Origin of the sequence: Mycolicibacterium wolinskyi (genome assembly GCF_002101965.1) — a bacterium.
In the GTDB taxonomy this organism is placed as follows: domain Bacteria; phylum Actinomycetota; class Actinomycetes; order Mycobacteriales; family Mycobacteriaceae; genus Mycobacterium; species Mycobacterium wolinskyi.
Genome location: NZ_LQQA01000006.1, coordinates 279,613 through 481,307, shown reverse-complemented (window position 1 = coordinate 481,307; position 201,695 = coordinate 279,613). Strand labels below are relative to the sequence as shown.

Sequence of the window (201,695 nt, the reverse complement as noted above, 5' to 3'; positions counted from 1 at the left end):
GCCAAACCACCACCAGCCACATACAACTCACCCACCACACCCGGCGGAACCGGCCGCAAGTGACGATCGAGCACAAAGAAGCTCAAGTGCCCCAACGGCACCCCGATCGGGCTTACGCTGCGCTCGCAATCGGACGCGACGACCTCACGAAACGACGCATGCACCGTGGTCTCGGTGATGCCATACATGTTGATCATCCGCGGCAACCCCGAATGCCGCTCCAACCAAGGACGAATACGCTGGGGCTCAAGAGCTTCCCCACCAAAGATCACCGTCTGCAACTTCAGCCGCTGCCCCAGCTCCGGCGACAGTTCCTCGGCAGTCTGCAACGCATAGAACGCCGAAGGCGTCTGACTCAACACATCCACCTGCTCGGCAACCAGAACCGCGAGGAACTCCTCGGGCGACCGCGTCACCGACTCCGGCACGATCACCAACCGGCCACCGCCAAGCAACGGCCCCCAGATCTCCCACACCGAATAGTCAAACGCCAACGAATGCGCCAGCGTCCACACCTGCCCAGCCGAATCCACTTCCGCACCAAGCGTTTCCAGCAGCTCAACCACATTACGGTGCGGCACCGCAACACCTTTGGGCACACCCGTCGTCCCCGACGTGTAAATCACATAAGCGATGTCATCGGCCGCCGGCACCGGCAAAGCACCACTCGGCTGATCCCCCAAACGAGCATCATCAACCTCGACCACCAACAGGTCATAACCCTCCACACGAGGCCGCAACTGAGCAGTCGTCACCACCGCCACCGGCGCCGCATCCCCCAACACAAACCCAACCCGCGCGTCAGGATGCGCCGGATCGATCGGCACATACGCCGCACCCGTCTTCAGCACCCCCAAAATCGCCACAATCGCCTCAACAGACCGCGAAAACAACACCGCAACACGGCGTCCCGGGCCGGCACCGTGGCCGACGAGCAGATGCGCCAACCGATTCGACGCCTCGTCCAACTCCCGGTACGTAACCGAACGCCCATCCGAAACCAACGCCACCGCATCCGGGCACCGCGCCACCTGCCCACCAAACAACACCGGAATCGAGGACAAACTCGGCGCGGGTGCGGTCAGAACCCCGACGTTTCCGTGGCCATTGAGGTGAGCATGTTCATCGGCGGTCACCACATCGATGTGCGAGATCCGCTGCGCCGGTTCAGCGGTCACCGTCGAGAGGACTCGTTCCAGGCGTGCCACCAACCGCTCGATCGTGGCCGCATCGAACACATCGGTACGGAACTCCACCGCACCACCGATCCCAGCAGGCTGACCATCCGCCGTCCAACGCTCACCAAGCGAAAACGACAAATCCATCCGCGCGGTGTGGGTCTGCACCGGCAGCGGGCTCACCTCCACATCACCCAACGACAGGCCGCCAGCAACACCCCCCGCACCCTGACCGTCAAAGTTCTGCCACGCCAACAACACCTGCACCAACGGATGGCGAGACATCGACCGACCCACATTGAGCCGATCCACCAACACCTCAAACGGCACATCCTGATGATCGAACGCCGCCAAACTCCGCGCCCGCACCTGACCCAACAACTCCACAAACGTCGGATCACCCGACAAATCAGCACGAAGAACCAACGTGTTGACGAAAAAACCCACCAACTCATCAAGCGCGGGATCATTACGCCCAGCGATCGAGAAGCCCAGCGCCACATCACTGGTGGCACTCAGTTTCGACAGCAACACCCCGAGGGCAGCTTCGACGACCATGAATGCCGTCGCGCGGTGCTCGCGGGCAATCTCGCGGATACTCCGCTGTAGGTCAGCCGGCCAGTCCACCGCCACACTGGCCCCGCGATAATCCGCCACCAACGGATACGGCCGATCAGTCGGCAACTCCAACTGCTCAGGCAACCCCGCCAACGCATCACGCCAAAACGCCAACTGCACACCAATACGACTCGCAGCATCATCCAAATCACCCAGCTGCGCACGCTGCCACAACGTGTAATCCACATACTGCACCGGCAACGGCGACCACCCCGGCACCCCACCAGACACCCGAGCCCGATACGCCCGAGCCAAATCAGCCACCAACGGCGTCACCGACCACCCATCAGCCGCAATATGATGCACCACCCCCACCAACACAAACTCTTGTTCGCCGAGTTGCAGAAGCGTTGCGAACAAGGGTGTTTCGGTGGTCAGGTCGAACTCGTGGCCGGCGGCTTCATCGCTGGCACGGTCAATTTCGGCAGCCGTCCAGCCGGTTGCATCGATTGACTGCCAACCGAATTCGGCGGCGTCAGGCGGCAAGACCAACTGTTGCGGAACACCATCGGTCGCCACGTACAGCGTCCGCAGAGTCTCGTGACGCGCCACCACATCGCCCAGCGCGGATTTCAACGCCTCGACATCGAGCCGACCCCGCAACCGCAACCCAATCGCCATGTTGTACACCGGCGACGGACCATGCAACTGCTCCAAGAACCACAACCGACTCTGCGCAAACGACAACGGCACCACCGCAGGCCGCTCAACCGGAACCAACGGCTCCATTCCATCGGTGATCTCGCCGATTCGGGGAGCGAGCTGCGCCACCGTCGGGCTCTCGAACAGTGTCCGGACCGGCACCTGCACGTTGACGGCCTCACTGAGCGTGGCGGCCAGCCGCATCGCGATCAGCGAGTCACCACCGAGGTCGAAGAACGACTGGTCGACCCCGACGCGCTCCAATCCCAACACCTGAGCGAAAACTCCGGCCAGCAGATCCTCGGTCGGAGTCGTCGGAGCCCGGTATTCGTCGTCCCGGTATTCGGGTGCCGGCAGTGCCCGCTTGTCCAGTTTGCCGTTGACCGTCACCGGCAGTGAATCAAGCACCACCACCGCAGCCGGCACCATGTAACCCGGCAACCGCTCACCCAACAACCCACGAGCCGCAACCGGATCGACGGTTCCCGTGACATACCCCACCAGCCGAAGATCACCCGGCCGGTCCTCACGGGTGATCACCGCAGCCTGCTCCACACCATCCAGTGCTGCGAGGGCTACCTGGATCTCACCCAGCTCGATGCGGTGGCCCCGAACCTTGACCTGCTCGTCCGAACGCCCCAGATACACCAACTGACCATCGTCGTCCCACCGCACCAGGTCGCCCGTGCGATACATCCGCATTCCGGGTTCACCGAACGGGCACGCCAGGAACCGCGACGCGGTCAAGCCGGCCCGGCCCATGTAGCCAACGCCGACGTTGTGTCCCGCCACATACAGGTCACCCACCACGCCCGGGGGTACCGGACGCAACCAACCGTCCAAGACGAACAAGGCCGACCCCGGCAGTGGCTTGCCGATCGGCACCGTGCCCGCCCCGGGCTGTAACCGCTCACTCGTCGATACCCACATCGTGGTCTCGGTCGGCCCGTACTCGTTGATCACAGTGCGTACCGACGCCCACCGATCCACGAGGTCGGGCGGGCAGGCCTCCCCACCGACGAGCAGGGTCACCGACTCCAGGCCGTCAGGCGACAACATCCCCGCCGCGGACGGCGTCTGGCTCAACACGCTGACCTTCTCGTCGATCAGCAGGGTGCGCAGATCCTCGGGTGACCGCGCGACCGATTCCGGGACCACCACCAGCTGAGCACCATTGAGCAGCGCGGCATAGATCTCCCAGCCCGAGATGTCGAAGCTGTAGGAATGCCACTGCGACCACACCTGCCCCGAGCCGACCGGCACCTCTGTCTCGTCCAGCCTGCCCATCATCTGTGTGACGTTGTGATGCGTGATGGCAACGCCTTTGGGACGACCGGTGGTCCCCGAGGTGTAGATGACATACGCAACATCGTCAGCCGACGCAACCGCGAGCGGTGTCGAAGGGTAGGCGGCGATCTCCGGGTCGTCGACGAAAACGATCGACTGGCCTCGGCCCGCCAGGCGCTCCGAAAGCGCGGCATTGGTGATCACCGCGATCGGCGCGGCGTCATCGAGCATGAAATCGATACGCGCGTCGGGATGCGCGGGGTCGATCGGGACGTACGCCGCACCAGTCTTCAGTACCGCCAGCATCGACACGATCGCGTCGGCTGAACGGTTGAACAGCAGCCCCACTCGCTGCCCGGCGCGGGCACCGGACTCAACGAGCTTGTGTGCCAACCGGTTCGACGTTTCATCGAGCTGCCGATAGCTGACCGAGCGTCCATCGAAACGAATCGCGGTCGCGTCGGGCGTGGCCGCCACCCACGTCGCAAAACTGGCGGGGATCGACGCCGTCGGCATAAGCGGCGCAGCCAAAGCCGGCCGGTTGCCCATCGAGTCGAGCCTGGAAAGATCACCGGGTTCGAGCGCATCGATCGCTGACAACTGCTGCTGCGGATCAGTGGCCATCTGCGCCAGGATCCGACCCAGCGCGGACGCGATGTCGCCGACATCCAGGCCGGCGAATGGCTGCGCGGCACCCGCCGTACTCAACAACAGGTCGTCTCCGATGGTGGAGAAGATGAGCCCGAACCCGCCTAACGGTCCGACGTTCGTAAACGACGCCGTCGCGGTGGCACCCCCGAAAGAGAACGCCGGCGTCGACGGCAGGATGTTCACTCCTACCCGGCCCGCCGACCGATCCAACCCTCGCGGTCGCTGTTTGCGCTCCAAGGCATGTACCGGAAACCGCTGGTGCTGAACCACTTCCTTGATCCGCGTGTCAACATGTCCGCAGAAGTCCGCGACGGTCATTGTCGGTGCGACGTCCAGCACCAAGGGCACAACCCCGGCGAACATTCCTGGAAGCGTCTTGGACTCGGGCCGGACTCGCCTGCTCACCGGGAAGTCCAGCACCACCTGCGAAGCCTGCGCCGTCCACTGGCGCACCAGAAGAGCGCAAGCCGCGGTGAGAACGGACGACCGCGGCGCGCCCAGCCGCTCCGCAAGCCAGTCGCATCGATTGACCGCGACGGGATCCAGAGGCAGCGGTGCCGAGGGCTCGTCCGCTCCGGCGTCCGCCGCCGCACTCGACGACCGCCAGTCAGAGTCATTGTCCGCAGGGAGATTTCGTAACCAGTAGGCCTCGTCTTCGCGATAGTCGTCTGAGTTCTGGTACTCCGTCTCGATATCGACGAGGTCTTGCAGCGATCCGAACAGAGGACTCGGCACGGGCGCCCCCGAGACGACCGCGGTGTACACCGACGCGATCCGCTGGCCGGCCAAGGCCAGCGCAAACCCGTCGATGACGATGTGGTGGCAGGCCGCGAACAGGTAGAACTCGTCTGCTTGGGTTTGCAGCACCGCGAGTCTGAACAGCGGGTCGGAGAGTGACATCGGCGCACGCTGAATCGACGAGACTATCCGGCGCACTTCACTCGACGCGTCGTCAGAACTGGTCAGATCATGAAACGCGAGATCGATGTCCGGGTCGTCGACTACCCGCTGCGCGACCTCCCCGTCGATCTCCTCGATGGTTGCTCTGCCAGGTTCGATCTCGCCGACGACTCGTCTGACGGCCCACTCCAGCGCGCCGAGATCCACCGCGCCGTCGATCTTCATCAGAAGACCGAGCTGCCACTCGTCGCCTGAGCCGGCCGCCTGTTGGGCCAGCCAGACGTCCAGTTGAGCACGTGTCAGCGGAAGCGGACGGCTACTCGGCACCGTTTCCGTCTTCAAAGAACACCCCCGGTTCCTTTCAATTCAGGTATCGATCCGAGTCAGCGCTCGCGCGCGAGCCGATCACGCAGGCTCTTCGGACGTATGTCCGGCCAGTTCTTCTCGATGTAGTCCAGACAGGCCGCTCGATCGGCCTCTCCGAATACCACCCGCCAACCCGCAGGTACGTCCGAGAACGTCGGCCACAAGCTGTGCTGCTCCTCGTCGTTGATCAGCACATAGAAGGTGCCGTTGTCATCGTCGAACGGATTAATGCTCACCTTGTTCTCCAAGATCAAATCGATGGGCGGTAAATCGGTTCGAACTCTACTGAAGACCGAGGGCGTCGGCGGGCTTTCGACGAAGTGCTCGGCGAACTGCCAACTCATCATTGGGTGGCCTGCAGTTACGCGGTTCTTGGTGCCGAAACCTCGTCAGAAATGAATGCACGTCGCGCCCTCCAGACTGCATTTTTACGTTGGTGTAACTGGCAACTCGGGCTTCCATGTAGAGAATCGATCGACCCGCACTGTCGCATTGTCTGGGCCTATCTAGCAAAGTGTTCAGATCAGCTATAAATTTACTGGCAAACACGTAAACCCCATACCGGACAGCTTTGGCGTTTTCACATGAATTAGTCTGGCTTTGTTTCCGAGCCCGTTGAGCCGAGTGCGCACGACGACACACCGCTTGGCCGCAAACAGCGTTCCGCGGAGGGCACCGTCGGCAAAGCTGCGCCGGGCGAACGGGTGAGCTGCCAGAGGGCAACGCCGATGAGCACGCCGCCGCCGAGGACCTCAAGTTGCGGCGAAAGCCGAACGCCCGCTCAATGAAGCTCCCGGCCGAGGCCGAGTGGTCCATACGTGACGGCCGACGAAAAATGCTGGGCCGCAAGGCTTAGCGATTTGGATATCGGCTGCGGCGCCGGTCTGCTGAGCACCACGCCCACAGCGCGGCTGACAGATCGATATCGCTAGCCTGCGTCAGGTTGTGCGGCTCTCACGCGGCATCAAGATCAGATACCGGGGCCACTGCCTTCCTCAGAAGTTGCTACAGGAGCTGAAAACGTTCTCGATCGTTGGCAACAACGCCGCGTTTGCCGGATTGGCGCGAATCTTCGCCGCCATCGGCTGACGCTGAGCCGGCGATGAGTCGATGAACTGACGCAGACCCGCCTGTTGCTGCGGCGATTGGATAAATGCCGCAGCTGCCGGCCCCTGGGCGTTGGCGGCAGCTATTACCTGTTCGTAGCTACAGGTCGTGTCGACTATCGGGTCAGCGGCAGCCAGCCCCGCCCCCGCAGTCAGCGACAATGCAAGGCCGCCGACGGCGGCTGCGGCTCCTGTGGTCAGAATCCATCTCATCACGCCAGATCCTTTCGACGATTTCAGTACCGACTTGGATCCCCCGATAAACGCGACTCTAAACCGCTCGTTTAAGGGGCGACAAGCATTTGGCGCCATTGCCATAAACTGTTCAGCTTTCGAGTCGGCGATATCCGCTGGATATAACTGACGACCGGGTCAGGACTGCCTTGGAAGCTCTGCTGTCGGAGCATCATCGTCGTCGGGACGCTGGTCCGTGCCGAGCAGTGCGCGCACCAGCGGGCGGGGACCATACGGCCGGAGCAGGACGCTCGCCGGCCGTGGCCGCACCCGCTGCGGCCACCAGAACCACCGGCCCAGCAGCGCAGCGATGGACGGCGTCATGAACGAGCGGACGATCATGGTGTCGAACAACAGTCCCAACCCGATGGTGGTGCCGATCTGACCGATGATTTGCAGATCGCTGACCGCCATCGACGCCATGGTGGCGGCGAACACCAGACCGGCAGTGGTCACGACTTTGCCGGTGCCTCCCATCGCCCGGATGATGCCGGTCTGGATGCCGGCCCCCAATTCCTCTTTCAGACGCGATACCAAGAGCAGGTTGTAATCGGATCCGACCGCCAACAGAATGATCACCGACATCGCCAGCACCATCCAATGCAGATGGATTCCCAGGATGTACTGCCAGACCAAAACGGCCAATCCGAACGATGCACCCAACGAGAGCACGACTGTTCCGACGATCACCAGAGCGGCAACCAAACTCCGCGTGATTATGAGCATGATGACGAAGACCAAACAGATTGCTGCGATGCCGGCAATCAACAGGTCGGTGGTCGAGCCGTCTCGCCAATCCTTCGCTGTTGACGCGGTCCCGGCGAGGTAAATCTTCGCTCCCGACAGCGGTGTGCCTTTGAGGGCCTCCTCGGCCGCGAGCCTGACCTTTTCGATCCGAGCAATTCCCTCCGGCGTCGCGGGATCGCCGTTGTGCGAGATGATGAACCGGGCCGACTTGCCGTCCGGGGATATGAACGATGCCATGGCCCGTTTGAAATCCGGATTGTCGAAGACCTCCGGAGGCAGGAAGAAGGAGTCGTCGTTCTTCGCGGCGTCGAAGGCCTGCCCCATGGCGCTGACTTGGGCAGTTTGGTCCTCCAGCTGGGTCGCCATTCCCGACATCGTCGAGTAGTTTTTCAACGTCATCGTCTGGATGGTCTTCATCACCGCGATTGCCTTCGGAAATTCGGCGATCAACTGCGGGACTATCGCGTCGAGCTGTTCCATGTCATTGACAAGCTTCGACAACTTTTCGGTTAGTACATCCATTCCGTCGAGCGTGTCGTATATCGATCTGAGGGCCCAGCACAGGGGTATGGAATAGCAGTGCGGTTCCCAGTACAGGTAATTGCGTATGGGTTTGAAGAAATCGTCGAATGCTTGGATATGTTCCAATAGCTGTAAGGAAATGTCTTCGATTTCCTTCGTGGTGCCGAGCATTCGATGGGTGATCCCGTACAGCTGCTTCATCAAGTTCAGCTGGTTTTCCATCAGCTGGATCATGACGCCCATGTCCTGAGCCTGCTTCAACATGTCCTTGTTGCGTTCGTCCTGCAGCTTGCGCGATTGCACCTGAGCGGCGCTCTGCAGGCTGATCAGAAACGGGATGGACGTCTTGGCGATCGGCGAGCCTTCCGGCCGGGTTATCCCTTGTACTCGAGAGATCCCCTGAACTTTGAAAACGGCCTTGGCCAGCTTGTTCAGCGTGATGAAATCCGTGGGATTCCGCAGATCGCGTTCTGTTTCGATCATCAGGATGTCGGGCGTCAACCGCGCCTGCGAGAAGTGCCTCTCGGCGGCCAGGAAACCCTGATTGGCCGGGATGTCCGCCGAGATGTAGGCACGGTCGTTGTAGCTCGTCTCGTATCCCGGCAACGCGAACAGGCCGACGAAGGCCGCCGCGAGGGACGCGGCGAGGATCGGCGCGGGCCACCGGGCGATCGCGGTGCCGATTCCACGCCACCTACGAGATTTGAGTCTGCGCTTGGGATCCAACAGTCCGATGCTGCTGGCTAGGACGATTCCCGCAGGTACCAATGTCACGGCGGCGGCAACCGCCACCAACATGCCTATGGCACAAGGGATTCCCATCGTCTGGAAATAGGGCAACCGCGTGAAGCTGAGGCAGAAGATGGCGCCGGCGATCGTCAGACCAGATGCCAGCACGACCGGCACCGTGCTTTGGTAGGTGCGGTAATACGCAGCCTCTCGGTCCTGCCCGGCTTGACGCTCTTCCTGATATCGACCGAAGAAGAAGATGCCGTAGTCGGTTCCTGCCGCGATAGCAAGGAACACCAACATATTGACTGCGAACGTCGACAGCAGAAAGACCTCATGGGCGCCGAGGAACGCGACGACGCCGCGGGCCGCACCCACTTCAAAGCCCACCATCACCAGCAGCAGGATCACGGTGATGACTGAACGGTAGACGATGAGCAGCATCGTGAAGATGATCACGAGCGTCGCGATCGTGATCTTCACGATGGACTCGTTACCGCTGTGCTGCATGTCCGACGCCAGTGGCGCGGCCCCCGTCACGAAAACCTTGACGCCTTCGGGTGGCCCGGACCGATCCACGAGATCGCGTACGGCAGCGACGGATTCATCGCCTGATGGCGTGCCCTGGTTGCCCACCAGGTTGATCTGGACATAGGCGGCCTTGCCGTCGGGACTCTGCACGCTCGACGAGGTGAGCCGGTCTCCCCAGAGGTCCTGCACATGGGTGACGTGTTCGGAATCTTTTCGCAGCGCATCGACCAGTCCCGCGTAGTACGCGCGGGCATTGTCACCGAGCGCCGTGTCACCCTCCAGGACGATCATCGCGGAGCTGTCCGAATCGGACTCTTCGAACGCCTGCCCCATGCGCAGCATGGCTTTGGTCGACGGTGCGTCCGCAGGCATCAGCGACACCGAATTCCGCTCCGCGACGTGCTCGAGCGCCGGAATTGCCGACCGCCAGTCCCAATTGACCGAGGACAGCGTGGTGAAGACGATCAGGGCAAGCCACGCCACGACGACGATCGGCGAGGTCCTGCGTATCGTCTTGGCGACGAAGGGCGGCCGAGTGTTGTCGGTGCTCATACGGCCCGGCTTAGTCATCACGCAGTATCAATGCACGTACAAGTGGACGCGGCCCCACCGGGCGCAACATGGTGCTGGCGGGACGCGGACGCACCTGGCGCGGCCACCAGAACCAACGGCCGAGCAGGGCGGCGATGGATGGTGTCATGAAGGCACGCACCACAAGCGTGTCGAACAGCAGACCCAGGGCAATCGTCGTACCGACCTGGCCGATCGTGAGCAGGTCGCTGACGATCATCGACCCCATGGTGGCCGCGAACACCAGGCCCGCGGCCGTCACCACCTTGCCGGTACCGCCCATCGCGCGAATGATGCCCGTTTTGATGCCTGCGCCAACCTCTTCCTTCATTCTCGACACCAACAAGAGGTTGTAGTCGGAACCCACTGCGAGCAGGACGATTACGGACATCGCCAACACGACCCAGTTGATCTGGATGCCGAGAATGTACTGCCACAACAGGACCGACAGACCGAAGGACGCTCCCAGCGACAGCGCCACCGTGCCGACGATGACCAAGGCCGCGATGAAGCTTCGCGTCATGATCACCATGATGAGGAAGATCAGGCACAACGCCGAGACGCCGGCAATCAACAGATCGATTTTCGCTCCGTCGATCAGATCCTTCACCTGAGCGGCCGTACCCGCGATGTACAGATTCGATGTCTCGAGCGGAGTTCCCTTCAACGCCTCCTCGGCCGCGGTTCTGATCGGCTCGACGAGAGCCGTGCCCTCTGGTGTTGCCGGATCGCCCTTCTGCGAGATCAGCAGACGTGCTGCCCTGCCGTCCGGCGACATGAAGATTTCCATCACGCGTTTGAAATCCTCATTTTGCAAGGCATCTGGCGATAGATAGAAGGAGTCGTCGTTGTTGGATGCGTCGAACGCCTTTCCCATGGCGGTCGCGTTCTCGTTCGCATCTTGAGCCTGGGTGATGATGCCGCTCATGGTGCTGTGCATCGTCAGCATCATGGTGCGCGTGCTCTGCATATTGGCGATCATCGCTGGGAACTGCTCGAGAAGCTGTGGCATCAGTACGTCGAGTTGATCGAGATCATCGGTGAGATCTGCCATCTTGAGGGTCACCTGATCGATCCCGTCGATGGACTCGAAAACGCCTCTGATCGCCCAGCACACCGGGATGTTGAAGCAGTGCGGTTCCCAGTAGAAGTAGTTGCGGATCGGCCTGAAGAAATCATCGAAATCCGCTATGTGATCCCGGATTTCCTTCGTCGCGTCTTCCACCTCGTGGGTGGTGACCACGAGGCGATGCGTGGTGTCGACCATTTGCCGCATCAGGCCGTACATCCGCTCCATCACGTTGATCATGGTGGTCAACTGGTCGGCCTGATCCAGCAGATCTTCCATCCGCTGCTGTTGGAACGGCATGCTCAGCTTGTTGCTCGCGTTGCTCATGCTCAACATGAAGGGGATCGACGAGTGCGCGATCTGTGTCCCTTCGGGCCGCGTCACGGACTGCACGTTCGCGACCCCGGGCACGGCGAACACCGCCTTGGCCAATCTGTTGAGCACCAACAGGTCCGCCGGATTCCGCATGTCGTGGTCCGACTCCACCATCAGCAGATCGGGCGAGCTCATCGACGATTCCGGGAAATGCCGGGAGGCCGCGGCGAACCCCTGGTTGGCCGGAATGTCCTGCGGGAGGTACCTCTGGTCGTTGTAGCTCGGGTTGTAACCGGGCAGCGTCAGTAGCCCGATGAGCGAAATCGTCATCGTGGCAACGAGAATCGGGCCCGGCCAACGGACTATCGCGGTACCGATTCGCCGCCATCGCCGGGTGACGACCAGCCGCTTGGGATCGAAGACGCCGAATCGGGCGCCTGCCGCGATGCAGGCGGGAACCAGCGTCAGCGCGACGGCCACTGCGACCAGGATGCCGATGGCGCCCGGAATGCCCAGTGGCTGGAAATACGGCAATCGGGTGAAGCTCAGGCAGGCAATCGCTCCCGCGATCGTGACACCCGACGCCAGCACCACCTTCGCGACACTGCGGTAGGACGTGAAATACGCGTCCACGCGGTCTTCGCCGGCCTGCCGCGCCTCCTGGTACCGGCCCGCGAAAAAGATCGCGTAGTCGGTGCCGGCCGCAATACCCACTGACACAAGCAAGTTGACAACGTACGTGGTGAGTCCGACAAGCCCGTGCATACCGAGGAAGGCGACGACCCCGCGGGCCACCTGAAGCTCGATGAACACCGTGAACAGGATGATCAGGACGATCGAGATCTTGCGGTAGAGCAGAAGCAGCATCACGAAAATCACGCCAATGGTGACCAACGTGATCAGGAGGACGGTCCGGTTCCCACTCAGACCCATATCCGCGACGATTGCCGCGGGACCGGTCACATAGGTCGTCACGCCCTCCGGTGCCGGAGTCCGTTTCACAAGATCTTGAACGGATTTCACCGATTCGGTCGCCTCGGCCTGCCCGAGCGCGCCGGCCAGCTCCAACTGTACGAAGACCGCTTTCCCATCGCGGCTCTCCGCCGCGCCCGCGGTTAGTGGGTCCCCCCAGAAATCCTGCACGTGCTGGACGTGCTTCGTATCCTTCTTCAGTTCGGCGACGAGCCCGTCGTAGTACTTGTGCGCATCGGGGCCGAGGGGTTCCTGCCCCTCCAAGACGATGACGGCCACACTGCCGCCGGTGGACTCCTCGAAGACCCGGCCCATGCGCTCACCGGCCTTGACCGACGGGGCGTCCGCCGGACTGAGCGAGACCGAATGCTGCCTTTCAACCACCTCGAGCGGCGGAACTCCCAGGGTGACGAGAACCGTGATCGCCACCCAGCCGATGATGACCAGGGCCGAAAAGGTCCGGATGAAAGAGGCGATTCGCGGCCGCCGTGTTCTGGTCTCGTCCGATTGCACGGCCGTCATCCGTTCTTCAGGAGACAAGACGTGAATGCATTTACGTTATTGGAGGTTCTCTCGGCCTTTACTTCGCCGTCGACGATGATGCGGCAGCCGATGTTGTCGCTGTCGCCCTGCGCCATGAGACTTCCGATTGCAGTCGTGCTGCCCATGTCGAATTGCAAAGTCCAGGGCAGGCTGATCCCGGTGATGTACTGCGGTTCCGTGTCTTTGTCGAAGTAACTGATGTTCGCAACCGTTCCCGGTGGGCCGAATACCTCATAGATCATCTGCTTCGGATCGTAAGTCTCGGATTCGTCGGCCCTGGTATCGGAGTAGGACGTGTGCTTCTCGGAACCGAAGATCCCGTGCAGCCGAGACACGGTGAACCCAGCGCCACCCACCACCACCAGCACGAGTAGCGGTATCCACAGGCGCTTGAACAATCCGAAAATGGTACGACTCCTCCCCTGCCGCCACACCCCCGAATGTGCTGCGGTCTCCCATATGACCATCGCGAGTGTTCGGCACCCAGTCGGGGTGCCGAACAGTGGCAGAAGAATAACCCATGCCCCAAACCCTTGTATGTGCTTGTGGCGGAACGATATGAGGTTGCGACGATTGCTGGATTGCTGCACCCAAGCATTGATCTTGAGCATCGCAGATGGCGTCAGGAAAAGGCGATTTGCCCATCTCATCGACGCCTTCGGACTAGCCTGCACAGCCAACACCCAGGCACGATCGGAAGCGGCAGGCCAACCGACGTCAACTTGGTGACAGCCTAGCGAAAAAGGAACAAAACATTCGGTGAATACCTAGCCTGTCACGGTTGAATGCGGCCTCAGTAGCTACGGTGGCAAAGTTTGCCAATTACTGCTTAAACATGTCATCTGGCAATTTGCTGTCAACTAACCGTCGCGAGTGTGAAAGGCAGCACCTCCGGCGCCCCGGCGCCGCGCAGGTGCCGCGCCGCCATCGTCAGCGTCCAGCCGGTGTCGGTCACGTCGTCCACCAGCAACACCGGACCGTCGACGTCGACGTCGGGCCGCTCCCACGCGCCGTCGAGCGCGGCCACCCGATAGGCCGAGTTGGCGGCGGTGACGGGCCGCCGCCCGGGTGCGTACCGCATGGTCCCGAGGTTTTTCAGCCGGCCGAGTTCGGCCAACCGCCGCACGGTCGAGGTGATCAGCTTCGGACGCGTCGCCGAGTCCAGACCCATGACCGCGACCGGCCGCGTCGACCAACCCCAGGTCTTCAGCACCGCGACCGCCGCACCGATCACCTCGTCGGGCACCTCGGCGTCGGGTTCGTCCAGCAGGCGCCGCAGCCGAACACCCCAGCCGAGGTCGGTCAACCTACCGATGGCCCGCCCGGGAGCGGCCCCGTCGCTGATTCGGCCCGACAACTCAAGGCCCAGCTTGGCGAGACCGGACGGCCACTGTTTACGTGGCGCCACGACGATTCCCGGGCGTCGCAGGCGTTCTGTGGTCGCCGCGAGCGTCGCGTCGTCGACTGCGGTCTCGTAATGACGACCAGTGCAGTTGTCGCACCGCCCACAGCGTTCGCTCGGTTGCAGGTCCGGGTCGTCGAGTTGAGCGCGCAGGAACACCATTCGGCAAACGTCGGTCGCCTGGTAGTCGAGCATGGCCTGTTGCTCACGACGGCGGGCTTCATCCAGGGCGCGATAACGGGCCTCGTCGTACACCCACGGCTCCCCCGTCGCGATCCACCCGCCTTTGACCCGGCGCACCGCGCCGTCGACGTCGAGCACTTTGAGCACCATCTCCAGCCGGGAGCGGTTCAAGTCCACGAGGGTTTCCAGGGCGGGCGTGGACTGTGGCCGGTCACTGTCGAGCGCGTCAATAACGTTGCGCACCATCGATTCCGACGGGAAGGCCACCGAGGCGAAGTATCGCCACACGTCTTGATCCTCGATGCCGGGCAGCAGGATCACCTCGGCGCTGTCGGTCGCCCGGCCCGCTCGGCCGACCTGCTGGTAGTACGCGATCGGCGAGGACGGCGCACCGAGATGAACCACGAAACCGAGGTCGGGTTTGTCGAATCCCATCCCGAGCGCCGAGGTCGCGACCAGCGCCTTGACCCGGTTGCCGAGCAGGTCTGCTTCGAGTTGTTCACGCTCCGCGGTGTCGGTGGACCCGGTGTAGGCGGCGACCTTGTGTCCACGCTCGGCCAGCAGCGCGGCGACGTCATGGGCCTGCGCCACCGTGAGCGTGTAGATGATTCCCGATCCGGGCAATGAATCCAATTGCGCGGCAATCCAAGCGGTGCGCTGCGCCGGATTGCCCGCCTTGACGACCGAGAGCCGCAACGATTCCCGGTCCAGCCCGCCACGCAACACCAAGGTGTCGCGGCCGCCGACGCCCAATTGCGCTGCGACATCGTTCACGACGCGGTCGTTGGCGGTCGCAGTGGTGGCCAAAACCGGTATACCGGAACCCAATTCGGCGATGAGCGTGCGGATGCGCCGGTAGTCGGGCCGAAAGTCGTGACCCCAGTCCGACACGCAGTGCGCCTCGTCGACGACGACCAGACCCGCATCGGCGGCGAGCGCGGGCAGGACGTTGTCGCGGAAATCGGGATTGTTCAGGCGCTCCGGACTCACCAGCAGTACGTCGAGATCGCCGTCGGCGACCCGTTGGTGGATCGCGTCCCACTCGGTGACATTGCCGGAGTTGATCGTTGCGGCCCGGACCCCGGCCCGCTCGGCCGCGGCCACCTGGTTGCGCATGAGCGCCAGCAGTGGTGAGACGATCACAGTCGGCCCGTGGCCGGTGCTGCGAAGCAGTTTGGCGGCGATGAAGTACACCGCTGACTTGCCCCACCCGGTGCGCTGAACCACCAGCGCCTGGCGTCGGCCGACGACCAACGCCTCGATGGCCGTCCACTGGTCGTCGCGCAATGTCGCCGTCGGCCCGGCCAACTGTTCGAGAACCGACTGGGCCTGCTCACGGGTTGCCATGGCACCATACTGCCGGGTCGCACCGACGCTTCAGGAAACAGCATGAAATTGACAGGCGCGCCAAGTGATTCGCTTACCAGCGATCACTTCGGGGTCGCGGAGATGAGCACGTAACCAGATGACGGCCCGGGGGATGGAGCCGCCACCTGGTCACGCTGGCCTCAGACTTCCTGCAGCGCCTCGGACACCGGCGTCGGATTCACCTCGACGCCGCACTGGGCGGACAGGTCAGCAACCGGCTGATTGATCGTCCTCAGTTCCTGCTCAACTTGCGGGTTCTTGTCGAAGAACGCCTGGTAGAGCCCGTCAGCCTGGTCGTCAGGCTGCTTGGCGATGTCCGACAGCGCCTGGTCCGCCTCGGGATGGGCAGTCAGGTACGTACTCGTCGACGCAGTAACCGAGCTGACGGTGCTGGCGACACCACTCTCGCTGCACTGGTCCGGTGCGGCGTTGGCCATCGGCAGCGTGAATGCGGCGGAGACGACGCCGCCGGCGCACATTCCGTACAGGCAACGACGGACTGCGCGTGCGGACATCTTCTTCATCGAACTTCACTCCTTCGGTCGGCGATCGTGGTTGATCGCGCCCCGAGGATTAACGCAAAGCCCCGATGCTAAACACCCCTAGCGAGCGGCAGCGGCGTCCTGCTCGCGTTTGATCTCCAGTGCGATGTCGATGAGCTGGTCTTCTTGGCCGCCGATGAGCTTGCGCTGACCTGCCCGGTGCAGCAGCTGATGCGCCGGTACGCCGTAGCGCTCGGACTGACGGATCGCGTGCTTGAGGAAGCTCGAATACACCCCGGAGTAGCCCATGATCAGTGCGTTGCGGTCGAGCAGGCACTCGGCGGGCATCGCGGGCGCGACGACCTCTTCTGCCGCGTCGGCGATGTCGAAGAAATCGATGCCGGTCTTGACGCCGATCTTGTCGAACACCCCGATCAGGGCTTCGACGGGGGCGTTACCCGCACCCGCGCCGAACCGCCGGCAACTGCCGTCGATCTGCTTGGCCCCGGCACGCACGGCCTCGACGGAGTTGGCAACCCCGAGCCCGAGGTTCTCGTGTCCGTGGAAACCCACCTGGGCGTCGTCGCCGAGTTCGGCGACCAAGGCGGCCACCCGGTCGCGGACGCCTTCCAGGACCAGTGCGCCCGCGGAGTCGACGACGTAGACGCACTGGCAGCCCGCGTCGGCCATGATGCGGGCCTGCGCGGCGAGCTTCTCGGGCGAGATCGTGTGGCTCATCATCAGGAAGCCGACCGTCTCCAGGCCGAGCTCGCGGGCCAACCCGAAGTGCTGGATCGATACGTCGGCCTCGGTGCAGTGCGTCGCGATCCGGCAGATCGAGCCGCCGTTGTTCTGCGCCTCCTTGATGTCTTCCTTCGTGCCGACACCCGGCAGCATCAGGAAGGCGATCTTGGATTCCTTGGCGGTCTCCGCGGCGAGCTTGATCAGTTCCTGCTCAGGCGTTTTCGAGAAGCCGTAGTTGAAACTCGACCCGCCGAGCCCGTCGCCGTGCGTCACCTCGATGACCGGGACACCCGCCGTGTCCAAGGCCGCGACGATCGCGCCGACTTCGTCCTTGGTGAACTGATGACGCTTGTGATGGGACCCGTCGCGCAGCGACGTGTCGGTCATCCGGACATCCCAGATGGGGTTGAAGAAGATGTCTTTGGTGGTCATGCTTGCGCTCCGGATCCTGCGGAAAGGCTTATTCCGAGTTTTTCTTTGGCGATCTCCTCGCCGACCTTGGTCGCCGCGGCGGTCATGATGTCCAGATTTCCAGCGTAGGGCGGCAGGTAGTCGCCCGCACCCTCCACTTCGATGAACGTGGTGACCAGGTGGTTGCCACCGTTGACCACCGACGGCTCGTCGAACTGCGGCTCGTTGAGCAGACGGTAGCCCGGCACATAGGTCTGCACTTCGGCGACGACATCCTTGATCGACTGTGCGATCGCGTCGTGGTCCGCATCCTCGGGAATCGCGCAGAAAATGGTGTCGCGCATGATCATTGGCGGTTCGGCGGGGTTGAGGATGATGATCGCCTTACCGCGCTGAGCCCCGCCGATGTTCTGCACGCCGGCACTGGTGGTCTTGGTGAACTCATCGATGTTGGCGCGCGTCCCCGGGCCGGCCGAAGCCGACGACACCGAAGCCACGATCTCGGCATAGGGCACATCCACCACACGCGACACCGCGTGCACGATCGGGATCGTCGCCTGCCCGCCGCAGGTCACCATGTTGACGTTCGGCGCATCGAGGTGCGCGCGCAGGTTGGCCGGCGGGATGACGCCGGGCCCGACCGCGGCCGGCGTCAGGTCGATCGCGCGAATGCCCGCCTCGGCGTATCGCGGTGCGGCGTCCCGGTGCACGTATGCGCTCGTGGCCTCGAACAGGAGGTCGGGCTTCTCGTCGAGACCCAACAACCAATCGGCGCCCTCGGCACTGGTTTCCAGGCCCAGCTTGCGAGCGCGGGCGAGACCTTCTGACTCCGGGTCGATCCCGACCATCCAGCGCGGCTCGAGCCATTCCGAGCGCAGCAGCTTGTAGAGCAGATCGGTACTGATGTTGCCGGATCCGACGATCGCGACGGAGGCTTTGTTGGCCATATCGGCTCCTTATTCGAAACTCAGTCGTACTGAACCTAACCCGGCGAAGTCCGCGACGAAATCGCTGCCGGGAGGTGCATCTATCGCACGTGTGCACGAGCCCGGCAACACGATGTCACCGGCCTTCAAGCGGACACCGAACCCTTCGACCTTGCGGGCCAACCAGGCCACCGCGGTCACCGGATTGCCCAGCACCGCATCGCTACGCCCCTCGGCCACCACCTCGCCGTGGTTCGTCAGAACCGCGTCGATGTTGCGGATGTCCACGTCCTTCGGTGACACCCGGGCTTCGCCGAGCACCCAACCCGCTGACGACGCGTTGTCGGCGATGGTGTCGCACAACTTGATCTGCCAGTTGGTGATCCGCGTGTCGATCAACTCGATCGCCGGCGCGAAGGCCGCCGTCGCCGCCAGCACGTCCTCTTCGGTGCAACCGGCACCCGGGAGATCGTCGGCGAGGATGAACCCCACCTCCACCTCGACACGGGGGTACAGGTAGTTCGACGACTTGACGGGCTTGTCTTCATAGACCTGCATCTCGTCGAGCAGGTGACCGTAGTCCGGTTCGTCGACACCCATCATGTCCTGCATGGCCTTGCTGGACAGGCCGACCTTGTGACCGATCACCCGCGCGCCTTCGGCGACCCGCTGACGGATGTTGATCAGCTGGATCTCGTAGGCGTCCACGACGTCGATCCCGGGATTCCCGTCGGTCAACGGGGTGATCGGCACCCGGCTGCGTTCGGCTTGTGCCAGGTCGGCAGCCAGTTGAGCACGCACCTCGTCACTGAGCATTGTGGTGAAGTCCCCTCACTTCTTTGACCGGGGCGGTTGTTGGATCGCCGGCCAATTCTATAACGTGTTCTACATGACTGGACAGGAGTACGACGTAGTCGTGGTCGGAAGCGGCGCCGCCGGCATGGTCGCCGCCCTCACCGCTGCCCACCAGGGCCTCTCGACAGTAGTCGTAGAAAAGGCTCCGCACTATGGAGGTTCCACTGCGCGGTCCGGTGGTGGCGTGTGGATCCCGAACAACGAGATTCTCAAGCGTGACGGCGTAACCGACACGGCCGAAGCCGCGCGGGAATACCTGCACGCGATCATCGGCGACGTCGTCCCGGCCGAGAAGATCGACACGTATCTGGACCGCGGCCCGGAGATGCTGTCGTTCGTGCTCAAGCACTCGCCGCTCAAGCTGTGCTGGGTGCCCGGGTACTCCGACTACTACCCCGAGACGCCCGGCGGAAAGCCGACCGGCCGGTCCGTTGAGCCCAAGCCGTTCGACGCCAAGAAGCTCGGGCCGGACATGAAGGGCCTCGAACCGCCGTACGGCAAGGTGCCGCTCAACGTCGTCGTCATGCAGCAGGACTACGTCCGGCTCAACCAGCTCAAGCGTCATCCCCGCGGGGTGCTGCGCAGCCTCAAGGTCGGCGCGCGCACGATGTGGGCGCAGGCCACCGGAAAGAACCTCGTCGGTATGGGCCGTGCCCTCATCGCGCCACTGCGCATCGGCCTGCGCGACGCCGGTGTTCCGGTGCAACTCAACACCGCCATGACCGACCTCTACGTCGAGGACGGCGTGGTGCGTGGCATTTACGTCCGTGACACCGCGGCGCCGGAAAGCGCTGAGCCCGTGCTCATTCGGGCGCGACGCGGGGTGATCCTCGGTTCGGGTGGGTTCGAGCACAACGAGCAGATGCGGGTCAAGTACCAGCGCGCACCGATCACCACCGAGTGGACGGTGGGCGCGGTCGCCAACACCGGCGACGGCATCCTGGCCGCCGAAAAGCTGGGTGCCGCACTGGAACTCATGGAGGACTCGTGGTGGGGTCCGACCGTTCCGCTGGTGGGGGCGCCGTGGTTCGCGCTGTCCGAGCGCAACTCCCCCGGATCGATCATCGTCAACATGGCCGGCAACCGGTTCATGAACGAGTCGATGCCGTACGTCGAGGCCTGCCATCACATGTACGGCGGCGAATACGGCCAAGGCCCCGGCCCTGGCGAGAACATCCCGGCGTGGCTGGTCTTCGACCAGCAGTACCGCGACCGCTACATCTTCGCGGGATTGCAGCCTGGACAACGCATTCCGTCGAAGTGGCTAGAGTCGGGCGTCGTGGTCAAGGCTGCGACGTTGGACGAGCTGGCCGCCAAGACCGGTCTGCCCGCCGACGCCTTCAAGGCCACCGTCGAGCGGTTCAACGGCTTCGCCCGGTCGGGCGTCGACGAGGACTTCCACCGCGGCGAAAGCGCCTACGACCGCTACTACGGCGATCCGACCAACAAGCCCAACCCGAACCTCGGCGAGATCAAGAACGGGCCGTTCTACGCGGCCAAGATGGTTCCGGGAGACCTGGGCACCAAGGGCGGTATCCGCACCGACGTGCATGGCCGGGCGCTGCGGGACGACGAATCGGTGATCGAGGGTCTCTACGCGGCGGGCAACGTCAGCTCGCCCGTCATGGGTCATACCTACCCCGGTCCGGGTGGCACCATTGGCCCCGCCATGACATTCGGATACCTCGCAGCCCTGCACCTTGCCTCGGCCGGATCGGCCACATCGAACACGGAGGCCTGATATGCCCATCGATCTCGACAAGGCGCTGGGCGCCGAACTGGAACCCATCGAATTCTCGTGGACCAGTAGCGATATCCAGCTCTATCACCTGGGCCTCGGCGCGGGTGCCGACCCGATGGATCAGCGCGAGCTGCGCTACCTCGTCGACGACACCCCACAGGTGCTGCCGACGTTCGGCAACGTCGCGGTCAGCTTCCACATGACCGAACCGCCGAAGGTTCAATTCCCCGGCATCGACATCGAGCTGTCCAAGGTGTTGCACGCGAGCGAGGCCGTCACCGTCCCCGGGCCGATCCCGACCAGTGGGACCGCGAAGTCGGTGCAGCGCTTCACCGAGATCTGGGACAAGGGGAAGGCCGCCGTCATCGTCAGCGAAAGCACGGTGACCGACCCGTCCGGCACGGTGCTGTGGACCACCAAGCGCTCGATCTTCGCGCGCGGCGAGGGTGGCTTCGGCGGCGAACGTGGACCGTCGACGTCAGTCGAAATGCCCGACCGCGAACCGGATATCGAGATCGCATTGCCGACGCTGCCGCAACAGGCCCTGCTGTACCGGCTGTGCGGTGACCGCAATCCTCTGCATTCCGATCCGGCCTTCGCCGCGGCTGCCGGCTTCGACCGGCCGATCCTGCACGGCCTGTGCACCTACGGCATCGGCTGCAAAGCCATCGTCGACAACCTCCTCGACGGCGATGTGTCCCAAGTGGCTTCATACGGTGCACGTTTCGCCGGCGTCGTATTCCCAGGCGAAACACTGCAGGCCAACATCTGGAAGGAAGACGGCCGCTTCGTCGGCGTCCTGACCGCGCCGTCACGGGACAACACGGTCGTTCTGTCCGGTGTGGAGCTCGTCCCGGCCTGAGTTTGTTTCGTGCGTGCGGTTGGCGGGCGTGCTTGCGTGTTTGCGTGTGTTTGCGAGTCCCATTGTCACGCCAGAGTGACGCTTGGCTCCGACTGCCACGCTAACGTGACAAACGCGCATAAATGCCGTTGACCGCCAATCCCATTGTCACGCCAGAGTGACACTCGGCTTCCACAGCCACGCTAACGTGACAAACACGCACGAATGCCGTTGACCGGCAATCCCATTGTCACGCCAGAGTGACACTCAGCTCCGACAGCCACGCTAGCGTGACAAACACGCACAAATGCCGTTGACCGCAGGTCCCATTGTCACGCCAGAGTGACACTCAGCTCCCACAGCCACGCTAGCGTGACAAACGGCTGGCACGCGCCGCGTGAATTCGGCGAAGAATGTCGACCCGACGCTCCCCCGCCGATACGCGAACATTGAGCCACCCGGCACGCTGCACCCGCTCAGCCCGCCGCAGATCCCACCGGTACTGCGAGTCATTGAGGCGGTGCTGTTCGCCGTCGTATTCGACGGAGACCATGAGGTCGTCCCACCCCATGTCGAGAAAAGCGAACGGATCGCCGGGGCCGTCGATTACCGGTATCTGCGTCGCCGGTCTCGGCATGCCGTCATCGAGAATCATCAACCGCAATTGTGTTTCTTTTGGCGATTGAGCTCCGGCGTCCATCAATTCGAGCGCAACCCGTGCCCGTTGAACGCCTTGACGCCCCGCATAACGCTGCAACAGAAGATCGACATCAGCCGGCTTCAGATCTGTCGCGGCGGCAAGCGCGTCAAGCGATTCCACCGCGAGATCCCTTGAATACCAACACCCCATGTCGAGCGCGGTGCGAGCCAGCGTTGTCACCGGGATGCCGCTGTGAAGCGTGATCTCGTCGTGTTCGATGCGCTCGGTCCGAACCTTCAGGCCTGCCATGGGATTGCGATTCGAGTGCAACATCTCCAGCGGTTCACCTGGACTTACCCACTTCGCCCCATAGAGTGCGGCCGCCGATCTTCCAGCGATGATCCCGCGCCGTCGCGACCACAACCATCCGGCGCGGGCACGTACCTCCGGAGTGAGTTCGGTTCCGGGACTTACGTAGACGTCACGAAACACCCGGGTGTATCTGGTGCGCAGTGCGCTCTTGCGCACCTCGCCACGGGCGACGGCTTCACTACCGACAAATGGCTCCCCCATAACGAATGAGTGTGTCGGGCAAAGCCGTATCCGTCACACCGGTTATCCACAGGCACCGTTGTCACGTTGGAGTGACGATGGTTGTCCACAGCCACACTGGCATGACAGTGGACAACAGAGCCCGCAGAAGCTAGCCCGGCCGCCCCGCCATTGTCACGCTGGAGTGGCGCGCGAGCCCGAGAGCCACGCTAGCGTGACAATCGCGGGCAAACGACAATCGCACACACGCAAACGCACGCAAGCCAGGCGCAATTACATACGCCGTGCGAGATCGTCATCGCCGCCGCTGTAGCGCGGAGGCTCGTGGGGTGTGACGGGGACAGGTCCGGGTGCGGGCCGGCTCTCGCTGGGGCCGGCGGCGCCGGCCGGCGGGGCCGTCGCGGCGGGCGGAGCGGACTGGGCCGGCGCCTGCGGTGCCGACGCCGAACTACCAGCGCCCGAACGATCGTTCAGCTGAGCCTCGCGAGCGTCCTGGCTGGCTTCGCGCTTGTCTTGAGCGATGTCGCGTTCGTTCTGCCGGTCTTCGCGTTCGTTCTGCTTGGCATCGCGATCGTTGAGTCGTGCTTCGCGTTCGGCCTGTTGCTGTTGTGGGTTGGCGCCCATCGGTGCACCACCTGGCGTGCCGCTGCCGGGTGCGCCGCTGCCCTCCGGACCACCGCCGCCCTTGGCGCTCTCCATGGCCTTCATGAGCGGCTCCATCAGTGAGCCGAACTGTCCGCCCATCTGACCGGCCGCTTGTGCCGGCGTGGAGGCCATCTGGCCCATCTGCCCGAGCTGACCCATCATCTGGCCCAACTGGCCAACGCCTTGCTGCCCCTCCTGGTCAGCCTTCTCGTATGCGCCCTGCGCATCGCCGAGCTTGCCGTTGAACATGTTCTCTTTCGCCGCGAGCGCGGTGACATTCGTCGTGAGCGATGCGGCCAACGTCGGCAGTATGCCTGCGATGGTCATGCTCATGGCATCCTCGCCGGCCTGGATCGGCGGCATATCCGGCAGTTGGATCGGGGCGGCATTCCAGTTCAGTCCGCCGGGGGTGGTGAACGGCGTATTACTCACCGGACGTCTCCTTCAGCATCGGTGGTGCGCCGATATGTCGCGGGCTCACCAGTCGTCATCGTCGTCGTCCACGTCGACTTCGTGCTCGAGCGGGGCGGGAACGGCCAGCGTCGCCGACGTGCCTCCGCTCGCGCCGCGCTGGCCCATCATGCCCATCGGCGCGCCCATGCCGCCCATACCACCGGCGGCCACCGGCGCCAGGCCGATCGCGGTACTTCCGGCCGCCGCGGGATCGACCGAAACCGGGGTGGTGTTGCCACCGACGAGTTTCGACATCAGCGGCGTCTGGGATCCGACACCGCCGGTGCCCGGCAACGATGCGGCTTTCATCATGCCCGCGCCACTGCTCGGGCCCGATCCGCCGGCGAGCGGGTGGTTCGAGAAGGCCGAGAACGGCGACGGTCCCCCACCGGTGCCACCGCCCTTGCCCACCGAGCCGAGCATCGAGGTCAGCTGCTGCAGCGGTTGGGAAAGCTGCTGCAACGGCTGTGAGAGCTGCTGAGGGATCTGCCCGAGCATCTGCGGGATCTGACCCAGCATCTGCGGCAGCTGGCCGGCCATCTGCATCGCCTGCTGCATGCCTTGCTGCATGCCCTGTTGCGCTTGGGCGGTCGGCGGGGTGGTCATCTGGGGCACGTTGGCGACGGTGCCGAGGCTGCTCGCGAGCGAGGTGGTGCTGGCCGTGACGGTCGCAATGTTCTGCGAGAGCCCCATCTTGATGCGGCTCTCGATCAGTTCCTGCTTGTTGCCGAACGGCAGCGCCTGTAGCGCCTCGACTTCGTGCTGGACTTCCTGGGCTGCGGCGTTGACGGCCATCTTCGTCTGGACGACGGCGGCGGCCATCTGGGTCAGCTGGGTGGCGATCGCCTGGGCCTGAGCCGCATTGGCCTCGTGGCCGGCGATCATCGTGGTGGCCTCACCCGATGCCGCGAGGGATCCGGCGCCCTGCCAAACCTCGGTCAGCTTCATCAGCTGGCTGGTCTGCTCAGGAACGATGTTGCCGCTGATGTTCGCGGCGAGCTTCTCGTACGACGCTGCCGCAGCCGTCAGCTGCTCCTCATCGACATTCGGCCAGGCCGGCCCCGTCACCGTTTGTGACCCAAACGGGCTGCTGTCGGGCATGATCCCCACGCCACGACCCCCCTTTCACGCGTGCTGCATCTGCAGCAAAGATTACCGTGTGCAGCGGGGGTAAGGACGCGCCTTTAACCGAGGATCAATCCCGAGGTCGGCACGCCGGTGCCAGCGGTGACCAGTACGTGTTCGACGTTGTCGACCTGATTCACCGAACTGCCCCGCAACTGGCGCACACCCTCAGCTATCCCGTTCATGCCGTGGATGTATGCCTCGCCGAGCTGACCGCCGTGCGTGTTGATAGGTAACCGTCCACCGATCTCGATCGCGCCGTCGGCGATGAAATCCTTCGCCTCACCCTTGCCGCAGAACCCGAGCTCCTCGAGCTGGATCAACGTGTACGGGGTGAAGTGGTCGTAGAGGACCGCGGTCTGGATATCGGCAGGAGACAGCCCCGACTGCTCCCACAGCTGGCGGCCCACCAGGCCCATCTCCGGCAGCCCGAGCTCATCGCGGTAGTAGGAGTACATGGTGAACTGGTCGGCGCCGGCACCCTGAGCCGCGGCCTCGATGATCGCGGGCCGGTGCTTGAGGTCCTTGGCCCGTTCGGGCGTGGTGACGACGATCGCGACGCCGCCGTCGGTCTCCTGGCAGCAGTCCAGCAGTCGCAGCGGTTCGGCGATCCACCGCGAGTTCTGGTGGTCCTCGATGGTGATCGGCTTGCCGTAGAAATGCGCCTTCGGGTTGTTGGCGGCGTGCTTGCGGTCAGCTACCGACACCGCACCGAAATCCGCACTGGTGGCGCCGTATTCGTGCATGTACCGCTGCGCGATCATCGCGACCGACGCAGCAGGTGTGCTCAGCCCGTGCGGGTAGGACCAGCTGTACTCGACCCCGCGGGAGTCGGCATTGGTGGTCAGGCCCGTCATCACCTGGCCGAAGCGGAACTCCGAGCGTTCGTTGAAAGCCCGGTACGCCACGACGACCTCGGCCACACCCGTCGCCACGGCCAGCGCGGCCTGCTGCACGGTCGCGGCCGCGGCACCGCCGCCGTAGCCGATCTGGCTGAAGAACTTCAGGTCCCCGATCCCGGTGGAACGGGCTACGGCGGTCTCCAGATTTGAGTCCATGGTGAAGGTCACCAGGCCGTCGACGTCCGACGGCGACAGCCCGGCGTCGTCGAGTGCGTCGAGCACGGCTTCCGCCGCGAGCCTCAACTCGCTGCGGCCGGAGTTCTTGGAGAAGTCGGTGGCGCCGATACCGGCGATCGCGGCCTTGCCGGAGAGCATCAGTTGTCCCCCAAAGAAAGTGTGGCGGTGGCAATGACGTGGTCGCCGAGGCTGTTGCTGCCCACGACTTTCACGGTCGCCACGCCGTCCTCGATGGCCGTGACCTCGCCGGCGAACGTGACGGTGTCATAGGCGTACCACGGCACGCCGAGACGCAGCCCGATCGACTTGATGCGCGCCGACGGCCCCGCCCAGTCGGTCAGGTAGCGCTGCACCAGGCCGGTGTCGGTCAGGATGTTGACGAAGATGTCCTTGGAGCCCTTGGCCTGTGCCTTGTCCCGGTCGTGGTGCACGTCCTGGTAGTCGCGGGTCGCGATGGCCGTGGAGACGATGAACGTCGGGTCGCCGTAGATCTTGAGCTCGGGCAGTTTGGTGCCGACGGCCGGCGTGACGGACGTCCCAGCCGCGCTCACTGCGCCGGCTCCCACGCGTACAGCGTCCATGCCGGACTGACATCGCTGTCGGGAAAATCGATATACGTTGCGCGCACCGGCATTCCGATCTGTACCTTGTCGGGGTCGATGTTGCGGAGTTCGCCGAGCATGCGCACGCCTTCGTCCAGTTCGACAAGCGCGATCACGAACGGCAGGCTGCGTCCCGGGACCTTCGGTGCGTGGTGGACGACGAAGCTGAACACCGTGCCCGTGCCGGACGCGACGACGTAGTCGACGGGCGCTTCTTTGTCCTGCCACACCGCGGGCACCGGCGGATGCTGCAGGGTGCCGTCGGGGCGCTTCTGAATGCGCAGCTCGTGGGCGTTGACGCCGTCCCAGAAGAACTGCGTGTCCCGCGACGCCGCGGGCCGCATGAGCTTGTCCGGGTCCAGATCCTCGGGAACGGCCGGCTTCTGCTCCTCACGTGGCTTGAACTTCATGATCCGCCAAGCCATTTCGGCGACGTCCTCGTCGCCGACCTGCCAGGTGATCTTCTGGTTGATGAAGTAACCCTCGCCGAGCGCGGTCTGCTTCGGGCCGATGACGTCGGTCAGCTCGGCGCTGATCGTGACGTCCTCACCCGGTTGCAGATACCGGTGATACGTCTGCTCACAGTTGGTGGCGACGACGCCGACATAGCCGGCATCGTCGAACAACTTCATCATCTGGCTCAGCGGATCGTCATCCGGCCGGCCCTGGCCCAGCCCGGCCATGGTCCACACCTGGATCATCGCAGGCGGCGCGACGATGCCGGGATGCCCGGCGGCCTTGGCAGCCTCCTCGTCGACATAGATCGGGTTGCGGTCCCCGATCGCATCGACCCAGTGGTGAATCATCGGCTGGTTCACCGGATCCCGGCCCGCGCGCGGCTTGCTGCGACCGGCGGCCTTGATCTCGTCGACTGCTGCTTGAAGATCGCTCACCCGAGTACTCTTCTCTTCGCGCAAGCGCTCATCGGGGAACCCTCGGCACCTTCAGCCCGGACGCCGCGATCATCTCGCGCATCACCTCGTTGACACCGCCGCCGAACGTGATGACCAGATTGCGTTTGGTCATCTTGTCGAGCCAGTCGAGCAGCTCGGCGGTTTCTGGGTCGGCGGGGTTGCCGTACCTGCCGACGAGTTCTTCGGCGAGCCGGCCGACTTCTTGAATGCGTTCGGTCGAAAAGACTTTCGTCGCGGCGGCGTCGGCAACGGCGATGGTCTCACCCGATGCGGCGACCTGCCAGTTGAGCAGCTCGTTGATGCGCCAGATCGACTTGATCTGCCCGAGCAGGCGGCGCGCGTCGTCGTGCTCGATGGGGATGACGCCGTTCGAACCCGGCTTCGACGCCCACGTCCGCACCTGGTCGTAGATGCCCGCGACGCGACCGGCCGGGCCCAGGCTCACCCGCTCGTGGTTGAGCTGCGTGGTGATGAGCTTCCAGCCACCGTTCTCCTCGCCGACGAGCATGTCGGCGGGCACGTGAACGTCGTTGTAGTACGACGCGTTGGTGTGATGGGCACCGTCCGACAGGATGATCGGGGTCCACGAGTAACCCGGATCCTTGGTGTCGACGATGAGGATCGAGATGCCCTTGTGCTTGGCGGCAGTGGGGTCGGTGCGGCACGCGAGCCAGATGTAGTCGGCATCGTGGGCGCCGGTGGTCCACATCTTCTGGCCGTTGACGATGTATTCGTCCCCATGGCGAACGGCCGTCGTCCGCAGCGAGGCCAGGTCGGTACCCGCGTCGGGCTCGGAGTAGCCGATCGCGAAATGGATGTCGCCGGAGAGGATTCCGGGCAGGAACTTCTTCTTCTGCTCCTCTGTGCCGTACACCTGAAGCGTCGGGCCGACGGTCTGCAGCGTCACCAGGGGCAGCGGCACATCGGCGCGGTTGGCCTCGTTGACGAAGATCTGCTGTTCGATCGGGCCGAAGCCCAGACCGCCGTACTCCTTGGGCCAGCCGACGCCCAGCTTGCCGTCCGAACCCATGCGCTTGATGACCGCGCGATAGGCCTCGTTGTGACGATCGGACGACATCGCCTCGGCCTCTTCGGGGGTGATGAGAGTCGAGAAGTATTGCCGCAGTTCGGCTTGCAGGGCCCGTTGCTCGGGCGTGAGTTCGATGAACATTAGGCCCCCACCAGGTCCAGGCGATGCGACGGGCCGCCGAGCAGCCGCGTCAGATCCTTGATCGACGAGTAGTAGCGGTCCATGGGGTAGGTGATGTCCATGCCCATGCCGCCGTGCAGGTGATGACAGGTCCGCATCGCGGGCGGCGCCTGCGATGTCAACCAGTAGCCGAGGATCGCGAGGTCTTCGTCGGCGTCGAGGCCCTCCGAGAGCCGCCACACAACCGAAGTCGACACCAGATCGATGGTGCGCGAGGCGATGTAGACCTCCGAAAGCTGTGCGGCCACCGTCTGGAATGTCGACAGCGGCCGGCCGAACTGCTCGCGCGTCGCGACGTAGTCCGCCGTCAGTCGCAGCGCGCCGGCCACCAGACCCGCGGCGAACGCACCCGTCGTCGCCAGCACGAGCTGGTTCACCCGCGTTGTCGTAGCACCGTCGAGCACGCCGTCGACCTCGACGTCGGCGAACGCCACCACATACTCGTCCGAACCGTTGGCGGTCGGTGTTTTCGTCACCGTGACGCCGGATGCCGTCGGTGCGACCACCACGACTGCACTGTCGGCGGTGACCACGAGCCACTCGGCGCTCTCGGCATACGGCACACCGACTTTCGTGCCGTTGAGCTTGCCGCTCGAGAACGTTGTCCCCGGCCGGTCCGGAAGCGCGGCGCCGGGCTCGTTCAGGGCTGCCGACAACACCGAGCCCTTGGCCACCCCGGCCAGGTAGCGGTCCTGCTGAGCTTCGGATGCCAGGTCGAGCAACGACACCAGGCCGAGGCCGAGTGTCGCCAGCGCCGGGCTGATGGTGCCGTGCCTGCCGATCTCGGTGAGCGCCGTGGCCACCTCAAGCAGCCCGAGGCCGTCGCCGCCCAGCCGGTCCGGGACGGCGAGCGCTGTGACGCCACCGGAAACCAGTGCGTCCCAACTGTTGTCCCGCTCCAGCACGGATGTCACCACATCGGCGACGGCCTGCTGCTCGGGGTTCGGACTGAAATCCACCCGACTCCTCCTTGAGCCTTATGCGGTCAGTGAGCGACCGGGCACTTGCCGGTGTAGTCGACCTGCCAATGCTTGATGCCGTTGAGCCAGCCGGACTTCAGGCGCTCGGGCTGGCCGATGGGTTTCAGGTCGGGCATGTGATCGGCGACCGCGTTGAAGATCAGGTTGATGGTCATGCGGGCCAGGTTGGCGCCGATGCAGTAGTGAGCGCCGGTACCGCCGAAGCCGACGTGCGGGTTCGGGTTGCGCAGGATGTTGAAGTCGTGCGGGTTCTCGAAAACCTCTTCGTCGAAGTTGGCCGAGCGGTACGACATCACGACGCGCTGGCCCTTCTTGATCTGCACACCGCCCAGTTCGGTGTCCTCGAGCGCGGTGCGCTGGAAAGCCGAGACGGGCGTGGCCCACCGCACGATCTCGTCGGCTGCGGTGTCCGGACGCTCTTTCTTGTACAGCTCCCACTGGTCGGGGTGCTGCGAGAAGCCGATCATGCCGTGCGTGATCGAGTTGCGCGTGGTCTCGTTGCCCGCGACGGCGAGCATCACGACGAAGAAACCGAACTCGTCGTCGGAGAGCTTCTCGCCCTCGATGTCGGCCTCGATGAGCTGTGTGACGATGTCGTCGGTGGGGTTCTTCGCCCGCTCCTCGGCCATCTTCATCGCGTAGGTGATGAGCTCGAACGACGACATCGCCGGATCGATGTCGGCGTATTCGGGATCCTCACCCGCGGTCATCTCGTTCGACCAGCGGAACAGCTTGTCCCGGTCATCCTGCGGGACACCGAGCAAGCCGGCGATGGCCTGCAGCGGTAGTTCGCACGAGACCTGCTCGACGAAGTCACCGGTTCCGGCCGCCGCGGCCTCTTTGGCGATGTTCTGGGCCCGCGCGTCGAGTTCGTCCTTGAGCCGTCCGATCGCGCGCGGCGTGAAGCCGCGGGAGATGATCTTGCGCAGCCGGGTGTGCTGCGGGGCGTCCATGTTGAGCAGCACGGCTTTCTGCAGATCGATCGCGTCACGCGTCATGTCCTGCGGCCAGACCGGGATGGCACCGTCGGGCGAGCTGCCGAAGATGTCGTTGCGCTTCGACACCTCTTTGACATCGGCGTGCTTGGTGACGAGCCAGTAACCCTTGTCGCCGAAGCCACCGGTGCCGCCCGGTACGTCGACCCAGTGGATGGGCTCGGACTTCCGCAACTCGGCAAGTTCTTCGACGGGCAGGCGCTCGAGGTTCAGGGACGCGTCGAGGAAGTCAAAGTCCTTCGGGATGTTCGGGCAGGCCATGTGACTACTCCTAGTGTCTGTAGCAGGCGTGATCTGGCTAATAGCACCTGACACAACGTGGTCTAGTACCGATTACGACCATTGAAACATGCCTTGACCGCAGATCAAAGGCGGTGTCGCATCGTCGCTTGTCAGAGTAATGAAACGTGTTCTAGCCTGGCGGCATGGGTAATCCTGTCATCGTCGAAGCCACTCGCAGCCCGATCGGCAAGCGCAACGGCTGGCTGTCCGGCCTGCACGCGACCGAACTGCTGGGTGCCGTACAGAAGGCACTCGTGGAGAAGGCCGGGATCGAGGCGGGCGACGTCGAGCAGATCATCGGCGGCTGCGTCACGCAGTACGGCGAGCAGTCCAACAACATCACCCGGGTGGGCTGGCTGACGGCGGGCCTGCCCGAGCACGTCGGCGCCACCACGATCGACTGCCAGTGCGGTAGCGCGCAGCAGGCCAACCATCTGGTGGCCGGGCTGATCGCCACCGGCGCGATCGACATCGGCATCGCGTGCGGCATCGAGGCGATGAGCCGGGTCGGACTCGGCGCCAACGCCGGCCCGGACCGCAGCCTGATCCGCGCGTCGTCGTGGGACATCGACATGCCCAACCAGTTCGAAGCAGCCGAGCGGATCGCCAAGCGCCGGGGCATCACTCGCGCCGATGTCGACGCGCTCGGCCTCGCATCGCAGCGCAAAGCCAAGCAGGCCTGGGCGGAGGGCCGGTTCGACCGCGAGGTTTCGCCGATCTCGGCTCCGGTGCTCGACGAGAACAAGCAGCCGACCAGCGAATGGGCGCCGGTGACCCGCGACCAGGGTTTGCGCGACACCACTGCCGAGGGGTTGGCGTCGCTGAATCCGGTGCTGGAAGGCGGAGTTCACACCGCGGGCACGTCGTCGCAGATCTCGGACGGTGCCGCCGCGGTGTTGTGGATGGACGAAGACAAAGCCAGGGCACTGGGCCTCAAGCCCCGCGCCCGGATCGTCGCGCAGGCCAACGTCGGCGCCGAAACCTACTACCACCTCGACGGGCCCGTGCAGTCCACCGCCCGGGTGCTGGAAAAGGCCGGGATGAAGCTCGGCGACATCGATCTGGTCGAGATCAACGAGGCGTTCGCGTCCGTGGTGTTGTCCTGGGCACAGGTGCACGATGCCGATATGGACAAGGTCAACGTCAACGGCGGCGCGATCGCGCTCGGGCACCCGGTCGGGTCGACCGGCGCGCGCTTGATCACCACGGCGCTGCACGAATTGGAGCGCACCGACAAGAGCACGGCGCTGATCACGATGTGCGCGGGTGGAGCCTTGTCCACCGGCACGATCATCGAGCGGATCTGAGCCCGTTCCGTGGCGATCTCAGAAGCCGACCGGATCGCGGCGGCGCAGGCCTACATCGATGCACTGGCGACACACCAAGCCGACGCGGTGCCGTTCGCTCCGGACTGCATCCGCATCGAGATGGGTCTGAAGACCGGACGGTCGGGAGATCACTTGCGGCGCAGTCTGAACAACGGTCCGCAGTTCAAGTTGATCGAGCAGGTCACGCCTCCGGAGTTCACGGTCGACGGCGACCGCATCCGGGCCCGGTTCGACGTTTTGACCAAGCCGCGGCTCTTCGGCAGGCGGGTGTGTTCCCACGTCGACGAAACCTTTCTGATCCCGGCGTCCGATGGCAAGATCCACCACATTCACGCCACGCTCAAGCCGTTCATCAGTCGATAGGTTCCGCTATGGCAAACCCGCCCAAGGCGCTCAACTCGAAGCCCGTCGGCTTCCTCATCAAGCAGATGTCGCGCGCCAACACCTGGATCTTCAAGAAGACCAACGGCAAGCTCGGTGACAAGTTCCTGCGGGGGGCACCGGTGGGCATCTTGACCACGATCGGGCGCAAGACCGGCGAGCCGCGCGAAAGCCCTCTGCTGTTCCTGCAGGAGGGCAAGCGGATCGTTCTCGTCGCATCGCAAGGCGGGCGCGCCACCAACCCCATGTGGTATCTGAACCTCAAGGCCAACCCCAAGGTGACCTTCCAGACCAAGACCGAGCACCTGGCCCTGATGGCGCGTGACGCCACGGACGCCGAGCGCGACGAGTACTGGCCGAAGCTCGACGCCATGTATCCCGATTTCGCGGACTACCGGTCCTACACCGACCGGAAGATCCCGATCGTCATCTGCGATCCGGCCTGACCACGAAGTGCCAGCGGCGCCCCTGACCTGAGAGGTCGGGGGCGCTGCTCGTTTCGACGCAAGCTAATTACGCAACTCCGAGTAGCTGAATTGACGAGTGAACAAATTCTTGATTATGTTCTGTGAGCCCGCACACAGTGAACGGCAAGTGAGCGGCAGCCCACATTTGGTGAACCGATGGAGACCTTATGCAACACCTCAAGCGACGCCGGGCCGCCGGCGCTGCCGCGACCACTCTGACGGCTTGCAGCCTGTTCGCCGCGGCGACCCTGCCTGCCGGCGCGATGACCGTGACGTTCATCCGGCACGCCGAGTCGCAGGGCAACGCCTCCGGGTACATCGACACGAGCACACCGGGGCCGCACCTGACGAATGATCAGGTCAATCAGAACGGCGGTCCGACCGGCGAGGAGCAGGCACAGGCGTTCGCCGATGCTCAATGTCCGAGTGCGCCGTGCGATGCGTTCGATGCGGTCTACGCCTCGACCATGATTCGCACGCAGGAGACCGCAGCACCGTTGGCCGAGAAGCTGGGGTTGCCGGTCACGATCCTGGGTGCGTATGACCCGGAGAATCCCCAGCGGAACTCCGGCGTTCAGGAGATCAGTGCCGGCATCTTCGAGGGCCTGCCCGAAAGCGAAGGCATCGGCCGCATCGGCTACATCCTTGCGCCGTTGGCTTGGACATTGGGCCTGCAATTCGTCTCGATCCCCGGCGGTGAGAGCGGCCTGGCGTTCAACGAGCGCGTGACGAATGCCCTTGCCGACGTTGAATCGGGCACCACAGACACCAACGGCGACGGCGAGATCGACGCCGCGGTGTTCTCGCATGGGGCCACGATCATGATGTGGACGATGATGAACGTCGACAACCCGAATCTGCTGTTGATCGTTGAGCATCCGTTGAACAACACCGACACGGTCGTGGTCGAGAAGAATGCCGACGGCAGTTGGACCCTCAAGGAATGGGCCGGGGAAGAGGTCGGCCCGGCCAACTACCCGACCAAGATGTTCGTCAATGTCCGCGATCTGATCGTGGCGCCGCAAAAGGCCGTCTACGACATGCGTCTGCCCGTCCTGTCGCTTGACGCTCAGGGCATCGTGACGACCGGCGCCCAAGGCGTTCAGGACGTCGCCGCGGCCGGCGTCAAGTTCGTCAAGGATTCGATCACCGACACCGTCGATGCGATCACCGGCACCCCGGGCTCGTTGAACGAGTCCACGCCACAGGTGTCGGACCTCAGTACCCGCAGCGTCACCGCCGACAGCGAAATCACGCCTACAACAAGCGATCTCACCGAGAACGCCGAATCGGCCGGAGAGAACGCTACTGCGTCCGTCGAACAGAAGGTCTCGACGGTCCGGACATCCAACGGCGCGACGAAGCTGACCACCGGCAACAAGGTGGAGCCGGGCAAGGCCTTTTCCGCAGCGCGTGACCGGGTGAACCGGGCGGCAGAAGACGTGCGCGACGGGGTCGAGTCCTCCGTGCAGCAGGTTCGCGACACCGTCAGGAAGCTCGCCGGTGCCGACAAGGACAAGGACAACGCAGCGGACGGCGACGCGAAGGCTGCCTCAGAAGACGCCGCCTAGTTGCACGAGCGGGAAAGCTACGCGCCGTAGACCGGAACGGCCGGGCGGGCCTTGCCGACGAGATCGGACACAACAGGGCCCAGCTCGGCCGGATCCCAACGCGCGCCCTTGTCGATTTCGGGTCCGTGCGCCCAGCCTTCGGCCACCCGGATCTTGCCGCCCTCTACCTCGAACACCTTGCCGGTGACGTCTTTCGACTCCACACTGCCGAGCCACACCACGAGCGGCGACACGTTCTCGGGCGCCATGGCGTCGAAGTCCTGATCCTGCGTTGCCATCATGTCGGCGAACACGGTCTCGGTCATCCGTGTGCGGGCCGACGGTGCGATGGCGTTGACGGTCACGCCGTAGCGACCCATCTCGGCGGCGGCGACGAGAGTCAGGGCGGCGATACCCGCTTTGGCGGCACTGTAATTGGCCTGCCCGACACTGCCCTGCAGGCCTGCCCCCGAGCTCGTGTTGATGATGCGCGCTTGAAGTTCGTCGGGGCCGGTGCTTCCGCTCTTCACCTGCGCGCGCCAATAGGCCGCCGCGTGCTTCATCGTGGCGAAGTGTCCCTTGAGGTGCACCGCGGTGACGGCGTCAAACTCCTCTTCCGAGGTGTTGGCGAACATCCGGTCGCGCACGATGCCCGCGTTGTTGACGAGTACGTCGAGCCCGCCGAACGCGTCGACCGCGGTCTGGATCAGGCCCTCGGCCTGAGCCCAGTCGGCGACGTTGGCGCCGCTCGTGACGGCTTCGCCGCCGGCAGCGACGATTTCGTCGACGACGCCCTGCGCGGCGCTGCCGCCGCCTGCCGGCGAGCCGTCCAGGCCGACCCCGATGTCGTTGACCACGACGCGGGCACCCTCAGCGGCGAACGCGAGCGCGTGCGCGCGCCCGATCCCGCCACCGGCGCCCGTCACGATGACCACGCGGCCGTCGAGCAATCCCATGCTGTGTATCTCCTCTATTTGATCGCGGTTGTGGTCGCGAGGTAATGCGGTGGCTCGCCGCCGCCATGCACCTCAAGTGATGCCCCGCTGATGTATGACGCCGCATCCGAGGCCAGAAAGGCTGCGGCCCAACCAATGTCGGCCGGCTTCGCAAGGCGCCCGAGCGGAACGTTCTTCGAGATGGCCGCGATCGACTCGGCGTCGCCGTAGAACAGTTCGGACTGTTCGGTCTCGACCATGCCGACGACCACCGAGTTCACCCGCACCTTGGGCGCCCATTCGACGGCAAGCGTGCTGGTGAGGTTGTCGACGCCGGCTTTCGCGGCGCCGTATGCCGCGGTGCCCGGCGTAGGCCGGTGCCCGCTGACACTCGAGATGTTGACGATCGTTCCGCCGCCGTCCTGGTTCTGCATCACCGCGTTGGCGTGATGCGAGACCGACAGCGGGCCAAGCAGGTTGAGTTCGATGATCTTGGTGCTGAATTTCGCCGACGCTTCGGCCGCGGGCACATAGGGCGAGCCGCCCGCGTTGTTGACCACTACATCGAGGCGGCCGTGCTTGTCGACGACGGACTCGATGAGCGCCGCGACCGCGAAGTCGTCGCGCACGTCGCAGCTGTGGAACTCGTAGGGCAGCCCTTCGACGGGACGGCGGGCACAGGTCAACACGGTGGCGCCCTGACCGGCGAAAACGGCGCTGATGCCGGCACCGACCCCGCGCACTCCGCCGGTCACCAGGACCACCTTGCCGGTCAACCCCAAATTGATCGCACCGGGTTCTGGCGTATCGGTCACTGTGCTAGCGTACCAAGCAAGTGCTTGCTTAGGTAGCGACCGCGATCAAGGGACCTCGATGACGATCACATCCACCACAGTCGAACCGGGCATCGTCTCGGTCACCGTGAACTACCCGCCCGTCAACGCCATTCCGTCACGCGGCTGGTTCGAACTCGCCGACGCGATCACCGCAGCGGGCCGCGACCTGCAGACCCACGTGGTGATCCTGCGGGCCGAAGGTCGCGGGTTCAACGCGGGCGTGGACATCAAGGAGATGCAGAGCACCGAGGGCTTCACTGCCCTGATCGACGCCAACCGCGGCTGCTTCGCGGCGTTCAAAGCCGTCTACGAGTGCGAGGTCCCGGTCGTCGCGGCCGTCAACGGGTTCTGCGTCGGCGGCGGCATCGGCCTGGTCGGCAATGCCGACGTCATCGTCGCGTCCGACGACGCCAAGTTCGGCCTGCCCGAGGTGGAACGCGGCGCGCTCGGCGCGGCGACCCACCTGTCACGGCTCGTGCCCCAGCACATGATGCGCAGGTTGTTCTTCACGGCCGCCACGGTCGACGCCGAAACCCTGCACCACTTCGGTTCCGTGCACGAGGTGGTGCCGCGGGCCGAGCTCGACGAGGCCGCCCTGCGGGTCGCGCGCGACATCGCTGCCAAGGACACGCGGGTGATCCGCGCCGCCAAGGAGGCGCTGAACCTCATCGACGTGCAGAAGGTGAACTCCAGCTACCGGATGGAGCAGGGCTTCACGTTCGAGCTGAATCTCTCCGGCGTCTCCGACGAACACCGTGACGCTTTTGCCGGAACCGACAAGGGGGCCAAATGAGCGACAAGAGAACGACTCTCGACGAGGCTGTCTCGTCGATCCGAAGCGGTATGACGATCGGTATCGGCGGCTGGGGCTCGCGGCGCAAGCCGATGGCCTTCGTGCGGGCGCTGCTGCGCACCGACGTCACCGATCTGACCGTCGTCACGTACGGCGGTCCCGATCTGGGCCTGCTGTGTTCGGCAGGCAAGGTCAAGCGCGTCTACTACGGCTTCGTCTCACTCGATTCGCCGCCTTTCTATGACCCGTGGTTCGCCAAGGCCCGCACGAGCGGTTCGATCGAGGCCCGCGAAATGGACGAGGGCATGCTGCGTTGCGGCCTGCAAGCCGCCGCACAGCGGTTGCCGTTCCTGCCGATTCGCGCCGGCCTCGGTAGCGACGTACGCGCCTTCTGGGGCGACGAGCTCAAGACCGTGAAGTCGCCCTACCCCACCGGGGACGGCTACGAGGAACTGGTCGCCATGCCGGCTCTGACGCTCGACGCCGCGTTCGTGCACATGAATCTCGGTGACGCACAGGGCAACGCCGCCTACACCGGCATCGACCCCTACTTCGACGACCTGTTCCTGATGGCCGCCGAGAAGCGTTTCCTGTCCGTGGAACGTGTCGTGGCGACCGATGAACTGGTCAAAGCCGTTCCGCCGCAGGCTCTGTTGATCAACCGGATGATGGTCGACACCGTGGTCGAAGCCCCGAACGGGGCGCACTTCACCACGGCCGAACCCGACTACAAACGTGACGAGAAGTTCCAGCGGCACTACGCCGAGGCCGCCGGCTCCGACGAGAGCTGGGCCGAGTTCGTCAAGACATATCTGTCCGGCAGTGAGGCCGACTATCAGGCCGCGGTACGGGAATTCAAGTCGGCCCAGGAGGCGAAATGATGTCTGTGTCCCGCGCTGAGGTGTGCGCCGTCGCGTGCGCCGAATTGTTCCGCGACGCCGGTGAGATCATGGTCAGCCCGATGACGACGATCGTGTCGGTCGGGGCCCGGCTGGCTCGGCTGACGTTCTCCCCCGACATCCTGCTGACCGACGGCGAGGCACGACTCATCGCCGACACCCCGGCGATCGGGGCTGCCGCCGCGATCGAGGGCTGGATGCCGTTCGGCAGGGTGTTCGAGACCCTGGCGTGGGGCCGCCGCCATGTGGTCATGGGCGCCAACCAGATCGACCGGTACGGCAACCAGAACCTCTCGGCGTTCGGGCCGCTGCAGCACCCGACGCGCCAGATGTTCGGGGTGCGCGGCGCGCCGGGCAACACGATCAACCACGCGACGAGCTACTGGGTGGGCAATCACTCCAAGCGCGTGTTCTGCGATTCGGTCGACGTCGTCTCGGGAATCGGTTGGGACAAGGTCGATCCCGGCAATCCGGCGTACCGCTTCGTCAACGTGTACCGCGTGGTGACCAACCTCGGCGTGTTCGACTTCAACGGCCCCGACCACCAGATGCGTGCGGTGTCGCTGCATCCCGGTGTCGAAGCCGAGCAGGTCGCCGAGAACACGTCGTTCGAGGTTCACGGCCTCGCCGACGCCGAGACCACGCGCCTGGCCACCGAAGAGGAGCTCAAGCTGCTGCGCGAGGTGATCGATCCTAAGTCGTTGCGCGACAAGGAAGTCAAGGTTTAGCCGATGGGCAAGCTCAAGACTCCGCTGACCGAATTGGTCGGCATCGAGCATCCCGTCGTCCAGACCGGGATGGGCTGGGTGGCCGGTGCCCGCCTGGTTGCCGCCACGTCCAACGCGGGCGGGCTCGGCATCCTGGCGTCGGCGACCATGACGCTGGAGGAACTGCAAACCGCGGTGTCCAAGGTCAAGGCGGCCACCGACAAACCTTTCGGCATCAACATCCGTGCCGACGCCGGCGACGCCAACGAGCGCGTCGACCTCCTGATCCGCGAAGGAGTCAAAGTCGCCTCCTTCGCTCTAGCTCCCAAGCCCGAGCTGATCGCCAAACTCAAAGACGCGGGCGTGGTGGTGATCCCGTCGGTGGGCGCGGCCAAGCACGCCAAGAAGGTCGCGGGCTGGGGCGCCGACGCGGTGATCGTGCAGGGCGGCGAAGGCGGTGGCCACACCGGCCCGGTCGCCACCACCCTGCTGCTGCCTTCGGTGCTCGACGCGGTCGCCGACACCGGCATGCCGGTGGTGGCGGCCGGCGGCTTCTTCGACGGTCGCGGGCTGGCCGCAGCACTGTCCTACGGCGCCGCGGGGGTCGCGATGGGCACCCGGTTCCTGCTGACCTCGGATTCCACCGTGCCTGAGGCCGTCAAACAGCGCTATCTGCAGGCCGCCCTGGACGGCACCGTGGTGTCGACCCGTGTCGACGGGATGCCGCATCGCGTGCTGCGCACGGGCCTGGTCGAGAAGCTGGAGAGCGGCTCGCGAGCACGCGGGTTCACCGCGGCGGTGCTCAACGCGCAGAAGTTCAAGAAGATGTCGGGCATGACCTGGCGGTCGATGATCAAAGACGGCATGGCCATGCGGCACGGCAAAGAACTCACCTGGTCGCAGGTGGTCATGGCGGCCAACACCCCGATGCTGCTGAAAGCCGGTCTGGTGGAAGGCAACACCGATGCGGGTGTGCTCGCATCGGGCCAGGTGGCGGGCATCATCGACGACCTGCCCTCGTGCGCCGAGCTGATCGAGAACATCGTCGCCGACGCCGTCGAGCGTCTTCGGGCGGCCGCCGCGCTCGTGCAGTAACAGCGAAATCCGCGTGTCGTCGCCCCGGCATTCCTAGACTCGCCTGGTGGAGATGAACGCGCCCGTGCTGTGGGACGTCAACGGCGACTGGAGCATCGAAGAAGTCGAGCTGGACCCGCCGCGGGACGGTGAGGTCCTGGTGTCCTTCCACGCCACCGGCCTGTGCCATTCGGATCATCACGCACGCACCGGCGACCTCGCCGGCCCGCTGCCGCTCATCGGCGGCCATGAAGGTGCCGGCGTCGTCGAAGAGGTCGGCCCCGGAGTCCGCGATCTACGGCCCGGCGACCACGTGGTGGCGTCGTTCCTGCCGGCGTGCGGCCGCTGCCGTTGGTGTGCACGCGGACGCCAGAACCTGTGCGATCTGGGCGCATTCATCAACACCGGGACGCAGCTCGACGGCACATACCGCCGCCACATCGGCGACCAGGACATCAACGTCATGCTGCTGTTGGGCACGTTCGCGCCGTACGGCGTGGTGTCCGAGGCGTCCCTGGTCAAGATCGACGATGACCTGCCGTTGTCGCGAGCGTGCTTGATCGGCTGCGGCATCACGACTGGCTGGGGTTCGGCGGTCAACACCGCGAACGTGCAACCCGGTGACACCGTGGTGGTGATCGGCTGCGGCGGCGTGGGCAGCGGCGCCATCCAAGGTGCACGCCTGGCCGGCGCGGAGAAGATCGTCGCGGTGGACATCGCTGCGGGCAAGCGGTACAAGGCTTTTGAGTTCGGCGCCACGCATTTCGCGACATCGATGGCCGAGGCCGCGTCGCTCGTCGGCGACATGACCAAAGGCCGTATGGCCGATTCGGTGATCCTGGCCGTCGGACTTGTCGAGAGCCACATGGTCGGCGAGGCGCTCGACATCGTCGGTAAGGGCGGGGCCGTGGTGCTGACCGCGCTCGCGCCGGAAACCGATGTGACGCCGACGATGTCGATGGCGGCGCTGACCCTTTACCAGAAGCGCCTGCTGGGCACCCTGTACGGAGAGGCCAATCCGCGCAACGACATCCCGCGGTTACTGAGCCTCTACCGTGCGGGCAAGCTGCTGCTCGACGAGGCCGTCTCCACCGAGTACCAGATAGGCGACATCAATGCCGCCTACGACGACATGCTCGCGGGCCGCATCATCCGGGGCGTGGTCATTCACGAGCACTGATCGGGCGCAGGTCGGTCGTGTCGCCCGGCCGGGTGAGGGTCAGGACCGCCCGCACGATCTCGGGGCGTGACTGCAGGGCGTCGGCGATCGCGTTGAGCCGGGTGGCGACGTCGGATTCGGCTGCGTCGCCGGTCAGGTCGACGGCCGCGACGAGGTAGATGCGGTCCGCGCCGACCCACTCCATGTGCAGGTAGCTGACCCGTTCGATGTCGTGGTGGTCGAGCAGTTGCCGCAACACGTTGTCGCGTCCGCGAGGCGTGACCGCCTCGCCGGTGAGGAAGTCCATGTTGCGCCCGATCAGAAACAGCGCGACGCCGCCGAGCAGCAGTCCGACGAGGATCGAGCCGATCGCATCCCAGATCGCGTTTCCGGTCAGCTCGTGCAACAGGATGCCCGCCGCGGCGATCACGATGCCGATGAGTGCCGACAGATCTTCGGCGAACACCGCGCGCAACATCGGGTTCGACGTGACCCGGATGTAGCGCAACGGATGGATGCGCCGTCGCACCGCACCCGAGCGGGTCTGCTGCAAAGCCTGCGCGAACGACGTGCCTTCGAGCACGAACGACACGGCGAGCACCGCGTAAGCCCAGCCGTACGACGTCGTCTCCGCCTCGCCGCCCAGCGACGAGATCCCGTGCCAGATCGACACCACCGCGCCGACCGTGAACAACCCGAACGCGGCGAACATCGACCAGATGTAGCCGGCTCGCCCATAACCCAACCGGTGCTCGGCGTCGGCGGGCTTCATCGACTTACGGGTGCCGATCAGCAGGAACACCTCATTGCCGGTGTCGGCCCACGAATGCGCGGCCTCGGCCAGCATGGACGCCGAACCCGTGATGCCCGCGACCACGGTCTTGGCGATCGCGATGAGCGCGTTGGCGCCGAGCGCGATGGCGACGGTGAGGAAGCTCTCGTCCTTGGTGGTGTTCTCGGCCGAGCTCATGTCACCACCCTCGCGCATCGCGCGCGCAGTTGCGAACTAGAGGCGCTCGATGATCGTCACGTTGGCGGTGCCGCCGCCTTCGCACATTGTCTGCAGACCGTAACGACCGCCCGTGCGCTCAAGTGTGTTGAGCATGGTCGCGAACAGCTTGGCACCCGTCGCACCGAGCGGGTGGCCGAGTGCGATCGCCCCGCCGCTGGGATTGACCTTCTCCGGGTCGGCCTTGAGGTCCTTCATCCAGGCCAGCACCACCGGGGCGAATGCCTCGTTGATCTCGACGGTGTCGATGTCCTCGATCGTCAGGCCGGTTTTCTGCAACGCATACTGCGTGGCCGGGATCGGGCCGGTGAGCATCATGACCGGATCGGCGCCGCGGGCGCTGATGTGGTGAATGCGGGCGCGCGGTGTGAGGTTGTGCTCCTTGACGGCCTGCTCGGAGGCCAGCAGCACGGCGCTCGAACCGTCCGAGATCTGCGACGCCAGCGCGGCGGTCAGCCGGCCACCCTCCACGAGCGGCTGCAGCGAGGCCATCTTCTCCAGCGTGGTCTCGCGCGGGCCCTCGTCCACGCCGAAGTCGCCGACCGGGACGATCTCGTTGTCGAAGTGACCGGCGCGGATCGCGGCGAACGCCCGTTGATGGCTTGCCAGCGCGAACTGCTCCATCTCCTCGCGTGAGATGTCCCAGCGCTCGGCGATCAGCTCGGAGCCGCGGAACTGCGAGATCTCCTGGTCGCCGTAGCGGTGCCGCCAGTTCTCCGATTCCGCTGTGGGCGTGCTGAATCCGAGTTCCTTGCCGACGATCATGGCCGATGAGATCGGCACCCAGCTCATGTTCTGCATGCCGCCGGCCAGGATGATGTCGGCGGTACCGGACAGGATCGCCTGAGCGCCAAAGGATATGGCCTGCTGGCTGGAGCCGCACTGCCGGTCGACGGTGACGCCGGGCACCTCTTCGGGGTAACCCGCGGCCAGCCAGGCGTTGCGACCGATGTTGCCGGCCTGCCCGCCGATGGCGTCGACGCATCCGACGATGACGTCGTCGACCGCGCCCGGGTCGACGTCGTTGCGGTCGAAGATGCTGCGGAACACATGCACGCCGAGGTCGATCGGGTGCACCTGCGCCAGCGACCCGTTCTTCTTGCCGACGGGGCTGCGTACGGCATCGATGATGAATGCCTCAGGCATGTTCAGTCTCCTTTGACCTTGTGAGCGGTTATGCCGCCGAGAACGATGGCGAGGTATTGCTGGCCGACCTGCTCGGCCGTCAGCGGTCCGCCCGGTTGGTACCAGCGGACCGAGACCCAGGTGGTGTCGCGGATGAAGCGATACACGAGGTCGACGTCGATGTCCGGCCGGAACGAGCCGTCGGCCATGCCTTCCTGCAGGATGTCGATCCACATCTTGCGCTGCTCTTTGTTGCGCGCCTCGACGAAGCCGAACTGCGGCTGCGACGACAGCCGCTTGGCCTCGTCCTGGTAGATCACGACCTGCGCGTGCCGGTGCTCGATGGCCTCGAACGACGCCATGAACAGACCCTTGAGCTTGCCGAGCGGCGTCGGTTCGGTGTCGACGATCTGCTGGTAGCGGGCGAAGAGCCAGTCCAGGAAGTCTTTCAGCACTTCCTCGACCATCTGCTCTTTGGACTTGAAGTGGTGATAGAGACTGCCGGAGAGGATGCCTGCGGAGTCGGCGATATCGCGAACCGTCGTCGCCTTCAGGCCGCGCTCGGCGAACATCGTCGCGGCAAGGTCGAGAAGTTCGTCGCGTCTGCTAGCCGGTTGGCTGGGCGTATCCGGCGCCATTGACACAGCATAGCAACCAAGCGCTTGCTAGGTCACGCACGGCTCGTCACCGATACTGCGGATACGACCAGTACGCCGAGCAGTGCTCCGGCAGATCCCGGACCACCGGCCGATCGGCTCGGACCCGCGACAGGTTGAACAGGTACCACGCGTCGTGGCCGGCGCCGTCGGACTTCACGCACGCCCGCACCGACGCCGGCAGCCGGTACAGCGCCGGATCGATGTCCGAGGACAGCCCGGACAGGTACTCGGCGTCGAGCTGTCCGGTCTGCTCGAAGCGATCGATGTTGCGGTCGGCGATCAACCGCTCCGGGTTGAGGGCAGCCAATCCGAGCAATGCCAGCACACCGGCGACGAGCACCGCACGCGGAAGCCAGCGTCCCGACATCCGGATTCCCGCCATGGCGACGAGCACGAACACCGCGCCCAGCCACACCTCGGTGGTGATGACCATCAGCCGCTCGGTGCTGAAGCCGTAGGCCTGCTGGTAGAGCCACATCCGGTGGATCGCCGAGATCACCACGACAACCGAAGCCGCACACAGGGTTCCGACGAGGATGCGCAGCAGCCGCCGATCCGAGGCGGTGACGCGTGCGGCCACGCGAATCACGCCGCTGAGCACGAGCAGCGTCAAGGCCGAAACCCACAGCAACTGCCAGAAGCCCTGCCGCGCATACTCGGCGTAGGTCAAGCCTTCGGTCTCGAGCACATGGGTGTGCCCGCCGAACAGCACGGTCGCCTGTACCGCGACGAACGCGATGAACAACGCGTCGAGAACTCCGAGCGGCACGGCCCACTCCCACCGCGGCACCGGTTTCATCGGCGCCGGTGCCAACGCGTCGAGCCGCGGCGCGAACCGCACGAGGTAGGCACCACCCAAGACAAAAGCCACGACGATGCCGAACACCACCAGTCGCGCAATGAACTCGTCGCCGGCCAGCGACGGCACCAGGTTCTCGGTCAGGTGCGCGAACGCGGGGTCGGCCGCCGCGAACAGTGCGCCGAACACGAACACCAAAGCCACCGTGACGCCGCCGACGATCGCAACACGAGCCACGCTAGGCATACCCGACCGGCTCGGCAGCACCTCTCTCACCGATCTGCCCGCCCACCCGCGGACCCGGCCTGCCAGCACCCACGGCACAAACGGTCCGGCGAACACCGCGGTCCACGTGCGGCCACCGACCAACGTGCACCAGCCGATCACCCACGCCGCCATCAGGCACAGCACGCCGACCCACTCGGCCGCCAGCACGCCCGGCACCGCGAGCAGCGCCAGAGTCAACGTGATCCCGAGCCACTCCCAACGCGTGGGGCGACGTTCGGCGGTCCCGTAGACGACACCGAAGACCAGGGCGCCCACGACGTAATAGCCGACGCTCAGCACCGAGGGTCGCCACAACGCGGTCCCGACGAGACCCGCGACCACCGCAGGCAACATCACCGAACGAGGAGCCGCGGCAAGCGGATCAAGCGGCCAGACCCGGCGCGACCACACCGTCCAGCCCGGCTCGCCGTATCGCGGCAGCGCCGGGCCGACCAGCGGCGGGGGCGGCGCCATGAGCACATGCGGGCCGGGAACCCCTGGAACCATCGTCGTCATGCCAGCTCCTCCGTCGTTGCGGGTATGGTCACCCGGATGCGGCAGCCCACCCCGGAATCCATCACTTCGATTGCGCCGCCGTGCAACTCGACGGCCCAGCGAGCGATCGCCAGACCGAGCCCGGTCCCGCCGTCGGACGTGGCACCGCGGGTGAACCGCTCGAAAACACGCTCTCGCTCAGCCGGTGGGATACCAGGCCCGTCGTCGCTGACCTCAAGCCGCAACCCACCCGCGCGCGATGCCAGCACCGACACTCGACCACCGGGCGGGCTGTGCCGAATCGCGTTGTCCACCAGGTTGACAACCACCTGGCGCAGTCGCGCCGGATCGGCGACGGCCTTCAGGCTCGGCGGCGAAACCCGAACCGTCACCTCGACCTCGCCGGCCGACAGCGACGCGTGCTCGACGGCGTCGCGCAGAAATTCCTCGACCGCGAAACGACTGAACTGCAGCGGAATCACGCCGCCCTCTACGCGCGAAAGATCGAGGAGATTCGTCACCAACTCACCCAGGCGCTCGGTCTGCGCGAGCGCCATCCGCATGGTTTCGCCATCGGGCTCGGCCACGCCGTCGGCGACGTTCTCCAGCACCGCCTGTAACGCCGCGATCGGAGTGCGCAGTTCATGTGACACGTTGCCGATGAGCCCGCGCCGGTATTCGTCGGCGGCACCGAGATCGGCCGCCATTTGGTTGAACGCGGTCGCCAGTTGGCCGATTTCGTCACGCGACGTCGCACGCACGCGGATGCTGTAGTCGCCGCGGGCCATGGCGCGCGCGGCAGCCGTCATCTCACGCAGCGGTGAGGTCATGCCGTGCGCGAGGAACTGCGTCAACGCCAGCGAGGTCGCAAGCGCCGCCAGAAGTGCATACCGGAACTGCCAGCTCGCGCCGATCCAGAACGTGAACGAGGCCAGCAGAATCGCACCGCCCACGAGAAGTCCGGTCTTGACCTTGAACGACGCGAAGGGATCCAGCGGCCGCGGCAGCCGGTCCCACAGTGCAGCCACGTTCATCGGGGCACCTCCAGGGCATAGCCCACCCCGTGCACGGTCCGGATCAATTCCGATCCGAGCTTGCGGCGCAGCGCCTTGACATGGCTGTCGACGGTTCTCGTCTCCACCTCGGACGCCCAACCCCACACGTGCTCGAGCAGCGTCTCCCGTGCCACCGCCGCCCGCGGCCGGCCCGCCAGGAACGCCAACAGGTCGAACTCCGTTCGGGTCAGGTGGATTTCATCCTCACCCTGGTGAACCCTGCGCTCGGCGAGGTCGATGCGGTAATCACCGACGGTGAGGGGCTGCTGGCCGCCGGCCCGCTCCACCCGGCGCAGTAGTACCCGAACCCGCGCGACGAGTTCGCGCATGCTGAACGGTTTGGTCAGGTAGTCGTCGGCGCCGACGCCGAGCCCGATCAGCATGTCGGTCTCGTCGGTGCGAGCGGTCAGCATGAGCACCGGAACCGGGCGCTGCGCCTGGATCCGCCGGCACACCTCAAGGCCGTCGAAACCGGGCAGCATGACGTCGAGCACAACGAGGTCGGGAGCGGTGGCTTCCGCGGTTGCTACCGCGGACGGGCCGTCGACCGCGGTATCGACCGCGAATTCCTCGGCCCGCAGCCTCGTGGCCACCGCGGCCAGGATGGTCGGCTCGTCGTCAACCACCAGGATTCGCCTCACACCTCAAGACTGTAAGGGCTGGTTGTGGTGCTTTCGGGCAGCGATTGTGAAGATCCCGTGGAGATCGACCCGCCGGCCCAGGTCTTTGCTGTGCACACCCGTCGGCGGATCTCGTTACGCTGGCCTGGGTCAGCACGCGGCGGAAGGATCACGGGTGGATCAGCAAACTGCTGGATGGTCCACCGACGAGGTACGCCAGTTCGCCGGCAAGGCCTATGCCGCCGGTCAGAAGCTGGCCGGAGCTGCCGGTTGGTCCAACACCGGCGCCACCCAGACGTTGCTGTGGGGAGATTTCCAGGGCAGCGGGCGCACTCCGTACCGGGTGCAGGTCAACCTGGTGGGCGAAACGTACAAGTGCACGTGCCCGTCGCGGCAATTCCCGTGCAAGCACGTCGTCGGGCTCGTACTGCGGTGGTCCGGCGGCAACGTCGATGCAGCACCCGACCCGCCGGCGTCCGAGGTCCCCGTGCCCAAGGCCCCGCGCGAAGTCAGCGCGAAGACCATCGCCGCCCGCGAGCGCAGTGTCGCCGAGGGTCTCGACCAGCTGAATCTGTGGATCGAAGATCAGGTCCGCAACGGTATCGCCGGCATCAGCACCGACCCGTACGGGTGGAGCGAACCGACCGCCAAACGCATGATCGACGCGAAGGCGCCCGGATTGGCGCGGTGGTTGCGCAGCCTTCCGGCGCTGCTCACGCACGACGAGTGGCCGCGGATGATCATCGAAGAACTCGGTCTGATGCGATTGCTCATCGACGCCTATCGCAGCATCGCAACGTTGTCACCGGAGACCTCGGCCGCGGTGCGCCGCCACATCGGCTTCACCGTGTCGAGGGCCGAGGTGCTCGCCACCGATCCGGTCAGCGATACCTGGCAGGTGCTCGGCTACGCCGAAACACTCGAGGAGCGCTACACCACGCGGCGTATGTGGTTGAGCGGCAGACAAACCGGCCTGCTGGTCAATGTCCAGTCGACCGCGCCCAGCGGGGCGAGCTTCGACACCCGGCTGACACCGGGGCGCGAGTTCACCGGTGGCGTCTACTTCTATCCAGGCGGTCCGTCGAGCTTTCGTGTCGCGATTCCGGACGGCGATGTGCCCACGGTCCCCATCCAGGAGATCGATATTGCCGGAACCCTCATGGCCGAGGCACTGGCCGGCCGGGCCCGCGCGATGACGCTCGATCCGTGGCTGGTGCGGTACCCCGCCGTCGTGACCGCCCGGCCGGTACAGCATGGCAAGCCGAGGCGCCGGTACCTGGTGGACGCCGACGACCAGGCCCTACCGGCCGTGTGTGACGACGATCGGTGGTCTCGTCTGCAGGCCGCGACCGGCGGTCAGCTACACCCGATGCTGGTGGAAATCGGTATACACGGCGTCGATCCGCTGTCGACGCTGAACGCGGCCGGTATCGCGGTGAGTGCACTGTGAGCGACTATCAGAGGATCATTTCCGCGGCGACCGTGGGCCTCGGCGCTAAACCCTTGCCCGAGGCGGTATTCGACGCGCCGGTCGACACCAACGCGGCGACGGTGTGCGACGCCGACGATCCGATCGGATCGGTGCTTCGCATCGCCGGGTTATATGCCGTGGCCAGACGGGCCGGGCAACTTCCCGAACACGTCAAGCCCAACACCGATGCCGCACCGCCCGAAACCCGCCCGCTCATCACCGAAACCCACGCATTCCTCATCGAACGGGCCGTGAGTGTCCGGCCCGTCCTCGACGGTGTCATCGCCGACATCGCCGCGGCCGGTCTGCGCCTGCCACCGCGGCTGATTCCCGAACTGCTCCGGCTACACCAGAGTGCCGGTGTGACACCGGAACTCTGGGCGGCGATCGGTTCCGCCGGTCAGTGGTACGCCTTCGAGCACTACGGTCGCAAACACCGCGCACTGCGACACGTCATGCCTGTGCCCGGCGACGGATGGCCCGATGAGGCGGAGTACACCCACGGCGACACCGCCAAACGCCTGCATTGGGTCGCTGCGGCGCGCCACATCGACCCCGACCGGGCCCGCGAAGTCGTCATGGCGCACTGGGATGCCGAAGACGCCGAATCCCGCGCGCTGTTGCTGCAAGCGTTCGCGACACCCGAACACGAAAGCGACGAACCGTTCCTTGAGTCGGCCTTGGACGACCGGGCCGGCGGTGTGCGGTCGGCCGCGATCACCGTCCTCGGCAACCGCAACCGCAACCGCAGCCGCTACCTGGAACGCATGAAAGAGCGTGCAGCGCAGGTCTTCTCGGTGAATAAGTCCGTGCTCGGAGTCAAGATCACCGCGAACGAACTACCTGAACCCGACGCCGCGGCCATTCGCGACGGACTCACCACCAATCAACCCGACGCCGTCGTCGAACGCACTCCGATCTCGTTCTGGGATGAGTTCTTCGGATCGGTCGGGCCAGAGAAGGTGGTTCGCGCCATGAGCGGCGACGCCCTCCTCAGAGCGCTCACCGTGAGCGCGTTACGGGGCAACGATCCACGCTGGGCAGTGCCGCTCCTGCAGCGCCGCCTACCCGCCGACTACGCGAACCACTACACGCCGGCGACAGCACATCCCGCGATCACCGCAGAGCTGATTCGCGCGGTCACCAACGTTGCGGAAGGTGCCCCGCTCGCCCAGATCGTCGCCGGGCTGCCTCGCCCGTTCGATCCGCTGGTGGCCGAGGCCCTGTTCGCGTCTCTCACCGGCGTGGGGTGGGGCACGCAGCGGCAGCGCCGCGAGGCAGCGGCCCATCTCGCGGCCGGCTATCCGCTCGACTGGCATGGGCGGTTCGCCGATCTGGTCGACCGCACGACCGACGAGGAACTGCACCGGTTCTGCGCGACGGTGTTCGAACTTCTCACCCTGCGAATCGACATTGCAAAGGAACTGCCATGACCCAAGCGTCTGCCCTGCTGCGGCCACACGCCGAGCAATTGTTCGCCGCTGAACTCGACGCGCTGCGCGCGGCCGACGACAAACCCGCCCCGCCGAACTGGGCGATGTCACCGCACGGGGTCCTCGTGCGTTACCTGCTGGGCGGGGAAACCGTTGGCGGAGTGCCGATCACACCGAAGTACATCGGCCAGCGCCGCCTCGTCGAAGTGGCGGTCGCGACGTTGGCCACCGACCGCGCGTTGCTGCTGCTCGGTGTGCCCGGCACTGCCAAAACATGGGTTTCCGAACATCTGGCGGCCGCGATGTCGGGCGATTCGACGCTGCTTGTCCAGGGCACCGCGGGCACCGTCGAAGAGTCGGTGCGGTACGGCTGGAACTACGCCCGGCTACTGGCCGAAGGTCCGTCGGAACAGGCGCTCGTCCCGTCGCCGATCATGACCGCGATGCGTGACGGGAAGATCGCGCGTCTGGAAGAGCTCACCCGCATCCCCTCGGAGGTGCAGGACGCGCTCATCACGGTCCTGTCCGAAAAGACCTTGCCGATACCCGAACTCGGTACCGAAGTGCAGGCGAGCCACGGCTTCAACGTCATCGCCACGGCCAACGATCGCGACCGCGGTATCAACGAGCTGTCCTCGGCGTTGCGGCGGCGGTTCAACACCGTGGTGCTCCCGCTGCCTGCCACGCTCGACGACGAGGTTGCGATCGTGACGCGCCGGGTGGCCGACATCAGCGGATCGCTGCGGCTGCCCGAGGTACCGACGTCGGCCGACGAGATTCGCCGCGTGGTCACGGTTTTCCGTGAGCTGCGCTCCGGTTTGACGGCCGATGGACGCAACAAGCTCAAGCAGCCATCGGGAACCCTGTCGACCGCCGAGGCGATATCCGTCGTCACGCAAGGTATCGCGATGTCGGCGCACTTCGGCGACGGCATCCTGCGGCCTGCCGATACCGCGGCGGGCATCGTCGGTGCGGTGGTCAAGGATCCCGTCAACGACGCGGTCGTCTGGCTGGAGTACCTGGAGGCCGTGGTCCGGGAACGCGACGGCTGGGCCGACTTCTATCGAGCGTCGCGCGACGTGCTGAACTCGTGACCGAAACCCACGTTCTCGGCATTCGCCACCACGGGCCCGGGTCGGCTCGCGCGATGCTGTCCGAACTCGACCGGATCCAGCCCGACGTCGTGTTGATCGAAGGCCCTGCCGACGCCGACCGCCTCACCGGTGACGTCGCCGACGCCGACATGGTGCCGCCCGTGGCGATCATGGCCTACGCGGTCGATGATCCGGCGATCTCGGCGTTCTGGCCTTTCGGCGAGTTCTCCCCAGAGTGGCAGGCCATGCGATGGGCGGCAAGCCATCGTGTGCCCGTACGGTTCTGCGACCTGCCTGCCGCGACCGTGCTCGCACAACGCGACGAGCGTCACGGCGAACCTTCCCGCGTGCGTGTCGATCCGATCGCCGCACTCGCCGAGGCAGCGGGTTACGACGACCCCGAACGCTGGTGGGACGACGTCGTCGAATCACGCACCGACGGCACCGGATTCGAGGCGATCACCGAGGCAATGCGGACGGTGCGCGAGCTCGAGCCCGGTCACGACGACAAGGTGGAACTTCAGCGCGAAGCCTACATGCGCCAGGTGATTCGCAAGGCGGTCAAGGAGTACGCATCGATCGTCGTCGTCTGCGGTGCCTGGCACGCACCCGCGCTCCAGATATCTGGTGCTCCTCGCGTGCGCGCCGGGAAGTTCCCTGCCGCGACCGCTGATTCGGCGCTGTTGCGCGGCTTACCCAAGGTCAAATCGGCTGTCGTATGGGTGCCGTGGACACATTCACGCCTTGCCGCCGCATCGGGCTACGGCGCGGGCGTGCGCTCGCCGGGCTGGTACCAGCATGTGTTCGCCGAGCGGGACCGCCCGGTGGAAACCTGGCTCACCCTGGCCGCCCGTGCGCTGCGCAGCCGCGACATCTTCGTATCCTCGGCCCACGTCATCGAGGGGGTCCGGCTCGCCAACGCGCTTGCGGCGATGCGTGGCCGTGCCCACCCCGGCCTCAGTGAGGTCAACGAAGCCACCGAGGCCGTGCTGTGCGAGGGGTCGGATGCCAGATTCGGGCTCATCCTGCGTGAGCTGGTAGTGGGCGAGAAGCTCGGCAGCATCCCTGAACATCTGCCGATGGTGCCGTTGTCGGCCGACATCACCAAGCGGCAGAAATCGTTGCGGCTCAAGCCCGATGCCACCGCCAGACAGGTGACGCTCGATCTGCGCAAGCCGAACGATCTGGCCAAATCTCAGCTGCTGCATTGTCTTTCAACCCTCGATATACCGTGGGGTGAGCCCGACGACGTCGGTGGCCAGGGAACCTTCAAAGAAGCCTGGGTATTGCAGTGGCAGCCAGAGTTCGCCGTGCAGATCATCATGTCCTCGGTATGGGGCAACACCGTCTATCGCGCTTGTAGGGCCAAGCTGACCGACAAGGCCGACAACGCCACACATCTGGGCCAGGTCACCGCGGCCATCGAAGCCGCGCTGCTCGGCGGTGTCGACGACGCGGTATCACAACTGCTCACTGTTCTCGAGAACAAGGCCGCGGTGGACCGCGATCTCACCGAACTCATGGCCGCGCTGCCCGCGCTGGCCCGGTCGTTGCGCTACGGCGATGTGCGCCGCACCGACGCGGGCGCGCTGGGCGTGGTCACCACATCCTTGCTTCGTCGCGTGAATGTAGGTTTGCCCGCCACGCTCACCGGCCTGGGCCCCGATGCGTCGGCCGAGATGCTGACTCACGTGAACGCGGTCACCGAGACCGTCGACCTGCTCGAGTCGCAGGTCCGTGCCGAGTGGTTGACCACGATCGCGCGCTTGGCCGATCGGGGCGATCTGCACGGCAGTCTGGTTGGCCGGTTCGTCCGGATCTGTGTCGACGGCGGGGTTTTCAACACCACCGAGGCGGCGGCACGTATGCGCCGGGCCCTGAGCGTCGGCGCGACGGCTGAGGAGAAGTCGGCGTGGATCGAGGGTTTCCTGTCAGGCAGCGGGCTGTTGCTTGTTCACGACGTCGAACTCCTCGGCGTCATCGACGAATGGCTGACCGGCTTGTCCGTCGACGAGTTCACGGATGTGCTGCCCCTCGTACGTCGCACCTTCAGCACCTTCGACGCGGGCATCAAACGCAACATCGGACATGCGGTGAGCACCGCAGGATTGGCGCCGCGCCCTCAGTTCGGCATCGACGCCGACCGCGCCCGCCCGGCCGTGCTTGCTGCGGCAGCGATCTTCGCGGGGAGTGCCGACCGTGACCGATGAACGTAACCGCCGCTGGCGCCTGGTGCTGGGGTCTGATGCCGATGCGTTGCCCAAACTCAGTGCGGACGACGTCGAGATGGACAAGGCGCTGGCCGCGCTGTATGACCGCAAGGGCGGGCTCGGTGGCTCGGCGCCCAAGGTGGCTCGCTGGCTGGGCGATATCCGGAAGTACTTTCCCAGCACCGTGGTTCAGGTCATGCAACAGGATGCGATCGAACGCCTGAATCTACGGACGCTCTTGCTGGAGCCCGAGATGATGGAGAGCATCATCCCTGACCTGTCACTGGCGACCACACTCATCAGCTTGGGCGAGGCAATCCCCGACGAGTCGAAATCCTCTGCCCGGGCGTTGGTGCGCCGGGTGGTCGAGGACATCGAGCGACGCGTGGCCGACGGTACGCGCGCCGCACTGCGCGGTGCGCTGTCCCGCAGCGCCCGGACCAACCGGCCACTCACTGCCGACATCGACTGGAACCGAACGATTGCGCGGAACCTGAAAACGTTTCAGCCCGAACTGAACACGATCATCCCGGAGCGGCTCGTCGGATACCGCCGTGCGGGCCGATCGATGACCAAGGACGTCGTGTTGGCGATCGACCAATCCGGATCCATGGCCGAATCGATCGTGTACTCGGCAGTGTTCGGCGCTGTCATCGCGTCGATGCGGTCCCTGCGCACGTCGCTCGTGGTGTTCGACACCGAAGTCGTCGATCTCACCGATCTGCTCGACGATCCGGTGGACGTCTTGTTCTCAACCCAGTTGGGTGGCGGCACCGACATCAACCGGGCCATCGCGTACTGCCAGAGTCTCATCACTCGCCCGGCCGACAGCATCTTCGTGCTGATCTCCGACCTGTACGAGGGCGGCATCCGCGACGAAATGCTCGCGCGCGTCAAACAACTCACCGACGCCGGGGTCCAGGTCGTGTTGCTGGCCCTGTCCGATTCCGGCGCACCCTCATTCGACCGCGAGATCGCCGCCGATCTCGCGGCGATGGAGATCCCGGCGTTCGCCTGTACGCCCGATGCCTTCCCCGAACTGCTGGCGCTAGCCATCAACAAGGGAGACATTCGCGGCTGGGCGGACCGCGCCGGGCTCGCCGAGCGCGGCAGGTCATAGCCGTCGCAGGGGGACGGGGAGGCAGGTGTGCCCCACACCGAGCCCGGGGCCCGGCGAACGAGAACCTCAGGCCCGCTGACTCGACACCGAGATCACTTCACCGGTCAGATAACTGGAGTAGTCGCTCGCCAGGAACGCGATGGTGGCAGCGACCTCCCACGGCTCGGCGGCACGGCCGAATGCCTCGTCCGACGCCAACTGATCCAGCAACTCAGCCGACGACGTCTTCTCCAGGAACTTGTGCCGCGCGATGCTCGGCGACACCGCGTTGATCCGCACCCCGTAGTCGACGGCTTCGATCGCGCTGCACCGCGTCAATGCCATCACGCCGGCCTTCGCGGCGGCGTAGTGGGACTGCGAATGCTGGGCACGCCAGCCCAATACGCTCGCGTTGTTGACGATGACGCCACCGTGGTCGACGTCGCGGAAGTAACGCAGCGCCGCGCGGGTTGCGCGCATGACCGAGGTGAGCGTGACGTTGAGGACACGGTCCCACTCGTCGTCGGTCATGTCGATCACCGGCGTCTGACCGCCGAGGCCCGCGTTGTTGACGAGCACATCCAGCCGGCCGGCCTTCGCGACGGTCTCACTGATCAGCGCGTCGACGGCTTCGGTGGAGGTCACATCGCACACCACCGACTCGACGCGCCCCAGACCGAGGCCCGCGAGTTCGTCGCGGGTCTCCCCCAGGCGGCGCTCGTGGTAATCGGACACCACGACGTCGGCGCCTTCGAGAAGGGCGCGCCGCGCGGTCGTCGAGCCGATGCCGGTGCCTGCCGCGGCGGTCACCAGGACCACCTTGCCGGTCAGGAGTCCATGCCCGTCAATCTCTTTCGGAACTTCCGAGAGGTTCATCCCTTAGCTTCCCGAGGTAGGCCGAGCACGCGCTCGGCGATGATGTTGCGCTGAATTTCGTTCGAGCCGCCGTAAATGGTGTCCGAACGCGAGAAGAGGTAGAGCCGCTGCCATTCGTCGAACTCGCCCTCGGGCAGCGTCAACCCGGCCATGCCCTGCACGTCCATCGCGATCTCGCCGAGTTCGCGATGCCAGTTGGCCCACAGCAGTTTCGACACGTTGTCTTGACCGGGCTGCTCGACATCCATGGTCGCCAATGCATAGGACCTCATGGCCTTCAGGCCCGTCCAGGACTCGGTCAGCCGCTGACGGATCAGCGGATCGTCGGCCGCGCCGGTACGCTTCGCGAGCTCGACCAGGTTGGAATGCTCACGCGCATAGCGGATCTGCTGACCGAGCGTCGACACGCCGCGTTCGAACGTGAGCGTGCCCATGGCCACTCGCCAGCCGTCGCCGGGCTGACCGACCACCAACGACGCGTCGGTACGCGCGTCGTCGAAGAACACCTCGTTGAACTCGGAGTCACCGGTCAGCTGGATGATCGGCCGGATCTCGACCCCGGGCTGATCGAGCGGCACCAGCAGATAGGACAGCCCGGCGTGGCGCTTTGAGCCCTTCTCAGTGCGGGCGACCACAAAGCACCATTGCGCCCAGTGCGCCAGTGACGTCCACACCTTCTGGCCGTTGATCACCCATTCGTCGCCGACGAGTTCTGCCGTCGTCGACACGTTGGCCAAGTCACTGCCTGCATTCGGCTCGGAGTAGCCCTGGCTCCACAACTCGGTGACGTCGAGGATCTTGGGCAGGAACCGCTGCTGTTGCTCGGGTGTGCCGTATTCGATGAGCGTGGGCCCGAGCAGTTCCTCGCCCAGGTGGTTGACCTTGTCGGGCGCGTTCGCGCGCGCGTACTCCTCATAGAACGCGACCCGGTGTGCGACCGACAACCCGCGCCCGCCGTGCTCCACCGGCCAGCCGAGACAGGTCAGACCGGCGGCGGCCAGGTGCTGATTCCACGCGCGGCGCTCTTCGAAGGCTTCGTGCTCACGACCCGGTCCGCCCAGGCCCTTGAGCGCGGCGAATTCACCGACGAGATTGTCTGCGAGCCACTGCCGGACCTCGGCCCGGAACTCCTGGACCTCTATCACCCTTGTAGGCTAACCTACCAAGCACTTGCTTTGTTAGAGGAGCACCATGACGAGCGCCCGCCGCACCGTTCCAGCGGTGCTGGACCGGATTGCCGTGCAGTTTTCTGACCATGACGCCCTGGTCAGCACCGATCGCAGGCTGACTTACTCGCAGCTGCGGGACGAGGTTCGGCAGGCCGCCGCGGCGATGGTCGCCTTGGGCGTGCAGCCCGGCGACCGCGTCGCGATCTGGTCGCCGAACACATGGCACTGGGTGGTGGCCTGCCTGGCCACGCACTACGCCGGCGGCGTGGTCGTGCCACTCAACACGCGCTACACGGCCAGTGAGGCCACCGACATCCTGGCCCGCACCGCGGCACCCCTCTTGATCGCGGCCGGCAAGTTCCTGGGCGCCGACAAGACCGCCGACCTCGACCGGGAGGCACTGCCGTCGTTGCGTCACGTCGTGCGGGTGCCGATCGACGAGGACGACGGCACGTGGGACGAGTTCGTGGCGCAAGGTAGCGATCTCGACGAGGTCGACCGGCGCGCCGCGGCCGTCCAGCCCGACGACGTCTCCGACATCCTGTTCACCTCCGGAACCACGGGCCGCAGCAAGGGTGTGCGGTGCGCGCATCGGCAATCGCTCGACGGGTCGGCCGCGTGGGCCGAATGCGGTCAGGTCACCAGCGCCGACCGCTACCTGTGCATCAACCCGTTCTTCCACAACTTCGGCTATAAGGCCGGCATCCTGGCCTGCCTGCAGACGGGCGCGACGCTGATCCCGCAGCTCACGTTCGATCCCGAGCAGGCGATGAAAGCGGTTGCCGAACAACGCATCACCGTGCTCCCCGGCCCGCCGACCATCTACCAGACGCTGCTCGACCATCCGAAGCGCGGCGACTACGACCTCAGCTCGTTGCGGTTCGCGGTCACGGGCGCCGCCGTCGTCCCGGTCGTGCTTATCGAGCGCATGCAGAACGAGCTCGACATCGACATCGTCCTCACCGCCTACGGACTGACCGAGGCCGCGGGGTTCGGCACGATGTGCCGGCCCGACGACGACGCCGTCACCGTCGCCACCACGTGCGGTAGACCCATCGCCGATTTCGAACTGCGGCTTGACGATTCCGGTGAAGTGCTGCTACGAGGGCCCAATGTGATGCTCGGTTACCTCGACGATCCCGAGGCCACCGCCGCGGCCATCGACGCCGACGGCTGGCTGCACACCGGCGACATCGGCACGCTGGACGCCGCGGGGAATCTCACGATCACCGACCGGCTCAAAGACATGTACATCTGCGGCGGGTTCAACGTGTACCCGGCGGAGATCGAGCAGGTGCTGGCCCGGTTGGACGGCGTGGCCGAGTCCGCCGTGATCGGGGTACCCGACGACCGGCTCGGTGAAGTGGGTAAGGCATTCGTAGTGGTCAAGGCCGGGGCGCAACTCGACGAGGCAGCTGTGATCGCCTATGCGCGTGAGCATCTGGCGAACTTCAAGGTGCCGCGATCGGTCGAGTTTCTTGACATGTTGCCGCGCAATCCGGGTGGCAAGGTGGTCAAGCCGGTCCTGCGGGAAAGGGTGTAATGGACCTGAGTTTCGACGACGAGACCGAGGCCTTCCGGGCAGAGGTCCGTGAGTTCCTGGAAGCCAATCGGGAGTCCTTCCCGACGAAGTCGTACGACACGCTCGAAGGCTTCGAGCAGCACCGGCGTTGGGACAAGGTGCTGTTCGACGCCGGGTTGTCGGTGATCGCCTGGCCGAAGAAGTACGGCGGCCGCGACGCGACCCTGCTGCAATGGGTGGTGTTCGAGGAGGAGTACTTCCGCGCCGGTGCACCGGGCCGGGCAAGCGCCAACGGCACCTCGATGCTCGCGCCGACGCTGTTCGCGCACGGCACCGAAGAACAGCTCGACCGGGTTCTGCCGAAAATGGCCAACGGCGAGGAGATCTGGGCCCAGGCCTGGTCCGAACCGGAGTCGGGAAGCGACCTGGCGTCGCTGCGGTCGACGGCGACCAAGGTCGACGGCGGCTGGAAGCTCAACGGCCAGAAGATCTGGAGCTCACGCGCACCGTTCGGGGAGCGCGGCTTCGGCCTGTTCCGCTCGGACCCAGAAGCCCAGCGCCACAAGGGCCTGACCTACTTCATGTTCGACCTGAAGGCCGAGGGCATCATCGTACGCCCGATCGCCCAGCTCGGCGGTGACACCGGCTTCGGCGAAATCTTCCTCGACGACGTGTTCGTCCCCGACAACGACGTGATCGGTGGAGTGCACGACGGCTGGCGCGCGGCGATGAGCACGTCGAGCAACGAGCGCGGCATGTCACTGCGCAGCCCGGCCCGATTCCTCGCGCCGGCAGAACGCCTCGTGTCGCTCTGGAAAGACAACCCGGACCCGGTGTTCACCGACCGCGTCGCCGACGCGTGGATCAATGCCCAGGCCTACCGGTTGCACACCTTCGGCACCGTGACGCGGCTGGCCAACGGCGGCGAGCTCGGCGCCGAATCATCGGTGACCAAGGTGTTCTGGTCCGACCTCGACGTCGCATTGCATCAGACCGCGCTGGATATGCGTGGCGCGGACGGTGAACTCATGGACTCCTGGACCGAGGGGCTGTTGTTCGCGCTCGGCGGCCCGATCTACGCCGGCACCAACGAGATCCAACGCAACATCATCGCAGAGAGATTGCTCGGCCTACCGCGTGAATCTGGAGGGAAGAGCAAGTGAACTTCGAGATAGACGAACAGCAGCGCGATTTCGCGGCAAGCATCGACGCGGCACTCGGCTCCGCCGACGTTCCGGCCGCCGTGCGGGCCTGGGCAGCCGGAGACACCGCGCCCGGACGCAAGGTCTGGTCACAGCTGGCCGACCTCGGTGTGACTGCACTGCTCGTGGCCGAGAAGTTCGACGGCATCGAGGCGCATCCGGTCGATGCGGTCGTGGCGTTGGAGCGGTTGGGCTACTGGGCGGTGCCCGGGCCGGTCACCGAATCCATCGGCGTAGCACCGATCTTGTTGGCCGACGACGAGCGCTCGGGAGCGCTGGCCTCGGGCGAGCTGATCGCCACCGTCGCGCTACCTCCCCAGGCGCCGCGTGCCATCGACGCTCACTTCGCCGGCCTCATTCTGGCGGCCGGCGACGGCGAGGTCCGTGACGGCGCGCCCGGTACACAGCACGATTCGGTCGATCCCGCCCGTAAGTTGTTCGATGTCGACGCCACCGGTGACGCCCGGCCGGCCGACACCGCACGCGCCTACGAGTTCGGTGTGCTGGCCACGGCCGCTCAGCTCGTCGGCGCCGGCCAGGCGATGCTCGACCAGTCCGTCGAATATGCCAAGCAGCGCAGCCAGTTCGGCCGGATCATCGGCTCGTATCAGGCCATCAAGCACAAGCTCGCCGACGTGCACATCGCGGTCGAGTTGGCCCGCCCGCTCGTCTACGGCGCGGCGCTGTCGCTTGCGGAGGGATCGCCGGATACGGCACGCGACATGAGTGCGGCCAAGGTCGCCGCTTCCGATGCCGCGCTGCTGGCCGCCCGGTCTGCGCTGCAGACCCACGGCGCGATCGGCTTCACGCAAGAGCATGATCTTTCCCTGCTGCTGCTTCGTGTGCAGGCACTGCGCTCGGCGTGGGGAGACCCGACATTGCACCGGCACCGACTGCTGGAGGTCCTCTCGTGAGCGAAGAACGCGAACTCTTGCGCGACACCGTCGCCGCGCTGGTCGACAAGCACGCGTCACCGGAGGCGGTCCGCGCGGCGATGGAGTCTGAGCGCGGCTACGACGAGAAGTTGTGGCAACTGCTGTGTGAGCAGGTCGGCGCCGCAGCCCTCGTGGTGCCCGAGGAACTCGGCGGTGCCGGCGGCGAACTCGCCGACGCCGCAGTGGTTCTCGAGGAGCTCGGCAAGGCGCTCGTCCCTACGCCGCTGCTCGGGACCACACTCGCCGAGTTGGCGCTGCTGGCAACCGATCAAGCCGAGCCACTCGAGTCATTGGTTGAGGGCACTTCCATCGGAGCCGTGGTGTTCGACCCCGAGTACGTCATCAACGGCGACATCGCTGACGTCGTCATCGGGACCGACGGGGAAAACCTCACTCGCTGGACCACTTTCACCGCCGTGCCCAAGACGACGATGGATCTGACTCGCCGGCTGTCTGCCGTCACGCCCGGTGAGACCACACCCCTTGGCGCCGATCCCGGCCTCGCAGACACCGCCGCACTGTTGATGGCCGCCGAACAGATCGGTGCCGCGTCGAGGTGCCTTGACCTGACCGTCGCCTACACCAAGGACCGCGTGCAGTTCGGCCGCCCGATCGGCAGCTTCCAGGCGCTCAAGCACCGAATGGCCGACCTCTACGTCAAGGTGGCCTCCGCGCGAGCCGTCGTGCACGACTCGATCGCCGACCCGTCACCGACCTCGGCCTCGCTCGCCCGCTACTTCGCCAGCGAAGCACTCTCCGCGGTGACCGCCGAGGCCGTCCAGATGCACGGCGGTATCGCGATCACCTGGGAACACGACATCCAGCTCTACTTCAAGCGTGCGCACGGCAGCGCCCAGCTGCTCGGCCCGCCCCGCGAGCATCTGCGCCGGCTCGAAGCCGAGGTGTTCTAGCCTGGCTGGGATGGACGTTTCGCTGCGCGCCGGTATCCCGCCGTTCTACGTGATGGACGTGTGGCTGGCTGCCGCCGAGCGCCAGCGCACGCACGGTGACCTGGTCAATCTCTCGGCCGGCCAGCCGAGCGCCGGGGCACCCGCACCGGTGCGCGAGGCCGCCGTCGCCGCGCTGAACCGCAATCAGCTGGGCTACACGGTGGCGCTCGGCATCCCCGAGCTGCGCGCCGCGATCGCGGGGTCCTACCGCGCCCGGTACGGCGTCGACGTCGGCGTCGACGACGTCGTGCTCACCACCGGATCGTCGGGCGGATTCCTGTTGACGTTCCTCGCGTGCTTCGACGTGGGCGATCGGGTGGCGATCGCCAGCCCGGGTTATCCGTGTTACCGCAACATTCTCACGGCGCTCGGGTGTGAGGTCGTGGAGATTCCGTGCGGGCCCGAAACCCGTTTCCAGCCGACCGTGGCCATGCTCGATGAACTCGATCCGCCCGTGCAGGGCGTGATCGTCGCGAGCCCGGCCAATCCCACCGGCACGGTGATCCCGCCCGAGGAGCTGGCAGCGATCGCGTCCTGGTGCGATGCGTCAGGCGTCCGGCTGATCAGCGACGAGGTCTACCACGGCCTGGTCTACGAGGGTGCGCCGACGACCAGCTGCGCGTGGGAGACCTCACGAAAAGCCGTGGTGGTCAACAGTTTCTCGAAGTACTTCGCGATGACCGGATGGCGGCTCGGCTGGCTGCTGGTCCCCGCCGAGCTGCGCCGCGCAGTGGACTGCCTGACCGGAAACTTCACGATCTGCCCACCCGCACTGGCCCAGCACGCCGCGGTGGCCGCGTTCACCCCGGAGTCGCTCGGCGAGGCCGAGGGCCTGCTCGCGCACTACGCAGACAACCGGCGACTGCTGCTCGACGGGCTCCGCGCAATCGGCATCGACCGTCTGGCCCCGACCGACGGCGCGTTCTACGTCTACGCCGATGTCAGCGAGTTCACCAACGACTCCCTGTCGTTCTGCTCGAAACTATTGGCGGACACGGGCGTTGCGATTGCTCCTGGCATCGACTTCGACACCGTCCGCGGCGGCTCCTACGTCCGGCTGTCGTTCGCCGGCCCGACGAGTGACATCGAAGAGGCGCTTCGCCGGATCGGGCCCTGGCTGGGTTCCTAATCGGGTAGCTATCACCATCCCGAGATGCGGATGATGTCGGCGGCGATCTCGGCTACGGTGCGATCGTCGGTGGCGATGTGGTGAGCTGCGTCGGCGCCGGCTCGGAGGCGTGCACTCATCTCTTTGCTGGACGTGAGGTGCCGGTCGAGTGCGGAGCCGATCTCACGTTGGCTCAGACGTTTTCGCGCTGTGGCATCGGTACACGTGAGCAGGACTGCGGTGATTCTCGGGTTGCCGCCGATGGCGGCGGAGAGGCGCTTGATCTCTTCGGGCAGCACGCTCGCGGTGTTGGTGTAGATCATGCGGTGGTAACCCAGTTCCCGGTAGTTCTGCCACATCGCCGCGAGGTTGCGTTCGGCGAGGTTGTGTTCCTGCGGCGCCGGATAGGCCATGTCGAGGAAGTCACCGTCGATGAGGCAATGGGCGATTCCGGCAGCACTCAACTCGGCATGGACCTCGAAACCGACGCTGGTCTTGCCGCTTCCCGAACGCCCGCCGATGAACACCGCTTCGCTGACCATGAGATTGCAGTCTGCCCGCCATCGAACGTCAGTTGTCGGTGGGTGTGGGTAGTGTCGTCTATGTGTTCGAAAGTTTGTTCGATATCGATCCGGGGGCGTCGGAGCAACAGCTGCGCGCCCTGGTCGAGACGTACGAACTGCTGAAACCCGCACTGGCGGCCGCCCAGGCCCGCGCGACGGCGTTGTGGGATGCCAAGCGCCGCGCCCGCGAGGCCGCCGACGGAGTCCCGGCCGCCAAACGCGGCAAAGGTTTGGCCGCCGAGGTCGCGTTGGCGCGGCGCGAGGCGCCCAAGAAAGGCGACCAGTATCTCGGGCTGGCCAAGGCACTCGTCCACGAAATGCCCCACACCCTGGCCGCGCTGGAAGCGGGGATGCTCTCGGAATGGCGGGCCACCCTGATCGTGCGCGAATCAGCCTGCCTGGACGTGGAGGACCGGCGCCGGTTGGATGGCGAACTGTGCGCCGACCCGACACGGCTGCAGGGCTGGGGCAACAGTCGGGTCAAGGCCGAGGCCCGCAAGATCGCGGTCCGCCTGGATGCCGCGGCGGTCGTCGAACGGGCGGCCAAGGCCGCCGCCGACCGCGGCGTGTGGATCCGCCCGGCCCCCGACACCATGGCGTATGTGACGGTGCTGTTGCCCGTCGCCCGAGCCGTCGCGGTCTACGCCGCCTGCAAAAACGCCGCCGACACCACCCACGACAACCGCACCCGCGGCCAGATCATGGCCGACACCGTCTACGAACGCCTCACCGGCCGACCCGCCCCCCAACCGGTACCGCTCGCCCTCAACCTCGTGATGGCCGACACCACGTTGGCCGGCGACGACGACGCAGCCGCATGGCTGGGCGACTACGGGCCGGTGCCCGCGGGTTTCGCCCGCACCCTCACCGGCGATGCCGTCGCCGACGCCGAGGTGAAAGCGACACTGCGGCGCCTGTACCGCCACCCCGACAGCGGGCAGCTGGTGGCGATGGAGTCGCGGGCGCGGATCTTCCCCAAAGGCCTGGCCAGGCTGCTCGAACTGCGCGACCAGACCTGTCGCACCCCGTACTGCGACGCGCCGATCCGCCACCACGACCACGCCGTCCCCACACACCACGACGGCCCCACGAGCGCACTCAACGGCCTCGGGCTGTGCGAAGCGTGCAACTACGCCAAAGAAGCACCCGGCTGGTCGGTCACCACCACCGACACCCACGGCAACCACACCGCCCAATACCGCACACCCACCGGCGCGGTCTACCACTCCACCGCCCCACCACTACCCGGACCGCCCATCAGAACGACGGTGAGCATCATCGAAGACCAGATCACCATCGACCTGGTCACCTTCGACGCCGCCTAAGTCGCCCGGTAACGCCGCCGCCGGCGCCTACCCGCCGCTGAGGAAGACCTGCAAGCCCTCCTCGGGCGCGACAGCGTTGGTGACATTGGCCGCGACGACGACCAACATCATCGCCGACAGCGCAGCTGTCGACGCGGTGAATCCGACCGGCAGACGCCGACGCACACACACTGCGACCACGACGATCAGGACAGCGGCCACGAGGGCGGCGAGCCCGGCCAATACGGCGTGGTATCGGGCGAAGTCCCCGACCATCACGGCAAGTGCGGTCTCGTGGGCGTCACCGACAACGGAATGGGCCTGCCTGGCTTCGTCTGACAGCATCGGCAACAGCGACGCGAACGGTGCCGCTGCGCCCTGGACGTTCGCCATTGTCAGGACCGTCGCGCCTACGGCGAGCACTGCCGTCACGGCGCGGCCCCACGTCCTGCGCGACCGAAGGCACAAGACCGCGAGCACGGCCAGCAGGCCCGCGGCGATCGCGGCCTTGGCGACGTGATACCACATCCAGTAGTCGACAAGGTCTTGGAGATCTGACGTGCGTACCCCCGATCGCCAGTACGCGGCAAAGCTCTTGTCGAGCGCGTCGACGAGCGGCTGGTTGTCGTAGAAGCTTCCATATCCGCCGCCGGCCAACACGGCCGGTGCCACGACGAAGGCCACCGCAAGAATCGCGGCGGTAACGATCAACGACCTGTTACCGGCGAACAGACGCATACCAATCCAGCAGAGCCGGGTTGTCGACTGCGCTGCGCTCCACCACTTTTGCCGCGTCGGCGCCCTGGAAGAGCTTCTTGATCGGCACCTCGAGCTTCTTGCCCGTGCGGGTGTGGGGAACACCAGGGGCGACGATGATCTCGTCGGGCACGTGGCGCGGCGACACCTCGGTGCGGATGGTCTGGTTGATGCGTTCGGTCAGCTCGTCGGTGAGTTCGACACCGTCGGACAGCACCACGAACAACGGCATCCAGTAGCCGCCGTCGGGTTGTTCGGCTCCGATCACCAGGGCTTCCACGATCTCCGGCAGCCGCTCGACCGACTGGTAGATGTCGGCACTGCCCATCCGGATGCCGTGCCGATTGAGCGTGGAGTCGGAGCGGCCGTGCACGACGATGCTGCCGTGGTCGGTGATCGTGATCCAGTCTCCGTGCCGCCACACACCAGGGAACATCTCGAAATAGGCGTCGCGGTAACGGGATCCGTCGGGGTCGTTCCAGAAGGCGATCGGCATCGACGGCAGTGGTTTGGTGATGACGAGCTCACCGACCTCGCCCCGGACAGGGTTACCGGCTTCATCCCACGCGTCGAGTGCCACACCCAGATACGGCGCAGAGAGCTCCCCCGGCCACACCGGAACCGTCGGCACACCGCCGATGAAAGCCGACACCACATCGGTGCCGCCACTGATCGACGCGACCTGGACTCGTTCACCGACGTTGTCACGCAGCCACAATGCCGACGACGGCGGCAGCGATGATCCCGTGATGCCGACGACCTTCAGCGCCGACAGGTCGTGCTCCTTGCGCGGCACACAACCGGCTTTGGCGCACGCAAGCACATACCCCGGGCTCGTCCCCAGCACCGTGGCCCCGACGCTGGCCCCGATACTCCACAGCGCGTCGGGCTCCGGGTAAGTGGGGCTGCCGTCGTAGCAGACGATGGTCGCGCCCACGAGCAAGCCGGCCACCTGGAAGTTCCACATCATCCAACTCGGGCTGGTGTACCAGAAGAACGTGTCGTCGGCGCCGATGTCGGACTGCAGTGCGACGGCTTTGAGGTGTTCGAGCACGACACCTCCGTGGCCGTGCACGATGCCCTTCGGCAGGCCGGTGGTTCCCGACGAGTACAGGATCCACAGCGGATGGTCGAATTCGACTGCCGCGGTGTTCAGTTCGGCATCGACGGGCGCAGACGTCGCGGCCCAGTCGAGCCAGTCGGATCGCGCCGCGCCCAAACGTGACACCAGCACCGACGCCTTCAAGCTGGGCAGGCCGTCCTGCAGCGCGATGATGTCCTCGGTCTTGTCGTGCGTTTTGCCGCCGAATCGGTAGCCATCGGCTGCCACGAGCACCGTCGGTTCCAACTGGCCGAGTCGGTCGAGCGCCGCCTTGGCGGTGTAGTCCTGGCCGCACGCACTCCAGATCGCGCCGATGCTGGCGGTGGCCAGAAAGGCGATGATCGCTTCGGGAATGTTGGGCAGATAACCGACCACCCGGTCGCCTTGCTGCACTCCGAGCGAGAGCAGGGTGTGGGCGAATGCCGTTGTGCGCTGGAGCAGTTCAGCCCAGGACAGCTCGCTGACGGCGCCGCCCTCGGCTACGTACAGGATCGCCGGGCGGTCGGTGCGGGCATTGCGCTTGATCTGGTCGACGTAGTTCAACCGGGCACCGGGAAACCAGCGGGCACCTGGCATCGCCTCATCGGCGAGCACGGCGTCGGGTCGGTCGCCGAGGTCGAAGTAGTCCCACAACGCGGCCCAGAACGCGTCGGGATCGTCGACCGACCACTGCCAGAGTGCGTGATAGTCGGGGGCAGCGATGCCTGTCCGCGATTCGACGAACCGGCTGAAGTCGGTGACCCGTGCCTCCGTGCGGTCACGCTCGGTGGGGACCCACTGAGGTTCGGTCGCTTCGCTCATCTCGCGCTCCACCCGCCATCCATCGTGTACGACGCACCGGTCACCATGCGGGCGGCCGGCGATGCCAGCCAACCTACCAACGCGCCAACCTCTTCGGGCTCGACCAGTTGTTTGATGGCGCTCTCCTTGAGGAGGATCTGCGCGACGACGTCATCCTCGGGGATGCCGTGGATGCGGGCCTGGTCGGCGATCTGCTTGGTCACCAGCGGCGTCCTGACGTAGCCGGGGTTGACGCAGTTGCTGGTCACCTGGTGCGGACCGCCCTCCAGCGCAGTCACCTTGGACAGCCCTTCCAGCGCGTGCTTGGCGGTGACGTAGCCGACCTTGTACTCCGAAGCTCGCAACCCGTGCACCGACGAGACGTTGATGATGCGCCCGAACCGTTGGCGGTACATGTGCGGCAGCGAAGCTCTGATGAGCAGGAACGGCACCTCGACCATCAACGCCAGCAGCATCCGGAACTTGTCCGGCGGGAACTCCTCGATCGGGTTGATGCTCTGGACGCCGGCGTTGTTGACCAGGATGTCGCAGTCCAACTCCAGCCGCTCCAGCGCGGCCACGTCGAGAAGGTCTACCGCCCAAGGCTTTCCGCCGATCTCGGCGGCCAGCGCGCCTGCCCCATCGGCATCGACGTCGGCCACGGTGACCACGGCCCCGCGCGCGGCCAGTTCGCGCGCACACGCCGCCCCGATACCGCTCGCCGCGCCGGTGACCAACGCGGTGCGGCCCGCCAGGTCCGTCACAGGACGCCGTGCTTCGCGAGGACCTCACGGTCGGCCTGGTCGATGCTCTCAAGGTCGGTACCCACCGTCTCGCGCATGAAGAGGGCTGCGACGAGCGTGACCGCGGCGGCACACGCGAGATAGATGGCGATGGGCACCCACGAGTCGAAGACGTCGAGCAGTTTGACGGCGATGATCGGCGCCAGCGACCCGGCGACGATCGACGTCACCTGATAGCCAAGGGACACACCGGAATAGCGCATCCGGGTCGGGAACATCTCGGCCATGATCGCGGGCTGCGGCGAATACATGAGCGCGTGGATGATCAGGCCGATGATGATCGCACCCATGATCACCAGATAGTTGGCGCTGTTCATCATCGGGAAGGCGAAGAACGCCCAGACCCCCGCGCCGATCGCGCCGACGATGTACACCGGGCGCCGGCCGAATCGGTCCGACAGGCGGCCCACCGTCGGGATGGCAACGAAGTGCACGGCGTGCGCGGCCAGCAGCCACCACAGGATGTCGCTGGTGTCAGCGCCCACCTGAACCTTGAGGTAGGTGATGGAGAACGTGACCACCAGGTAGTACATGATGTTCTCGGCGAACCGCAACCCCATCGCGGTGAAAACGCCACGGGGATAACGCGTGAGCACCTCGACGACGCCATACGACACGGCTTTGACCCGCTCGACCTCCTGCTGCGCGGCCAGGAAGATCGGCGCATCGGAGACCTTGGTGCGGATGTAGTAGCCGATCAGCACGACCACCGCCGACAGCCAGAATGCGACGCGCCAACCCCAGGACAGGAACGCCGCATCGGACAGTGTCGTCGTCAACAGCAGCAGCACGACGGTCGCGAGCATGTTGCCCACCGGTACGGCCGCCTGGGGCCAGCTGGCCCAGAACCCGCGGCTCTGGTTGGGGCTGTGCTCGGCGACCAGCAACACCGCGCCGCCCCACTCGCCGCCGACGGCGAAGCCCTGGACGAACCGCAACACCACGAGCAGCGTGGGCGCCAGATACCCGATCTGGTTGAACGTCGGCAGGCAGCCCATCAGGAAGGTGGCCGCGCCGACCAGCAGCAGGCTGAACTGCAGCAGCTTCTTGCGGCCGTACTTGTCGCCGAAGTGACCGAACACCACCCCGCCGAGCGGGCGGGCGATGAAGCCGACCGCATACGTCACGAACGCCGCGAGAATCGCGTCGAGATCACTCGTGCTCTCGGCGAAGAAGACCTTGCTGAACACCAGCGTGGCGGCGGTTCCGTAGAGGAAGAACTCATACCACTCCACGACGGTGCCGGCCATCGACGCGGCGACGACCCGGCGCAGGCCGGTCGGGATGGGCGCGCTCATCGGCGACTCCTCTTATGACGTGTGCCATCTGTGCCGGGGCTCTGTGATGCCCGCGACAGTTGAGGTGAGTATTCCTGCAGGTTCGCGCACCTCGCAATGGCCAATTGTGCGCCGTCATTCTGCGAAAATGCAGATATGGACGTTGCTCGACGGCCCAGCGCCGATGACCTGCTGGTGTTGCTCGCCGTCGGTCGGTCCGGCCGTTACACCACCGCAGCCGACGAACTCGGCATCAACCACACGACCATCTCGCGGCGCATCGCCGCGCTCGAGCAGGCAATCGGCGGGCGCGTGCTGACGCGCGGCGCCGGGGGCTGGGAACTCACCGAACTCGGACGTGCGGCGCTGTCGGCCGCCGAAGCCGTCGAGTCTGCGGTGGACTCGCTGTCCACCGGTGGCCTTCGTCAGCTCGAGGGCGTCGTGCGGATCTCGGCGACCGACGGGTTCAGCGCATACATCGCCGCGCCGGCGGCCGCCCGGGTGCAGCGGCGCCACCCCCTGATCGCCGTCGAGATCGTGGCCGCCACCAGACGCGCGTCGCAGCAGCGCTCCAGCCTCGACCTTGAGATCGTCGTCGGGGCACCCCAGGTGCGTCGCGCCGAAGCGATCCGCCTCGGCGACTACTGCCTCGGCCTCTACGGCGCTCGCGATTACCTAGATGAGCACGGCACGCCGGGGAGCGTCGACGACCTCGCCCGGTTCCCGCTGGTCTATTTCATCGACTCGATGCTCCAGGTCGACGACCTCGACATCGCCACGAGCTTCGCGCCGGCCATGCGGGAGTCGGTGACATCGACGAATGTGTTCGTCCACGTCGAAGCGACCCGTGCCGCCGCGGGTCTCGGTCTGCTGCCGTGTTTCATGGCCGACCGGCACGCAGATCTGGTCCGGGTGCTGCCGGATACCGTTGCAGTGCAGCTCAGTTACTGGCTCGTGGCCAGGGCCGAGACGCTGCGCCGCCCCGTCGTCGCGGCCGTCGTCGACGCGATCCGCGACCGCATGGCGGATCAGCATGACGTCCTCCTGGGCGTCGGCTGACAGGTCGCGCAGGCATGATCGGGACATGCCGGACCCGCTTTCCATCTATACGAACCGTCGTCGTGCCGATTCCTTCGGAGCTGCCGCCGACGACTACGACCGTTATCGCCCCCGCTATCCCAGGTCTCTCATTACGAGCCTGGTGACCGGCGACCGCACGTCGGCACTCGACGTCGGAGCGGGCACGGGTATCGCATCCGAACAGCTGAGGGCGGCCGGCGCAGAAGTCCTTGCGGTCGAACCCGATCCGCGGATGGCGCAGGTCGCAGTGGTCAAAGGCGTGACCGTCGAGCAGGCGACCTTCGAGGATTGGGACCCGCGCGGAAGACACTTCGATCTCGTGGTGTTCGCGTCGTCATTCCATTGGGTGGAACCACGGCGCGCCCTTCACAAGGTCGCGACGCTGCTGAGGCCAGGTGGGCACCTGGCGCTGATGTGGAATCGGGTCACGCCGATGACGCCGAGCCGCGCCGATCTCGATGAGGTGTACGCAGGGTTTCTCGATCCAGCCGAGCGGCCCGCCGTGGACGCCGACCGTACGCCCGAGGTCACCGCACTCATCGAAGAGTGCGGGTTCGCTGTGGAACTGCGGCGCATCGTCGAGCACCTGCACTATGACGCCACCGAGTGGGTGAACATGGTGGGTACGTACTCCAACGTCCTCACCTTGCCGGCGCACGACCGCGTCCAACTACGGGATCGGTTGGAGCAGCGGATCGGCTCGGCCGGTGTCGATGCCGAGAACGACGCCATCGCGGTTGTCTGCACACCGCGTTGAGGATCGATCAGACTGTTGTCATGCCTTTCATCGAGCACGAACGCGGACGGGCTTACTACCGGCACTGGGCGGCCGCCGAACCGCGAGCCGCGGTGATCTTCCTGCACGGGTTCGGTGAACACACCGGCGTGTACCACCGCTACGGCTTCACTCTGAACGCGGCGGGCATCGACTTGTGGGCGGTCGACCAGTTCGGCCACGGGCTGAGCCCCGGCAGGCGCGGGGATTTCGGCACGATCGAGGACAGCTCCTCGCTGGCCGACTCGCTCACCGAACTCGCGGCAGTAGAACACCCGGGATTGCCGTTGATCGCACAGGGGCATTCATTCGGTTCGGTCGTCACGCTGTTTCGGCTGTTGGGTGAGCCCGACAAATACCGCGCCGGAGTCATATCCGGCGCGCCGCTCGTCCCGATTCCGGAAATGCTCGACGCGGACACGTCTTTCGAGCTACATCCGACCGCGCTGTCGAGTGATCCGTTCTATCTGGATTCCTTGGAGAACGATCCGCTTGCGTTCGTCGACGCTGACGGCGCACCGCTGACCCGCGAGCTGGACCGCGGCTGGGACCGGTTCGGCACTGAGTTGCCGAAACTGACGGTACCGACGCTGGCCGTGCACGGTTCGGCCGATGTCATCGCACCGGCCGGCGCCGTCCGCGCGTATGCCGAGCAGATAGAGCCGTTGCAGTTCAAGGAGTTTCACGGCTACCGCCACGACATCCTCAACGAGTCGGTGCACCGTGAGGTCGCCGCCGCGATCATCGACTTCATCGACACGCAGATCGGTCAGCGCGACGCTTCATAACCAGCGGTCAGCCACCGCATGGTGCGATCGAGGCTGGGCAGGATGTCGGTCACCTCGATCTCGCCCGCGGCGAAGCGCCCGGTCAAGCCGAACACGAGACTCGACAGGATCGTGTCGAGGTCGGCGATGAACACGTCTTCGACGCCGGTCAGAATCTCCATCGCGGCAGGCACCACGGCGTCGAGACCACGCCGCACCAGACGTTCGCCACCCGGCGCGGACCGCGACCTGAAATACGCCATCAGCATGCCGGGATGCTTCTCCCAGGGTTCGAAGATGGTGCGAAACATGCGCATCATGCCGTCATACAGCGATTCGTCGGCCGGATGCGGCTGGCCGGCCAGGCCCGAGTAGCGGTTCTTCTCCATCCAGCTGTCCAGCGCAGCAAGGATCAGTTCGTCACGGGTCGAATAGCGCTTGTAGATCGTGGCGAGCGAGGTCTTGGACCGGCGTGCGACCTCACGCAACTGCACGGCGTCATAGCCGTCGGATTCGAGGATCTCCACGACGATGTCGAGGATCCGGTCGCGCTCATTGGCCACTTCGAGAACACCCTTGCCGTCGGTAGATAACCCCGTTACCGTACCGTAGTAACTCAGTTACTGACATTCCCGGTGCGCAACGAAGCGAGGATCAATGGGGCAATTGGACGGCAAGGTCGCTTTCATCACCGGGGTGGCCCGCGGCCAGGGCCGCAGCCATGCAATCCGGCTGGCCGGCGAGGGTGCCGCGATCATCGGCGTGGACATCTGCGCTGACATCGCGTCGAACGGCTACCCGATGGCCAAACGCGCCGAACTCGACGAGACGGTCGCCCTTGTCGAGGCGGCGGGCGGCAAGATGGTCGGCTCGGTCGCCGACGTCCGTGACTTCCACCAACTGAAAGCCGCGCTCGATGCCGGGGTCGAGCAGTTCGGCGGCCTGGACATCGTGTGCGCGAACGCCGGGATCGCGACGATGGCGTTCCGCGAGCTCACGATCGAAGAAGACCTCGAGATGTGGACCGACGTGCTCGACGTCAATCTGGTCGGGTCATTCCACACCGCCAAGGCAGCGATCCCCCATCTGATCGCCGGCGGCCGCGGCGGCGCGATCGTGTTCACGAGTTCCACCGCCGGCCTGCGCGGTTTCGGCGGCCTGCAAGGCGGTGGCCTGGGCTACGCCGCATCCAAACACGGCATCGTCGGATTGATGCGCACACTCGCCAATGCGCTTGCTCCTCATAGCATTCGGGTAAACACCGTGCATCCGACCGCGGTCAACACCATGATGGCGGTCAACCCGGCCATGACGGCGTTCTTGGAGAACTATCCCGACGGCGGCCCACATCTACAGAACCCGATGCCGGTCTCACTGCTGGAACCGGAGGACATCAGCGCCGCGATCGCCTACCTGGTCTCCGATGCCGCCAAGTACGTCACCGGGGTGACATTCCCCGTCGACGCCGGATTCTGCAACAAACTATGACGGGCCGGGTAGCGGGCAAGCGCGTGCTGATCACCGGCGCAGCACGCGGTATGGGCCGCAGTCACGCCGTCCGCCTCGCCGAAGAAGGCGCCGACCTGATCCTGGTCGACATCTGCCGATCCCTCAACGAGATCGAGTACCCGCTCTCATCGCGCGAGGATCTCGACGAAACCGCACGGCTCGTCGAAAAGCAGGGCCGCCAAGCTGTTACGCACGTGGTCGACGTGCGCGACGGGGCGGCACTGGCTGCCGCCGTCGACGACGGTGTCGCACGACTCGGCGGGCTGGACGCCGCGGTGGCCAACGCCGGGGTGCTGACCGCAGGGACCTGGGACACCACCACCGCCGAGCAGTGGCGAACGGTGGTTGATGTCAACCTGATCGGGACCTGGAACACATGCGCGGCGGCGCTGCCCCATCTCATCGAGGGTGGCGGCAGCCTCGTCAACATCAGCTCGGCCGCGGGCATCAAGGGCACACCGCTACACACGCCCTACACGGCATCCAAGCACGGCGTGGTCGGAATGAGCCGCGCACTCGCCAACGAGCTTGCCGCCCAGCATGTCCGGGTCAACACCGTCCATCCGACCGGTGTCGAGACCGGTATGCGTCCCGCCTCGCTACACACACTGATCGCCGAACAGCGACCCGATCTCGCGCCCGTGTTCGGAAACGCGATACCCATCGTGATGGCCGAGGCGATCGACATCAGCAATGCGGTGCTGTTCCTGGTATCCGACGAATCGCGCTATGTCACCGGGCTGGAATTCAAAGTCGATGCGGGCGTGACGATCCGATGACGAGACCAGGCGCGGCGAGCGACCTCGGAGTGGGAAAAGTGATCTTCGAGCACATCTATCCGGCGACCGGAAAGCCGAACGGGACCGTGACCCTCGCCGGTGCCGCCGAGATCGACCGAGCCGTCGAAGCTGCCCGTGCCGCACAACGTGAGTGGATCTCGATGACTGTCGACCGGCGGCGCGACCTGATGATCGACCTCGCCGACATCGTGCACGACCACCTCGACGAGCTCGCGCGGCTCAACGTGTTCGATTACGGAGTACCGATCTCGTTCGCGGGCACCGCGTTACTGCTCGAGCGGTTCTTACGCCATTTCGCCGGATACGCCGACAAACCGCACGGCGTCAGCACCCCGGTCAACGGATCGTTCGACGTCAACCTCATCGAGCGCGAACCGTACGGCATCATCGGCGTGATCACCCCGTGGAACGGCGCACTCGCGGTCGCGGCATCCTGTGTCGCGCCGGCGCTCGCGGCAGGCAACGCCGTAATCCTCAAACCGTCCGAGCTCGCGCCGTTCGCCGCACTGCGGTTCGGCGAGTTGTGCGACCGGGCCGGGTTGCCCACGGGCCTGGTCAGCGTCGCGCCTGCCGATGCCGAGGGCGGCGACGCCCTGGTACGGCATCCCGGCATCGGCAAGATCGCCTTCACAGGCGGCGGCGCGACCGCGCGCAAGGTCTTGGCCGCCGCCGCCGCGAACCTGACTCCGGTGGTCACCGAACTCGGCGGCAAATCGGCCAACATCATCTTCGACGACGCCGACCTCGACCTGGCGGCGACGCTGTCCGCACACCAGGGCCCGCTCATGCAGTCCGGCCAAAGCTGCGCGTGCGCGAGCCGAATCCTGGTGCAGGAAGCGGTATACGACGCGTTCGTGGACAAGTTCGTAGGCGTGGTCGCGGGCGCCAGAGTCGGCGACCCGATGGACCCCGCGACCACCTTCGGACCGGTGATCAGCCAAGCCGCGGCGGACCGAATCCTCGACACCATCGAAACGGCGGTTTCGAATGGGACCGGCCAATTGCTGTTGGGCGGCAACCGGATCGGCGGTGATCTCGCCGACGGCTACTACATCGAGCCGACGGTGTTCGGCGGGGTGGACAACGCTTCGACGCTCGCTCAGGAGGAGACGTTCGGCCCCGTGGTCTCGGTGATGCGGTTTCGCGATGAGCAGGAAGCCGTGCAGATCGCCAACACCACCCGCTACGGCCTCAACGCTTTCGTGCAGACGACCGATCTGGGCCGGGCGCACCGCGTTGCTCGCAGGCTCGAAGCGGGTTCGGTGTGGATCAACCAGTTCAGTGATATCTCGCCGCAGGGCCCGTACGGCGGGTACAAGCAGAGCGGCTCTGGCCGAACGGGCGGCGTCGAGGGGCTCAACGAGTTCCGTCAGGTGAAGAACATCAGGATCGCCATGCGTTGATTCACCCGCTCCGGTTGACGTGAGCTAGGCAACACCACACAATTACCGTCATGCTCGGTCAAAAACCCACACCGGCGGTCACGCGTGCTGCCGGTTGAGCGGCATGAGGCCATCGTCGAGGCGGTTGGCACAGCACAGGCCATCAGCACTGATGAACTGGTCCGCCGCCTTGGGGTGTCGGCAGAAACCGTGCGTCGCGACCTGGCACTTCTCGAAGAGCGCGGCGCACTCAGGCGCGTCCACGGCGGCGCCGCGGCGGTCGCCGAGCGGCTCGTGATCGAGCCTTCGTATACCGAGCGCACGATCATCCGGCACCAGGCCAAGGCGCAGATCGCCCGCGTTGCCGCGGGCTTGCTCAAGAACGGGCAGACCGTCGTCATCGACATCGGGACGACGGCCGTCGCGGTCGCACAGGCCATTCCTCGTTCCTTCACCGGCACCGTCATCACTCCGTCTTTGCCGGCTGCGGTCGAGCTCGCCGATCGGCCGGGTGTCACAGTGCTGGTAGCTGGCGGCCGCGTGCGCGCAGGCGATCTGGCCTGCTCAAATGCCCACACCAAGGCCTTATTCGCCGACGTCTACGCAGACATCGCACTGCTCGGGTCCGGTGGCGTCGCGGCGCACACCGGCCTCACCGATTTCCATCTGGACGAGATAGACGTGCGCCGCACGATCATCGCCAACAGCGCGCGCAGCTACATCCTGGCCGACTCGTCGAAGCTTGGTCAGGTGGCGCCCTACCGCGTGTGCGCGTTCAGCGACGTGGATGGGTTGATCACCGACCAGAACTCCGACCCGGCCGTTGCAGCGGCCATCGAAGAGACGGGAGGTGTGGTGCTCTCGGCGCGCCCGAGCGCCTGATACGGGTGCGGGCGGCGTTGCAGCGCCGCCCGCGGACCGAGCTGCTTTCCCGAAACAGTCAATTCCAGTCAGAAAGCCCGATCGATGACACATTCTTCCACACCATCCGGGTCCGAAAGCGTGGCCGCATACGGCTACACAGACACCCTCGAACGCGCGACCGGACGGTTCGCGTCGTTTGCGGTGGCGTTCGCCTTCGTCTCCATTGCCACCGGAATATTCACCACCTACGGCAGCGTGCTGAACACTTCCGGCCCGCTGGGCATCTGGACCTGGCCCATCGTGATCGTCGGCCAGCTCGCCGTGGCGTTGCTGCTCGGATCGCTGGCCGCCCGCATCCCCGTGACCGGTTACGCCTACCAATGGGTGTCGCGGCTGGCCAATCCGATCCTCGGTTGGATCACCGGCTGGGTCTCGTTCACATTCCTCGCAATCGTCGTGGTCGCGGTCGACTACACCGTGGCCTCGACCGTGGTGCCCGCGCTGTTCGACTTCACCGGCACGCCGGCAACCGGCTTCTTGATCACCGCCGGGGTGTTGGTGCTGCAGGCGCTGCTCGTCGGGCTTTCCACCAAATGGACCGAACGGGTCAACAACTTCGCGGTGACCGCGGAACTGATCGGCATGATCGCGCTCGTGGTGCTGTTGTTCGTCGTTGGCGTGATCGCTCATAAACTCTCGGTCGGAAACCTGTTCTCGCGGGGCGACGTCCCCGCAGAAGGGTACTGGGACCTCGGCACCGCGACCTCGGCCGGCCCCTGGATGCTCGGTTTCCTGCTCGGAGCCTTCACGATCGTCGGATTCGAATCCGCCGCGAACCTCGCCGAGGAAACGAAGCGGCCTGAAATCGTTGTGCCGCGCGCTATGTGGCAGGCTGTGCTCGCCTCGGGCGTGCTGGGTTTCCTGTTCCTGCTCGTCGTGACGGCCGCGGTGAACGACCCCACCGCGCTGGCGCAGTCGGGCACCCCGATCGCCGACGTGATCCGCGACATCCTCGGCTCGTTCGTCGGTACCGCGCTGCTGATCCTGGTGGCCATCGCGATCTTCGCGTGCGGGCTGGTGATCCTCATGAGCGGAGTGCGGCTGGTCTGGGCCATGTCACGCGACCGACGCTTCCCGGGATGGCAAGTGCTGCACAAGGTCTCGCCACGCTTCGGCACCCCACTCAATGCGACGGTTGTCATGACGGTCATCTCGGCCGTGATCCTCGGCCTCTTCTCGACCAGCACCGATGCCTTGTTCAAGCTGTTCTCGGCGGCCACCCTGCTGCCCGCCATCATCTACGCCATCACCGTCGTGCTCTACATCGCCACGCGACGCCGGCTGCCCGCCAGCAGCGGATTCAGCCTGGGCCGCTGGGAGCTACCGGTCCTCGTCGTGGCGGTGGCCTGGTTGGTGTTCGAGTTGTCGCTGTTCCGCGACGCCTCGTTCCGGGATCCTTGGCTGTATGCGGCGGTCATGGTCGCCATCGGCGCGGTCTACCTCACCTATCTGCTGCTCACCCGTGGGCGGGACGGGTTGAAGATGCCCCAAATGTCCTCGATCGACGCCGAACTCGACCACGCAGCCGACCGTGCCGAGGATGCCGTGCGATGACGGTACTCGCCATCGACCAGGGCACCTCGGGCACCAAAGCCATCGTGGTCGACCCCGTGGATGGCATCGTCGGCGTCGCCGAACGGCCCGTATATCCGCGTTATGTCGACGGCGGCGGCGTCGAGCAGGACCCCGCAGAACTGCTGGAGTCCGTGCTTGGCGCCGGCCGCGCCGCGCTGGCCCAGGCCGATCGTCCGGTCGAGGCGGTGTCACTGGCCAATCAAGGCGAGACGGTGCTCGCATGGGAACCAGACACGGGCCGTCCGCTCACCGCGGCGATCGTGTGGCAGGACCGCCGCGCCGAGAAGCTGTGCGCGAGCCTAAGCCAGCACAGCGAGATGCTCTCGGCCAAGACAGGTTTGGTACTCGACCCGTACTTCTCGGCGCCAAAGATGGCGTGGCTGCGGGCCAACCTCGAAAGTGCTGGGGTGGTCACGACCTCGGATACCTGGCTGCTGCACCAACTCACCGGAGAGTTTGTCACCGACGCGACCACCGCCAGCCGTTCCCTAGTCGCCGAACTCGGGGAACGCACCTGGAGCCCCGAGCTTCTGGCAGTATTCGGTCTCGGTTACGAGCGCCTGCCCCGGATCGTCGACAATGACGAGGTCATCGGTACCACAACGGTTTTCGACGGCGAGATTCCAGTCGGCGGGGTGGTAGTCGATCAACAGGCCGCACTGCTCGCCGAGGCGTGTTTCGAGCCGGGCATGGCCAAATGCACCTTCGGGACGGGGGCATTCCTGCTGAGTAACACCGGTGACACGCCGGTGCGGTCGACGTCCGGCCTCACCTCCTCGGTGGCTTGGCGCGTCGGTGACGCGGATTCGTACTGCATCGACGGTCAGGTCTACACCGCCGCCTCCGCGGTGAAGTGGCTCAGCTCAATGGGAATCGTCGCCGGAGCATCGGAGATCGACGTCGTCGCCGCGCCGGACAACGCCGGCGTACTGTGCGTCCCCGCGCTGGCCGGGCTGGCCGCGCCCTGGTGGAAGTCCCAAGCCACCGCGACGATCTCGGGCATGACGCTGTCCACCGAGCGCGGACACATCGTCCTGGCGGTGCTGCAAGGCATCGCGGCCCAGGTCGCCGAATTGATCTCGGCGATCGATGCCGACGCGCCACCGCTGCACCGGCTGCGCGTCGACGGCGGACTCACGCAATCCAAGGTGCTGATGCAGGCATGTGCCGACATCCTGCAACTGCCCGTGGACGTCTACCCATCGCCGCACGCGACCGCGCTCGGCGCGGCTGCGTTGGCCCGGCTGAGCCTGCAACCCGACCAGTCGGTACGCGATGTCGTCGCCGACTGGATCCCGTCGGCGACCTATGAACCGCATTGGCGCCCCGACCGCGCCGGCGAATTCCGCTCGGCCTGGCGCGAACTGGCTGCAACGACCTACGACCAGGAGATTTGATGAACACCGACTACGACGCTGTGGTCATCGGCGCAGGCATTGTCGGATCAGCGATCGCGCGTGAACTGTCCGGGCACGAGCTGTCGGTCGCGTTGCTGGAGGCCCGCGATGACGTGGGGGACGGCACCAGTAAGGCCAACACCGCCATCCTGCACACCGGGTTCGACGCCAAACCGGGGACGCTCGAATCGAAGATGGTCAGCCGCGGCTCCGAACTGCTGTCCGAGTACGCCAAGCACACCGGAATTCCGATCGAGCACACCGGCGCGATCCTGGTGGCCTGGGACGACGAGCAACTCGATGCCCTACCCGGCCTCAAGGACAAGGCCGAGGCGAACGGTTACCACCGGTGCGAGATCGTCGGCGCCGACGCGGTTTACGCGGTCCTGCCCCATCTCGGTCCCGGTGCACTCGGCGGGCTGACCGTGCCCGACGAATCGATCATCTGCACATGGACGGTCAACCTCGCGTTGGCCACCGACGCGGTCAACCGCGGGGCCGCGCTGCTGCGCGGCCACCGCGTGCAACGCATGGAACGCCACAGTCAGGGCACCACCCTGCACACGACGGGCGGAGAAGTGCGCACCCGCTGGGTCGTCAACGCTGCCGGACTCGGCGCCGACTACATCGACGGACTGTTCGGCTACACGCGGTTCACCGTTACCCCACGCCGGGGTGAGCTCATCGTCTACGACAAGCTGGCTCGGCCTCTGGTGGACAAGATCGTGCTGCCGGTACCCACGTCACGCGGTAAAGGGGTTCTCGTCAGCCCGACCATCTACGGCAACGTCATGCTGGGCCCCACCTCAGAGGATCTCACCGACCGTACGGCCACCGGTACGTCGGAGAGCGGGTTCGAGTTCCTGTTGGAGAAGGGCCGCAAGCTCATGCCGAAGTTGCTCGACGAGGAGGTCACTGCCACATACGCGGGGTTGCGGGCCGCGATCGACCACGGCGACTATCTGATCGAAGCCGATCCGGCACAGAACTACCTGCTGGTCGGCGGGATTCGCTCGACCGGCCTGACCGCGGGCATGGCCATCGCGGAATACGCACGCGATCAGCTGGTTTCGGCCGGGCTCACCCTCACGCCACGCACTCGGCTACCCGAACCACCCAGCATGCCCAATCTTGGGGAGGCGTTCCCCAGGCCGTACCAGCAAGCCGAGATGATCACGGCCGACCCGGCTTACGGCCGCATCGTGTGCTTCTGCGAGCGCGTCACCGAGGGAGAGTTGCGTGACGCGTGCCAGTCCGTCATACCACCGGCAACTCTCGACGGCCTACGGCGGCGTACCCGGGTCATGAACGGCCGCTGCCAGGCATTCTTCTGCGGAGCCGAAGTCCAGTCGGTATTCGAGCGCGAGCAGGTGACTGCCCGATGACCACGTACGACGTCGCCATCGTCGGAGGCGGGCCTGCCGGTCTGACCGCTGCCGCCAACCTCGGACCGTCGCTGAATGTGGTTGTGCTCGAAAGAGAGATCGCCGCGGGCGGTATCCCGCGCCACAGCGATCATCCCGGGTATGGGATGCGCGATATGAAGACCTTCATCAGCGGTCCGGCCTATGCCAGCCGACTGGTACACAATGCAGTCGCCGCCGGGGCGACGATCCGCACCAGCGCCATGGTCACCGGCTGGGCAGGCCCGAGATCATTGGAGATCACCTCTCCACAGGGCCGCGAACGCGTGCATGCCCGGGCCGTCATCCTCGCCACCGGTGCACGGGAACGCCCCCGCCCGGCCCGCATGGTCCCCGGCGACCGACCGTCGGGCGTCTACACCACCGGCCACCTGCAGAACACCGTCCACCTGCGGCATCGCAAGGTCGGCAGCCGCGCCGTGGTCGTCGGTGCCGAGTTGGTCAGCTACTCGGCCGTACTGACCCTCAAGCATGCGGGGTGCCGCACGGTTCTCATGACGACGGAACAGCCGTCACCCGAGTCGTACGCGGTGTTCAACATCGCCGGGCGCAGCCCGCTGCTCGGTGTGGATGTCGCGACCCGCGCCCGCGTGACCCGCATCATCGGCAAGCCGACCGTACAGGGCGTGGAGGTCGAACACATCGCAACCGGTCAGCGCCGAGTGATCGACTGCGACACCGTCGTTTTCACGGGCGACTGGATCCCGGACCACGAGCTGGCGCGGTCAGCCGGGCTCGACATGGACCCGTGCACGCTCGGCCCCGTGGTCGACACCGCACTACGCACCAGCCGCGACGGAGTGTTCGCCATCGGTAACCTGCTGCACCCCGTCGATACCGCAGACATCGCGGCCCTCGACGGGCGGCACGTCGCCGCGCAGGTGCACCGCTACCTTGCGGGAGCGCAGTCGCCCACGGAATCCGTCCGCGTCGAAGCCGCACCGCCGCTGCGCTGGGTCGCGCCGAATCTCCTCCGACCCGGGGATCCGGCGCCTGCGCGCCACCGCCTGCTGCTGTGGACCGATACCCTGGTTCGGGTACCGCGAGTCGTCGCACGGCAAGATGGCAGGGTCGTCGGGCGAAAGACGCTGCCGTGGCCGGCCTCCCCGGGGCGGGTATTCCGCGTGCCGTCGAGCATCCTCGACGGCGCCGATCGGTACGGTGGCCCGATCACCCTGTCACTGCGGTAAATTCGATGTGGAGTTCGGTCAGGCCGCGCAGTAGGAACGTAGGCTCGTATGCGTAGTGACGTTTGCCCGCCGGTCCATGTGCGTCCTCACTGATCGTGATGTCGCGCATGCGGTCCAACAGGCGATGCACGGTGATCACCCCTTCCACACGTGCGAGTGGCGCGCCGGCACACGTGTGGATGCCGCGCCCGAACGCGATGTGTTCGCGCACATTCGGGCGTCCGATGTCGAACTCGTTCGGCTCGGGGAACTTTCGCGGATCGCGGTTGGCGGCGCCGAGGCACAGCATCAGGACCGTGCCGGCCTTGATATGCACGCCGCCGAGCGTCGTGGTCTTGCGCGCGAGCCGGAAGTCGACCTTGGTGGGGCTCTGCGTCCGCAGCGCCTCTTCGATGAACGCCGGTATCAGCTCAGGCTTGTCGCGTAGCAGCTGTTGATACTCGGGGCGATCGCCCAGCGTCTGGACCGCTGCGCTGAGCAGCTTGGTGACGGTTTCCTGGCCCGCCGCGAACAGGAACGTGGCCGGGCGCACGACCTCGAGCAGTTCGGGGGTCGATCCATCGGGGTACGTCGCCGAGGCCATCCCACCGAGGACGTCGTTTCTGGGCTCGCGCCGCCGCTCGGCGATGTAACCGCTGAACTTGTCGTCCAGATACTGAAGTGGGTTGAGTCCCACCGGCTCCCCGTCAAGCGCACCTACCCGGTTTCCTGCGGGCTTCTCCGCGCCGAGCGCGCGGCGGAACTCCGCGCGGTCCTCCTCCGGGACGCCGAGCAGATCGGTGATCGCCAGGGTCGCAAAAGGCTTGGCGTACTCGCTGAGGAACTCACACCTGCCGTTGGCGATGAACTCGTCGAGCTGGCGATCGGCCAGCTGCCACATGTAGTCCTCGTTCTCTTTGAGCCGGCGCGGCGTCAGCAGCCTGCTCAGCAGAGACCGCGCCCGCTCGTGTTCGGGCGGATCCATGACGACCATGTGTTCGAAGATCGGGAACTCGTGACGATGCGCCTCGATCTGCGCGGTGATGTCATCGCCCTCGGGCTCGAACGGCAGCGGCGGGAACGGTCCACCGATCGCGTTGACCGCGGAGAACGAATCGGTGTCCTTGAACGCCGCCATGACCTCCTGATAGCCGGTTACGGCGACGACGCCGTGGTGCGGCTCGGCGAAAACCGGCCCCTGGCTTCGCAGGTAGTCGAAGTACTCGTACGGGTCCTGTGTGATCGCCGGGTCGGAGAAGTAATCCACAGACGCCAGATCGGTCATGCTCAGCGGCCTTTCGTGTGCAGGGTTGAGAATGTGATGGCCTGGCGGGGACAGGCGTCGACGGCGGCTTTCACCTGCCCCCACCGCGATTCGGGTGGCGTCGTATCGGCGGCAGCGACCTCGTCGTCGCCCAGTACGAAGACGTCGGGCGCCAGGTCGACGCACAATGCATGACCTTCGCACAAGCTGCCGTCCACGCGTAGTTCGTGCCGGCTCGTATCTTCGGGCATCGGTCTTCCTCAGACTTCATCGTTTGATCGATTGATCAAACTGCTAGGATGGCTCATGCTTACCAGGTGCTCTCGGGAGCGGTCAAGGGTTCCAAGCCAACCGTCATTTTGTCTGGCCCACAACGCTTCTGGGAGCATCGGCTGATGCCCGCACCACGCGCAGCCAAGGACAAAGATGCGGGTACGCGGCGACGGCTGATCGAGGCGACCGCTCAGGTGATCCGCGACGAGGGCTATGCCGCGGCGACCACCCGGCGCATCGCCGCCGTGGCCGGCGTCAGGTCGGCGTTGGTCTACTACTACTTCGACACCCTCGACGACTTGTTCGTCGCGGTATTGCGAAGCGGCGCCGACGCGGCGCTCACGCGGATGCGCGAGGCCATCGCCGACGAGGACCCACTCCGGGCCTTGTGGGTGCTCAACTCCGACTCGCGCCTGACCGGTCTCAACACCGAGTTCATGGCGATGGCCAACCACCGCAAGGCCATCGGCGCCGAACTCAAGTCCTATTCCGAACGCGTCCGGGACATCGAGACCACCGCCATGGCCATGGTCCTCCGGACACACGGAGTCGACATCGACGAGTATCCGCCCGTCGTGATGTCGATGCTGCTCACCCAGTCGGCGCGCAGCCTCTGCAACGAGGAGGCCGTCGGAGTGACGCAGGGCCACGACGAGTTCCGCGCGTTCATTGAGCGCATGCTGCACCGGTTCGCGACGAAATAGACTGGGCTACTTCAACATACTTCCGGCATCGACCGTGACGGGAAGGCCGGTGACGTAGCGCGCCTCATCGGAGGCGAGGAACAACACCGCGTTGCTGATGTCCACCGGCTCCACCCAGCCGATCGGCAGCACGTGCATGAACTGCGCGGCAACGGCCAGATCGTCGGGTCCCGGGTTTTCCAGGTCGGGACGAAACAGCTTCATGGTGCCCTCATTCATGAACATCGGCGTGTTCACGTTGGTCGGATGCACCGAGTTCACCCGGATCGAATGCTGACCCAGTTCGACGGCAAAACTCCGCATCAGCCCCACCACACCGTGTTTCGCCGCGATGTAGTGGCCGGTGTGCGGGTATGCCTTCAGCCCGCCGACCGAGCTCGTGAGAACGATGGAGCCCCCGCGTCCCGCTGAAAGTAGATGCGGCACCGCGGCTTTCACAGTCTTCCAGACGCCGGACAGGTTGACGCCGATCATGTCGTCCCAGTCCTGCTCGCTGGTTTTGTCCAACGTCTCGCCACCATTGCCGATGCCCGCGTTCGCGACGATGATGTCCAGCCTGCCCAACTGCTCGACCCCGCCGTCGACGGCCGCCTTGAGCGCGTCGAAGTCGCGCACATCCACCTCGGCCGTGACGATCCTTCGGTTCAACGCCTTGACCAGATCGGCCGTCTCCGCGAGATCGGCGGGGGTCGACGGCGGGATCACGCTGTTGCTGCTGATTTGCCGACAGATGTCGACCGCGATGATGTCCGCACCCTCCTGCGCCAGCCGCACGGCGTGACTGCGCCCCTGCCCACGTGCCGCCCCGGTGATGAATGCAACCTTGCCCTCGACGCGCCCTGCCATCGCCAGCCTTTCCATGTTTTGATCGATCGATCAAAGATGTCAGTGCATCGGCCAGCGTGTCAATAGGCTATTTGACCGGTTGATCAATCGACGGAGCGGTGACTATGCGACTGGGCCCCCTCCGCGAGGAGGGGGCCCAGTCTTGTCAACGACGTAAAGTTCTAAAGCCAGGTGTCCTGGGTGGTGGCGGTGAGGAACGCCTCCAGATCGTCACGCCACTGCGCCGGGGTGTTCTTGTCGGGTTCTATGCCGGTGTACTCACCGCGGTAGAACAGCAGTGGCCGGGGCTTACGTTTGGGCACCTCCGACAACGAGTGCACCGCACCGAACACCACGAAGTGATCACCACCGTCATGCACCGAATCGACCTTGCAGTCGATGTGCGCAAGCGCGCCGTCGATCACCGGAGAGCCGAGGTGCGAAGGCTCCCAATCAATTCCGGCGAACTTGTCGGGTTCCTTGGAGCCGAACCGCGCCGAGACGTGCTGCTGCTTCTCATGCAGGATGTTCACACAGAACCGTCCGCTGGCCTCGATGGCCTGCCACGACCGCGACTGCTTGGTCGGGCAGAACAGCACCAGCGGCGGATCAAGCGACAGCGCCGCGAAGGACTGGCACGCGAATCCGACCGGCACCTCGTCATGCACGGTGGTGATGATCGTGATGCCAGTGCAGAACTGGCCGAGCACATTGCGGAATGTGCGTGGATCGATCGGCTCAGGCTGCGTCACTTGAACCCGACGCTGAAGTCATGGCCCCACAGGCTGACTGCCGTCGATTCGCGGGCCACCCAGTCGTTGTCGTCGACTTCGAGTCCCTCACAACCGAATTCGATGTCGAACCCGCCCGGCGTCTTCATGTAAAAGGACAGCATCTTGTCGTTGACGTGGCGGCCCAGCGTCGCCGACATCTTCACCTTGCGGCGCAGCGCACGGTCCAGGCACAGGCCCACGTCGTCGGCCTCGCCCACCTCGACCATGAGATGCACGATGCCGCTTGGCGTCTGGCCCGGCATGAACGCCAGGCTGTGGTGGCGCGGGTTGACACCGAGGAAGCGCAGCCACGCCGGCTCCCCGTCCGCGGGCCGGCCCACCAGCTGAGGCGGCAGCCGCATCGAGTCGCGCAGGTGAAAGCCCAGCACGTCACGGTAGAAGTGCAAGGTTTCGGCGTCGTCCTTGGTGGTCAGCACGACGTGCCCGAGCCCCTGCTCCTCGGTGACGAACTTGTGCCCGTACGGGCTGACGACGCGACGGTGTTCAAGCGCGACACCGTGGAACACCTCAAGGGTGTTGCCGGAGGGATCGTCGAAGACGATCATCTCGTCGACGCGGCGATCGGAAAGTTGTGTGGCCGCCGCTTCTTTGTAGGGGGTGCCATTGGCCTCAAGCCGGGTGCGAATGTCCTGCAGTTCGGCGGCATTCGCGGTTTCCCAGCCCGACTCCAGCAGCCGGTCGTGCTCGCCGGGGACGATCACGAGCCGCGCCGGGAACTCGTCCATCCGCAGGTACAGTGCGCCCTCGGTCTGGCCCTTGCCCTCGACCATGCCGAGCACCTTCAGGCCGTACTCCCGCCAGGCCGCGACGTCGGTGGCCTCGATGCGCAGGTACCCCAGCGACTTAATGCTCATGCGCTAGCCTCCCAGGAAATCGATGGTGAGCTTGTTGAACTCGTCGAACTTCTCCACCTGAGCCCAGTGCCCACACTGCCCGAAAACGTGGAGCTGCACGCGCGGAATCTGCTTGACCGCGACGAGCGCGCCGTCGAGCGGGTTGACCCGGTCCTCACGGCCCCAGATCAACAGCACCGGCTGGCGCAGCTTGTACACCTCGCGCCACATCATGCCGAGCTCGAAATCCGGGCCGGCGAACGACTTACCCATCGCACGCGCCGCGGCCAACGACTCGGGCTGGCTGGCGATCTGGAAGCGCTCCTCGACCAGCTCAGGGGTGACGAGCTTCTGATCGAACACCATGATGCGCAGGAACTTCTCCATGTTCTCGCGCGTCGGGTCGGCCGTGAACTTGCCGAGCAGCTTCACGCCCTCGGTCGGGTCGGGCGCGAACAAGTTGACGCTGAGCCCACCGGGCCCCATCAACACGAGCTTGCCCGCACGGTCCGGATAGTCGAGCGCGAAGCGCACCGCGGTACCGCCGCCCAGCGAATTGCCGAGCAGCGGAATGCGGCCCTGCAGCCCGAGATGGTCGAACAGGCCCAGCAGCGCCTTGGCGCTGTAGCGGTTGTACTGCTCGTGCTCGGTGTGCTTGTCGGAGTGACCGTATCCGGGCTGATCGACCGCGAGCACATGGAAATGCTCGGCCAGCACGGCGACGTTGCGCCCGAAGTTGGACCAGGCCGAAGCACCCGGGCCGCCGCCGTGCAGCAGCACGATCGTCTGCGCTTCCGGGTCACCGGCCTCGTGGTAGTGCAGGCGCATGTCCAGGTCACCCGCGCGGACCTGCGCATACCGCGACGTGGACTCGAATGTGATCTCTTGCTGCTGTGCAGCTTCGGCGGCGAATGAAGTCATGTCAGACCATCGTGTCCGCGGGCGGGAGTCCGAACTCGTTGTTGCCGAAGATCAGGTACGCACGCTCGGGATCGTTGGCGGCATGCACCCTGCCGGCATGCGCATCGCGCCAGAACCGTTGCAGCGGAGCACTGTTGGCGAGTGCGGTGGCGCCGGCCGACTCGAAGAGCCGGTCGATCGAGGCGATCGCGCGGCCGGTGGCACGCACCTGATCCCGACGGGCGCGGGCGCGCAACTCGAACGGGATCTCCTTGCCTTCGGTGAGCAACGCATACTCATCACCGACATTGCCGATCAGCTGACGCCACGCGGCGTCGATGTCGCTGGCGGCCTCGGCAATACGGACCTTGGCGAACGGATCGTCCTTGCCCTTCTCGCCGGCGAACGCCGCGCGCACCCGCTTGCCCTGATGCTCGACATGCGCGTCGTAGGCGCCGTAGGCCATGCCGACGATCGGCGCCGAGATGGTGGTGGGATGCACTGTGCCCCATGGCATCTTGTACACCGGAGCGGTGTTGGTCCGATAGCCACCCGCGGTGCCGTCGTTCATCGACTTGTAGGACAGGAACCGGTGCCGGGGCACGAACACGTCCTTGACGACGACGGTGTTGCTGCCGGTGCCGCGCAGGCCGACCACGTGCCACACGTCGTCGATTGTGTACTCGGTGCGCGGGATCAGGAAGCTGCCGAAATCGACCGGCCTGCCGTCCTTGATCACCGGGCCACCGAGGAACGCCCATGTGGCGTGGTCACAGCCCGAGGACCAGTTCCATGCGCCGTTGACGAGATAACCGTCGCCGGACTCGGTCACCACACCCGCACCCATCGGCGCGTACGAGGAGGACACCCGGACCGTCGGATCCTCGCCCCACACCTCTTCCTGCGCCTGCTGGTCGAACAGCGCCAGATGCCAGTTGTGCACGCCGATGATCGAGCTGACCCAACCGGTCGAGCCACACGCGCTCGCAATACGGCGCACGGCCTCGTAGAAGACCGTCGGATCGCATTGCAGACCGCCCCACTGCTCGGGCTGCAGCAGCTTGAAGAAGCCGACCTCGTCGAGTGCCTTGATGGACTCATCGGGGATCTTGCGCAGATCCTCGGTGGCCTGAGCACGCTCGCGCAGTTGCGGCAACAACTCATCGATGCCGGCCAAGACCGCCTGCACGTCACGCTGTTCAATGGACGTCACTGAATGCCTCCCAAGAATCGCTTAGTCAGAGATTAGAACACGTTACGATTTGTGTCGAGTAGCGTGTTCATACAGCGGCTGGACCTGGGCAAGTAGGTTTTTGTAACCTGTTCTAGTTATGGCCGGATTGACGAGTAGAGAGGGCCACCGCCCGTGACCGATGAGCCACTGGGTAGCCACGTGCTCGAACTGCAGGTGGCTGCGGTCGTCGAAGAGACGTCCGACGCCCGCTCTCTGGTGTTCACCGTGCCCGAGGGTTCGACCATCCCCACCGAGCGGTTGCGCTACTCCCCCGGCCAGTTCCTGACGCTTCGCGTACCCAGCGACCGCACCGGCTCGGTGGCCCGCTGCTACTCGCTGTCGAGTTCCCCGGTCACCGACGACCAACTCACCGTCACGGTCAAGCGCACCGCCGACGGTTACGCGTCGAACTGGCTGTGCGACAACGCGCACGCCGGCATGCGGATGCACGTGCTCGCACCGTCGGGCACGTTCGTGCCGAAGAACCTCGACGCCGATTTCCTGTTGCTCGCCGCGGGCAGCGGCATCACCCCGATGATGGCCATCTGCAAGTCGGCTCTGGCCGAAGGCAGCGGCAACGTCGTGCTGATCTACGCCAACCGCGACGAGAACTCCGTGATCTTCGCGGCCACACTGCGCGACCTGGCTGCCAAGTACCCCGACCGACTGACCGTCATCCACTGGCTGGAGACCGTGCAGGGGCTGCCGAGCGCCGCGGCACTGGCCGGTTTGACCGCACCGTTCGCGGCCCACGACGCGTTCATCTGCGGGCCGGGACCGTTCATGGCCGCAGCCGAGGAGGCGCTGCGCCAGGCAGGCACGGCCGACGAGCGTATTCACATCGAGGTGTTCAAGTCGCTGGAGTCCGACCCGTTCGCCGCGGTGGTGATCGAAGAAGACGAGGACAGCGACCAGGGGCCGGCCACCGCCGTCGTCACCCTGGACGGTACGACGCACGAAATCCGTTGGCCGCGTTCGGCAAAACTGCTCGACGTACTCCTCGACAAAGGGTTCGACGCGCCGTTCTCGTGCCGCGAAGGACACTGCGGTGCGTGCGCCGTGCTGAAGAAGTCGGGCGAGGTCGAGATGGAGATCAACGACGTACTCGAACCCTCCGACCTCGAGGAGGGTTTGATCCTCGGGTGCCAGGCCACCCCGGCGTCGGATTCCGTCGAAGTCACCTACGACGAATAGCGTGCGGGCTAACATTCGCCGGACCGGAGGGAGAGCCGTGAAGAGGATTCTTGGGGTGCTGGCGGTGTCCGCGGCGGCGGCCGCACTCACGGCCCCGGCCGTCGCCGACGCAGCGGTCAACACTGCGGTGACCTCGATACCGACACCAAGCGGCCTCCTGGAAATGCACGCCACGGCCGACTGCGCCGGCGATCGCTGCAGGTTCAACACCCAGGCCAACCTCCTGGGCCCCAACGGCCCCATCGGGCTTCCCGGCGATACGTGGGCCCGGCAGACCATCACGCTGCGCAGCACCGACCGCAGTGTGTGGCAGGAAGCGTCCTACAGCGCACCGTCCGGTTCGCCGCGAGAGCTGCACAAGGGGGCCAACAACAACAACGTGTTGTCGCGGATGCTGAAGGCCACCAACAACGTCGAGATCTCGGTGACGTACTTCGGCGGCGGCGGACTCGAGCGCTTCCGGGTCGACGGCGATTCGCAACCGATCGACTGGCGCACCGGCCAACCTGACCGGGAGGCCGACTTCATCGCGTGCACCCAGATCCAGGTCGTGTCCAGCGGGTGGAACCTCACGACGCCGACGGCCTGCGCCCAGACCAACTTCGGCTGAGCGCAGGCATCGCAGCGTCAGCGCGGCAGGCCCAGCAACCGCTCCCCGGCCAGGGTCAACAGAATCTGCTCGGTGCCGCCGGCGATCGTCAGGCAGCGGGTGTTGAGGAAGTCGTGCACCTCCTGGTTGGCCACCACACCGCCGCCCGCGGACAGCTCCATCCGGAATTCCGACAGCGCTTGCCGGTAGCGCACGCCGATGAGCTTGCGGGCACTGGCCTGCGCACCGGGATCCTGGCCGCCGACCGCGAGCTGTGCGATGCGCTGATCGAGCAGTGAACCCACCTGAGCCGCGAGGATCAGGCTGCCCAGACGATCCTCATCGGCCGGGTCGACATCGATCTCGCTGACGGTACGCAGCAGTTCTTCCATCGGATTGCCAAGTGCCGTACCGCCTGCCATCGCGACGCGTTCGTTGGCCAGCGTGGTGCGCGCCAACCGCCAGCCGTCGTTGACGGTGCCGACCACCATCTCGTCGGGCACGAATACGTCGTCGAAGAACACCTCGTTGAACAGCTCGTCGCCGGTGATCTCGCGCAGCGGCCGGATCACGATGCCCGGCGATTTCATGTCGACGAGGAAATATGTGATGCCCTTATGCTTCGGCGCGTCGGCATCGGTGCGGGCCAAACACACGCCCCAGTGCGCCTTCTGGGCCGCAGAGGTCCACACCTTCTGGCCCGTGAGCTTCCAACCGCCCTCGGCACGAACGGCTTTGGTGCGCAACGCGGCCAGATCGGAGCCCGCGCCCGGCTCGGAGAACAGCTGGCACCAGACCAGGTCACCGCGCAGGGTCGGCGGGACGAACCGGTCGATCTGCTCCGCACTGCCGTGTTCGAGAATCGTGGGCACCGCCCACCAGCCGATGACCAGATCGGGGCGCTCGACCTTCGCCGCGGCGAGCTCCTGGTCGATCAGCAACTGTTCGGCCGGTGATGCGTTGCGGCCGTAGGGCTTCGGCCAATGCGGCGCCTGCAGACCGGATTCCGCGAGCGCGATCTGTCGCTTTTCCACGGGCTGCGCGGCCACCTCGGCGACCGCGGCACTGATCTCGGGACGCAGATCCGCGACCGACTCCAGATCGATCGTCAACTCACGGCGCACACCCTGCCGCGTCAGGCCTGCGACACGGCGCACCCACCGGCGTTGCCCACCCAGGAAGTGCGCGATGCCGTATGCGCGCCGGAGATACAGGTGCGCGTCGTGCTCCCATGTGATGCCGATACCGCCGAGCACCTGAATGCAGTCTTTGGCATTGGCTTTCGCGGCTTCGACACCGGTGGCAGCGGCGACCGCGGCGGCAACCGACAGCTGAGGGTCGTCGGATTCGCCTGCCGCGCGGGCCGCGTCGGCCGCGGCGACCGAGATCTGCTCGGACCGCAACAGCATTTCGGCGCACATGTGCTTGATCGCCTGGAAGCTGCCGATCGGCTTGCCGAACTGCTCGCGGACCTTCGCGTACTCGGTGGCGGTGTGCAACGTCCACCGGGCCAAACCGGCTGCCTCGGCGGCGAACACGGTCGCCGCGGCGTCGTCGAATCGTTGCCGCGACACCGCGAGCACCTCGACGGGCACCGAGTCCAGGACCACGCGGGCCAACGGCACGGAGAAATCGGTGGCCGCGACGTGTTCGACCGCCACCCCCTCGGCGCCGGCGTCGACCAGCAACACCTGGTCTCCGGCCGGCAACAGCAGTACGCCTGCCGCGTCGGCGCCAAGGACATGCTCGACGGTTCCCGACACCCGGCCGGCGGCGACCTCGACCGACGCGGCGAGCGCCGCGCCCGCGGTGCGCTCACCCGACATCAGGGCATCCAGCAGCGCGGCATCGGTGACGAGCAGGGTGGCCAGCGCCGTCGTCGCGACCGGCCCGGGCACCAGGGCCGCAGCGGCTTCGTCGACCATCGCGCACAGATCCTCGACGGTGCCGCCGGCGCCGCCGTGGTCCTCGGGGACGGCGACGCTGAAGATCCCTAGTTCGGCGAGCCCCTGGTACGCCGCCCGCCAGGCTTGCGGATCGTGTTCCATCTCACGTACCGCGGCCACCGTGCCGGCTGCCGCGGCCCAGCTTCTCACCAGCTCGCGGGCGGCAAACTGCTCGTCGGTAATCGTGGCTGACACCGTCAACTCCTAGCCGTAGTGCGAGAAGTCCGTGCTTCCCACTAGAACGTGTTCTAATGGTGACAGTGTTCGACCGTCAAGTCGACCCGAGTTATAGCAGGACACGTCCGTGTCTTAACCGGCCCGGAGGTGAGAAAAAGGAGATCGGCGTGCGTATCGTTTTCGATGAGGTACGCAGTAGAAGGAGTCGCCAACCCCATGGCCGGAGTGTCACAGCCAGCGCGCGACGAGCCAACCGGCTCGGACACGCGACCACGTGAGGTGACGAACGTGTCGGTCCTCGCCGAGTCCGAACTCGGTTCCGAAGCGCAGCGCGAACGCCGCAAGCGCATCCTCGACGCCACGCTGGCCATCGCGTCCAAGGGCGGGTACGAGGCGGTGCAGATGCGCGCCGTCGCCGAGCGCGCCGATGTCGCCGTCGGCACGCTGTACCGCTACTTCCCGTCGAAGGTGCACCTGCTGGTTTCCGCGCTCGGCCGCGAGTTCGAACGCATCGACGCCAAGACCGACCGCGCGTCGCTGGCCGGTGGTACGCCGTATCAGCGGCTGAACTTCATGGTCGGCAAGCTCAACCGGGCGATGCAGCGCAACCCGCTGCTCACCGAGGCCATGACGCGTGCGTTCGTGTTCGCCGACGCGTCGGCAGCCGGTGAGGTCGATCATGTCGGCAAGCTGATGGACTCGATGTTCGCGCGCGCGATGAGCGATGGCGAACCGACCGAGGACCAGTACCACATCGCCAGGGTAATCTCCGACGTGTGGCTGTCCAACCTGTTGGCATGGCTGACCCGGCGCGCCTCGGCGACCGACGTGAGCAAGCGACTCGACCTCGCCGTGCGGCTGCTGATCGGCGCAGAGGACCAACCTAAGATCTAGCGGGTGAGCGACCTACCGGCCGACCTGTTGCAAGTTCTGTCCGAGGCGGCGGGGGCCACGCGGCTTTTGGTCACGTCCGACTTCGACGGCACCCTCGCACCGATCGTCAACAATCCCGGCGACGCGCGCCCCTTGGCCGATGCCGCCGATTCGCTTGTCGCGCTGTCCGAATGTCCCGACACCGCGGCCGCGCTGATCTCCGGCCGGGCGTTGACGGTTCTGCGCGAGTTGTCCGGGATGCCGTCGACCGTGCACCTCGTCGGCAGCCACGGAGCCGAATTCACCTCGGGCTTCACGCATGACATCGATCGCGACCTGCTGGACCGCATCACCGCCGAGCTGAACGCGATCGCCGCCGATCGGCCCGGTGTCACGGTCGAAACCAAACCGGCCAGCGTCGCGCTGCACGTGCGCAACGCCTCGGCCGACGACGCCGATGCCGCCCTCGCGGCGGCGCGTGACGCCTCGACGGCCTGGGCCGCACAACTCACCGAGGGCAAGGCGGTCCTCGAGTTCGCGGTCATCCAGACCGACAAGGGCGAGGCCGTCGACATCCTGCGTGATCAGGAAAACGCCTCGGTAGTGGTGTTTTTCGGTGACGACGTCACCGACGAGAAGGCGTTTCGGCGGATGCGGGACGGCGATGTCGGGGTCAAGGTCGGGCCGGGTGACACGCTGGCGGCGTACCGGGTCCGGACGCCGGACGATGTTGCCGCAGCGCTGAGGTACCTGCTGGAAACCCGCCGCGCACGGTGCTGACCGCCGACCAGCTCGCCGACCGCACGGCCCGGGCGGTCGCTGCCGCGACCGCCGCAGGAACCGAACTCGGGCTCGACATCGACGAACCCCGCGTGCTCTACGACGTGTTCTCCGTCATCGTGCATCTCGCGCCGTCGCCCGTCGTCGCGCGCGTGCCCACGGTCCTGCCGCGTTCGCTCGTCGCAGATCCGGATCGGCAGACGGCACAGCAGAAATCGGAGTTGGCCGTCACGGGTTGGCTCGCCGACCGTGGGCTTCCCGTCGTACCGCCGAGTCCGCTCGTGCCCTGCGAACCCGTTCGGCGCGACGGGTTCTCGATGACGTTCTGGCAGTTGGTCGAGCAGCTCCCGGACGCCGAGCCGGATTGGAACAGCCGGTTGCGACAGACCGCACGACTGCACGCGGCGCTGCGCGACTACGACGGACCGCTCAGCTTCTGGGCGCCGTTCGGCACCTACATCCCCGAGGGCCTTGCCGAGCTACAGGGCCTGCCCGAATTGATCTCCGGCGCCGACCTCGAACGGGCACAGCGGGAGTGGGCCGTCCTCGCGCCGGTGCTGACGTCTCGCGCGGCTTTCGAATCGGCGTTTCCGGGTGTCGATCTTCAGCCGATCCACGGCGACGCGCCGTACTACAACATGATCGCCACGCCCGACGGCGAACTGTGGTCGGACTTCGAACTCGTCACGATCGGCGCGGTCGAATCCGATCTTGCCATGATCGACGCCGAGGGCATCGCCAGTTACGACGCGGCCGCGACCGAGTTGGGGCTGCGTCCGATCGACGAGCGGGTGCTGCGCGTCACGGAGGCCGCGGGACGTCTCGCGACGATCGCGGCCCTCGCGATGGCACCGGAACTGCCCATGCTCACCGAGCATTTGACGCCGGTGATCGACGCCTGGCGGGATACCCCGCCGGTGACCGAACTCTAGGCCGGCTGGCCCGATGTGCGCCCGCGCACGACTTCGGTGTCCAGCACGTCGATCACCGGCAGCCCCGACCGCGGCGGGTTGTGCAGCAACTGTCCAGCGCGGCGGCCCTTTTCGACACTGGACTGCACGACCGTGGTGAGGCCGCGCCGCAACGCCTCCGGCACACCGTCGAATCCGGTGACCGTCATCTGTCCCGGCACGTAGATCCCGCGCGATCGCAGATAATCCATCGCCGACAGCGCCAGTACGTCGGCCGTGCACATCAGCGCGGTGATACGCGGATTGGCTTCCAGCGCCACCTCGGCGGCCGCCCCACCCGATGTCGGCAGATGCTCGTAACTCTCGACGACGGTCAGCGACGCGGGCGCCAAGCCGGCCGCCACCATCGCGTCGTACACACCGTGAATGCGCTCGCGCTGCACGTGGAAGTGCGGGGACAGCACGCGTTCGGGGTCCGCCAGCGCGGGTTTCGGGCTGCCGTGCGGCCAATCTCGACCCAACCGCATCGTCAGCAGACCGATGTCGCGATGGCCGAGCTCGAGCACATACTCGGCCAGTTTCCGCATGCCGCCGCGATCGTCGATGCCGATCCGGGACACCCCGGGCACATCCTTGGGCTGGTCGACGACCACAACGGGCAGATGCCGCTGCCGCACGACAGGCAGATAGGGATCGTCGTCGGAGGCCGAATACACCACGAAACCGTCGACCCCGGCCGACAACACCGCCGCCGAGCCGTCCTCGAAGCTGCGGTTCGGGCCGACCGCCACCAAGAGCAGGCCCTGGCCGGCCTCTTCACATGATTCGGCAAGGCCCGCAACGAAATCGAGCGCGGCCGGATCGCTGAAGGAGTAATTGAGCGGTTCGGTGATCATCAGCCCCACGGCGCCGGCCTTACGGGTGCGCAGCGAACGCGCCACCGGGTCAGGGCCCGGGTAGCCGAGCCGCTTGGCGGCGTCGAAGATCCGCTCACGCAGATCGGCCGAAAGCTGATCCGGCCGGTTGTACGCGTTCGAGATCGTGGTCCGCGAAACCTTCAGTTCGGCCGCCAACGAGGCCAGGGTGGCCCGACGGGGCGGGTCGGGACTCCTGGACATGCTCTCTGAGGCTAGTGGATGGATCCCATCGCCGACCGCGTGGCACGCTGGGCCGCCCACACCGCGAGCCAGAACACGCATGCGATCGTCACGATGACGAAGCTCGGCGGCATGTTGAAGATCGCGGACACCGCGAGCCCCGCCCACACCGAGACCAGGCTGATCCCGGTGGAGATCGCCATCGCCGCCAGGGGTTGGGCGGTGAGCATGATCGCCGTCGCGGCCGGGGTGACCACGAGGGCGAACAGCAGCAGCGTGCCGACGGCCTGCACGGCCATGGTCACCGCGACCCCGAGCAGCGCCATGAACAACACCGACAGCGCCCGCACCGGCACGCCCTTGGCCTCGGCCACCTGAGCAGTGACCGAGGCGAACAGCAACGGGCGATAGACCAGCACAACCGTCGCGGCCAGCAGCACCAGGAGCGCGGTGAACGTCAGCAGCTGCTGGTGGGTGATCGCGAGGAGGTTGCCGAACAGCACGTTGGTCAGCGTCGACGAGTTCTTCGTCGCCAGCGAGTTGAAGAACAAGCCGAAGCCCGTGGCCAGGGCCAGGACGGTTCCCGTGGCCACCTCGCGGTCACCAGCCCGCTTCCCCAGGGCGCCGATCACGAGGGCCCCGCCGATACAGAACACGCCGAGCCCGAGGACGACCGGAAGGCCCAGCAGCGCCGCACCGGTGGCTCCGGGCAGGCCGATGTGGGCAAGCGCGTGTGCGGCGAATGCGGTGTTGCGCACGATGATGAAGTAGCCGATCAAGCCGGCCGCGAGCGCGACGAGCGTGCCGCCGATCAGCGCATTGCGCATGAAGGCCGACGTCAGGATCTGCCACCAGTTGTGCTGATAGCCCAGTGCGAGATTGCTCTGGGCGAGCACGTATGTCGGCATCACCCACCGCTCCTCATGTACATCTGCCCCTGCAACGTGTTGGCCACCTGCACCTTGGTGCCGTACAGGTGGGTCAGCAGATCAGCATCCACCACTTCGTCGATCGCGGCGTGGTGAGCATGCCCGTCGAGCAGATAGATGGCGCTGTCGAGCACCGCGAGCAAGGGGTTGAGGTCGTGGGCGACCACCACGATCGTGATGCCGAGTTCGTTGTTCAGCCGGGCCAGCAGCTGCACGATCTCATGCTGGTTGCGAAGGTCGAGCGCGGCCAGCGGCTCGTCGAGGATGAGGAGCTTGGGATGCCCCACAAGGGCATTCGCCAGCGCGACGCGTTGCCGCTGACCGCCCGACAGCTGCGAGACCCGCATGTCGGCGAACTCCGTGGCCTCGACCCACTCCAACGCTTCGGCGACGCGCTCCTTGTCGGAGCGGGTGGTGCGGCTGAAGCCCCAGCGACGCCCGGTGAGGCCGAGGGTGACCGCGTCGCGGGCACGGATGGCCTCCCCGGCACCGGCGACATAGTCCTGCGGAACGTAGCCGATCAGGTCGTTGCGTTCGCCCGGACGGCTGCCGAGCACGCGCACCGAGCCCGAGGCGACAGGCAACAGCCCGAGCACGACCTGCAGCATCGTCGACTTACCTGATCCGTTAGAGCCGATCAGTGCGACGATCCCGCCTGTCGGAATTTCGAACGTGCCCTCCGACCAGATCAGGCGTCCGCCCCGGACCACGCTGACGTCGTCGAAGACCAGCGCGGGTTCCGATTCAGTGTTACGACTGGACACCAAGGGCCTTGGCGAGCGAGGTGAGTTGGTCCACCTGCCAAGCCTCGAACGAATCGGTTCCCGGCGCCACTGTTTCCGTCACCTCGACGACAGGAACGCCGGCGGCTTCCGCCGCGGACCGGATCTGCTGCGGCACCGAGCCCTCGGTCTGCGTGTTGTAGATCAACACGTCGACGCCCTTGTCGGCCAGCAGGCGCAGGAACGCGTCGAGATCGGCAGGCGACGGGTCGCTTTCGTTGGACGAGGCCACCTGGTAGCCCTCCGGCGTGCGATTGACCAGTCCGACCGCGGCGGCCATGTCGTCGAACACCGCCTCGGTGGCCGCATAGGTCTTGCCGGATGCGTTCGTCTTGATGTCATCGATCAGCTGGTTGTACGGCTTCATCGAGTCGGTGAACGCCGTACGCCGCTGCGCGAAGTAATCCTTTGCGTCCGGCGCCAATTCGCCGAGCTTCGCGGTCACGGCATCGGCGACGGAGGTCACCGCCGCCGGGCTGTACCAGGCGTGGGGGTTGGTCCCCTCGTCGTGGTCGTGTCCCTCTTCCTCATGGCCGTGGTCGTGAGTCTCGCCTTCGTGCGCCCCGGCGCCCTCGATCGCCGCGACGATCGGGGCGTTCGGAGCGGAGCTCTCGGCGAGTTTGGCGGCCCACTCGTCGTAGTGGCCGCCGTTGATCACCACGAGCTGGGCACCCTCGAATTTCGCCGCGTCCGACGGGGACGGCTCGAAGTCGTGCGGGTCGACCGAGGAGCCCGCGAGCACCGTCGTCACCTTCGCGCAGGCCCCGCCGAGCTCCGAAACGATGTCTCCCCATTGGTCGACGCTGACCACCACGTCGACCGGGGTGGTCGGACAGTCGCCGGCCGGCTCGGCCGTCGAGGTTTCGTCGGAGCCGCAGGCGGCGAGTGCAAGAGGCGCGACAAGTACGAGGCCGGCGGCCAGAGTGCGCAGGTTGAGGGGCGACATCACGCCGATAACGATAACCGTTTGCATTATTTGACGCACATCCGCATCATCGTTATTGAAAATCATTGTCAATAAGGAGCGCGATGCCCGACCTGCTGCCCGTCACCGTCCTCTCCGGGTTTCTCGGCGCGGGCAAGACGACCCTGCTCAACCACATCCTCGCCAACCGTGACGGCAAGCGCGTCGCGGTGATCGTCAACGACATGAGCGAGGTCAACATCGACGCCGCCCTCATCGCGGGGCAAGGCCACCTCGACCGCACCGAGGAGAAACTCGTCGAGCTCACGAACGGCTGCATCTGCTGCACCCTGCGCGAGGATCTGGTCGAGGCGGTCAGCGCACTGGCCCGCCAGAACCGGTTCGACCAGCTCGTCATCGAATCGACCGGAATCTCCGAGCCCATGCCCGTCGCGGCAACGTTCAGCTGGGAGTTCGAGGACGGCTTCAGCCTCGGGATGCTCGCCCGGTTGGACACACTCGTGACGGTGGTCGACGCATCGACGTTCCTCACCGAACTGGCGCGCGGTGAGGTGCTCGCCGAACGCGATATGACGGCCGGGCCCGGCGACGCCCGCAGCGTGGCCGACCTGCTGGTCGATCAGGTGGAGTTCGCCGACGTCATCCTGCTCAACAAGACCGATCTGGTGACCGCCGAACGTCTCGGCGCCGTCGAAGCCGTGGTGCGCCGGCTCAATCCCACGGCTCGGCTGCTCCACACCGACCATGGTGTGGTCGCTCTCGACGAGGTGCTCGACACCGGCAGGTTCGATCCGATCGCCGCGGCCGAGGCCCCCGGCTGGGACGAAGAGATCGCCGTCGGCCACACTCCCGAGACCGAGGAATACGGCATCGGGTCGATGACGTTCCGCGCCGATCGCCCATTCCACCCGCACCGCCTGGCCAAGGTGCTCGACAACGTGCGAGGCCTGTTGCGCAGCAAGGGTTTCTGCTGGATCGCGACGCGCCCGTCGATCGCCGCGATCTGGTCGCAGGCCGGCCCCAACCTGGTCATCGAGCCGGCCCAGTTCTGGTCGTCTACCGAGTTCGAACCGAGCCAGGAGATCGTGTTCATCGGAATTCGCATCGACCGTGACCGGCTCGACGCACAGTTGCGGTCAGCGCTGTTGACCGACCCGGAGCTGGCTGCGGGAGAACAGGCCTGGCTGCGATACCCCGATCCGCTACCGGCGTGGAACGTCACGCACAGTCACTCGCATTGAGGCTGCGCAACGCCGAATGGCCACTCTTGACACGGGACTTCGATGTACGCGTGTCAGAAGTGGCCACTCGACGTTGTGACGCTAGTGTTCGTGGCCGACCGCGCCACTGAGCTCGTTCGGCGTCTGCTCCAACGTCACCGACTTCGTCACCTCACCGGATTCGACATCGACGAGATGTAGTTCCTTGGTGGCCGGGTCGGTGACGTAGACGTCGTGGCCCCGGGTGAACACCGTCGGCCGGGGCTGCTGCCAGTCGTTGGGTTCGGTCCACTGCTCGGTCACCGCAATGGTTTTGGTGGTATCCCCGGTATTCGGGTCGATGACGTACAACTTGCCATCGGTGCCGAGGATCAACGCTTCGGCATGTGGCCCGCGCGCCAGCGACCGGAACGAGTAGCTGACCGACTGCGGCAGCGTGACAAGGCGAAGCTGGTTGGTGGTGGTGTCGATGAGCGCGAACTGGTTGGGCCGTTCCAGCTCCGCGTCGGGATCGACCTTGAAGTCGCCGAGCGCCACCGGCGATTCCTCATGCCCACGCAGGTTGCCCACCCTGCCGTACTCACCCGGTGCCGCGATCTTCGTGAAAGCGCGGTCCGAGTACGTCAACACCCCGTTCTCGCAACCGAGTACGACGGTTTCCCCCTCGACGACCGTTTCTCCGTGCAAGCCGGGGCACTCGGTGTTGCGCGCGATCTCAGCCTGTCCGGAATCGAAGGCCACGGCTCCCGTGCGCTCATCGGGGTCTCCCTCACTGCGCACCCAGCTGCCGTCGGACAGCACGACCGCCACCCCGTGATGCGGCTTGGTCGACTTGAGTGTCTGGGTCTCGGGTTTGCCACCCTCCAGCTCGTGGGGGTCGAACACGGTGATGTCGCCCGATCCGTCGGCGAACAACGCGGTGCGCTCCCCGTGCGGTACGACGTGGCCGGGCTCGCTCGCCTCGAACGTGGTGTCGGTCAGTTGGCCTGCCGACGCGTCGAGCACCCGGAAGCCCTGGTCGGTGGACACCAGCACGTGTGCGTCGTCACCGGCCGGGTTGACGCGCAGGAATCCTTCCAACGGGATCGTCGACTTGACCTCCAGGTTGTCACCGTCGAGCACGTACAGGCCACCGTCGTAGGTGACCACAAGCGGCTCGACGATCGGCTCACTGGGCGCGTCGGCGGCGTCGGTTTGGCTGCCGCTTCCGCACCCGGCCAGCGCAGCGGCGAGAAAGAGTCCGCCGACTGCGGCGAGTGGTTTTTGCATCCGTTCTCCTTGATCGGTCAATTCAGTTGTTTGACAATGGTTTCGGTGTTGGCGCGCATCATGCCGAGGTACGTGTCGGCCGGGCTGCCCGGTTCGCTCAGCGATTCGCTGTAGAGCGATACGACGTTGACCTGCATGCCGGCCTGCTCGGCGAGGACTCGCGCCAGGCGGTCGGGCTGCGATGAGTCGACGAAGATCGCCGGTACTCCCGCGGTGCGGATCGCGCCGGCCAGCGACTCCAAATCCGATGCGCTCGGCGACGCGAGCGTGGTGCCGCTGGGGATGACCGCGCCGATCACCGTGAAGCCGAAGCGGTCTGCCAGGTAGCCCAGCACGTGGTGGTTGGTGACGAGCTTGCGCCGCTCGGCGGAAATCGCCGCGAACTGTTCGGTCATCGAGTCCGACAGCACGGTGAGTTCGTCGCGGTACCGCGCCGCGTTGGCGGTGATTGCCGCACCGTCGATTCCGAGCAGCTCCGCCACGCGGTCGGCTATTGCATCGACCGCAAGCACCATGCGCTGCGGATCGGTCCAGAAATGTGGGTCGGGGCCGCTGTGTTCGGATTCCGAGAACTGCAGCGGTTCGACGTGTTCACCGACCGCCAACGTGGGGACACCGTTCTCGGCTGCCGCGTCGACATGGCGCTGCATGGACTCTTCGAGGCCAAGGCCGTTGTAGACGATCAGATCCGAACTGTTGAGCTGAGCCGCGTCCGCCGCCGACAGGCTTGAGGAATGCGGATCGGCGTTGGGCTTCATCAGCACTTTCACGTCGGCAGCTTCTCCGACGACCTGCCGTACGACATCCCCGAGAATGGTTGTGGTGACGGCGATATCCGGACGCCCGCCCGCTGAGTCCGGCGTGCTGCAGGCACCCAGCAGGAACGCGAACAGACATATCGCGACCGTCATCCATCGCCGGATCATCGCCCGGTCTCCACCATGAATCCCGGCGCGATGGACGTTTTCAAAGTTCGCGCCAACCGGAGCCCGTCACCGTAATCGACCTCGTAGACCGCCCGCGCCGCGGCATCGTTGATGTATGCCCGGTCGGCGTCGACCTCGATCACCGGGGTGGGCCCAGCGGATCGCACCGGGCCACTGAAAAGCGGGACAGTTGCCGTTTGCGTACCGGTTTTCGTATCGAACTGGCGCAGTTCACCGTCGGCGGTGAGCACCAGGACCGAAGCTCCCGAGACCGCGTTGGCCGCGATCGCACCGGGCACCCGCACCGAAGCCCAGGCACCGCGCCGCCCGTCGAGCACCCACACCTCGTCCGCGGTCACGGCGGCCAAGGTGCTGCCACCGTACCGGTACGACAACCGACCGAGTTTCGTTGCAGGACGCGCATTTCCGAACGGCATCGGGTCGGCCGTCAGTTTCCCGGCTCGTTTCGCGATCCGCACCGCGCCGTCGGCGCAGCCGAAGACCAGCGCGCCGCCGACCATCGAGGCGCCCGTGGCGTCGGGACACTGCCCGAGGGGCTGCGCCGTGCCGTCGGCACCCACGGCACTGATGACACCGGCACGGGTCACCGTCACGAGTTCCTCTCCGAGCGGAGCGATCTCGGCAACATCACGCAGCGGGCCGAACCCGTCGACCGTGGTCACCCGATGCTCACCGAGTGCGTCGCGATCGAGCACGTCTACGGTGCCGTCGTCCCGGCGCAGCACGGTAAGGGTGCGCTGACCGACGGCATCGGCGAACCGGCCGTCGAGGTGACCGGCGAGACCTGCCGGTTCGACGTAGTAGTGCGAATGGTCGCCGTGGTCGAACGTCCACGAACCGCCGTCGACGACGGTGGTCGCGTCCACACCGCGCAGGTAGGCGAACCGTCCGTCGCCGCTGATGCCGTCGGTCCTGCCGAACTCGCCCAGTGAGGTCTCGGTCTCCTCGGCGGCGTCGAACACCACGGTGGCGCCGGTGTCCGGTTCGACCAACACCAGCCGCGTCACCGGATCCTTGCTCTCTTGGGCGTCGATTCCGGTGTCGTCGTGCGCCGCCGAAGTCGTTGACGCACTCGGGGTTTCCGGTGATCCGCAACCGGCGAGCAGCAGGACGCCCATCATCAGCGCCAGGATCGCCCTCATGCCGTCACCCGCTGAAAGACCGCTGCGGCGATCACCGAGCAGAAGAACATTCCGACCGCGACGGCGGCGATGCTGGCCCCGCCCGCGGTGGCGGCGTGCCAGGACACCAGCAGGCCGACCCACACCGACACCACACCGATGCCGGCGGCCAGCACCATGATCCGGCCGATCGAGTGGGCCCACAGCGTCGCCGCTGCCGGCGGGGCCACCAGCAGACCCAGCACCAGCAGCGTGCCGACGACGTGGAACGACGCGACGATCGCGACGGCGATCAGGACGGTGAGCGCGATTGCGGCGAGCCGTGGGTTGAGCCGCAGGGTGGCGGCCTTGCGGACGTCGAACGTCGCCGCGACGAAGGCCCGACGTCCGACGAATGCGACCGCGGCGATGAAGGCCAGTGCAGCGCCGAGCACCGCGATGTCACGTGGCCGCACACCCAGCACATCACCGAACAGGAAGGCGGTCAGGTCAACGGCGTACGTGCTGGAGTGTGACACCACGATGACGCCGACGGCCAGCATGCCGACCAGCAGCAGACCGATGCTGGTGTCCGAGGAGAACCTGGACGAACGGCTCAGCGCCGCAACACCGTAAGCCATGGCGAGCGCGGCGATCAACGCGCCGACGAACAGATTGCCGCCGACCGCCGAGGCCAGCGCCACACCCGGGAGCATCCCGTGCGACATCGCGTCGCCGAGGAACACCGAGCCGCGCAACACGACCCACGTGCCGACGATCGCACACATCAACGCCACCGCGGACCCCGCGATCGCCGCACGCACGACGACCTCGGAGCCGAACGGTGCACCCAACCAGTTCAGCACGGCTAAACTCTTATCATCAATGAAAACCATTTTCAACAAGGAGTTGGCTTGCATCCCATCCGGCTGAACCGAGTGACGTTCGGCTACAACCGAACTCAGGTGTTCACCGATCTCACGGTCGAGTTCGCCGGCGGCGCAACCACCGCCATCGCCGGGCCCAACGGATCCGGCAAATCCACGTTGCTGGGCCTGATCGCCGGATTGCTGCGTCCCCAACACGGCTCGGTCGACCTGGCCGGGGCCGATGACATCGCGTTGGCCGTGCAGCGCGACCAAGTCGCACAGACGTTTCCCATCACGGTCGGCGAGGTGGTCGCGATGGGCCGCTGGCGCAGGCTCGGCCTGCTGCGCCGCCCGACGCGGGCCGATCGCGACATCGTCGACTACTGGATCGACGAGCTGGCACTCGATGGGCTTCGCCACCGCAGGCTGGGCGAGTTGTCCGGCGGGCAGCGTCAGCGCACGCTGCTCGCCCAGGCGTTCGCCCAGCAAGCACCCATGCTGCTGCTCGACGAACCCACCGCGGGCCTCGATGCCGACAGCGCCGAAACGGTCTACCGCCACCTTCAGCGGCTGGCCGCGTCGGGCACCACCGTCGTCGCCGCGACACACGATCCGGATGCGCACGCCCGCTTCGACCACCAGATCGACCTGACCGCGTTCGCGGCGGCGATAGGCTCAGGCTGTGCTTCGACATGCCTTCAGCCCCGCCGAACGGCAGGCCGTCTACCGGGCCATAACCGAGCGCCGTGACATGCGCCGATTCGTGCCCGACAGCACGGTTCCCGCCGACGTCCTCGGCCGGTTGCTGCAGGCCGCGCATGCCGCGCCGAGTGTCGGCCTGATGCAGCCGTGGCGGTTCATCCGCGTCACCGACGCCGCGCTGCGCACCAAGATCCACGCGCTCGTCGACGAGGAACGCGCCCACACCGCGGAGGCGCTCGGCCCGCGCGGTGAGGAGTTCCTGGCGCTCAAGGTCGAGGGCATCCTCGACTGCGCGGAACTGTTCGTCGTCGCACTCGGTGAGGGTCGGGAGCGCCACGTCTTCGGCCGCCGCACGCTGCCGCAGATGGATCTTGCCTCGGTGTCGTGCGCGATCCAGAACATGTGGCTGGCGGCGCGCGCCGAAGGGCTCGGCATGGGGTGGGTGTCGATATTCGAGCCACGCCCGCTCGCGCATCTGCTGGACATGCCCGATGGCGCCGAGCCGGTCGCGATCCTGTGCCTCGGCCCGGTCCCGGAGTTCCCGGACCGTCCGGTGCTGGAGATCGAGCACTGGACCGTCGGCCGGCCATTGCCCGAGTTCGTATCCGAGAACGGCTGGCCGGGCTGATGACCACCGTCGACCTCAACGCCGATCTCGGCGAGAGCTTCGGGGTGTGGCAGCTCGGCGACGACGAGGCCATGCTGGGCGTGGTGACGAGCGCCAACGTCGCGTGCGGTTTCCATGCCGGAGACCCGGCGCTGTTGTTGCGCACCTGCCGGACCGCAGCACAGCGTGGCGTGGCCGTGGGTGCGCAGGTCAGCTACCGCGACCTGGCCGGATTCGGCAGGCGCTTCATCGACATCACACCCGAGGATCTGACCGCCGACGTCATCTACCAGATCGGCGCCTTGCAGGCGATTGCACATGCCGCCGGTACGACCGTGGCCTACGTGAAACCGCATGGGGCGCTGTACAACACGATCGTCAGCCATCGCGAGCAGGCCGCCGCGGTCGCGGCCGCGGTGGCGGCGGTCGATGCGGGGCTGCCGGTGCTCGGCCTGTCGAGTTCGGTGTTCTTTGCCGAGGCATCCGCTCGCGGCCTGCGCACGGTTCCCGAGGCCTTCGCCGACCGGGCCTACCGGCCCGACGGCACCCTGGTGTCACGCCGCGAACCGGGATCCGTCCTACACGATCCCGCCGAGATCGCCGAACGCGTCAGCAGCATGGTGATGTCGGGCCAGGTGACCGCGATCGACGGGACCACCATTCCGATCACCACGGAATCCATTTGCGTACACGGCGATTCGCCGGGTGCGGTGCAGATCGCGACGACCGTGCGGGAGCGGCTTGTCGCAGACGGGATTGAGTTGGCTGCGTTCACTCACGTTGGTTCGTAGCGGGTTGCCGGATCCTCGGCAGCGTGGACGACCGCCGCGAGCACGATGCGAGCCAGATGATCGTCGACGAGGCGGTACTTCACTTCCCGCCCGACACGTTCACCGGCTACCACTCTGGCCGCCTTGAGAATGCGCAAATGCTGGCTCACAAGTGACTGCGGGGTGTGCAGTGCGTCGACGAGCTCATGGACACAGCGGGGAGAACCGTTCAGTTGCAACACAATCGCAATCCGGACCGGTGCCGATATGACGCGAAGTAGATCGCCCGCCGCGTTGAGAACGGCGACCGGCGGCTGCAGCGGAGGGTCCGGTTGCGCACACACTGTCGTCTCGACGCCCGCACCTCCTCGCCGTCAACCGCACCTCGTCACTGCGCCAAGTTACCGCGCAGCGTGACGCTTGTCGACAATCATTTTCAATAAGGTGGCGGATGTCAATTCAGCGCGATGGCGCTCTCGGTATCCGACGGCGTGTCACGACATCTCGGACACACTCCGTAAAGGTCGAAATAGTGCGTGACGTCCGTGTATTCGGACCGTCGGCCGAGCTGGCTCGTGTGCTCCTCGAATGCCGGCGCCGTGAAACCCACCGCCCGCCCGCACCGGCGACACACCAGATAATGGCGATGTTCGCTCGTCGTGCGCAATCGGTAGAGAACCTCTCCCTCTTCGGCGCGCTGCGTCTCGGCGATCTCATCATCGACAAGGGATCGCAGGATGCGATACACCGTCGTCAGCCCGATCGGCAGCGACCGGTGCTGGCGTAACTCGCGGTGGATCTGCTGTGCGCTGCGGAAGTTCTCGCTGCTACCGAGCACGTCCAGGAGCTCACGTCGATTTCCCGTCCACCGTCGACGGCTCGGTGATCCGGCGTGCGCAGCACCGACCGAGTCCGTCACGCTTCGTTGTCCTCGTCGGCGAACTCGCCCGGCACCGACGGCGACACGCCCGCCCGCTCATGCGCGGAGCTACCCTCCAACACCCGCTCGGCCTGAAAAACCGCGAGCGCCACCAGCTCCCGTGCCCGATCGTCGACGAGCTGATAGAACATGCGCGTCCCATCCTGACGTACTCCCACAATTCGCCCCCACCTCAGTTTCGCCAGATGCTGCGATGTGGTCGTCGGCGTCTTTCCCACGATCTCGGCAAGTCGATTCACCGACAGTTCGCCATGGTCGCGCAACGCGAGGATGATCCTGATCCGCGTCGGGTCCGACAGCAACCGAAACACCTCAGTGGCCAGATCCACATACGCACTCTCGGGCCCAAAGCTGCATGTCTTCTTATCTTCGGACATACGAAGATATTAAGGCAGTAACCTGCCGTTGCCAAGCATCTGCGCGGCGCGGCCAAGACAGCGTTTGCCGATGAGGCAAACCGCCTTGCGCGTGGGTCCGGCGGTCATGAGCATGGACTCATGCAAGGGAATGTGAACCGAACCGCCACACCGGATTACGACCCGGCCGGTGATCCGCAGGAGTTCTGGGAAACCGTCTATGGAAACACCGGCCAGTCGTGGAGTGGTCGGGTCAACCCGTACCTCACCGAGCTGGCATCGACCCTGTCGGCGGGACGTGCCCTGGACCTGGGCTGTGGCCAAGGCGGCGACTCGATATGGCTCGCCCAGCGGGGCTGGCAAGTCGTCGCGGTCGACGTCGCCTCCCGCGCCCTCGAACTCGCCGCACACCGCGCGCGGGAACTTCACGTCGACGGTCTGATCGACTTTCAGCGCCATGACCTCAGCGAGAGCTTCCCGGCAGGCACGTTCGACCTCGTGTCGGCGCAGTATCTCCATTCCCCGGTGCGGCTGCAACGCCCGCAGATCCTGCGGCGTGCCACCGAGGCCGTCGCTCCGGGCGGAATTCTGCTGATCGTCGACCATGGCTCGGCGGCACCGTGGTCATGGGATATCCCCGAGCATCGGTTCTTGTCACCCGATGAGGTTCTGGACTCGCTGAAACTCGATGACGGACTGTGGGACCGGCTGCGCGTGGCCGCGATCGAGAAGGAGGCCACCGGCCCGCAAGGGCAGGTCGCTACGGTGACAGACCACGTGATCGCCCTTCGCCGCCGTCTGACTCAGCCGCGGTCAACTCATACCGGATGAGGCGAGCACTGTTGGCCACCACCGCAACCGAGGACGCGTTGTGGAGTACCGCGGCGAGCACCGGCGACAGCGCGCCGGCAGCCCCTACGGCCAGGCCGATGGCGTTCACCGCGATGGACATCGCATAGTTCTGCTGGATCACATCCACGGCACGGCCCCCGAGGTCGCGCACGTCGAGCAGCCGTCGTAGATCGTCGCTCGCCAGCGCGACATCAGCGGTTTCGACTGCGACGTCGGTGCCGCCAAGACCCATCGCGATACCGATGTCGGCTGCTGCGAGCGCCGGTGCGTCGTTCACACCATCGCCGATGACTGCGACGGTGTGCCCCTCGTCGTGAAGCTCGCGTACCACTGCGAGCTTGTCCTCTGGCATCACCTCGGCACGCCACTCGGTGATCCCGAGTTCCTCGGCGACGGCGGCCGCTGCGTCCGGGTGATCTCCAGTCAACATCACCATGCGGCGCACGCCCGTCGCACGCAGGGCATTCAACACCTCGAAAGCCTCTGGCCTGACTTCATCTCGAAGGCTGATGAGGCCGATCAGCTTGCCGTCGACCGCGAGCAGCAGCGGCGTCTCCGCACGCTTGCGCAGCTTGTCCACCCATTCCGAGGCACGCTTGGTCACCCGCACTTTTTCCTTACTCAGCAGCGACGGACTTCCCAGCAGAAGTGTTCGACCGTCGGCCCTGGTGCGCATTCCCAACCCCACGAGGACTTCGCACTCCTCGTGCGGCGGTATCACGATGTGGCGTTCCTGCGTCGACCGGATCACCGCCTCGGCCAGCGGATGACGAGCGTGGATCTCCGAGCTGGCGGCATAGGCCAGAACTTGCTCGGGCTCCCAATCCTTGTGGAAGGCAACGACGTTGGTGACAATCGGACGGCCGATCGTCAACGTGCCCGTCTTGTCGAACACCACCGCGTCAACCCGGCCTGCTTGCTCCAGATGCGAACCGCCCTTGATCAGGATGCCGCGGCGCGCGCCATTGCCGATCGCGGCACTGATCGCCGTCGGTGTCGCCAGCCCCACGGCGCACGGGCAGGCCACCAGCAGCATCGTCATCGCCCGCCGCACATCCCGGGTCACGACGAGTGTCGCGGCCGAAAGCAGGAACGAGGCAGGGACGAAGCGTCGCGAGAAGTTCTCGCCGACCGTCTGGATGGGTGCACGATCCTGTTGCGCCTCTTCAACGCGGGTGATGATCCGGCCGATCGTCGTGTGCCGCCCCACCGCTTCTGCCCTGACCACGAGCTCGCCACGAACCACGACCGACCCGGCGAACACCTTGCTACCGGCCGTCACTGCGACCGGTAGGTTCTCCCCGGTGATCGCAGACTGGTCGACGATCGCCTCGCCTTGACTGACCACACCGTCGACCGCGAGCGCCACTTGCTCGTGGACGACCACCTCATCGCCGATGCGCACAGTGTCGACGCCGACCTCGACCTCGGTCCCATCGGACATCCGCAGCCATACCGTGTCCTGCGTGCCCTGCAGCAGGTTGGCGATGGCGCGACGGGTTCGCCGCAACGTCAGGTCCTGAAGGTATTCGCCGATGTTGAGCAACCACAGAACCGTGAGTGCCACGACGTTTTCCCGCAGCACCAAGCTGGCCACGGTCGCCGCCGACACCAGCACATCGGTTCCGGCGGCGCGGCGACCGGCGAGAGTGCGCAACGCCCCACGCAGGAACGGATAGCCGGTGACTATGGTTGCCCCGGTGGCGAAGGTGCGGCTGGTCGGCCCGAGCAGCGGGGGACGCGCGAACCCGTAACGGCGAATACCCAGTAATGCCAAGGCGATAGCACCGATCGCCATCCGGACGATGTCGGCGTTGTGGACGTCGGCGGAGCGCGGCGTACGCACGGGCACCAGGTGTCGCGCCACCTCGGCAGCCGTCGTGATGGCAGACAGCACCGCGTCACGATCGCAGCGCTTCGGCGAGTACCACACCACCACCGATGCGGTGCGCGGAAAGGCGTGTACCGCACGCACGCCCGCTACCTGGTCGACGGCGTCCTCGACCGCAACCGCCCGCACCGCATCGCCGCGCAACCACGGAGCGCGCACGCGCATCCGGCCCGCGGCATCGGACACCACCGTGAGGCTCGCCACGGGCTCAGTGGTCGTGCGAATGTCCGGCGTCACCCACGGCGGGCGGCGGCACTTCCTCGCCGATCCGTTCTCGCGCCTCAGCCATCACATCGGCAACCTTCAACCGAGCGGACTCCGCTCCTTCTTCGGCCTTGCGTGCTCCACGCAACGCCCATGCGGTCGTCGTCACCGCCGCTTCACGAACGGGCGCTTTCGCGACCGCTTTACGAAGTCCCTCATACGCAGCGACCCCGACTGCACCGGTTACCACTGTCGTCGCGGCCTTTGCCAGCAAGCCATGCCACACCATTCGCCAAGCCTAACGCCAATTAGTGAAAATGATTGTCGACTGCCTGCCGCGGCGCGGGCCGATTCCCAAACGCCCCTGGCATCATGGCCGCGTGGCCATGGACTCGGCGGTATCGCGCTTGCGGCCGAGTTCTATGCAGATACTCGTCGTCGGGATCATCGCGCTCGCGCTCGCCGGTAGCACGCTGCGCGCGTTCGTGGAAGGTACGCCGGATGTGGCGACCGCCGCGACGGTGTTCTGCGGCGTGTTCGTCCAGGCGCTGCCGTTCCTGGCCCTCGGTGTGGTGATCAGCGGACTGATCGCGGTGTTCGTGACGCCGGACCGGCTGGCCCGCTGGCTGCCCGAGCGCACCGGTGCGGCGATCCTGGCGGCCGGTCTCGGCGGCGCCGCCCTACCGGGCTGCGAATGCGGTTCGGTGCCGGTGGCGCGCAGGCTGTTCGGCGAAGGCGGTGTGGGGGCGGCGGCACTGACGTTCATGCTCGCCGCACCGGCGATCAATCCGGTGGTGCTGGTGGCGACGGCCGTCGCCTTCCCCGGCCATCCGCAGCTCGTGGCCGCCCGGTGTGCGGCATCGTTGCTCACCGCACTGATCATGGGCGCGGCCTGGGCCCGGTTCGGCAGGCCGGAATGGATTACGCGCCAGCTGCCGAAACTCCATGACGGCGACGGCCCACGCTGGGCGGTGTTCACCGAGGCCGCCAGGCACGACTTCCTGTCCGCATGCTCGTATCTGGTGGTCGGGGCGGCTGCCGCCGCGGCGCTGCACGTGCTGGTCCCCGCCTGGGTGTACGAGCACCTGGCCGGCCAGATCGTGCTCGGGGTGATCACCATGGCCGTCCTGGCCGTGGTGCTCGCGCTCTGCTCCGAGGCCGACGCGTTCGTGGCGGCGAGCCTGACGATGCTGCCGCTGCTGCCCCGCCTGGTGTTCCTGGTCGTCGGGCCTGCCGTCGACGTCAAGCTGTTCGCGATGCAGGCCGGGATGTTCGGCCGCGCGTTCGCGATTCGCTTCGCGCCCGCGACCTTCGTCGTGGCCACGCTGGTGGCCACGGCGGTCGGGCTGATCGTGCTGGGGCCGCAGTGAGCCGCGAGACCGAGAACGCGCTCCTGTTGCTGATCGGGGTCAGCACCGCGATCATCGCCGCCACCGGCGCGTACACGCGCTACGTCAAACCCTCGCTGCTGCCCTACCTGGTGGCCACCGCGGTGCTGCTGATCGCACTGGCGCTCGCGGCGATCGTGCGCGACATCCGGGGGCACGCCGATTCCCATGACCATCAGCACCGGCCCGGTGTCGCATGGCTGCTGCTCATCCCGATCGCCCTGCTGGCCTTCGTGGTACCGCCGGCGATCCGCCCGGACGCCGCCTCGGTGACCGAGGTGTCGACCGATGTGCTGCGCAGGCCGTTTCCGCCGCTGCCGGACGGAGCGGCGCCGGAAGTGTCACTGCCAGACGTGCTGATTCGGGTGGCGCAGGACACCGCAGGCACACTCGATGACCGCACGATCACCGTGACGGGGTTCACGATGCGCGACGGCGATCGCACCGATCTCGCCCGCGTGGTGATCATCTGCTGTGCAGCTGACGCGCAACTCGCCCGCATCCGGCTGTCGGGACCCGCAGCGGCCGACGTGGCGAGCTACCCCGAGAACACCTGGATCCGGGTCGAAGGAAAAGTGCCTGCCGGACAGAGCGATTCGAGTGGCCGCACGATACCCACGATGACGGTGCAGCGGGTGTCACGCACCGATCCGCCACCCCACCCGTACGCCTATTGACGTCCTGCCAGCGCACAGTCCCGGCAGTGAGTTCCACCCGGCACCCGGTAGTACAGACAGCAACTGCGGCGGCGAAACGTCAGGCCGGTCAGCTCCCCGGTGCCCCGCAGAACGCCCATGTCCAACAACGATTCCGTCAGCGCCACCACCCGGTCACGCAATTCCGGCCGCGCACGGGTCAATTCGTCTGCGGCCGCGACCAACGCGGCTGCGGCGTTGCCGTGCAGGAGCCGAGGTGCCATCTTGACGCGCATGCCCGCGGCGAGCGGCTCCAGATGGTCTTCGACGACGATCCGGTACAGCCGGTTCGGCAGCGCATCGTCGAGGCAAGCGGATTCACCGAACGCGTCGGGCAATCTGAGCTCGGTTCCGGTACCGGACCGTTGGAGATGTGTGAGATCGGGCAGGACGCCATAGCCCAGCGTGCAGGCGAGCAAGGGTGACCACAGCCGTGAGGCATGGCTGAACTGCACAAGAGACGCGCCGATGCGAAGATCCGTCGTCCCACAGCGTTCGGCGGTCGCCCGGATGAGGTCGACGCAGCCGTCTGAGTAGCATTGCCGGACCGGTACCCAGCCGTCGGAATCACCACCCACGACGATCCCGAAAAAGCCGCCGAATGTGGCGATCTCAGCGAGGATCTCGTCGACGTTCACGGTGCGGGGATCCTCGGCAGAACCGTGACCCGCGGCATACCCATGGTGTCATCGATCTGAGCGTCGACGCCGTACACCGCGGCGAGCAGGTCGACCGTGAGCACCTCGCGCGGCGTGCCAACCGCGACCATCTGCCCGCGATCGAGCACGCAGATCCGGTCGCAGTAGGCCGCAGCGAGATTGAGGTCGTGCAGCGCGGCGATCACGGTGGCCCCGGTCTCGCGCATCAAGTGCAGGGCGTCGTGCTGATGCCGTAGGTCAAGGTGATTGGTGGGTTCGTCGAGCACGATCACGTCGGTACGTTGGGCCAGGGCCCGCGCGATCAGCGCGCGCTGCTTCTGACCACCGGACAACTGATTGAACGGCGCGTGACCGAGTTCGGCGATGTCGAGGGCCGCGAGAGCCGACTCGATGATGTCGCGGTCGGAGGCGTTGTCGCCCTCGAACGACCGCTTGTACGGTGTGCGCCCCATCGCCACGACGTCGAACACCGTCAACTCGAAATCGCCTGCGATATCTTGCAGCACGGCCGCGACCCGCTGCGCCGCACGCTTGCCCGGGAGCCGCCACACATCGTCGCCGTCGACGAGAATCTGCCCCGCAGTGGGTCGCTGGGCCCGGTACAGCGTTCGCAGCAGGGTGGTCTTGCCCGCGCCGTTGGGCCCTACGACCGCCACCATCTCGCCCGGGGCGACGTCGAGCGAAACGTCGCGCACCAACGCCTTTCCGCGCATCGTCACCGACACCGATTGGATCGAGCACCGCGCCGTCATGCCGGCGCCTTGCGCCGCATCAGCCACAGGAAGAACGGCCCGCCGACCAGGGCGGTGAGAATACCGACGGGAAGCTCCTCTGGCGTGGCCACGGTTCGCGCGACGATGTCGCACGCCACGAGGAACGTGGCACCCAGCAGTGCGGCCGCAGGCAGGGCGCGGCGGTGGTCGGCGCCGACCAGCAGGCGCACGACGTGCGGCATGATCAACCCGACGAAGCCGATCGTGCCGCTCACCGCGACCATGGCGCCGACCATGAGCGCGACGACGACGAACATCGCGCCGCGGAACCGGTGCACGTCGAGGCCGAGCGAGGCCGCGGCCTCCTCGCCCGTGTAGAGCAGGTTCAGTGACCTGGTGACCGCCAAAAGGACGACCACACCAAGGAATACGACCACGGCGGGCACCCAGACCATCGACCAGGTGGCACCGCCGAGTCCGCCCAGCATCCAGCGCACCGCGGCCTGTGCCTTGTGCGGGTCGTCGGACGTGACGATGAGCAGGCTCGCCAGCGCGGACAGCACCTCGGCCACCGCGACGCCCGCCAGGATCAACCGCACCGTAGTCATCCGACCGCCGGATCGGGCCAGGAAGTACACCGCGACAAGCGCGGCCAGCGCACCACCGAACGCCGCGAGCGGAAGCGTGACGATCTGCAGGGCTCCCACACCGAGCACCAGCACGACGACCGCACCGACCGATGCGCCGGAGGACACCCCGAGCAACATCGGATCGGCAAGTGGATTGCGCACCACCGCCTGCAGCGTCATGCCGCATGCCGCGAGGCCCGCGCCGATCACCGCGGCCAGCACCACGCGCGGCAACCTGGCGTCCAGCACGATCGATTCGCGCACTGCCGGCCAGGACTGCTCGGCCAGTCCCGGATGAATGGCATGCGCGACGATCGCCCACACCTCGCCCGGCGCGATGGGCACCGACCCGACTACGACACCCGCGGTCATCGCAGCCGCCAACATCACCGCGAGCGCCATCAGGACCAACCCGTACGGAATTCCGCGACGGCCGGCAAGGCTCACTAAAACCGCTCCGGATGCAGTTGCGTGGCAAGGGCTTCCACTGCACGGGCAATCCGCACACCCACCACCACCGACGACAGCGGAAGCACGGCGAACCGCTCGTCGCGGATCGCCGGGACATGCTGCAGCAGAGGGTGGCCCATCAGGAACTTCTTCTTCTGCTCGACGGGCTGATCGCCGTAGTCGTAGATCAGGATGACATCGGGCGACCGCTCGGCGAACTGCTCGAAGGACACATCGGCCCACACCTTCGGGACATCGGAGAACAGGTTCACGCCACCGGCGGCCGTGATCATCTCGTTGCCGATCCCCTTGCCGCCGGACGTGAACACCGTCGCCTCACCACTGTCGTAGACGGCTACCTTGACGGGCGCGGCTCCCCGCACTTTCGACTCGGCCCGTTCGAGGTCGCGGTGCAACTGGTCGACCTGCTCCTCGGCGCGGTCGCTGATTCCGAAAATCCGCCCGATGCCACGAAGTTCGGCGTCCACCGTGGACATCGTCGCGGGTTCGGACGAGCAGTCCTCGATGTTGAGGTAGGTGTCGATTCCCACATCGGCGAGCCGCTGTCGGGCGCGGCCCTCCTTCTCGTCGAAGGCACTGTCCCACCCGCCGTACACGAAATCGGGCTCGACCGCCAGCAGTGCCTCATAGGACGGATACTCCTCGGCGAGCACCGGCACGCTGTCGTAGGCGGCCTGATACTCCGGCAGGATCCGGTCGTCCAGATAGGACGTGCCAACCATCGACTTCTCCAGGCCGAGGGCCAGCAGCGTCTCGATCGCATGTTGATTGAGGGCGACCGCGCGGGTCGGCGGCCGATCGTAGGTCGTGGTGACGCCGCAGTTGTCCAGTGTCACCGGGAATCCCGGCGGAGTGCCGGCTGTGGACTGCGTTGCGGAGTTACCGGCACATCCCGACGCCAAGAGCAACGACGCCATCACGACGACCATCCAACGACCGGTCATGGGCTCTCCCATCCTCTCTGGGGAGATCCGCCCCAGTGCTTGCGAGGTGGCGACTGCGGGGTGTGTCTGGCTCTCGCCGGTCAGCGCGCTGACCGAGCGATCACAGTGGCGGGACCGCGCCGGATTCACACCGGCTTCCACGATCCGCAGTCGCCTATCGGTGTCGATAGTAGGTCAGCGGGTGCCCGCCACCGGCAGCAGTGCCATCTCCCTGGCGTTCTTGATCGCCGTCGCAACCTGTCGCTGCTGCTGTGGGGTGAGTCCGGTGACCCGACGCGAGCGGATCTTTCCCCGCTCACTGATGAAGGTCCGCAGCAGTTGGACGTCTTTGTAGTCGACGTGTGTGACGCCGAGAGCCTTGAGCTGATTGCGCCTCGGCTTCTTGAGTTCAATTGCGGGCGTGCGCTTTCGCGGAGTCTTCTTCGCCATTTACCAGCTCGACTTCCGCACGCCGGGCAGCTCGCCGCGATGCGCGAGCTCCCTGACCCGAACCCGGGAGAGCCCGAACTTGCGCAGGTGCCCGCGCGGCCTGCCGTCCACGGAGTCGCGGTTGCGCAACCGCACCGGACTTGAGTCACGCGGAAGTCGTTGCAACGCCGAAACCGCCGCGGCCCGTTGTTCTCTCGTGCTCGCCGGATTCCGGATGATCTCCTTGAGCTCGGCCCGCCGTTCGGCGTAGCGCTCGACGAGCTTGCGCCGCTGCTCGTTCTTGACGATCTTGGACACCTTGGCCATCAGCGCTCCTCGCGGAAGTCGACGTGCTTGCGAATCACCGGGTCGTACTTCTTCAGCACGATGCGGTCCGGATCGTTGCGCCGGTTCTTGCGCGTCACGTAGGTGTAGCCGGTTCCCGCAGTGGATCTCAGCTTCACGATCGGCCGAATATCGGTGCGCGCCATCAGATCTTCTCCCCTCGACTGCGCAGCCGGGCTACGACTGCCTCGATGCCGTCGCGGTCGATCACCTTGATCCCTTTGGCGCTGACCCGCAACCGCACCCGGCGCCCCTCACTCGGCAGGTAATAGGTCTTGTTCTGGATGTTCGGGTTCCAGCGCCTGCTACTCCGCTTGTGTGAGTGCGACACCGTGTTGCCGAAGCCGGGCGATCGCCCGGTGACTTGGCAGTGGGCCGACATTGAATCTCCTTCGTCTCGAGGTACCGTTGCTTAAGCATAATGATAATCGTTTTCAATAGTTAATCGGGAGGCCAGGTGAGAACGCCTGTTGTGCTGGTGGCAGGCCAGGGCGACACCGACCGCGTCGTCGAGCAGTTGAGCCGCAAGCCGGGAACCGTGCTGGTTCGCCACACCTACGACGGCCAGGTGGTGCTACGGACGGTGGGCACCGCGGCCGACACGTCGGACTGGCCGCTTGAGCTGGCCCACGGCTGCGTGTCCTGCACGGTGCGCGACGACCTGCTCGTGCTCCTCCGCCGCCTGCACCGGCGCAGCGACGTCGCTCGTATCGTCGTGCAACTGATGCCGTGGCTCGAGCCGGAGCCGGTGTGTTGGGCAATCGACAACATCCACGTGTGCGTCGGCCCCGGCTACATCGACGGACCGGCCGCGCGCGACGTGAGTAACGAGGCGGTCGTCAGCTGTGTCGACACCTCGGCGTGGCTGCATCAGGCGGTCGGGGAGGACGAACTCGATGACGGCCGCACGGCCGCACAGGTGGTGGTAGGCCAAGCCGAGTTCGCCGACGTACTGGTGCTCACCGAACCGGAGGCGACCACGCTGGCGGTGCTGCGCCGGCTGGCACCGCGGGCCCGCATCACGGTCGGATGCGACCGCGTCGAGATGGCGCTCGCGCATCTCGAACCCGACAGCCGGCGTGGCCGCGCCGCCTCTCCCCACGATCCACTGCTGGCCGGCGAGCCCCCGCTCGACCGCGACGGCGAGGTCGGGATCGTCGAATTCACCGCAAGACGGCCGTTTCATCCGCTGCGGCTGCACGCGGCCATCGACCTGCTGCTCGACGGCGTCGTGCGCACGCGTGGCCGAGCCTGGCTCGCGAACCGGCCCACCGACGTCATGTGGATCGAATCCGCAGGCGGTGGAATGCATTTCAGCAACGCCGGGAAGTGGCTGGCGGCAATGGATTCCAGCGAGCGCGCCTACGTCGACCCCGAACGGCGGGCGATGGCCGCCATCGACTGGGACGACCGGTTCGGCGACCGTCACGTATCCCTGACGGTCCTGATCTGTGGGGCCCGGCCCGGCGACATCGTCGACGCGTTACGCGGCGCCCTGCTGACCGACGACGAACTCGGCAGGCCCGGCGAGTGGGCGCACTACCCCGACCCGTTCGGGGACTGGCACGAGGACCCGTGCGACGACCAACCCGGAGCCGGCGAGACCGCCGCACCGGGCCGCCATCAAGGAGAACAGCAATGAAACAAGGAATCCACCCCGACTACCACCCCGTCGTGTTCCAGGACGCGGCCACCGGCAAGCAGTTCCTCACCCGGTCGACCGCGACCAGCACGCGCACCGTGGAATGGCCCACGCCCCAGGGTGTACAGACGCTGCCGTTGATCGTCGTCGACGTCACGAGCGACTCGCATCCGTTCTGGACCGGCTCGGCACGGCATATCGACTCCGCCGGGCAGGTGGAGAAGTTCCGCAGGCGTTACGGATAGGCGCCTCTATGGTGGGGCCATGCGGCTCAAACCCGGCAGGCCCGACCTGGCGTCCTACGCACGGTTTTTCGACGCGCCGGCGGCGGCCCCGCAATCCCCGGTCACGGTCACCTGGGCCGGCGTCACCACGCTGCTGGTGGACGACGGATCGAGTGCCATCCTGACCGACGGATTCTTCTCGCGCCCGGCACTGTTGCGGGTGGGCCTCGGGAAAGTCGCGCCGTCACTGCCCCGCATCGACGGCTGCCTGGCCCGGCTGGGTGTGCAGCGCCTGGCCGCCGTGTTGCCGGTGCACACCCACTTCGACCATGCGATGGATTCGGCAGTGGTCGCCGCACACACCGGTGCACAGCTCGTAGGCGGAGCGTCGGCCGCACAGGTGGGTCGCGGGGGTGGCCTGCCCGACGACAGACTCGTCACCGTGACCCCCGGCGAACCGGTTTCGCTCGGCGCCTACGACGTGACGCTCTGCGAGTCGGAACACTGTCCGCCCGACCGGTTTCCCGGCGTCATCTCCGAGCCGGTGGTGCCGCCGGTGAAAGCCTCGGCATACAAATGCGGCGAGGCCTGGTCGACGCTGATCCACCACCGTGACACCGGCAGGCGCCTGCTGATCGTGGGCAGTGCCGGCGCCGTCGCGGGCGCGCTGACCGGCCGGCGTGCCGACGTCGTCTATCTCGGCGTGGGCCAGCTGGGCCTGCAGCCCGAGCACTATCTGCACGACTACTGGACCGAAACCGTCCGGGCCGTCGGCGCGCGGCGCGTCGTCCTCATCCACTGGGACGACTTCTTCCGGCCACTGCACAAGCCGCTGCGCGCGCTGCCGTACGCCGGTGACGATCTGGACGTCTCGATGCGCGTTCTGACGCGGCTGGCCGAACAGGACGGCGTCGCACTGCACCTGCCCACACTGTGGGAGGCGAGCGATCCGTGGGCGTTCAGCTGACCCGGTGATACGCCGGCGGCAGCGGCATACCCAGCTCGGCCATCACCGATCGGAGCCGAGTCGGGTAGTCGGTGATGATGCCGTCGACCCCCAACGCGATCTGCGCGCGCATCGTCTCGACGTCGTTGACGGTCCACGGAATCACCCGCAACCCCAAGCCATGTGCCCGGTCCACGAACGCCCGATCGGTGACCAGGCGGTAGTTCGGCGACAGCACGTTGGCGCCCACCACCATGGCGCCTGCGATGGGATCGCCGACCACGGCGGGATTCACCCCGGCCAGCCAGGGCGAATCGGGGACCCACGTGGTCTCGTCCCACAGGGCGACCCGGGGAATCGACGGCTCGGCCCGCTGCACGAGCGGCAGCGTGCGCCAGTCGAAACTCTGGATGTCGACCTTGTCCACCTTGCCCGCGGCGCGCACCGCGGCCAAGATGACGTCGACGAATTCCTCTGGGCCGGCCGATGTTTCGGGTTTGTCGGCCTCGATCTTCGTTTCGATGTTGAAACGGACGTCGGCCCGGTAGGCGTCGGTCAGCGCGAACACCTCGGGCAGGGTGGCGATTTTGTTGCCGCGCACCACTTCAGCGTCCGGGTAGCCGGACAGCAGTTTGCCGCAATCGAGTGTGCGGACCTGCTCAATCGTGAGATCGTGCACCAATTTGCCGACATAGGGGTACATGGGGTCGCCGGGCATCGCGGGCGCGGTGTCAGAACATTTGGCCGCGTCGATCACCGGGTCATGCCACACCAGTGGCTGGTGGTCCTTGGTGAGCACGATGTCGAGTTCAAGGGTGCTGACACCCAGCTCGAGTGACTTCGCGAACGCCCGCAACGATTCCTCGGTCGTCTCACCGCGACCGCCCCGGTGCGACTGCAGGTCGAACCCGTCGGGCGCGGCGACGGCCCGCGGAACAGACTGGAAGGTGGCGGCCAGTGCGAACAGCATGAGTAACGAGGCGGCCCTACGCATGGTTGACCACGCTATCCACCGGAACCGGTACCTTCAGGACCGCACGGGGCGACCGTGCGAATAGTCACCGAATGTTCGACTGGCCGAAAGGAACTGCCACGTGATTCTGGCGGTGGTGCTGTTGGCCGTAGTTCTGGTGTTCGCGCTGGCTCGACCCGAAGGCTGGCCGGAGGCCGCGGTGGCGGTCCCGGCGGCGGGCCTGTTGATCCTGGTCGGCTCGATCACGGTCGAGCAGGCCACCGACGAGGTGACCCGGCTGCTGCCGGTCGTCGGATTCCTCGCAGCCGTTCTGGTGCTCGCGCACATCTGTGACCGGGAGGGGCTGTTCCACGCCGCGGGAACGCTCATGACCCGCACGAGTGCGGACAGCCCACGCCGGCTCATGGCGATGGTGTTCCTGATCGCCGCCGCGACCACCGCCGCGCTGAGCCTCGACGCGACGGCCGTGCTGCTCACACCGGTTGTGCTCGCGAGCGCACGCGCGATGTCGGTCCCGTCGCGGCCACACGCCTACGTCACCGCACACTTGGCGAACACCGCGTCCCTGGTGTTTCCGGTGTCCAATCTGACCAACCTGCTGGCGTTCACGACCGCGGGCATCTCGTTCATCCAGTTCACCGCGGTCATGTCGCTGCCGTGGCTGGCGGCCCTTGCCGTCGAGTTCGTGATCCTGCGTTGGTTTTTCGCTCGTGAACTGAGCCTCACGCAGCCTGCCACGGCGCCGCCCGCGCCCGAGCTGCCGGTGTTCGTGCTCGTCGTGCTCGCGGCCACGCTGGCCGGTTTCGTCGGCACCTCGCTGCTCGGCCACTCCCCCGCGTGGGCGGCGCTCGCCGGTGCGGTCGTGCTGGGGACACGCAGCCTGCTCAGCGGCCGCAGCACCGTCACCGGAATCGTGCGCGCGGTCAACCTGCCGTTCCTGGCGTTCGTGCTGTGCCTCGGCATCGTCGTCGACGCGGTCATGCTGCACGGCCTCGACGAGGTGATGCGAGATGTGCTGCCTGTCGGCAACTCGCTTCCCGCCCTGCTCGGGTTGGCCGCCATCGCCGCGGTGCTGTCCAACGCCGTCAACAACCTGCCCGCGGTCCTCGTGTTGCTACCACTGGTCGCGGCGTCCGGCCCTGGCGCGATCCTCGCCGTGCTCATCGGGGTGAACATCGGGCCGAACCTCACCTACGTCGGGTCCCTGGCGAATCTGCTGTGGCGCGACGTGGTGCACCGCAACGGATTGCGCGCCCCGTTCACCGAATTCAGCTTCGTCGGGTTGTGCACGGTTCCACTGACGCTGGTGGCGGCGGTACTCGGCTTGTGGGCGGGGCTGCGAATATTCGGCGTCTAGCCGACGCTGTTCACTTGGCCGTGCCGCACCGTTCGTGTTGACCGGGTAGCACGGCGCAGGTGACCGACAACTCCGGCGTGAGCAGACGAACGATCGGCGCACCGCGCGTGAGCGGTCTGCATCTGCAATACGGCGCGGACGCCGCGTCCGAGGTGGTGGTGTCCTGGCACACCGACACGGCGGTCGGAAAGCCGCGGGTCATGTTCGGCACCCCGAGCGACGGCCTTGGCGAAACCGCCGAGGCTGAGACCGTCACCTACCGCGACGCACAGTCCGGCATCGAGATCCGCGTCCACCATGCCCGGCTCACCGGCCTCCTGCCCGACACCGACTACGTCTATGCGGCCGTGCACGACGGCGCCAGTCCCGAACTGGGCACGGTGCGTACGGCGCCACGCGGCCGGGCTGCACTGCGCTTCACCAGCTTCGGCGATCAGTCGACGCCCACGCTGGACGCCATGGTCGCCGATGCGTTCGGCAGCGACAGCCTCGGATCGCCTGCGGCCGGGGACATCACCAGCGCTGTCGAGCGTATGCGGCCGTTGTTCAATCTCGTCAACGGAGATCTGTGCTACGCCAACCTGTCCGGCGACCGCGTCCGGACGTGGTCCAACTGGTTCGAGAACAACTCGCGCTCGGCGCGTTACCGGCCGTGGATGCCTGCGGCAGGCAATCACGAGAACGAGCTCGGCAACGGGCCGATCGGCTACAGCGCGTATCAGACCTACTTCGCGCTGCCCGATTCCGGGGCCGACGCCGAACTGCGCGGCATGTGGTACGCGTTCACCGCGGGCGCGGTACGGGTGATCAGCCTCAACAATGACGACGTGTGCTACCAGGACGGTGGCAACTCCTACGTCCACGGATATTCCGGAGGCGCGCAAAGACGTTGGCTGGAGCGCGAATTGGAGCGAAGCAGCGGAGACCCCGACATCGACTGGATCGTCGTATGCATGCACCAGACGGCGGTGTCGACCGCGGACCGTACCAACGGCGCCGACCTCGGCATCCGCGAGAACTGGCTGCCGCTGTTCGACCGCTACGGCGTCGACCTGGTGGTGTGCGGCCATGAACATCACTACGAGCGCTCACATCCGATCCGGGGCACGCTCCCGACCGACACGTTGACCCCGATACCGGTCGAACCCGGCGGTGGCACAGTACATCTCGTGATTGGTGGCGGCGGTACCTCGATACCGTCGAACCGCATGTTCTTCGCCGAACCGCGCTGCCGCGTGCTCACCGGGGTCGAGGCGCCAGACCCCGCGCTGAAGAAACGCAAACCGCGATATGTCGAGGAATCCGCACCGTGGTCGGCGTTCCGCGACCTCGACAACGCCTACGGGTTCGTCATGTTCGATGTCGATCCTGGCGTGCCGGGCGGTGAGACGTCGATCGAGGCAACGTATTTCGCGGTGACCGGTCTGTTCGGTGAGACGACGCCGGTGGATCGTTTCACCCTGCGCAAGCCGCGCAAGGCCTGATCTCAGCTGCGGCGCTGACGCGCGATCTCGGCGAGCACCACGCCCGCGGCCACCGAGGCGTTGAGCGACTCGGTCGGCCCGGCCATCGGGATCGACACCACCGCGTCGCAGTTCTCCCGGACCAGGCGCGAGAGTCCCTTGCCCTCGGAGCCGACCACCACGACCATCGGGCCCGTGCCGTCGAGTTCGTCGAGCGTGGTGTCCCCACCGGCGTCCAGCCCGACGATCTGCAGACCGGCGTCGGCCCAGCTCTTCAGGGTCCGGGTGAGATTCGTGGCGCGCGCCACCGGCGTGCGGGCCGCGGCGCCCGCGCTCGTGCGCCAGGCCACCGCGGTCACCGAAGCCGAGCGGCGCTGCGGGATCACCACACCGTGCCCGCCGAAGGCGGCCACCGAACGCACGATCGCACCGAGGTTGCGCGGATCGGAGATGTTGTCGAGCGCCACCAGAAGTGCGGGGGTGGCGTCGGCCTCGGCCGCCGAGAGCAGATCCTCGGGGTGGGCGTAGTTGTACGGCGGCACCTGCAGCCCGAGCCCCTGATGCAGCGCGTTCGAGCTCATCCGGTCCAGATCGGTGCGCGGCACCTCAAGAATCGAGATGCCGCGGTCTGCGGCGATCTGAACGGCTTCGGTGACCCGCTCGTCGGCGTCGGTGCCCAGCGCGACGTACAACGCGGTGGCCGGGACCTTCGCCCGTAGACACTCGAGCACCGGGTTGCGGCCGAGCACCAACTCGGTGTCATCGGTCTTGCGGGGCCTGCCCTGCTGTTGGCGCGCCGCCTTGGCCGCCTTCTTCGCGGCCGGATGGTTCGGCCGCATGTGCGCAGGCGGCGTCGCGCCGCGGCCTTCGAGCCCACGCCGACGTACGCCGCCGGATCCGACCGGCGGGCCTTTCTTCGTTCCCGATTTACGAATCGCGCCGCGGCGCTGTGAATTTCCGGCCATTACTTGGTATCCCGATCGAGTAGGGCCCACTGCGGGCCGTCGGCGGTGTCGGTGACCTCGATGCCGGCCTCTTTCAGGCGGTCCCGGATCGCGTCGGCAGCCGCCCAGTCACGGTTGGCGCGCGCTTCGGTCCGGCTCGCGAGAGCCCACTGCACGAGGACGTCGACGGCGGCCAGCGCGGCCGAGGTCTCGTCGCGCGACTCCCAGCGTTCGTCGAGTGGATCGCAGCCCAGGATGCCCATCATGGACCGGATCGCGGTGGCCTGCGCCATCGCGCCGTCGTGATCGCCCGCGTCGAGCGCCCGGTTGCCCTCGGCCCGCGCGGCGTGCACCTCGGCGAGCGCGATCGGCACCGAGAGGTCGTCGTTGAGCGCCGCCGCGAACTTCGGCGTCCAGTCACCCACCGAGATGCTGCCGACCCGGTTGCGCACCCGGTGGAGGAAATCTTCGATGCCGGTGTAAGCCTTGACCGCATCCTGCAGCGCGGTCTCGGAGAACTCCAGCATGGACCGGTAGTGCGCACTGCCCAGGTAGTACCGCAGCTCGGCGGCCCGGACGCGTTGCAGCACAGCGGGTATCGCGAGCACATTGCCCAGCGACTTGCTCATCTTCTCGCCGCCCATGGTCACCCAGCCGTTGTGCAGCCAGTACCGCGCGAACCCGTCACCGGCCGCGTGGGCCTGGGCGATCTCGTTCTCGTGGTGCGGGAAGACCAGGTCCATGCCGCCGGCGTGGATGTCGAACTCGGCGCCCAGGTAGGCCTCGCACATCGCGACACATTCCGTGTGCCAGCCGGGACGGCCGCGGCCCCACGGGGTCGGCCAGGACGGCTCACCGGGTTTGGCGCCCTTCCACAGCGTGAAGTCGCGCTGATCCCGCTTGCCGGTCGCGACGCCTTCACCCTGGTGCACGTCGTCGATCCGGTGTCCGGACAGTTCGCCGTAATCGGGCAGGCTGAGCACGTCGAAGTACACGTCGCCGCCCGCGGCGTAGGCGTGGCCCTTGTCGATGAGTCGTTCGATGAGCTCGACCATCTGGGTGATGTGCCCGGTGGCGCGGGGCTCAGCCGACGGTGGCAGCACCCCCAGCGCCTCGTAGGCGGCTGTGAAGGCGCGTTCGTAGGTCGCGGCCCACTCCCACCACGGACGGCCCGCATCGGCGGCCTTGTTGAGAATCTTGTCGTCGATGTCGGTGACGTTGCGGATGAACGCGACGTCGTAGCCGTTGGCGGTCAGCCAGCGGCGCAGCACATCGAAGGCGACGCCGCTACGGACGTGACCGATATGCGGCAGACCCTGCACGGTCGCGCCGCACAGGTAGATCGAGGCGTGCCCTGGCCGCAACGGCACGAAATCACGTACGGCACCCGTCATGGTGTCGTAGAGACGTAGGTCGGTGTCGGTCACTCTGGCCGACCGTTCGCTCCGCTCACGACGGGCCAGCTTACCGGGCTATTCAGCGGGAATTACCAAAGCGGTCGCGATGGCGGCCAATCCTTCGCCCCGACCGGTCAACCCGAGACCGTCGGTGGTGGTCGCCGACACCGAGACCGGCGCGCCCACCAACTCCGAAAGCACGCGCTGCGCCTCCTCGCGGCGCGGCCCGATCTTCGGCCGGTTGCCGATGACCTGAACCGCGGCGTTGCCGACGCGGTAGCCGGCCGACTGGAGCAATCCGTGCACGTGCCGCAGCATGTCGGCGCCGCTGACGCCATGCCATTCCGGGCGCCCGGTGCCGAACACCGTGCCGAGATCGCCGAGCCCGGCCGCGCTCAGCAAGGCGTCACACAGGGCGTGCGCGGCGACATCGCCGTCGGAATGGCCCGCGCAGCCGTCGGCGTCGTCGAAGTGCAGGCACAGCAGCCAGCACGGCCGGCCCGCCTCGATCGGATGGACGTCGGTTCCCAGCCCGACCCTCGGCAGCATCACGTGTCGCGGGCCAGCACTGCTTCGGCGAGCAGCAGGTCCATCGGAGTGGTGATCTTGAAGGCGAGCGGGTCCCCGTCCACGATTTGCACGGGTGTACCGATCTGCTCGACGAGGGAGGCGTCGTCGGTCACGCCGCCCGCGCCCGCCCGCCCGTAGGCGCGGCGCAGCACGTCGGCGTGGAAGCCCTGCGGTGTCTGTATGGCACGCAAACCGGCGCGTTCCGGCGTGCCCAGCACCGCACCGTTGGCGTCGACCGCTTTGATGGTGTCGGCCAGCGGCAAGCCGGGAACCACCGCCGCATGCCCGTCCCGCAGCGCCTGCACGACGCGGGCGATCAGGGCGGGCGGCGTCAACGCTCTCGCGGCGTCATGCACCAGGATGAATTCGGCCTCGCCGGCGGCTTCCAGCGCGAGCCCAACGGACGCGGTCCGGTCGGCACCGCCCGCGACGATCTCGGCGTCGCCGCCGAACACGAGCTTCGACTCGTCGGTGAGTGCGGGCGGTACCGCAACCACGACCCGATCGATCACCCCGGAAGCACGAAGCCCCGCAAGGGCGTGCTCCAGCAGGGGCGACCCCCCCAATTTGACGAATGCTTTCGGTCGCCCCGCGCCGAGCCGCTCACCAGAGCCGGCAGCCGGGACGACGGCAACCGTTGCCACAGCGTGTCAGGACGCTGCGGCCAGAACCTCGTCGAGGATGGTCTCCGCCTTGGCGTCATCGGTGTTCTCGGCCAGCGCGAGCTCGCCGACGAGAATCTGCCGGGCCTTGGCCAGCATGCGCTTCTCACCGGCGGACAGGCCGCGCTCCTGATCACGACGCCACAGGTCGCGGACGACCTCAGCAACCTTGTTCACGTCGCCCGAGGCCAGCTTCTCAAGGTTGGCCTTGTAGCGGCGCGACCAGTTGGTCGGCTCTTCGGTGTGCGGCGCACGCAGCACCTGGAAAACCTTGTCGAGGCCTTCCTGGCCCACGACGTCACGAACACCGACATACTCCGCATTCTCTGCGGGTACTCGAACGGTCAGATCCCCCTGGGCGACCTTGAGGACGAGATATTCCTTCTGCTCGCCTTTGATAGTCCGGGTTTCGATCGCCTCGATCAACGCAGCACCGTGGTGTGGATAGACGACGGTGTCTCCGACCTTAAAAATCATCTGATTCGAGCCCCTTTCGCTACTCCATGCTAACACGGGCCTCGATCACACGCGGACCAACGGCGCAGGTCAGGGGCACTGCAGGTGAAGAGTAGGGGTTGACATGGTGACGAAACCGTGCAACCGCACCACCCCCGCCGGGCCCGAAAGAGACCGGCGCGCAAACTCGTTCCGAACATGTTCGACCGCAGATCGGGCCCTCCATCAAGCCCTCGTATTCCGCCTATCACCCCCACCTACTACTCTGCATAGTCGAAGATGGGCGACCCAGTTCAGGAGGCTTGAGTGAACCGCTTGACATTCCGCGCCTCGGCCGGTTTGGCCGCGTGCGGCCTGGCCGCCGCCGTGGCACTCACCGCATGTGGTGCCGGGCAGGTCTCCCAGACAGCCACGCAGGAGCCCGCGGTCAACGGCGTCAACGCCCAGGCCGGTGAGGTCTCGCTGCGTAACGTGCACCTGCGCGCGCCGCAGCAGGGTGACTACGTCGAGCCGGGCTCGGCGGTCGAGCTGCTGTTCGTGGCGGTCAACGACTCGCCCGAAGCCGACAACAAGCTGGTGTCGATCACGTCGGATGTCGGTGACGTGACCCTCTCGGGCGACAGCACGGTCCCGGCGAGCGGTGTGCTCCTGGTCGGCGAACCCGACGGGCAGCTCGCTCCGGTCGAGGAGGCCGAGTCCGCCGACGCCGTCACGGCCGAGGTTTCGCTCACGAAGCCGATCACCAACGGTCTGCTCTACGACTTCACGTTCAACTTCGAGAACGGTAAAACCACTGTCGCCGTGCCGATCTCGGCGGGCAACGAGCCGCGCCGCGACCAGACCGGCGAGACGCAGGAAGCCGAAGGCGGCGAGGCGGGCGGCCACCACTAGGCCGCACCGGGTGTCCTGACCGGAAGTGTCGGTGCCAGCCGATACTGTCACTGCGTGGCCGGTTCGAAAGTACGTTCGCAGTACCGCTGCTCGGAGTGCCAGCACGTCACGCCCAAGTGGGTCGGCCGCTGCTCCAACTGCGGCACCTGGGGAACCGTCGACGAGGTAGCCGTGCTGTCCTCGGTCGGCGGTTCGGTCCGGCGGTCGGTCGCCCCGAACTCTCCCGCCGTCCCGATCACGTCCATCGATCCCGGCGTCACCCGGCACTACTCCACCGGTGTCAGCGAACTCGACCGCGTGCTCGGCGGCGGGCTCGTCGCGGGCTCGGTCACGCTGTTGGCGGGCGATCCGGGGGTCGGTAAATCCACGCTGCTGCTCGAGGTCGCCAATCGTTGGGCGCACACCGGCAGGCGCGCGCTCTATCTGTCCGGCGAGGAGTCGGCGGGCCAGATCCGGCTGCGCGCCGAGCGCACCCACTGCACCCACGACAACGTTTATCTGGCCGGCGAATCCGACCTGCAGATCGCGCTCGGCCACATCGACGAGGTCCGGCCCAGCCTGGTGGTGGTCGACTCGGTACAGACCATGTCCACCACCGAGGCCGACGGGGTGACGGGCGGGGTCACGCAGGTGCGTGCGGTGACGACGGCGCTAACGGCCTACGCCAAGATGGCCACCGGAGATCCGGCGGTGGCCATGATCCTGGTCGGCCATGTCACCAAGGACGGCGCGATAGCCGGTCCCCGGTCGCTTGAGCATCTGGTCGACGTCGTACTCCACTTCGAGGGCGACCACACGTCGAGCCTGCGAATGGTGCGCGGGGTCAAGAACCGCTTCGGCGCGGCCGACGAGGTCGGGTGTTTTCAGTTGCACGACAACGGGATCGAGTGCGTCAGCGATCCGTCGGGACTGTTCTTGGACCAGCGGACCGCGCCCGTCCCCGGAACGGCGGTGACCGTGACACTGGACGGCAAGCGCCCCATGATCGGCGAGGTGCAGGCGCTCGTGGCGGCGCCGGCCGGCCCGCCGCGCCGCGCGGTCAGCGGTATCGACTCGGCGCGCGCGGCGATGATCGGCGCGGTGCTGCAAACCCGGTGTGGTTTGCCGATCGGTGGCAACGACCTCTACCTGTCCACCGTCGGCGGTATGCGGCTCACCGATGCGTCGGCGGATCTGGCGGTGGCCTTGGCCATCGGGTCGGCCTACCTCGGCATCGCCCTTCCGATGAACGCGGTGGCGATCGGCGAGGTCGGACTGGCAGGCGATCTGCGCCGCGTCACCGGCATGGAACGCCGGCTCACCGAGGCCGCCCGGCTGGGCTTCAACGTCGCCGTGGTGCCGCCCGGAATTAACTCCGTACCCAAGGGGCTGCGGGCCATCACGGTCGACAACATCAGGGCGGCGTTGCGGGCGCTCAAGGACATCGGAGAGGATGGCGCCAAATAGCGGCCGACAATAGGAGGGCAGATGGCCGTGAAGTCCGGCGGCAGAACCGGGCGCAACGTCGTGCACCTGGCCCGGCCGACGTTGCGCGAAACGCTCGGCCGGCTCGCCCCTGGCACGCCGCTGCGCGATGGGCTCGAACGCATCCTGCGCGGTAAGACCGGCGCACTGATCGTGCTGGGCTATGACGACAGTGTCGAGGCCATCTGCGACGGCGGCTTCGTCCTCGACGTGCGCTACGCCCCCACCCGGCTGCGTGAGCTGTCGAAGATGGACGGCGCGGTCGTACTGTCCAGTGACGGCAGCCGCATCGTGCGGGCCAACGTCCAGCTCGTGCCCGATCCGTCGATCCCGACCGACGAGTCCGGCACGCGGCACCGCTCGGCCGAGCGCACGGCCATCCAGACCGGCTATCCGGTGATCTCGGTGAGCCACTCGATGAGCATCGTGACGGTGTACGTGGCGGGCGAACGCCACGTGGTGCCGGATTCGGCGACCATCCTGTCGCGGGCCAACCAAACCATCGCGACCCTGGAACGCTACAAGGGCCGCCTCGACGAGGTGAGCCGGCAGCTCTCGACCGCCGAGATCGAGGACTTCGTGACGCTGCGCGACGTCATGACGGTGGTGCAGCGGCTGGAGATGGTGCGGCGGATCAGCCTCGAGATCGACGCCGACGTGGTCGAGCTCGGCACCGACGGCCGCCAGCTCAAGCTTCAACTCGATGAGTTGGTCGGCGACAACGACACCGCACGTGAGCTCATCGTCCGCGACTATCACGCGAACCCGGATCCACCGACCGCGGCCCAGGTGAGCACCACTCTCGACGAGCTTGACGCGCTCACCGACAACGAACTACTCGACTTCACCACGCTCGCAAGGGTTTTCGGATACCCGTCGACGGCCGAGGCGCAGGATTCGGCGATGAGCTCGCGCGGCTACCGCGCGATGGCGGGCATATCGCGGCTGCAGTTCGCGCACGTGGACCTGCTGGTGCGCTCGTTCGGATCGCTGCAGGGTCTGCTGGCGGCCAGCGCCGACGATCTGCAGTCGGTCGAAGGCATCGGGTCCATGTGGGCCCGCCATATTCGAGAAGGGCTGTCGCTGCTGGCCGAGTCGACGATCGCCGACCGGTTGGCCTGAGCCTGCTCAGTTACCGGGGACGGGCGCTTCCACGGCAGGCGCGTCGGCCGGCGGCGGCGCGGGCTGCTGTGGATTCGGCTGCGCCAATATGAACGGCACCGACGCCGATCTGAGGTTGCCCAGCTGCACGATCAGGTTGTAGGTGCCCGGCCCGATCGCCTGCCGCGGGAGCGGGCACTGCGGCGCCGAACCCATCCCGGTCCAGGTCACCTCCGTCGTGACCTGCTCGCCGGGGTTGAAAGTCTTCACCAGGGTTTCGTTGGACGGCGCGCAGTCCAGGTTCGACCAGAGCCGTGTGTTGTCCAGCGAGTAGACGTAGGCGGCGAGCACCGCGGCGCCGACGTCGCGCTGGCACGCGACCAGGCCGATGTTGGTGACCACCATGGTGAACTTCGGCTGATCACCGACCACGTACTCGGGCTGGCTGGTGATGCCCTTGACCGCCAGCGTCGAATCGGGGCAATCGTCGCCCTCTTTGAGCACCGGCGGCGGCGTCACCGCGGCGGTCGGCGTGGGCGTGGGCGGCGGCGCCTGCTGCGCGGGCGGCACCACCGGAGTTTTGACTTCGGGGTTCTCACCGGGCAGCGGAGTCGGCGGGGCGGCCGTCGCGGTCGGCTGGTCGGCGGATTTGGTCTCGGCGCCCGAGCTGCTGGTGACGATCACCGCGACGATCGCGGCGATGACCCCGATGACGACTACCGCGAGTCCGATAGCCAGCGCCCTGCGCCGCCGGTAAATCTCCGGGGGCAGGGGGCCCTGAGGTTCGAGATCCAACACGACTTTCACGGTAAGCCCAGGTCATCCCTACTCGGCCCAGGCGCCCCGGCGTGTCGGCGGTGAGCTTTGCGTCAGGCCTCGCCGATATCGCCCAGATGGCTGCGCAACTCGACCCGGCCGTCGGCGAGATGATAGGTCGCGCCGACGATGGCCTGAGTGCCCGCGGCGAGGCCATGGGCGATCGCGGCCGAGCGCATCTGGAGCTGCGAGACCGTCTCCTTGACGTGCCAGGCCTCGAATTCGTCGACGCGGCTGATACCGGCGTGCCGGCCCATCAGGATCGACGGTGTCACGCGCTCAACGATGTCGCGGACATAGCCGCCGGGCACCTGGCCGTCGTCGAGTGCGTTGATGGCGGCCTTGACCGCGCCGCAGCTGTCGTGGCCCAGCACGACGATCAGCGGCACTTCGAGGATCGACACCGCGTATTCGATCGAGCCCAGTACCGCGTTGTCGATCACGTGGCCCGCGGTGCGCACCACGAACATGTCGCCAAGGCCCTGGTCGAACAGAATCTCGGCGGCCACTCGGCTGTCGCCGCAGCCGAACACCACAGCGGTGGGCTTCTGTGCGTGCGTCAGGCTGGCCCGACGCGCGATGTCCTGGCTGGGATGCTGCGGTTCGCCTGCCACGAAGCGGGCGTTACCGTCCTTGAGTGCCTTCCACGCGGATACCGGATTCGAGTTGGGCATGCCTGACATTCTGCCTGAGGTGCCGATGAGCATCGACTCCGGTGAACTCGTGCGCTGGTATGCCCACGCCCAGCGTGACCTGCCGTGGCGCAGGCCCGGCGTCTCGGCCTGGCAGATTCTTGTGAGCGAATTCATGTTGCAGCAGACCCCGGTCGCCCGCGTCGAGCCGATCTGGCTGGCCTGGATCGACCGGTGGCCGACGCCGTCGGCGACCGCCGCCGCGGGTTCGGCCGAGGTGCTGCGCGCCTGGGGCAAACTCGGCTATCCGCGTCGCGCCAAACGGTTGCACGAATGCGCCGTGGTGATCTCCGCCGAGCACGGCGACGTCGTGCCTTCGGACGTCGAGACACTGCTGACGCTGCCGGGCATCGGCGCCTACACGGCACGCGCGGTGGCCTGCTTCGCCTATGGCGCGAGCGTCCCCGTCGTCGACACCAACGTGCGCCGGGTGGTGGCCCGGGCGGTGCACGGCCGGGCGGACTCCGCCGCGAGCGTGCGTGATCTTGACGACGTCGCCGCACTTCTGCCCGACGACGCCACCGCGCCGACGTTCTCGGCGGCGCTCATGGAGCTGGGCGCGACCGTGTGCACCGCACGGGCGCCGCGCTGCGGACTGTGCCCGTTGAGCCGGTGCCAGTGGCGTTCGTCCGGTTACCCGGCAGGCACCGTCGTCCGCCGGGTGCAGCGGTATGCGGGTACCGATCGCCAGGTGCGCGGCAAGCTGCTGGACGTGTTGCGCGACAACAGCTCTCCGGTCACCCGTGCCCAGCTCGACGTGGCCTGGCTGACCGATCCGGCACAACGCGACCGCGCGCTGGACTCACTGCTCGTCGACGGCCTGGTGGAGCAGACCGCCGACGGCCGCTTCGCGCTCGCGGGCGAAGGTGACTGATCAGGCGGTGGCCTCGGCCGGTTCGACCTCGGATTCGTCCGTCGCACAAGCGAACCGGCGGCGATAGTCCGACGGCGTCACGCCGATGACGCGCCGGAAGTGATGACGCAACAGCGTGGCGGTGCCGAATCCGGCCTGACCGGCGATCCAGTCGATGTCCAGGTCGGTTTCCTCGAGGAGCCGACGGGCGTAGAGCACGCGCTGATCGGTGATCCATTGCATCGGCGTCGTGCCGGTCTCCTCGACGAACCGGCGCGCGAAGGTCCGCGTCGACATCGCCGCCCGCTTGGCCAGCGTCGAAACGGTGTGCGGCTTGTCGAGGTTGGCGATGATCCAATCAAGATGCGGGGCAAAGCGTTCCGAACATCGGACCGGGATCGGCTGGTCGATGAACTGCCGTTGGCCGCCGTCACGCTGCGGCGGCACCACCATCCGGCGGGCGATCTTGTTGGTGACCTCGCTGCCCAGTTCCCGGCGGACGAGATGCAGGCACGCGTCGATGCCTGCGGCGGTGCCCGCGCTGGTGATGAGGTTGCCGTCGTCGACGTAGAGCACGTTGCGGTCGACCCTGGCCGTCGGATACAGCCTGGCCAGTTCGTCGGCGTGCATCCAGTGCGTGGTGCACGGCCTGCCGTCGAGCAGCCCGGCCGCACCGGCCAGGAACGCACCCGAGCACACGGTCAGGATGATCGAGCCGGAATCCGCGGCGGCCCGCACCGCGTCCAGCGCCTCGGGCAGGTAGTCCAACCCGCCGATCGCCGGAATGGCCACGAGATCGGCGCCGACCAGGTCGTCGAGACCATGGTCGGGAGTGAGGGTCGCACCGACCGACGTCCGCAGCGGCTTACCCGGCTCCGGACCGCAGACCTTGAAGTCGAAGTTGGGCACGCCGTCAGCGGATCGGTCGATTCCGAAGACCTCGCAGATCACCCCGAACTCAAAAATCGCTAGCCCATCGAGCGCTAGCGTCGATACGCTTTTAAGCATGGCAGCATTTTATCGCAAGGTGTCAGCGCTGCCACTGTTGGCCGGATATAGGCGCTACAAAAATTACTGCCATGACTGTTGCACTCGCCCTGTTGATCCTGATTTCGCCGTTTGCGGTCGCCGCAGCGCTGAGCTGGGCGGCGCACCGTAACGGCGCCCTGCGGTTACGGCTCGACCAGTTCCGGATGTCCGCGCCGATGGTGGGCCGGCTGTTCGAGAACGATCCGCCGGACTATGAGGCGTATCGCGTCGAACACGACCTCGATGCGATCCGCACGCGCTTCGAGCACGATCCGGTCTGGCCGTCCGCCGGCGTCCTAGGTGAGCGCCGCTAGGAAGGCCGTGACGGCGTCGCGATAGATCTGCGGCTGCTCGTCGTGGATCAGATGACCGGCCCCGGCGACGTGCAAATACGTTGTCCGGTGGCCGGTTTCGTCCATCTGGCGCATCTGGCCGGCCGGCGCGACCGAATTGCCCGCCTCCAGGAGCAGCGTCGGCACCTTCACCGAACGCCACTGCTCCCAGTAGTCGCGCCTGCCCCACTCGGCGGCGATGTCGAGCCACCACTGCGGATGGCCGTGCAGCCGCCAGCCCGTGTCGGTCCGGTCGAACGCCTCCAGGAAATACTGACCGGCCACCGGACCGAACTCGTCGTAAACCTCTTGTGCGGAACGGAATTCGACCGGCAACGCGTGCACCCACGGCTCCCACGGCCCGGTGGTGCGGCCCCGGAAGTCCGGTGCCATGTCCTCCACCACCACCGCGGTGACCAGATCCGGCCGCGACGCTGCGAGACACCACGAGTGCAGTGCGCCCATCGAATGGCCGACCAGGGCGGCCGGGCACGCCAGCGTGGCGACCGCGTCGCCGAGGTCGGCCACGAATCGCTCGGTGCTGATCGGGTACGGGTCCCGGACCTCACGACCGCGATGCCACGGCGCGTCGTAGGTGTAGACCTCCCCCAGCGCGGTCAGCCACGGCAACTGACGCGACCACGTGCTGCCACGCCCCATCAGTCCGTGCACCAGGACGATGGGGGCGCCGTGACCACCGCGGTGGGTGAGGAGATCTGTGACCATGCCGTTATCTTGCCGACGAGTCACGGTAGCCTGAACGGCATGCCCGTCGTGAAGATCAACGCCATCGAGGTCCCGCCCAACGCAGGCCCCGAACTGGAGAAGCGGTTCGCGCACCGTGCACACGCCGTCGACAATCAGCCGGGCTTTCTGGGCTTTCAGCTGCTGCGTCCGGTCAAGGGCGAAGACCGCTACTTCGTCGTGACGCAGTGGGAGTCCGAGGAAGCATTCCAGGCCTGGGCTTCCGGTCCCGCGATCGAGGCGCACAAGGGTCAACAGGCAAATCCCGTGGCAACGGGAGCGTCACTGCTGGAGTTCGAGGTTGTGTTGGACGTTGCGGGGCCCGGCGCCCAGGCGTAGCCGGGGCCGGGCGTTGCGCCGCGCGGCCGGTCTGGCGACTATCGTCGCGGTCGCCGCAACCCTGGCTTGCGGCTGTTCACACAGCGTGGCCCCAGCGGCCGAGGTGTCTTACGGCGCCCACATCGACACCAAGACCCCTCCGGGCCTGCGGGCCAAGCAGACCATGGACATGCTCAACTCCGACTGGCCCATCGGGCCGATCGGAGTCCGCACCCTGGCTGCCCCGGAGGCGGTCGACGAGGTCGGCACGAAGATGGATTCCATCTGGTGGGACCGCCCGTTCCGGGTGACGTCGGTCGACATCGGCGCCGGCCAGGCCACGCTGCACGTACTCACGTCGTACAACGTCGCCCAGGACATCGAGCTGCGCACCGACGATCTCGGCATGGTGGACCGCTTCGAGGTCAACACCGTGCATCCGACCATCGACAAGTGGTCCGATATCGACGAGGAGATCGCCAAGACCGGCGCCAAGTACTCGTATCAGGTGTCGAAGGTGACCGACGGCAAGTGCGAGACGGTCGCGGGCACCAACACCGATCTGTCGCTGCCGTTGGCTTCGATCTTCAAACTCTATGTGCTGCTTGCGGTTTCGGACGCGATCAAGGCGAATACGCTGAGCTGGGACGACAAGCTGACCATCACCAAGGACGGCAAGGCGCTCGGCTCGGCGGGGCTGGACAAGCTGCCGCCCGGCGCCCAGATCACGGTCCGCACCGCGGCCCAGCAGATGATCTCGGCCAGCGACAACATGGCCACCGACCTGCTGATCGCGCGGATGGGCACCGGCGCGGTCGAACGCGCCCTGGTCACCGCGGGCCATCACGACCCGGCCAGCATGACGCCGTTCCCCACGATGCACGAGGTGTTCTCGGTCGGCTGGGGTGAGCCGAACCTGCGCGAGCAGTGGAAGAACGCCTCGCCGGAAGACCGGGTACGCCTGTTCAAGCAGACCAATTCCCGCCCCTATCAACCGGATCCGAACCGCACCCATACCCCGGCCTCCAACGATGGCCTGGAGTGGTTCGGCAGCGCAGCCGACATCTGCCGCGTGCACGCGGCGCTGCAGAAGTCGGCGGTCGGTGAGGCAGCGCCAGTCAAGCAGATCCTGTCGGCGCTGCCCGGTATCGACCTGGACCCGGCGAAGTGGCACTACATCGGCGCCAAGGGCGGAAACCTGCCCGGCGATCTGACGTTCAGCTGGTACGCGGTCGATCACACCGGGCAGCCGTGGGTCGTCAGCTTCCAATTGAACTGGCCGCAGTTCCGCAGCCCCACCGCGGCGGGCTGGTTGCTGTCGATCGCCAAGCGCGCGTTCGCGCTCGCACCGGTGGGTTAACTGCTGCGCAACGTCCAGGCGTGGCCGCGGAAATGCAGCACAGTGCGGCTGACCGGGGCGATGTCGATGCGCCAGAACGATTTCGGCGGCGCGTCGAGGACGACAAGGATCGCCGCACGGATCACGGCCGGGTGAGTCACCGCGACGATCCGGCCCCGTAGCGCCGGCAGGGTGTCGAGCCAACCGCGCACCCGGTCGATCAACTCGATGACGGATTCACCGCCGTGCGGTGCGCGGGCGGGATCGGTCAGCCAGATCGCGAGGTCGGCGGGCAACACCCCGCCGAGCACTCCACCGCGCCACCGCCCGCAATCGAGGTCGGCCAGCTTCGGCTCGACCCCGGCCTGCAGGCCGAGCAGTTCAGCGGTCTGCCTGGTGCGTTTCTCGGGTCCGCAAAACACGTTGTCGGTGCGGCCCAGATCGATCGACGCATCGGCCTGCCGGTGGCCGACCGGGTTCAACGGTTCGTCGGTGGGGAATCGTCCGGCTGCCATGGCGTCGGTCATGGCGTGCGCCACCAGGGACAGCCGGACGACCTCGCTCACGCCGCGATGTCCGCCTGGCGACGGCTCGGGGCTTCACCGAGCAGCCGGGCCGCAAGCGGTGCGAACACCAACCCGATCGTCGCCCACATGACGAGTTGCGTCAGCAGCGAATACAGCCGGAACTCGTACAGATCGTCAGCCGGAAACGTCCCCGGCGTCTCGTCGATGGTCGGCAGAACCAACATGACGACAGCCATCGCGACGATGTAGGCGCCACCCGCCAGCAACGTCGCATTCCACGTGCCGAACCGGGACACGAGCTGCCTGCCGAGATAGACCGCGGCCACCAACAAACCCGCCGACACCACGACCATCAGCAGGTACAGCAGCGTGCGCTGCTGAATGGTCTCGTCGAGGCTGACGGCGGGCGGATTGGCCGGATACTTCAGCGACGGCACGACGTACAGCGACACGAACATCCCGCCGGCCAGCAGCACCGACAACAGCCGCGGTGAGATCGCTCCGACCCGGCCATAGGCCACGCAGTACGCGACGGCGAACAACGCGCCCATAGCCACGGCGAACGCGATCACGCCGAAACCGAGCCCGATGTTGGCCTGCACCCCGCGGGAGATCAGTTCGACGCCGTGTTCGTGTGCCCCGCCCGCTGCCGCACCGTGGTCGTGCGTGTGCGCGTGTGCCTCACCGCCGCTCTCCTCGAACGCGATCGCACGGTCGATCACGGGTTCGACGAAGATCCGGGCGAAGATGAATGCGAACAGGCCACCAAGGGCGCCGGCCAGAAGACCGCGCCCGATTATGCGCTTTTCCATTGTGCTCGGGTCTCGTCTGCCGTCAGTGGCAGGGGAAGCCCAGCAGGTGGCGGGCATCGTGCACGAACTCGTGCACGTAGGTGTTGTTACCGAACACTGAGGTGGCGCCCTGGTCAAGCCCGACGAAGTACAGCACCACCAATGCCAGGAAGGCGGTCAGCGACAGCCACAGTGCGGCCTTGGTTGCCGAGAGGTCGAGTGCGGGAGCGACGCTTCGACGTGTCGGAGAAGTCATCAGCAGTCCTTTCTGGGATTTCGCGTCCCAGTCCGAAGAAGTGACAGGCACAGGGTCTGACTGTGACAGTGGCGCGACCGTTCTGGACTTTCACCAGATTCCTTCGCCTGTCGATTACAGCAGTATCGTAAGCCACACAAAAGACCCCCGACGGATGTCGGGGGTCTTTCGTGAATCAGCTGCCTACTCGCTGGATGCGGCGCCCGGCGAACCGGCCGCGCTCGCGCCCGCGAGATCCGGCTCGGCCGGCTCGGCGCGCTTGGGTCCACCGACGAAGGTGAACTTCGCGTCCTCGCCGGGGCCTTCGCCGTCCCAGCCTTCGACGTCGACCGTCACCAGCTGGCCCGGTCCGACCTCCTCGAAGAGGATCTTCTCCGACAGCTGGTCTTCGATCTCGCGCTGGATGGTCCGGCGCAGCGGCCGGGCGCCCAGCACCGGATCGAACCCGCGCTTGGCCAGCAGCGCCTTCGCCTTGTCGGTCAGCTCCATGGCCATGTCCTTGGTCTTGAGCTGGTTTCCGACCCGGCCGATCATCAGGTCGACCATCTTGATGATCTCGTCCTGCGTCAGCTGGTGGAAGACGATGATGTCGTCGATACGGTTCAGGAACTCCGGGCGGAAGTGCTTCTTCAGCTCGTCGTTGACCTTCTGCTTCATGCGCTCGTAGTTGTTCTCCCCGCCGCCCTGGGAGAAGCCCAGCCCGACAGCCTTTGAGATGTCGGAGGTGCCCAGGTTGGACGTGAAGATCAACACGGTGTTCTTGAAGTCGACCGTGCGGCCCTGACCGTCGGTGAGTCGGCCGTCCTCCAGGACCTGCAACAGGCTGTTGTAGATCTCCTGGTGGGCCTTCTCGATCTCGTCGAACAGCACCACGCTGAACGGCTTGCGGCGCACCTTCTCGGTGAGCTGGCCGCCCTCTTCGTAGCCGACGTAGCCCGGAGGGGCACCGAACAGCCGCGAGGCGGTGAAGCGGTCGTGGAACTCGCCCATGTCGATCTGGATGAGCGCGTCGTCCTCGCCGAACAGGAAGTTGGCCAGCGCCTTGGACAGCTCGGTCTTACCGACACCGGACGGACCGGCGAAGATGAACGAACCGGACGGACGCTTCGGGTCCTTCAGGCCGGCGCGGGTGCGGCGGATCGCCTTGGAGACCGCCTTGACGGCGTCCTCCTGGCCGATGATCCGCTTGTGCAGCTCCTCCTCCATGCGCAGCAGCCGAGTCGTCTCCTCCTCGGTCAGCTTGAACACGGGGATGCCGGTCCAGTTGCCCAGCACCTCGGCGATCTGCTCGTCATCGACCTCGGCGACGACGTCGAGATCACCCGAACGCCATTGCTTCTCCCGCTCGGCGCGCTGTGCGACCAGTTGCTTCTCGCGGTCGCGCAGGCTCGCGGCCTTCTCGAAGTCCTGCGCGTCGATCGCGGACTCCTTCTCCCGGCGCGCGTCGGCGATCTTCTCGTCGAACTCGCGCAGGTCTGGCGGAGCCGTCATGCGGCGGATGCGCATGCGGGCGCCGGCCTCGTCGATCAGGTCGATGGCCTTGTCCGGCAGGAACCGGTCGTTGATGTAGCGGTCGGCCAGCGTGGCGGCCGCGACCATCGCGGAGTCGGTGATCGAGACACGGTGGTGCGCCTCGTAGCGATCGCGCAGACCCTTGAGGATCTCGATGGTGTGCTCGACCGTCGGCTCACCGACCTGGACCGGCTGGAACCGGCGCTCCAGCGCGGCATCCTTCTCGATGTACTTGCGGTACTCGTCGAGCGTCGTGGCACCGATGGTCTGCAGCTCGCCGCGGGCCAGCTTCGGCTTCAGGATGCTCGCGGCGTCGATCGCGCCCTCGGCGGCACCGGCACCCACGAGCGTGTGGAGCTCGTCGATGAACAGGATGATGTCGCCGCGGGTGTTGATCTCCTTGAGCACCTTCTTGAGGCGTTCCTCGAAGTCACCGCGGTAGCGGCTGCCCGCGACCAGCGAACCCAGGTCGAGGGTGTAGAGCTGCTTGTCCTTGAGCGTCTCGGGGACCTCGCCGTGGACGATGGCCTGCGCGAGACCCTCGACGACGGCGGTCTTGCCGACACCGGGCTCGCCGATCAGGACCGGGTTGTTCTTGGTGCGGCGCGAGAGCACCTGCATGACCCGCTCGATTTCCTTCTCACGACCGATGACCGGATCGAGCTTGCCTTCCATCGCGGCCGCGGTCAGGTTGCGGCCGAACTGGTCCAGCACGAGCGAGGTCGAGGGGTTGCCCGACTCGCCGCCGCGGCCACCGGTGCCTGCCTCAGCGGCCTCCTTGCCCTGGTAGCCCGAGAGCAGCTGGATGACCTGCTGACGCACGCGGGTCAGCTCGGCGCCCAGCTTGACCAGAACCTGCGCGGCGACGCCCTCACCTTCACGGATCAGGCCGAGCAGGATGTGCTCGGTGCCGATGTAGTTGTGGCCGAGCTGCAACGCCTCACGCAGGCTGAGCTCAAGCACCTTCTTGGCGCGGGGGGTGAACGGGATGTGGCCCGACGGCGCCTGCTGGCCCTGGCCGATGATCTCCTCGACCTGGCTGCGCACGCCTTCCAGCGAGATGCCGAGCGACTCCAGCGACTTGGCCGCTACGCCCTCGCCCTCATGAATAAGTCCCAACAGGATGTGCTCGGTGCCGATGTAGTTGTGGTTGAGCATCCGGGCCTCTTCTTGAGCCAGGACGACGACCCTGCGGGCACGGTCGGTGAATCTCTCAAACATCGGTGGTTACCTGCTTCCATCACGTAGCGGTACTGACACGCGGCACTTCGCATGTAATACCTGCCGTCCACTCTAATGGGCGGCGGCTCCGGGTGCGGAGGTTGGCGGTCCGTTCTCGCTAGACAACCCGGTGCTGCAGATGAGCAACGTCGCCGGTAGGCGATTCGTTTCCGGAAATGGCGCGGGTGGGGTTCGCCGCTAGCGAAACGCCGGACCGGTCAGCTGACCCGGCCCGGCGTGCTGGCAACTATCGATTATGTTGCCGCGTGGAACGCATCGATCACGTCGGCGGGGATGCGGCCGCGGGTCGACACATTGTGTCCGTTGCGCCGCGCCCACTCCCGGATCGCCGCGCTCTGCTCGCGATCGATGGCACCGCGGCCCCGTCCGGGGGTGCCCGCCGCGCGGCCGCGCCTGCGACCGCCGACCCGGCGCCCGGCCTCGACCCACTGCTTCAGATCGTTGCGCAGCTTCGCGGCATTCTTGGAGGAAAGGTCGATCTCGTAGCTCACACCGTCGAGCCCGAATTCGACCGTCTCGTCGGCGGTGGCTTCACCATCAAAATCGTCAACCAACGTGACGGTCACTTTTTTCGCCATTACCCCGCACCGAACCCTTCTGCTTGCGCATTGGTGACTACTTAAGAGTATCCGCACCCCGGCCCCAATGTGCCACAGAGACGCGCCTTATTTCAACAAGACGCGTGTCGAAGCAGTTCAGTTGCTCTGGCGCCGAACAATCGGGAACAAAACCGTCTCTCGAATTGACAAGCCGGTCAGTGCCATCAACAACCGATCGATACCCATTCCGGTTCCAGTGGTCGGCGGCATGGCGTACTCCAATGCGGCGAGGAAATCGTCGTCGAGAACCATTGCTTCGTCGTCTCCGGCCGCCGCGGCCCGCGCCTGGGCTTCGAACCGTTCCCGTTGGATTACCGGATCGATCAGCTCGGAGTATCCGGTGGCGAGTTCGAAGTTGCGGATGTACAAATCCCACTTCTCTGTAACCCCGTCAATGCTGCGGTGAGCGCGGGTCAGCGGAGTCGTCTCGACCGGGAAGTCGCGGACGAACGTCGGGGCCCACAACTTTTCCCCGACCGTGTGCTCCCAGAGTTCCTCGACCAATTTTCCGTGACCGAAGCCACGATCGCGCGGAATCTCGAGCTCGAGGCGATCGGCAATCCGCCACAAGTCTTCGGCCGGAGTGTCGGGTGTGATCTCGTCCCCAAGTGCTTCGGAGAGTGACGGATACATTTCGAGCGTCGCCCATTCCCCGTCGAGGTCGTAGATCGTGCCATCAGGCAATGGCACCTGACGGGTACCGATCGCGTCGTCGGCGACTTCCTGAATAAGCTCACGCGTCACGATCGCGGAATCGTTGTAGTCGCCGTAGGCCTGATATGTCTCCAGCATCGCGAATTCCGGCGAGTGAGTTGAATCGACACCTTCGTTACGAAAGTTCCGATTCAACTCGAAAACCTTCTCAAAACCACCCACGAGACAGCGTTTCAGGAACAGTTCCGGCGCGATGCGCAGGTACAGATCGACGTCGAGCGCGTTGGAATGAGTGACGAACGGGCGTGCCGCCGCCCCGCCGGCGAGCGTCTGCAGCATGGGCGTCTCGACCTCGAGGAAGCCACGGCGTTCCAGCGCCGACCGCACCGCCCGCACCACCGCGACGCGCTGCCGCGCGATGGTGCGCGCCTCGGGCCGCACGATGAGATCGACGTACCGCTGACGCACGCGAGCCTCTTCGCTCATTTCTTTGTGAGCAACGGGAAGTGGCCGCAATGCCTTGGCCGCCATCTGCCAGGAATCGGCGAGAACCGAAAGCTCGCCGCGCTTGGAACTGATCACTTCGCCGTGGACGAACACGATGTCGCCGAGATCGACGTCACTCTTCCACGCGTCGAGCGACTCCTGACCCACCTGCGCCAGGCTGATCATGGCCTGCAGTTGCGTACCGTCGCCCTCCTGCAGGGTCGCGAAGCACAGCTTGCCGGAGTTCCGGGCAAACACCACGCGGCCGGAGACGCCGACGATCTGCCCGGTCTGGGTGTCGGCGGGCAGCTCCGGGTATGCACTGCGCAACTCTGCGAGGGTATGGGTGCGGTCGACCTTCACCGGGTACGGGTCACGGCCCTCGGCGAGCAAGCGCTCCCGCTTGGCCTGACGGATCCGGAACTGCTCAGGGAGGTCGGCCTGGGATTCGGACGTTGCGTCGCTGTCGGCTGGGGTCACGAAATGCCAGCTTAAATGAACACGTGACCGCACCATGGAGCGCGCCGAGCCTGGCCGCACTGGCCGAGGAGCCGATCGACTGGCGATTCAAGGGACTGCCCGCCTCGTGGTGGGGCCAGACGCCCGCGCAGATCGCCGCCCGCCGCCCCCGGCTGTTCGACGACGACGTCGTCGGCCCGGTATGCGTCCTGCGCGAATCCGCGCTCGCGCACAATCTCGTGACGATGGCGAACTGGTGCCGCGACCGCAGCGTCGAATTGGCCCCGCATGGCAAGACCCATATGGCCCCGCAGCTGCTGGCCCGCCAATTCCAGGCCGGTGCCTGTGCGGTGACCGCCGCGACCGTGAGCCAGGTGCGCGTCTTTCGGGCATTCGGCTTTCGCGATGTGGTCCTGGCCAACGAGGTCACCGACACCGCGGGCCTGCGCTGGCTGGCCGCCGAGCTCGATGCCAACCCCGATTTTCACGTGGTGTGCTGGGTGGATTCGGTTGCCGGCGCAGAGTTGATGACGGCGGCGCTGGCCGGGGCCGGGCGTCCGGTGGACGTGTGCGTCGAGGTGGGTATGGCCGGTGGGCGCACTGGATGCCGTAGCGCCGATGAGGTCGACGAGGTCGCCCGGGCCGTGGCCGCCAGCCCGAAGTTACGGCTGGTCGGGGTGGCGGGATACGAGGCGGCCACCGGGCATGACGTGACGGCTGGTGCGATCGCCGACGTGCGGGCCTATCTGGGCGAATTGCGAGCAGCCGTGGTGCGGCTGGCCGGCGTCTTCGAGGACGACGAGGTGATCGTGACCGCAGGCGGCAGTACGTACTTCGACGCGGTCACCGATCTGCTCACCGGCGGCTGGCCCGAGGGTTTGACGGTGCGGACGGTGCTGCGCAGCGGGTGTTATCTCACGCACGACGACGGTCTGTACGCACGCACGTCGCCGCTGGAGCTGCGGGCCGCGATGCAGGTGTGGGGGCAAGTCGTCTCGCGGCCCGAGCCCGAACTGGCGCTCGTGACCATGGGCCGGCGCGACGTGTCATTCGACGCCGGGCTCCCGGTCCCCCTCGGTCTGCCGGCAAGCGCGGTGACAAAACTCAACGACCAGCACGCATTCCTGCAATTGGGATCTGCCGATTCGGTGCGGGTGGGCGAATGGCTGCCGTTCGGAATTTCCCATCCCTGCACCACATTCGACAAATGGCAATTGATCCCGCTGCTCGATGACGACGACCGCGTGATCGATCTGGTGCGGACGTTCTTCTAGGTCAACGCGCGGGCTTGAGCCGACCTCGCTGGTTGTCCCGGTTGCGTTCGAAGACCAGACGAAGCCCGTCGAGGGTCAGGTGGCGGTCGTAGTGTTCGACGGTCCGCAGATCGGGCAGCACCAGCGGAGCGGTATATCCGGTGGCGACGACCGCGACGTCGGTGCCCGCGAAGCCGTCGACGTCCTCTCGGACGCGATTGACCAAACCGTCGACCAACCCGGCGAATCCGAAAACCGCGCCGGCTTGCATGCACTCCACGGTGTTCTTGCCGACCACCGAGCGCGGTCGGGTCAGCTCGACGCGGCGCAGTGCCGCCGAACGGGCCGCAGCGGCATCGGAGGACACCTGCACGCCTGGGGCGATCGCGCCGCCGAGGAACTCGCCCTTGGCCGAGACCACGTCGACACAGATCGAGGAGCCGAAGTCGACGACGATCGCCGCCGTCCCGTATTTGTGATACGCCGCAAGGCAATTCACGATCCGGTCGGCGCCGACCTCTTTGGGGTTGTCGACGAGCAACGGGATCCCGGTACGCACCCCCGGCTCGATCAGGACGTGCGGCACCGACGGCCAGTACTGCTCGAGCATCAACCGCACCTCGTGCAGCACCGACGGCACCGTCGACAACCCCGCCGCTCCGGTCAAGCGTTCGGAGTCGTCCCCGATCAGGCCGTCGATGGTGAGGGCCAACTCGTCGGCGGTCACCTCGGATTCGGTCCGGATCCGCCACTGCTGCACCACCTTTGCGTGATCCCCAGATCCGGAGATCAGCCCGACGATGGTGTGCGTGTTGCGGACGTCGATGGCGAGCAGCATTATCGCGGCGACATCAGTTCGGCGGCATCGGCAGGCACGAACGCGGGATCGTGACCGAGGTCGATCTGCTTGTTGTCAGCGTCGACGAACACCACGCGCGGCTGGTAGCTGCGCGCCTCGGCGTCCTCCATCACGCCGTAGGCGATCAGGATGATCAGATCGCCGGGATGAATGAGATGCGCTGCCGCACCGTTGATTCCGATGACCCCGGTGCCGCGCTCGCCGGTGATGGCATAGGTCACCAGCCGGGCGCCGTTGTCGATGTCGACGATCGTCACCTGCTCACCTTCGAGCAGATCGGCTGCCTCCATGAGGTCGGCGTCGATGGTCACCGAGCCGACGTAGTGCAGGTCGGCCTGCGTCACGGTGGCGCGGTGGATCTTCGATTTCAGCATCGTGCGCTGCATCAGTTCCTCCAAGGGAGTTCATGGTTGTCGTCAGAGACCCGTGGATGTCCGTCGATGCCCGCGGACGCTCCGATGTCGACGGCGATGTTGTCCAGCAGCCGGGTGCGTCCGAGCCGGGCGGCGACCAGCAGCCGGGCCGCACCTTCGTATGGCGCCGGGCCGAGCATGGGGTCGCGCACCTGCAGGTAGTCGACCTGGATCGCGGGGACCTCGTCGAGCACTGCCCGCGCGGCGTCCACCGCGGCGTCGGCACCGCCCGCGGCGGCATATTTGCCCGCGAGCAACGCCGCCGAGAGTGCGCCGGCCTGTTCGCGCTCGTCGGCGTCGAGGTAGCGGTTGCGCGATGACAGGGCCAGCCCGTCGGATTCGCGCACCGTCGGGACGCCGACGATCTGCACATCGACGTTGAGGTCGGCGACCATCTGCCGCAGCAATGCCAACTGCTGGTAGTCCTTTTCGCCGAAGTAGGCGCGATCGGGTCGCACGATCTGGAAGAGCTTGAGCACGACCGTCAGCACACCCGCGAAATGCCCTGGGCGAGAAGCGCCTTCGAGTTCTTCACCGAGCGGGCCGGGATGCACCGAGGTACGGGGGCCGGTCGGATACATGTCCGAGCCCGTCGGGGTGAACGCGATCTCGACACCTTCGGCACGCAACGCTTCAAGGTCGTCGTCGAGGGTGCGCGGGTACGCGTCGAGATCTTCGCCCGCGCCGAACTGCAGCGGGTTGACGAAGATCGACACCACCACGACCGCCCCGGGCACCCGCTTGGCGGCCCGCACGAGTGTCAGATGGCCTTCGTGCAGTGCGCCCATCGTTGGCACGAGCGTCACTCGTCGACCGCTGGTCCGCAGCGCCCGCGTGACCGCGGCGACGTCGGCGGGTGCGGAGTAGACGTTGAGTTCGCCTGGCGTGAACTTCGGCGCCTTGCTGATTGTCATTGTTCGCTCGCTTCTGCCAGCACCGCAAAGATCTCCTTGGGCGAGTGGGCCCGCTGCGCGGTGCGCAGTGAGTTGGCCCGATACGACTGTGCCAGTTCAGGATCCAGTTCCTGCAGGGCATTCAGATGCGCTGCGACCGCCGCCGCGTCGCCGCGTGCCACTGGTCCGGTGAGGGCGGCCTGCCCGCGTTGCAGCGCATTCTCCAGCGCCGCGCGGGCCAGCGGGGCCACCACGCGTTCGGCGATGCCGCCCGGCTCGTCACCGACGATTTCCTGGCCGAGCAGTTCCTGACCGCGCAATGAGGCGCGGAGCGCGTCGACCGAGTCGAGGACGAGCGTGACCAGATGATTGCTGGCGTGGGCGAGGGCCGCGTGGTACTGGGTTCTGGCGTCTTCCCGCACCCGGAACGGCTCGCCGCCGATCTCCAACACGAGGGATTGGCCGATCGCGTAGCCGACCTCGTCGGCCGCGGTGATCCCGAAGCAGGTGTCGGGGAGCCGGGCGATGTCCTCGTCCGATCCGGTGAATGTCATCGCCGGGTGAATGGCCAACGGGATACATCCTTGTTCGGCCAGCGGCGCCAGTATTGCGACGCCGTTCGCGCCGGACGTGTGGGCGACGATGGTGCCAGGACGGACGGCCCCGGTCGTGGCGAGCCCGGAGACCAAACCGGCGAGTTCGGCGTCGGGAACGGTCAGCAGGAGCAGCTCGGACCGCTGGGCGACGTCGTGTACCGGCAGGATTGCGGTGTCCGGGAGCCGGCGCTGTGCCCGCAACCGGGAGGGTTCTGAGATGGCGCTGCAGGCCACCACGACATGCTCGGCTCGCTCAAGGGCGTAGCCGAGCGCGGTGCCGACGCGGCCCGCGGACACGATGCCGACGCTCAGCCGCGCCGGGCGCAGTCCGTCAGGCGGACTCCACCCGCGCGCGGGGGACTGCTCCATTGCAGACGACCTCACAAGTCGAAGTGATTTCATACGTTCCAGTCCCGCGCTGCGGGTACCGGACGGTTGCCACGAGACTAACTCACTCGTCGCGGCGGCGGCGACGCCCGCCTCCCGTCGGGGCGGCCTGGAACCGGGCCAGCAGTTCGGCGGCCGACTGCCCGTCGGCGTGCTGACCACTCGGTTCGTCGTCGCTGCGGTGCCGTGAGGCCCGCTCGGGCTGGGGTGGCGGCGGGGGCTCTGCGGGCTCGGTTGCGAGCACCGGGGCGGGTTGCGCACCGGGGCGGCCGGGATCGCCGGCGTCGGCCGGGGCGGAGTGGCGGCCGCGGGGTGGTTCGGGCGCCGGGGCAGACATCGCCGGCGGAGCCGGCGCGGGGGCCTGGGACGGCGGAGCCGGCGGAGCAGCTTGGGTCGGCGGAGCCGGCGGAGCGGGCTCGGCGGCGTCGGCAGGCTCCGGTGCCCGGCGCCGACCGACGTACTCGGGTGATGCCCCGTTTTCCTTCACTGGCGCAGACCAGTTGCTGCCCGGTGCACCTGCCGGAATCCACTGGCCCTCGGCCGGTGCGGGCGTCCAGCCGGCCGCCGCGGGTTCGCTGCGCGGTTCGGGCTTCGGCGCGTCGATCGTCGGCGACGGCTGCAACGGCGGCATCGTCGGTGGCGGCGGGGGCGGCGCCCAGGCTGACTGGGGCTCGGGTTGCCGGGGCTCGGGCCGGGCGTCCATCGAGTGCCGACGCGCCGCGGGTTCTTCGACCGGACGCTCGGTCTGGCGCGCGGCGGGTTGCGGAGCGGGCGGTGGCGCGGGCTGCGGTTCGGGCTTGCGCGGCGGCGGTGCCTGCTGTTCTTCGGCCTGGCGTCGCCTGCGGCGTGGCTGCTCGGGGGCGGGCGGGCGCTGCGACGGGAACCGGTGTGCGCCGCCGTCGGCCGGTGGCGTCGGCGGCCAATCGTTCTCCGGCGGATGCGGTTCGGCCGGCACGTCGATGATGGGGCTTTCCTCGGTGCGGACCGAGCGGATGTCGGTGGCTTCGACGTCACGAACCTCGGGTACGTCGAGCCGGCTGGCCTTCACGCGGCCGGCGGATCGCACCGCACTCTTGTCGGTTTCGATCGCGGGACGGTGCGCGAGGTCGGTGTCGAACAGAATTTCCAGATTGGCCCGGAGCGCAGCAAGTTCGGCGCGCAGCGCGGCGACCTCGTCGGCAGCCTGGGCCCGCAGCTCTGAGGCCAGCTCGCGGCGCAGCTGGGTCTCGACGGTCAGCTCGTATTCGCGGCGAGCCGAGATCTCGCGATCGAGCTGCAGGTCGTAGACCAGTTTCAGGTCCCGCGCCTTGGCCTGGTCGAGGTCACTCTGGCGGCGGTAGATCACAGAAACGAAGGCGGCCACCACGGCAGCCCACAACGCCAGAATGACGGCTAATTTCAGCAACTCCACACGGTCGGTGAACACCAGCGCCGAACTCGCCAAAATGGCGAGCACCAGCAACACCGTCAAGAGCAGCCAGCCTGGCCTTCGGCCGCCGCGCCGTGGCCGACCACCGCGGGGCAGAACGGTCATGGGCCGACTGTACCTGGCACTGGTCACCTAGCGTGTCGACCGCGGCGGCGATTCGGCGATCCAAGTTCGGCCCGCGTTCACTCCGGCGCCGCGTCACCGTTCTCGGGCGGCTCCTCCGGTGACTTGCAGCAATGCTGCAACCACAGCCCGGCGACGGCGAGCGCGAGCGCGCTGACGGCGGCGACCACCACACCCGCGGTGTCCTCGCCGGCAACGCGGATCGTGGCGCGTCTGGGCAACAGGTAGACCAGCACGCCGATCCACCAGCCCGCCACCAGTGCACCCACCCAGGCCGAGGCCTTGGCGATCACCACCGAGCGGGCCACCGCGAGCGGATGCAGCCTGCCTCCGCCGACCCCGATCTCACCGTCGTTGATCTTGGCCCGGACGTAGAAGGCCCAGCCTGCCTCGGCGATCGCGACCGCGAGCAGCGACAGGCCGGTCCACACGGTTATCGGCGGGAACCACCGGTACAGCAAGGTGATCAGCAGATAGCCGAGCACGGCGACGACGACGGCGCCGGCAGTGAGGTCACGTTTACGGGTCGGGCCCATCAGTCGGGTGCCGGCTCTGTTCGCAGTTCGAGCACGAGGTCGGTGCGCGTGACCCCGGCTCGCTCGGCCGGATCGATCTCGGATAGCAGGCGCTGCACGGGACGCTGTTCGCCCGACACGGTCAAGGTGGCGTCGGGATCCACCGCCAGCCACGGAATGAGCACGAAGGCGCGCAGGTGGGCCAGCGGATGCGGCAACGTCAGCCCGTCGTCGCGGGAGACGATCTCGTCGTCGCCGTCGTGGCATGTGACCAGGTCGACGTCGAGGGTCCGGGGACCCCAGCGCTGACCGCGCACGCGGCCGGCCGCCTGCTCGAGTTCCTGGCCGCGCCGCAACCACCCGTGACCGTCCAGATCCGGATCGTCGGCGAGGAGCACCGCGTTCAAGAACGGCCCTTGTTCCACGCCGCCCCAGGCCGCGGTCTCATACACCGGCGACACCGCCCGCACAGCCGGGCCGAGCCCGTCGAGCACGGACTGCAGCCGCGCGAGCCGGTCGCCGAGATTCGACCCAATCGACAACACGACGCGGCTCATTTCGTGCCCCGCTCACCCCGCCGCGACCGCCTGGCCACCACCGCGACATCGTCGAAGGTCAGTGGGATGGGCGCGCTCGGTTTGTGGACGACGACTTCGACCGCGTGCAGCCGCTCGTCAGCCATGAGGTCGTCGGCGATCTCGGCCGAGACCGTCTCGATGAGGTTGCGCGGCGGCCCGGCGACGATGTCGGCGGCGCGCTGCGCCAGCGCCCCGTAATCCAGTGTTTCGGCGAGGTCGTCGGTGGCTGCCGCGCGGCGCAGGTCCAGCCACACCGTGATGTCGACGACGAAGTCCTGCCCGTCGCGGCGCTCATGGTGGAACACCCCGTGGTTGCCTCGAACCTTCAAGCCGCGCAACTCGATTCGATCAGCCACTCCGACCTCCCGAGTTCCAGGCATCCAGGACCTTCAGCGCGTCGACGGAAGCTACCACGTCGTGCACACGAACACCCCATGCGCCGTGCAGGCCGGCAAGAGCGGATATCACCGCGGTGGCGGTTTCGCGGCCGCCTGGCGGTCGCGGCTCGCCGTCCGGGCCGGCCAGCAGTGAACCGAGAAAGCGTTTGCGTGATGCGCCGACCAGGACCGGGATCCCGGTCGCGACGAACTCCGGCAGCGCGTGCAACAGAGCCCAATTGTGCTGGGCGGTCTTGGCGAAACCCAATCCGGGATCGATGATCAACCGGTCGGGATCGACCCCGGCGGCGACGGCGGCGTCGACCGCGCCGAGCAGCTCGGTGCGCACCTCGGCGACCACGTCGCGGTAGCCCGGGACATGGTGCGGTTGGTCTGCGCCCACCGACCGCCAGTGCATGAGCACCCACGGCACCTTGGCGTCCGCCACCACTCCGGCCATGTTCGGATCGGCCAGCCCGCCCGAGACGTCGTTGACGATCTTGGCGCCGCTTTCCAGTGCCGCCCGCGCGACGCCGGCATGCATGGTGTCGATGCTGATGGTGATGCCTTGGGCGGCAAGCTCTCTGATCACCGGTGCGACGCGGGACGCCTCCACGGCCGGGTCCACTCGAACGGCGCCGGGCCGCGTCGACTCACCACCGACGTCGATGATCGCTGCGCCCGCCGCGGCCAACGCGAGGCCGTGTTCGACGGCGCGGTCACGGTCGATGAACTTGCCACCGTCGGAAAAGGAATCGTCGGTGACGTTCACGACCCCCATGACCTGCACGCGCGGTGATCTCACTTGCGCAGGATGAGTTCCAGCGCCTCGGCCCGAGATGCCTTGTCGGTCTTGAACTGTCCGCGCACGGCCGAGGTCGTGGTCACCGCGCCCGGCTTACGAACTCCGCGCATGGCCATGCAGAGATGTTCGGCCTCGACGACCACGATGGCGCCACGCGGATCGAGCTTGCGCATCAGCGCGTCGGCGATCTGCGCGGTCAGGCGTTCCTGCACCTGCGGCCGCTTCGAGTACAGGTCCACGAGCCGGGCGATCTTCGACAAGCCGGTCACCCTGCCGTCGACCCCCGGGATGTAGCCGACATGGGCCACCCCATGGAACGACACCAGATGGTGCTCGCACGTGGAGTAGAGCGGAATCTCCTTGACCAGTACGAGTTCGTCGTGGCCTTCGTCGAAGGTCGTGTTGAGCACCGCGTCGGGGTCGGTGTAGAGACCGGCCATCAACTCCTTGTAGGCGCGCGCGACCCGGGCCGGAGTGTCGACCAGCCCCTGTCGGTCGGGATCCTCACCGATCGCGATGAGCAGTTCCCGCACCGCCGCCTCGGCCCGCGGCTGGTCGAACACCCGATGGTCCTTGGCGGCGTTGTTTGTCGCGGTGTTGTGCTCGCGAACCGACGTCATGAAGCCTCCGCTCTCGGATCAGCCGTGCGCCGGTGGATTTGACCGGTCACCGGTGTGCCCGCCGTCCTTGCCGGATTCCTCGTGCTGCCGTCCGGAGGGATCCGGACTGCCTGCCTGCTGGCCGGGATGCGGGTAGGGCTGATACGGGTACGGCTGGGGCTGTTGCCATCCCGACGGATGCGGCGGCGGGTACCAATAGCCTTGCTGCGGCTGGTATCCGGGCTGCTGCGGTTGCTGTTGTTGCGGCGGCGGTGGCCAGCCGGGGGCATGCCAGCCGGCCGGGGCACCGTAATCGGGCTGCGTCGGATTGGGCGCGCCGTTGCTCGGCGCCCCGTTGGTACCCGCGCCGTTCTTCTGGCGGGCAGCCTCGGCCTCGCGGCTCGCCTGCGCGATAGCGGCCTTGAACGCCGGCTCGGGGACCGGCGGCGGCCACGGTTCGCCGCGTTCGATCGCTAGCTCGCCCGGGGTCTTGATCGGCGGCTTGTCCGACGGCACGCGGCCACCGAAGTCATCGAACATGGTCAGACGCGGACGCTTCTTCACCTCGCCGAAGATGGCTTCCAGTTCGGCGCGGTGCAGCGTCTCCTTCTCGAGCAATTCGCCGGCCAACGTGTCGAGCACGTCGCGATACTCGGTGAGGATCTCCCACGCCTCGGTGTGGGCAGCCTCGATGAGCTTGCGGATCTCGTCGTCGATGATCTGGGCGACTTCGTGGCTGTAGTCGGCCTGCGTGCCCATCGTGCGGCCCAGGAACGGGTCGCCGTGCTCGGTGCCGTACCGCACGGCGCCCAGCTTGGAGCTCATGCCGTACTCGGTGACCATGGCGCGCGCGATCTTGGTGGCCTGCTCGATGTCGGACACCGCGCCCGTGGTGGGCTCGCGGAACACCAGCTCCTCGGCCGCGCGTCCGCCCATCGCGAACACGAGCCGGGCGATCATCTCCGACCGGGTCATCAGACCCTTGTCGTCCTCGGGCACGGCGACGGCGTGGCCGCCGGTGCGGCCGCGCGCCAGGATCGTGACCTTGTAGATCGGCTCGATGTCGGGCATCGCCCAGGCCGCGAGCGTGTGGCCGCCTTCGTGATAGGCGGTGATCTTCTTCTCGTGCTCGCTGATGATGCGGCTCTTGCGGCGCGGGCCGCCGACGACGCGGTCGACCGCCTCCTCCAGCGCGGGGCCGGTGATGACCGTGCCGTTCTCGCGGGCGGTCAGCAGCGCGGCCTCGTTGATCACGTTGGCCAGATCGGCGCCGGACATGCCGACCGTGCGCTTGGCGAGTCCGTCCAGATCGGCATCGGGCGCGATGGGCTTGCCCTGCGAGTGCACCTTGAGCACCGCGCGACGGCCGGCCAGATCGGGGTTGGACACCGGGATCTGGCGGTCGAAACGGCCGGGCCGCAGCAGCGCCGGGTCGAGGATGTCGGGCCGGTTGGTGGCGGCGATCAGGATGACGCCCTGGCGATCGCCGAAGCCGTCCATCTCGACCAGCAACTGGTTCAGCGTCTGCTCACGTTCGTCGTGGCCGCCGCCGAGGCCGGCGCCGCGCTGGCGGCCGACGGCGTCGATCTCGTCGACGAAGATGATGCATGGGCTGTTCTGCTTGGCCTGCTCGAACAGGTCGCGCACGCGCGAGGCACCGACGCCGACGAACATCTCGACGAAGTCGGAACCCGAAATCGTGAAGAACGGAACACCGGCCTCACCGGCGACGGCGCGCGCCAGCAGCGTCTTACCGGTTCCGGGCGGGCCGTAGAGCAGAACGCCCTTGGGGATCTTGGCGCCCAGCGCCTGATACCGCGACGGGTTCTGCAGGAAGTCCTTGATCTCGTAGAGCTCTTCGACCGCCTCGTCGACACCCGCGACGTCGGCGAACGTGGTCTTGGGCATGTCCTTGGACAGCTGCTTGGCGCGCGACTTGCCGAAGCCGAAGCCCATGCGGCCGCCGCCCTGCATGCGCGAGAACATCACGAACAAGCCGACCAGCAGCAACAGCGGCAGCATGTAGATGAGCAGCGAGCCGAGCACGCTGCCCTGGTTGACGACGGTGTTGACCTTCGCGTTCTTGGCGTTCAGCGCGTCGAACAGCGTCACCGCGTACCCCGTCGGGTACTTGGTGATGATCTTGTTGCTGTCCTCGGTGGCGTCGTTGCCGCTCTTCAGATCGAGCCGTAGTTGCTGTTCACGGTCGTCGATCTGCGCACTGTTGACGTTGTCGCTGTTGATCTGGGCGAGCGCCACAGAGGTGTCGACGGGCTTGTAGCCGCGGGTGTCGTCACTGAAATAGAAGAACGACCAGCCCAGCAGCAGCACAACCGCGATCACGGTCAGCGTGCGGATAACATTTTTCCGGTTCATCGATCATCGGCCTTCGTTGGCTTCATCTTTGTCGGCCGCCCGGCCGGGGTCCTTCCTAATACGCGCAGCAAGGCAAGTTATAAGGCTACCGCTAGACCAACGCTCGGCAGTTCCCGACGGTGTCTGGCCCCCAGCCGTCGGCTGTGCTTGGGTGAGATCGTGATCACACCGACCGAACGGTTAGTCGATACCAATGGCGTCACGTTGCGGCTGGCAGAAGCGGGTGAGCGGGGCAACCCGGTCGTCGTGCTGGCCCACGGATTTCCCGAACTCGCGTACTCGTGGCGACACCAGATTCCGGTACTGGCCGAGGCCGGCTACCACGTCCTGGCCCCGGATCAGCGCGGATACGGCGGTTCGTCGCAGCCCAGCGCGATCGAGGACTACGACATCACCAAGCTGACGGCTGACATCGCCGGTTTGCTCGACGACGTCGGCGCCGAGAAGGCCGTGCTCGTCGGCCACGACTGGGGTTCACCCGTGGTGACCACCTTCCCGCTGTATTACCCCGACCGGGTCGCCGGCGTCGCCGCGCTGAGTGTTCCGCCGATACCGCGGTCGCCGGCGGCGCCCACGCAGATCTGGCGCAACATCTTCGGCGACAACTTCTTCTACATCCTGTACTTCCAGGAGCCCGGTGTGGCCGACGCCGAGCTCGGCGGCGATCCCGCCCGCGCCATCCGCAGGATGCTGGGTGGCCTGCGTACCACCGGTGACGAGTTCGCCGCCGAACGCATGATCGCGCCAGGACCGGAAGGATTCATCGACCGCCTGCCCGAACCGGACGGCCTGCCGGACTGGATCACCGCCGAGGAACTCGACCACTACACCGCGGAGTTCAGCCGCACCGGGTTCACCGGCGGCCTGAACTGGTACCGGAACTTCGACCGCAACTGGGAGCTGACCGAAACAGCGCCCGCCACCACCATCGACGTACCCGTCCTGTTTTTGGCCGGCAGCGCCGATCCGGTGCTGAGCTTCACCTCGCGCGACCACGTGCGCGACGTCGTCACCGGTGAGTACCGCGAGGTGCTGCTCGACGGCGCGGGCCACTGGCTGCAGCAGGAGCGGCCCGACGAGGTCAACGCCGTGCTGTTGGAGTTCCTGAGAGGCTTGAAGTGAACAGACCACTCAACTTCGGCGTCTTCATCACGCCGTTCCACCCCGTCGGCCAATCCCCCACCACCGCGCTGCAATACGACATGGACCGCGTCGAGGCGCTCGACCGGCTCGGCTACGACGAGGCGTGGTTCGGGGAACACCATTCGGGTGGTTACGAACTCATCGCGTGCCCGGAGGTGTTCATCGCCGCGGCCGCCGAACGCACGCGGCACATCCGGCTCGGCACCGGCGTGGTGTCGCTGCCCTACCACCACCCGCTGATGGTCGCCGACCGCTGGGTGCTGCTCGACCACCTGACACGCGGCCGGGTGATGTTCGGTACCGGACCGGGCGCGCTGCCGTCGGACGCCTACATGATGGGTATCGATCCGGTCGATCAGCGGCCGATGATGCAGGAATCCCTCGAGGCGATCCTGGCGTTGTTCCGGGCCGCGCCCGACGAGCGGATCGACCGCAAGACGGACTGGTTCACGCTGCGCGACGCCGCACTCCACATCCGTCCCTACACCTGGCCTTATCCGGAAATCTCAACCGCGGCAATGATTTCGCCATCCGGGCCGCGGCTGGCCGGGGCGCTGGGCACATCGCTGCTGTCGCTGTCGATGTCGGTGCCAGGCGGCTACGCCGCCGTCGAAACCACCTGGGACGTCGTGCGCGATCAGGCCGCCAAGTCCGGCAGGCCCGAACCCGATCGCAAGGACTGGCGCGTGCTGGGCATCATCCACCTCGCCGATACGCGTGAACAGGCGATCGAGGACTGCACGTATGGGCTGCAGGATTTCGCCAATTACTTCGGCGCGGCCGGTTTCGTGCCGCTGGCCAACGAGGCGGAAGTGGCGCCATCAGCCTATGAGTTCGTGGAAAACTATGCGTCCAAAGGCAATTGCTGCATCGGCACCACGGCCGACGCGATCGCCTACATCCAGGATCTGCTGGACCGCTCGGGCGGCTTCGGCACGTTCCTGATGCTCGGCCACGACTGGGCTCCGCCCGCGGCGACGTTCCACTCGTACGAGCTGTTCGCCCGCGAGGTCATCCCCCATTTCAAGGGTCAGCTGACGGCGGCGCAGGCCTCCCACGACTGGGCCAAGGGCATGCGGGATCAACTGCTGGGCCGGGCCGGGCAGGCCATCGTGAACGCCATCACCGAGCACACGAAGGAAGGGCAGAGCTGATGCGCGCCGCGGTTTTGCGCGACGGCCGGATGGTCGTGCGTGACGACGTGCCCGATCCCGTTCCCGGGCCCGGGCAGGTGCTGGTCGACGTGAAAGCGTGCGGGATCTGTGGATCGGACCTGCATTTCGCCAAGCACGGCGATGAGATGCTGGCTGCCGGCGCGCAGATGGAGGGGCTGCCCGACATCAACGCCGGGATCGACCTGTCCCGCGACATCTTCATGGGTCACGAGTTCAGCGCCGAGATCCTCGACGCCGGACCGGAAACCGAAACCCATGCGCCCGGCACCCTGGTCACGTCGATCCCCGCGCTGATCTCGACGACCGGAGTCGACATGATCGTCTACAGCAACACCACGATCGGCGGCTACGCCGAGAAGATGCTGCTTTCGGCGCCGCTGCTGTTGCCGATACCGAACGGCCTCGACGCGGACCGTGCCGCGCTCACCGAGCCGATGGCCGTCGGCCTGCACGCGGTGAACGCGGCGCGTATCGAGCGGGGCGAGACCGCGCTCGTCGTCGGCTGCGGCCCGGTGGGTATCGCGATCATCGCGGCGCTCAAGCAGCGTGGTGTGGAAAACATCTTCGCGTCGGACTTCTCTCCGGCGCGACGAGAGCTCGCGACCACCATGGGTGCCCACGTGACGCTCGACCCGGCCGAGGATTCGCCGTTCCACCAGTGCCGGCCCAAGGTGGTTTTCGAAGCCGTCGGCGCACCGGGGATCATCGACGACGTCCTGCGGCGGGCCCCCGCGGGCTCGCGGCTCGTGGTGGCCGGGGTGTGCATGCAGCCCGACACCGTGCACCCCTTCTACGCGATCACCAAGCAGATCAACATCCAGTTCGTATTCGGCTATGACCCGGCCGAATTCGCGAACTCGCTGCGGGCGATCGCCGAAGGCGAGATCGATGTGGCACCGATGATCACCGGTCGTGTCGAGCTCGACGCCGTGGGCGACGCATTCACCGAGCTCGCCGATCCGGATCGGCACTGCAAGATCCTGGTGACGCCCTAGGCAGTCAGGCGAAGGCCCGGGCATACCGCGGCGGGTGCGGTAGCGCCGCGCCGAGGTGCTGCGCGGCCTGCCACACCCACGCCGGGTTGCGCAGCAGCACCCGGCCCAGAAACACCGCATCGGCCTGCTCGCCGGCGACGATCTCGTCGGCCTGGTCCGCTTCGGCGATCAAACCCACTGCCGCGGTCGGGATTTCGGCCTCCTTGCGCACCCTGGCGGCGAACGGCACCTGGTAGTTCGGCCCAACCGGGATCTTGGCGTCGGGTGCCGAACCGCCCGAGGACACATCCATGAGGTCCACACCGAGGCGCTTGAGCTCGACGGCCAACTCGATCGTGTCGTCGACCATCCAGCCCGGGCGGGGATCGTCGGTGTCCCCACCGAGCCAATCGGTGGCCGACACCCGGAAGAACAACGGCAGCTCGGCGGGCCAGCGGGTCCGCACGGCGCGCACGACCTCCAGCGCGAAACGCCTGCGGTTGGCCGGTGACCCACCGTAGGCGTCGGTGCGATGGTTGGCATGCGGTGACAGGAACTGGTGGATGAGATACCCGTGGGCGCCGTGCAGTTCGAGCACGCGGAATCCGGCATCGGCAGCGCGGGCGGCCGCGTCGGCGAACGCCCGTACGATCGACTCGATTTCGCCGACCGTGAGCTCCGACGGTGCCGGCAGCCGGCCGAACGGCACAGCGCTGGGCCCGACCGTGTCCCACCGGTTTTCGGTGCGGTCCGCGTCGGGCCACGGACGCCCGGTCGACCCTTTGCGTCCGGCGTGGACCAGCTGGATGCCGGGAACGGCACCTTGAGCCGTCACGAAGTCGGTGATCCTCCGCAGTTTCTCGGCCTGGTTGTCGTTCCACAGCCCGAGGTCGTAGTCGCTGCTGCGGCCCCGCGGGTCGACCGCGGTCGCCTCGACCATCACCAGTGCCGCGCCTGCCGTCGCGCGCGATCCCAGATGGGCCAGGTGCCAGTCGGTGGCGGTACCGGTGTCCGGTCCGTCCGGTACCGCGGCGAACTGCATCATCGGCGACATCCACGCCCGGTGGGCGAACGTGACGTCACGGATTGTCAGCGGTGTGAACAGGTTTGCCATGTTCGGTCTCCTGGTCGGCGGGTGGGTCTTCGGGGAGCGGTGCGCCACGGGTTTCCGGGGCGAATATCAGGCCGAGCACGGCGATGAGCCCGAGCGCGGCGACCGATGCCGTGGCCAGTCCGAGGTTGCCGCCGAACCACGAGGCGGCGATCACCCCGGCGACCAGTGGACCGAATGCCGTGACATAGCGGCCCACGCTGTTGCAGACCGCAAGGGCCGTGGCGCGCACGCTCGCCGGGAACAGTTCGGGGCCGTAGATGAACGTGCCCGACAGCGCGCCGAACAGACCGAACCCGAGAATCGGCATGGCGACGAGAAATTCGGTGTAGCTGCGGTCGAACACGAAGGTATAGACGATGGCCGCGGCGGACACCCCGAAACTCAGCGCGAAAGTCTTTCGCCTGCCGATGAAATCGGCGAGGAATCCCCACGATGCGTAGCCGACGATGCCGCCCGCGTTGAACAGCATCGACGCGATGGCCACGCGGTGGTCGGCCACGTCGCGGCCGGACCCGGCCGCGATGGTGACCTCCCGGACCAGTTGCGGGTACCAGGTCGAGACGCTCCAGAAGGCGATCAGGGCACCGGTCGCCAGCGCGGTGCTCACCAACATCGGACGAAGCAGCGGCGGGGTGAACAGCCGGCGCAGCACGAACTGGTCGGCAGAGGTGTTGTTACCCAGGCGCTTACGCGCCTTGCGGGCCTCGATGCTGGCACCGACCTCTGGCGGTTCGGGCACGTAGCGGCGGATGAACCAGACCAGAACGGCGGGCAGCACGGCCAGCGCCAGCATCGGGCGCCAGCCGGCCGAGCCGAGCACGGCGTACACCGCGGCGGCCACGAAGAACCCGGCGGCGTAGCCCGACATCATGATGCCGCCTGCCCGGGCGCGGTAGCGGTTGCGCCAGGTCTCGGCGATCAGCGCCGCTCCGACCGGTGCCTCGACACCCGAGCCGAGGCCCGCGATGAACCGCAGTATGCCGAGCTGCCACCACGTATCGGAGAACGCGGCAAGCGCGGTGAACACCGCGTAGGTCAGAATGCCGAGCGAGAGCACCCGGGTGCGGCCGAAGTAGTCGGCCAAGATGCCGAAAAGGATTCCGCCGGTTGCCCATCCGAGTAAGAACAAGCTGACCGTCAGCCCGCCGTAGAACCCGATCGATGCCGGGGCCACGGCGATACCGCTGTGCGGCAGCAGCTCGGTCATGGCGGGCCCGAGTACCAGCACATAGAGGCTGCCGGCGAAGCCGTCCAGACCCCAGCCGAGCGTTGTGCCGGCCAGCACGAGCCACTGCACGCGGCTGATCTGTTGCGTAGGAGGCGGTGTCACGTCAGAGCCTTTCAGTTGAGCCGGCCGTTGTCCTGCCGGCCGTACCAGTCGACGGGTTCGGCCGCGGTACGCACCACGACGGTTTTGACCCAGGAGAAGTCGTCGAAGGACTCGGTGCCCGCGTCCTTGCCCGTTCCGGATTCTTTGACCCCGCCCCATGGCAGCGACGGTTCGAGGCGGTGGTGGTCGTTGATCCATACCATGCCCGCGACGATGCGTGCCGCCACCCGATGTGCCCGGGACAGGTCGGTGGTCCATACACCCGCGCCGAGGCCGTAACGGTTGTCATTGGCCATCGCGACGGCCTCGGCTTCGTCGTCGAACGGGATGACAACGGCGACCGGCCCGAAGATCTCCTCGGTGGCCACCGTCATGTCCATGGTCGCGTCGGCGAGAACGGTTGGCTGCAGGAAGAATCCGTCGCGCAGCGCGCCGGACAGCTCGGGCACCTCACCGCCGGTGGCGAGCCGCGCCCCTTCGTTGACCCCGATGTCGATCAGGCCGCGGACCTTGTCGCGTTGGCGTGCACTGATCAGCGGCCCCATCTGGGTCTCGGTATCGGCCGGGTCACCGATCCGGATCTCGGCCGCCCGCTTGGACAATGCGGTGACGAAGTCGTCGTAGATGGCGCGGTGCACGAGGAACCGCGAGCCCGCCACGCACGACTGGCCCGCGGCGACGAATGCGGCGAACGCCGCACCCTCGGCCGCCACGACCGGATCGACGTCGCCGAACACGATGACCGGGGTCTTACCGCCGAGTTCGGCTGTGACCCTGGCGAAACGCGACGCGGTCGCCACCGCGGCCGAACGCCCCGCCTCGGTGCCGCCGGTCAGCGTGATCTTGGCGATCCCCGGGTGTTCGGTCAGCCGCACGCCCGCGTCGCGGCCGCCCGTGACGACGGTGACGACACCGTCGGGCAGGCCCGCGTCGGCCATGATCCGCGCCAGCGCCAGCGTGGTCAACGGCGTGAGTTCGGACGGTTTGACCACAACGGTGTTGCCGTTGGCGAGAGCTGCCGACAGGCTGCGGGCGAGGATCAGCATCGGATGGTTGAACGGGGTGATGATGCCGCACACGCCCAGCGGTAGCCGCTGCTGATAGGTCAGGTACGGGCCGTCGCCGGGCAGCACACCGTAGCGCTGGGCGGCCAACAGACCGGCGTTGTAGCGGAACCACTCCGGCACTCGCGACAGCTGTGCCCGTGTCTCGGTGATCGGCCTGCCGTTGTTGCGGGTCTCCAGCCGGTACAGCTCCTCGGAGTGTTCTTCGATGGCGTCGGCGATGCGCAGCAGGAGGCGGGCCCGCTCGCTGCGGGTGAGCGCGGGCCACGCGCCGTCGTCGAATGCTGCCTGCGCGCGGGCCACGGCCGCGTCGACGTCGGCAGCGCCGTGCTCTGGAACGGTGTCGATGACCGTGCCGGTGGCCGGGTCGACGATGTTCCTGGTGCCAATCGAAGAAGTCATGGCTACGAGTGTCGGCACGGAGTGTGATGCGCATCAATGTTTTTCGAAACACAACTGCGCGCTCGCTTATGTGACGTGTCACAGTGTGGCTGTGTGACGTGCGACATCGGCGCGGCAGCGGGCCGGTAGGGTGCGGTCATGCCGTTCGCTGCGAAAACGAAGTTGCGGATCCTGGTCGTCGCTGGCCTGCTGGCAGTCGGCGCCACGGCGTGCGACGCGAACTCGGGTCCGGCCGGGTCGGGTGCGGGCGATCCGCGCCAGGTGACCGTCGTCGGCTCGGGTCAGGTTCAGGGTGTCCCCGACACGCTGACCGCCGATGTCGCGATGGAGTTCTTCGCGCCCGACGTGTCGGGTGCGCTCAACCAGTCGAGCCAGCGTCAGCAGGCGGTGATCGACGCGCTCGTCGGCTCGGGCGTCGACCGCACGGACATCGCCACCACGCAGGTCAGCGTGCAGCCGCAGTTCCCGCCCGACGGCACCGTGACCGGAGCGCCGACGGGGTACCGGGCCAGCAATGCGATCCAGGTGAAGATCCGCGACACCGCCAAAGCCTCCGACACGCTCGCGCTGATCGCGGGCACCGGCGGTGACGCCACCCGGATCAACTCGGTGGCCTACTCGATCGAGGACGACTCGGATCTGGTGCGCGACGCGCGTTCTCGCGCGTTCGACGACGCCAAGAGCCGCGCCGAACAGTACGCGCAGCTGTCGGGCCTGAGCCTGGGCAAGGTCATCTCGATTTCCGAGGAGTCCGGCGCCACACCGCCGCCGCCGACTCCGATGCCGCGCGCGGCCATGGAGGCGGTGCCGCTGGAGCCCGGCCAGCAGACCGTGAACTTCTCGGTGACGGTGGTCTGGGAACTGGGCTAGAACTCAGGCCGTGTAGACCTTCGGGTCGAGCGTGCCGATGTAGGGCAGATCGCGGTAGCGCTCGGCGTAGTCGAGGCCGTAGCCGACGACGAACTCGTTGGGGATGTCGAAGCCGACGTAGGCCACGTCGATGTCGGTGCGCACGGCCTCCGGCTTGCGCAGCAGCGTGCACACCTGCAGGGACCGCGGCCGCCGGGTCGCGAGGTTGCGCAGCAGCCATGACAGCGTGAGCCCCGAGTCGATGATGTCCTCGACGATGAGCACGTCCCGGTCGTTGATGTCGCGGTCGAGGTCTTTGAGGATCCGCACCACACCGGACGACGAGGTCGACGATCCGTACGAGCTGACCGCCATGAACTCCAGCTGCGTGGGCAACGGAATGCTGCGGGCCAGATCGGTGACGAACATGACCGCGCCCTTGAGGACGGTGATCAGCAAGAGATCGTCGTCGCCGAGGTCGTCTCGGTAGCGTTCGGCGATCATCTCGGCGAGTTCGGCGGTGCGCGTCCGGATCTGTTCCTCGGACAGCAGTACCGACTTGATGTCCCCCGGATACAGCTCGGCAGAATCGGCAGCCACGTGCACAGCGTGCCATGCGATGTGCCCGCTGACCAATGCGACCGGCTATACCTCTTCGACGTGCAACGCGAGCACGCCGTCACGACGGGCCGCGATGAGCCGCTGCCTGCGCAGCGTCGACCCGACCGCGACACCGCCCTGGCCACGCCACGCGGTCACCAACCGGTCCACGCCGCGAATCTGGATGTCGGTCAGATCGGTCGCGCCGCCGCCGAGTAGCCAGCCGCGGATCACCCGGCGCCGCACGGCGTCGGGTAGCCCGCTCAGCGCCGCGGTGTCGAGACCGCCGTCCGGCGTCGTCGACTCCGCAAGGGCGCGCTCGGCGAGTTCGTCGAGGGTGTCGGTGTCCTCGCGCAACGCGGTCGCGGTGCGGCCGAGCGCCTCGGCCACACCGCCGCCCAGCACCTCCTCCAGCAGCGGCATGACGTCGAGCCGCAACCGCGCCCTGGTGAACCGCCGCTCGAAGTTGTGCGGGTCATGCCACGGCTTGAGCCCGAGTTCGTCGCACGCCGCGTGGGTGACGGTTCGGCGCACGCCCAGTAGCGGCCGGTGCCACGGCGGGTCGTGCGGTCGCATCCCGGCGATGGACCGCGGCCCCGATCCGCGGCCCAAGCCGAGCAGCACGGTCTCGGCCTGATCGTCGAGCGTGTGGCCGAGCAGCACCGGTGCACCGTCGCGCGCGGCCCGCAGCGCGGTGTAGCGCGCCTGCCGGGCCGCGGCCTCGGGCCCGCCGGAACGCCCGACCACCACGGGAATCACCTGTGCCGCAGCGCATCCCACTGCCAGCGCTTGCTGGCGCGCCGTTTCGGCCACCGCGCGTGAGCCCGGCTGCAGGCCGTGGTCGACGATCAGCGCTGTCGTGGGCCGGTCCCCGGCAGCGATCGCGGCCAGCGCCAGCGAATCCGGCCCGCCCGACAGCGCGACGCACCAGCGTTCGCCGTCGACCTGCGCCCCGAACGCCGTCACCACCCGCCGCAGCGTCGCTACAGCACCCGATCGATCCATCGCCGCGGTTCGTCGATTTCGGTTGGCAGCGGCAGGGTTTCGGCCTCGGTCCAGATGGTGTTGAAGCGCTCCATGCCGACGGTCGACACGACCTCGTCGACGAACGCCTTGCCGCGGGTGTACTGGCTGATCTTGGCGTCGAACCCGAGCAATGCACGCACCACGCGTTGCACCGGGGGCTGTTTACGTTGCCTGCGTTCGTCGAAACGCCTGCGGATCGTCCCCACCGAAGGCACGACGGCCGGGCCGACGGCGTCCATCACGTGGTCGGCGTGCCCTTCCAGCAACGTGCCGAGCACAAGCAGTTGATCCAGTGCCCGGCGTTGCGGCTCGGCCTGCACCGCCCGCATGAGGCCGAGGATGCCTGCCGAGTTCGGATCCGTCGCCGACCCGTTGCGCTGATTGCGGACGTACTGCGCGAGCCGGCCGACGACCGCGGCGACATCCTCCCCCGCGTCCTGGGTGAGCACGGCCAGCGCCTGCGACATGTGGTCGGCCAGCCACGGATTGGCGCGGAACTGGACGCGATGCGTGACCTCGTGCAGACACACCCACAGCCGGAAATCCGTTGGGGTGACGCGTAGTTGGCGTTCGACCGCGATGACGTTGGGGTACACCAGCAGCAGCTCGCCGCCGTCCGGACCGAAGGGGTCGTACTGGCCGAGGATGCCCGACGAGATGAACGCCAGCACCGCACCGGTCTGCGCGCCGGTGACCCGCCCGGTGATGAAACCGGGCTTGTGGTCTTCGTCCCCGCCCGTCATCACGCGCATCGACCGGGTGGCGGCGCGGATCCACTCGGTCCGGTCGACGATGCGCGCCTCGGGCAGCTCGGCGCCCTCGTTGAGGCCCGTCACCTCACGGACCGGAAGTTCTGCGGCGCGGGCGCTTTCGGCCAGCTGGTCGATGGCCTGGCGGCGCGTGTAGTCGGTGGCGGCCGGGGCGGGGCGGGCCAGCTTCGCCCCGACCGTCGCGGCGAAGTCCCAGTCGACGGCGCGGCCCGCGGTCATGGTCGGGCTGCTCATGTGCCGCATCCACACGTGCGCAGCACCGCGGCCAGCGCGTCGATCGCGGTACGTCCGGTGGGCCCGGCGTTGTTGGAGATCAGGGCGAACGTCAGCACCCGGCCGTCGTCGTCGGTGACGATGCCTGCGAGCGCGTTGGTGCCGGTGAGCGACCCGGTCTTGGCCCGCAGCCAGCCCGCGGCGGCCTTGCCCCCCTCGGTGTCGAGGTAGCGGTTCGACAGCGTGCCGCTGCCACCGGCGATCGGCAGCAGGTCGACCAGCGGCCGCAGCGCGGGTTGGGTGTGGCCGGCCGCGGCGTTGACGACTTCGTCGAGGGTCTTGGCGGTGAGCCGGTCATCGATCGAAAGCCCGCTCGAATCGACGAGATCGGCGCCCGTGGTGTCGATGCCGATGCCCTCCAGCTGGTGGAGCACCGCGTCGACCCCGCCCTCGAAGCTCTGCGGGCGGTTGAGCTTCTCGGCGACTTCCCGCGCGATCGATTCGGCCATCACGTTGTCGGAGTCGTTCATCATCTGCCGCAGCCGTTCGATCAGCGGGGCGGACTGCACCTCGGCGATCTTGGTGCTGGGGCCGCTCAGCCCCGACGGCAACAGCGTCACGGTCTCGGGGTCGATACGAAGGGCGGCGGCCAGCGCCTTGCCCGCGTCGAGCGCCGGGCTCGTCGACCGCCTCGACTCCACGGTCGTCGGTTGCGTGCGTCCGCCGTCGAGCATCACCGACTCCATCGGCGCGATGTCGCCGCCTGCGATGTCGGCCGGATCCCATCCGGGCGCCATGGTCGGTCCGCTGTAGAGGCTCGTGTCGACGCGCACCGTGGTGGCCCTGACCCCGCTCTGCCTGATCTGGTCGGCGAGGTCGCTGATGCGGGCGGCGCCCTTGTACCAGGTGTCGGTATCGGCGGGGGCGGCCGAAAGCGTCGGATCGCCGCCGCCGTGCAGTACCACCAGACCTGGCTGCGAATCCGAGGCAAGCACGGTCGTGGTCAGGCGCGCGTCACGGTCCAGGGTGAGCAGCGCAGCCGCCGTGGTGAGCACCTTGTTCACCGACGCGGGCTGCATGGGCAGCTCGGCGCCCTGCTCCCACAGCGCGGCGCCGGTGTCGGCATCGGTGATGCGGCCGGTGACCATGCCCAGGTTCGGATCGGCCAGAGCCGGCGCCAACGCGGCTTCCAGACCGCCCTCGGTCGGGGTGGGGGCCGATATGTCGACGGGGACGATGCCCGGGCTGGCAGTCGCGGGCGCCGGGACGGGCCGGACCGCTTCGGCGGCGTCCGACCGGTGCCCGGTGAACAACGCAGCCACCGCGACGACGGCCGCGACCAGCACAATGACCGCGACGCCTACCGCCACATGGGTGGACCGCCGCCACCGAGTGGGCCGCATATTTCCCCTGCTCTCGATTGTTCCGGACGAGCCACCCCTCATCGCCAGCCTATCGCTCATCTAATGTTGGCCCGGCGGGTCGACCCCGCGTCGTCGTCCGACGACCCCAGACTGAACGAAGATGCGAAGGAGCCGCGACGGTGGAGTTCGACGTCGTCATCGAGATCCCGAAGGGTTCGCGCAACAAGTACGAGGTGGACCACGAGACCGGCCGGGTGAAGCTCGACCGCTACCTCTACACCTCGATGGGCTACCCGGCCGACTACGGGTTCTTCGAGAACACCCTCGGCGAGGACGGCGATCCGCTGGACGCGCTCGTGTTGCTGCCCGAGTCGGTGTTCCCCGGCTGCATCGTCGAGGCCCGCCCGGTCGCGATGTTCAAGATGACCGACGAGGCCGGTGGCGACGACAAGCTGCTGTGCGTGCCCGCCGGTGACCCGCGCTGGGATCACATCCAGGACGTGGGCGACGTTTCACAGTTCGAGCTCGACGCGATCAAGCACTTCTTCGTGCACTACAAGGACCTGGAGCCGGGCAAGTTCGTCAAGACCGCCGACTGGGTGGGCCGTGCCGAGGCCGAAGCCGAGCTGCAGCGTTCGATCGAGCGGTTCAAGGTCGAGGGCCACTAGTCCGGCACTGATTTAGCGCCCCCGTAACACGGGGTAACGCCGCTGTGCTTTGCGGCTCCGATGATTGCCATGTGTTGATGCATCAGGGCATGGGGCTTGAGGCGTACAACGCATTGCCGATGCGGCGCGCCGTGCACGCCGTCTACGAGTGCTGCTACAGCGTGCCGCTGGCCGCCGACCTGGCTCGGGGACGGCCATACTCCGACCACGAGTCGTTGTTCCGCCAGGCCGACACCCTGCTGTTCAGCCTCGGCGAGGACTCGATCGACGGGGTGCTGCAGGCCTATCCGCTCTTCGGCTGCCGCTGGGCCCATCGGCCCGACGCGACGGCGCAACTGGAGACCGCGATGGCCGACTACCGCCGGCGGTTCGGCTTCAGCTTCGTCATGTACACCGCCGACTGCGACGCCGACACCGTGCTGGCATGTATCGCCGACCGGTTACACAACGACCACGAGACCGAACGCAAAGTCGTCCGCAACGAACTCGCCCGCATCAACCGCGTGCGGCTCGAACGCATGCTCGGACCCGAGGGCGGCTTCTACAACTGGTAGGCCCTGAGTAATCATCCGGGATCCGCGCCGAACACGGCGCTACGCTAACCGTTCATGTTCTAGGTAACGACATCGATCGCACCATAGCTAGCGGTCAGATAAGCCGCGGGAGAGGGTTTCGGCGGACGAAATCATGGGCTATCACTGTAATCGCCCTTGTACGAGTCGAACGTCGATAACGAACCAAGCTGCTCGACTACATCCTAGTGGTCACCCAACAGTCGAATTGGTTTCTTTAGGTCGTTGAGCTGATTACGACCAATGTGCCCATCTCTCTGTAGCCGACCAACGACGATACCTGGAGCAATGTTCTGCGATTTCGCGAATGACCGGACAGCTTGTCGACCAAGTTCGCCGGCTTCGACAAACTCGCCATAATCAGCAGGCGGAAGTAAAAAATCTCGCGCGAACTTATCGGCCTTTTCTTCTTCGGAATCATCCGAGGCGAACATGTCGACGCCAGAGCCATCGACAAAGTCCTGCCGGCGAGCGCCCGATAAGATATGCCCGGCTTCATGGAATAAGGTAAACCAAAATTGGTCATCCGATTTGTATCGCAGACTGAGCTGCAGGACCGCCTTCACGCCAAGCCATCGGGTAGCTCCGCTCAGATGGGTACCAGAGAGCTCCGGTATCAGGACCACAACGACGCCAGCAGATTGGCACTCAGTCTTGACCTTCTTCAAGATTTCGTCAAATGGCTCGCGGCGCGACAATGTACGAATGCGGCCAAGAACACGGCGAAATTCACCAGGATCAAACGCTGGACAAGACACCTTGCTCGCCTCAATTTCACCCCACCGGAGCCAGGCAGCAACCGCATTGGGAGAAGCGGCGAACGCGGGGGACGATCGGTATGCCGCTACCGCGCTGAGCCGCTCAAAAGCCTCGGGACTACTCACCCCAAAGAATGAAAGAAGATTTGACAGCGTGTCACCTTTCGACCTGCCCTTCTCCATTAAGCCGTATTTCACAAGTTCCATAACCGGGAACTTGTCGGCCCAAGTAGCTTGCATATCCAATTCACGTTGCGACTCTTGTCGGGCTAATGCGTACCGATATTGCGCCTCAAGACTGGTCCAAAACCGAGCCGATATCCCCAGAGCTCTTTCAAGTTGGATAGCGGTCTCAGACGTAATTGCGGCCTTTCCTTTTACTATCTCATTGACGGTCTTAACTGGACGACCAAGCCGGTGCGCAAGTTCGGACTGCGTCATGCCGCGTTCTTGCAGCGCCTCTAGAAGGTTCTCTCCCGGCGCAACTGCCCATTCTGGCTGCCATCCGGGGTAGGTGTTAGTTGCCATGGTAATCAATCACCTCTGTAATACGGATCTGCGTGACCCTGGTTCGGTCAATGCCTCCGCTCTGAAGCATCGGTAACGGATCATGGTCAGGTATAAAAATCAGCCTGTATGAGCCCCAGAGATATATCGCGAATGTGCCAACCCTGTCAGCGCTCAGGTGATGACAATTCCCAGGCACACCATCCATGTCCGCCAGTGTCGGCGCGGCATGCAATGCCGCAAGCCGACGCTTCAGCACTTTCCACTGCTCCGCGCCCCAGTGCTTTACACCCGAGCGGTCGCCAGTACAAGCCTTTGCCAGCTTTTGTTCCGCCCAAACAATCTCGATCGGACCGCTCCCTTGACGCATTTAACCCTTGGGGTTAAAAATACTATAGCGCAAGGAGGACGTCAGTGACAACATCGACGCAACTTAGCTTGACTCGGCCGGAGTGGTTCCAGCCGGTACCACCTGGGACCCAGCACTACGTTGCAGTGCTGCAGAACAAGGCTGGTGAGCGCAATGCCCTAGCCCATGCTTCGGCGAACGTCTGGGCACATATGACGCCACTCGTCGAGATTCTTGGCCCCAAGAGAAGCGATTCTGAGCCGTACTCACACTCGCGAACTCAAGGTTGGGTGAAGAAGGTTGCAGCCGCTGTCGGTGCGCATCCATGCTTTCTCGACATCCTCCGCCTCTCACCGAATCACACCGTGGTGACCAAGACTGGAAGGCTGCCAGTGCTGACGGCAATCTACGCCGACGCGCGCCGACGGCGCATGGCCTTTGTCCCCGTGTTGCGCCTGAGCGACGCGCCGAGTACAAGAGCCCAGATCGCGGCATGCACGCAAAGCGACGGCCGCGGCGTGGCGATTCGGCATCGTTTACTGGGCTCGGCATCGATCAATGGTCGCGGCGCCGAGACCCTGCTAATTGAGGCGCTTCACACCGTCGACGTTGAGATCACCGGGGCGGACCTGATTCTCGATCTGGACTTCATCTCGGAAGACGTTGACCTCGAAGCCGAAGATGTCGCAGCCACGATTGACGATCTCACGGCAATTGGCAACTGGAGAAGCGTCGTGCTCGTCGGCAGCTCGATGCCCAGTTCACTGGGCGGGGGTGTGGTCAACGAAGGCACAATAGGAAGACTGCCGCGACGAGAGTGGGACCTCTGGCGTGACCTCGCAGCGATGCAGATATCTCGGCTCCCGACATTCGGTGACTACGCGATCCAGAACCCGAAGCCTCCCTTCGAGGGGCAGTCGAGCGGCCCAGGCCAACGTGCGAACATTCGTTACACAGCAGACCAGACCACGTTAGTCCCACGAGCGGTCGGTGCGGTAATCCAGGAAGGTGCAGAGCAGTATCGCGAGCTTTGTGAACTCCTTGTGTCCCAACCAGAATTTGCAGGTGCCGACTTCAGTTGGGGCGACCAAGAAATCTTCGACTGTGCCTACGGATTAAGTGAACCGGGTTGGCAGGAGCAATGGCGTGGCGCGGGAACGTCGCATCATCTCGGCCACGTAGTGGATCAGCTGTCTCGTATCAGCTAGCGACAAATCGCCGCGACGGTATACGAGCGGCAGCAGGGTCTCGGCGCAGCAACGCTTCTCGAACTACAGTCTTGAGTTCGTCAAGATCGAGCAGGGACAACAAAGATTGCCACATCCTACCCCGCCTGGCGTACGGGTCCGGGGGAACTCCCAGTTCACCAAGCGCCGCGGACGCTTCCTCTCGCCAGAGCAATCGGACCAACGTCTCAGCATCTACCGCACAATTGCTACCAGCTTCTCGCAGGCAACTAAAGGTCACCTCCTCGTTGGCCTCGATTACCCGTATGCCCCACCAAGGTGGAAGCAGCGCTATTGCGCGGTCCACGTGTCGGTGGGCTATCACCGCATGACACCGATCAAATACGCGCGCGTATGCCAATGCTTGACGCGGGAGCCGATCTAACCTGTCACGTTCGGTCTTGATCTCAAAACCCTCCAAGGCCTCCCCAATGCGAACCACGTCAGCTCGCTCGTTCGTACGTGGGACCCAAAACTCATAGACGGCATTGGCATTCGCCGATTCCGTGAGGATCTCCCTCCTCAAGGAATCCCGGACCGCAGCTTCGTTCAGCACAGAACTTATCCGCCGTCACGAGTCGCATGATCGAACATACGTTCGAGACTACGTGGACGGTGTGACAAAGGAACGATCCCGGCCTCATCGCGGTCCCGACAAGCGTTATGAACAGTCGGGCGTGGCCAAGATTCGTTCATCGATCGGGCGCATCTGGGCAAACTCACAGTTGACGTAACCATCCGTCACAGCCTATGCCTCCAGTCGATGCGCGATCGAGCAACGCCTGAAACAGCCCGACGCGGATAACGCAAGCCGTCAGCTTGACACCACATTCCGCAGCGGCTCGCCGCGAGCGAGCCTGCCGATGTTGTCGGCGATGTCGGCGGCCCTGGCCGCGAAGGTATTCGTGGTGACACCCGATACGTGCGGGGTCATGAGCACGTTCGGCAGGGTGTGGAACGGCATGTCGCTCGGGCTGCCGTAGCCCGCGGCGTCCGGGTAGCGGTACCACACGTCGATCGCCGCGGCCGCGATACCACCTGTCGAAAGTGCTTCATAGAGGGTAGCTTCCGCGACCAGCGGTCCCCGGCCGACGTTGATCAGGACGCCGGCGGGCCCGAGTGCACCCAGTTCGGCCGCTCCGATTATGCCGACGGTTCGCTCGGTCAGCGGTGCGCAGACCACCACCACCTCGGATTCGGTCATCAACTGTTCGAGCCGGTTCGTGTCGCCGGCCCACACCAGCCCCTCGGCTGCGGCGTCGACGCTGCCGCTGCCCGTCACCGCAGCGCCCTCGACGCCGAACGCACGCAGCAGATTCCAGCTGCTGCGGCCGATGTGACCGAATCCGACGAAACCGACGCGTGCGCCATGCAGCGAACTGGACTGGCCGATCGTGCGGTCATAGCCCGGTGTGGCCCACCGGCCGGTGCGCAATGCGCGGTCCTGCTCGGGCAGGTGACGACGCAGCATGACCGCGGCCCCGGCGACATACTCGGCGATCGACTGCTCGTGGTTGAACGTGTTGGCCACCTGCACGTCCGGACCGAGGCTGTCGAATGCCACCTTGTCGGTGCCCGCACCGTTGACGTGCACCAGGCGCAATCGGCCTGCTGCCGTGGCCATCTCAGGCGTGAAGCGGCTGCCGACGAACACATCGGCATCGCGCAGGTCATCGATGACGCCACTGTCTCCCGGCGTATGCCAGTGCACCGACGCATCCTCGGGCAGGTCGGCTTCCAGCCGCTGCCGGTGCGGCACCAGATACGAATCGGCGATTACGATCTTCATCTCAACCCCGTTGCAGTGCAGGACGTTTGCTGTCGAACTTCCATCCTGGAATCAGGTATTGCATGGCCGCCGCGTCGTCGCGGGCGCCGAGGCCCTTCGCCAGGTAGAGCTCGTGCGCTGCAGCCACCCGCTCGTCGTCGAGCTCGACCCCGAGACCCGGCGTGGCGGGCACGTCGAGGTATCCGTCGACGATCCGGTAGGGCTGCTTGGTGATGCGCTGCCCGTCCTGCCAGATCCAGTGGGTGTCGATGGCGGTGATGGCGCCCGGCGCCGCGGCAGCGACGTGGGTGAACATCGCCAGGGACACGTCGAAGTGGTTGTTGGAGTGCGAACCCCACGTGAGACCCCAGGCGTCGCACAGCTGCGCCACGCGCACCGAACCGCTCATCGTCCAGAAGTGCGGATCGGCCAACGGAATGTCCACCGCGCCCGCACGTATCGCGTGTCCCATCTCGCGCCAGTCGGTGGCGATCATGTTGGTGGCGGTCGGCAGGCCGGTGGCCCGTTTGAACTCCGCCATCACCTCGCGGCCCGAGAACGTACCCTCGGGCCCCACGGGATCCTCGGCGTAGGCCAGGACATCGGTGAGTTGACGGCACGTGTCGATCGCGTCGGCGAGCAGCCAGCCGCCGTTGGGGTCGAGCGTGATTCGTGCGTCCGGGAACCGTTCGGCAAGTGCGGTGACGGCCTTGGCCTCCTCGGCGGCGGGCAGTACGCCACCCTTGAGCTTGAAGTCGCGGAAGCCGTAGCGGGCACGAGCCGCCTCGGCGAGCCGGACGACGGCCTCCGGGGACAGCGCCTCGTCGTGGCGGATGCGCATCCAGTCGTCGGCACCCGCCGGTTCGTCGGCAGCCGACTGGTAGGGCAGGTCGGTGCGGTTGCGGTCACCGACGAAGAACAGGTAGCCCAGCGCCTGCACGCGGTCGCGCTGCTGACCGTCGCCGAGCAGGGCCGCGACGGGCACCCCGAGGTGCTTGCCGAGCAGGTCGAGTAGCGCCGATTCGACCGCGGTGACCGCGTGCACCGTCACCCGTAGGTCGAAGGTCTGCGCGCCGCGGCCCGCACTGTCACGGTCGGCGAACTCTCTGCGGATACTCGCCAGTACCGCGTGGTACTCCCCGATCGACCTGCCCTCGACGAGCGGGCGGGCATCGTCGAGCGTGCGGCGGATCGCTTCACCGCCGGGCACCTCACCGACCCCGGTGTTCCCGTCGGAGTCCTTCAGGACCAACAGGTTCCGGGTGAAGTACGGCCCGTGCGCGCCGCTGAGGTTCAACAGCATGCTGTCGTGACCGGCGATCGGGATCACGGTCATGCCCGTCACGACGGGTGTGGCGGTCTTGGTGCTCATCATCTTCTCCTGGTGTTCATGCGAACCACTTGTCCCCGTTGGCAACCGGCCGGACGACGCGCGAAACCTTGTCGCACACCATGCGCAGGGCGTCGACGATTTCGCGTTCGCGGGCCGGCGTGAGCCGCGACAGCGGCACCGACGCACTGATCGCGTCCTGCGCGGGCTGCAGGTAGCGCAGCGAGACCGCGAAGCACTTTATCCCCGTGGTGTTTTCCTCGTCCTCGGTCGCGTATCCCCTGACCCGCGTCTCGTCGAGCGACGCCTCGAGTGCGGCCCGATCGGTCACGGTGCGCGGGGTGAGCGGGGTCAGCGTCGGCGGGATGTGCGCATCGAGCTCGGCGCCGAAGCGCTCGGCGAGCAGCGCCTTGCCGAGTGCGGTGGTGTAGGCAGGCAGCCGGCGGCCCACCTTGTTCGTCGTGCGCACGTACTGCCGGGATTCCCTGGTGGCCAGGTACACCACGTCGTGGCCGTCGAGCCGGCCGAGGTGAAAGGTCTCGTCGAGGTCGCCGCGCAGATCGTCGAGAAACGGCGTGATCATCGGCAGATAAGGGTCGGCGTCGAGGTAACTCGTGCCGACGAGCAGCGCGCGGACGCCGATGCTGTACTGGCTGCCGGCATCGTCGGAACGGACCCAGCCCTGCGCCACCAGCGTGCGAAGCAGTGCGTGCGCCGAACTGCGCGGCATCTCCAGCGCCGCACAGATATCCCGGATGCGGCACGGCTGGTCCGGCCGGGCCGCCAGGTATTCGAGCAACTCCACGGTGCGCACCGCGGACTTCACTTTCCGCACCGAAACGCTGTCCTCGTCGGTCATTTCAGCCCCCGATCAACTGACGGACGATCAGCACCACCGCGCCGAGCGTGGAGATCACGATGGCGGCCCACCGCTGGCGTTGCCGGTCGAGATGGCGATTGACCCATCGCGACAACCCGTAGCCGGCGACGCACGCGGGAATCAGCATCGCGAACACGACAATCGTGTGGCGGTCGATGGACCCGGTCAGCGCGAGCACCACGAGCGACAGCACCGAGCCCACGAGGAAGAATCCGCTCATGGTTCCGCGCAGGCGGGCGCCGGTGTTGTTCTGCCACACCAGCGCCATGGGCGGGCCGCCGATCGAGGTGGCAGTGCCGAGCAGCCCCGACGTGGCCCCGGCCAGCACCAGGTTGCGCCGGTGTGGGGCCGGTATCCAGCCGAAGCTCGTCAGTGCGACGCCACCGAGCACGACCGCGGCCAGCGCATAGGCCAGGGTCCGCTCGGGCAACACCACGAGCAGCAGCGCGCCTGCGATGGTCCCCGGCACGCGCCCGGCGAGCGCCCAGCCCGTGCCTGCCAGGTCGATGTCCTCGCGCTCGCGCACCACGACCATCAAGGTGACCATGGTGGCCAGCATGATCAGGGTGCCCGGAATCAGGCCGGGATCGACGATGGCGACGATCGGCGCCGCCAGCATTCCCATGCCGAAGCCGATCGAGGCCTGCATGCATGACGCCAGCACGATGGCGGCGGCGATGATCACATAGCCGGCGATGCTCACGCCGAAACCGGCACGGCCGGCTGCAGTGGGTGATGGCATTCGGACATGTGGTCGGCGGCCTCGGCGACGAACCGCGGATCGGGCGCCTCCGTCGCGCAGATCTCGGTGGCCTGCCAGCAGCGGGTGCGAAAACGGCACCCCGACGGCGGGTTCAGCGGCGAGGGCACCTCGCCGCTCAACAGAATCCGGTCGTTGCGTTGCGCCGCATCGAGTTTCGGTGCCGCCGACATCAACGCCGCGGTGTAGGGATGGCGGGGATGCTGGTAGACGTCCTCGGTGCTGCCGCTTTCGATCATGCGCCCCAGGTACATCACCGTGACGCGGTCGGCGACGTGGCGGACCACCGAAAGATCGTGCGAGATGAAGATGTAGGAGATCTGCAGCTCCTGTTGCAGATCGTTGAGCAGGTTGAGCACCTGTGCCTGCACCGAGAGGTCGAGCGCGGACACCGGTTCGTCGCAGATGATCACGTCGGGGTTGAGCGCCAGCGCCCGGGCGATACCGATGCGTTGCCGCTGTCCGCCGGAGAACTCCTGCGGGTATTTGTTGGCAGCCTTGGCGCCGAGCCCGACCATGTCCAGCAGTCCCCGTATCCGCATCTCGCGGTCTTTGCGGTTCGGGTACAGCGTCTTGTGGGTGCGCCACGGCTCGGCGATGATGTCGCCCGCCGTCATGCGGGAGTTCAGCGATGCGTACGGGTCCTGAAAGACCATCTGCACGCGGCGGCGGAACTTCAGCAAGTCCTTGCCGCGCAGGCCGAACGGGTCGATACCGTCGAATGTGACGCTTCCGGAATCGGGGCGCTCGAGCATCATCAGAGTCCGTGCCAGCGTGGACTTTCCGCAGCCGGACTCACCCACGAGGCCGAGCGTCTCGCCGCGGGCGAGGTCGAGGGTGATGCCGTCGAGCGCAGCCAGCCGGTTCTTGCCGACCCGGAACGACTTCCGCAGATCGCGGACGCTCAGCAACTGATCAGACATTGGTGACCTCCTCCGGGAAATGGCATGCGCTGCGCCGGCCGTCGCCTTGCAGCGCGGGCCTCATGGTGATGCAGATGTCGCGGGCCAGCGGGCAGCGGTCCTGGTAGACACAGCCGGCCGGGATCGAGTGCAGGTCCGGTGGCGCACCGCCGATCGACTTGAGCGTCTCGCCGCGCACCGCGCTGACCGGCACCGAGTTCAGCAGGCCTTTGGTGTACGGGTGGCGGGGATTGGCGAAAACCTCTGCGACCGGACCGGTTTCGACGACCTGGCCGGCGTACATCACCGCGACCCGGTCGGCCTCCTCGGCGACCAGGGCGAGGTCGTGCGTGATGAGCACGACGGCCATGTCGTACTCGGTGCGCAAGTCACGCAGCAGCGCCATGATCTGGGCCTGCACGGTGACGTCGAGTGCGGTCGTGGGCTCGTCGGCGATCAGGACACTGGGGTTGAGCGCAACGGCCATCGCGATGAGCAGCCGCTGGCGCATGCCACCGGAGAACTGATGCGGATACGAGTTCAGCCGAGTCTCGGGCTGCGGAATCCCGACGCGGGCCATGAGCTCGACCGCCTTGCGTTTCGCTTCCTTGGCGGACAATCCCCGATGGATCCGGAACGGTTCGGCCAGTTGGGTTCCCACGGTATAGAGCGGGTTGAGCGCGGTGAGCGCGTCCTGGAAGACGATCGCCAACTCGGTGCCCGCGATCTCGCGGCGCTTCTTGCGGTCGGCACTGAACAGATCGACCTCGCTGTCCTTGCCGGTGAGCTTCGCGGTGCCCGACACGACGTCGGCGACCGGCTCCAGCAGGCCGACCAGGGCCGTCGCGGTCATCGACTTGCCGCAGCCGGATTCGCCGAGCAGCGCCAGGGTTTCGCCCCGCTCGGCCGAGAACGACACGTTGTTGACGGCGCGGACGGTACCGGTGATGGTGCGGATGTCGACGGACAGATCGTCGACCACCAGTGCGGTCATGACAGATCCCTTCAGGAGAGGCGCTTTGCGGCACCGGCGAAGCGGGACAGGCGTTTCTGCGGGACGGTGAGCCGCCAGCGCTGGCCGGGATCGGTGGCGATGCGCGCCCAGGCGGCGAGGATGGTGGCCGAAACCGTGGTGATGACGATGGCCAGGCCGGGGAAGAACGACAACCACCATGCGGTGTGGAGGTAGGTGCGGCCCTGCGACACCATGAGACCCCAGCTGATGTCGGGCGGCTGGATGCCGATGCCGAGGAAGCTCAGTGAGCTCTCGGCCAGCATGACGTAGCAGAAGTCCAGCGTGGCGACCGTGAGCAGGGTGGGCAGCACGATCGGCACGACGTGGCGCATGATGATCGAGCTCGCGCCGGCACCGAAGGTGCGTGCGGCGTCGACGAATACGCGGCTCTGCAGTTCGGCCGACTCGGCGCGTGCGGTGCGCAGGTAGACCGGGATCCTGGTGATCGCCAGCACCAGGATGATGTTGGCGGCACTCGGCGAGAACACGTAGAGGACCACGACCGCCAACAGCAGCGACGGGAAGCTCATGATGACGTCGGCGACCCGCATCGCGACGGTCTCGCGCCAGCCCCGGTGGAAGCCGGCCCACATGCCGATCATCGACCCGATCACCGCCGAGATGACCACGGCCGGAACGGCTACCGACAGCGTCGTGCGGCTTGCCACGATGAGCCTGGCCAGCATGCTGCGGCCCAGCGGGTCGGTGCCGAGAATGTTGGCCCAGCCGTGGGCGAGCGTGAACGGCGCCTGGTTGGAGTTGTCGAGGTCGATGTCGGTGGCGAGATCGCCGACCAGCATGGGCCCGAAGATGGCGACGAGGAACACCAGGGCCAGCACGGTGGCGGCGGCGGCCGCCACCCGGTCGTTGCCCAGCATCCGCAGCCATACGCCGGGGTCGCGGCGGCGCGCCGTCTCGGTGTCCGCCTCACCGACGATCGCCGTCGTCGGCTTCACCGGCACCAGGTCGATTTGTGTGCTCATATCGCTGAACTCCTAAACCTTCGCTGGTTCCCGCACCCGGGCGTCGAGTAGCGCGTAACAGGCGTCGATGACGATGTTGAGGATGAAAATGCTGACCGCGGTGAGCAATACGGCTGCCTGCAGGACCGCGAAGTCACGTTGCAGAATCGCGTCGATCATGAGTTTGCCGATACCGGGCCAGCCGAAGATCGCCTCGACCACCACCGCGCCGTTGATCAGGCCGACCGCGAGGTCGCCCGCGACGGTGAGCGCGGGGGCGGCCGCGTTGCGCAACGCATGGTGGCTGACGACCCGCAGATCGCCTGCGCCCTTGCTGCGCGCGAGCCGGATGTAGGGCGCCGAGAGTGCCGAGACCATCGCGCCGCGCACCACCTGGGTGAGCACGCCGAGCGGGCGGATCATCAAGGTCGCGATCGGCAGGATCCACGACAGCACACCGCTGTCCACACCGGATGTGGGCAGCCAGCCGAGCAGGACCGCGAACAACCACACCCCGGTGATCGCGAACCAGAAGTCGGGGATCGACGCCGCGGTCATGGACAGCAGGCTGGAGAACCGGTCGGCCAGCGAGTTGGGCCGGTAGGCCGCCCAGCAGCCGATGATGACCGCGCCGATGATGGCCAAAAGCATTGTGGTGACGGCTAATTGCAGGGTTGCGGGGAAGGCGCGCAGCGCCATCTCCGACGCCGATTCCCCGGTCCGCAGGGACGTGCCGAAGTCGAGGTGGATGACGCCCTTGAAGTAGTCCACCAACTGGGTGAGCATCGGCTGGTCGAACCCGTTGGCGGTCCGGAAGGCCTCGCGCTGCTCGGGGGTGGCCGATTCGGGCAGGTACAGGTTGGTCGGATCACCGGTGAGCCGGGCCAGCAGGAAGACGCCGAGCAGGACGATGATCAACGGGATGGCGCTCGTGTACATCCGGCGCCGGACGAAAGGGAACATTGCTAGGTCCTATTCCTCGTCACTGCTTGTCGGTGCGGTCGGCGGCGAACGTCATCTGAGACACCCGCATCTCGTCACCGGTCGCCGAGTCGGGCTGGTAGTCGACGCGTGGGGATTTCGCGAGCACACCAGTCATGTGTGCGATGTATGCGAACTGGCCGATCTCGTCGGGTTCGTCGGCGAAGATCTTGGCGTAGGCATCTTGGCGCTGTTGCCCTGTGAGCTCACCGGCCGCCTCGATCTTCTTGTCGAAAGCCGGTGTGCCGTAGGCACTCTGCGCACCGTCACTGCGCATGTACTGATCCACGCTGAACGCGGCGTCACCGGCCTGGTTGCCGTGCATGATCAGCGCGATGAACGGTCCGGCGCCGGCCGGGAACGGCTGCAACTGGTACTGCAGCTGTGCGGCGGTGTCCATCATCTCGATCTTGACGTTGAGGCCGATCTTGCTGAGCTCGTTCTGGATCACCTCGACGGTCTCGGTGACACCGGGGAACTGGCTGTTGCGGCCGATCAGGCGGATCTGGCGGTCGACCGGGACACCGTCGGCCCTGGCCTCATCGACCAGCTGCTTGGCCTTGTCGGGGTCATAGGGCCACAACTGCAGGTCCTTGTTGTAGCCGACGACACCCTCGGGGATCAGCTGCGAGGCCGGCTCACCCAGACCGCGGTAGATGGCCTTCACGATCCCGGTGCGATTGACCGAGTAGTTGATGGCGTGGCGGATCCGGATGTCGTCGAGTGGCGCCTCGGTCGCCGTGATGCGCAGTGCCGTGGTCTCGTTGTTGGGGAACGGCACGCCGAGTTCGCCTGCACCGTCCTCGGGCCCCACCGACGTACCGATGTCGGCCTCGTCGTTGACGACCATGGCTGCCCGCACGCTGCCCTCACTGCGCCACTTGTATTCCGCGCGAGCGAAATCCGGTTTCTTCCCCCAATACCTGTCGTTGCGCGCCAAGACGAGGTTCTGCCCGTAGTCCCACCGTTCGATGGCATATGGCCCCGTGCCGATCGGCTCGCGCACCTTTTGGGTCATGCTGGTGGTCTTAGGCACGATTTCGACGAACGAAATACGCAGCGGCAGAATCGGATCTGGCTTGGGTGTGCCGACGACGACGGTCTTGTCGTCGGGCGCGGAGACGTCGAGTACGTCGTCGCCGAACACGTATCCGTCGACATTGCACTGCAGGTCGGAGTTGACGGCCCGGTCGATGGAGAAGGCGGCGTCGGCGGCCGTGAAGGGCGTGCCGTCGGAGAACGTGACTCCCTGGCGGACATCGAAGGTCCATCGATCCGGCGCGGTTTGATGCCAACCGGTGGCCAGCAGCGGCAGCAGGTCACCGGTCTGCGGATCACGCTCGATGAGCGGTTCGGTGATGTTGGACCGCACGACCACGCCGGTGGAGGTGAGCGAGCTTTCGCAGGGCTCGAGCGTCGGCGGCTCCTGGGGCAGCACGATGCGCAGCGTGTTCGGGTCGTAGCCGCCATGCGAAGTGTTGGCGACGGTGCAGCCCGCGGTGAGCGAGCACGCGGCCAGCCCGGCAGCCGTAGCGACAAGGACGCGCCTCATGGATCCTCCAGATAGTGACGTCCACGTATGTGGATGCTGGTTGTGACCGCAGACACACGCTATGAAGGGCCGCCAGAGGCCGTCAACCCGCCGAAATCGGGTGAAACGCGGGCATCGAGCCGCTGAGCCGGTGAAGTTAGGGCACCGTAACTAGTGCTTTGAGCTGGCGTTTTGCGGTCATGAGCACCCGGCGATACGGGCAATGCACTGGTGTGCGGGCAAATTATGCAGCTTGCGTATCAACCCATGCTATTTCCGTGTTGGACGGGTATTTGCAGGCAGGCTTAGCGTAAGTGGATCCCGACCTAGGAGAACGTGTGCCGACACCCGATTCCACCCGCCGCGTCCTGCAGGTGGGCCCGCTCAAGCCCTCACTGGCCGAGACCCTGCGCAACACGTACGACGCCCTGGTCCTGCCCGACGGCTCCGAGCGTGCGGCGTTCCTGGCCGAACACGGCGCCGGGATCCGCGCCGCGGTCACGTCCGGGCGCACCGGCGTGAACGCGGAACTCATGGCGGCGCTGCCGAATCTCGGCGCGGTCGTGAACTTCGGAGTCGGCTACGACACGACCGACGTCGACGCGGCCGCCGCCAGGGGTGTGATGGTCAGCAACACCCCTGACGTACTGAGTGACTGCGTGGCCGATACGGCTGTCGGCCTGTTGATCGACGTGCTTCGCCAGTTCTCGGCCGCTGATCGCTACCTGCGCGCCGGACGTTGGCCCGCCGACGGCAATTACCCGCTGACGCACAAGGTTTCGGGTTCCCGCGTCGGAATCATCGGGCTCGGCCGCATCGGCAACGCGATCGCCACCCGCCTCACCGCATTCGGCTGCTCGATCAGTTATCACAATCGCAACGAACGCACCGACAGTCCATACGAGTACGTCGCATCTCCGGTCGAACTCGCCCGGCAGGTCGACGTACTGGTCATCGCGGCCGCCGGCGGCAACGCGACCCGCAACCTCGTCGACCGGGACGTGCTCGACGCCCTCGGGCCGAACGGGTATCTGGTCAACATCGCGCGCGGCAGCGTCGTCGACGAAGACGCACTCGTCGAAGCGCTGGCCGACGGCCGGCTCGCCGGTGCCGGGCTCGACGTGTTCGTCGACGAGCCGAACGTGCCCGAGCCGCTGCTGACGATGGACAACGTGGTGCTCCTGCCGCACGTCGGCAGTGGCACGGTCGAGACCCGGGCCGCCATGGAGGCACTCACCCTGGCCAACCTCGACAAGTTCCTGCAGTCCGGCGAGCTCGTCACGCCGGTGCCGATGCCCGCCGCGAGCAGGGGTTAACCGACGAAGTCCTCGACGAGGTCGTCGGTCGTCCACTCGCGCTGCGGCAGTACGTCGCGCAACAAGCGCAACAGGGCCGGATTGGTGCTGTCGCCGCGCCACACGGCGTCGAGTTCGACCGGGCGCTCCCGGAACGCGCCGATCGACCGGAACACCACCCCCTCCGGGTGCAGCGTCGCGGCCGACGCGGGCACCAGCGCGATCCCGATGCCCGAGCGCACCAGGACGAGCATGGTGTGCACCTGCGTGACGTACTGGACGTAGCGCGGGGTCGCGCCGGCGATCGTGAACGTGCTGATGAGCAGTTCGTTGAAGTACCGGGCCTGCACGGGCGAATACATGACCATGTCCTGGCCGTCGAGGTCGTTGAGGGTGAGCTGGCGGCTCACATCCACCAGCGGGTGCGACGCCGGTAAGGCGGCGATGAGCTGTTCGTGCAACAACGGGCGGGATACGAGGCCGGGGCGCTTGAGCGGCGGCCTGGCCATGCCCAGATCCAGCTCGCCGGTCATGAGGCCCTCGATCTGAACGGCGGTGACCATCTCCCGCAGGTCAAGCTTGACGTCGGGAAGCTGCGCCCGCGCGGCGTCGAGCAGCGGGGGCAGAATCGCGTGCGCCGAGGCCGCGGTGAAACCGATCACCACTGTGCCGAGATCGCCTGCGGGAACCCGTTTTACGTTGAGGGCGGCACCTTCGGCCAGCTGCAGGATGCGGCGCGCGTCAGGCAGGAAGGCCACCCCAGCCGGCGTCAGGGTGACCGACCGGGTGGTGCGGTCGATCAAGTGCACGCCGAGTTCGTTCTCCAGCTGCTGGATCTGGCGGCTGAGCGGGGGCTGTGTCATGTGCAACCGTTCCGCGGCGCGGCCGAAATGCAGTTCCTCGGCGACGGCTATGAAACACGACAGCCTCGACAGTGAGAACATCGCTGCAGCCTAACGACCGCGCGCCCGATAAATGCGCTAACGGCATGAATCGAGACGGACGCCGCCCTGGCCGGGCATTTACGGGGTCGCGGCGGGAGAACGCGAGGTGTGAGTTTCCGCCATCGGGGGTAAGAAGGTGTACGGCGTCGAGGTCGATAGACTCGTCGGCAGTGCCATCAGGGGCCACGAACACGTCGGAGGTGACGATGACTAGCCAGCCAGACCCGGCCGTTGGAGCCAGCAGCGCTGCAGCGGCGGCCAGCTGTGCAGTCGAAGAACGCCGGATCGGGGAGATCAGCGTGGTATCGGTGGCAGGGACGGTGGACATGCTGACCGCTCCGCAGCTCGAAGAAGCGATCGGTTCGGCCGCGAAGAGCTCACCGGCTGCGGTGGTGGTCGATCTGAGCGAGGTGGACTTCCTGGCCTCCGCCGGGATGGGCGTATTGGTGGCCGCACATGGCGACCTCAGCCCCGAGGTGAAAGTCGCCGTCGTCGCGGACGGCCCCGCCACCAGTCGGCCGCTCAAACTCGTCGGGATCGCCGAAGTCGTCGACTTGTTCGCGACGCTCGACGAGGCGCTGTCTTCCCTGGCGACATAGAACCGGTCGCAATCGGGTAGCCACCAGGTCGTTATGACAGACGCAGCCGAGTCAGCGAACTTCAGCAAGGTGGACATCACCGCTGCCCCCGAACGGGCCGCGCAAGTGCGGCATGAGTTTTCGGATTGGCTGCGAAGAAATTTCACTCTCGATCCGGTCAAAGCCAGCGATGTGTTGTTGGCCGTCAACGAGGCGCTCGCCAACGCGGCCGAGTTCGCGTACGTCGGCGCGGCCGAGCCCGGGGTCATGCATGTGCGCGCCGACTACGACCGGGACGCGGCCACCCTCACCGTCACCGTGACCGACGAGGGCGCCTGGCGGATCAGCGAGAAGACCGAAGACCCGGCCCGCGGCCGCGGCATACCCCTGATGCACGCACTCACCGACCGAGCCGTCATCGACTCGACAGCCGCAGGCACGCAGGTATCCCTGCAGTGGCAAGATATTTCGGCGATTCCGACGGCAGTGGCCGACGTGCCGACTCAGAACTGCGGGAGCCGAACCACCTGAACGAAGAACTCGTCGATCTGGCGCACCGCACTCATGAACTGGTCCAGGTCAACGGGTTTGGTGACGTAGGCGTTGGCGTGCAGTTTGTAGCTGCGCAGAATGTCTTCCTCCGCCGACGAAGTCGTGAGCACGACGATCGGGATGTGACACAGGTCCGCATCGGATTTGATCTGCTCGAGCAGCTGCCGTCCGTCGTACTTCGGCAGGTTGAGGTCGAGCAGGATCAGATCGGGCCTCGGCGCGTTCTCGTACGCGCCGCGACGGTAGAGGAAGTCCAGACCCTCCTCGCCGTCGTGGGCGACGTGCAGGTTGTTCTTGATCTTGTTGTGCTCGAACGCTTCCCGGGTGATGAGCTCATCGCCGGGGTCGTCCTCCACCAGCAGGATGTCAATCGCTCGAGTGTCAGGATCGGTCATTCTGGTATTCCTTCCAGTTGGCCCGTGGGAACCTCGTTCGGCTCGGTGGTCGGTGTTGCGGGCAGGGTGAAGAAGAATCGCGTGCCCCCGGTGTAGGACGTATCGATCCAGATGCTCCCGCCGTGATATTCGACGATCTTCTTGCAGAGCGCGAGGCCGATGCCCGTTCCGCCGTACACGTCGCGGCCATGTAGCCGCTGGAAGATGACGAACACCTTGTCGACGAACTCCTCGGCGATGCCGATTCCGTTGTCCGTCACCGAGAATACCCAGTTGTCGGCATCGCTACCCGTGCCCGGCCAGTAATCGATGACGATACGGGGCGCGACGTCGGCCTGCCGGAACTTGACGGCATTGCCGATGAGGTTCTGCCACACCATCGTCAGTAACGTCGGGTCGCCATCGATATGAGGAAGCGGCTGCGCCGGTCGCACGACCTCAGCACCCGACTCATCGATGGCGGTCGACAGGTTGCTCATGGCACGGTCGAGCACCGCGTCGAGATCCACTTCGGTGTTCGTCGCATTGAGCCGCCCGACGCGAGAGAACGTGAGCAGATCGTTGATCAGTACCTGCATACGTTTCGCGCCGTCGACGGCGTAGCCGATGTACTCGGCACCGCGCTCGTCGAGCTTGTCCCCGTAACGCTTTTCGAGGAGCTGGCAGAACGAGGCCACCTTGCGCAAAGGCTCCTGCAGATCGTGTGAGGCCACGTAGGCGAACTGCTCGAGTTCGGCGTTGGACCGCCGTAATTCGGCGGCCTGCTCGTCCAGCGCCTCGCTGGCCGATCGCGACGCGTCGAGCTCTTCGACGATCCGCTGCCGCATGTCTTCGACATCTGCCGCGATCGCCCTAATGTCCTTCGGGCCTTTGGGGACAATGCGTTCGCCGAAGTTCCCCTGGGTGATCCTGCGGCACGACGCCGCGAGGCCACCCAGCGGTCGCGTCACGGCGCTGCGCACCGACACCGCTATCAGCAGCGCCATCGTGAAGAAACCCGCGACCATCGCGATCAGCACACCGTCCCGCCAGCCGCGGACCCGCGCGAGATCGTCGATACTCAAGTCCCTGGCCTCGGCGAGGTGGTTGTTCTGGACGTCGAACAACGCACGCAGCCGGTCGAATTCGACCCTGCCGCCCTCTGCCATGCTGTTGTCGATGACGGTGGGCTGACCGGGGGTCACGCTCGCGACGAGGGGCTCGGCATACGTCGTCCGCCACGTGGCGGCGGCCCGCTCGATCGCGTCGAGGTCGGCGATCAGGTCGCTGCGACCGGCCAGTTGCCTCCGGATTTCCTCCGCCGCAGCCGCTTCGGCTTGCCGACCCTCGTCATACGGTCCCAGGAACTGGCGGTCGGCGGCGATCGCGTACCCACGGACCGCGGTTTCCTGGTCCCGCAGTGCCGCCTGCAACTGATAGGCCGCCACCCGGGCCGGCTGGATGTCGTCGATGAGTTCACTCGTCATCGCATCGGTACGGTTCATCAGAAGGCCGCCTGCCACCGCGCCGGACAGGACGACAGCGCCCATGATCGACAACGCCAGGTTCAGCCAACCTTGCACCGTGAGTTTCATGTCGATGATCGCTCCACACGGATGACCGCGATGTCGTCGGTGAGCCCGCCGTGCGGTTGCGCGCGGGATTCGGCCTGGCGGATCAGGTTGTCGACGAATTCCGGGCCGGGCAGGTGTGCCAGCGAGCGGGCCATCGTGAGCAGGCCGTCCTCGCCGAGCCGTTCATCCCCGTCTCCCGCGTGCCCCTCGAACAGCCCGTCCGTGAGCAGCACGATGCCGTGGCCCTCGTCGAGTTGCAATCGGTTCACCGGCCACTCCGTGGCGCCGAGTCCGAGTGCCGCGCCGGCCGGTGGCTCAAGCCAATCCACGGTGCCCGTGCCATGCAGCAGCATGCCGGGGTGGCCGGCTCGGACGGCCGTGAAATGCCCGCTGGACGGATCCAGAGCCACGCTCAGAAGGGTCGCGAAGATCCCGCGGCCAGGACGCTCGGTCGTCAGGATGCGATCGAGTTGGTGCATTCGTTCGTTGCCGCGCAGACCCGCGAAAGTCAGGGCCCGCCAACCGATACGCAATGCCACGCCGACGGCCGCCTCATCCGGGCCGTGACCTGACACGTCACCGATCATCACGTGGACGGTGCCGTCGGGTGTCTGAACGACGTCATAGAAGTCGCCGCCGATCAGGGCGTCGCGCCGGCTCGGGAGCGACTGCGTGACGATCTCGACACCCGGGTTCTCATGGAGTAACGGGGACGGCAGCAAACCACGCTCGAGACGCGCGTTCTCCTGCTCGCGCATCCGGCTGGCATGCAGGTCGACCGCGGTGAGCTCGGCACGCTTACGTTCGATCGCGTAAAGGACGGCGCGCCGCAACATCTCGGGATCGACGCGGCCTTTGACGAGATAGTCCTGCGCACCTGAGGCGACCGCCGAGATCCCGAAGTGCTCGTCATTGAGACCGGTCAGCACGATGATCGGGATCGTGGCATCCCGGCGGCCCAGCCGGTGAAGGGCGTCGATACCGGTCGCGTCGGGCAGATTCAGATCGAGCAACACACAGTCGGGCCTGCGGTCGGCCACCATGCGCTCGGCGTCGGAGATCGACTGTGCCCAGATGAAGTCGATGTCGGCGGCGGCATCCGCGATCAGCTCTTCCACCAGCAACGCGTCCGCGCGATCGTCTTCGACCAACAACAACGACAGCCGGTGGGCACCGGGCGTGCTGAAGACACCGGTGGTGGACGCAGCCAGAAGCTGCGGGTCTAGCGGCGCGCGCATGGGAAATCACGTCCTTTACGTAATGCGGTCACCCCGGTCGCGCTGACCCCTGCTTTAGTGACAACTTCTCGACAATACCCAGTCACCGGCGTCAATTCAGCATCGGGAGCGTCTCACCCCGGCCAACGTGCCTCGTCACGATGCTGAACCGGCACGGCCACATCAAGGCCCAGGGCTCGAGCAGGCTCATGTCACCGACGGGGTCTGCACCGATTCCCACCCAGATCGTCTGGTACCCCAGTTCTTCGAGCTGGCGGGCGTATTCGATACGGGGGGGGCATCGCCCAGGCCGGGGGTGAGCCAGGCACCGTATGTGCCGAACTGCTCGTACACGTCAGTTGTCTCCTTGGGGGTGGGACACGGGCGGGGTGGTGCTGAAGATCGGCCAACAGATCTCGGTGGCGGTGAACACTGTCGGAGCCGAGGGCGTGGCGCCGATGTAGTGCTCGCGAATCGGCCCCTGGTCGGTGATGAGGTGCTCGTTGGCGTATACGCCCAGCGCTGCGTAACTGCGGTCGATGCCCTCCTCGTGACCGCCGGGGTGGGTGAGCACGGCGAATTCGGCGGCAGGCAGGACCTCGGCACGCACGCCCTCCGGTGGGCCCAACGAGGGTGGTGCGGGAATGAACAGGGTTGCCTTGCCCCGTGATTCGAGGAACAGCGCCCGGTCGTAGAGGCCGCCCGGCACGGCCGCCGACGGAGCGCCTGCTGCGGTGGCGACTGCGTTGCGCAGTGTCCTCAGCGTCGCGGCGAACCAGCTGTCGATCTCGGCAACCTCGACGGTGGCGGCGATGGACCACACGGCGAGCGCAGGTTCACGGCGCAACTCCACGTCGGGAGGGGTGCGCACGGGCGAGAGCAGCTCGCGCAGCGCCCCCACGGTGTCACGGGTCTGCTGCAGCTGCATCTCCATCTGTTCGAGATGAGTCTTGATGATCTCGGTGCGCGCCACGGCGTCATCCGTGCTCAGCAGCGCCTTGATGTCGGGAATCGACATGCCCAGAGTGCGGAACCGGCGGATGATGTGCGCGTGATCGACCTGGCTGGTGTCGTAGAAGCGGTAGCCGGTGTGGGCATCGATGTGGGCCGGTTCGAGAATGCCGATGTCATGGTAATGGCGTAGTGCCTTGCGGCTCAGGCTGGTCATCACGGCGAAGTCACCGATCGAAACCCGTGCTCCCATGGCATCCCTCCTCATACGATCCACCCGCGTTATCGGGTGAGGCCATCGTGCAGCTTCCCCTAAGGGGAAGGTCAACATCGCGGGCCGGCGCGGGGGACGCTGACCCGGCGAGCGGGCGGCACGGGTTTACAACATTCCCCTGCCAGTGGGTTGACCTTGCCCTTAGGGGAAGCTTCACGGTGGTGTCATGACCACCGCAGAATGGGATGCACTTCCACACACCATCACGACGTTCATGACCGCACTCGACGCCCGTGAGGTGGACCAAACACTCGCCACACTCACCCCCGACGCCGTCGTCACCGACGAGGGCCACGACTACACGGGCCACGACCAGATCGGGAAGTGGGTCGCGACGGCGGCCGCCGAGTACACCTACACCGCCGAGATCACCGGCGCGACCACCACCGACACCGGGGTCGTCGTCACACAGCACTTGGAGGGCGACTTCCCCGGCGGCGTCGCCGACCTGAACTACCGGTTCACCCTCGACGGTGCGCTGATCAGCCGGGTGGTGATCGAGCCGTGAGCAGGACATGGTTCATCACCGGCGGCACCCCCGGCAACTTCGGGGTCGCGTTCGCCGAAACGGCGCTCGACACCGGTGACCGCGTGACACTGACATCCCGGCGCCCACAAGAGCTGGCGACGTGGGCCGAGCAGTACGGCGACCGCGTTCTCCTCGTGCCGCTGGAGCTCACCGACCCCGCGCAGGTGCAGCGCGCGGTACGCATCGCCGAGGAGCACTTCGGCGGTATCGACGTGCTGGTCAACAACGCCGGCCGCGGCTGGTACGGATCCATCGAGGCCATGGACGAATCCGCGATGCGGGCGATGTTCGAACTGAACTTCTTCGCCGTGCTATCCGTGACACGTGCAGCGCTCCCCGGCATGCGTGCCCGCGGCAACGGGTGGATCGTCAACGTGTCCTCGGTCGCCGGGCTCATATCAGCGCCCGGATTCGGCTACTACAGCGCAACGAAGTACGCCATCGAAGCCATCACCGACGCACTACACGACGAAGTAGCTCCACAGGGCATCTCCGTGCTGACCGTCGAACCGGGGGCGTTCCGCACCAACGCCTACTCCGGCTTCGCCAACGAACCGGTCGACGAGCGCATCCCGGACTACCACGACATTCTCGAAGAGGTCCGTGCCGCCTTCGTCGGGATGGACGGTGTGCAACCCGGCGACCCGCACCGCGGAGCCCGCGCAGTCATCGCGGCCATGGCCCAAAACCCGCCGCCGCGCCGGCTCATCCTGGGCAACAGCGGATACGACGCCGTGATCGACACACTGGAGAAGAACCTCGCCGCCATCCGAGCCAACGAAACACTCTCCCGCAGCGCTGATTTCCCCTCCTAAAGGCCACTCCACAGTCCGAATCTTCATTGACCACCAGGTCGATGACGAAGTCCTCACTGAGCGCATCGCTGACATCGTTGTGGGGGCTGCGGGCTCCACAGTGAGGCGGACAGGGTGGGACCTGATCCTGGCCGTGGATATCCCGACCCTCGCGGCGTACGAGCACGTGTACGACGACTGCCTTATTCCTCGAGGCGAAGCCGGCGAACTCAGCGTCGAATCAGCGTGTATGACCTTCCATACCTGACACACGTACGACACCGCTTGAGTGCACGCCCATACCATCAAAGCGATGCATGCCCTGCCGCATCTGGGCCGACCAGAATCACCAGCGCGGGGCGGCCGCCTCGAATGAGGGATCGACGCTGCGCATGTAGCCGGTGTCGTCGCGATCCCGGATGCCGCAGCGCACGTACTGCTCGTGCAGTGCGGCCAGGCTTTCGTCGTCGATCTGCACGCCCAGGCCGGGCACCGTTGGCACCGGCACCGATCCGTCGCGGAACACCAGCGCGCCGTCCTTGACGACGTCCTCGGCCTTCCACGGCCAGTGCGTGTCGCAGGCGTAGGTGAGATTCGGTGTGGCAGCAGCCAAGTGGACCATCGCGGCCAGGCTGATGCCCAGATGCGAATTCGAGTGCATGGACAGGCCGAGCCCGAACGTGTCGCAGATGCCGGCCAGCAACCGCGAACGCTGCAGCCCGCCCCAGTAGTGGTGATCGGACAGCACGACCGACACCGATTTCCTGGCGACCGCGGGCGCGAGCTGGTCGAACGCCACCACGCACATGTTGGTGGCCAGCGGCATGGGCGCCTGTGCGGCAACCTCGGCCATGCCGTCAAGACCCGGAGTGGGGTCTTCGAGATACTCCAGGACACCGGCCAGCCCGGAGGCCACCTTGACCGAGGTCTGCGGCGTCCAGGCCGCGTTGGGGTCGAGACGCAGCGGGTGATCGGGGAACTCGGCGCGCAGTGCCTCGATGGCCGCCATCTCCTCCTCGGGCGCGAACACGCCGCCCTTGAGTTTGATTGCGGTGAAGCCGTATTCGTCGACGATGCGGCGGGCCTGCGCGACGATGCCGTCCGGGTCGAGCGCCTCACCCCAGCCGTCCGGTTCCGCACCGGGATGCCCCGCCCATTTGTAGAACAGGTAGGCACTGAACGGCACTTCCCCGCGCACCGCTCCCCCGAGCAGATCCGACACTGGCCGTCCGGTCGCCTGCCCCTGCACATCCAGGCAGGCCACCTCGAACGGTGACAACACCTGATCGACGGCGCTGGCGGAGGTGATCATGCCCGCGGTGCCGACCGCGGCGGTGTCACCGCGCAGCCGATCGGCGATGGCCGCGCGAATGATGTTGAGCGCGAACACATCCTGGCCGACGATGGCGTCTGCTGCCGCGGTGAGCCGCTCGAGATGGCGCGTGTCGGCGTAGGTCTCGCCGAGACCGGTCAGCCCGGCATCGGTGTCGAGCTGGATGATCGCGCGCAGCGCATACGGCTGATGGACACCGACGGTGTTGAGCAGCGGCGGGTCGGCGAACGCTACCGGCGTGATCCGAGCCCCGGTGATGCGGATCCGGTTGGCCGCCATCAGTGCACCAGGGCGTCGGCGATCACCGCACGGCCGGCAGCGAGGATGCGCTGCAGTTCGGCGACGTCGTCGGGGCTGGCGTCGACCAGCGGGGGCCGTACCGGCCCGGCAGGCAGGCCTTCCATCGTGACGCCGGCCTTGATCAGCGACACCGCGTAGCCGGGCACCTTGTCGCGCAGCCGAACCAGCGGGTGGTAGAACTCGCGCAGCAGCGCGGCGGTGAGCGCCTCGTTGCCGGTCTCCAGGGCCTGGTAGAACGCGAGCGCCAGATCGGGCGCGAACGCGAAGGTGGCCGACGAGTACAGCGTGACGCCGATGGCGCGGTACGCCTGCTGCGAGACCTCGGCCGTGGGCAGGCCGTTGAAGAACTGGAACGGCTTGCCGCTCGGTGCCAGTGCGTCGGTGACCGCCCGAACGATGCGGGCGACCTGATCGAAATCGCCTGTGCCGTCCTTGAATCCGACGACGTTGGGCAGCTGCGCGACCTCGACCGCCGAAGCTTCGTTGAAGCGCGCGTTGTTGCGGTTGTAGACCACGAGGGGCAGGTCGGTGACGGAACTGACCTCGCGGGTGTAGCCGACGAGGCCCGCTTGCGGCATCTCGACGAGGTACGGCGGGAGGAGCAGCAGCCCGTCGGCTCCGGCTTCGGCGGCCACCCGCGCGAACGTCTTCGCCGACGCGATCGATCCGCCTGCGCCGGCATACACCGGAACCCGCCCGGCCACCGCCTCGACCGCGGTGCGCACGACGGTGCTCATCTCGGACGGCTCAAGCGCATGGAATTCGCCTGTGCCGCAACCGATGAAGACACCGCCGGGCCCGGCGTCCACACCCTTGGCGACGTGCTGTGCGAGCCGGTCCACGTCCACCTCACCCGCTGCAGTGAGCGGTGTGACGGGGAAGAACAAGACGCCGTCGAGCATATTTCTACTCCTCAGATTTTCTACGGTGGTCAGTCTTTGGTGAGTTGGCCGTCGATGCGCCGCCACAGCCCGTCGGGATTGCCGTCCGCAACAGCGCTGGGCAGCAAGGACTTCGGAGCGTCTTGGTAGCAGACCGGCCGCAGGAACCGCTCGATGGCGCGCGCACCGACCGAGGTGGTACGCGAGTCGGAGGTGGACGGGAACGGCCCGCCGTGGACCATGGCGTGGCCGACCTCGACACCGGTCGGCCAGCCGTTGAACAGGATTCGGCCCGCCTTGAGCTCGAGGACCTCCAGCAGGTCACCGGCCTGGTCGTGGTCGGACTCGTCGGCGTGGATCGTCGCGGTGAGCTGCCCCTCCACGTTGGCGGCGACCCGGAGCATCTCGGCGGCGTCGGCGCACCGGATCACGACGCCCGAGGCGCCGAACACCTCGGCCTGCAACGCCTCTGAACCGAGGAAGGTCGGCGCGTCGCTGGTGAACAGGGCCGCGCGGCAGGACACCGCGGGGGCGTCGGCATCGGATCCGCGCGCAACCAGCACTGCCTCTTTCTCAAGCGCTTCGACACCGGTGCGGAAGCTGTCGGCGATACCGGGCGTCAGCATCGCGGCAGGCGCGCTGGCAGCGACCGCCTCCCCCGCGGCGGCGAGGAACGCGTCCAGCTCGGGACCGTCGACGGCGATCACGAGGCCCGGGTTGGTGCAGAACTGTCCGGAGCCCAGGGTGAGAGAGCCGACGAACGCGCGGCCCAGGTCGGCACCATGACTGGCCAGGGCACCCGGCAGCAGAAAGACGGGGTTGATGGCGCTCATCTCGGCGTACACCGGGATCGGTTCGCGCCGGCCTGCCGCGGCGGCCATCAGGGCCATGCCACCGCCGCGCGATCCGGTGAATCCGACCGCCTTGATGCGGGGATCGGTGACCAGCGCGGTGCCAAGCTCCGGCCCGTACCCGTAGAGCAGGGAGAAGGTGCCTGCCGGCAGACCGCACGCGGCGACCGCGTCGGTGATGGCGCGGCCGACCAGTTCGGAGGTGCCGGGATGGGCGTCGTGCGCCTTGACCACGACGGGGCATCCGGCGGCCAGCGCCGAGGCGGTGTCTCCACCGGCCACCGAGAAGGCCAGCGGGAAGTTGCTGGCGCCGAACACTGCGACGGGGCCGAGCGGCACGCTGCGCTGGCGGATGTCGGGACGCGGCAGCGGGGTGCGGTCAGGGAGAGCGGGATCGATGCGGGCCTCGTTCCAGCTGCCCTCGCGCAGCACGCCGGCGAACAACCGCAGCTGGCCTGCGGTGCGCCCGACCTCACCGGTCAGGCGCGGGCGGGGCAGGCCGCTCTCGGCGTGTGCGCGGTCGACCAGGGCGTCGCTGATCGACTCCAGGTTGGCCGCGATGGCCTCCAGGAAACGGGCCCGCGTTTCGATCGGTGCGCCGCGGTATGCGGCAAACGCTTCGGCGGCAGCGGCGCACGCGGCTTCGACGTGGGTGCTGTCGCCGTACGCGTAGGCGGGTTCGAGGGCGGCCGCGTTCTGCGGATCGATGCCGCGGATCTCGGTGCCGGTGCCGCGCACCGGCTTGCCCGCGATCAACATCTGCCCGGTCAGGTCTGTCGTCTGCACCATGGATGTCATAGTGGCACCGTACGACCCCAATAAATACATGTCCAAGTCAAGTTTGCGGCTTACTCATGCACTGGTTGTATTAGTTGGATTCGCATCGGCAAGTCCCGTCGTTCCCTCATGATGTGGCGATGGAAGACCTCGTGCATGGCCACTGTGACCGCCGTTTCACCGCCGTTCGCGACGCCTTGGCCGAGGCCGTTTCCACCGGTGAGGAAACCGGTGCGGCGATCGCCGTCGATGTCGACGGCGAACTCGTGCTCGACATCTGGGGCGGATACACCGACGCGGCACGCACTGTTCCGTGGGCCGAAGACACCATCGTCAACGTCTTCTCGTGCACCAAGACGCTCACCGCGCTGGCGGCGCTGATGGTCATCGACCGTGGCGCGCTCGATCCGTACGCGCCGGTGGCCAAGTACTGGCCCGAGTTCGCCGAGAACGGCAAACAGGACATCGAAGTGCGGCACTTGCTGTCGCACACGTCCGGGGTGTCGGGCTGGGACGCGCCGTTCTCGATCGACGACCTCTACGACTGGCAGAAGGCGACCGCGCAGCTCGCCCGGCAAGCGCCCTGGTGGCAACCCGGATCGGCCTCGGGCTACCACGCGGTCAACTACGGCCACCTGATCGGCGAGGTTGTGCGGCGGGTGACCGGAAAGTCGTTGAAACAGTTCGTCCGTGAAGAAATCGCCGAGCCGCTCGGAGCCGATATTCAGATCGGGGCGCGCGCCGACGACGACCACCGCATCGCCGAGCTGATACCGCCGCCGCCGTTGCCCGTGGCGCTGGACGTGTTGCCGGCAGAGCATCCGGCACGAAAGACGTTCTCCACGCCGCTGCCGCCCGACGCCAACGGCGCGGCGCTGGCCGAATCCACGGCATGGCGCCGCGCAGACATCGGCGCGGCCAACGGACACGGCAACGCGCGATCCCTCGCGCAAGCACTGTCACCAATCTCGTTGGGCGGCAAGCGCGACGGAGCTGAACTGCTCAGTCCCGAGACGATCGACCTCATCTTCGAGGAGCAATCGAACGGCATCGACCAGGTGCTGATGATTCCGCTGCGGTTCGGTATGGGCTTCGGTCTACCCGAGCCGGTGAGCGTGCCTGCCATTCCCGACGAGAAGGTCTGCTTCTGGGGCGGCTGGGGCGGCTCGATGGTCGTGATGAATCCCGAGCGCCGGGCCACCAGCTCCTACGTCATGAACAGGATGGGTCCGGGCACTACCGGAACCGAACGCACGAACCGCTACGCCCAGCTGATCTACGAAGCCCTCGCCTGAGAACGAGCTTCCAACCGGCGCAGCACGTCGGCGGCCAATGCCCCCAGGTCCGATCCGGGCGTGGCAGGCAGCAGCGTCACACCGTCGGCGACACCGGCGGACTCGATGTCGGCGATCAGCCCCGCCAGCCCGTCGACCGTGCCGACATAGCGCACGTTCGCCTCGGAACCAGCCAGTTCCAGGCCCCGCCGCGCGGACCGGTAGTCCCCGGCGACGGCCACCGTGACATCCAGCACGACCGAGGCACCCGCATCCTCGGATCGGATGCGGGTGCGAAGCCGGCGGGCCTGCGCGAGGTCGGGCGCCGAGATCCGGACCGTCGGCTCACCGCCGTCGGTCAGCTCAGTCCAGGTCCCGGCATCCGCCACAAAAATCCGCACCTCGCCACGCTACGTGCGAATACCGCACCTGCCCAGAGTTGTGCTCAGGCCGAATCCAAGGGACTATTTCGCGTCGCGCACCCGCGTCTTGTAGAGGCTCGCGACGGTCGTCACCAGCAGCGTCACGATGATCACGCCGAGGCTCGCGAGCGTCGGGATCTCGGGCACGTGCACCGGCTCACCACCGTTGATGAACGGCAGTTCGTTCTCGTGCAAGGCGTGCAGGATCAGCTTCACGCCGATGAACGCGAGGATGAACGCGAGCCCCTGGGAGAGGTACACCAGCCGCTTGAGCAGGTCGCCGAGCAGGAAGTAGAGCTGGCGCAGACCCATCAGGGCGAACACGTTGGCGGTGAACACCAGGTAGGGCTCCTGGGTCAGGCCGTAGATCGCCGGGATCGAGTCGAGCGCGAACAGCAGGTCCGTCGTGCCCAGCGCGACGATCACCAAGAACATCGGCGTCATCAGCCGCGTGCCGTTCTCGTTGATCCACAAGCGCAGGCCGTCCCACTTGTCGGTGGTGCGCAGGTGCTTGCGGGCGAATCGCACGACCGCGTTGTCACCGTCGTCGTCGTGGTCGGTGTCTTTGACCAGACCGATCGCGGTGTAGACGAGGAACGCGCCGAAGATGTAGAAGACCCACGAGAACTGGTTGATCGCAACGGCACCCAGCGCGATGAAGATGCCACGGAAGATCAGCGCCAGGATGATGCCGACCAGCAACGCCTGCTGTTGATAGATCCGCGGCACTTTGAAGCTGGCCATGATGATCAGGAAGATGAACAGGTTGTCCACCGACAGGCTGTATTCCGTCAACCATCCGGCAAAGAACTCGAGCCCGAACTGACTGCCGTGGAAGAGCCACACCCACACCCCGAACAGGACCGCCATGCCGATGTAGATCGACAGATATGTCGCGGTCTCGCGGGTTGACGGTTCATGTGGCCGTCGCCCGATCACTACCACGTCGAACAACAGCACGGCGATCGTCACGGTGAGCGTGATGATCCATTCGAGCTGGGTTACCTGCATGCAAATACCTCCGGTCGCCAAACAACGCCGGAGGTCTCTTCCACCGGCGATCGAGGCCGGCCTGCGGCACCGATCGGATCCATGACGACCGACGTGATGACGACACCGCAGCGAAGGAATACTCCCCTCCGCCGACAAGTGTGCCTGATGGTGAGCGCGATCCGAAATCGAGCGGGCACGCCGTGCACTATCGGGCTCCATCGACGCCGGCTTAGTAGTTTGTACCCGTGACAGCACCGGACGACGCAGATCGTGGGCACCAGATCCCCGCTCAATACGTGCTCTCACCGATGGCACCGCAACCCCGCACGCTGGTGGACATCCTCTATGAGACGGCGCGCACGTTCCCCGACGCGCCCGCGCTCGACGACGGCACGGTGCAACTCACCTACGCCGAATTGATCGCCGATGTCGAAGACAGCGTCGCGTGGCTGGCCGCGCGCGGCATCGGCCGCGGCGACCGGATCGGCATCCGGATGCCGTCCGGCAGCTACGCGCTCTACGTCGCGATCCTGTCAGCCCTGGCAACCGGGGCGGCCTACGTGCCGGTGGACGCCGACGATCCCGACGAGCGCGCCGAGCTGGTGTTCCGGGAGGCCAACGTGGTCGGCGTGATCACCGAGGCCGGCCTGATCCGCGGGCCCGGGTCGTCGCGGGGCTGGCGCGCCGCCGCACCGCTGGGCCGCGACGACGCCTGGATCATCTTCACGTCGGGGTCGACGGGAACTCCGAAGGGCGTCGCGGTGACGCATCGCAGCGCGGCCGCATTCGTCGACGCCGAAGCCCGAATGTTCTTGCAGGACAACCCGATCGGTCCCGGAGACCGGGTGCTGGCCGGGCTGTCGGTGGCATTCGACGCGTCCTGCGAGGAGATGTGGCTGGCCTGGCGCCACGGCGCATGCCTGGTACCCGCGCCACGGTCACTCGTCCGCAGCGGCATGGACCTAGGCCCGTGGTTGGTCAGCCGCGACATCACGGTGGTGTCGACGGTGCCGACGCTGGCCGCGCTGTGGCCGGCGGAGGCACTCGAGGCGGTCCGGCTGCTGATCTTCGGCGGCGAGGCCTGCCCACCCGAACTGGCGCAGCGCCTCGCGGTCGACGGGCGCGAGGTGTGGAACACCTACGGGCCCACCGAGGCGACGGTCGTCGCGTGCGCGGCCCCGCTGGACGGGCAGGGTCCCGTCAGCATCGGCTTGCCGCTGGCCGGCTGGGACCTGGCCGTCGTCGACAAGGACAGCCGTCCCGTCGCGATCGGCGAGGTCGGCGAACTCGTGATCGGCGGGGTCGGCCTCGCGCGCTACCTCGACCCGGACAAGGACGCCGAGAAGTACGCACCCATGCCGACCCTGGGCTGGAGCCGTGCGTACCGCAGCGGCGACCTGGTCCGGTTGGAGGCCGACGGCCTGTACTTCCAGGGCCGCGCCGACGACCAGGTCAAGGTGGGCGGACGCCGCATCGAACTGGGCGAGGTGGACAACGCGCTGGTGAACCTGCCCGGCGTCAGCGGTGGCGCGGCCGCGGTCCGCAAAACCGCGAGCGGCACCCCGCTGCTGGTCGGCTACATCGCGAGCACGGATCCGTCGTTCGACCTGGCGGCGGCGCGCGCCGCACTGTCCGAGTCGCTTCCGGCCGCGCTCGTCCCCCGGCTCGTACTCCTCGACGAGTTGCCCACTCGCACGTCGGGCAAGGTCGACCGCAACGCGCTGCCCTGGCCGCCACCCGGCGAGACCGAGCAGGACGCGCCCGAACTCGGGGGCACCATCGGCTGGCTCGCCGGGTTGTGGCGCGACGTCCTCGGCACGCCCGTCGACGGGCCGGAGGCCGACTTCATCGCGCTCGGCGGTGGCTCATTGTCGGCGGCGCAGCTCGTCGCCGCGCTGCGCCAGAAGTATCCGCAAGTCACCGTCGCCGACCTCTACGACCATCCACGGCTGGGGTCGCTCGCCGGCTACCTCGACGAACTCAAGCCGCCGCCGCGCGTGGAGACGCGCGAGGTCAAGCCGACGCCGCGGCTCACCCAGGCCGCGCAGATCGCGCTGTCGCTGCCCCTGGCCACGCTGACCGGTGTGCAGTGGGTGATCTGGCTGGCGCTGCTGAACAACGTGGCCGCCTGGCTCGGCGTGCTGCCGTGGGCGCATCCCGTCAACTGGTGGTGGCTGCTGGTCGGGTTTCTGGTGTTCATCACCCCGCTGGGCCGGATGGGCATCGCGGTGCTGTTCGCCAGGATGCTGCTGAGCGGGCTGCAACCCGGCACGTATCGCCGCGGCGGCCCGGTGCACCTGCGGGTGTGGTTCGCCGAACGGCTGGCCGACGCGAGTGGCGCCGAGAACCTCGCCGGTGCGCCGTGGATGGTGTACTACGCCCGCGCGCTCGGCAACACCGTCGGCAAAGGCGTCGACCTGCATTCGGCACCGCCCGTGACCGGCATGCTCAAGATCGGCCACCGCTCGTCGGTCGAGCCCGAAGTGGACCTCACCGGGCACTGGATCGACGGCGACCTGTTCCACGTCGGGCCGGTGTCGATCGGCAACGACGCCACGATCGGTGCCCGCACGACGCTGTTGCCCGGCGCGATCGTCGGCAAGAACGCCGATGTCGCGCCCGGCTCAGCGGTCGTCGGCAAGGTCAAGAACGGCCAGTACTGGAAGGGCTCGCCCGCGGTGAAGTCCGGCAAGGCGCGCCATCCGTGGCCCGACCACCGGCCGCGCCGCGCTCCCCTGTGGGTGGCGATCTACGGCCTCACGTCGATCCTGCTCGGCAGCCTGCCGCTGGTCGGGTTGGCGGCCGGGCTCGCGGTGATCGGCTGGGGTATCCACGACACCGCGTCGGCCGCCGACGCGATCGTGCCCGCACTGGTGTGGACGCCCGTCGCGGCGATCGCGGCGCTGGTCGTCTACGCGGGCCTGACGGTGATCGGCGTGCGGGTGCTGTCGTTCGGCCTGTCCGAGGGCTACCACCCCGTGCGCAGCCGTGTCGGCTGGCAGTTGTGGGCGACCGAACGCCTGATGGACGCCGCGCGCAACTATCTGTTCCCGATCTATGCCAGCCTGCTCACGCCGTGGTGGCTGCGCCTGCTCGGTGCGAAAGTCGGCAAGGGCACCGAGATTTCGACGGCGCTGTTCACCCCGAAGTTCACCGAGGTGCAGGACGGCGCGTTCTTGGCCGACGACACCATGGTGGCGTCGTACGAGCTGGGCGGCGGCTGGATCCACGTCGCGAAGGCGACCATCGGCAAGCGCGCGTTCCTCGGCAACTCGGGCATCACCCAGCCCGGCCGCAAGGTTCCCGACGACGGACTGGTCGCCGTGCTGTCGGCGACCCCGCACAAGGCCAAGGCCGGGTCGTCCTGGCTGGGCAGCCCACCGGTGCGCTTGCGGCGCAACGCCACTGCCGCGGACGCACTGCGCACGTTCCATCCCTCCACGCGGCTCAAGGTTCTGCGGTCGGCCGTGGAAACCTGCCGGCTGATCCCGGTGATCGTGACGTTCGGGATCGGTATCGCGGTGCTCGGCGTCATCCAGGCGCTGGCCATCCGGTTCGGCTACCTGTGGACGGCATTGGCCAGCGGCGTGGTGCTGCTGGCGGCCGGTGCAGTCGCCGGGGCGATCGCGGTGATCGCGAAGTGGTTGGTGATCGGGCGGATTCGCGCGGTCGAGCATCCGCTGTGGTCGTCGTTCGTGTGGCGCAACGAGGTGTCGGACACGTTCGTCGAGACCGTAGCCGCGCCGTGGTTCGCGCGTGCCGCGAGCGGCACCCCGGTGATGAACCTGTGGCTGCGGGGACTGGGCGCATCGATCGGCCGCGGAGTATGGTGCGAAACCTACTGGCTGCCGGAGGCCGATCTGGTGACACTCGGCACCGGCGCCACCGTCAACCGCGGCTGCGTGGTGCAGACCCACCTGTTCCACGACCGCATCATGCGGATGGACAGCGTTGTGCTGGAGGAAGGTTCGACATTGGGACCGCATTGCGTCGCGCTGCCGGCCGCGCGGCTGGGCGCCGGGGCGACCGTCGGTCCGGGCTCGTTGGTGATGCGCGGCGACGAGGTACCGCCGTCGACGCGGTGGCAGGGCAACCCGATCGCCCCGTGGAACATGTTCGGCAAGAAGCGCGCTGCGGCAGCCAAGAAAACCGAAGAAGTACCTGCCGCGTGACGAGATCGAAGAAGGCCGCCAAGAGAGCATTCTCAGCCCCTGTCATCGACCCGTATCTCCCGGGCAACGGCAACTTCGGCTATCGGGTGTCGCGCTACGAACTCGATCTCGAGTACAAGGTGGCGATCAACCGGCTGGCCGGATCGGCGACCATCACCGCGGTGACGCTGGCCGCGCTGCGCACGTTCACGCTGGATCTGTCCGACGCGCTGTCCGTGTCGAAGGTTTCGGTCAACGGCCGCAGACCCGCCCAGTTCCGATGTTCGGGTGGCAAGCTGTCGATCGCGTTGTCCGCCCCACTGCCCGCCGGCGCGGCGATGACGATCGTCGTGCGCTACAGCGGTGTTCCGCGCCCGATCCGATCTCTTTGGGGCGAAGTCGGTTTCGAGGAACTGTCGAACG

193 protein-coding genes, 1 pseudogene and 1 riboswitch (1 of these 195 running past the window's edge) are annotated in these 201,695 nt (G+C 66.5%); of the genes and pseudogenes, 74 read left to right on the top strand and 120 right to left on the bottom strand.

Annotation, left to right across the window (positions count from 1 at the left end; translation table 11 throughout):
• The 11 genes from AWC31_RS06075 to AWC31_RS06025 all read right to left on the bottom strand — a co-directional run.
• The coding region (locus AWC31_RS06075; RefSeq protein ID WP_234816737.1) for a non-ribosomal peptide synthetase at positions 1-5,603 on the bottom strand (5,603 nt) is incomplete at its 3' end.
• A gap of 56 nt (positions 5,604-5,659) precedes the next feature.
• Entirely contained in the window at positions 5,660-5,878 is a 219-nt protein-coding gene (locus AWC31_RS06070; RefSeq protein WP_067858605.1) for an MbtH family protein, read from the bottom strand.
• A gap of 759 nt (positions 5,879-6,637) precedes the next feature.
• Positions 6,638-6,961: a hemophore-related protein gene (locus AWC31_RS06065; protein WP_084357012.1), complete on the bottom strand. Its 324-nt coding sequence runs from the start codon at positions 6,959-6,961 to the stop codon at positions 6,638-6,640.
• A gap of 159 nt (positions 6,962-7,120) precedes the next feature.
• Complete coding sequence (locus AWC31_RS06060) at positions 7,121-10,063, bottom strand: MMPL/RND family transporter (protein WP_085143405.1); 2,943 nt, start codon at positions 10,061-10,063, stop codon at positions 7,121-7,123.
• A 10-nt stretch (positions 10,064-10,073) separates the two neighbouring features.
• Positions 10,074-12,959 carry an MMPL/RND family transporter gene (locus AWC31_RS06055; protein ID WP_085143404.1) on the bottom strand — a complete coding sequence of 962 codons (2,886 nt, stop codon included), beginning with the start codon at positions 12,957-12,959 and terminating at the stop codon, positions 10,074-10,076.
• Positions 12,956-13,447: an MmpS family transport accessory protein gene (locus AWC31_RS06050; protein WP_084357013.1), complete on the bottom strand. Its 492-nt coding sequence runs from the start codon at positions 13,445-13,447 to the stop codon at positions 12,956-12,958. Before AWC31_RS06050 ends, AWC31_RS06055 begins: the two co-directional genes overlap by 4 nt.
• A gap of 389 nt (positions 13,448-13,836) precedes the next feature.
• Positions 13,837-15,912, bottom strand: a complete 2,076-nt coding sequence (locus AWC31_RS06045) for a RecQ family ATP-dependent DNA helicase (protein ID WP_085143403.1) — start codon at positions 15,910-15,912, stop codon at positions 13,837-13,839.
• Between the two features lie 161 nt (positions 15,913-16,073).
• Entirely contained in the window at positions 16,074-16,457 is a 384-nt protein-coding gene (locus AWC31_RS06040; protein ID WP_085143402.1) for a heme-binding protein, read from the bottom strand.
• Positions 16,458-16,535: 78 nt separating this feature from the next.
• Complete coding sequence (gene dmpG / locus AWC31_RS06035) at positions 16,536-17,591, bottom strand: 4-hydroxy-2-oxovalerate aldolase (protein WP_067858477.1); 1,056 nt, start codon at positions 17,589-17,591, stop codon at positions 16,536-16,538.
• On the bottom strand, positions 17,588-18,517 hold the full coding sequence (locus tag AWC31_RS06030) for an acetaldehyde dehydrogenase (acetylating) (RefSeq protein WP_085143401.1): 930 nt from the start codon (positions 18,515-18,517) through the stop codon (positions 17,588-17,590). Before AWC31_RS06030 ends, dmpG begins: the two co-directional genes overlap by 4 nt.
• A gap of 9 nt (positions 18,518-18,526) precedes the next feature.
• Positions 18,527-19,312 (bottom strand): 2-keto-4-pentenoate hydratase, encoded by a 786-nt coding sequence (locus tag AWC31_RS06025; protein ID WP_085143400.1) that lies wholly within the window; start codon positions 19,310-19,312, stop codon positions 18,527-18,529.
• A 73-nt stretch (positions 19,313-19,385) separates the two neighbouring features.
• On the opposite strand from AWC31_RS06025, the gene kstD reads away from it, so the two are divergent.
• Positions 19,386-21,092 (top strand): 3-oxosteroid 1-dehydrogenase, encoded by a 1,707-nt coding sequence (kstD, locus tag AWC31_RS06020; RefSeq protein WP_085143454.1) that lies wholly within the window; start codon positions 19,386-19,388, stop codon positions 21,090-21,092.
• Between the two features lies 1 nt (position 21,093).
• The gene (locus AWC31_RS06015) at positions 21,094-21,954 is read left to right on the top strand and encodes an enoyl-CoA hydratase ChsH3 (RefSeq protein WP_085143399.1); all 861 of its coding nucleotides are present in this window, start codon (positions 21,094-21,096) and stop codon (positions 21,952-21,954) included.
• A 346-nt stretch (positions 21,955-22,300) separates the two neighbouring features.
• Here the strand turns inward: AWC31_RS06015 and AWC31_RS06010 are convergent, their stop codons facing one another.
• The 9 genes from AWC31_RS06010 to AWC31_RS05970 all read right to left on the bottom strand — a co-directional run bounded on the left by AWC31_RS06010 (position 22,301) and on the right by AWC31_RS05970 (position 31,389).
• The gene (locus AWC31_RS06010) at positions 22,301-23,146 is read right to left on the bottom strand and encodes a type IV toxin-antitoxin system AbiEi family antitoxin (protein WP_085143398.1); all 846 of its coding nucleotides are present in this window, start codon (positions 23,144-23,146) and stop codon (positions 22,301-22,303) included.
• Positions 23,147-23,398: 252 nt separating this feature from the next.
• On the bottom strand, positions 23,399-24,202 hold the full coding sequence (locus AWC31_RS06005; protein ID WP_085143397.1) for a hypothetical protein: 804 nt from the start codon (positions 24,200-24,202) through the stop codon (positions 23,399-23,401).
• 45 nt (positions 24,203-24,247) lie between these two features.
• Complete coding sequence (locus AWC31_RS06000) at positions 24,248-25,333, bottom strand: hypothetical protein (protein ID WP_085143396.1); 1,086 nt, start codon at positions 25,331-25,333, stop codon at positions 24,248-24,250.
• Positions 25,334-25,407: 74 nt separating this feature from the next.
• On the bottom strand, positions 25,408-26,565 hold the full coding sequence (locus AWC31_RS05995) for a 17-hydroxy-3-oxo-4-pregnene-20-carboxyl-CoA lyase (protein WP_067858499.1): 1,158 nt from the start codon (positions 26,563-26,565) through the stop codon (positions 25,408-25,410).
• Positions 26,565-27,008, bottom strand: coding sequence for a MaoC family dehydratase (locus AWC31_RS05990; RefSeq protein ID WP_067858502.1), 444 nt, complete (start codon positions 27,006-27,008; stop codon positions 26,565-26,567). Before AWC31_RS05990 ends, AWC31_RS05995 begins: the two co-directional genes overlap by 1 nt.
• Positions 26,975-27,922 carry a bifunctional MaoC family dehydratase N-terminal/OB-fold nucleic acid binding domain-containing protein gene (locus tag AWC31_RS05985; RefSeq protein ID WP_067858504.1) on the bottom strand — a complete coding sequence of 316 codons (948 nt, stop codon included), beginning with the start codon at positions 27,920-27,922 and terminating at the stop codon, positions 26,975-26,977. Before AWC31_RS05985 ends, AWC31_RS05990 begins: the two co-directional genes overlap by 34 nt.
• A 28-nt stretch (positions 27,923-27,950) precedes the next feature.
• The gene (gene fadE29, locus AWC31_RS05980) at positions 27,951-29,114 is read right to left on the bottom strand and encodes an acyl-CoA dehydrogenase FadE29 (RefSeq protein ID WP_067858507.1); all 1,164 of its coding nucleotides are present in this window, start codon (positions 29,112-29,114) and stop codon (positions 27,951-27,953) included.
• A complete protein-coding gene (locus tag AWC31_RS05975) occupies positions 29,114-30,112 on the bottom strand; it encodes an acyl-CoA dehydrogenase family protein (RefSeq protein ID WP_085143395.1) in 999 nt (332 codons plus the stop codon). Before AWC31_RS05975 ends, fadE29 begins: the two co-directional genes overlap by 1 nt.
• A gap of 26 nt (positions 30,113-30,138) precedes the next feature.
• Positions 30,139-31,389, bottom strand: coding sequence for a cytochrome P450 (locus AWC31_RS05970; protein ID WP_067858514.1), 1,251 nt, complete (start codon positions 31,387-31,389; stop codon positions 30,139-30,141).
• Positions 31,390-31,553: 164 nt separating this feature from the next.
• Between AWC31_RS05970 and AWC31_RS05965 the strand changes: the two genes are divergently transcribed.
• The 4 genes from AWC31_RS05965 (at position 31,554) to AWC31_RS05950 (ending at position 35,157) form a co-directional block, all read left to right on the top strand.
• Complete coding sequence (locus tag AWC31_RS05965) at positions 31,554-32,717, top strand: steroid 3-ketoacyl-CoA thiolase (RefSeq protein WP_085143394.1); 1,164 nt, start codon at positions 31,554-31,556, stop codon at positions 32,715-32,717.
• Positions 32,718-32,726: 9 nt separating this feature from the next.
• Positions 32,727-33,101 (top strand): DUF8021 domain-containing protein, encoded by a 375-nt coding sequence (locus AWC31_RS05960; protein ID WP_085143393.1) that lies wholly within the window; start codon positions 32,727-32,729, stop codon positions 33,099-33,101.
• Between the two features lie 8 nt (positions 33,102-33,109).
• Complete coding sequence (locus tag AWC31_RS05955; RefSeq protein WP_085143392.1) at positions 33,110-33,565, top strand: nitroreductase family deazaflavin-dependent oxidoreductase; 456 nt, start codon at positions 33,110-33,112, stop codon at positions 33,563-33,565.
• Between the two features lie 188 nt (positions 33,566-33,753).
• The gene (locus AWC31_RS05950) at positions 33,754-35,157 is read left to right on the top strand and encodes a histidine phosphatase family protein (RefSeq protein WP_067858527.1); all 1,404 of its coding nucleotides are present in this window, start codon (positions 33,754-33,756) and stop codon (positions 35,155-35,157) included.
• A gap of 17 nt (positions 35,158-35,174) precedes the next feature.
• On the opposite strand, the gene AWC31_RS05945 is transcribed toward AWC31_RS05950, so the two are convergent.
• Positions 35,175-36,092 carry an SDR family oxidoreductase gene (locus AWC31_RS05945; protein ID WP_085143391.1) on the bottom strand — a complete coding sequence of 306 codons (918 nt, stop codon included), beginning with the start codon at positions 36,090-36,092 and terminating at the stop codon, positions 35,175-35,177.
• A gap of 14 nt (positions 36,093-36,106) precedes the next feature.
• On the bottom strand, positions 36,107-36,886 hold the full coding sequence (locus AWC31_RS05940) for an SDR family oxidoreductase (protein ID WP_085143390.1): 780 nt from the start codon (positions 36,884-36,886) through the stop codon (positions 36,107-36,109).
• 58 nt (positions 36,887-36,944) lie between these two features.
• On the opposite strand from AWC31_RS05940, the gene echA20 reads away from it, so the two are divergent.
• From echA20 to AWC31_RS05915, 5 genes are read left to right on the top strand one after another with little or no spacing between them, the layout of a single operon-like run.
• A complete protein-coding gene (gene echA20 / locus AWC31_RS05935; protein ID WP_085143389.1) occupies positions 36,945-37,700 on the top strand; it encodes a (7aS)-7a-methyl-1,5-dioxo-2,3,5,6,7,7a-hexahydro-1H-indene-carboxyl-CoA hydrolase in 756 nt (251 codons plus the stop codon).
• On the top strand, positions 37,697-38,581 hold the full coding sequence (gene ipdA / locus AWC31_RS05930) for a cholesterol ring-cleaving hydrolase subunit IpdA (protein ID WP_067858539.1): 885 nt from the start codon (positions 37,697-37,699) through the stop codon (positions 38,579-38,581). Before echA20 ends, ipdA begins: the two co-directional genes overlap by 4 nt.
• On the top strand, positions 38,578-39,327 hold the full coding sequence (ipdB, locus tag AWC31_RS05925) for a cholesterol ring-cleaving hydrolase subunit IpdB (RefSeq protein ID WP_085143388.1): 750 nt from the start codon (positions 38,578-38,580) through the stop codon (positions 39,325-39,327). The genes ipdA and ipdB overlap by 4 nt, the downstream gene beginning before the upstream one ends.
• Before the next feature lie 3 nt (positions 39,328-39,330).
• On the top strand, positions 39,331-40,401 hold the full coding sequence (ipdC, locus tag AWC31_RS05920) for a (3aS,4S,5R,7aS)-5-hydroxy-7a-methyl-1-oxo-octahydro-1H-indene-4-carboxyl-CoA dehydrogenase (RefSeq protein ID WP_085143387.1): 1,071 nt from the start codon (positions 39,331-39,333) through the stop codon (positions 40,399-40,401).
• A gap of 46 nt (positions 40,402-40,447) precedes the next feature.
• Positions 40,448-41,560, top strand: coding sequence for an NDMA-dependent alcohol dehydrogenase (locus tag AWC31_RS05915; RefSeq protein WP_085143386.1), 1,113 nt, complete (start codon positions 40,448-40,450; stop codon positions 41,558-41,560).
• Here the strand turns inward: AWC31_RS05915 and AWC31_RS05910 are convergent.
• From AWC31_RS05910 to AWC31_RS05885, 6 genes are read right to left on the bottom strand one after another with little or no spacing between them, the layout of a single operon-like run.
• Entirely contained in the window at positions 41,544-42,509 is a 966-nt protein-coding gene (locus AWC31_RS05910) for a cation diffusion facilitator family transporter (protein WP_085143453.1), read from the bottom strand. The genes AWC31_RS05915 and AWC31_RS05910 overlap by 17 nt on opposite strands.
• A 36-nt stretch (positions 42,510-42,545) precedes the next feature.
• Complete coding sequence (fadA6, locus tag AWC31_RS05905) at positions 42,546-43,694, bottom strand: steroid 3-ketoacyl-CoA thiolase FadA6 (protein WP_085143385.1); 1,149 nt, start codon at positions 43,692-43,694, stop codon at positions 42,546-42,548.
• A 2-nt stretch (positions 43,695-43,696) separates the two neighbouring features.
• On the bottom strand, positions 43,697-44,311 hold the full coding sequence (gene kstR2, locus AWC31_RS05900; RefSeq protein ID WP_067858555.1) for a TetR family transcriptional regulator KstR2: 615 nt from the start codon (positions 44,309-44,311) through the stop codon (positions 43,697-43,699).
• A 46-nt stretch (positions 44,312-44,357) separates the two neighbouring features.
• Positions 44,358-45,914 (bottom strand): DUF4153 domain-containing protein, encoded by a 1,557-nt coding sequence (locus tag AWC31_RS05895; RefSeq protein ID WP_085143384.1) that lies wholly within the window; start codon positions 45,912-45,914, stop codon positions 44,358-44,360.
• Entirely contained in the window at positions 45,911-46,921 is a 1,011-nt protein-coding gene (locus tag AWC31_RS05890; protein ID WP_165765920.1) for a HAMP domain-containing sensor histidine kinase, read from the bottom strand. The genes AWC31_RS05895 and AWC31_RS05890 overlap by 4 nt, the downstream gene beginning before the upstream one ends.
• Positions 46,922-46,923: 2 nt before the next feature.
• On the bottom strand, positions 46,924-47,589 hold the full coding sequence (locus AWC31_RS05885; protein ID WP_085143452.1) for a response regulator transcription factor: 666 nt from the start codon (positions 47,587-47,589) through the stop codon (positions 46,924-46,926).
• Between the two features lie 154 nt (positions 47,590-47,743).
• Here AWC31_RS05885 and AWC31_RS05880 point away from each other — a divergent pair, with 154 nt between their 5' ends.
• The 5 genes from AWC31_RS05880 to AWC31_RS05860 are packed head-to-tail and all read left to right on the top strand — an operon-like array spanning position 47,744 to position 54,896.
• Entirely contained in the window at positions 47,744-49,018 is a 1,275-nt protein-coding gene (locus AWC31_RS05880) for an SWIM zinc finger family protein (protein WP_165765917.1), read from the top strand.
• Positions 49,015-50,472, top strand: a complete 1,458-nt coding sequence (locus AWC31_RS05875) for a DUF5691 domain-containing protein (protein ID WP_085143381.1) — start codon at positions 49,015-49,017, stop codon at positions 50,470-50,472. The genes AWC31_RS05880 and AWC31_RS05875 overlap by 4 nt, the downstream gene beginning before the upstream one ends.
• Positions 50,469-51,566, top strand: a complete 1,098-nt coding sequence (locus tag AWC31_RS05870) for an ATP-binding protein (protein WP_085143380.1) — start codon at positions 50,469-50,471, stop codon at positions 51,564-51,566. Before AWC31_RS05875 ends, AWC31_RS05870 begins: the two co-directional genes overlap by 4 nt.
• The gene (locus AWC31_RS05865) at positions 51,563-53,776 is read left to right on the top strand and encodes a DUF5682 family protein (protein ID WP_234816736.1); all 2,214 of its coding nucleotides are present in this window, start codon (positions 51,563-51,565) and stop codon (positions 53,774-53,776) included. Before AWC31_RS05870 ends, AWC31_RS05865 begins: the two co-directional genes overlap by 4 nt.
• On the top strand, positions 53,766-54,896 hold the full coding sequence (locus AWC31_RS05860) for a VWA domain-containing protein (RefSeq protein WP_234816735.1): 1,131 nt from the start codon (positions 53,766-53,768) through the stop codon (positions 54,894-54,896). Before AWC31_RS05865 ends, AWC31_RS05860 begins: the two co-directional genes overlap by 11 nt.
• A 66-nt stretch (positions 54,897-54,962) precedes the next feature.
• On the opposite strand, the gene ipdF is transcribed toward AWC31_RS05860, so the two are convergent.
• Together ipdF and ipdE1 are read right to left on the bottom strand one after the other, a co-directional pair.
• Positions 54,963-55,751 carry a (5R,7aS)-5-hydroxy-7a-methyl-1-oxo-2,3,5,6,7,7a-hexahydro-1H-indene-carboxyl-CoA reductase gene (ipdF, locus tag AWC31_RS05855; RefSeq protein ID WP_067858578.1) on the bottom strand — a complete coding sequence of 263 codons (789 nt, stop codon included), beginning with the start codon at positions 55,749-55,751 and terminating at the stop codon, positions 54,963-54,965.
• A complete protein-coding gene (ipdE1, locus tag AWC31_RS05850) occupies positions 55,748-56,896 on the bottom strand; it encodes an acyl-CoA dehydrogenase IpdE1 (RefSeq protein ID WP_085143378.1) in 1,149 nt (382 codons plus the stop codon). The genes ipdF and ipdE1 overlap by 4 nt, the downstream gene beginning before the upstream one ends.
• Before the next feature lie 46 nt (positions 56,897-56,942).
• Here ipdE1 and fadD3 point away from each other — a divergent pair, with 46 nt between their 5' ends.
• From fadD3 to AWC31_RS05825, 5 genes are read left to right on the top strand one after another with little or no spacing between them, the layout of a single operon-like run.
• The gene (gene fadD3 / locus AWC31_RS05845; RefSeq protein WP_085143377.1) at positions 56,943-58,463 is read left to right on the top strand and encodes a 3-((3aS,4S,7aS)-7a-methyl-1,5-dioxo-octahydro-1H-inden-4-yl)propanoate--CoA ligase FadD3; all 1,521 of its coding nucleotides are present in this window, start codon (positions 56,943-56,945) and stop codon (positions 58,461-58,463) included.
• Positions 58,463-59,605, top strand: coding sequence for an acyl-CoA dehydrogenase family protein (locus AWC31_RS05840; RefSeq protein WP_085143376.1), 1,143 nt, complete (start codon positions 58,463-58,465; stop codon positions 59,603-59,605). The genes fadD3 and AWC31_RS05840 overlap by 1 nt, the downstream gene beginning before the upstream one ends.
• Positions 59,602-60,558 (top strand): acyl-CoA dehydrogenase family protein, encoded by a 957-nt coding sequence (locus AWC31_RS05835; protein ID WP_085143375.1) that lies wholly within the window; start codon positions 59,602-59,604, stop codon positions 60,556-60,558. Before AWC31_RS05840 ends, AWC31_RS05835 begins: the two co-directional genes overlap by 4 nt.
• Positions 60,555-61,490 carry an acyl-CoA dehydrogenase IpdE2 gene (gene ipdE2, locus AWC31_RS05830; RefSeq protein WP_085143374.1) on the top strand — a complete coding sequence of 312 codons (936 nt, stop codon included), beginning with the start codon at positions 60,555-60,557 and terminating at the stop codon, positions 61,488-61,490. The genes AWC31_RS05835 and ipdE2 overlap by 4 nt, the downstream gene beginning before the upstream one ends.
• A gap of 10 nt (positions 61,491-61,500) precedes the next feature.
• A complete protein-coding gene (locus AWC31_RS05825) occupies positions 61,501-62,658 on the top strand; it encodes a pyridoxal phosphate-dependent aminotransferase (protein ID WP_085143373.1) in 1,158 nt (385 codons plus the stop codon).
• 11 nt (positions 62,659-62,669) lie between these two features.
• Here the strand turns inward: AWC31_RS05825 and AWC31_RS05820 are convergent, their stop codons facing one another.
• Positions 62,670-63,179 carry an adenylyl-sulfate kinase gene (locus AWC31_RS05820; protein ID WP_085143372.1) on the bottom strand — a complete coding sequence of 170 codons (510 nt, stop codon included), beginning with the start codon at positions 63,177-63,179 and terminating at the stop codon, positions 62,670-62,672.
• 62 nt (positions 63,180-63,241) lie between these two features.
• On the opposite strand from AWC31_RS05820, the gene AWC31_RS05815 reads away from it, so the two are divergent.
• The gene (locus AWC31_RS05815) at positions 63,242-64,525 is read left to right on the top strand and encodes an HNH endonuclease (protein ID WP_085143450.1); all 1,284 of its coding nucleotides are present in this window, start codon (positions 63,242-63,244) and stop codon (positions 64,523-64,525) included.
• A gap of 27 nt (positions 64,526-64,552) precedes the next feature.
• Here the strand turns inward: AWC31_RS05815 and AWC31_RS05810 are convergent, their stop codons facing one another.
• Genes AWC31_RS05810 through AWC31_RS05795 form a run of 4 tightly spaced genes read right to left on the bottom strand, consistent with a single transcriptional unit; the run spans position 64,553 to position 69,243 of the window.
• Positions 64,553-65,242: a hypothetical protein gene (locus AWC31_RS05810; RefSeq protein WP_085143371.1), complete on the bottom strand. Its 690-nt coding sequence runs from the start codon at positions 65,240-65,242 to the stop codon at positions 64,553-64,555.
• The gene (locus AWC31_RS05805; protein WP_085143449.1) at positions 65,223-67,163 is read right to left on the bottom strand and encodes an acetoacetate--CoA ligase; all 1,941 of its coding nucleotides are present in this window, start codon (positions 67,161-67,163) and stop codon (positions 65,223-65,225) included. The genes AWC31_RS05810 and AWC31_RS05805 overlap by 20 nt, the downstream gene beginning before the upstream one ends.
• Positions 67,160-67,906, bottom strand: coding sequence for a 3-hydroxybutyrate dehydrogenase (locus AWC31_RS05800; protein ID WP_085143370.1), 747 nt, complete (start codon positions 67,904-67,906; stop codon positions 67,160-67,162). The genes AWC31_RS05805 and AWC31_RS05800 overlap by 4 nt, the downstream gene beginning before the upstream one ends.
• On the bottom strand, positions 67,903-69,243 hold the full coding sequence (locus tag AWC31_RS05795; protein ID WP_085143369.1) for an MFS transporter: 1,341 nt from the start codon (positions 69,241-69,243) through the stop codon (positions 67,903-67,905). The genes AWC31_RS05800 and AWC31_RS05795 overlap by 4 nt, the downstream gene beginning before the upstream one ends.
• 96 nt (positions 69,244-69,339) lie before the next feature.
• Here AWC31_RS05795 and AWC31_RS05790 point away from each other — a divergent pair, with 96 nt between their 5' ends.
• Genes AWC31_RS05790 through AWC31_RS05780 form a run of 3 tightly spaced genes read left to right on the top strand, consistent with a single transcriptional unit; the run spans position 69,340 to position 71,865 of the window.
• Positions 69,340-70,281 carry a LysR family transcriptional regulator gene (locus AWC31_RS05790; protein WP_085143368.1) on the top strand — a complete coding sequence of 314 codons (942 nt, stop codon included), beginning with the start codon at positions 69,340-69,342 and terminating at the stop codon, positions 70,279-70,281.
• A 43-nt stretch (positions 70,282-70,324) separates the two neighbouring features.
• Positions 70,325-71,059, top strand: coding sequence for a class I SAM-dependent methyltransferase (locus tag AWC31_RS05785; protein ID WP_085143448.1), 735 nt, complete (start codon positions 70,325-70,327; stop codon positions 71,057-71,059).
• A 20-nt stretch (positions 71,060-71,079) separates the two neighbouring features.
• Positions 71,080-71,865: an alpha/beta fold hydrolase gene (locus AWC31_RS05780; RefSeq protein WP_085143367.1), complete on the top strand. Its 786-nt coding sequence runs from the start codon at positions 71,080-71,082 to the stop codon at positions 71,863-71,865.
• Here AWC31_RS05780 and AWC31_RS05775 read toward each other — a convergent pair.
• The gene (locus AWC31_RS05775; protein WP_085143366.1) at positions 71,847-72,407 is read right to left on the bottom strand and encodes a TetR/AcrR family transcriptional regulator; all 561 of its coding nucleotides are present in this window, start codon (positions 72,405-72,407) and stop codon (positions 71,847-71,849) included. The genes AWC31_RS05780 and AWC31_RS05775 overlap by 19 nt on opposite strands.
• A 94-nt stretch (positions 72,408-72,501) precedes the next feature.
• Here AWC31_RS05775 and AWC31_RS05770 point away from each other — a divergent pair, with 94 nt between their 5' ends.
• From AWC31_RS05770 to AWC31_RS05735, 8 genes are all read left to right on the top strand, one after another.
• On the top strand, positions 72,502-73,332 hold the full coding sequence (locus AWC31_RS05770; protein WP_067850527.1) for a mycofactocin-coupled SDR family oxidoreductase: 831 nt from the start codon (positions 72,502-72,504) through the stop codon (positions 73,330-73,332).
• The gene (locus AWC31_RS05765) at positions 73,329-74,132 is read left to right on the top strand and encodes a mycofactocin-coupled SDR family oxidoreductase (protein WP_085143365.1); all 804 of its coding nucleotides are present in this window, start codon (positions 73,329-73,331) and stop codon (positions 74,130-74,132) included. Before AWC31_RS05770 ends, AWC31_RS05765 begins: the two co-directional genes overlap by 4 nt.
• Positions 74,129-75,556 (top strand): aldehyde dehydrogenase family protein, encoded by a 1,428-nt coding sequence (locus tag AWC31_RS05760; protein WP_085143364.1) that lies wholly within the window; start codon positions 74,129-74,131, stop codon positions 75,554-75,556. Before AWC31_RS05765 ends, AWC31_RS05760 begins: the two co-directional genes overlap by 4 nt.
• 84 nt (positions 75,557-75,640) lie before the next feature.
• Positions 75,641-76,417 (top strand): DeoR/GlpR family DNA-binding transcription regulator, encoded by a 777-nt coding sequence (locus AWC31_RS05755; RefSeq protein ID WP_085143363.1) that lies wholly within the window; start codon positions 75,641-75,643, stop codon positions 76,415-76,417.
• A gap of 84 nt (positions 76,418-76,501) precedes the next feature.
• Positions 76,502-78,013 carry an amino acid permease gene (locus tag AWC31_RS05750; protein WP_085143362.1) on the top strand — a complete coding sequence of 504 codons (1,512 nt, stop codon included), beginning with the start codon at positions 76,502-76,504 and terminating at the stop codon, positions 78,011-78,013.
• Positions 78,010-79,431, top strand: coding sequence for an FGGY family carbohydrate kinase (locus AWC31_RS05745; RefSeq protein ID WP_085143361.1), 1,422 nt, complete (start codon positions 78,010-78,012; stop codon positions 79,429-79,431). The genes AWC31_RS05750 and AWC31_RS05745 overlap by 4 nt, the downstream gene beginning before the upstream one ends.
• Positions 79,431-80,816 (top strand): NAD(P)/FAD-dependent oxidoreductase, encoded by a 1,386-nt coding sequence (locus AWC31_RS05740; RefSeq protein WP_085143360.1) that lies wholly within the window; start codon positions 79,431-79,433, stop codon positions 80,814-80,816. The genes AWC31_RS05745 and AWC31_RS05740 overlap by 1 nt, the downstream gene beginning before the upstream one ends.
• Positions 80,813-82,045 carry an NAD(P)/FAD-dependent oxidoreductase gene (locus tag AWC31_RS05735; protein ID WP_085143359.1) on the top strand — a complete coding sequence of 411 codons (1,233 nt, stop codon included), beginning with the start codon at positions 80,813-80,815 and terminating at the stop codon, positions 82,043-82,045. The genes AWC31_RS05740 and AWC31_RS05735 overlap by 4 nt, the downstream gene beginning before the upstream one ends.
• On the opposite strand, the gene AWC31_RS05730 is transcribed toward AWC31_RS05735, so the two are convergent.
• Positions 82,026-83,309, bottom strand: a complete 1,284-nt coding sequence (locus AWC31_RS05730) for a cytochrome P450 (RefSeq protein ID WP_085143358.1) — start codon at positions 83,307-83,309, stop codon at positions 82,026-82,028. The two genes, AWC31_RS05735 and AWC31_RS05730, sit on opposite strands and share 20 nt — an antisense overlap.
• A gap of 2 nt (positions 83,310-83,311) precedes the next feature.
• Positions 83,312-83,539, bottom strand: a complete 228-nt coding sequence (locus AWC31_RS05725) for a ferredoxin (RefSeq protein ID WP_085143357.1) — start codon at positions 83,537-83,539, stop codon at positions 83,312-83,314.
• A gap of 144 nt (positions 83,540-83,683) precedes the next feature.
• Between AWC31_RS05725 and AWC31_RS05720 the strand changes: the two genes are divergently transcribed.
• Positions 83,684-84,265: a TetR/AcrR family transcriptional regulator gene (locus AWC31_RS05720; protein WP_085143447.1), complete on the top strand. Its 582-nt coding sequence runs from the start codon at positions 83,684-83,686 to the stop codon at positions 84,263-84,265.
• 6 nt (positions 84,266-84,271) lie between these two features.
• On the opposite strand, the gene AWC31_RS05715 is transcribed toward AWC31_RS05720, so the two are convergent.
• The 5 genes from AWC31_RS05715 to hsaA form a co-directional block, all read right to left on the bottom strand.
• Positions 84,272-85,111: a mycofactocin-coupled SDR family oxidoreductase gene (locus AWC31_RS05715; protein WP_085143356.1), complete on the bottom strand. Its 840-nt coding sequence runs from the start codon at positions 85,109-85,111 to the stop codon at positions 84,272-84,274.
• Between the two features lie 161 nt (positions 85,112-85,272).
• Positions 85,273-85,842 (bottom strand): 3-hydroxy-9,10-secoandrosta-1,3,5(10)-triene-9,17-dione monooxygenase reductase subunit, encoded by a 570-nt coding sequence (hsaB, locus tag AWC31_RS05710; RefSeq protein ID WP_085143355.1) that lies wholly within the window; start codon positions 85,840-85,842, stop codon positions 85,273-85,275.
• The gene (hsaC, locus tag AWC31_RS05705) at positions 85,839-86,738 is read right to left on the bottom strand and encodes an iron-dependent extradiol dioxygenase HsaC (protein ID WP_085143354.1); all 900 of its coding nucleotides are present in this window, start codon (positions 86,736-86,738) and stop codon (positions 85,839-85,841) included. Before hsaC ends, hsaB begins: the two co-directional genes overlap by 4 nt.
• A gap of 3 nt (positions 86,739-86,741) precedes the next feature.
• Positions 86,742-87,638: a 4,5:9,10-diseco-3-hydroxy-5,9,17-trioxoandrosta-1(10),2-diene-4-oate hydrolase gene (hsaD, locus tag AWC31_RS05700; protein ID WP_067850510.1), complete on the bottom strand. Its 897-nt coding sequence runs from the start codon at positions 87,636-87,638 to the stop codon at positions 86,742-86,744.
• A gap of 1 nt (position 87,639) precedes the next feature.
• Positions 87,640-88,830 carry a 3-hydroxy-9,10-secoandrosta-1,3,5(10)-triene-9,17-dione monooxygenase oxygenase subunit gene (gene hsaA, locus AWC31_RS05695; protein ID WP_085143353.1) on the bottom strand — a complete coding sequence of 397 codons (1,191 nt, stop codon included), beginning with the start codon at positions 88,828-88,830 and terminating at the stop codon, positions 87,640-87,642.
• A gap of 153 nt (positions 88,831-88,983) precedes the next feature.
• On the opposite strand from hsaA, the gene AWC31_RS05690 reads away from it, so the two are divergent.
• Together AWC31_RS05690 and AWC31_RS05685 are read left to right on the top strand one after the other, a co-directional pair.
• Positions 88,984-90,045 carry a ferredoxin--NADP reductase gene (locus AWC31_RS05690; RefSeq protein ID WP_085143352.1) on the top strand — a complete coding sequence of 354 codons (1,062 nt, stop codon included), beginning with the start codon at positions 88,984-88,986 and terminating at the stop codon, positions 90,043-90,045.
• A gap of 37 nt (positions 90,046-90,082) precedes the next feature.
• Entirely contained in the window at positions 90,083-90,655 is a 573-nt protein-coding gene (locus AWC31_RS05685; protein ID WP_085143351.1) for a hypothetical protein, read from the top strand.
• Between the two features lie 17 nt (positions 90,656-90,672).
• On the opposite strand, the gene AWC31_RS05680 is transcribed toward AWC31_RS05685, so the two are convergent.
• Positions 90,673-92,775 (bottom strand): acyl-CoA dehydrogenase family protein, encoded by a 2,103-nt coding sequence (locus AWC31_RS05680; RefSeq protein WP_085143350.1) that lies wholly within the window; start codon positions 92,773-92,775, stop codon positions 90,673-90,675.
• Between the two features lie 198 nt (positions 92,776-92,973).
• Here AWC31_RS05680 and kstR point away from each other — a divergent pair, with 198 nt between their 5' ends.
• Genes kstR through AWC31_RS05665 form a run of 3 tightly spaced genes read left to right on the top strand, consistent with a single transcriptional unit; the run spans position 92,974 to position 95,342 of the window.
• On the top strand, positions 92,974-93,651 hold the full coding sequence (gene kstR / locus AWC31_RS05675) for a cholesterol catabolism transcriptional regulator KstR (RefSeq protein WP_085143349.1): 678 nt from the start codon (positions 92,974-92,976) through the stop codon (positions 93,649-93,651).
• Positions 93,652-93,654: 3 nt separating this feature from the next.
• Complete coding sequence (gene otsB / locus AWC31_RS05670; RefSeq protein WP_085143348.1) at positions 93,655-94,410, top strand: trehalose-phosphatase; 756 nt, start codon at positions 93,655-93,657, stop codon at positions 94,408-94,410.
• Positions 94,404-95,342 (top strand): phosphotransferase, encoded by a 939-nt coding sequence (locus AWC31_RS05665; RefSeq protein WP_085143347.1) that lies wholly within the window; start codon positions 94,404-94,406, stop codon positions 95,340-95,342. The genes otsB and AWC31_RS05665 overlap by 7 nt, the downstream gene beginning before the upstream one ends.
• Here the strand turns inward: AWC31_RS05665 and AWC31_RS05660 are convergent.
• From AWC31_RS05660 to AWC31_RS05645, 4 genes are read right to left on the bottom strand one after another with little or no spacing between them, the layout of a single operon-like run.
• Positions 95,339-96,439: an Rv3575c family transcriptional regulator gene (locus tag AWC31_RS05660; RefSeq protein WP_067850494.1), complete on the bottom strand. Its 1,101-nt coding sequence runs from the start codon at positions 96,437-96,439 to the stop codon at positions 95,339-95,341. The two genes, AWC31_RS05665 and AWC31_RS05660, sit on opposite strands and share 4 nt — an antisense overlap.
• Positions 96,440-96,450: 11 nt before the next feature.
• A complete protein-coding gene (locus tag AWC31_RS05655; RefSeq protein WP_085143346.1) occupies positions 96,451-97,326 on the bottom strand; it encodes a metal ABC transporter permease in 876 nt (291 codons plus the stop codon).
• Positions 97,326-98,111: a metal ABC transporter ATP-binding protein gene (locus tag AWC31_RS05650; protein ID WP_085143345.1), complete on the bottom strand. Its 786-nt coding sequence runs from the start codon at positions 98,109-98,111 to the stop codon at positions 97,326-97,328. Before AWC31_RS05650 ends, AWC31_RS05655 begins: the two co-directional genes overlap by 1 nt.
• Positions 98,098-99,075, bottom strand: coding sequence for a metal ABC transporter solute-binding protein, Zn/Mn family (locus tag AWC31_RS05645; protein WP_374213983.1), 978 nt, complete (start codon positions 99,073-99,075; stop codon positions 98,098-98,100). The genes AWC31_RS05650 and AWC31_RS05645 overlap by 14 nt, the downstream gene beginning before the upstream one ends.
• A gap of 83 nt (positions 99,076-99,158) precedes the next feature.
• On the opposite strand from AWC31_RS05645, the gene AWC31_RS05640 reads away from it, so the two are divergent.
• Positions 99,159-100,295, top strand: coding sequence for a GTP-binding protein (locus AWC31_RS05640; RefSeq protein WP_085143343.1), 1,137 nt, complete (start codon positions 99,159-99,161; stop codon positions 100,293-100,295).
• Between the two features lie 81 nt (positions 100,296-100,376).
• Here the strand turns inward: AWC31_RS05640 and aztD are convergent, their stop codons facing one another.
• From aztD to aztB, 4 genes are read right to left on the bottom strand one after another with little or no spacing between them, the layout of a single operon-like run.
• Entirely contained in the window at positions 100,377-101,543 is a 1,167-nt protein-coding gene (gene aztD, locus AWC31_RS05635) for a zinc metallochaperone AztD (RefSeq protein WP_085143342.1), read from the bottom strand.
• Positions 101,544-101,560: 17 nt separating this feature from the next.
• Positions 101,561-102,469, bottom strand: a complete 909-nt coding sequence (gene aztC / locus AWC31_RS05630) for a zinc ABC transporter substrate-binding protein AztC (RefSeq protein ID WP_085143341.1) — start codon at positions 102,467-102,469, stop codon at positions 101,561-101,563.
• Positions 102,466-103,632, bottom strand: coding sequence for an ABC transporter (locus tag AWC31_RS05625; protein ID WP_165765916.1), 1,167 nt, complete (start codon positions 103,630-103,632; stop codon positions 102,466-102,468). The genes aztC and AWC31_RS05625 overlap by 4 nt, the downstream gene beginning before the upstream one ends.
• The gene (aztB, locus tag AWC31_RS05620) at positions 103,629-104,456 is read right to left on the bottom strand and encodes a zinc ABC transporter permease AztB (protein ID WP_234816733.1); all 828 of its coding nucleotides are present in this window, start codon (positions 104,454-104,456) and stop codon (positions 103,629-103,631) included. The genes AWC31_RS05625 and aztB overlap by 4 nt, the downstream gene beginning before the upstream one ends.
• 48 nt (positions 104,457-104,504) lie before the next feature.
• Here aztB and aztA point away from each other — a divergent pair, with 48 nt between their 5' ends.
• The 3 genes from aztA to AWC31_RS05605 are packed head-to-tail and all read left to right on the top strand — an operon-like array spanning position 104,505 to position 106,559.
• A complete protein-coding gene (gene aztA, locus AWC31_RS05615) occupies positions 104,505-105,209 on the top strand; it encodes a zinc ABC transporter ATP-binding protein AztA (protein ID WP_085143340.1) in 705 nt (234 codons plus the stop codon).
• Positions 105,142-105,789: a 5,6-dimethylbenzimidazole synthase gene (gene bluB / locus AWC31_RS05610; protein ID WP_085143339.1), complete on the top strand. Its 648-nt coding sequence runs from the start codon at positions 105,142-105,144 to the stop codon at positions 105,787-105,789. The genes aztA and bluB overlap by 68 nt, the downstream gene beginning before the upstream one ends.
• Positions 105,789-106,559: a LamB/YcsF family protein gene (locus AWC31_RS05605; RefSeq protein WP_207626296.1), complete on the top strand. Its 771-nt coding sequence runs from the start codon at positions 105,789-105,791 to the stop codon at positions 106,557-106,559. Before bluB ends, AWC31_RS05605 begins: the two co-directional genes overlap by 1 nt.
• Here the strand turns inward: AWC31_RS05605 and AWC31_RS05600 are convergent.
• The 3 genes from AWC31_RS05600 to AWC31_RS05590 form a co-directional block, all read right to left on the bottom strand.
• A complete protein-coding gene (locus AWC31_RS05600; protein WP_085143338.1) occupies positions 106,544-106,882 on the bottom strand; it encodes an ArsR/SmtB family transcription factor in 339 nt (112 codons plus the stop codon). The two genes, AWC31_RS05605 and AWC31_RS05600, sit on opposite strands and share 16 nt — an antisense overlap.
• A 110-nt stretch (positions 106,883-106,992) precedes the next feature.
• Complete coding sequence (locus AWC31_RS05595) at positions 106,993-107,457, bottom strand: Fur family transcriptional regulator (RefSeq protein WP_085143337.1); 465 nt, start codon at positions 107,455-107,457, stop codon at positions 106,993-106,995.
• Positions 107,454-107,855, bottom strand: coding sequence for an ArsR/SmtB family transcription factor (locus AWC31_RS05590; protein WP_085143336.1), 402 nt, complete (start codon positions 107,853-107,855; stop codon positions 107,454-107,456). Before AWC31_RS05590 ends, AWC31_RS05595 begins: the two co-directional genes overlap by 4 nt.
• Before the next feature lie 120 nt (positions 107,856-107,975).
• Between AWC31_RS05590 and AWC31_RS05585 the strand changes: the two genes are divergently transcribed.
• Positions 107,976-108,665 carry a class I SAM-dependent methyltransferase gene (locus tag AWC31_RS05585; RefSeq protein ID WP_085143335.1) on the top strand — a complete coding sequence of 230 codons (690 nt, stop codon included), beginning with the start codon at positions 107,976-107,978 and terminating at the stop codon, positions 108,663-108,665.
• Here the strand turns inward: AWC31_RS05585 and AWC31_RS05580 are convergent.
• Positions 108,595-110,781 carry a heavy metal translocating P-type ATPase gene (locus AWC31_RS05580; protein WP_085143443.1) on the bottom strand — a complete coding sequence of 729 codons (2,187 nt, stop codon included), beginning with the start codon at positions 110,779-110,781 and terminating at the stop codon, positions 108,595-108,597. The genes AWC31_RS05585 and AWC31_RS05580 overlap by 71 nt on opposite strands.
• A 4-nt stretch (positions 110,782-110,785) precedes the next feature.
• Positions 110,786-111,070, bottom strand: coding sequence for a DUF1490 family protein (locus AWC31_RS05575; protein ID WP_085143334.1), 285 nt, complete (start codon positions 111,068-111,070; stop codon positions 110,786-110,788).
• Between the two features lie 97 nt (positions 111,071-111,167).
• Between AWC31_RS05575 and AWC31_RS05570 the strand changes: the two genes are divergently transcribed.
• Together AWC31_RS05570 and AWC31_RS05565 are read left to right on the top strand one after the other, a co-directional pair.
• Entirely contained in the window at positions 111,168-112,151 is a 984-nt protein-coding gene (locus AWC31_RS05570) for a permease (RefSeq protein ID WP_234816741.1), read from the top strand.
• On the top strand, positions 112,148-112,846 hold the full coding sequence (locus AWC31_RS05565) for a TIGR03943 family putative permease subunit (RefSeq protein WP_085143332.1): 699 nt from the start codon (positions 112,148-112,150) through the stop codon (positions 112,844-112,846). Before AWC31_RS05570 ends, AWC31_RS05565 begins: the two co-directional genes overlap by 4 nt.
• Here the strand turns inward: AWC31_RS05565 and AWC31_RS05560 are convergent.
• From AWC31_RS05560 to rpmB, 8 genes are all read right to left on the bottom strand, one after another.
• Positions 112,840-113,502, bottom strand: coding sequence for a (2Fe-2S)-binding protein (locus tag AWC31_RS05560; RefSeq protein ID WP_085143331.1), 663 nt, complete (start codon positions 113,500-113,502; stop codon positions 112,840-112,842). The two genes, AWC31_RS05565 and AWC31_RS05560, sit on opposite strands and share 7 nt — an antisense overlap.
• Entirely contained in the window at positions 113,499-114,275 is a 777-nt protein-coding gene (locus tag AWC31_RS05555) for an ABC transporter ATP-binding protein (protein WP_085143330.1), read from the bottom strand. The genes AWC31_RS05560 and AWC31_RS05555 overlap by 4 nt, the downstream gene beginning before the upstream one ends.
• Positions 114,272-115,267 carry a FecCD family ABC transporter permease gene (locus AWC31_RS05550; protein WP_085143329.1) on the bottom strand — a complete coding sequence of 332 codons (996 nt, stop codon included), beginning with the start codon at positions 115,265-115,267 and terminating at the stop codon, positions 114,272-114,274. Before AWC31_RS05550 ends, AWC31_RS05555 begins: the two co-directional genes overlap by 4 nt.
• 44 nt (positions 115,268-115,311) lie before the next feature.
• Positions 115,312-116,280 carry an ABC transporter substrate-binding protein gene (locus tag AWC31_RS05545; RefSeq protein WP_085143328.1) on the bottom strand — a complete coding sequence of 323 codons (969 nt, stop codon included), beginning with the start codon at positions 116,278-116,280 and terminating at the stop codon, positions 115,312-115,314.
• Between the two features lie 40 nt (positions 116,281-116,320).
• Positions 116,321-116,444: riboswitch (cobalamin riboswitch) on the bottom strand.
• Positions 116,445-116,454: 10 nt separating this feature from the next.
• Positions 116,455-116,709 carry a 30S ribosomal protein S18 gene (gene rpsR, locus AWC31_RS05540; protein WP_067850458.1) on the bottom strand — a complete coding sequence of 85 codons (255 nt, stop codon included), beginning with the start codon at positions 116,707-116,709 and terminating at the stop codon, positions 116,455-116,457.
• Complete coding sequence (gene rpsN, locus AWC31_RS05535; RefSeq protein WP_067850456.1) at positions 116,710-117,015, bottom strand: 30S ribosomal protein S14; 306 nt, start codon at positions 117,013-117,015, stop codon at positions 116,710-116,712. It abuts the gene before it with no gap.
• A complete protein-coding gene (gene rpmG / locus AWC31_RS05530; protein ID WP_067850454.1) occupies positions 117,015-117,179 on the bottom strand; it encodes a 50S ribosomal protein L33 in 165 nt (54 codons plus the stop codon). Before rpmG ends, rpsN begins: the two co-directional genes overlap by 1 nt.
• Positions 117,179-117,415: a 50S ribosomal protein L28 gene (gene rpmB / locus AWC31_RS05525; protein ID WP_067850452.1), complete on the bottom strand. Its 237-nt coding sequence runs from the start codon at positions 117,413-117,415 to the stop codon at positions 117,179-117,181. The genes rpmG and rpmB overlap by 1 nt, the downstream gene beginning before the upstream one ends.
• Before the next feature lie 75 nt (positions 117,416-117,490).
• Between rpmB and mrf the strand changes: the two genes are divergently transcribed.
• From mrf to AWC31_RS05510, 3 genes are read left to right on the top strand one after another with little or no spacing between them, the layout of a single operon-like run.
• Positions 117,491-118,675 (top strand): ribosome hibernation factor-recruiting GTPase MRF, encoded by a 1,185-nt coding sequence (gene mrf, locus AWC31_RS05520; protein ID WP_207626295.1) that lies wholly within the window; start codon positions 117,491-117,493, stop codon positions 118,673-118,675.
• On the top strand, positions 118,672-118,920 hold the full coding sequence (locus AWC31_RS05515; protein ID WP_085143326.1) for a type B 50S ribosomal protein L31: 249 nt from the start codon (positions 118,672-118,674) through the stop codon (positions 118,918-118,920). The genes mrf and AWC31_RS05515 overlap by 4 nt, the downstream gene beginning before the upstream one ends.
• Before the next feature lie 19 nt (positions 118,921-118,939).
• Entirely contained in the window at positions 118,940-119,866 is a 927-nt protein-coding gene (locus tag AWC31_RS05510; RefSeq protein WP_085143325.1) for an MBL fold metallo-hydrolase, read from the top strand.
• Here the strand turns inward: AWC31_RS05510 and AWC31_RS05505 are convergent.
• On the bottom strand, positions 119,859-120,839 hold the full coding sequence (locus AWC31_RS05505) for a glycerophosphodiester phosphodiesterase (RefSeq protein WP_085143324.1): 981 nt from the start codon (positions 120,837-120,839) through the stop codon (positions 119,859-119,861). The two genes, AWC31_RS05510 and AWC31_RS05505, sit on opposite strands and share 8 nt — an antisense overlap.
• A 100-nt stretch (positions 120,840-120,939) precedes the next feature.
• On the opposite strand from AWC31_RS05505, the gene AWC31_RS05500 reads away from it, so the two are divergent.
• Positions 120,940-122,175 carry an SLC13 family permease gene (locus tag AWC31_RS05500; protein ID WP_085143323.1) on the top strand — a complete coding sequence of 412 codons (1,236 nt, stop codon included), beginning with the start codon at positions 120,940-120,942 and terminating at the stop codon, positions 122,173-122,175.
• A 95-nt stretch (positions 122,176-122,270) separates the two neighbouring features.
• A pseudogene (locus AWC31_RS05495) lies at positions 122,271-123,659 on the top strand (purple acid phosphatase family protein); the annotation flags it as partial.
• A 2-nt stretch (positions 123,660-123,661) separates the two neighbouring features.
• Here the strand turns inward: AWC31_RS05495 and rlmB are convergent.
• From rlmB to carD, 5 genes are read right to left on the bottom strand one after another with little or no spacing between them, the layout of a single operon-like run.
• Positions 123,662-124,603, bottom strand: coding sequence for a 23S rRNA (guanosine(2251)-2'-O)-methyltransferase RlmB (rlmB, locus tag AWC31_RS05490; RefSeq protein WP_067850438.1), 942 nt, complete (start codon positions 124,601-124,603; stop codon positions 123,662-123,664).
• On the bottom strand, positions 124,603-126,009 hold the full coding sequence (gene cysS / locus AWC31_RS05485) for a cysteine--tRNA ligase (RefSeq protein ID WP_084356656.1): 1,407 nt from the start codon (positions 126,007-126,009) through the stop codon (positions 124,603-124,605). The genes rlmB and cysS overlap by 1 nt, the downstream gene beginning before the upstream one ends.
• Before the next feature lie 45 nt (positions 126,010-126,054).
• On the bottom strand, positions 126,055-126,528 hold the full coding sequence (gene ispF, locus AWC31_RS05480; RefSeq protein WP_267312636.1) for a 2-C-methyl-D-erythritol 2,4-cyclodiphosphate synthase: 474 nt from the start codon (positions 126,526-126,528) through the stop codon (positions 126,055-126,057).
• Positions 126,528-127,193 (bottom strand): 2-C-methyl-D-erythritol 4-phosphate cytidylyltransferase, encoded by a 666-nt coding sequence (gene ispD, locus AWC31_RS05475; protein WP_085143321.1) that lies wholly within the window; start codon positions 127,191-127,193, stop codon positions 126,528-126,530. Before ispD ends, ispF begins: the two co-directional genes overlap by 1 nt.
• A 6-nt stretch (positions 127,194-127,199) precedes the next feature.
• The gene (gene carD / locus AWC31_RS05470; RefSeq protein WP_003921720.1) at positions 127,200-127,688 is read right to left on the bottom strand and encodes an RNA polymerase-binding transcription factor CarD; all 489 of its coding nucleotides are present in this window, start codon (positions 127,686-127,688) and stop codon (positions 127,200-127,202) included.
• Positions 127,689-127,973: 285 nt separating this feature from the next.
• Here carD and AWC31_RS05465 point away from each other — a divergent pair, with 285 nt between their 5' ends.
• From AWC31_RS05465 to disA, 3 genes are read left to right on the top strand one after another with little or no spacing between them, the layout of a single operon-like run.
• Entirely contained in the window at positions 127,974-128,558 is a 585-nt protein-coding gene (locus AWC31_RS05465; RefSeq protein ID WP_085143320.1) for a copper chaperone PCu(A)C domain-containing protein, read from the top strand.
• A 54-nt stretch (positions 128,559-128,612) separates the two neighbouring features.
• On the top strand, positions 128,613-130,004 hold the full coding sequence (gene radA / locus AWC31_RS05460; protein ID WP_085143319.1) for a DNA repair protein RadA: 1,392 nt from the start codon (positions 128,613-128,615) through the stop codon (positions 130,002-130,004).
• A gap of 21 nt (positions 130,005-130,025) precedes the next feature.
• The gene (disA, locus tag AWC31_RS05455) at positions 130,026-131,144 is read left to right on the top strand and encodes a DNA integrity scanning diadenylate cyclase DisA (RefSeq protein WP_085143318.1); all 1,119 of its coding nucleotides are present in this window, start codon (positions 130,026-130,028) and stop codon (positions 131,142-131,144) included.
• Positions 131,145-131,150: 6 nt separating this feature from the next.
• On the opposite strand, the gene AWC31_RS05450 is transcribed toward disA, so the two are convergent.
• Positions 131,151-131,921: a hypothetical protein gene (locus tag AWC31_RS05450; RefSeq protein WP_198538882.1), complete on the bottom strand. Its 771-nt coding sequence runs from the start codon at positions 131,919-131,921 to the stop codon at positions 131,151-131,153.
• A gap of 71 nt (positions 131,922-131,992) precedes the next feature.
• Complete coding sequence (locus AWC31_RS05445) at positions 131,993-132,613, bottom strand: carbonic anhydrase (RefSeq protein WP_085143317.1); 621 nt, start codon at positions 132,611-132,613, stop codon at positions 131,993-131,995.
• Between the two features lie 25 nt (positions 132,614-132,638).
• Between AWC31_RS05445 and AWC31_RS05440 the strand changes: the two genes are divergently transcribed.
• Positions 132,639-133,505, top strand: a complete 867-nt coding sequence (locus tag AWC31_RS05440; RefSeq protein WP_110774931.1) for an iron-sulfur binding domain-containing protein — start codon at positions 132,639-132,641, stop codon at positions 133,503-133,505.
• On the opposite strand, the gene AWC31_RS05435 is transcribed toward AWC31_RS05440, so the two are convergent.
• Positions 133,506-134,492, bottom strand: coding sequence for a helix-turn-helix domain-containing protein (locus tag AWC31_RS05435; RefSeq protein WP_085143315.1), 987 nt, complete (start codon positions 134,490-134,492; stop codon positions 133,506-133,508).
• A 71-nt stretch (positions 134,493-134,563) separates the two neighbouring features.
• Here AWC31_RS05435 and AWC31_RS05430 point away from each other — a divergent pair, with 71 nt between their 5' ends.
• Positions 134,564-134,827 carry a hypothetical protein gene (locus AWC31_RS05430; protein WP_067850418.1) on the top strand — a complete coding sequence of 88 codons (264 nt, stop codon included), beginning with the start codon at positions 134,564-134,566 and terminating at the stop codon, positions 134,825-134,827.
• Here AWC31_RS05430 and AWC31_RS05425 read toward each other — a convergent pair.
• Positions 134,810-135,571, bottom strand: a complete 762-nt coding sequence (locus AWC31_RS05425; protein ID WP_085143314.1) for an alpha/beta fold hydrolase — start codon at positions 135,569-135,571, stop codon at positions 134,810-134,812. The genes AWC31_RS05430 and AWC31_RS05425 overlap by 18 nt on opposite strands.
• Before the next feature lie 39 nt (positions 135,572-135,610).
• On the opposite strand from AWC31_RS05425, the gene mhuD reads away from it, so the two are divergent.
• Both mhuD and AWC31_RS05415 read left to right on the top strand, forming a co-directional pair.
• Positions 135,611-135,928, top strand: coding sequence for a mycobilin-forming heme oxygenase MhuD (gene mhuD / locus AWC31_RS05420; protein WP_085143313.1), 318 nt, complete (start codon positions 135,611-135,613; stop codon positions 135,926-135,928).
• Positions 135,903-137,267 (top strand): serine hydrolase, encoded by a 1,365-nt coding sequence (locus AWC31_RS05415; RefSeq protein ID WP_198538881.1) that lies wholly within the window; start codon positions 135,903-135,905, stop codon positions 137,265-137,267. Before mhuD ends, AWC31_RS05415 begins: the two co-directional genes overlap by 26 nt.
• Here AWC31_RS05415 and AWC31_RS05410 read toward each other — a convergent pair.
• The 6 genes from AWC31_RS05410 to lysS form a co-directional block, all read right to left on the bottom strand.
• Positions 137,264-137,812 (bottom strand): histidine phosphatase family protein, encoded by a 549-nt coding sequence (locus tag AWC31_RS05410; RefSeq protein WP_085143312.1) that lies wholly within the window; start codon positions 137,810-137,812, stop codon positions 137,264-137,266. The two genes, AWC31_RS05415 and AWC31_RS05410, sit on opposite strands and share 4 nt — an antisense overlap.
• Positions 137,809-138,585 (bottom strand): CbtA family protein, encoded by a 777-nt coding sequence (locus tag AWC31_RS05405; protein ID WP_085143311.1) that lies wholly within the window; start codon positions 138,583-138,585, stop codon positions 137,809-137,811. Before AWC31_RS05405 ends, AWC31_RS05410 begins: the two co-directional genes overlap by 4 nt.
• A 22-nt stretch (positions 138,586-138,607) precedes the next feature.
• Positions 138,608-138,820, bottom strand: a complete 213-nt coding sequence (locus AWC31_RS05400; protein ID WP_067850407.1) for a CbtB domain-containing protein — start codon at positions 138,818-138,820, stop codon at positions 138,608-138,610.
• 183 nt (positions 138,821-139,003) lie between these two features.
• Positions 139,004-141,553, bottom strand: coding sequence for an ATP-dependent protease ATP-binding subunit ClpC (gene clpC1 / locus AWC31_RS05395; protein WP_067850405.1), 2,550 nt, complete (start codon positions 141,551-141,553; stop codon positions 139,004-139,006).
• Positions 141,554-141,807: 254 nt separating this feature from the next.
• On the bottom strand, positions 141,808-142,152 hold the full coding sequence (gene lsr2, locus AWC31_RS05390; RefSeq protein WP_067850404.1) for a histone-like nucleoid-structuring protein Lsr2: 345 nt from the start codon (positions 142,150-142,152) through the stop codon (positions 141,808-141,810).
• A 117-nt stretch (positions 142,153-142,269) separates the two neighbouring features.
• Positions 142,270-143,829 (bottom strand): lysine--tRNA ligase, encoded by a 1,560-nt coding sequence (gene lysS, locus AWC31_RS05385; protein ID WP_234816731.1) that lies wholly within the window; start codon positions 143,827-143,829, stop codon positions 142,270-142,272.
• On the opposite strand from lysS, the gene AWC31_RS05380 reads away from it, so the two are divergent.
• On the top strand, positions 143,817-145,046 hold the full coding sequence (locus tag AWC31_RS05380) for an alanine racemase (RefSeq protein WP_085143309.1): 1,230 nt from the start codon (positions 143,817-143,819) through the stop codon (positions 145,044-145,046). The genes lysS and AWC31_RS05380 overlap by 13 nt on opposite strands.
• Before the next feature lies 1 nt (position 145,047).
• Here AWC31_RS05380 and AWC31_RS05375 read toward each other — a convergent pair whose 3' ends face one another.
• From AWC31_RS05375 to ftsH, 11 genes are all read right to left on the bottom strand, one after another.
• Entirely contained in the window at positions 145,048-145,863 is an 816-nt protein-coding gene (locus AWC31_RS05375; RefSeq protein WP_067850397.1) for a type III pantothenate kinase, read from the bottom strand.
• The gene (panD, locus tag AWC31_RS05370; RefSeq protein WP_085143308.1) at positions 145,863-146,270 is read right to left on the bottom strand and encodes an aspartate 1-decarboxylase; all 408 of its coding nucleotides are present in this window, start codon (positions 146,268-146,270) and stop codon (positions 145,863-145,865) included. Before panD ends, AWC31_RS05375 begins: the two co-directional genes overlap by 1 nt.
• Positions 146,270-147,211, bottom strand: a complete 942-nt coding sequence (gene panC / locus AWC31_RS05365; protein ID WP_085143307.1) for a pantoate--beta-alanine ligase — start codon at positions 147,209-147,211, stop codon at positions 146,270-146,272. The genes panD and panC overlap by 1 nt, the downstream gene beginning before the upstream one ends.
• Positions 147,208-148,155, bottom strand: a complete 948-nt coding sequence (locus tag AWC31_RS05360) for a Rossmann-like and DUF2520 domain-containing protein (protein WP_085143306.1) — start codon at positions 148,153-148,155, stop codon at positions 147,208-147,210. Before AWC31_RS05360 ends, panC begins: the two co-directional genes overlap by 4 nt.
• An 82-nt stretch (positions 148,156-148,237) precedes the next feature.
• Positions 148,238-149,707, bottom strand: coding sequence for a DUF6779 domain-containing protein (locus tag AWC31_RS05355; RefSeq protein WP_207626293.1), 1,470 nt, complete (start codon positions 149,705-149,707; stop codon positions 148,238-148,240).
• Positions 149,708-149,784: 77 nt separating this feature from the next.
• On the bottom strand, positions 149,785-150,261 hold the full coding sequence (locus AWC31_RS05350; protein WP_067850386.1) for a DUF3180 domain-containing protein: 477 nt from the start codon (positions 150,259-150,261) through the stop codon (positions 149,785-149,787).
• The gene (gene folK, locus AWC31_RS05345; protein ID WP_085143304.1) at positions 150,261-150,797 is read right to left on the bottom strand and encodes a 2-amino-4-hydroxy-6-hydroxymethyldihydropteridine diphosphokinase; all 537 of its coding nucleotides are present in this window, start codon (positions 150,795-150,797) and stop codon (positions 150,261-150,263) included. The genes AWC31_RS05350 and folK overlap by 1 nt, the downstream gene beginning before the upstream one ends.
• On the bottom strand, positions 150,794-151,174 hold the full coding sequence (gene folB / locus AWC31_RS05340) for a dihydroneopterin aldolase (protein ID WP_085143303.1): 381 nt from the start codon (positions 151,172-151,174) through the stop codon (positions 150,794-150,796). Before folB ends, folK begins: the two co-directional genes overlap by 4 nt.
• Positions 151,167-151,976: a dihydropteroate synthase gene (gene folP, locus AWC31_RS05335; protein ID WP_085143441.1), complete on the bottom strand. Its 810-nt coding sequence runs from the start codon at positions 151,974-151,976 to the stop codon at positions 151,167-151,169. The genes folB and folP overlap by 8 nt, the downstream gene beginning before the upstream one ends.
• A gap of 20 nt (positions 151,977-151,996) precedes the next feature.
• Positions 151,997-152,620, bottom strand: coding sequence for a GTP cyclohydrolase I FolE (folE, locus tag AWC31_RS05330; protein ID WP_085143302.1), 624 nt, complete (start codon positions 152,618-152,620; stop codon positions 151,997-151,999).
• 18 nt (positions 152,621-152,638) lie between these two features.
• Entirely contained in the window at positions 152,639-154,975 is a 2,337-nt protein-coding gene (gene ftsH, locus AWC31_RS05325) for an ATP-dependent zinc metalloprotease FtsH (protein ID WP_067850378.1), read from the bottom strand.
• Between the two features lie 159 nt (positions 154,976-155,134).
• On the opposite strand from ftsH, the gene AWC31_RS05320 reads away from it, so the two are divergent.
• Genes AWC31_RS05320 through AWC31_RS05310 form a run of 3 tightly spaced genes read left to right on the top strand, consistent with a single transcriptional unit; the run spans position 155,135 to position 158,288 of the window.
• Entirely contained in the window at positions 155,135-156,097 is a 963-nt protein-coding gene (locus AWC31_RS05320) for an alpha/beta fold hydrolase (protein ID WP_207626292.1), read from the top strand.
• Positions 156,094-157,272: an LLM class flavin-dependent oxidoreductase gene (locus tag AWC31_RS05315; protein WP_067850376.1), complete on the top strand. Its 1,179-nt coding sequence runs from the start codon at positions 156,094-156,096 to the stop codon at positions 157,270-157,272. The genes AWC31_RS05320 and AWC31_RS05315 overlap by 4 nt, the downstream gene beginning before the upstream one ends.
• Positions 157,272-158,288 carry a zinc-binding dehydrogenase gene (locus AWC31_RS05310; protein WP_085143301.1) on the top strand — a complete coding sequence of 339 codons (1,017 nt, stop codon included), beginning with the start codon at positions 157,272-157,274 and terminating at the stop codon, positions 158,286-158,288. The genes AWC31_RS05315 and AWC31_RS05310 overlap by 1 nt, the downstream gene beginning before the upstream one ends.
• 4 nt (positions 158,289-158,292) lie before the next feature.
• On the opposite strand, the gene AWC31_RS05305 is transcribed toward AWC31_RS05310, so the two are convergent.
• Genes AWC31_RS05305 through AWC31_RS05295 form a run of 3 tightly spaced genes read right to left on the bottom strand, consistent with a single transcriptional unit; the run spans position 158,293 to position 162,177 of the window.
• Entirely contained in the window at positions 158,293-159,381 is a 1,089-nt protein-coding gene (locus tag AWC31_RS05305) for an NADH:flavin oxidoreductase/NADH oxidase (RefSeq protein WP_085143439.1), read from the bottom strand.
• The gene (locus AWC31_RS05300; protein WP_085143300.1) at positions 159,347-160,711 is read right to left on the bottom strand and encodes an MFS transporter; all 1,365 of its coding nucleotides are present in this window, start codon (positions 160,709-160,711) and stop codon (positions 159,347-159,349) included. Before AWC31_RS05300 ends, AWC31_RS05305 begins: the two co-directional genes overlap by 35 nt.
• A gap of 11 nt (positions 160,712-160,722) precedes the next feature.
• Positions 160,723-162,177 carry an aldehyde dehydrogenase gene (locus AWC31_RS05295; protein ID WP_085143299.1) on the bottom strand — a complete coding sequence of 485 codons (1,455 nt, stop codon included), beginning with the start codon at positions 162,175-162,177 and terminating at the stop codon, positions 160,723-160,725.
• A gap of 138 nt (positions 162,178-162,315) precedes the next feature.
• On the opposite strand from AWC31_RS05295, the gene AWC31_RS05290 reads away from it, so the two are divergent.
• Positions 162,316-163,047: an SIMPL domain-containing protein gene (locus tag AWC31_RS05290; protein ID WP_085143298.1), complete on the top strand. Its 732-nt coding sequence runs from the start codon at positions 162,316-162,318 to the stop codon at positions 163,045-163,047.
• A 3-nt stretch (positions 163,048-163,050) separates the two neighbouring features.
• Here AWC31_RS05290 and hpt read toward each other — a convergent pair whose 3' ends face one another.
• Genes hpt through dacB form a run of 4 tightly spaced genes read right to left on the bottom strand, consistent with a single transcriptional unit; the run spans position 163,051 to position 167,038 of the window.
• On the bottom strand, positions 163,051-163,626 hold the full coding sequence (gene hpt / locus AWC31_RS05285; RefSeq protein ID WP_207626291.1) for a hypoxanthine phosphoribosyltransferase: 576 nt from the start codon (positions 163,624-163,626) through the stop codon (positions 163,051-163,053).
• Positions 163,627-163,671: 45 nt separating this feature from the next.
• Positions 163,672-164,631, bottom strand: coding sequence for a tRNA lysidine(34) synthetase TilS (tilS, locus tag AWC31_RS05280; protein ID WP_067850202.1), 960 nt, complete (start codon positions 164,629-164,631; stop codon positions 163,672-163,674).
• On the bottom strand, positions 164,610-165,656 hold the full coding sequence (locus AWC31_RS05275) for an Rv3626c family coenzyme F420 biosynthesis-associated protein (RefSeq protein WP_085143438.1): 1,047 nt from the start codon (positions 165,654-165,656) through the stop codon (positions 164,610-164,612). The genes tilS and AWC31_RS05275 overlap by 22 nt, the downstream gene beginning before the upstream one ends.
• Entirely contained in the window at positions 165,653-167,038 is a 1,386-nt protein-coding gene (dacB, locus tag AWC31_RS05270) for a D-alanyl-D-alanine carboxypeptidase/D-alanyl-D-alanine endopeptidase (RefSeq protein ID WP_085143294.1), read from the bottom strand. Before dacB ends, AWC31_RS05275 begins: the two co-directional genes overlap by 4 nt.
• Before the next feature lie 140 nt (positions 167,039-167,178).
• Here dacB and AWC31_RS05265 point away from each other — a divergent pair, with 140 nt between their 5' ends.
• Complete coding sequence (locus tag AWC31_RS05265) at positions 167,179-167,667, top strand: inorganic diphosphatase (RefSeq protein WP_067850208.1); 489 nt, start codon at positions 167,179-167,181, stop codon at positions 167,665-167,667.
• Positions 167,668-167,738: 71 nt separating this feature from the next.
• Positions 167,739-168,221 (top strand): 2-oxo-4-hydroxy-4-carboxy-5-ureidoimidazoline decarboxylase, encoded by a 483-nt coding sequence (locus AWC31_RS05260; RefSeq protein ID WP_110774910.1) that lies wholly within the window; start codon positions 167,739-167,741, stop codon positions 168,219-168,221.
• Between the two features lie 203 nt (positions 168,222-168,424).
• On the opposite strand, the gene AWC31_RS05255 is transcribed toward AWC31_RS05260, so the two are convergent.
• Entirely contained in the window at positions 168,425-169,525 is a 1,101-nt protein-coding gene (locus tag AWC31_RS05255; RefSeq protein WP_085143290.1) for a HigA family addiction module antitoxin, read from the bottom strand.
• Positions 169,526-169,918: 393 nt separating this feature from the next.
• Here AWC31_RS05255 and AWC31_RS05250 point away from each other — a divergent pair, with 393 nt between their 5' ends.
• Positions 169,919-171,061 (top strand): beta family protein, encoded by a 1,143-nt coding sequence (locus AWC31_RS05250; protein WP_085143288.1) that lies wholly within the window; start codon positions 169,919-169,921, stop codon positions 171,059-171,061.
• On the opposite strand, the gene AWC31_RS38255 is transcribed toward AWC31_RS05250, so the two are convergent.
• The 10 genes from AWC31_RS38255 to AWC31_RS05205 form a co-directional block, all read right to left on the bottom strand.
• On the bottom strand, positions 171,054-171,635 hold the full coding sequence (locus tag AWC31_RS38255; RefSeq protein ID WP_165765915.1) for a sce7726 family protein: 582 nt from the start codon (positions 171,633-171,635) through the stop codon (positions 171,054-171,056). The genes AWC31_RS05250 and AWC31_RS38255 overlap by 8 nt on opposite strands.
• 258 nt (positions 171,636-171,893) lie before the next feature.
• The gene (locus AWC31_RS05245; RefSeq protein WP_085143286.1) at positions 171,894-172,868 is read right to left on the bottom strand and encodes a 2-hydroxyacid dehydrogenase; all 975 of its coding nucleotides are present in this window, start codon (positions 172,866-172,868) and stop codon (positions 171,894-171,896) included.
• Between the two features lies 1 nt (position 172,869).
• Positions 172,870-174,219: a glucarate dehydratase gene (gene gudD, locus AWC31_RS05240; RefSeq protein ID WP_085143437.1), complete on the bottom strand. Its 1,350-nt coding sequence runs from the start codon at positions 174,217-174,219 to the stop codon at positions 172,870-172,872.
• 16 nt (positions 174,220-174,235) lie between these two features.
• Positions 174,236-175,036 carry an IclR family transcriptional regulator gene (locus tag AWC31_RS05235; RefSeq protein WP_085143284.1) on the bottom strand — a complete coding sequence of 267 codons (801 nt, stop codon included), beginning with the start codon at positions 175,034-175,036 and terminating at the stop codon, positions 174,236-174,238.
• A 1-nt stretch (position 175,037) separates the two neighbouring features.
• Positions 175,038-175,760 carry a sulfite exporter TauE/SafE family protein gene (locus tag AWC31_RS05230; protein ID WP_085143436.1) on the bottom strand — a complete coding sequence of 241 codons (723 nt, stop codon included), beginning with the start codon at positions 175,758-175,760 and terminating at the stop codon, positions 175,038-175,040.
• Complete coding sequence (locus AWC31_RS05225; RefSeq protein WP_085143282.1) at positions 175,757-176,740, bottom strand: ABC transporter ATP-binding protein; 984 nt, start codon at positions 176,738-176,740, stop codon at positions 175,757-175,759. Before AWC31_RS05225 ends, AWC31_RS05230 begins: the two co-directional genes overlap by 4 nt.
• Positions 176,733-177,713 carry an ABC transporter ATP-binding protein gene (locus tag AWC31_RS05220; RefSeq protein WP_085143280.1) on the bottom strand — a complete coding sequence of 327 codons (981 nt, stop codon included), beginning with the start codon at positions 177,711-177,713 and terminating at the stop codon, positions 176,733-176,735. The genes AWC31_RS05225 and AWC31_RS05220 overlap by 8 nt, the downstream gene beginning before the upstream one ends.
• 11 nt (positions 177,714-177,724) lie before the next feature.
• Entirely contained in the window at positions 177,725-178,717 is a 993-nt protein-coding gene (locus AWC31_RS05215) for an ABC transporter permease (RefSeq protein ID WP_085143278.1), read from the bottom strand.
• A gap of 12 nt (positions 178,718-178,729) precedes the next feature.
• Entirely contained in the window at positions 178,730-179,659 is a 930-nt protein-coding gene (locus AWC31_RS05210; RefSeq protein ID WP_067850232.1) for an ABC transporter permease, read from the bottom strand.
• Between the two features lie 19 nt (positions 179,660-179,678).
• The gene (locus AWC31_RS05205) at positions 179,679-181,229 is read right to left on the bottom strand and encodes an ABC transporter substrate-binding protein (protein ID WP_067850233.1); all 1,551 of its coding nucleotides are present in this window, start codon (positions 181,227-181,229) and stop codon (positions 179,679-179,681) included.
• A 317-nt stretch (positions 181,230-181,546) separates the two neighbouring features.
• Between AWC31_RS05205 and AWC31_RS05200 the strand changes: the two genes are divergently transcribed.
• Positions 181,547-182,524 carry a 2-hydroxyacid dehydrogenase gene (locus AWC31_RS05200; RefSeq protein ID WP_085143435.1) on the top strand — a complete coding sequence of 326 codons (978 nt, stop codon included), beginning with the start codon at positions 181,547-181,549 and terminating at the stop codon, positions 182,522-182,524.
• Here the strand turns inward: AWC31_RS05200 and AWC31_RS05195 are convergent.
• The gene (locus tag AWC31_RS05195; protein WP_067850237.1) at positions 182,521-183,447 is read right to left on the bottom strand and encodes a LysR family transcriptional regulator; all 927 of its coding nucleotides are present in this window, start codon (positions 183,445-183,447) and stop codon (positions 182,521-182,523) included. The two genes, AWC31_RS05200 and AWC31_RS05195, sit on opposite strands and share 4 nt — an antisense overlap.
• 206 nt (positions 183,448-183,653) lie before the next feature.
• Here AWC31_RS05195 and AWC31_RS05190 point away from each other — a divergent pair, with 206 nt between their 5' ends.
• On the top strand, positions 183,654-184,046 hold the full coding sequence (locus AWC31_RS05190; protein ID WP_067850554.1) for an STAS domain-containing protein: 393 nt from the start codon (positions 183,654-183,656) through the stop codon (positions 184,044-184,046).
• Positions 184,047-184,079: 33 nt separating this feature from the next.
• A complete protein-coding gene (locus AWC31_RS05185) occupies positions 184,080-184,556 on the top strand; it encodes an ATP-binding protein (RefSeq protein ID WP_085143276.1) in 477 nt (158 codons plus the stop codon).
• Here the strand turns inward: AWC31_RS05185 and AWC31_RS05180 are convergent.
• The 4 genes from AWC31_RS05180 to AWC31_RS05165 form a co-directional block, all read right to left on the bottom strand.
• Positions 184,529-184,972 (bottom strand): response regulator, encoded by a 444-nt coding sequence (locus AWC31_RS05180; protein WP_067850241.1) that lies wholly within the window; start codon positions 184,970-184,972, stop codon positions 184,529-184,531. The two genes, AWC31_RS05185 and AWC31_RS05180, sit on opposite strands and share 28 nt — an antisense overlap.
• The gene (locus AWC31_RS05175; protein WP_085143274.1) at positions 184,969-186,546 is read right to left on the bottom strand and encodes a sensor histidine kinase; all 1,578 of its coding nucleotides are present in this window, start codon (positions 186,544-186,546) and stop codon (positions 184,969-184,971) included. The genes AWC31_RS05180 and AWC31_RS05175 overlap by 4 nt, the downstream gene beginning before the upstream one ends.
• Positions 186,543-187,763, bottom strand: a complete 1,221-nt coding sequence (locus tag AWC31_RS05170) for a PP2C family protein-serine/threonine phosphatase (protein ID WP_085143272.1) — start codon at positions 187,761-187,763, stop codon at positions 186,543-186,545. Before AWC31_RS05170 ends, AWC31_RS05175 begins: the two co-directional genes overlap by 4 nt.
• 334 nt (positions 187,764-188,097) lie before the next feature.
• Positions 188,098-188,946, bottom strand: a complete 849-nt coding sequence (locus AWC31_RS05165; protein ID WP_085143270.1) for a MerR family transcriptional regulator — start codon at positions 188,944-188,946, stop codon at positions 188,098-188,100.
• A 235-nt stretch (positions 188,947-189,181) separates the two neighbouring features.
• Here AWC31_RS05165 and AWC31_RS05160 point away from each other — a divergent pair, with 235 nt between their 5' ends.
• Entirely contained in the window at positions 189,182-189,475 is a 294-nt protein-coding gene (locus AWC31_RS05160; RefSeq protein ID WP_085143434.1) for a nuclear transport factor 2 family protein, read from the top strand.
• On the top strand, positions 189,472-190,311 hold the full coding sequence (locus AWC31_RS05155) for an SDR family NAD(P)-dependent oxidoreductase (protein ID WP_085143269.1): 840 nt from the start codon (positions 189,472-189,474) through the stop codon (positions 190,309-190,311). The genes AWC31_RS05160 and AWC31_RS05155 overlap by 4 nt, the downstream gene beginning before the upstream one ends.
• Before the next feature lie 325 nt (positions 190,312-190,636).
• On the opposite strand, the gene AWC31_RS05150 is transcribed toward AWC31_RS05155, so the two are convergent.
• The 3 genes from AWC31_RS05150 to AWC31_RS05140 are packed head-to-tail and all read right to left on the bottom strand — an operon-like array spanning position 190,637 to position 194,453.
• Positions 190,637-191,902 carry a glucarate dehydratase family protein gene (locus AWC31_RS05150; RefSeq protein WP_085143265.1) on the bottom strand — a complete coding sequence of 422 codons (1,266 nt, stop codon included), beginning with the start codon at positions 191,900-191,902 and terminating at the stop codon, positions 190,637-190,639.
• Positions 191,902-192,825, bottom strand: a complete 924-nt coding sequence (locus AWC31_RS05145; RefSeq protein WP_067850260.1) for a 5-dehydro-4-deoxyglucarate dehydratase — start codon at positions 192,823-192,825, stop codon at positions 191,902-191,904. Before AWC31_RS05145 ends, AWC31_RS05150 begins: the two co-directional genes overlap by 1 nt.
• Before the next feature lie 29 nt (positions 192,826-192,854).
• Positions 192,855-194,453 carry an aldehyde dehydrogenase (NADP(+)) gene (locus tag AWC31_RS05140; protein ID WP_085143263.1) on the bottom strand — a complete coding sequence of 533 codons (1,599 nt, stop codon included), beginning with the start codon at positions 194,451-194,453 and terminating at the stop codon, positions 192,855-192,857.
• 119 nt (positions 194,454-194,572) lie between these two features.
• On the opposite strand from AWC31_RS05140, the gene AWC31_RS05135 reads away from it, so the two are divergent.
• Complete coding sequence (locus AWC31_RS05135) at positions 194,573-195,727, top strand: serine hydrolase domain-containing protein (protein ID WP_085143261.1); 1,155 nt, start codon at positions 194,573-194,575, stop codon at positions 195,725-195,727.
• On the opposite strand, the gene AWC31_RS05130 is transcribed toward AWC31_RS05135, so the two are convergent.
• A complete protein-coding gene (locus tag AWC31_RS05130) occupies positions 195,709-196,107 on the bottom strand; it encodes a hypothetical protein (RefSeq protein WP_234816730.1) in 399 nt (132 codons plus the stop codon). The two genes, AWC31_RS05135 and AWC31_RS05130, sit on opposite strands and share 19 nt — an antisense overlap.
• A gap of 63 nt (positions 196,108-196,170) precedes the next feature.
• Positions 196,171-197,139 carry a TerC family protein gene (locus AWC31_RS05125; protein ID WP_085143257.1) on the bottom strand — a complete coding sequence of 323 codons (969 nt, stop codon included), beginning with the start codon at positions 197,137-197,139 and terminating at the stop codon, positions 196,171-196,173.
• A 290-nt stretch (positions 197,140-197,429) separates the two neighbouring features.
• Between AWC31_RS05125 and AWC31_RS05120 the strand changes: the two genes are divergently transcribed.
• On the top strand, positions 197,430-201,293 hold the full coding sequence (locus AWC31_RS05120; protein ID WP_234816739.1) for a Pls/PosA family non-ribosomal peptide synthetase: 3,864 nt from the start codon (positions 197,430-197,432) through the stop codon (positions 201,291-201,293).
• On the top strand, positions 201,290-201,695 hold the 5' portion of the coding sequence (locus AWC31_RS05115) for a M1 family metallopeptidase (RefSeq protein WP_085143253.1). 932 nt of this gene lie beyond the right edge of the window; the window shows 406 of its 1,338 coding nt (coding positions 1-406); its start codon is at positions 201,290-201,292; its stop codon lies beyond the right edge, outside the window. Before AWC31_RS05120 ends, AWC31_RS05115 begins: the two co-directional genes overlap by 4 nt.

Coding starts and splice junctions, on each gene's coding strand:
- AWC31_RS06065 (WP_084357012.1), bottom strand. CDS start 6,961: ATGAGATGGATTCTGACCACAGGAGCCGCAGCCGCCGTCGGCGGCCTT.
- AWC31_RS06060 (WP_085143405.1), bottom strand. CDS start 10,063: ATGAGCACCGACAACACTCGGCCGCCCTTCGTCGCCAAGACGATACGC.
- AWC31_RS06055 (WP_085143404.1), bottom strand. CDS start 12,959: ATGACGGCCGTGCAATCGGACGAGACCAGAACACGGCGGCCGCGAATC.
- AWC31_RS06050 (WP_084357013.1), bottom strand. CDS start 13,447: ATGGTCATATGGGAGACCGCAGCACATTCGGGGGTGTGGCGGCAGGGG.
- AWC31_RS06045 (WP_085143403.1), bottom strand. CDS start 15,912: ATGGCAACCCGTGAGCAGGCCCAGTCGGTTCTCGAACAGTTGGCCGGG.
- AWC31_RS06040 (WP_085143402.1), bottom strand. CDS start 16,457: ATGAAGAAGATGTCCGCACGCGCAGTCCGTCGTTGCCTGTACGGAATG.
- dmpG (WP_067858477.1), bottom strand. CDS start 17,591: ATGACCACCAAAGACATCTTCTTCAACCCCATCTGGGATGTCCGGATG.
- AWC31_RS06030 (WP_085143401.1), bottom strand. CDS start 18,517: ATGGCCAACAAAGCCTCCGTCGCGATCGTCGGATCCGGCAACATCAGT.
- AWC31_RS06025 (WP_085143400.1), bottom strand. CDS start 19,312: ATGCTCAGTGACGAGGTGCGTGCTCAACTGGCTGCCGACCTGGCACAA.
- kstD (WP_085143454.1), top strand. CDS start 19,386: ATGACTGGACAGGAGTACGACGTAGTCGTGGTCGGAAGCGGCGCCGCC.
- AWC31_RS06015 (WP_085143399.1), top strand. CDS start 21,094: ATGCCCATCGATCTCGACAAGGCGCTGGGCGCCGAACTGGAACCCATC.
- AWC31_RS06010 (WP_085143398.1), bottom strand. CDS start 23,146: ATGGGGGAGCCATTTGTCGGTAGTGAAGCCGTCGCCCGTGGCGAGGTG.
- AWC31_RS05995 (WP_067858499.1), bottom strand. CDS start 26,565: ATGCTCTCCGGCAAGGCCGCGATCGCCGGTATCGGCGCCACCGACTTC.
- AWC31_RS05990 (WP_067858502.1), bottom strand. CDS start 27,008: ATGGACGCTGTACGCGTGGGAGCCGGCGCAGTGAGCGCGGCTGGGACG.
- fadE29 (WP_067858507.1), bottom strand. CDS start 29,114: ATGTTCATCGAACTCACGCCCGAGCAACGGGCCCTGCAAGCCGAACTG.
- AWC31_RS05970 (WP_067858514.1), bottom strand. CDS start 31,389: ATGGCCTGCCCGAACATCCCGAAGGACTTTGACTTCCTCGACGCGTCC.
- AWC31_RS05965 (WP_085143394.1), top strand. CDS start 31,554: ATGGGTAATCCTGTCATCGTCGAAGCCACTCGCAGCCCGATCGGCAAG.
- AWC31_RS05955 (WP_085143392.1), top strand. CDS start 33,110: ATGGCAAACCCGCCCAAGGCGCTCAACTCGAAGCCCGTCGGCTTCCTC.
- AWC31_RS05950 (WP_067858527.1), top strand. CDS start 33,754: ATGCAACACCTCAAGCGACGCCGGGCCGCCGGCGCTGCCGCGACCACT.
- AWC31_RS05945 (WP_085143391.1), bottom strand. CDS start 36,092: ATGGGATTGCTCGACGGCCGCGTGGTCATCGTGACGGGCGCCGGTGGC.
- echA20 (WP_085143389.1), top strand. CDS start 36,945: ATGACGATCACATCCACCACAGTCGAACCGGGCATCGTCTCGGTCACC.
- ipdA (WP_067858539.1), top strand. CDS start 37,697: ATGAGCGACAAGAGAACGACTCTCGACGAGGCTGTCTCGTCGATCCGA.
- ipdB (WP_085143388.1), top strand. CDS start 38,578: ATGATGTCTGTGTCCCGCGCTGAGGTGTGCGCCGTCGCGTGCGCCGAA.
- ipdC (WP_085143387.1), top strand. CDS start 39,331: ATGGGCAAGCTCAAGACTCCGCTGACCGAATTGGTCGGCATCGAGCAT.
- AWC31_RS05910 (WP_085143453.1), bottom strand. CDS start 42,509: ATGAGCTCGGCCGAGAACACCACCAAGGACGAGAGCTTCCTCACCGTC.
- fadA6 (WP_085143385.1), bottom strand. CDS start 43,694: ATGCCTGAGGCATTCATCATCGATGCCGTACGCAGCCCCGTCGGCAAG.
- kstR2 (WP_067858555.1), bottom strand. CDS start 44,311: ATGGCGCCGGATACGCCCAGCCAACCGGCTAGCAGACGCGACGAACTT.
- AWC31_RS05895 (WP_085143384.1), bottom strand. CDS start 45,914: ATGACGACGATGGTTCCAGGGGTTCCCGGCCCGCATGTGCTCATGGCG.
- AWC31_RS05870 (WP_085143380.1), top strand. CDS start 50,469: ATGACCCAAGCGTCTGCCCTGCTGCGGCCACACGCCGAGCAATTGTTC.
- ipdF (WP_067858578.1), bottom strand. CDS start 55,751: ATGAACCTCTCGGAAGTTCCGAAAGAGATTGACGGGCATGGACTCCTG.
- fadD3 (WP_085143377.1), top strand. CDS start 56,943: ATGACGAGCGCCCGCCGCACCGTTCCAGCGGTGCTGGACCGGATTGCC.
- AWC31_RS05840 (WP_085143376.1), top strand. CDS start 58,463: ATGGACCTGAGTTTCGACGACGAGACCGAGGCCTTCCGGGCAGAGGTC.
- AWC31_RS05825 (WP_085143373.1), top strand. CDS start 61,501: ATGGACGTTTCGCTGCGCGCCGGTATCCCGCCGTTCTACGTGATGGAC.
- AWC31_RS05820 (WP_085143372.1), bottom strand. CDS start 63,179: ATGGTCAGCGAAGCGGTGTTCATCGGCGGGCGTTCGGGAAGCGGCAAG.
- AWC31_RS05810 (WP_085143371.1), bottom strand. CDS start 65,242: ATGCGTCTGTTCGCCGGTAACAGGTCGTTGATCGTTACCGCCGCGATT.
- AWC31_RS05805 (WP_085143449.1), bottom strand. CDS start 67,163: ATGAGCGAAGCGACCGAACCTCAGTGGGTCCCCACCGAGCGTGACCGC.
- AWC31_RS05795 (WP_085143369.1), bottom strand. CDS start 69,243: ATGAGCGCGCCCATCCCGACCGGCCTGCGCCGGGTCGTCGCCGCGTCG.
- AWC31_RS05790 (WP_085143368.1), top strand. CDS start 69,340: ATGGCCAATTGTGCGCCGTCATTCTGCGAAAATGCAGATATGGACGTT.
- AWC31_RS05780 (WP_085143367.1), top strand. CDS start 71,080: ATGCCTTTCATCGAGCACGAACGCGGACGGGCTTACTACCGGCACTGG.
- AWC31_RS05770 (WP_067850527.1), top strand. CDS start 72,502: ATGGGGCAATTGGACGGCAAGGTCGCTTTCATCACCGGGGTGGCCCGC.
- AWC31_RS05765 (WP_085143365.1), top strand. CDS start 73,329: ATGACGGGCCGGGTAGCGGGCAAGCGCGTGCTGATCACCGGCGCAGCA.
- AWC31_RS05760 (WP_085143364.1), top strand. CDS start 74,129: ATGACGAGACCAGGCGCGGCGAGCGACCTCGGAGTGGGAAAAGTGATC.
- AWC31_RS05750 (WP_085143362.1), top strand. CDS start 76,502: ATGACACATTCTTCCACACCATCCGGGTCCGAAAGCGTGGCCGCATAC.
- AWC31_RS05745 (WP_085143361.1), top strand. CDS start 78,010: ATGACGGTACTCGCCATCGACCAGGGCACCTCGGGCACCAAAGCCATC.
- AWC31_RS05740 (WP_085143360.1), top strand. CDS start 79,431: ATGAACACCGACTACGACGCTGTGGTCATCGGCGCAGGCATTGTCGGA.
- AWC31_RS05735 (WP_085143359.1), top strand. CDS start 80,813: ATGACCACGTACGACGTCGCCATCGTCGGAGGCGGGCCTGCCGGTCTG.
- AWC31_RS05730 (WP_085143358.1), bottom strand. CDS start 83,309: ATGACCGATCTGGCGTCTGTGGATTACTTCTCCGACCCGGCGATCACA.
- AWC31_RS05725 (WP_085143357.1), bottom strand. CDS start 83,539: ATGCCCGAAGATACGAGCCGGCACGAACTACGCGTGGACGGCAGCTTG.
- AWC31_RS05720 (WP_085143447.1), top strand. CDS start 83,684: ATGCCCGCACCACGCGCAGCCAAGGACAAAGATGCGGGTACGCGGCGA.
- AWC31_RS05715 (WP_085143356.1), bottom strand. CDS start 85,111: ATGGCAGGGCGCGTCGAGGGCAAGGTTGCATTCATCACCGGGGCGGCA.
- hsaC (WP_085143354.1), bottom strand. CDS start 86,738: ATGAGCATTAAGTCGCTGGGGTACCTGCGCATCGAGGCCACCGACGTC.
- hsaD (WP_067850510.1), bottom strand. CDS start 87,638: ATGACTTCATTCGCCGCCGAAGCTGCACAGCAGCAAGAGATCACATTC.
- kstR (WP_085143349.1), top strand. CDS start 92,974: ATGGCCGGAGTGTCACAGCCAGCGCGCGACGAGCCAACCGGCTCGGAC.
- AWC31_RS05660 (WP_067850494.1), bottom strand. CDS start 96,439: ATGTCCAGGAGTCCCGACCCGCCCCGTCGGGCCACCCTGGCCTCGTTG.
- AWC31_RS05655 (WP_085143346.1), bottom strand. CDS start 97,326: ATGCCGACATACGTGCTCGCCCAGAGCAATCTCGCACTGGGCTATCAG.
- AWC31_RS05645 (WP_374213983.1), bottom strand. CDS start 99,075: ATGTCGCCCCTCAACCTGCGCACTCTGGCCGCCGGCCTCGTACTTGTC.
- AWC31_RS05640 (WP_085143343.1), top strand. CDS start 99,159: ATGCCCGACCTGCTGCCCGTCACCGTCCTCTCCGGGTTTCTCGGCGCG.
- aztD (WP_085143342.1), bottom strand. CDS start 101,543: ATGCAAAAACCACTCGCCGCAGTCGGCGGACTCTTTCTCGCCGCTGCG.
- aztC (WP_085143341.1), bottom strand. CDS start 102,469: ATGATCCGGCGATGGATGACGGTCGCGATATGTCTGTTCGCGTTCCTG.
- AWC31_RS05625 (WP_165765916.1), bottom strand. CDS start 103,632: ATGAGGGCGATCCTGGCGCTGATGATGGGCGTCCTGCTGCTCGCCGGT.
- AWC31_RS05605 (WP_207626296.1), top strand. CDS start 105,789: ATGACCACCGTCGACCTCAACGCCGATCTCGGCGAGAGCTTCGGGGTG.
- AWC31_RS05590 (WP_085143336.1), bottom strand. CDS start 107,855: ATGTCCGAAGATAAGAAGACATGCAGCTTTGGGCCCGAGAGTGCGTAT.
- AWC31_RS05585 (WP_085143335.1), top strand. CDS start 107,976: ATGCAAGGGAATGTGAACCGAACCGCCACACCGGATTACGACCCGGCC.
- AWC31_RS05575 (WP_085143334.1), bottom strand. CDS start 111,070: ATGGTGTGGCATGGCTTGCTGGCAAAGGCCGCGACGACAGTGGTAACC.
- AWC31_RS05570 (WP_234816741.1), top strand. CDS start 111,168: ATGGACTCGGCGGTATCGCGCTTGCGGCCGAGTTCTATGCAGATACTC.
- AWC31_RS05555 (WP_085143330.1), bottom strand. CDS start 114,275: ATGACGGCGCGGTGCTCGATCCAATCGGTGTCGGTGACGATGCGCGGA.
- AWC31_RS05550 (WP_085143329.1), bottom strand. CDS start 115,267: ATGGCGCTCGCGGTGATGTTGGCGGCTGCGATGACCGCGGGTGTCGTA.
- AWC31_RS05545 (WP_085143328.1), bottom strand. CDS start 116,280: ATGACCGGTCGTTGGATGGTCGTCGTGATGGCGTCGTTGCTCTTGGCG.
- rpsR (WP_067850458.1), bottom strand. CDS start 116,709: ATGGCGAAGAAGACTCCGCGAAAGCGCACGCCCGCAATTGAACTCAAG.
- rpsN (WP_067850456.1), bottom strand. CDS start 117,015: ATGGCCAAGGTGTCCAAGATCGTCAAGAACGAGCAGCGGCGCAAGCTC.
- rpmG (WP_067850454.1), bottom strand. CDS start 117,179: ATGGCGCGCACCGATATTCGGCCGATCGTGAAGCTGAGATCCACTGCG.
- rpmB (WP_067850452.1), bottom strand. CDS start 117,415: ATGTCGGCCCACTGCCAAGTCACCGGGCGATCGCCCGGCTTCGGCAAC.
- AWC31_RS05515 (WP_085143326.1), top strand. CDS start 118,672: ATGAAACAAGGAATCCACCCCGACTACCACCCCGTCGTGTTCCAGGAC.
- AWC31_RS05510 (WP_085143325.1), top strand. CDS start 118,940: ATGCGGCTCAAACCCGGCAGGCCCGACCTGGCGTCCTACGCACGGTTT.
- AWC31_RS05505 (WP_085143324.1), bottom strand. CDS start 120,839: ATGCGTAGGGCCGCCTCGTTACTCATGCTGTTCGCACTGGCCGCCACC.
- rlmB (WP_067850438.1), bottom strand. CDS start 124,603: ATGGCCGGAAATTCACAGCGCCGCGGCGCGATTCGTAAATCGGGAACG.
- ispF (WP_267312636.1), bottom strand. CDS start 126,528: ATGCTGCCGAGGGTCGGGCTGGGAACCGACGTCCATCCGATCGAGGCG.
- carD (WP_003921720.1), bottom strand. CDS start 127,688: ATGATTTTTAAGGTCGGAGACACCGTCGTCTATCCACACCACGGTGCT.
- disA (WP_085143318.1), top strand. CDS start 130,026: ATGGCCGTGAAGTCCGGCGGCAGAACCGGGCGCAACGTCGTGCACCTG.
- AWC31_RS05445 (WP_085143317.1), bottom strand. CDS start 132,613: ATGCCCAACTCGAATCCGGTATCCGCGTGGAAGGCACTCAAGGACGGT.
- AWC31_RS05440 (WP_110774931.1), top strand. CDS start 132,639: ATGAGCATCGACTCCGGTGAACTCGTGCGCTGGTATGCCCACGCCCAG.
- AWC31_RS05435 (WP_085143315.1), bottom strand. CDS start 134,492: ATGCTTAAAAGCGTATCGACGCTAGCGCTCGATGGGCTAGCGATTTTT.
- AWC31_RS05430 (WP_067850418.1), top strand. CDS start 134,564: ATGACTGTTGCACTCGCCCTGTTGATCCTGATTTCGCCGTTTGCGGTC.
- AWC31_RS05425 (WP_085143314.1), bottom strand. CDS start 135,571: ATGGTCACAGATCTCCTCACCCACCGCGGTGGTCACGGCGCCCCCATC.
- mhuD (WP_085143313.1), top strand. CDS start 135,611: ATGCCCGTCGTGAAGATCAACGCCATCGAGGTCCCGCCCAACGCAGGC.
- AWC31_RS05405 (WP_085143311.1), bottom strand. CDS start 138,585: ATGGAAAAGCGCATAATCGGGCGCGGTCTTCTGGCCGGCGCCCTTGGT.
- AWC31_RS05400 (WP_067850407.1), bottom strand. CDS start 138,820: ATGACTTCTCCGACACGTCGAAGCGTCGCTCCCGCACTCGACCTCTCG.
- clpC1 (WP_067850405.1), bottom strand. CDS start 141,553: ATGTTTGAGAGATTCACCGACCGTGCCCGCAGGGTCGTCGTCCTGGCT.
- lsr2 (WP_067850404.1), bottom strand. CDS start 142,152: ATGGCGAAAAAAGTGACCGTCACGTTGGTTGACGATTTTGATGGTGAA.
- lysS (WP_234816731.1), bottom strand. CDS start 143,829: ATGGTGCGGTCACGTGTTCATTTAAGCTGGCATTTCGTGACCCCAGCC.
- AWC31_RS05375 (WP_067850397.1), bottom strand. CDS start 145,863: ATGCTGCTCGCCATCGACGTCCGCAACACGCACACCATCGTCGGGCTG.
- panD (WP_085143308.1), bottom strand. CDS start 146,270: ATGCAGCGCACGATGCTGAAATCGAAGATCCACCGCGCCACCGTGACG.
- panC (WP_085143307.1), bottom strand. CDS start 147,211: ATGACAATCAGCAAGGCGCCGAAGTTCACGCCAGGCGAACTCAACGTC.
- AWC31_RS05360 (WP_085143306.1), bottom strand. CDS start 148,155: ATGGAGCAGTCCCCCGCGCGCGGGTGGAGTCCGCCTGACGGACTGCGC.
- AWC31_RS05355 (WP_207626293.1), bottom strand. CDS start 149,707: ATGACCGTTCTGCCCCGCGGTGGTCGGCCACGGCGCGGCGGCCGAAGG.
- AWC31_RS05350 (WP_067850386.1), bottom strand. CDS start 150,261: ATGGGCCCGACCCGTAAACGTGACCTCACTGCCGGCGCCGTCGTCGTC.
- folK (WP_085143304.1), bottom strand. CDS start 150,797: ATGAGCCGCGTCGTGTTGTCGATTGGGTCGAATCTCGGCGACCGGCTC.
- folP (WP_085143441.1), bottom strand. CDS start 151,976: ATGGGGGTCGTGAACGTCACCGACGATTCCTTTTCCGACGGTGGCAAG.
- folE (WP_085143302.1), bottom strand. CDS start 152,620: ATGACGTCGGTTCGCGAGCACAACACCGCGACAAACAACGCCGCCAAG.
- ftsH (WP_067850378.1), bottom strand. CDS start 154,975: ATGAACCGGAAAAATGTTATCCGCACGCTGACCGTGATCGCGGTTGTG.
- AWC31_RS05310 (WP_085143301.1), top strand. CDS start 157,272: ATGCGCGCCGCGGTTTTGCGCGACGGCCGGATGGTCGTGCGTGACGAC.
- AWC31_RS05305 (WP_085143439.1), bottom strand. CDS start 159,381: ATGGCAAACCTGTTCACACCGCTGACAATCCGTGACGTCACGTTCGCC.
- AWC31_RS05295 (WP_085143299.1), bottom strand. CDS start 162,177: ATGACTTCTTCGATTGGCACCAGGAACATCGTCGACCCGGCCACCGGC.
- AWC31_RS05290 (WP_085143298.1), top strand. CDS start 162,316: ATGCCGTTCGCTGCGAAAACGAAGTTGCGGATCCTGGTCGTCGCTGGC.
- tilS (WP_067850202.1), bottom strand. CDS start 164,631: ATGGATCGATCGGGTGCTGTAGCGACGCTGCGGCGGGTGGTGACGGCG.
- AWC31_RS05275 (WP_085143438.1), bottom strand. CDS start 165,656: ATGAGCAGCCCGACCATGACCGCGGGCCGCGCCGTCGACTGGGACTTC.
- dacB (WP_085143294.1), bottom strand. CDS start 167,038: ATGCGGCCCACTCGGTGGCGGCGGTCCACCCATGTGGCGGTAGGCGTC.
- AWC31_RS05255 (WP_085143290.1), bottom strand. CDS start 169,525: ATGGCAACTAACACCTACCCCGGATGGCAGCCAGAATGGGCAGTTGCG.
- AWC31_RS05245 (WP_085143286.1), bottom strand. CDS start 172,868: ATGAAGATCGTAATCGCCGATTCGTATCTGGTGCCGCACCGGCAGCGG.
- gudD (WP_085143437.1), bottom strand. CDS start 174,219: ATGAGCACCAAGACCGCCACACCCGTCGTGACGGGCATGACCGTGATC.
- AWC31_RS05235 (WP_085143284.1), bottom strand. CDS start 175,036: ATGACCGACGAGGACAGCGTTTCGGTGCGGAAAGTGAAGTCCGCGGTG.
- AWC31_RS05225 (WP_085143282.1), bottom strand. CDS start 176,740: ATGTCTGATCAGTTGCTGAGCGTCCGCGATCTGCGGAAGTCGTTCCGG.
- AWC31_RS05220 (WP_085143280.1), bottom strand. CDS start 177,713: ATGACCGCACTGGTGGTCGACGATCTGTCCGTCGACATCCGCACCATC.
- AWC31_RS05215 (WP_085143278.1), bottom strand. CDS start 178,717: ATGAGCACACAAATCGACCTGGTGCCGGTGAAGCCGACGACGGCGATC.
- AWC31_RS05210 (WP_067850232.1), bottom strand. CDS start 179,659: ATGTTCCCTTTCGTCCGGCGCCGGATGTACACGAGCGCCATCCCGTTG.
- AWC31_RS05205 (WP_067850233.1), bottom strand. CDS start 181,229: ATGAGGCGCGTCCTTGTCGCTACGGCTGCCGGGCTGGCCGCGTGCTCG.
- AWC31_RS05195 (WP_067850237.1), bottom strand. CDS start 183,447: ATGTTCTCACTGTCGAGGCTGTCGTGTTTCATAGCCGTCGCCGAGGAA.
- AWC31_RS05190 (WP_067850554.1), top strand. CDS start 183,654: ATGACTAGCCAGCCAGACCCGGCCGTTGGAGCCAGCAGCGCTGCAGCG.
- AWC31_RS05185 (WP_085143276.1), top strand. CDS start 184,080: ATGACAGACGCAGCCGAGTCAGCGAACTTCAGCAAGGTGGACATCACC.
- AWC31_RS05180 (WP_067850241.1), bottom strand. CDS start 184,972: ATGACCGATCCTGACACTCGAGCGATTGACATCCTGCTGGTGGAGGAC.
- AWC31_RS05175 (WP_085143274.1), bottom strand. CDS start 186,546: ATGAAACTCACGGTGCAAGGTTGGCTGAACCTGGCGTTGTCGATCATG.
- AWC31_RS05170 (WP_085143272.1), bottom strand. CDS start 187,763: ATGCGCGCGCCGCTAGACCCGCAGCTTCTGGCTGCGTCCACCACCGGT.
- AWC31_RS05165 (WP_085143270.1), bottom strand. CDS start 188,946: ATGGGAGCACGGGTTTCGATCGGTGACTTCGCCGTGATGACCAGCCTG.
- AWC31_RS05160 (WP_085143434.1), top strand. CDS start 189,182: ATGACCGCACTCGACGCCCGTGAGGTGGACCAAACACTCGCCACACTC.
- AWC31_RS05150 (WP_085143265.1), bottom strand. CDS start 191,902: ATGGCGGCCAACCGGATCCGCATCACCGGGGCTCGGATCACGCCGGTA.
- AWC31_RS05145 (WP_067850260.1), bottom strand. CDS start 192,825: ATGCTCGACGGCGTCTTGTTCTTCCCCGTCACACCGCTCACTGCAGCG.
- AWC31_RS05140 (WP_085143263.1), bottom strand. CDS start 194,453: ATGACATCCATGGTGCAGACGACAGACCTGACCGGGCAGATGTTGATC.
- AWC31_RS05135 (WP_085143261.1), top strand. CDS start 194,573: ATGGAAGACCTCGTGCATGGCCACTGTGACCGCCGTTTCACCGCCGTT.
- AWC31_RS05125 (WP_085143257.1), bottom strand. CDS start 197,139: ATGCAGGTAACCCAGCTCGAATGGATCATCACGCTCACCGTGACGATC.
- AWC31_RS05120 (WP_234816739.1), top strand. CDS start 197,430: ATGGCACCGCAACCCCGCACGCTGGTGGACATCCTCTATGAGACGGCG.